Origin of the sequence: Corynebacterium poyangense (genome assembly GCF_014522205.1) — a bacterium.
Lineage (GTDB): Bacteria > Actinomycetota > Actinomycetes > Mycobacteriales > Mycobacteriaceae > Corynebacterium > Corynebacterium poyangense.
Genome location: NZ_CP046884.1, coordinates 402,668 through 633,353 on the forward strand (window position 1 = coordinate 402,668; position 230,686 = coordinate 633,353).

At 53.0% G+C, this 230,686-nt stretch carries 218 protein-coding genes, 4 tRNA genes and 1 pseudogene (2 of these 223 cut by a window edge); 151 read left to right on the plus strand and 72 right to left on the minus strand.

Going from position 1 to position 230,686, the window contains the following annotated elements:
• From GP475_RS01905 to GP475_RS01945, 9 genes are all read left to right on the plus strand, one after another.
• Window positions 1-756, plus strand: partial view of a glutamyl-tRNA reductase gene (locus GP475_RS01905; protein WP_187974978.1) — the 3' portion only. 687 nt of this gene lie to the left of the window's left edge; the window shows 756 of its 1,443 coding nt (coding positions 688-1,443); the start codon falls outside the window, past its left edge; its stop codon occupies window positions 754-756.
• A gap of 5 nt (window positions 757-761) precedes the next feature.
• A complete protein-coding gene (gene hemC, locus GP475_RS01910) occupies window positions 762-1,673 on the plus strand; it encodes a hydroxymethylbilane synthase (RefSeq protein ID WP_187974979.1) in 912 nt (303 codons plus the stop codon).
• On the plus strand, window positions 1,673-2,041 hold the full coding sequence (locus tag GP475_RS01915; protein ID WP_187974980.1) for a hypothetical protein: 369 nt from the start codon (window positions 1,673-1,675) through the stop codon (window positions 2,039-2,041). The genes hemC and GP475_RS01915 overlap by 1 nt, the downstream gene beginning before the upstream one ends.
• A 146-nt stretch (window positions 2,042-2,187) precedes the next feature.
• Window positions 2,188-3,891: a bifunctional uroporphyrinogen-III C-methyltransferase/uroporphyrinogen-III synthase gene (locus tag GP475_RS01920; RefSeq protein WP_187974981.1), complete on the plus strand. Its 1,704-nt coding sequence runs from the start codon at window positions 2,188-2,190 to the stop codon at window positions 3,889-3,891.
• A 54-nt stretch (window positions 3,892-3,945) separates the two neighbouring features.
• Window positions 3,946-4,947, plus strand: coding sequence for a porphobilinogen synthase (hemB, locus tag GP475_RS01925; RefSeq protein WP_187974982.1), 1,002 nt, complete (start codon window positions 3,946-3,948; stop codon window positions 4,945-4,947).
• 23 nt (window positions 4,948-4,970) lie between these two features.
• Complete coding sequence (locus GP475_RS01930) at window positions 4,971-5,519, plus strand: hypothetical protein (RefSeq protein WP_187974983.1); 549 nt, start codon at window positions 4,971-4,973, stop codon at window positions 5,517-5,519.
• Between the two features lie 8 nt (window positions 5,520-5,527).
• Window positions 5,528-8,107 (plus strand): heavy metal translocating P-type ATPase, encoded by a 2,580-nt coding sequence (locus tag GP475_RS01935; RefSeq protein WP_187974984.1) that lies wholly within the window; start codon window positions 5,528-5,530, stop codon window positions 8,105-8,107.
• Between the two features lie 20 nt (window positions 8,108-8,127).
• Window positions 8,128-9,201: a uroporphyrinogen decarboxylase gene (gene hemE / locus GP475_RS01940; RefSeq protein WP_187974985.1), complete on the plus strand. Its 1,074-nt coding sequence runs from the start codon at window positions 8,128-8,130 to the stop codon at window positions 9,199-9,201.
• Window positions 9,201-10,607 (plus strand): protoporphyrinogen oxidase, encoded by a 1,407-nt coding sequence (locus tag GP475_RS01945; RefSeq protein ID WP_187974986.1) that lies wholly within the window; start codon window positions 9,201-9,203, stop codon window positions 10,605-10,607. Before hemE ends, GP475_RS01945 begins: the two co-directional genes overlap by 1 nt.
• Window positions 10,608-10,658: 51 nt before the next feature.
• Here GP475_RS01945 and GP475_RS01950 read toward each other — a convergent pair whose 3' ends face one another.
• Window positions 10,659-11,525: an NAD(P)-dependent oxidoreductase gene (locus GP475_RS01950; protein ID WP_394367401.1), complete on the minus strand. Its 867-nt coding sequence runs from the start codon at window positions 11,523-11,525 to the stop codon at window positions 10,659-10,661.
• Between the two features lie 42 nt (window positions 11,526-11,567).
• Between GP475_RS01950 and hemL the strand changes: the two genes are divergently transcribed.
• The 8 genes from hemL to GP475_RS01990 all read left to right on the plus strand — a co-directional run bounded on the left by hemL (window position 11,568) and on the right by GP475_RS01990 (window position 19,261).
• The gene (gene hemL / locus GP475_RS01955) at window positions 11,568-12,896 is read left to right on the plus strand and encodes a glutamate-1-semialdehyde 2,1-aminomutase (protein ID WP_187974988.1); all 1,329 of its coding nucleotides are present in this window, start codon (window positions 11,568-11,570) and stop codon (window positions 12,894-12,896) included.
• A gap of 24 nt (window positions 12,897-12,920) precedes the next feature.
• Entirely contained in the window at window positions 12,921-13,529 is a 609-nt protein-coding gene (locus GP475_RS01960; RefSeq protein ID WP_187974989.1) for a histidine phosphatase family protein, read from the plus strand.
• 3 nt (window positions 13,530-13,532) lie between these two features.
• The gene (locus tag GP475_RS01965; RefSeq protein ID WP_187974990.1) at window positions 13,533-14,144 is read left to right on the plus strand and encodes a TlpA family protein disulfide reductase; all 612 of its coding nucleotides are present in this window, start codon (window positions 13,533-13,535) and stop codon (window positions 14,142-14,144) included.
• Window positions 14,145-14,930: a cytochrome c biogenesis CcdA family protein gene (locus GP475_RS01970; RefSeq protein WP_187974991.1), complete on the plus strand. Its 786-nt coding sequence runs from the start codon at window positions 14,145-14,147 to the stop codon at window positions 14,928-14,930.
• 69 nt (window positions 14,931-14,999) lie between these two features.
• Window positions 15,000-16,631, plus strand: coding sequence for a cytochrome c biogenesis protein ResB (resB, locus tag GP475_RS01975; RefSeq protein ID WP_187974992.1), 1,632 nt, complete (start codon window positions 15,000-15,002; stop codon window positions 16,629-16,631).
• 164 nt (window positions 16,632-16,795) lie between these two features.
• Window positions 16,796-17,827 (plus strand): c-type cytochrome biogenesis protein CcsB, encoded by a 1,032-nt coding sequence (gene ccsB / locus GP475_RS01980; protein WP_187974993.1) that lies wholly within the window; start codon window positions 16,796-16,798, stop codon window positions 17,825-17,827.
• Between the two features lie 91 nt (window positions 17,828-17,918).
• A complete protein-coding gene (locus GP475_RS01985; RefSeq protein ID WP_187974994.1) occupies window positions 17,919-19,001 on the plus strand; it encodes an alkene reductase in 1,083 nt (360 codons plus the stop codon).
• Window positions 19,002-19,015: 14 nt separating this feature from the next.
• Complete coding sequence (locus tag GP475_RS01990) at window positions 19,016-19,261, plus strand: helix-turn-helix domain-containing protein (RefSeq protein ID WP_187974995.1); 246 nt, start codon at window positions 19,016-19,018, stop codon at window positions 19,259-19,261.
• Here GP475_RS01990 and GP475_RS01995 read toward each other — a convergent pair.
• Entirely contained in the window at window positions 19,258-19,527 is a 270-nt protein-coding gene (locus GP475_RS01995) for a hypothetical protein (protein WP_187974996.1), read from the minus strand. The two genes, GP475_RS01990 and GP475_RS01995, sit on opposite strands and share 4 nt — an antisense overlap.
• A gap of 64 nt (window positions 19,528-19,591) precedes the next feature.
• On the opposite strand from GP475_RS01995, the gene GP475_RS02000 reads away from it, so the two are divergent.
• Window positions 19,592-19,906, plus strand: coding sequence for a DUF4229 domain-containing protein (locus GP475_RS02000; protein ID WP_187974997.1), 315 nt, complete (start codon window positions 19,592-19,594; stop codon window positions 19,904-19,906).
• Window positions 19,907-19,911: 5 nt separating this feature from the next.
• Here the strand turns inward: GP475_RS02000 and GP475_RS02005 are convergent, their stop codons facing one another.
• The 4 genes from GP475_RS02005 to GP475_RS02020 are packed head-to-tail and all read right to left on the minus strand — an operon-like array spanning window position 19,912 to window position 23,898.
• Window positions 19,912-20,844 carry an AEC family transporter gene (locus GP475_RS02005; protein WP_187974998.1) on the minus strand — a complete coding sequence of 311 codons (933 nt, stop codon included), beginning with the start codon at window positions 20,842-20,844 and terminating at the stop codon, window positions 19,912-19,914.
• Window positions 20,845-20,850: 6 nt separating this feature from the next.
• A complete protein-coding gene (locus tag GP475_RS02010) occupies window positions 20,851-21,729 on the minus strand; it encodes a 1,4-dihydroxy-2-naphthoate polyprenyltransferase (protein WP_187974999.1) in 879 nt (292 codons plus the stop codon).
• Window positions 21,730-21,757: 28 nt separating this feature from the next.
• Window positions 21,758-22,909 (minus strand): o-succinylbenzoate--CoA ligase, encoded by a 1,152-nt coding sequence (gene menE / locus GP475_RS02015; protein ID WP_187975000.1) that lies wholly within the window; start codon window positions 22,907-22,909, stop codon window positions 21,758-21,760.
• A 32-nt stretch (window positions 22,910-22,941) separates the two neighbouring features.
• On the minus strand, window positions 22,942-23,898 hold the full coding sequence (locus GP475_RS02020) for a 1,4-dihydroxy-2-naphthoyl-CoA synthase (protein ID WP_187975001.1): 957 nt from the start codon (window positions 23,896-23,898) through the stop codon (window positions 22,942-22,944).
• 24 nt (window positions 23,899-23,922) lie between these two features.
• On the opposite strand from GP475_RS02020, the gene GP475_RS02025 reads away from it, so the two are divergent.
• Complete coding sequence (locus tag GP475_RS02025; protein WP_187975002.1) at window positions 23,923-24,948, plus strand: o-succinylbenzoate synthase; 1,026 nt, start codon at window positions 23,923-23,925, stop codon at window positions 24,946-24,948.
• Here GP475_RS02025 and GP475_RS02030 read toward each other — a convergent pair.
• The gene (locus tag GP475_RS02030; RefSeq protein ID WP_187975003.1) at window positions 24,914-26,356 is read right to left on the minus strand and encodes an LssY C-terminal domain-containing protein; all 1,443 of its coding nucleotides are present in this window, start codon (window positions 26,354-26,356) and stop codon (window positions 24,914-24,916) included. The two genes, GP475_RS02025 and GP475_RS02030, sit on opposite strands and share 35 nt — an antisense overlap.
• 101 nt (window positions 26,357-26,457) lie before the next feature.
• Between GP475_RS02030 and GP475_RS02035 the strand changes: the two genes are divergently transcribed.
• The 5 genes from GP475_RS02035 (at window position 26,458) to GP475_RS02055 (ending at window position 31,080) form a co-directional block, all read left to right on the plus strand.
• Window positions 26,458-27,048 carry a hypothetical protein gene (locus GP475_RS02035; RefSeq protein ID WP_187975004.1) on the plus strand — a complete coding sequence of 197 codons (591 nt, stop codon included), beginning with the start codon at window positions 26,458-26,460 and terminating at the stop codon, window positions 27,046-27,048.
• A 21-nt stretch (window positions 27,049-27,069) separates the two neighbouring features.
• Window positions 27,070-28,713: a 2-succinyl-5-enolpyruvyl-6-hydroxy-3-cyclohexene-1-carboxylic-acid synthase gene (gene menD / locus GP475_RS02040; protein WP_187975749.1), complete on the plus strand. Its 1,644-nt coding sequence runs from the start codon at window positions 27,070-27,072 to the stop codon at window positions 28,711-28,713.
• A gap of 5 nt (window positions 28,714-28,718) precedes the next feature.
• Window positions 28,719-29,189: a DUF3592 domain-containing protein gene (locus GP475_RS02045; RefSeq protein WP_187975005.1), complete on the plus strand. Its 471-nt coding sequence runs from the start codon at window positions 28,719-28,721 to the stop codon at window positions 29,187-29,189.
• A gap of 69 nt (window positions 29,190-29,258) precedes the next feature.
• Window positions 29,259-30,410, plus strand: coding sequence for a glycosyltransferase family 4 protein (locus GP475_RS02050; protein WP_187975006.1), 1,152 nt, complete (start codon window positions 29,259-29,261; stop codon window positions 30,408-30,410).
• Window positions 30,388-31,080, plus strand: a complete 693-nt coding sequence (locus tag GP475_RS02055) for a demethylmenaquinone methyltransferase (protein WP_187975007.1) — start codon at window positions 30,388-30,390, stop codon at window positions 31,078-31,080. The genes GP475_RS02050 and GP475_RS02055 overlap by 23 nt, the downstream gene beginning before the upstream one ends.
• Here GP475_RS02055 and GP475_RS02060 read toward each other — a convergent pair.
• Window positions 31,077-32,357: a geranylgeranyl reductase family protein gene (locus tag GP475_RS02060; RefSeq protein WP_187975008.1), complete on the minus strand. Its 1,281-nt coding sequence runs from the start codon at window positions 32,355-32,357 to the stop codon at window positions 31,077-31,079. The two genes, GP475_RS02055 and GP475_RS02060, sit on opposite strands and share 4 nt — an antisense overlap.
• 175 nt (window positions 32,358-32,532) lie before the next feature.
• Between GP475_RS02060 and GP475_RS02065 the strand changes: the two genes are divergently transcribed.
• The 10 genes from GP475_RS02065 to GP475_RS02110 all read left to right on the plus strand — a co-directional run bounded on the left by GP475_RS02065 (window position 32,533) and on the right by GP475_RS02110 (window position 39,050).
• Window positions 32,533-33,522, plus strand: a complete 990-nt coding sequence (locus GP475_RS02065) for a polyprenyl synthetase family protein (RefSeq protein ID WP_187975750.1) — start codon at window positions 32,533-32,535, stop codon at window positions 33,520-33,522.
• Window positions 33,523-33,601: 79 nt separating this feature from the next.
• Window positions 33,602-33,683: transfer RNA gene (locus GP475_RS02070), tRNA-Tyr, on the plus strand.
• Window positions 33,684-33,927: 244 nt separating this feature from the next.
• Window positions 33,928-34,000: transfer RNA gene (locus tag GP475_RS02075), tRNA-Thr, on the plus strand.
• A gap of 41 nt (window positions 34,001-34,041) precedes the next feature.
• Window positions 34,042-34,115: transfer RNA gene (locus tag GP475_RS02080), tRNA-Met, on the plus strand.
• Window positions 34,116-34,300: 185 nt separating this feature from the next.
• Window positions 34,301-34,373, plus strand: a tRNA-Trp gene (locus GP475_RS02085).
• A gap of 33 nt (window positions 34,374-34,406) precedes the next feature.
• Window positions 34,407-34,736 (plus strand): preprotein translocase subunit SecE, encoded by a 330-nt coding sequence (gene secE / locus GP475_RS02090; RefSeq protein ID WP_187975009.1) that lies wholly within the window; start codon window positions 34,407-34,409, stop codon window positions 34,734-34,736.
• Window positions 34,737-34,856: 120 nt separating this feature from the next.
• Window positions 34,857-35,636: a transcription termination/antitermination protein NusG gene (gene nusG, locus GP475_RS02095; protein ID WP_187975010.1), complete on the plus strand. Its 780-nt coding sequence runs from the start codon at window positions 34,857-34,859 to the stop codon at window positions 35,634-35,636.
• Between the two features lie 210 nt (window positions 35,637-35,846).
• Entirely contained in the window at window positions 35,847-36,281 is a 435-nt protein-coding gene (gene rplK / locus GP475_RS02100; protein WP_187975011.1) for a 50S ribosomal protein L11, read from the plus strand.
• Window positions 36,282-36,362: 81 nt separating this feature from the next.
• Window positions 36,363-37,067 carry a 50S ribosomal protein L1 gene (gene rplA / locus GP475_RS02105; RefSeq protein ID WP_187975012.1) on the plus strand — a complete coding sequence of 235 codons (705 nt, stop codon included), beginning with the start codon at window positions 36,363-36,365 and terminating at the stop codon, window positions 37,065-37,067.
• 237 nt (window positions 37,068-37,304) lie between these two features.
• The gene (locus GP475_RS02110; protein ID WP_187975013.1) at window positions 37,305-39,050 is read left to right on the plus strand and encodes an LTA synthase family protein; all 1,746 of its coding nucleotides are present in this window, start codon (window positions 37,305-37,307) and stop codon (window positions 39,048-39,050) included.
• Window positions 39,051-39,097: 47 nt separating this feature from the next.
• Here the strand turns inward: GP475_RS02110 and solA are convergent, their stop codons facing one another.
• Window positions 39,098-40,270 carry an N-methyl-L-tryptophan oxidase gene (gene solA / locus GP475_RS02115; RefSeq protein ID WP_187975014.1) on the minus strand — a complete coding sequence of 391 codons (1,173 nt, stop codon included), beginning with the start codon at window positions 40,268-40,270 and terminating at the stop codon, window positions 39,098-39,100.
• A 146-nt stretch (window positions 40,271-40,416) separates the two neighbouring features.
• Window positions 40,417-42,432: a glucose PTS transporter subunit IIA gene (locus tag GP475_RS02120; protein WP_187975015.1), complete on the minus strand. Its 2,016-nt coding sequence runs from the start codon at window positions 42,430-42,432 to the stop codon at window positions 40,417-40,419.
• A 403-nt stretch (window positions 42,433-42,835) separates the two neighbouring features.
• Here GP475_RS02120 and rplJ point away from each other — a divergent pair, with 403 nt between their 5' ends.
• The 3 genes from rplJ (at window position 42,836) to GP475_RS02135 (ending at window position 44,237) form a co-directional block, all read left to right on the plus strand.
• Entirely contained in the window at window positions 42,836-43,354 is a 519-nt protein-coding gene (gene rplJ / locus GP475_RS02125) for a 50S ribosomal protein L10 (protein WP_187975016.1), read from the plus strand.
• A 90-nt stretch (window positions 43,355-43,444) separates the two neighbouring features.
• Window positions 43,445-43,828, plus strand: coding sequence for a 50S ribosomal protein L7/L12 (gene rplL / locus GP475_RS02130; protein WP_187975017.1), 384 nt, complete (start codon window positions 43,445-43,447; stop codon window positions 43,826-43,828).
• Window positions 43,829-44,054: 226 nt separating this feature from the next.
• Complete coding sequence (locus GP475_RS02135; RefSeq protein ID WP_262485219.1) at window positions 44,055-44,237, plus strand: aldehyde dehydrogenase family protein; 183 nt, start codon at window positions 44,055-44,057, stop codon at window positions 44,235-44,237.
• 159 nt (window positions 44,238-44,396) lie between these two features.
• On the opposite strand, the gene GP475_RS02140 is transcribed toward GP475_RS02135, so the two are convergent.
• The gene (locus GP475_RS02140; protein WP_187975018.1) at window positions 44,397-46,028 is read right to left on the minus strand and encodes an amidohydrolase; all 1,632 of its coding nucleotides are present in this window, start codon (window positions 46,026-46,028) and stop codon (window positions 44,397-44,399) included.
• Between the two features lie 349 nt (window positions 46,029-46,377).
• On the opposite strand from GP475_RS02140, the gene GP475_RS02145 reads away from it, so the two are divergent.
• A complete protein-coding gene (locus GP475_RS02145; protein ID WP_187975019.1) occupies window positions 46,378-47,703 on the plus strand; it encodes an MFS transporter in 1,326 nt (441 codons plus the stop codon).
• 3 nt (window positions 47,704-47,706) lie between these two features.
• Here the strand turns inward: GP475_RS02145 and GP475_RS02150 are convergent, their stop codons facing one another.
• On the minus strand, window positions 47,707-48,945 hold the full coding sequence (locus GP475_RS02150; RefSeq protein WP_187975020.1) for a M20 family metallo-hydrolase: 1,239 nt from the start codon (window positions 48,943-48,945) through the stop codon (window positions 47,707-47,709).
• 175 nt (window positions 48,946-49,120) lie between these two features.
• Here GP475_RS02150 and GP475_RS02155 point away from each other — a divergent pair, with 175 nt between their 5' ends.
• On the plus strand, window positions 49,121-50,305 hold the full coding sequence (locus GP475_RS02155) for a helix-turn-helix domain-containing protein (protein WP_224400335.1): 1,185 nt from the start codon (window positions 49,121-49,123) through the stop codon (window positions 50,303-50,305).
• Here GP475_RS02155 and GP475_RS02160 read toward each other — a convergent pair.
• Window positions 50,297-51,046 (minus strand): M15 family metallopeptidase, encoded by a 750-nt coding sequence (locus tag GP475_RS02160; RefSeq protein WP_187975022.1) that lies wholly within the window; start codon window positions 51,044-51,046, stop codon window positions 50,297-50,299. The genes GP475_RS02155 and GP475_RS02160 overlap by 9 nt on opposite strands.
• Window positions 51,047-51,064: 18 nt before the next feature.
• The gene (locus GP475_RS02165; protein WP_187975023.1) at window positions 51,065-52,525 is read right to left on the minus strand and encodes an APC family permease; all 1,461 of its coding nucleotides are present in this window, start codon (window positions 52,523-52,525) and stop codon (window positions 51,065-51,067) included.
• Window positions 52,526-52,667: 142 nt separating this feature from the next.
• Between GP475_RS02165 and GP475_RS02170 the strand changes: the two genes are divergently transcribed.
• The 3 genes from GP475_RS02170 (at window position 52,668) to GP475_RS02180 (ending at window position 61,444) form a co-directional block, all read left to right on the plus strand.
• Window positions 52,668-53,615, plus strand: coding sequence for a DUF3068 domain-containing protein (locus GP475_RS02170; RefSeq protein WP_187975024.1), 948 nt, complete (start codon window positions 52,668-52,670; stop codon window positions 53,613-53,615).
• 246 nt (window positions 53,616-53,861) lie between these two features.
• A complete protein-coding gene (gene rpoB / locus GP475_RS02175) occupies window positions 53,862-57,359 on the plus strand; it encodes a DNA-directed RNA polymerase subunit beta (RefSeq protein ID WP_187975751.1) in 3,498 nt (1,165 codons plus the stop codon).
• 65 nt (window positions 57,360-57,424) lie between these two features.
• Window positions 57,425-61,444, plus strand: a complete 4,020-nt coding sequence (locus GP475_RS02180; RefSeq protein ID WP_187975025.1) for a DNA-directed RNA polymerase subunit beta' — start codon at window positions 57,425-57,427, stop codon at window positions 61,442-61,444.
• 29 nt (window positions 61,445-61,473) lie between these two features.
• On the opposite strand, the gene GP475_RS02185 is transcribed toward GP475_RS02180, so the two are convergent.
• Window positions 61,474-61,650, minus strand: a complete 177-nt coding sequence (locus tag GP475_RS02185) for a hypothetical protein (protein ID WP_187975026.1) — start codon at window positions 61,648-61,650, stop codon at window positions 61,474-61,476.
• Window positions 61,651-61,668: 18 nt separating this feature from the next.
• Here GP475_RS02185 and GP475_RS02190 point away from each other — a divergent pair, with 18 nt between their 5' ends.
• The 10 genes from GP475_RS02190 (at window position 61,669) to tuf (ending at window position 73,212) form a co-directional block, all read left to right on the plus strand.
• Window positions 61,669-62,802 carry an acyltransferase family protein gene (locus GP475_RS02190; protein ID WP_187975027.1) on the plus strand — a complete coding sequence of 378 codons (1,134 nt, stop codon included), beginning with the start codon at window positions 61,669-61,671 and terminating at the stop codon, window positions 62,800-62,802.
• Window positions 62,803-63,104: 302 nt separating this feature from the next.
• Window positions 63,105-64,127 (plus strand): FecCD family ABC transporter permease, encoded by a 1,023-nt coding sequence (locus GP475_RS02195; RefSeq protein WP_187975028.1) that lies wholly within the window; start codon window positions 63,105-63,107, stop codon window positions 64,125-64,127.
• 2 nt (window positions 64,128-64,129) lie between these two features.
• Window positions 64,130-64,891, plus strand: coding sequence for an ABC transporter ATP-binding protein (locus GP475_RS02200; protein ID WP_187975029.1), 762 nt, complete (start codon window positions 64,130-64,132; stop codon window positions 64,889-64,891).
• Window positions 64,892-64,905: 14 nt separating this feature from the next.
• Window positions 64,906-65,937 (plus strand): ABC transporter substrate-binding protein, encoded by a 1,032-nt coding sequence (locus GP475_RS02205; protein WP_187975030.1) that lies wholly within the window; start codon window positions 64,906-64,908, stop codon window positions 65,935-65,937.
• A gap of 234 nt (window positions 65,938-66,171) precedes the next feature.
• Window positions 66,172-67,476: an MFS transporter gene (locus GP475_RS02210; RefSeq protein ID WP_262485220.1), complete on the plus strand. Its 1,305-nt coding sequence runs from the start codon at window positions 66,172-66,174 to the stop codon at window positions 67,474-67,476.
• Between the two features lie 9 nt (window positions 67,477-67,485).
• A complete protein-coding gene (locus GP475_RS02215) occupies window positions 67,486-68,361 on the plus strand; it encodes a helix-turn-helix domain-containing protein (protein ID WP_187975031.1) in 876 nt (291 codons plus the stop codon).
• 270 nt (window positions 68,362-68,631) lie between these two features.
• Window positions 68,632-69,003, plus strand: coding sequence for a 30S ribosomal protein S12 (rpsL, locus tag GP475_RS02220; RefSeq protein ID WP_187975032.1), 372 nt, complete (start codon window positions 68,632-68,634; stop codon window positions 69,001-69,003).
• 3 nt (window positions 69,004-69,006) lie between these two features.
• Window positions 69,007-69,474, plus strand: a complete 468-nt coding sequence (gene rpsG, locus GP475_RS02225; RefSeq protein WP_187975033.1) for a 30S ribosomal protein S7 — start codon at window positions 69,007-69,009, stop codon at window positions 69,472-69,474.
• 189 nt (window positions 69,475-69,663) lie between these two features.
• The gene (fusA, locus tag GP475_RS02230) at window positions 69,664-71,736 is read left to right on the plus strand and encodes an elongation factor G (protein ID WP_262485249.1); all 2,073 of its coding nucleotides are present in this window, start codon (window positions 69,664-69,666) and stop codon (window positions 71,734-71,736) included.
• A gap of 285 nt (window positions 71,737-72,021) precedes the next feature.
• Window positions 72,022-73,212, plus strand: coding sequence for an elongation factor Tu (gene tuf / locus GP475_RS02235; protein WP_187975034.1), 1,191 nt, complete (start codon window positions 72,022-72,024; stop codon window positions 73,210-73,212).
• Window positions 73,213-73,299: 87 nt separating this feature from the next.
• Here the strand turns inward: tuf and GP475_RS02240 are convergent, their stop codons facing one another.
• Window positions 73,300-74,070 (minus strand): MerR family transcriptional regulator, encoded by a 771-nt coding sequence (locus tag GP475_RS02240; RefSeq protein ID WP_187975035.1) that lies wholly within the window; start codon window positions 74,068-74,070, stop codon window positions 73,300-73,302.
• A gap of 34 nt (window positions 74,071-74,104) precedes the next feature.
• The gene (betT, locus tag GP475_RS02245) at window positions 74,105-76,189 is read right to left on the minus strand and encodes a choline BCCT transporter BetT (RefSeq protein WP_187975036.1); all 2,085 of its coding nucleotides are present in this window, start codon (window positions 76,187-76,189) and stop codon (window positions 74,105-74,107) included.
• A 95-nt stretch (window positions 76,190-76,284) separates the two neighbouring features.
• On the opposite strand from betT, the gene GP475_RS02250 reads away from it, so the two are divergent.
• Window positions 76,285-76,995, plus strand: a complete 711-nt coding sequence (locus GP475_RS02250; protein WP_187975037.1) for a hypothetical protein — start codon at window positions 76,285-76,287, stop codon at window positions 76,993-76,995.
• On the opposite strand, the gene GP475_RS02255 is transcribed toward GP475_RS02250, so the two are convergent.
• The 6 genes from GP475_RS02255 to GP475_RS02280 are packed head-to-tail and all read right to left on the minus strand — an operon-like array spanning window position 76,992 to window position 79,924.
• Window positions 76,992-77,552 carry an alkaline shock response membrane anchor protein AmaP gene (locus GP475_RS02255; protein ID WP_187975038.1) on the minus strand — a complete coding sequence of 187 codons (561 nt, stop codon included), beginning with the start codon at window positions 77,550-77,552 and terminating at the stop codon, window positions 76,992-76,994. The genes GP475_RS02250 and GP475_RS02255 overlap by 4 nt on opposite strands.
• On the minus strand, window positions 77,549-78,097 hold the full coding sequence (locus GP475_RS02260) for a DUF6286 domain-containing protein (RefSeq protein ID WP_187975039.1): 549 nt from the start codon (window positions 78,095-78,097) through the stop codon (window positions 77,549-77,551). Before GP475_RS02260 ends, GP475_RS02255 begins: the two co-directional genes overlap by 4 nt.
• Window positions 78,097-78,888 (minus strand): Asp23/Gls24 family envelope stress response protein, encoded by a 792-nt coding sequence (locus GP475_RS02265; RefSeq protein ID WP_187975040.1) that lies wholly within the window; start codon window positions 78,886-78,888, stop codon window positions 78,097-78,099. The genes GP475_RS02260 and GP475_RS02265 overlap by 1 nt, the downstream gene beginning before the upstream one ends.
• The gene (locus GP475_RS02270) at window positions 78,888-79,073 is read right to left on the minus strand and encodes a hypothetical protein (protein WP_187975041.1); all 186 of its coding nucleotides are present in this window, start codon (window positions 79,071-79,073) and stop codon (window positions 78,888-78,890) included. Before GP475_RS02270 ends, GP475_RS02265 begins: the two co-directional genes overlap by 1 nt.
• Window positions 79,074-79,126: 53 nt before the next feature.
• Window positions 79,127-79,429 (minus strand): hypothetical protein, encoded by a 303-nt coding sequence (locus tag GP475_RS02275; protein WP_187975042.1) that lies wholly within the window; start codon window positions 79,427-79,429, stop codon window positions 79,127-79,129.
• 3 nt (window positions 79,430-79,432) lie between these two features.
• Window positions 79,433-79,924 carry an Asp23/Gls24 family envelope stress response protein gene (locus GP475_RS02280; protein ID WP_187975043.1) on the minus strand — a complete coding sequence of 164 codons (492 nt, stop codon included), beginning with the start codon at window positions 79,922-79,924 and terminating at the stop codon, window positions 79,433-79,435.
• 523 nt (window positions 79,925-80,447) lie between these two features.
• Here GP475_RS02280 and rpsJ point away from each other — a divergent pair.
• From rpsJ to GP475_RS02340, 12 genes are all read left to right on the plus strand, one after another.
• Window positions 80,448-80,753, plus strand: coding sequence for a 30S ribosomal protein S10 (rpsJ, locus tag GP475_RS02285; RefSeq protein ID WP_187975044.1), 306 nt, complete (start codon window positions 80,448-80,450; stop codon window positions 80,751-80,753).
• 32 nt (window positions 80,754-80,785) lie between these two features.
• Window positions 80,786-81,442, plus strand: a complete 657-nt coding sequence (gene rplC / locus GP475_RS02290) for a 50S ribosomal protein L3 (protein ID WP_187975045.1) — start codon at window positions 80,786-80,788, stop codon at window positions 81,440-81,442.
• Window positions 81,439-82,095, plus strand: coding sequence for a 50S ribosomal protein L4 (gene rplD / locus GP475_RS02295; protein WP_187975046.1), 657 nt, complete (start codon window positions 81,439-81,441; stop codon window positions 82,093-82,095). The genes rplC and rplD overlap by 4 nt, the downstream gene beginning before the upstream one ends.
• Window positions 82,096-82,398 carry a 50S ribosomal protein L23 gene (gene rplW / locus GP475_RS02300; protein WP_187975047.1) on the plus strand — a complete coding sequence of 101 codons (303 nt, stop codon included), beginning with the start codon at window positions 82,096-82,098 and terminating at the stop codon, window positions 82,396-82,398.
• A 26-nt stretch (window positions 82,399-82,424) separates the two neighbouring features.
• Complete coding sequence (rplB, locus tag GP475_RS02305; RefSeq protein ID WP_187975048.1) at window positions 82,425-83,267, plus strand: 50S ribosomal protein L2; 843 nt, start codon at window positions 82,425-82,427, stop codon at window positions 83,265-83,267.
• Between the two features lie 16 nt (window positions 83,268-83,283).
• A complete protein-coding gene (gene rpsS, locus GP475_RS02310) occupies window positions 83,284-83,562 on the plus strand; it encodes a 30S ribosomal protein S19 (protein WP_187975049.1) in 279 nt (92 codons plus the stop codon).
• Window positions 83,563-83,565: 3 nt separating this feature from the next.
• A complete protein-coding gene (rplV, locus tag GP475_RS02315) occupies window positions 83,566-83,928 on the plus strand; it encodes a 50S ribosomal protein L22 (RefSeq protein ID WP_187975050.1) in 363 nt (120 codons plus the stop codon).
• Window positions 83,928-84,674, plus strand: a complete 747-nt coding sequence (rpsC, locus tag GP475_RS02320; protein ID WP_187975051.1) for a 30S ribosomal protein S3 — start codon at window positions 83,928-83,930, stop codon at window positions 84,672-84,674. The genes rplV and rpsC overlap by 1 nt, the downstream gene beginning before the upstream one ends.
• Window positions 84,675-84,679: 5 nt before the next feature.
• The gene (gene rplP, locus GP475_RS02325) at window positions 84,680-85,096 is read left to right on the plus strand and encodes a 50S ribosomal protein L16 (protein WP_187975052.1); all 417 of its coding nucleotides are present in this window, start codon (window positions 84,680-84,682) and stop codon (window positions 85,094-85,096) included.
• On the plus strand, window positions 85,096-85,326 hold the full coding sequence (gene rpmC / locus GP475_RS02330) for a 50S ribosomal protein L29 (RefSeq protein ID WP_187975053.1): 231 nt from the start codon (window positions 85,096-85,098) through the stop codon (window positions 85,324-85,326). Before rplP ends, rpmC begins: the two co-directional genes overlap by 1 nt.
• A gap of 3 nt (window positions 85,327-85,329) precedes the next feature.
• Entirely contained in the window at window positions 85,330-85,617 is a 288-nt protein-coding gene (gene rpsQ / locus GP475_RS02335; RefSeq protein ID WP_187975054.1) for a 30S ribosomal protein S17, read from the plus strand.
• A 320-nt stretch (window positions 85,618-85,937) separates the two neighbouring features.
• Window positions 85,938-87,185: an MFS transporter gene (locus tag GP475_RS02340; RefSeq protein WP_187975055.1), complete on the plus strand. Its 1,248-nt coding sequence runs from the start codon at window positions 85,938-85,940 to the stop codon at window positions 87,183-87,185.
• Window positions 87,186-87,393: 208 nt separating this feature from the next.
• On the opposite strand, the gene GP475_RS02345 is transcribed toward GP475_RS02340, so the two are convergent.
• Window positions 87,394-88,245, minus strand: coding sequence for a hypothetical protein (locus tag GP475_RS02345; RefSeq protein ID WP_187975056.1), 852 nt, complete (start codon window positions 88,243-88,245; stop codon window positions 87,394-87,396).
• A gap of 1,069 nt (window positions 88,246-89,314) precedes the next feature.
• Here GP475_RS02345 and GP475_RS02350 point away from each other — a divergent pair.
• Complete coding sequence (locus tag GP475_RS02350; RefSeq protein ID WP_187975057.1) at window positions 89,315-90,916, plus strand: ATP-binding cassette domain-containing protein; 1,602 nt, start codon at window positions 89,315-89,317, stop codon at window positions 90,914-90,916.
• Between the two features lie 366 nt (window positions 90,917-91,282).
• Here the strand turns inward: GP475_RS02350 and GP475_RS02355 are convergent, their stop codons facing one another.
• Window positions 91,283-92,896 (minus strand): dihydroxyacetone kinase family protein, encoded by a 1,614-nt coding sequence (locus GP475_RS02355; RefSeq protein WP_187975058.1) that lies wholly within the window; start codon window positions 92,894-92,896, stop codon window positions 91,283-91,285.
• Window positions 92,897-92,953: 57 nt separating this feature from the next.
• Between GP475_RS02355 and GP475_RS02360 the strand changes: the two genes are divergently transcribed.
• Window positions 92,954-93,736 carry a putative hydro-lyase gene (locus tag GP475_RS02360; protein ID WP_187975059.1) on the plus strand — a complete coding sequence of 261 codons (783 nt, stop codon included), beginning with the start codon at window positions 92,954-92,956 and terminating at the stop codon, window positions 93,734-93,736.
• A 48-nt stretch (window positions 93,737-93,784) separates the two neighbouring features.
• Here GP475_RS02360 and GP475_RS02365 read toward each other — a convergent pair whose 3' ends face one another.
• Entirely contained in the window at window positions 93,785-94,582 is a 798-nt protein-coding gene (locus tag GP475_RS02365) for a hypothetical protein (RefSeq protein WP_187975060.1), read from the minus strand.
• A 152-nt stretch (window positions 94,583-94,734) separates the two neighbouring features.
• The gene (locus GP475_RS02370; protein ID WP_187975061.1) at window positions 94,735-96,651 is read right to left on the minus strand and encodes an LGFP repeat-containing protein; all 1,917 of its coding nucleotides are present in this window, start codon (window positions 96,649-96,651) and stop codon (window positions 94,735-94,737) included.
• A gap of 712 nt (window positions 96,652-97,363) precedes the next feature.
• Between GP475_RS02370 and GP475_RS02375 the strand changes: the two genes are divergently transcribed.
• Window positions 97,364-98,053: an ATP-binding cassette domain-containing protein gene (locus tag GP475_RS02375; protein WP_187975062.1), complete on the plus strand. Its 690-nt coding sequence runs from the start codon at window positions 97,364-97,366 to the stop codon at window positions 98,051-98,053.
• On the plus strand, window positions 98,050-99,426 hold the full coding sequence (locus GP475_RS02380) for an ABC-2 family transporter permease (protein ID WP_187975063.1): 1,377 nt from the start codon (window positions 98,050-98,052) through the stop codon (window positions 99,424-99,426). The genes GP475_RS02375 and GP475_RS02380 overlap by 4 nt, the downstream gene beginning before the upstream one ends.
• Here the strand turns inward: GP475_RS02380 and GP475_RS02385 are convergent.
• From GP475_RS02385 to GP475_RS02395, 3 genes are all read right to left on the minus strand, one after another.
• The gene (locus tag GP475_RS02385; RefSeq protein WP_223144674.1) at window positions 99,419-100,021 is read right to left on the minus strand and encodes a response regulator; all 603 of its coding nucleotides are present in this window, start codon (window positions 100,019-100,021) and stop codon (window positions 99,419-99,421) included. The genes GP475_RS02380 and GP475_RS02385 overlap by 8 nt on opposite strands.
• On the minus strand, window positions 100,018-101,157 hold the full coding sequence (locus tag GP475_RS02390) for a sensor histidine kinase (protein ID WP_187975065.1): 1,140 nt from the start codon (window positions 101,155-101,157) through the stop codon (window positions 100,018-100,020). The genes GP475_RS02385 and GP475_RS02390 overlap by 4 nt, the downstream gene beginning before the upstream one ends.
• 697 nt (window positions 101,158-101,854) lie before the next feature.
• Complete coding sequence (locus GP475_RS02395) at window positions 101,855-103,159, minus strand: YncE family protein (RefSeq protein WP_187975066.1); 1,305 nt, start codon at window positions 103,157-103,159, stop codon at window positions 101,855-101,857.
• Between the two features lie 262 nt (window positions 103,160-103,421).
• Here GP475_RS02395 and rplN point away from each other — a divergent pair, with 262 nt between their 5' ends.
• The 4 genes from rplN to GP475_RS02415 all read left to right on the plus strand — a co-directional run bounded on the left by rplN (window position 103,422) and on the right by GP475_RS02415 (window position 105,628).
• Window positions 103,422-103,790: a 50S ribosomal protein L14 gene (gene rplN / locus GP475_RS02400; RefSeq protein WP_187975067.1), complete on the plus strand. Its 369-nt coding sequence runs from the start codon at window positions 103,422-103,424 to the stop codon at window positions 103,788-103,790.
• Window positions 103,791-104,105 carry a 50S ribosomal protein L24 gene (rplX, locus tag GP475_RS02405; protein ID WP_187975068.1) on the plus strand — a complete coding sequence of 105 codons (315 nt, stop codon included), beginning with the start codon at window positions 103,791-103,793 and terminating at the stop codon, window positions 104,103-104,105.
• A 2-nt stretch (window positions 104,106-104,107) separates the two neighbouring features.
• A complete protein-coding gene (gene rplE, locus GP475_RS02410) occupies window positions 104,108-104,662 on the plus strand; it encodes a 50S ribosomal protein L5 (RefSeq protein WP_187975069.1) in 555 nt (184 codons plus the stop codon).
• Window positions 104,663-104,842: 180 nt separating this feature from the next.
• A complete protein-coding gene (locus GP475_RS02415) occupies window positions 104,843-105,628 on the plus strand; it encodes a formate/nitrite transporter family protein (protein WP_187975070.1) in 786 nt (261 codons plus the stop codon).
• A gap of 393 nt (window positions 105,629-106,021) precedes the next feature.
• On the opposite strand, the gene fdhD is transcribed toward GP475_RS02415, so the two are convergent.
• Both fdhD and GP475_RS02425 read right to left on the minus strand, forming a co-directional pair.
• Window positions 106,022-106,861 (minus strand): formate dehydrogenase accessory sulfurtransferase FdhD, encoded by an 840-nt coding sequence (fdhD, locus tag GP475_RS02420; protein ID WP_187975071.1) that lies wholly within the window; start codon window positions 106,859-106,861, stop codon window positions 106,022-106,024.
• A complete protein-coding gene (locus tag GP475_RS02425) occupies window positions 106,848-107,150 on the minus strand; it encodes a DUF6457 domain-containing protein (RefSeq protein WP_187975072.1) in 303 nt (100 codons plus the stop codon). The genes fdhD and GP475_RS02425 overlap by 14 nt, the downstream gene beginning before the upstream one ends.
• Window positions 107,151-107,452: 302 nt before the next feature.
• Between GP475_RS02425 and rpsH the strand changes: the two genes are divergently transcribed.
• The 10 genes and pseudogenes from rpsH to GP475_RS02475 all read left to right on the plus strand — a co-directional run bounded on the left by rpsH (window position 107,453) and on the right by GP475_RS02475 (window position 114,300).
• Complete coding sequence (rpsH, locus tag GP475_RS02430; protein ID WP_187975073.1) at window positions 107,453-107,851, plus strand: 30S ribosomal protein S8; 399 nt, start codon at window positions 107,453-107,455, stop codon at window positions 107,849-107,851.
• A gap of 17 nt (window positions 107,852-107,868) precedes the next feature.
• Window positions 107,869-108,405, plus strand: a complete 537-nt coding sequence (gene rplF / locus GP475_RS02435; RefSeq protein WP_187975074.1) for a 50S ribosomal protein L6 — start codon at window positions 107,869-107,871, stop codon at window positions 108,403-108,405.
• Window positions 108,406-108,408: 3 nt separating this feature from the next.
• On the plus strand, window positions 108,409-108,813 hold the full coding sequence (rplR, locus tag GP475_RS02440) for a 50S ribosomal protein L18 (protein WP_187975075.1): 405 nt from the start codon (window positions 108,409-108,411) through the stop codon (window positions 108,811-108,813).
• A gap of 40 nt (window positions 108,814-108,853) precedes the next feature.
• Window positions 108,854-109,462 (plus strand): annotated as a pseudogene (rpsE, locus tag GP475_RS02445) (30S ribosomal protein S5); the annotation flags it as partial.
• Window positions 109,463-109,466: 4 nt separating this feature from the next.
• Window positions 109,467-109,652, plus strand: a complete 186-nt coding sequence (gene rpmD, locus GP475_RS02450; protein ID WP_187975077.1) for a 50S ribosomal protein L30 — start codon at window positions 109,467-109,469, stop codon at window positions 109,650-109,652.
• A 7-nt stretch (window positions 109,653-109,659) separates the two neighbouring features.
• Entirely contained in the window at window positions 109,660-110,112 is a 453-nt protein-coding gene (gene rplO, locus GP475_RS02455; protein ID WP_187975078.1) for a 50S ribosomal protein L15, read from the plus strand.
• 629 nt (window positions 110,113-110,741) lie between these two features.
• Window positions 110,742-112,061, plus strand: a complete 1,320-nt coding sequence (gene secY / locus GP475_RS02460) for a preprotein translocase subunit SecY (protein WP_187975079.1) — start codon at window positions 110,742-110,744, stop codon at window positions 112,059-112,061.
• Window positions 112,058-112,606 (plus strand): adenylate kinase, encoded by a 549-nt coding sequence (locus tag GP475_RS02465; protein ID WP_187975080.1) that lies wholly within the window; start codon window positions 112,058-112,060, stop codon window positions 112,604-112,606. The genes secY and GP475_RS02465 overlap by 4 nt, the downstream gene beginning before the upstream one ends.
• Before the next feature lie 111 nt (window positions 112,607-112,717).
• On the plus strand, window positions 112,718-113,524 hold the full coding sequence (gene map, locus GP475_RS02470) for a type I methionyl aminopeptidase (protein ID WP_187975081.1): 807 nt from the start codon (window positions 112,718-112,720) through the stop codon (window positions 113,522-113,524).
• Between the two features lie 32 nt (window positions 113,525-113,556).
• Complete coding sequence (locus tag GP475_RS02475) at window positions 113,557-114,300, plus strand: L,D-transpeptidase (RefSeq protein WP_187975082.1); 744 nt, start codon at window positions 113,557-113,559, stop codon at window positions 114,298-114,300.
• A 74-nt stretch (window positions 114,301-114,374) separates the two neighbouring features.
• Here the strand turns inward: GP475_RS02475 and GP475_RS02480 are convergent, their stop codons facing one another.
• The 11 genes from GP475_RS02480 to GP475_RS02530 form a co-directional block, all read right to left on the minus strand.
• Window positions 114,375-115,229 (minus strand): alpha/beta fold hydrolase, encoded by an 855-nt coding sequence (locus GP475_RS02480; RefSeq protein ID WP_187975083.1) that lies wholly within the window; start codon window positions 115,227-115,229, stop codon window positions 114,375-114,377.
• A gap of 26 nt (window positions 115,230-115,255) precedes the next feature.
• Window positions 115,256-116,311 (minus strand): 4-hydroxy-2-oxovalerate aldolase, encoded by a 1,056-nt coding sequence (gene dmpG / locus GP475_RS02485; protein ID WP_187975084.1) that lies wholly within the window; start codon window positions 116,309-116,311, stop codon window positions 115,256-115,258.
• The gene (locus GP475_RS02490) at window positions 116,268-117,203 is read right to left on the minus strand and encodes an acetaldehyde dehydrogenase (acetylating) (RefSeq protein WP_187975085.1); all 936 of its coding nucleotides are present in this window, start codon (window positions 117,201-117,203) and stop codon (window positions 116,268-116,270) included. The genes dmpG and GP475_RS02490 overlap by 44 nt, the downstream gene beginning before the upstream one ends.
• Before the next feature lie 33 nt (window positions 117,204-117,236).
• Window positions 117,237-118,025: a 2-keto-4-pentenoate hydratase gene (locus tag GP475_RS02495; RefSeq protein WP_187975086.1), complete on the minus strand. Its 789-nt coding sequence runs from the start codon at window positions 118,023-118,025 to the stop codon at window positions 117,237-117,239.
• An 18-nt stretch (window positions 118,026-118,043) separates the two neighbouring features.
• Window positions 118,044-118,982, minus strand: a complete 939-nt coding sequence (locus GP475_RS02500; RefSeq protein WP_187975087.1) for a 3-carboxyethylcatechol 2,3-dioxygenase — start codon at window positions 118,980-118,982, stop codon at window positions 118,044-118,046.
• 44 nt (window positions 118,983-119,026) lie between these two features.
• Window positions 119,027-120,733: a bifunctional 3-(3-hydroxy-phenyl)propionate/3-hydroxycinnamic acid hydroxylase MhpA gene (gene mhpA, locus GP475_RS02505; protein WP_187975088.1), complete on the minus strand. Its 1,707-nt coding sequence runs from the start codon at window positions 120,731-120,733 to the stop codon at window positions 119,027-119,029.
• Window positions 120,734-120,771: 38 nt separating this feature from the next.
• Window positions 120,772-122,136: an MFS transporter gene (locus GP475_RS02510; RefSeq protein WP_187975089.1), complete on the minus strand. Its 1,365-nt coding sequence runs from the start codon at window positions 122,134-122,136 to the stop codon at window positions 120,772-120,774.
• Window positions 122,137-122,284: 148 nt separating this feature from the next.
• The gene (locus GP475_RS02515; protein ID WP_187975090.1) at window positions 122,285-123,061 is read right to left on the minus strand and encodes an ABC transporter ATP-binding protein; all 777 of its coding nucleotides are present in this window, start codon (window positions 123,059-123,061) and stop codon (window positions 122,285-122,287) included.
• On the minus strand, window positions 123,058-124,158 hold the full coding sequence (locus GP475_RS02520) for a FecCD family ABC transporter permease (RefSeq protein ID WP_187975091.1): 1,101 nt from the start codon (window positions 124,156-124,158) through the stop codon (window positions 123,058-123,060). The genes GP475_RS02515 and GP475_RS02520 overlap by 4 nt, the downstream gene beginning before the upstream one ends.
• Window positions 124,158-125,231, minus strand: coding sequence for a FecCD family ABC transporter permease (locus GP475_RS02525; protein WP_187975092.1), 1,074 nt, complete (start codon window positions 125,229-125,231; stop codon window positions 124,158-124,160). Before GP475_RS02525 ends, GP475_RS02520 begins: the two co-directional genes overlap by 1 nt.
• A 27-nt stretch (window positions 125,232-125,258) precedes the next feature.
• Entirely contained in the window at window positions 125,259-125,516 is a 258-nt protein-coding gene (locus GP475_RS02530; RefSeq protein WP_187975093.1) for a hypothetical protein, read from the minus strand.
• Between the two features lie 227 nt (window positions 125,517-125,743).
• Between GP475_RS02530 and GP475_RS02535 the strand changes: the two genes are divergently transcribed.
• Entirely contained in the window at window positions 125,744-126,814 is a 1,071-nt protein-coding gene (locus GP475_RS02535; protein ID WP_187975094.1) for an iron-siderophore ABC transporter substrate-binding protein, read from the plus strand.
• Window positions 126,815-126,898: 84 nt separating this feature from the next.
• Here the strand turns inward: GP475_RS02535 and GP475_RS02540 are convergent, their stop codons facing one another.
• Window positions 126,899-127,783, minus strand: coding sequence for a siderophore-interacting protein (locus GP475_RS02540; RefSeq protein ID WP_187975095.1), 885 nt, complete (start codon window positions 127,781-127,783; stop codon window positions 126,899-126,901).
• Window positions 127,784-127,897: 114 nt separating this feature from the next.
• Window positions 127,898-128,680, minus strand: a complete 783-nt coding sequence (locus GP475_RS02545; RefSeq protein WP_187975096.1) for an IclR family transcriptional regulator — start codon at window positions 128,678-128,680, stop codon at window positions 127,898-127,900.
• Window positions 128,681-128,888: 208 nt separating this feature from the next.
• Between GP475_RS02545 and infA the strand changes: the two genes are divergently transcribed.
• The 13 genes from infA (at window position 128,889) to GP475_RS02610 (ending at window position 141,198) form a co-directional block, all read left to right on the plus strand.
• A complete protein-coding gene (gene infA / locus GP475_RS02550) occupies window positions 128,889-129,107 on the plus strand; it encodes a translation initiation factor IF-1 (RefSeq protein ID WP_003854422.1) in 219 nt (72 codons plus the stop codon).
• Between the two features lie 203 nt (window positions 129,108-129,310).
• Window positions 129,311-129,679, plus strand: coding sequence for a 30S ribosomal protein S13 (rpsM, locus tag GP475_RS02555; RefSeq protein ID WP_187975097.1), 369 nt, complete (start codon window positions 129,311-129,313; stop codon window positions 129,677-129,679).
• A gap of 3 nt (window positions 129,680-129,682) precedes the next feature.
• Window positions 129,683-130,087, plus strand: coding sequence for a 30S ribosomal protein S11 (rpsK, locus tag GP475_RS02560; RefSeq protein WP_187975098.1), 405 nt, complete (start codon window positions 129,683-129,685; stop codon window positions 130,085-130,087).
• Window positions 130,088-130,111: 24 nt separating this feature from the next.
• Complete coding sequence (gene rpsD, locus GP475_RS02565; RefSeq protein ID WP_187975099.1) at window positions 130,112-130,717, plus strand: 30S ribosomal protein S4; 606 nt, start codon at window positions 130,112-130,114, stop codon at window positions 130,715-130,717.
• A gap of 73 nt (window positions 130,718-130,790) precedes the next feature.
• On the plus strand, window positions 130,791-131,807 hold the full coding sequence (locus GP475_RS02570; protein WP_187975100.1) for a DNA-directed RNA polymerase subunit alpha: 1,017 nt from the start codon (window positions 130,791-130,793) through the stop codon (window positions 131,805-131,807).
• Between the two features lie 40 nt (window positions 131,808-131,847).
• Window positions 131,848-132,414: a 50S ribosomal protein L17 gene (gene rplQ, locus GP475_RS02575; protein ID WP_187975101.1), complete on the plus strand. Its 567-nt coding sequence runs from the start codon at window positions 131,848-131,850 to the stop codon at window positions 132,412-132,414.
• Window positions 132,415-132,529: 115 nt separating this feature from the next.
• Entirely contained in the window at window positions 132,530-133,228 is a 699-nt protein-coding gene (locus GP475_RS02580; protein ID WP_187975102.1) for a hypothetical protein, read from the plus strand.
• Window positions 133,225-134,082 (plus strand): tRNA pseudouridine synthase A, encoded by an 858-nt coding sequence (locus GP475_RS02585; protein ID WP_187975103.1) that lies wholly within the window; start codon window positions 133,225-133,227, stop codon window positions 134,080-134,082. Before GP475_RS02580 ends, GP475_RS02585 begins: the two co-directional genes overlap by 4 nt.
• A gap of 65 nt (window positions 134,083-134,147) precedes the next feature.
• Window positions 134,148-136,457 carry a DUF6541 family protein gene (locus GP475_RS02590; protein WP_187975104.1) on the plus strand — a complete coding sequence of 770 codons (2,310 nt, stop codon included), beginning with the start codon at window positions 134,148-134,150 and terminating at the stop codon, window positions 136,455-136,457.
• A 71-nt stretch (window positions 136,458-136,528) separates the two neighbouring features.
• Window positions 136,529-137,776, plus strand: a complete 1,248-nt coding sequence (gene eccB, locus GP475_RS02595; RefSeq protein ID WP_187975105.1) for a type VII secretion protein EccB — start codon at window positions 136,529-136,531, stop codon at window positions 137,774-137,776.
• Window positions 137,777-137,844: 68 nt separating this feature from the next.
• A complete protein-coding gene (locus GP475_RS02600) occupies window positions 137,845-139,347 on the plus strand; it encodes an FAD-binding oxidoreductase (RefSeq protein WP_262485250.1) in 1,503 nt (500 codons plus the stop codon).
• A gap of 96 nt (window positions 139,348-139,443) precedes the next feature.
• Window positions 139,444-140,745, plus strand: coding sequence for an SAM-dependent methyltransferase (locus tag GP475_RS02605; RefSeq protein ID WP_262485222.1), 1,302 nt, complete (start codon window positions 139,444-139,446; stop codon window positions 140,743-140,745).
• 24 nt (window positions 140,746-140,769) lie between these two features.
• Complete coding sequence (locus GP475_RS02610; RefSeq protein ID WP_187975106.1) at window positions 140,770-141,198, plus strand: TIGR02611 family protein; 429 nt, start codon at window positions 140,770-140,772, stop codon at window positions 141,196-141,198.
• On the opposite strand, the gene mycP is transcribed toward GP475_RS02610, so the two are convergent.
• Together mycP and eccD are read right to left on the minus strand one after the other, a co-directional pair.
• Window positions 141,113-142,312, minus strand: coding sequence for a type VII secretion-associated serine protease mycosin (mycP, locus tag GP475_RS02615; RefSeq protein WP_187975107.1), 1,200 nt, complete (start codon window positions 142,310-142,312; stop codon window positions 141,113-141,115). The two genes, GP475_RS02610 and mycP, sit on opposite strands and share 86 nt — an antisense overlap.
• A gap of 28 nt (window positions 142,313-142,340) precedes the next feature.
• A complete protein-coding gene (gene eccD, locus GP475_RS02620) occupies window positions 142,341-143,660 on the minus strand; it encodes a type VII secretion integral membrane protein EccD (protein WP_187975108.1) in 1,320 nt (439 codons plus the stop codon).
• A gap of 102 nt (window positions 143,661-143,762) precedes the next feature.
• On the opposite strand from eccD, the gene eccCa reads away from it, so the two are divergent.
• From eccCa to GP475_RS02670, 10 genes are all read left to right on the plus strand, one after another.
• Window positions 143,763-147,413: a type VII secretion protein EccCa gene (eccCa, locus tag GP475_RS02625; protein ID WP_316932481.1), complete on the plus strand. Its 3,651-nt coding sequence runs from the start codon at window positions 143,763-143,765 to the stop codon at window positions 147,411-147,413.
• A 2-nt stretch (window positions 147,414-147,415) separates the two neighbouring features.
• Window positions 147,416-148,420, plus strand: coding sequence for a type VII secretion-associated protein (locus GP475_RS02630; protein ID WP_187975109.1), 1,005 nt, complete (start codon window positions 147,416-147,418; stop codon window positions 148,418-148,420).
• Between the two features lie 158 nt (window positions 148,421-148,578).
• The gene (locus tag GP475_RS02635; protein WP_187975110.1) at window positions 148,579-148,893 is read left to right on the plus strand and encodes a WXG100 family type VII secretion target; all 315 of its coding nucleotides are present in this window, start codon (window positions 148,579-148,581) and stop codon (window positions 148,891-148,893) included.
• A 25-nt stretch (window positions 148,894-148,918) separates the two neighbouring features.
• A complete protein-coding gene (locus GP475_RS02640) occupies window positions 148,919-149,206 on the plus strand; it encodes a WXG100 family type VII secretion target (protein WP_187975111.1) in 288 nt (95 codons plus the stop codon).
• 448 nt (window positions 149,207-149,654) lie between these two features.
• The gene (gene rplM / locus GP475_RS02645) at window positions 149,655-150,098 is read left to right on the plus strand and encodes a 50S ribosomal protein L13 (protein WP_187975112.1); all 444 of its coding nucleotides are present in this window, start codon (window positions 149,655-149,657) and stop codon (window positions 150,096-150,098) included.
• Complete coding sequence (gene rpsI, locus GP475_RS02650; protein ID WP_187975113.1) at window positions 150,095-150,634, plus strand: 30S ribosomal protein S9; 540 nt, start codon at window positions 150,095-150,097, stop codon at window positions 150,632-150,634. The genes rplM and rpsI overlap by 4 nt, the downstream gene beginning before the upstream one ends.
• Before the next feature lie 195 nt (window positions 150,635-150,829).
• Window positions 150,830-152,173, plus strand: coding sequence for a phosphoglucosamine mutase (gene glmM / locus GP475_RS02655; RefSeq protein ID WP_187975114.1), 1,344 nt, complete (start codon window positions 150,830-150,832; stop codon window positions 152,171-152,173).
• An 89-nt stretch (window positions 152,174-152,262) separates the two neighbouring features.
• Window positions 152,263-152,571, plus strand: a complete 309-nt coding sequence (locus tag GP475_RS02660) for a hypothetical protein (protein ID WP_187975115.1) — start codon at window positions 152,263-152,265, stop codon at window positions 152,569-152,571.
• A 10-nt stretch (window positions 152,572-152,581) separates the two neighbouring features.
• Complete coding sequence (locus tag GP475_RS02665) at window positions 152,582-153,895, plus strand: hypothetical protein (protein WP_187975116.1); 1,314 nt, start codon at window positions 152,582-152,584, stop codon at window positions 153,893-153,895.
• Window positions 153,895-154,113 (plus strand): hypothetical protein, encoded by a 219-nt coding sequence (locus tag GP475_RS02670; protein WP_187975117.1) that lies wholly within the window; start codon window positions 153,895-153,897, stop codon window positions 154,111-154,113. The genes GP475_RS02665 and GP475_RS02670 overlap by 1 nt, the downstream gene beginning before the upstream one ends.
• A 34-nt stretch (window positions 154,114-154,147) precedes the next feature.
• Here GP475_RS02670 and GP475_RS02675 read toward each other — a convergent pair whose 3' ends face one another.
• Window positions 154,148-155,008 (minus strand): dienelactone hydrolase family protein, encoded by an 861-nt coding sequence (locus GP475_RS02675; RefSeq protein ID WP_187975118.1) that lies wholly within the window; start codon window positions 155,006-155,008, stop codon window positions 154,148-154,150.
• 26 nt (window positions 155,009-155,034) lie between these two features.
• Between GP475_RS02675 and glmS the strand changes: the two genes are divergently transcribed.
• From glmS to groL, 10 genes are all read left to right on the plus strand, one after another.
• Window positions 155,035-156,897 (plus strand): glutamine--fructose-6-phosphate transaminase (isomerizing), encoded by a 1,863-nt coding sequence (gene glmS, locus GP475_RS02680; RefSeq protein WP_187975119.1) that lies wholly within the window; start codon window positions 155,035-155,037, stop codon window positions 156,895-156,897.
• 40 nt (window positions 156,898-156,937) lie between these two features.
• A complete protein-coding gene (gene alr, locus GP475_RS02685; RefSeq protein ID WP_224399900.1) occupies window positions 156,938-158,077 on the plus strand; it encodes an alanine racemase in 1,140 nt (379 codons plus the stop codon).
• Window positions 158,067-158,564 (plus strand): tRNA (adenosine(37)-N6)-threonylcarbamoyltransferase complex ATPase subunit type 1 TsaE, encoded by a 498-nt coding sequence (gene tsaE, locus GP475_RS02690; RefSeq protein ID WP_187975121.1) that lies wholly within the window; start codon window positions 158,067-158,069, stop codon window positions 158,562-158,564. The genes alr and tsaE overlap by 11 nt, the downstream gene beginning before the upstream one ends.
• Window positions 158,565-158,657: 93 nt before the next feature.
• Window positions 158,658-160,250, plus strand: a complete 1,593-nt coding sequence (locus GP475_RS02695) for an aspartate:alanine exchanger family transporter (RefSeq protein WP_187975122.1) — start codon at window positions 158,658-158,660, stop codon at window positions 160,248-160,250.
• Window positions 160,251-160,305: 55 nt separating this feature from the next.
• Window positions 160,306-161,079, plus strand: coding sequence for a class I SAM-dependent methyltransferase (locus GP475_RS02700; protein WP_187975123.1), 774 nt, complete (start codon window positions 160,306-160,308; stop codon window positions 161,077-161,079).
• Window positions 161,080-161,144: 65 nt separating this feature from the next.
• Entirely contained in the window at window positions 161,145-161,840 is a 696-nt protein-coding gene (gene tsaB, locus GP475_RS02705) for a tRNA (adenosine(37)-N6)-threonylcarbamoyltransferase complex dimerization subunit type 1 TsaB (RefSeq protein ID WP_187975124.1), read from the plus strand.
• Window positions 161,837-162,334 carry a ribosomal protein S18-alanine N-acetyltransferase gene (gene rimI, locus GP475_RS02710; RefSeq protein ID WP_187975125.1) on the plus strand — a complete coding sequence of 166 codons (498 nt, stop codon included), beginning with the start codon at window positions 161,837-161,839 and terminating at the stop codon, window positions 162,332-162,334. The genes tsaB and rimI overlap by 4 nt, the downstream gene beginning before the upstream one ends.
• Window positions 162,335-162,337: 3 nt before the next feature.
• A complete protein-coding gene (gene tsaD, locus GP475_RS02715; protein ID WP_187975126.1) occupies window positions 162,338-163,408 on the plus strand; it encodes a tRNA (adenosine(37)-N6)-threonylcarbamoyltransferase complex transferase subunit TsaD in 1,071 nt (356 codons plus the stop codon).
• Between the two features lie 110 nt (window positions 163,409-163,518).
• Window positions 163,519-163,818 carry a co-chaperone GroES gene (gene groES / locus GP475_RS02720; protein WP_187975127.1) on the plus strand — a complete coding sequence of 100 codons (300 nt, stop codon included), beginning with the start codon at window positions 163,519-163,521 and terminating at the stop codon, window positions 163,816-163,818.
• Window positions 163,819-163,833: 15 nt separating this feature from the next.
• The gene (gene groL, locus GP475_RS02725; RefSeq protein ID WP_187975128.1) at window positions 163,834-165,453 is read left to right on the plus strand and encodes a chaperonin GroEL; all 1,620 of its coding nucleotides are present in this window, start codon (window positions 163,834-163,836) and stop codon (window positions 165,451-165,453) included.
• 94 nt (window positions 165,454-165,547) lie between these two features.
• Here groL and GP475_RS02730 read toward each other — a convergent pair whose 3' ends face one another.
• The 3 genes from GP475_RS02730 to GP475_RS02740 form a co-directional block, all read right to left on the minus strand.
• A complete protein-coding gene (locus tag GP475_RS02730) occupies window positions 165,548-167,593 on the minus strand; it encodes a CocE/NonD family hydrolase (protein WP_187975129.1) in 2,046 nt (681 codons plus the stop codon).
• 31 nt (window positions 167,594-167,624) lie between these two features.
• Window positions 167,625-169,118 carry a peptide MFS transporter gene (locus GP475_RS02735; protein WP_187975130.1) on the minus strand — a complete coding sequence of 498 codons (1,494 nt, stop codon included), beginning with the start codon at window positions 169,116-169,118 and terminating at the stop codon, window positions 167,625-167,627.
• Between the two features lie 197 nt (window positions 169,119-169,315).
• Complete coding sequence (locus GP475_RS02740) at window positions 169,316-169,591, minus strand: WhiB family transcriptional regulator (RefSeq protein ID WP_187975131.1); 276 nt, start codon at window positions 169,589-169,591, stop codon at window positions 169,316-169,318.
• A 378-nt stretch (window positions 169,592-169,969) separates the two neighbouring features.
• Here GP475_RS02740 and GP475_RS02745 point away from each other — a divergent pair, with 378 nt between their 5' ends.
• The gene (locus GP475_RS02745) at window positions 169,970-170,539 is read left to right on the plus strand and encodes a sigma-70 family RNA polymerase sigma factor (RefSeq protein WP_223144675.1); all 570 of its coding nucleotides are present in this window, start codon (window positions 169,970-169,972) and stop codon (window positions 170,537-170,539) included.
• Complete coding sequence (locus GP475_RS02750) at window positions 170,536-171,312, plus strand: KH domain-containing protein (protein WP_187975133.1); 777 nt, start codon at window positions 170,536-170,538, stop codon at window positions 171,310-171,312. Before GP475_RS02745 ends, GP475_RS02750 begins: the two co-directional genes overlap by 4 nt.
• 9 nt (window positions 171,313-171,321) lie before the next feature.
• On the opposite strand, the gene GP475_RS02755 is transcribed toward GP475_RS02750, so the two are convergent.
• Entirely contained in the window at window positions 171,322-171,639 is a 318-nt protein-coding gene (locus GP475_RS02755; protein WP_187975134.1) for a DUF5319 family protein, read from the minus strand.
• A gap of 216 nt (window positions 171,640-171,855) precedes the next feature.
• On the opposite strand from GP475_RS02755, the gene guaB reads away from it, so the two are divergent.
• From guaB to guaA, 3 genes are read left to right on the plus strand one after another with little or no spacing between them, the layout of a single operon-like run.
• Window positions 171,856-173,376: an IMP dehydrogenase gene (gene guaB, locus GP475_RS02760; protein ID WP_187975135.1), complete on the plus strand. Its 1,521-nt coding sequence runs from the start codon at window positions 171,856-171,858 to the stop codon at window positions 173,374-173,376.
• Window positions 173,377-173,429: 53 nt separating this feature from the next.
• Window positions 173,430-174,581 (plus strand): GuaB3 family IMP dehydrogenase-related protein, encoded by a 1,152-nt coding sequence (locus tag GP475_RS02765; RefSeq protein WP_187975136.1) that lies wholly within the window; start codon window positions 173,430-173,432, stop codon window positions 174,579-174,581.
• A 15-nt stretch (window positions 174,582-174,596) separates the two neighbouring features.
• Window positions 174,597-176,165: a glutamine-hydrolyzing GMP synthase gene (gene guaA, locus GP475_RS02770; protein WP_187975137.1), complete on the plus strand. Its 1,569-nt coding sequence runs from the start codon at window positions 174,597-174,599 to the stop codon at window positions 176,163-176,165.
• A gap of 1 nt (window position 176,166) precedes the next feature.
• Here the strand turns inward: guaA and GP475_RS02775 are convergent, their stop codons facing one another.
• Window positions 176,167-177,198, minus strand: coding sequence for a PspC domain-containing protein (locus GP475_RS02775; protein ID WP_187975138.1), 1,032 nt, complete (start codon window positions 177,196-177,198; stop codon window positions 176,167-176,169).
• Window positions 177,199-177,315: 117 nt separating this feature from the next.
• On the opposite strand from GP475_RS02775, the gene GP475_RS02780 reads away from it, so the two are divergent.
• The 3 genes from GP475_RS02780 to GP475_RS02790 are packed head-to-tail and all read left to right on the plus strand — an operon-like array spanning window position 177,316 to window position 179,535.
• Window positions 177,316-178,617 (plus strand): ATP-binding protein, encoded by a 1,302-nt coding sequence (locus GP475_RS02780; protein ID WP_187975139.1) that lies wholly within the window; start codon window positions 177,316-177,318, stop codon window positions 178,615-178,617.
• A gap of 5 nt (window positions 178,618-178,622) precedes the next feature.
• A complete protein-coding gene (locus GP475_RS02785) occupies window positions 178,623-179,267 on the plus strand; it encodes a response regulator (RefSeq protein WP_187975140.1) in 645 nt (214 codons plus the stop codon).
• A 46-nt stretch (window positions 179,268-179,313) separates the two neighbouring features.
• The gene (locus tag GP475_RS02790; RefSeq protein ID WP_187975141.1) at window positions 179,314-179,535 is read left to right on the plus strand and encodes a hypothetical protein; all 222 of its coding nucleotides are present in this window, start codon (window positions 179,314-179,316) and stop codon (window positions 179,533-179,535) included.
• A 44-nt stretch (window positions 179,536-179,579) separates the two neighbouring features.
• Here the strand turns inward: GP475_RS02790 and GP475_RS02795 are convergent, their stop codons facing one another.
• Window positions 179,580-179,957, minus strand: a complete 378-nt coding sequence (locus GP475_RS02795) for a hypothetical protein (protein WP_187975142.1) — start codon at window positions 179,955-179,957, stop codon at window positions 179,580-179,582.
• Between the two features lie 69 nt (window positions 179,958-180,026).
• Between GP475_RS02795 and GP475_RS02800 the strand changes: the two genes are divergently transcribed.
• Genes GP475_RS02800 through GP475_RS02810 form a run of 3 tightly spaced genes read left to right on the plus strand, consistent with a single transcriptional unit; the run spans window position 180,027 to window position 183,246 of the window.
• On the plus strand, window positions 180,027-180,767 hold the full coding sequence (locus tag GP475_RS02800) for a hypothetical protein (protein ID WP_187975143.1): 741 nt from the start codon (window positions 180,027-180,029) through the stop codon (window positions 180,765-180,767).
• Window positions 180,768-180,778: 11 nt separating this feature from the next.
• Window positions 180,779-182,314 carry a Y-family DNA polymerase gene (locus GP475_RS02805; protein ID WP_262485223.1) on the plus strand — a complete coding sequence of 512 codons (1,536 nt, stop codon included), beginning with the start codon at window positions 180,779-180,781 and terminating at the stop codon, window positions 182,312-182,314.
• Between the two features lie 23 nt (window positions 182,315-182,337).
• Window positions 182,338-183,246, plus strand: coding sequence for a sucrase ferredoxin (locus GP475_RS02810; protein WP_187975144.1), 909 nt, complete (start codon window positions 182,338-182,340; stop codon window positions 183,244-183,246).
• On the opposite strand, the gene GP475_RS02815 is transcribed toward GP475_RS02810, so the two are convergent.
• The 3 genes from GP475_RS02815 to GP475_RS02825 are packed head-to-tail and all read right to left on the minus strand — an operon-like array spanning window position 183,243 to window position 185,856.
• Complete coding sequence (locus tag GP475_RS02815; protein ID WP_187975145.1) at window positions 183,243-183,920, minus strand: methionine ABC transporter permease; 678 nt, start codon at window positions 183,918-183,920, stop codon at window positions 183,243-183,245. The two genes, GP475_RS02810 and GP475_RS02815, sit on opposite strands and share 4 nt — an antisense overlap.
• Window positions 183,917-184,966: a methionine ABC transporter ATP-binding protein gene (locus GP475_RS02820; protein ID WP_187975146.1), complete on the minus strand. Its 1,050-nt coding sequence runs from the start codon at window positions 184,964-184,966 to the stop codon at window positions 183,917-183,919. Before GP475_RS02820 ends, GP475_RS02815 begins: the two co-directional genes overlap by 4 nt.
• 20 nt (window positions 184,967-184,986) lie before the next feature.
• Window positions 184,987-185,856: a MetQ/NlpA family ABC transporter substrate-binding protein gene (locus tag GP475_RS02825; protein WP_187975147.1), complete on the minus strand. Its 870-nt coding sequence runs from the start codon at window positions 185,854-185,856 to the stop codon at window positions 184,987-184,989.
• A gap of 168 nt (window positions 185,857-186,024) precedes the next feature.
• Between GP475_RS02825 and GP475_RS02830 the strand changes: the two genes are divergently transcribed.
• From GP475_RS02830 to GP475_RS02860, 7 genes are all read left to right on the plus strand, one after another.
• On the plus strand, window positions 186,025-189,159 hold the full coding sequence (locus GP475_RS02830) for an error-prone DNA polymerase (protein WP_187975148.1): 3,135 nt from the start codon (window positions 186,025-186,027) through the stop codon (window positions 189,157-189,159).
• A gap of 103 nt (window positions 189,160-189,262) precedes the next feature.
• Window positions 189,263-190,660 (plus strand): GntP family permease, encoded by a 1,398-nt coding sequence (locus GP475_RS02835; protein ID WP_187975149.1) that lies wholly within the window; start codon window positions 189,263-189,265, stop codon window positions 190,658-190,660.
• A 145-nt stretch (window positions 190,661-190,805) separates the two neighbouring features.
• Window positions 190,806-191,996: a metal ABC transporter substrate-binding protein gene (locus GP475_RS02840; protein ID WP_187975150.1), complete on the plus strand. Its 1,191-nt coding sequence runs from the start codon at window positions 190,806-190,808 to the stop codon at window positions 191,994-191,996.
• Entirely contained in the window at window positions 191,989-192,714 is a 726-nt protein-coding gene (locus GP475_RS02845) for a metal ABC transporter ATP-binding protein (RefSeq protein ID WP_187975151.1), read from the plus strand. Before GP475_RS02840 ends, GP475_RS02845 begins: the two co-directional genes overlap by 8 nt.
• A gap of 91 nt (window positions 192,715-192,805) precedes the next feature.
• On the plus strand, window positions 192,806-193,603 hold the full coding sequence (locus GP475_RS02850; protein WP_394367423.1) for a metal ABC transporter permease: 798 nt from the start codon (window positions 192,806-192,808) through the stop codon (window positions 193,601-193,603).
• 15 nt (window positions 193,604-193,618) lie between these two features.
• Window positions 193,619-194,446 carry a metal ABC transporter permease gene (locus tag GP475_RS02855; protein WP_223144676.1) on the plus strand — a complete coding sequence of 276 codons (828 nt, stop codon included), beginning with the start codon at window positions 193,619-193,621 and terminating at the stop codon, window positions 194,444-194,446.
• Window positions 194,447-194,462: 16 nt separating this feature from the next.
• The gene (locus GP475_RS02860; protein WP_187975154.1) at window positions 194,463-195,125 is read left to right on the plus strand and encodes a metal-dependent transcriptional regulator; all 663 of its coding nucleotides are present in this window, start codon (window positions 194,463-194,465) and stop codon (window positions 195,123-195,125) included.
• A 10-nt stretch (window positions 195,126-195,135) separates the two neighbouring features.
• Here GP475_RS02860 and GP475_RS02865 read toward each other — a convergent pair whose 3' ends face one another.
• Window positions 195,136-195,612: a tRNA (cytidine(34)-2'-O)-methyltransferase gene (locus GP475_RS02865; RefSeq protein ID WP_187975155.1), complete on the minus strand. Its 477-nt coding sequence runs from the start codon at window positions 195,610-195,612 to the stop codon at window positions 195,136-195,138.
• Between the two features lie 43 nt (window positions 195,613-195,655).
• Between GP475_RS02865 and GP475_RS02870 the strand changes: the two genes are divergently transcribed.
• Both GP475_RS02870 and GP475_RS02875 read left to right on the plus strand, forming a co-directional pair.
• Complete coding sequence (locus GP475_RS02870) at window positions 195,656-196,513, plus strand: bifunctional methylenetetrahydrofolate dehydrogenase/methenyltetrahydrofolate cyclohydrolase (protein ID WP_187975156.1); 858 nt, start codon at window positions 195,656-195,658, stop codon at window positions 196,511-196,513.
• Window positions 196,503-196,844 (plus strand): DUF3017 domain-containing protein, encoded by a 342-nt coding sequence (locus tag GP475_RS02875; protein ID WP_187975157.1) that lies wholly within the window; start codon window positions 196,503-196,505, stop codon window positions 196,842-196,844. Before GP475_RS02870 ends, GP475_RS02875 begins: the two co-directional genes overlap by 11 nt.
• Here the strand turns inward: GP475_RS02875 and metX are convergent.
• The 3 genes from metX to GP475_RS02890 all read right to left on the minus strand — a co-directional run bounded on the left by metX (window position 196,841) and on the right by GP475_RS02890 (window position 201,669).
• Window positions 196,841-197,968 (minus strand): homoserine O-acetyltransferase MetX, encoded by a 1,128-nt coding sequence (gene metX / locus GP475_RS02880; RefSeq protein ID WP_187975158.1) that lies wholly within the window; start codon window positions 197,966-197,968, stop codon window positions 196,841-196,843. The two genes, GP475_RS02875 and metX, sit on opposite strands and share 4 nt — an antisense overlap.
• Window positions 197,965-199,278: an O-acetylhomoserine/O-acetylserine sulfhydrylase gene (locus GP475_RS02885; RefSeq protein ID WP_187975159.1), complete on the minus strand. Its 1,314-nt coding sequence runs from the start codon at window positions 199,276-199,278 to the stop codon at window positions 197,965-197,967. The genes metX and GP475_RS02885 overlap by 4 nt, the downstream gene beginning before the upstream one ends.
• Before the next feature lie 177 nt (window positions 199,279-199,455).
• Window positions 199,456-201,669, minus strand: coding sequence for an NADP-dependent isocitrate dehydrogenase (locus tag GP475_RS02890; protein WP_187975160.1), 2,214 nt, complete (start codon window positions 201,667-201,669; stop codon window positions 199,456-199,458).
• A gap of 329 nt (window positions 201,670-201,998) precedes the next feature.
• Here GP475_RS02890 and GP475_RS02895 point away from each other — a divergent pair, with 329 nt between their 5' ends.
• The 5 genes from GP475_RS02895 (at window position 201,999) to GP475_RS02915 (ending at window position 206,743) form a co-directional block, all read left to right on the plus strand.
• Entirely contained in the window at window positions 201,999-203,225 is a 1,227-nt protein-coding gene (locus tag GP475_RS02895) for an MFS transporter (protein ID WP_224399833.1), read from the plus strand.
• 19 nt (window positions 203,226-203,244) lie between these two features.
• The gene (locus GP475_RS02900; RefSeq protein WP_187975759.1) at window positions 203,245-204,138 is read left to right on the plus strand and encodes an exodeoxyribonuclease III; all 894 of its coding nucleotides are present in this window, start codon (window positions 203,245-203,247) and stop codon (window positions 204,136-204,138) included.
• Between the two features lie 119 nt (window positions 204,139-204,257).
• Window positions 204,258-204,452 carry a hypothetical protein gene (locus GP475_RS02905; protein WP_187975161.1) on the plus strand — a complete coding sequence of 65 codons (195 nt, stop codon included), beginning with the start codon at window positions 204,258-204,260 and terminating at the stop codon, window positions 204,450-204,452.
• A 58-nt stretch (window positions 204,453-204,510) separates the two neighbouring features.
• Window positions 204,511-205,551: a tryptophan--tRNA ligase gene (gene trpS / locus GP475_RS02910; protein WP_187975162.1), complete on the plus strand. Its 1,041-nt coding sequence runs from the start codon at window positions 204,511-204,513 to the stop codon at window positions 205,549-205,551.
• A gap of 118 nt (window positions 205,552-205,669) precedes the next feature.
• Window positions 205,670-206,743, plus strand: coding sequence for a YhjD/YihY/BrkB family envelope integrity protein (locus GP475_RS02915; RefSeq protein WP_187975163.1), 1,074 nt, complete (start codon window positions 205,670-205,672; stop codon window positions 206,741-206,743).
• Window positions 206,744-206,756: 13 nt separating this feature from the next.
• Here GP475_RS02915 and GP475_RS02920 read toward each other — a convergent pair whose 3' ends face one another.
• Window positions 206,757-207,983 carry a D-alanyl-D-alanine carboxypeptidase family protein gene (locus tag GP475_RS02920; protein ID WP_187975164.1) on the minus strand — a complete coding sequence of 409 codons (1,227 nt, stop codon included), beginning with the start codon at window positions 207,981-207,983 and terminating at the stop codon, window positions 206,757-206,759.
• Window positions 207,984-208,057: 74 nt separating this feature from the next.
• On the opposite strand from GP475_RS02920, the gene GP475_RS02925 reads away from it, so the two are divergent.
• Window positions 208,058-208,978 carry a hypothetical protein gene (locus GP475_RS02925; protein ID WP_187975165.1) on the plus strand — a complete coding sequence of 307 codons (921 nt, stop codon included), beginning with the start codon at window positions 208,058-208,060 and terminating at the stop codon, window positions 208,976-208,978.
• A 31-nt stretch (window positions 208,979-209,009) separates the two neighbouring features.
• Here the strand turns inward: GP475_RS02925 and GP475_RS02930 are convergent, their stop codons facing one another.
• Genes GP475_RS02930 through GP475_RS02940 form a run of 3 tightly spaced genes read right to left on the minus strand, consistent with a single transcriptional unit; the run spans window position 209,010 to window position 211,450 of the window.
• Entirely contained in the window at window positions 209,010-210,242 is a 1,233-nt protein-coding gene (locus GP475_RS02930) for a hypothetical protein (protein WP_187975166.1), read from the minus strand.
• Window positions 210,243-210,275: 33 nt separating this feature from the next.
• Window positions 210,276-211,157, minus strand: coding sequence for a C40 family peptidase (locus GP475_RS02935; protein ID WP_187975167.1), 882 nt, complete (start codon window positions 211,155-211,157; stop codon window positions 210,276-210,278).
• Window positions 211,154-211,450, minus strand: a complete 297-nt coding sequence (locus tag GP475_RS02940; protein WP_187975168.1) for a hypothetical protein — start codon at window positions 211,448-211,450, stop codon at window positions 211,154-211,156. The genes GP475_RS02935 and GP475_RS02940 overlap by 4 nt, the downstream gene beginning before the upstream one ends.
• Before the next feature lie 66 nt (window positions 211,451-211,516).
• Between GP475_RS02940 and upp the strand changes: the two genes are divergently transcribed.
• The 4 genes from upp to GP475_RS02960 all read left to right on the plus strand — a co-directional run bounded on the left by upp (window position 211,517) and on the right by GP475_RS02960 (window position 215,513).
• Entirely contained in the window at window positions 211,517-212,152 is a 636-nt protein-coding gene (gene upp / locus GP475_RS02945) for a uracil phosphoribosyltransferase (RefSeq protein WP_187975169.1), read from the plus strand.
• 140 nt (window positions 212,153-212,292) lie between these two features.
• A complete protein-coding gene (locus GP475_RS02950) occupies window positions 212,293-212,763 on the plus strand; it encodes a helix-turn-helix domain-containing protein (RefSeq protein ID WP_187975170.1) in 471 nt (156 codons plus the stop codon).
• Window positions 212,764-212,866: 103 nt separating this feature from the next.
• A complete protein-coding gene (locus tag GP475_RS02955; protein WP_187975171.1) occupies window positions 212,867-214,060 on the plus strand; it encodes a M20 family metallopeptidase in 1,194 nt (397 codons plus the stop codon).
• Window positions 214,061-214,106: 46 nt separating this feature from the next.
• Window positions 214,107-215,513, plus strand: coding sequence for an NAD(P)H-quinone dehydrogenase (locus GP475_RS02960; RefSeq protein ID WP_187975172.1), 1,407 nt, complete (start codon window positions 214,107-214,109; stop codon window positions 215,511-215,513).
• On the opposite strand, the gene GP475_RS02965 is transcribed toward GP475_RS02960, so the two are convergent.
• On the minus strand, window positions 215,510-216,862 hold the full coding sequence (locus tag GP475_RS02965) for a short-chain fatty acyl-CoA regulator family protein (RefSeq protein ID WP_187975173.1): 1,353 nt from the start codon (window positions 216,860-216,862) through the stop codon (window positions 215,510-215,512). The two genes, GP475_RS02960 and GP475_RS02965, sit on opposite strands and share 4 nt — an antisense overlap.
• Window positions 216,863-217,162: 300 nt before the next feature.
• Between GP475_RS02965 and prpD the strand changes: the two genes are divergently transcribed.
• From prpD to GP475_RS02985, 4 genes are all read left to right on the plus strand, one after another.
• The gene (prpD, locus tag GP475_RS02970; protein WP_187975174.1) at window positions 217,163-218,662 is read left to right on the plus strand and encodes a 2-methylcitrate dehydratase PrpD; all 1,500 of its coding nucleotides are present in this window, start codon (window positions 217,163-217,165) and stop codon (window positions 218,660-218,662) included.
• A gap of 3 nt (window positions 218,663-218,665) precedes the next feature.
• Window positions 218,666-219,589, plus strand: a complete 924-nt coding sequence (gene prpB, locus GP475_RS02975; protein ID WP_187975175.1) for a methylisocitrate lyase — start codon at window positions 218,666-218,668, stop codon at window positions 219,587-219,589.
• Between the two features lie 18 nt (window positions 219,590-219,607).
• Window positions 219,608-220,762, plus strand: a complete 1,155-nt coding sequence (locus GP475_RS02980; RefSeq protein WP_187975176.1) for a bifunctional 2-methylcitrate synthase/citrate synthase — start codon at window positions 219,608-219,610, stop codon at window positions 220,760-220,762.
• A 199-nt stretch (window positions 220,763-220,961) separates the two neighbouring features.
• Window positions 220,962-224,405, plus strand: a complete 3,444-nt coding sequence (locus GP475_RS02985; protein WP_262485224.1) for a pyruvate carboxylase — start codon at window positions 220,962-220,964, stop codon at window positions 224,403-224,405.
• Between the two features lie 96 nt (window positions 224,406-224,501).
• Here GP475_RS02985 and GP475_RS02990 read toward each other — a convergent pair whose 3' ends face one another.
• The 6 genes in view from GP475_RS02990 to GP475_RS03015 are tightly spaced (at most 45 nt apart) and all read right to left on the minus strand, a layout consistent with a single transcriptional unit that may run on beyond the window.
• Complete coding sequence (locus tag GP475_RS02990) at window positions 224,502-225,275, minus strand: HpcH/HpaI aldolase family protein (protein ID WP_187975178.1); 774 nt, start codon at window positions 225,273-225,275, stop codon at window positions 224,502-224,504.
• On the minus strand, window positions 225,260-226,045 hold the full coding sequence (gene hpaH, locus GP475_RS02995; RefSeq protein WP_187975179.1) for a 2-oxo-hept-4-ene-1,7-dioate hydratase: 786 nt from the start codon (window positions 226,043-226,045) through the stop codon (window positions 225,260-225,262). The genes GP475_RS02990 and hpaH overlap by 16 nt, the downstream gene beginning before the upstream one ends.
• A 9-nt stretch (window positions 226,046-226,054) precedes the next feature.
• Window positions 226,055-227,143, minus strand: a complete 1,089-nt coding sequence (gene hpaD / locus GP475_RS03000; protein WP_187975180.1) for a 3,4-dihydroxyphenylacetate 2,3-dioxygenase — start codon at window positions 227,141-227,143, stop codon at window positions 226,055-226,057.
• A 33-nt stretch (window positions 227,144-227,176) separates the two neighbouring features.
• The gene (gene hpaE / locus GP475_RS03005; protein ID WP_187975181.1) at window positions 227,177-228,700 is read right to left on the minus strand and encodes a 5-carboxymethyl-2-hydroxymuconate semialdehyde dehydrogenase; all 1,524 of its coding nucleotides are present in this window, start codon (window positions 228,698-228,700) and stop codon (window positions 227,177-227,179) included.
• A 45-nt stretch (window positions 228,701-228,745) separates the two neighbouring features.
• The gene (locus tag GP475_RS03010; protein WP_187975182.1) at window positions 228,746-229,417 is read right to left on the minus strand and encodes a GntR family transcriptional regulator; all 672 of its coding nucleotides are present in this window, start codon (window positions 229,415-229,417) and stop codon (window positions 228,746-228,748) included.
• Window positions 229,414-230,686, minus strand: partial view of a fumarylacetoacetate hydrolase family protein gene (locus GP475_RS03015; protein ID WP_187975183.1) — the 3' portion only. 191 nt of this gene lie beyond the right edge of the window; only the last 1,273 of its 1,464 coding nucleotides appear in the window; the start codon falls outside the window, past its right edge; the stop codon is at window positions 229,414-229,416. The genes GP475_RS03010 and GP475_RS03015 overlap by 4 nt, the downstream gene beginning before the upstream one ends.

Below are 230,686 nucleotides of genomic sequence, written 5' to 3' on the forward strand. Positions count from 1 at the left end.
CGCCTAGCTAAGCACGCGCGAGAAGCCGGAGTTAGCGCAGATGTCGTGGAGTTCGATGACCGTTTTTCCGTTCTCTCCCAAGTCGACATAGCTGTCTCTGCCACCGGAGCAGACCACTTCACCATCACCCAAAGCTCAATTCCTTCTAACCGCGCCCCCCACCTCATGTTGATTGATCTTTCTCTGCCACGAGATATCGATGATGATGCGGCTCTCTTGTCAGGGGTCCACTTGGTCAATATTGAACGGCTTCACCAAGCAATTGATAATCGAGATCATGCGCTGACCCCCAGCACTCAAGCAGCCTTCAAGATCGTCAGCGAAGAACTCGATAATTTCACCTCCGAACAGCGGGTACGTGATGTGGTCCCCGCTGTGGCGGCACTTCGAAAACACGCCAACGAGGTAGCAAATAATGAGTTGAAACGGCTGAAAAGCCGAGTCCCTGGGATGCCAGAAGCCGATTTTGAAGAAGCTAGCCGTGCCGTGCGTCGAGTGGTGGATAAACTCCTTCATGAGCCTACGGTGCGGGTGAAAAAGCTCGCCGCAGAATCCGGAATGGTTTCCTATGAATCCGCACTTCAAGAGCTTTTTGGTTTAGCTCATACCGCCACTGAATCACAGCGCTCTACCTCTGTGAAACTATCTCAATTGCCCGACGCTCGCGAAATCACCACTACCCCGGCAAGCGCCATCAGCACGGTGGGTGCTAGTTCCTCCGCCATCCATACCTCTACCATCAGGAAGGACAGCTAAGACCGATGGTTTCACGATCCTCTCTGCGCCTCGGAACCCGCGGAAGCAACCTAGCCCGTACCCAAACGGGGCATGTGGCCGCTGCGCTGGAAGCAGCTGGTTGTTCGGCCGAACTCACCATCATCACCACCGCTGGCGATGTCAATATGGCCCCGGTAGAAAGAATCGGTGTTGGCGTTTTCACTCAAGCCCTGCGTGAGGCGCTCCACGACGGGGAATGTGACATCGCGGTGCATTCCTTCAAAGATCTTCCATCAGCCCCCGATCCGCGTTTTCGGCTTGTCGTTCCGCACCGTGTGGACCCGAGGGAAGCCCTCATCGCTCGAGATGGTTTAACCCTGGAGCAATTGCCGCAGGGGGCGAAAGTAGGAACGAGCGCGCCTCGGCGGATTTCGCAACTGAAAGCCCTTCGCCCAGATCTTGATATTCGACCACTCCGGGGCAATATCGATACCCGGATGGGCAAAGTCCACAGCGGTGAACTCGACGCTGTGGTGCTTGCTTTTGCCGGGTTAAGTCGAGTTAACCTGGGCGATCAAGCAACTGAAGTCTTTAGCCCCCACGTGTTTCTTCCAGCTCCTGCTCAGGGCGCTCTGGCTCTGGAATGCCGGGCAGATGATGACGCCGCCCACTCGGCCTTGCTCCAACTTAGCGACCCGGAGGCAACGGCATGTACCACGGCGGAACGCGCATTCTTAGCGCATCTGGAGGCCGGCTGTACTGCGCCGGTGGCGGCCTATGCCACCGCGGATCAGGGGAATATCACCTTATGCGGAGGGGTTTTTGGGCTCGACGGAACCAAGCGCCTAGTTAGCAGCCGCACCGCACCCTCTCACAGCGCCGAGGACATGGGGCGGGAACTCGCTGCGGAACTCCTAGCCCAAGGAGCGGGGGAAATTCTAGGAAGTGACCGTTAATGGCTAACCTGCACATTACTGAACACGCTTGCACGGTGGAACTCAATTGGTGGGAGAAGCTCGCGGCACGTCGTTCCGACCTCACCATCCCGGTCCGGGTAGTGCGAAATGTGGAGCTTCTTCCCGATGTATCCGATGTGGTCGCAGAGTTGCGGAGAAGCCCCGGAATCAGAGTGTCAGGGCTCACAAGTATTGGAACTTTTTGGGCAGAAGATGGAAGTCGAAAAAAGACTTTTGCGGTCTGTCATGGGCGACGTGGCGGATTGCTATTAGCGCTGGAAGGCGCCACTTTTGATCAGATAGTTCTGTCCACAGATAGTGCTCGGCACTACTCGGCGCAACTGGCCCAATATATGGTGGACAATTAACTCTCGGTTTGGTCAGTTCGCTTCTGTGTTTTATGGTGTAATACCACATCCTTTATCCGCCTCGTGCAAGGGGGTCCGCAAACTCTGCGGGCTCCGGAGTGCTAGCGAGGCGGTTTCCCTTGGACGCGTATTTAGAAAAGATCTTCATGAGCAAGGACCCCCAGGTCGTTAGCGACCACGAGCCCGGATCTCAACCGGGCAAGGTCATCTTCGTCGGTGCCGGCCCCGGTAATCCCGACATGTTGACTGTGCGTGCCCGCGAAGTTCTGGCGAGCACTGCCCACGCCCTTTGTGACGCTGATGTACACCCCGCTATCCGGGAAATCGTCGGCTCGGCATTGCCTGTACCCCCGGAAAAGCTTGCGGCTGCTGAACAAGAATATGAACAGCTGTGTGCGGAGGCGAAGGCCAATGGTGCTCGCCGGAAGCCGCAGCGTCCAGCGCCGCCGACAGCTGCGGAAATCAGTGAAGTGGAGCCCGGCACCAAACCAGAACAGATCCTCCGGGATTTAGCGTCCTTGGTGGCTGCAGGCGAAGACGTCATTCGATTAGTAACTGGAAACCCTTTGAATCGGGAACCAGCGCTGGCAGAAATTGCCGCCGCTGGAGATGCAGGTCTCGAATTCCAGGTAGTGCCCGGAATGTCCTTGCCGGGGACCGTACCTTCTTTCGCTGGCATTGCTTTAGGTTCCACCTACACCGAAACCAATATCACCGAACCAGGCGTGGATTGGGAGCAGCTTGCTGCCGCCCCACAACCACTAGTGCTAGAAGCAAAAGCAGAGCACTTGACTGTTATTGCGGGCAAACTGTCGGGTGCAGGAATGCAGGCTGACACCCCAGTGACAGTGACCGTTAATGGCACTACCCGCTTGCAGCGCACACATGACTGCACCCTAGGAACTCTCGGGAAGCTCGATGCCGAATTGCCCGGCACTCTCGTGGTGACCTTAGGTAAAGGAGTCGATGATCGCACCAAATACTCTTGGTGGGAAAACCGGCCCCTGTATGGTTGGCGGGTGTTGGTACCCCGAGCCAAGGAACAAGCCGGCCCCATGAGTACCCGGCTGGCTAGCCATGGGGCAATTCCGCAGGAAGTTCCGACGATCTCCGTCGAGCCTCCGCGCAATCCCACCCCCATGGAACGTGCTGTGAAAGGCATTGTTGAGGGGCGTTATCAGTGGGTGGTATTTACCTCTGTCAACGCGGTTCATGCTGTCCGTGACAAAGTTGCGGAATTTGGATTAGACGCCCGTGCTTTTGCCGGAGTGCGCTTAGCCGCAGTTGGTACGAAAACAGCCGATGCCATCCGGAAACTAGGAATTACCCCAGAACTCCTGCCCTCACGCCACCAGCAAAATGCGCACGGCTTGGTTGAGGTATTCCCGGAATATGTAGAGGACCTAGACCCAGTCGGTCGGGTGCTGTTGCCCCGGGCAGACATTGCCAGTGAGGTTTTAGTCGAGGGAATCCGGGACCTAGGCTGGGAAGTTGATGATGTCGTGGCCTACCGCACGGTCAGGGCTGCTCCACCCAGTGCTGATATTCGAGACATGATTAAGTCAGGCGGATTTGATGCGGTATGTTTTACCTCCTCCTCCACGGTCCGCAACCTGGTAGGGATTGCTGGTAAACCCCACCAGCGCACCATCATCGCCTGTATCGGCCCCGCCACTGCCGCCACTGCCCAAGAAGTAGGTCTTCGGGTAGACGTGGTTCCCGAAGTCGCTGACATTCCTGCCTTAGTGGATGCTTTAGCAGACCATGTGGCAGCTCTCAGAGCCGCCGGGCAATTGCCGCCACCCCGGAAGAAGCGGCGAGTAAGGCGTCGAAACAATCCTGAGAAATAGGAGCCTATGATGGTGAGGCGTCGAGATACCTAAACCCCTGAAAGAAGGATTGTGGTGACTTATACCGATCATCTAAGAAGGCGCCCGCGACGGCTCCGCTCTACTCCCGCGATGCGAGAGATGGTGGCGGAATATAGTTTGCGTCCGGCAGATTTGATTTTGCCGGCGTTTATTGCCACGGGAATTGATGAGCCCCGGGAAATCAGCTCTATGCCGGGGGTGTATCAGCACACCACTGATTCCTTATTGGCTTTGGCGGAACAGGCATTAGAAGCCGGAGTCAAATGCATTGATCTTTTTGGTGTGCCCTTGGATGCGGACAAAGACGCCGAAGGGTCCCAATCCTGGGATCCCAATGGGGTGCTCAACCGGGGACTGGCAGCGTTGAGAAAAGAATTCGGGGATGAATTGATCCTGATGGCGGATACGTGCCTGGATGAATTTACCGATCATGGTCATTGCGGAGTGTTGGGGGAAAACCCCTTTGGGCGAAACATCGTCGATAATGACGCCACGTTGCCGCGCTATCAAAAAATGGCGGTAGCGCAGGCAGAAGCCGGGGCGCATATAGTTTCGCCGTCGGGGATGATGGATGGGCAAATAGCTGCTATTCGGGAAGCCTTGGATGAGGCAGGTTGGCACGAGGTAGCCATTATGGCGTACTCGGCAAAATACGCTTCCGCGTTTTTTGGTCCCTTTAGGGACGCAGTAGGTTCTTCCCTTCAAGGCGATCGTCGAACCTATCAACAAGATCCAGCGAACTTCCGAGAATCTCTCCTGGAAACCCAGTTAGATATTGACCAGGGGGCGGATTTCGTCATGGTCAAACCCGCCCTGCCGTATCTTGATGTCCTTCACGCTGTAGCGCAGATGTCTCCTGTTCCGGTGGCGGCCTATCAGGTTTCCGGGGAATATGCCATGATTGCAGCAGCGGGGCAACAAGGCTGGGTGGATCGTGATGCCATCATGATGGAATCACTCATGTCTATTAAGCGCGCCGGTGCTAACCAGATCCTCACCTACTTTGCTATCGAAGCAGCTCAACGTTTAGGTTAAACCGCAAGGAGAGATGACTCATCGTGAATCAGGGTAATGAGGCGACGCAGCGCCCAGAAGCAGTACAAGTTTTCACTCGCCTATGGGGCGCGGTGATATGTGCTGAGGTGCTGCATCAATTAATTAGCCTCATTATGGGTGTGCTGGATAGCAGCCAATTACGAGCCCAGCTTAAAAAGCAGGCCGCTGATTCCGCCTACACCATCCCTGAGCACATGTTTCCCCTCATCATCGCGCTGAGCCTGGGGATGATGCTGCTGCTGAGCTTACTCATTCTGGGCCTGTTGGGGTATTCGCTAACTCGAGTCCATTTAGCAACCAAATACGCCGCCATGGCCCACACTTTGCTGAGTTTTTTCGGGTTGTACTTCACCCTCCGAATGGTGCTGTTGTACTTCGCAAGTCCCCAAAGTTCGGTCCTGTCGGTGGGGTGGTATCTAGTTGATGGCAGCGTCCAAATCATCATTGGGGTCATGGCCGCTCTCACTCTCTATTTTGGTCGTAAAGAAGATACCTTGCGGTGGACCGGGGAGTGGCAGGCAATGGAAAATATGCGCAAGGGCGGAAAGTAGAAACCGCCATGGCTGATCCCACAGGTGAGTTACATGCCGCAATTGCTGAAGCTCGGCAGGCTGCCCGCGCTTTAGGTATTAGCGATTTTGATACTCCGACCAGTCTTGATTCTGGCGAGTTTAACCCCGATGCGGTGCGGAAACATTCTTTTAGCTTTGAGCTAGAAGGGCTGAACGATGCTCCTGGGATCAGTGACATCGAATCAGATCTAGAGCGTATTCCCGGCGTGAAAGCCAGAATTGTCTTTGCCGAACATCGGGCGTGGATTACTGCCCCGGAATCTGTAGGGCCGGACCAGTTAGCTGAGATCATGGCAAAACATGGGGTCATGGCGCGGCTTACGGAAGCCTCCTTGCGTCGACGCCTAGACCACCCCCACGGACTTCGTCCCCAACCTTCACGTCGGCCCCGGTTGCGGACCCTGAGGGCACGACGTCAAGCTGAGGAAACGCGTCGACTGATAGAACGCGAAAAGCGGGCTGGGCGGTTGCGCGCTGAAGCTATCCGACATTTGCTTCAGGATCCAGAAAGCCGAGATGTTTTATACACCGCTCGAGATTTGGTGACCATACCGCGGTTAGTTTTCTCCACGATCCTTGCTATCCCGGTAATCATTTTGCACTACGTCGTGGCTTGGCAATTTCCTGGCTGGCAATGGCTGTGTCTGGCCTTGGCCCTCCCAGTTGTGGTGTGGGGAGCATGGCCATTTCATCGCGCCATGCTTGGTGGTCTAAGGCGTGGTCTGAGTGCGCTCGACGCCTCAAGCTCGGTGGCAATCATCAGTGCGTGGCTGTGGTCGGCAGCTATGTTATTGTTCACTCCGGCCGGAGAGATCGGATGGCTCTCAAACCCTAAACTTTTTGCCTTTGACCAGCAGCTACTCATGGAAGGCGAAATCTATCTCGATGTCGCCTGCGGCATGACAGTGGTGCTACTAGCTGGGCGGCTTGCAACTCGACGCACCCGGCTGAGCCTGATGGATGACTTAGCCCAAGCCAAACCGGATCCGCAGGAGGAATACACTGTGGTGCACCGGAATCGGGCTACTGGGCGTCAGGAACCAGAAAAGATTCCGCTCCAAGAGGTCAATGTGGGTGATGACCTTATTGTTCCTGCTGGCCATATCATCCCCGTTGATGGCCGAGTGGTGGGCGGAAGCTCAACCGTACGTGCCGGCCTCATCGAAGGCCGGGGTGTGCCGCGTCGAGTGAAAGTCAATGATCACGTCTATGCGGGGTCTACGGCAGTAGATGGGGAATTGAAGGTAAGGGTTATCCGTACGGGGCATCTGACTCGTTCCGCCGTCATTCACCATTGGGTACGTGGCGCTACCCGACGCCAAAATAGGATGGCCTGGATTTCTACCACCTCAGCGAGTTGGCTTATTCCGGCTAGCTTAATAGTTGCTGTCGCAGATTTTGCCCTGTGGTACCTGATCAGTGGAAATATCAATGCGGCCTTCACTACCGCCTTGGCTATCTTGGCGTGTGTTGGTCCAGTGTCTTTAGCCCTGTCAACCTCGCTGGCGCTGAGACACGGTATTGAGGCGGCTGCGCGTCATGGGGTGCTACTTCGAGACGGTAACACCATGCGTCAATTAGCGGAAAGTGACATTGTCATTTTCAACCGGGTAGGCACGCTGGTAGAGCAGGAAATGTCAGTAGAAACGGTGACCGCTGACCACGGTGAGAACCCTGACTTAGTGCTGCGCATTGCCGGGGCATTGTGCATGGAATCTGATCACCCCTCCTCCAAAGCTATTGTTCATGCTGCACGGCACTCTCGTGACCACGGTGAGGGTGGGGATGATATTCCGCATTGGATTGAGGTCAACCATGTCTCCATCACTACCGATGGCACGTTCACAGGTATGCTCACTCTTCCCACCGCAGGGGGTGCTAATGATAAACACGTGGAAGCCTCCTTATGGCGTCCACGGACGATGGCTGATTTAACAGGCCGCTTAGCTGCAGCTGCGGTATCTGGGGGTACTCCCTTTATTGTCCGGTGGAAAGGTAAGGACCGGGGCGTAATCACCCTCAATGACATTGTGAAAGATGATGCATCCAATGCCATTGAAGATCTCAGTGATCTGGGGGTAGAAACCATGATGCTATCCCGCGACACTTACCCGGTGGCGCGCCGATTTGCGGATCGGATTGGGGTAGCAAGTGTTCTTGCCGGTATTGAGCCCAGTCGCAAAGCTATGGCTGTGCGCGCCGTACACGCTCGAGGTAACCGGGTAGCAATGGTAGGGGATTCCTCAGTACGGGAATGTCTTCACGTTGCCGATGTGGGGATCTGCGTGGTCGGAAAGCAGCCTCTTGCGGACTTAATTCGCTCAAACACCAGAGGTCTCGATGTGGTGGTGCTAAGAACCGATGTGTCAGCAATCCCGCAGACCATGGCATTAGCGCGACGCACCACTCGGCTTATCGAACAAAATATTTGGTTTGCGTGGTTTTATAACGTGGTTGCTATGGTCGCTGCCATCTCCGGGATTTTGCACCCCATGTTGGCCACCGTATTGATGATTAGTTCCTCGTTGTTCATCGAGTGGCGCTCCCGTCGTGCCCGGGTTTATTAGAGTTCTTTAAGATAGAGGACATGACTGCCCGCAGAAGGCTCCAAGATGCCCCTATTATCGATGCTGCTCGTGGCGAAACCCCCAGCCGAATGCCAGTATGGTTTATGCGCCAAGCTGGTCGTTCTCTTCCCGAATACCGCACAATTAGGGAGGGGATTAGCATGTTGGATTCTTGTTTCCGCCCGGACCTGCTTTCTGAGATCACGCTCCAACCGGTCCGACGTCACAACGTCGATGCAGCGATCCTCTTCTCAGATATCGTGGTACCACTCAAAGCTGCAGGAATCGGGGTCGATATTGTGCCCGGCCGTGGCCCGGTCATGGAATCTCCGGTACGTACCAAAGAAGATATTGTCTCCCTAGCGCAGCTTGACTCAGAAGTTATTGAAATTAGTGAAGGTATCACCCGCATCCTGCAGGAGCTACGCTCAGATCAGGCGCTTATCGGGTTCGCCGGGGCACCTTTTACTCTTGCCAGTTACCTCGTCGAAGGTGGTCCCAGCAAAAACCACGAACGCACCAAGGCATTAATGCATGCCGAGCCGGAGTTATGGCATCAGCTGATGGAAAGACTAGTCCCCAGCATCTGCGCTTTTTTGTGGACACAGATTGATGCTGGAGTAGACGCGGTACAGCTTTTTGATTCCTGGGCTGGATTCCTGAGTGAACGGGACTACCGAGAATTTGTGCTGCCTTATTCGCGCCAGATTTTTGATGAACTTCGCTCAAGTAACATCCCCCGTATCCATTTTGGCGTCGGCACAAGCGAAATTTTGGGTGCGATGTCCGAAGCTGGCGCTGAGGTCATGGGCGTTGACTGGCGAGTCCCCTTAGACCAAGCTGCGCGTCGGATCACTGAGGCTAGCGGGCCGAAAGTACTCCAAGGAAACCTCGACCCAGCCATACTCCAGGCAGGTACGCAAGTAATGCGCCAAGAAATAGCCCGAATTTGTGAGGAAGCTCGACGCGCCCAAGCTGAGCACACTGCGTGCGGACACATTTTCAATCTGGGGCATGGAGTTTTACCGAATACCGCGCCCGAAGCTATCACCGAAGCGGTAGAGATTATTCATTCCGAAGGAGTCTTTCACTAATGCGTTACGCCATCATTGGTGCTGGCCTGGCGGGATTGACTGCAGCCTATGAACTGCGCTGTCAAGACCCCTCAGCCACCATTGACGTTTTTGAAGCAACCGAACGCATTGGTGGCAAGCTCTTGACCGTGCCCTTTAACTCCGGGCCGGTAGATCTTGGGGCAGAAGCCTTTTTGGCACGCAACACCTCCGCCTACCAGTTTTTTAGCGAAGAGCTTGGGTTAACTACCGTCACACCTTCTGGATTACCATCCTCGGTCTACAGCCAAGGAACCCTTCAACCCCTACCTCATGCCGGAATGATGGGAATTCCGGCGACATCTGAGCCTATCCGGGATCTGATCAGCGCCGAAAGTGCACATCGGATTGACCACGAAACTGAGGGCAGCCCAATTATGTGGCGCCGGGGGCAAGACATGTCTGTGGGGCGGTTAGTCCGCCAGCGCTATGGCGATGACGTGGTTGATCGTTTAGTATCAGCTCTCCTCGGCGGAGTGTATTCCTGCTCAGCAGATGATTTAGGGATCCGTGCCACGATTCCGCAGCTAGCTGAGATCTTTGACGACATGTGCGACGCAGACGAGCCGATATTTTTATCCACGGCGATATCTCGGCTCTTGGAGCGTCGAGCTCAAGCGGCAGGAAGCGCCCAACAAGCCGGAACCGGCCAAGGAAGTGTTTTTGCTGCTTTCCCCGGTGGCTACGCCGACGTCTATGAAACCTTGGCGGAAAAAAGCCGAGCAGCGATCTATGTGGATGCGTTCCTCACCGGGCTACGCAGAAGCGAAGGAAAATATCAACTCATCGGGGCCGGCGAAGGAAGTTATGATCGAGTGGTCATCGCTACCCCGGCTCCTACTGCAGCGTTATTATTAGGCAGCATTGCTCCTGAGGCAGCCCACCTGATCAACACCATCAAATTAGCTGGGTCCGTCGTAGTGGGAATGAAATTTGATAGTGATAGAGGCTTACCCCACAATTCCGGAATACTCGTGGCGGCAGATCAACCAGGAATCCGCGCCAAAGCCTTTACCTTATCTTCTCGAAAATGGCCTCACTTAGCGAAACGCGGCGGTGCGGTGGTTCGAGCCAGCTTTGGCCGTTATCGGGATGAAGCCCTTGTTCGGGCAGAAGAAGATAACTTGGTGGACTATGCCTTAGATGATTTAGCGCAAATTACCGGCTTTGATGGGAGAAAAGCTGGACTTTCAGAAATCTATGTTCAGCGCTGGTTCGGTGGTATCCCGGTATTTGATGAACATATTCTGGCCACTGTTGCTGGGGTTAAAACAGCTCTTCAGGAAGTAGAAAACCTGGAAGTAACTGGGGCGTGGATGGCCGGAGTAGGAGTTCCAGCTGTGGTAGCTGACGCCCGGGCCGCAGCGGTGCGCTTGGCGCAAGGCTAAAACCCGGAGCGTATTAAGCGCCGGGTTGATGTGGAGATTCTAGTGCGGTGGTTAGCCTCGCCGGTGACAGATCATGGCAGAAAAATCATCTTCGCCGCGGCCTGCCTTTTGTTGCTCAGATAAAGAGCGGAGGGCGGCTTCTAAAGCGGGAAGTTCATGCTTGGAGCTTTGCACCATCAAGCGGGCGTCTTTGGCAATGGCATTGGTACTGAAATCCCCGCCTTCGGTGGAGCGCTCCCCGAGGACAAAGGGAGCTTTCATGATGCTGATAAAAGCTAAACCAGTTGAATCCAACATGGTTAAGATCTCAGAGTCTGTGAGATGAAAACTGCTGCCTAAGTCCAAAGCTTCGCGCAAACCCTCGGCACTAATGGCTAAGGCCAGATTCGCTAAGAGCTTAGCGGCCGCGGCCTTAGCTGCAGAATCTACTCCCTTGAGTCGTTGAGGATCAGCCCACGGGGATACGATCTCCAGCACTTGGTTGCGTCGAGCCGGATCGGAGGTGCCTACGTAGACCCCAAGCATTCCTTTGCGGGCTGGGCCTAAGGTTCCAACTACTGGGGCGTGAACATAGGAATCTACTGCAGCAGCAAATTCTTCAGCATCAGCGGGAGAAACGGTGGTCGTGTCGACCCAGGTGACTCCGGCGGGAATGAGCTGGGGAGAAATAATGACGTCACGGACTGTATCGGGGCCAAAAAGTGAAGAGATGATGATAGTAGCTTCGGCGACGGCGGCTTGGGGAGAGTCCGCTGCTTGAGCCCCTAGATCGGTGAGCGTGCGGGTGCGTGACGGGGTGCGGTTCCACACGGTGACTTCATGGTTGGGAAGAAGGTGCCGGGCGAGCTCAGTTCCCATCCGGCCGGTTCCAAGAAAAGCGATTTTCATGGACCCTACTGTGCCACAACTCCGAGACATCCGGGATGAGGTGAGCAGAAGTTGATCATTTACAATGGCTCCATGACTTCAGGCGACCTCACATCCGCGCATACTGGCCGTTCCACCGAATATTTTCATCACGCCCGCTCTGTGATTCCTGGGGGTGTTAATTCTCCGGTTCGAGCTTTTGGTTCGGTAGGGGGCCAAACCCGATTCATCCACTCTGCCTCTGGCTCTACCCTCACTGATGTTGATGGCAATGACTACGTGGATTTGGTGTGTTCGTGGGGGCCAATGATTCACGGCAACGCCCACCCGGACATTGTGGCAGCCGTCCGTGAGGCAGCTGGCAAAGGTTTGTCCTTTGGTGCCCCTACCTGGGGTGAAGTGGAACTTGCCCGCGCCATCATCGAACGCACTGCGGTAGAGCAGGTACGTCTAGTCAATTCCGGAACAGAAGCCACCATGTCGGCGGTGCGTCTAGCTCGCGGATACACCGGCAGATCCAAAATCCTGAAATTTGATGGCTGTTACCACGGACATGTGGATGCGCTTCTTGCTAGTGCTGGATCTGGGGTGGCAACTTTCGCATTACCGGATTCTCCAGGAGTCACCGGAGCTTCCGCCGCAGACACCATCGTTGTTCCTTACAATGACCTTGATGCAGTTCGTCAAGCATTCCAGGAACACCCTGGTGAGATTGCCGCGATTATCGCCGAAGCAGCGGCTGGAAACATGGGGACAGTAAAACCACAGGATGGTTTTAACCAGGAACTCAAAAATATTGCCCACGCTGATGGTGCACTGCTCATTCTGGATGAAGTCATGACCGGCTTCCGCACTTCCTACTCTGGTTGGTACGGGGTTGATGGGGTAGCAGCGGACCTAGTGACTTTCGGCAAAGTGGTCAGTGGAGGGCTACCTGCCGCAGCTTTTGGTGGTCGAGCTGAGATTATGGCTTACCTTGCGCCTGAAGGTCCGGTTTATCAAGCCGGGACCCTTTCCGGAAACCCAGTGGCCGTGGCGGCCGGTTTAACGTCGCTGACCTTGGCTGACCAGGATCTCTACCCACGCCTACACAAGAATGCGGACACTATTTCTACCCTCATCTCCGAGGCCCTGACTGAGGCCGGTGTGGCCCATCATATTCAGCGCGCCGCCACGATGTTCTCGGTGCGATTCGCTGAGGGAGAAGGCCACAATTTCGCAGCTATGAAAGCAGCCGATACCTTCCGCTACCCGGCTTTCTTCCACGCTCTCCTTGACCATGGAGTCTTCGCTCCGCCCAGCGTTTTTGAAACCTGGTTTGTCAGCAGCGCCTTGACTGATAGCGATTTTGACCGTATTGCCTCGGCTTTGGTTCCTGCGGCACAAGCAGCCGCAGCCGCCACTCCGGCTTTCTCGAAATAGCATTGAAGGAGCGCCTTTTTCACCATGAGTACCACCATCGTTCATCTGATTCGTCACGGTGAAGTGTTTAATCCGGACCGGATTCTCTACGGCCGGTTACCGGATTATTACCTGTCTTCTCGAGGAATCAGCCAAGCTCATCAGACGGCTGCTTCCCTCCGCGGACACGACATCACCTATGTGGTGTCGTCCCCGCTGGAGCGCGCCCGAGAAACAGCTGCTCCCATCTCAGAATTCAGTGGCGTAGAGGTGGTGGTTGATGAGGGAGTCATTGAGGCCGGTAATCGTTTTGAAGGATTGCGGGTAAAAAGCTGGCGGTCGCAACTTTTCCATCCCCGATATTGGCCCTTGCTCACTAACCCTACTCGGCCTAGCTGGGGGGAAGCCTATAGTGCTATTGAGTCTCGGATGATGGATGCGGTAGAACGGGCAAGAATAGCTGCTGAAGGTCATGAAGCAGTGATTGTGAGTCATCAGCTTCCTATTGTGTGTGTGCAACGTAGCGTGCAGGGTAAATCCTTAGCGCATAACCCGGCAGCTCGCCGGTGTGAATTGGCCTCGGTCACCTCACTGGTTTTCCGAGATGCCAAGATCATAGACATGATCTATACCGAGCCATCCCAGAGGATTTAGCCCATGTCACAGATTTTTCGAAAACTAGTGGGTGTGGCCGTAGTAGGCGCTCTGGCGTTATCCCTGGGCTCCTGCTCAGATAAGAACACCGCTGGGCATGATGCGGTAGCTATTGGTGGGCAATTCCAATTCCATAGCCCAGGCGGGAAAACAGAGATTTTCTATTCCGAAGATGAGCGGGAACCGGTGGGGAATGTCAGCGGCGATGATTTAGTGAACCCAGGGAAGACCATCAATTTGGATGACTATGCCGGCAAAGTGGTGGTGTTGAATGCGTGGGGGCAGTGGTGTGCTCCCTGCCGGGCGGAGGTTGATGATTTAGAGAACGTTCAAACAGAGCTCGAAAAATCTGGGCAAGGCACCGTGCTCGGTATCAATGTTCGGGATCATAACCGGCAAATCGCTCAGGACTTCATCAAAGACAATGACGTCAACTACCCCAGCATTTATGATCCTCCTTTCCTCGCCGCAGCTTCATTAGGCGGGATCCCTGCCTCAGTCATCCCCACGACCATTGTCTTAGATAAACAACACCGGCCTGCTGCCGTGTTTTTGCGAAGCATTACTGACAAAGAAATCCTTGATGTCGTGCGCCCCCTCCTGGAGGAATCCTAAATGGGGGAGATCCTCGCCAATACCGTCGCTTCCGGGCCTTTCCTCTTGGGGTTTTTAGCTGCAGCCCTGGCGGGCCTAGTGTCATTTGCTAGCCCCTGCGTTATTCCCTTAGTCCCAGGTTATATGTCTTATCTGGTGGGTATTGTTGGCGGCGAAATGGACTATTCGGGAAGCTATGGTCCTCAGGTAGCCCGACGCCGACTGTGGGCGGTGGTTGCGGCGGCACTGCTTTTTGTCCTCGGTTTCACCGTGATCTTCGTCCTTGCCACGGCCACCATTTTCGGCCTCATGAGTGTCCTCAGTCTGAATGCCGCCTGGTTGATGCGGGTAGGAGGCCTGATCACCATCGTGATGGGGTTGATTTTTATCGGCTGGTTCCCCGGGCTACAAAAAGATACCAGGTTTAGTCCTCGGCGCTGGACCACCTGGTTTGGTGCTCCTCTTTTAGGGGCAGTTTTTGCTCTCGGCTGGACTCCCTGTCTGGGTCCGACACTAGCTGCCATCATCTCCGTTGCTGTGGGAACGGAAGGGATGACCGCGGTGCGCGGAGTATTCCTGATTATCGGATACTGCCTAGGATTAGGTATTCCTTTCCTGCTTATCGCCGTCGGTGGTGGCACCGCTATGCGTGGATGGGATTGGTTACGTCGTCACTCTTATGTTTTCCGAATTATTGGCGGCGTGGCCATGATTATCGTGGGAGTATTACTCCTCAGTGGGGTATGGGAGTATTTTATTAGCTGGGTACGGCAATGGACCCTGAATTACGGCGCTACGCTGATTTAGACATCAAGAACACTAGTCGCCACGCTGCCGGCCTAGGGAAATTCCACAGACGTTGAGGAGATTCACGGTATGCAACTCATCACCATATGGCTAAAACGTGCCTGGAATTGGTTGACGAGTATGCGTACGGCGCTGGCATTACTCTTTGTCGCTGCTGTAGGGGCAATCCCCGGGGCATTATTGCCACAGCGAAACCTTAATGAGCAACGGGTCGAAGAATATATTGCCAATAACGGGACCATCGCTGAGATCTATGACAAGCTCCGGTTCTTTGATGTCTTTTCCTCTCCATGGTTTAACGCCATTGGAATTCTATTGGTGATTTCCCTCGTCGGCTGCATCATTCCCCGCAGTTGGGTGCACTATAAAGCGCTCAGAACTCCGCCTGTTCGCGCCCCGAAGCGCCTAGAACGGATGCCGCATTTTCAAGAGGGCGTGGTGGAAAAAAGCGAAGAAGACATCAGCGCTTTTATTAGACGTCGGCTCAAGCGGTGGCATCTCGCGGAGTATCAGCCCTCAGAAGATCGTGCCGGGAAACACTCCTTTAGTGCCGAAAACGGTTATATTCGGGAGTTTTTTAATCTGGTGTTTCACCTGGCTCTGGTAGCTATTTTGCTGACCGCCAGCGCTGGAAAACTCCTGACCTATGAGGGGCAAGTCATTGTCATTGCCGACGAAGACGGGGAAGGATCCACCTTTTGTAATACTTCTACCGCAAATTATGATTCTTTCCGCGGCGGGGCGTTATTCGACGGTACGGGGTTGGCACCATTTTGCGTCGCAGTCCATGACTTTACTGCGGACTATCTTCCTAATGGCCAGGCAGAAATGTTTAGCTCTAATATTTCTTATGCTTCGGGGGATCAGATTTACCAAGACCCCAGTACCTGGGCCACTCATTTGTTGCGGGTGAATCATCCCTTGCGGATTGCTGGGGATCGGGTTTATCTCCAAGGGCATGGTTTTGCTCCGACGTTTACTATTACCTGGCCAAATGGTGAAAAACGTACCCAAACTACTCAATTTAGGCCGGATGATCCGACGTTCTTCCTGTCTAGTGGAGCGGTGCGCTTTGATCCTCCGGCGGGGATGTATCCCAATTTAGCGGAGCGTCGGAAAAATCAAATTGCTATCCAGGGGTTATTTGCTCCGACAGCGCAGTGGGGTGGAGAAAAGGGGCAACTGCTTAGTTCGGCTTTTCCGCAGATGAAAGATCCCGCCGTAGCAATCGATATCTATCGCGGTGATAATGGCTTAGATACCGGGCGTGGCCAGGAGCTTTTTAGTCTCGATCAGAGTCTCATTCACACCGGACAGCTCCAGCGCATTGATCGCGTTAATCTCACCGCTGGGCAGGAAGTCACCCTCGATGACGGTACCGTGGTGCGCTTTGATGGGGCCAAAGAATATGCCAATATCCAGGTCAGCCATGATCCCACTCAGGTGTGGGTGTTGATCTCGACGGTGGTTGGTTTAGCGGCGCTAGTAGGATCCCTCCTGGTGAAGCGGCGACGGATCTGGGTGCGCTGTGAGCCCCTTGCGGAAGGCAAGGTCCAGGTGCAAGTCGCCGGGTTGGCGAGAACTGACAGCGCCGGCTGGGGCGAAGAATTCGATGATTTCGCCCGCGAGCTGCTGGAGTTGCCGGAGGAAACCTATGATGATGAGATTTCTTTGGCAGATGCTCATACTCGTGGGGGATAGCGCGGGGTGTAGCATCGAGCCCCAACAGAGGGGAGTCAATCAAAAGATGGAAAGTTTGCTTTGTTTCCTCCTTAAAGAGGGAGTAATCTTGCCACATGCGTGCCCCTCTTCTGCCGAGGAGCCCCATTTCCATCTGAGTCTCCTGATGAAGGTGAGTCCCCGCTATGCCCGTGAACCAATCCTTGTCAACGGCGTCTGATTTCTCTTTTGTTTCCACCTTTGTGGTGTACCTCGTAGCGCTGATAATCTCGTTGTTTTATTATGGCCGGATTCGCGGGATCATTGATGCCCGACGGGAAAATGGTCAACCCCAGCAAGTTCGTGAAGCTTTGCTGGTCACCGCGGGAGGCAGCGGCAGCGATACCACTTCTTCTCGCATTGATGAGGCAAAAGAGAGTTTCCATGATGCTCCAGATCTAGCAGCCCAAGAGGCGCGGGCGGAAAAACTCGGCGGAGCGCTTCAGAACCTAGTGTGGTTAGGAATTATCCTCCACATCGTTGCGGTGGTTCTTCGCGGCCTGTCTGTTTCCCGGTTCCCCTTCGGCAACCTCTATGAATACGTCTTAGTTATCACCGCATTTGCGATGCTAGGTGCGGCAGCTATTTTGGTGCAGCGGCAAGAATGGCGAGTGATCTGGTCGTGGCTTCTCACCCCGATCTTGGGCTTGCTTTTCTTCGGCGGAACTAAACTCTATGCGGACGCGGGTCCGGTCGTCCCCGCCTTAAAATCTTTTTGGTATCCCATCCACGTTTCCACAGTATCTATCGGCGCTTCCATCGGAATCTTCTCCGGTCTTGCGTCGCTCCTATATCTGCTGAGGATCTGGCAGCCCTACGGCAAAGAGCACGGCTTTATGGGTGGTATCGCCAAACCATTGCCCAGCGCTAAAACTCTCGACTTCCTGGCTTACCGCACCGCAATTTTCGCTCTCCCCCTTTTTGGGCTAGGCATTATCCTCGGCGCAATCTGGGCGGAACAGGCTTGGGGCCGCTATTGGGGTTGGGATCCTAAAGAAACCGTCGCTCTCATCACCTGGATCCTCTACGCCGCTTATCTCCACGCCCGCGCTTTAGTTGGCTGGCGTAAATACTGGGTGGCGTGGATCAACGTACTAGCCCTTGGTTTTATGATCTTTAACCTCTTTTTCATCAACATGGTGGTTTCCGGGCTTCATTCCTACGCCGGACTGAACTAACCCCACCAGCGATGCATTGAGGCTGGTGTGCTCGGGTCTCCTGCGGCAGTCCGTTACTTGAGGTAGCGTAGCCGCAAGGAGGCCTTAACCTATGTCCCAGGAATCAGCGCTATATCAGCCCTTCAAACTCGGAAATCTAGAATTAGCCAATCGGGTAGTCATGGCTCCGCTGACGCGGCTTCGGGCGGATCCCGATGGCACCCCCAATAGCCTCATGGCTCAATATTATCGGCAGCGCGCCGGGTGCGGGCTGATTATCAGCGAAGGAACCTGGCCGGTTCAAGAAGGTCGAACCTGGTCCACTCAACCCGGTATTGCAACAGAACAGCACATAGCGGGATGGCGGGCCGTTAGCGATGCCGTTCATGCTGAAGGCGGCAAAATCTTCATGCAGATTATGCACGGAGGTCGGATTTCTCACCCCCAGCTAAGCGGAAGTGGGCGCATTGTGGCCCCTAGCGCCTATGCCGCCCCAGGGATGATCCGATTACCCGATGGTTCCAAGGCTAGCTATCCCGTTCCACAAGCGCTGACTAGCTCAGAAATTCCAGAGATCATCAGCCAGTTTGCCCTGGGCGCGCGCAATGCTATGGAGGCTGGAATGGACGGCGTGCAGATTCACGGGGCCAATGGCTACCTAGTGCACCAGTTTTTTAGCCCCAGCACCAATGAGCGCAGTGATGTTTATGGCGGCAGTCCAGAGAATCGGGCTCGGTTTGGCGTCGAGCTCGTCAGGGCAGTGGCTCATGCCATTGGGGCGGAACACACCGCTATCCGGCTCTCTCCGGAACACAATATGCAGGGCGCCTTGGAAGAGGATCCTGAGTTAACCGCCCAGACATATACGTACTTCGCTGCGGAGATTTCCGACCTCCCGCTCAGTCATATTGAGGTGCTTCACCATGATCCGGACTCGGATTTAGTGCAAAATATCCGACGTGAATCCGGCGCCCCACTGATAGTGAATACTGGTTTCAATAACCCGAGTACCAGGGAAAGCGCGGAAAATTTGGTGTCTACCCAGGTCTGTGATGCGGTTTCGGTGGGGAGATATGTGATAGCCAATCCGGATTTGGTTCAGCGATGGCAAAATAAAAGGACTATAACTGAACCTGACACTTCCACTTTTTACATCGGTGGACCACGAGGATATATCGATTATCCCCGGATCTAAAAGGAGAGTGAATCATGTCTGGCCCTCGCCGGAAATTAGGCAAGCCCGCTGGCAATATCCCAGAGCTTTTGGCTCTGGGAGAGCAAATAGCGGAGTGTCGTCGAAGCCAGGGGCGGTTACAAAATGATGTCGCCGCAGATGCTGGAGTTTCTCGTTCCACCTTGCACACCATTGAGCACGGGGGATCGGGTGTACGTTGGGAAAAAATAGCAGCAGTTTGCAAAGCGTTGGGGCTCACTCTGAGACTAGAGGAGAATTAGTGCTCGTCCTCTGTCTTACCTGGTCTCTCTGAATCAGGCGGAGGAGGTGATTGTTCCGCCTCCTGTTGCTTCCGATGTTCCTCAGCTCGACGTCGCTTGAACTGCTCTTTTTCCAGTTTCCACAGAAACTCCGGATCATCATCCGGACCTTTGATGCGGTGTACCGGGGGAGTGGCAGCAGTGCGCTTCCAGGTCCCAGGGCCAAATGCTTTCCATAACAACACCGCAGCGACGATGATGAGTAATAGAATCAATAACCTTCCCACAAAAATCCTCCTTCTGGATACCTAGAGTACTCATCACTCCTAGTCGTGGGTTAGGCTCAGTCCCGTGACTACACAACAACCCCCGGCTGATCCAGATCCGCAGTTACGTCGCAAAGCCACCCGCGCCATTGTGCTTTATGGTTTGGCTCGACTTCTGCTCTTTATTGTGCTCACCGCCATTATTCAAGTGGTGGCCTACCTCATTAGCGCACCATTGCCTTTGGTGATGTCTGCCTTGCTAGCTTTGATTGTGGCTTTCCCCCTGTCTATGTTGCTCTTTCCGAGGATGCGGATGGATGCTACGGCCACTCTTGCTCAGTGGAAGCAACAAAGAAAAGACCAAAAAGAATGGGTGCGACGCGAACTTTCGCAGCGGTAGGGCGTCTAGGGGCCATAGAGCCAGGCGATGAGAAGCATGACTGGCAGCGCTAAGAAAGTAGTTAAAAAGACCGTGTCTCGCGCTACGATTATTCCTTTTTGATAGGTAGCGGCATAGTTATACACATTTTGAGCAGTAGGTAGTGCGGCTAATACCACGGCAGCATAGAACTCTATGCCGGTTAGTCCGACGGCCCAGGCGAGGATGCCGGCGATGGTTGGCATGATGAGAAGTTTCACGACGGTGGCGCAGAAGATTGCTGGGCGATATTCGGCGTGATCGAGGACCGTGGAATTGACGAGGGAAGCGCCAAAGCTGATGAGAATCAGCGGGATGGAGGCACCGCCGAGGATTTCGCAGGGGCGTAGGATGACTTCAGGCAGTTGCCAATGCATCAGGCAGAACAACACGCCGAGGAGAGAGGCCAGGACGATGGGGGTGAGGATGGCGGATTTTATGGAGCTGAGGACTGTTCGGAAAGAACCATGAGCGGAACCGGCGAGGGTGAGGGCCGCTAACATGAGTGGGGTGAAAAATATCAGTTGGATGACCAAGATGGGGGCGACATAGGCGCCGGTTCCGATAACGAAGATGCTGACTGGTAGGCCGATGTTATTGGAGTTGACGTAGCTGGCGGCTCCTGCGCCCATTGCGGTGGTGGCTAGATCGGTAGGGAAGAAGAGTCGAGAAAGCACCCAGAACAGTCCTCCGCTGAGGAAGGTGGCGAGGAAACTGACTCCGATAACCGGGGAGAACAACTCTTCTGGGTTGGATTGGGAGACAACAGAGAAGAGCAGTGCCGGGGTGGCGGCATAAAAGGCAACCCGATTAAGCATTAATCGAGCGTCGCCGGGGCCAATGATGTTTTTTCTAGCTAGTAGATAACCGGAGAAAATCACTGCCCCAATAATCGCAAAACCAGTGAGAACTCCTGACATAGAAGGTTAGTTTAACATGCCTAAATATAACCCAAGAGAATTAGCTAAAGACCATATCAGCATGGCTCTTCCGACGGTTCCAATAAGGGGAATGAGATCTTTCCCTGTTTTTCCGTGGCGCACCGGTGCTAAGGCTTGAATTGCGAAGGGTAAATAAACTACTCCCAATAAAGTCCACCACGTCGTAGAAACGCAAAGAAATACGGACATGAGGAGCGGCAGAAATACCAAGATAGCTAGGACTTTTCTGGTGCGTTGATCTCCTAGAATAACAGCAAGCGTAGTTTTCCCAGATTGAGAATCAGTGGGAATATCTCGCAAATTATTAGCTAAGTTAACGGCTGAAGAAATGCTTCCCACACCGATTGCTAAAAATAATCCAGCTAATGACACTTGGTGTGCCTGAGTAAATTGAGTTCCTAATACAGCAACTAATCCAAAGAAGAGGAAAACAGCTACTTCTCCTAATCCGTGATAACCATAGGGATGTTTACCTCCGGTATAAAACCATGCCCCGAAAATACAAGCTGCCCCAAGGAGGATAAGCCAGGGTGAGCTCACCAAGCTCAGTGTGATGCCGGCTGCAGCGGCTACGAGGAAGCACCCAAAGGCTGCTCGTTTCACTGTCGCGGGAGGAACTGCCCCACACGCAGTGAGTCTTAGTGGTCCGGAACGGTCGGTATCGGTGCCTCGGATCCCATCAGAGTAGTCATTGGCGAAGTTAACTCCTGCCACTAGAGCCCAGGCCACAATGAGCGCCAAGATGGCGCGCCACCAAGAAAATCCTCCTGTCCACCCAGCGGCTGCGCTTCCGGCAATAACAGGGGCGAAGGCATTGAGCCAGGTGCGAGGCCTAGCTCCGGCTAACCAGTGGGAAAAAGTCATGGACACTATTGTGCTCCTTGGTTGAGGTTTAGCAAAAGAAACCTGCTACTGCTTGTCGATCAATTTTCCCTGGTCCAGTCAATGGGAGCTGAGTGACTCTTCGTAGCTCCTTGGGAATTTGCCAGCGAGGAAGTTCACAGAGGTGTTCGTAGACTTCATCGGGGGTGGCTTCACCTTGGTAAGCGCCGACGATTCTTTGTCCTAAACGAGGATCCGGAACTCCTACTATGCATGCGGCAGACACCTTAGGGTGTTCCAGAATCTGTCTTTCTACTACCTCGGGGTGCAGTTTTAATCCCCCAGAATCAATGACGGCATCTAAGCGACCGTGAACGTGAAGAGTACCGGAAGAATCAATGACTCCTCCGTCGGACGTGGCAAACCAGCCAGGCTGGGCAAAAGCTTCGTGATGGGGGTGATTTCGGTAGCCGTGGGCAACCATCGGTCCACCCAAGAAAATTCTGCCTGCCTCTACTTTTAATCGTGCGCCAGGAAGGGGATGCCCGTCATAGACGCAGCCACCCGAGGTTTCCGAGGAACCATAGGTGCTGATGAGGTTAATCCCGAGATTGTGAGCGCTGCGACGCACGTCGGTCCTTAACTCTGCTCCTCCAATAAGGATGTGATCAAAAAGCCGGAGTGCTTCAATCCCGGAAAGACTATCGAGAGCTTTGAGTAACTGCATCGGGGTCAAGGCGGTGTAGCGCCGTTCCCCGGGGGTGGAGTCACACAGTTCTTGGGCGCTGCGCAGAAACTCTGGAATATCGAACCCTTGAGAAAGATCGAGGCAGAGCGGCTGAACGCCGGCAATGAGACTGCGAATCAGGACTTGAATCCCGGCGATGTGATGGGCAGGCATGGCTAAAAGCCAATTGCCTTCTCCACCGAGGACTCGGTGGGTAGCGTCGGCGGACGATACAAGATTGCTGGGGCTTAGCAAAGCGCCTTTGGGAGTGCCCGTAGAACCGGAGGTGGCTACGACTAGAGCAATATCGGAGTCAATCTGCTTACCTACGCGTTGGCTATTCCGGAGTAACATGGCCCGGCTGCGGTCATGATGCTCGTGGCCGCCGGGTAATGGCAAGAGTGTGCGTTGCCCGGCGATGGCCTGCTCTAAATCATCAAGGACAGCTTCTGGACAGTGGGGATTGATATATAAAGGTTCGAGCAGACGAGTCACGGGCTTTATCCTAAGACACCGCTGAATCTGATCTAGTAATAGAAGGGGAATTCCTCCCAGCGGGGTTCTCGCTTTTCTAAGAAAGAATCGCGGCCCTCTAAGGCTTCATCGGTCATATAAGCCAAGCGAGTAGCTTCCCCGGCAAAGACTTGTTGCCCCATCAACCCATCATCAACCAGGTTAAACGCGAATTTCAACATTCTTTGAGCGGTAGGGGATTTGCCGTTGATTTCGCGAGCTACTGCTATTGCCTCGTCTTCTAAGTCAGCATGGTCGGCCACAATATTGACGGCTCCCATCCGATGCATCGTCTCGGCATCATAGCTACGGCCAAGAAAGAAAATTTCGCGAGCAAATTTCTGCCCTACCATTTTGGCTAAATAAGCAGAACCATAACCGGCATCGAAAGATCCCACATCCGCATCGGTTTGTTTGAACCGGGCCTCTTGGCGCGACGCAATAGTCAAATCGCAAACCACGTGGAGGGAATGGCCTCCACCGGCAGCCCACCCATTAACCACGGCAATCACCACCTTGGGCATGGTTCTGATCAGGCGTTGGACTTCGAGGATATGAAGCCGTCCCCCTTCGGCTTTAGTCCGAGCTTCATCTACTCCCTCGGCCCCAGCAACTGCGTCATCATGCTGGTGACTCCGAGCGTACTGATACCCAGAGCGTCCTCGAATTCGTTGATCACCACCAGAACAAAACGCCCAGCCACCATCTTTTTCACTAGGGCCATTCCCGGTCAACAAGATGACCCCCACGTCAGGGGAACGTCGGGCATAATCAAGGGCCCGATACAACTCATCGACAGTGTGCGGGCGGAAAGCATTACGGACCTCCGGCCGGTCAAAGGCGATCCGCATAATCCCATGAGCGCGGCCGTCGCCGCGATGGCGATGGAACGTGATGTCTGTGAGATCCTCAAAACCAGGAACGGGAGTCCATAACTCCGGATTAAACGGTTGGCTAGTGCTATGCGTCATGAAGGCCAGTCTACGGTGGAAAGCATGACTGATCTGCCTCGGCTCGATGAGATAATTGACCGGCTCCATGTGGTGGCCTTACCGCTGCGGGTCCAATTCCGCGGAATCAAGGTACGGGAGGCCGCACTCATTGAGGGACCCTGCGGGTGGGGAGAATTTGCTCCCTTTGCGGAATACCAGCCCCCAGAAACCTCCGCCTGGTTAGCCAGCGCGCTAGAGTCTGCTTTTTGTGAATTGCCTGCCCCTCAACGGCAGTGGGTTGAGGTCAACGCCACTATTCCCGCGGTAGCCCCGGAGCTGGTTCCCGATCTAGTGGCACGATATCCGGGGTGCCGCACTTTTAAAGTGAAAGTAGCAGAGCACGGGCAAACTTTAGCTGATGATTGTGCCCGGGTAGCAGAGGTACGACGGGAAGTTCCCGGGGCAATCATCAGGGTCGATGCCAACCGAGGTTGGAGTGTCGCAGAAGCAGTGGCTGCCGCTGAAAACCTTGGAGAATTGGATTACCTGGAACAACCTTGTTATTCGGTTTCGGAGTTAGTCCAGTTACGAGAAGAGCTACGTTCCCGTGGGATTTCCACTCGAGTAGCCGCTGATGAATCTATTAGGCGTAGTGATGATCCTTATGGGATAGCCCAGTCGAAAGCTGCTGACGTGGCGGTGCTTAAAGTTCCACCTCTGGGTGGGGTGCGACGGATGCTCCACATTGCGCAACACCTCCACGCTCATCAGATGCACGTCACGGTGGCGAGTGCACTGGATACGGGGGTGGGACTCTATCCGGGACTACTAGCCGCAGCTAACCAGCCGGTTCTTCAGGAAGGGCGGTATCCAGCTGCTGGTTTAGCTACTCAGGAGCTTTTCTTGGAAGACATTGTCCCACCGTTGGAATTGTCCGACGGCTACGTGCCGGTGATTCGCCAAACCCCGGAGCCAGAACGTTTAGCCGAGTTTCGCGGAACACCAACTCAGCGAGAGCATTGGATTCAGCGAATAAGCGCTGCTTATGCTCGGCTTAATGAGATGTCATCAATTCCGCGAGATCTTTGAACGTAGGTCGGCCTCGACGTGACCAGGTCCGCACCGAATCCGAGGATAAAGTCAAAAGAGCAATGAGATTAACTCCAGTGATAAGTAAATGAATAGTGATTTCCCCCGGGTTTGGCATGGTCCCGTCGAGGAGCTTGATGAAAAGAAGCGCGCTTAGTGCGAACATCAGAAGTACCCGAGGTGCTTGATAACCCACATAAGTCAGCACCGTCAACAGTGCGAGCACCGCAATGCCAGCAGCTATCCCCCAAAGGACCGGGGTAATAAATTGTGGTGGGACAATAAAATCTGCTGTCCCGGTAACCGCAACAGGAGTGGGATGCCCAGCAACAATAGCTCGGATTAGGGCAAAGGTTTGGGCGGCAAGAGAACAGATCAACATTCCCAACGCTACTTTTATCGCCTGAGGCCGTTCTACTGTGGCTCCAGAAACAAGGGTATCGGCGGGATCAGCTGCATCGGGATCAGGCTGGGCATGAGGGCCATCGGTGATGTGGTATCCGCGAGACGCCCGAACCACCTGATAGGGAGTAACGGCGTCATTAGCCGGTGGGGCTTCGATTTCGTTCAAACACAGCACTGGTAAATCACCGTCGGTGTGAATAAGATCTCCGCCACCGTTGCGGTGGTGATAGCCGGTAGAAAAATCTTCAATCACATCTACCGGAAGGTCCGGGTGCGTTTCAGTGAGCGAGGCCACTATGTGGTCTCGCTCGACGTCGATATTTGCGTCAATGCGATGAGTTACTTGGAAGGTAAAGAAACTTAGTCCCACCGAGGTGTCAAAGGTGCCGGCGGCTAGCCACCCTACTCGGCGTCCGCCGGGCAGCAACCAGTCATCCGGGCACCGCCAAAACCGGACATGGTGGCGTTGAGCTGGGTTACCTTCAACCTCTTGTTGATAAGCTAAGTCTTGTTTCCGGCCGAAGAGAAAAAGCGGGCTGACCGGGGCCGTAGGGTAGGAGCGGCGGAACACACTGGCGATGACTATTTTCCATGAGGTGTGGAAGGTGACATCTTCAGCCAAGGTCCAACCGGCGGCGCTCATAGCGGCGTGAATCTGCGCTGCTGTTCCTTCTGCAGCCAGATTGACTGGATCACCAAGCATTCCTTCTGAGGTTCGGGAACGGCCGAAGAAATAATCAGGGACGTAAATTGTGGTGAATATACGGTGTAGCCGCGGCAAGGTGAGGTAAGCGGTGACAATCCAGAAAGGGACTAACAGGAGCAGCATCCAGCCCCAGGTAAAAGAAGATGTGAGCAATAAAACAGTAAACCAGAGAGAAGCTATCCCACCGAGAACAAAGAACAGTGTATCTGTTTTTGCGCCCGGCAAAGTAGGGCGAATCTGCTGGTCAAATACCCTCTCTGTGCCACGATCTCCGGGTTTATGTCCCACCTCGCTCATAACCCGTATGTTATCGTGCATCCCTGATCTGTGGTGGGAAACAGGGGCTCGTCTGGGGTGTTTTATCCTAGAGCCTTAATGGCAGAAAGGAATAGATGAGAATGAATCCGCGCGACGACGATGAAACCCAGTACATTCCGCGAGATCCGGGGTATAACTCTCGGGAACCGTATCGGGATGAGGATTTTGGTGATAATGCTACGCGTTATGACGGTGCTGTTCCTCAGGAAAAACCGCGTCCGCAGCAGCATTTTCCCAGTGCGCAGGAGCAATATCCAACCGAATATGATGGTGGATACGACCAAAACTATGGCAATTATGATCAGCAATATCAGCGCTATGCGCAAGAAACTCCACCGCAACCAGAAGCTAGAACTCAGCAATCCTCCGGCGGGATGAGCATGGGTGCTGTTGTCGCTATGGTTCTAGGCGGCATCGTTATTGCTGGCATTATCTTCTTCCTCTTAGGTCGAGGAACAGCCTCTGTGTCTACCCCAGAGCCGGTTACGCACACCCAGGTAAGTACGACAGTGCAGACCACGACTGTCACGGAAAAACCTACTGAACTTCCGAGTTTTGAGCTGCCGAGTATTGATATGCCTACTCCCCCTCAGAATCTGGATAGTGAGGGGTTCCGGAATTGGCTCAATAATCTGCTCAATGGAAAAACAACGGGTCAACCTGCTCAATAAGAATGAAATACGCTTATGTCTTTGTCCCAACCTCCGGCTTTTGAGCTGGCCCACCATGTCATTCGACGCTGTCTAGACGCCGAGGTTCGGGACGTGGTGCTATGCCCAGGATCTCGGAACTCTCCCTTATCTTTTGCCCTGACCCAGTACCCGGAGCTACGCCTCCACGTTCGAGTTGATGAACGTTCTGCCAGTTTCTTGGCATTAGGGCTCAGCCGAGTTACTCGCCGACCGGTTCCGGTAGTGATGACCTCTGGAACAGCTGTGGCCGAGTGCTTAGCCGCGGTCGTAGAAGCAGCTCATTCGCATCAGCGCCTCGTGGTGTTGAGCGCGGATCGCCCTTCTCGCCTGGTCGGGACAGGCGCTAGCCAAACCATCACCCAGTTGGGTCTCTTTAGCAGTGTCATTCCTTCCCACCAGATTGAAACGGCACAGGATACTCACCGCATTCCAGACATTATCCAGGCTGCCGGCGCCGGGCCCACTCATCTCAATATTGCTTTTGATACCCCGCTGTTACCCACTGAATTAGCTCCGAGGGAAGACACTCAGCCTCGTTTGGCACCTACTCCGTTGCCACCTCAGGTGTGGGATCACGGTGAGGTGTGCATTGATCTGAGACGTCGCCCCCTGGTGATTAGCGGTGATGAAGCCTGGGAAATTGAAGAATTAGCTGACTTGCCGACGTTAGCGGAGCCGACTGCCCCAGCACCTTTTCACCCCGTGCATCCGGCCGCCGCGGGGCTGCTTCGTAAAGGCAGTATTAGCCAGGGAGAATACCAGGTTGATACGCGTCCTGAACAGGTGATTGTGGTAGGCCATCCGACCCTGCACCGAGACGTTCTAGCCTTAATCTCCGACTCTGACATTGATGTGATTTGTCTGTCTCAAACAGCGCAGTTTACGGATCTGGGGCGACAGGCTAGTGCCTATGGGACCAGGGTTCGCACAGTGGGGGCGGTAGATAAGCAATGGCAGAAAATCTGTCATGCGGCCAGCGATCTAGCTGCTGACACCATCCGCCAATTGCTGGCTGAGCCAGAATACGGTTTTCATGGCGTCCATGTTGCTGCTGCGATCTCCGATGGACTGGGCGTAGGGGATACGCTGTTTGTTGGAGCTTCTAATCCCGTTCGAGACCTCTCCCTAGTGGGGCTTCCTTTTGGTGGGGTCCCAACCTATTCCCCCCGGGGCGCAGCAGGGATTGATGGATCTATTTCTCAAGCAGTCGGGATTGCGCTAGCAACCCAGGCTTTGGCACCCACAGACCTCCGGGCACCACGGACTATCGCCTATCTTGGGGACTTGACCTTCCTGCATGACATCAACGGTTTAGCAATAGGTCCGACGGAACCTCACCCGGAAAATCTCACTCTCGTGGTGGCTAATGATGGAGGCGGAGGTATTTTCGAAAGTTTGGAATCAGGCGCTCCTGGTTTAAGAGAGCATTTTGAACGGGTTGTTGCTACTCCAACTCAGGTTGATATCGCTGCGCTGTGTCAGGGGTATCAGGTTCACTACCGTCGGGTAGAAAATCTTGAGGAACTTCTCCAGGCTTTAGCCGATAGCGTGGATTATTCCCCAGGAATGGAGGTCATTGAGGTCATGACCAGTCGAGCTGGGCGTCGAGCATTTCATGAGGCGATCCGACAGAAGTTGGGTTAAAAATTATGCCGAAAGTGGTTCATATTCCCCGTGCGAGGGTGAGGCGTCGTCTCCATCAAGTGATTTTGGTGTTGTTCTGCGCCGGGATATTGGGATGCACTGCCTTGGTGGGGGCTGCCTGGCTGAATGACCGACGCATCAACCAGGATCGTGGCCGGGCCCTAGCGGAGGTCACTGCCGTATCGCTGACCAGAACCACCGTGGAATTTCAGGATGAGCAGGGCGTTTTCTATTCCCCGCCCACAGGTTTGCTCTACCCCACCGACCTTGGGGTAGGACAGCGAGTGTGGGTTAACTATCAGCGTTCTCATCCAGAGTTAGTCAAGGTAGAAGGCCGACAATGGACTCTGTCGATTATCCCGGCTACCAGCTCTGCACTGGTGATTACGGCTATCGCTGCACTGCTGTGGTGGGTTTCTGATCGCTTGACTCGCCCGCCAGAAGAGACAGCTGTGAACAGTTCGGATCAAACTTAATCAGAACGTAGTTTTCCGGCTACCCCATCGTTGGATCACCGTCATGAAAGAAGGGAAAAGTCAGAGATTGTGAGAGTAGCGATCATTGCTGAATCTTTTCTCCCTAACGTCAACGGGGTAAGTAACTCGGTACTCCGGGTCTTAGAACATCTTGCTGAGTGCGGGCATGAAGCCATGGTCATTGCTCCGGGAGCTCGCGGCCACGCAGAGGAAATCCCCAATTACGTGGGTTTCAATATTCGTCGAGTACCCACCATCCGGGTGCCTCTCATCGATTCTCTTCCAGTGGGGGTGCCCACGGTCGCGGTACGGCAGGGATTAAAAACATTTCAACCCGATATTGTCCACCTCGCTTCTCCCTTTGTTCTGGGTGCAGCTGGGGCCTTTGCCGCCAAGCAGCTAAAAATCCCGAGTGTCGCTGTCTACCAAACAGATATCGCCGGGTTTTCTCGACGCTATCGGCTCTCAGCGCTAGCCACGGCAAGTTGGGACTGGATCAGGGCCGTGCACAACCGCTGTCAACTGACCTTGGCGCCTAGCAGCGTCGCTATTGGCGAGTTAGAAGACCATGGAGTCGAAGGGGTTCGACGCTGGGGTCGTGGGGTGGATTCGCAACGGTTTCACCCACGCTTTCGGGATCCTGTTCTACGCCGCCATTGGAATCCCACCGGCAAAAAAATCATTCTGGGCTATGTGGGGCGGCTGGCAGCAGAAAAGGGGGTGCACCGACTAGCAAAAGCGGCTCAAGATCCAAGGATCCAAGTCATCATTGTGGGTGACGGTCCGGAGCGCGTCGCGTTAACTGAACTAATGCCGGGCGCACTATTCACCGGAGCGCTCACCGGGCAACAACTAGCTCGGGCATACGCCAGTTTTGATCTTTTTGCTCACCCAGGTGAGTTTGAAACCTTCTGCCAAACAATCCAGGAGGCTCAAGCGAGCGGAGTTCCTACCATTGGGCCACACGCTGGGGGCCCGATTGACCTTATCTCTGAGGGGATTAATGGTTCTTTGTTGCCGGTCGCTGATTTCCATAGCCAGCTTCCCGCCACGGTGCATAGACTCATGAGCCCAGGGCTCTATCCCCGGCTACAAGCCCAGGCTCGGGCAGGGGTAGCAGAGCGAACATGGCAAGCGTTGGGGGATCAACTTCTTTCCTACTATGAGGATGCCGTAGAGCTAGCTAAGATCGGTGACTATGGCCAAGGCAGATTTAAATAAAAATCCACTCGACGTTGCCAAGATGTTTGATGATGTGGGAGAAAAATATGACCGCACCAATACCATTCAGTCGTTTGGTCAGGATCGACGGTGGCGGCGTCGGACCCGCGAGGCGCTGAACCTGAAGCCTGGAGAAAAGATTCTGGACTTGGCAGCTGGAACTGCTGTATCGACCGTGGAAATGGCTTGTTCCGGGGCGTGGTGCGTCGCTTGTGACTTTTCTGCCGGCATGTTAGCTGCGGGAGCTCATCGCGATGTCCCCAAGGTGGTAGGCGATGGGATGTGCCTACCCTTTGCAGATAACACCTTTGATGCCGCCACAATTTCCTATGGCTTGCGAAATATTCATGATTTTCGGGCTGGTTTAGAAGAGATGGCGCGGGTCACAAAACCCGGCGGCAGGCTGTGCGTTGCGGAATTTTCCACTCCCGTCTTACCAGTTTTTCGTACCGTGTACAAAGAGTACTTAATGCGACTTTTGCCACGGATTGCCAATGTGATTTCCTCCAACCCGGATGCCTATGAATACCTGGCGGAATCCATCCGACATTGGCCAGGCCAGGAAGAACTTGCTGCAGAAATCAATGCCCACGGGTGGCAAAACTGCACCTACACCAACCTCACCTTTGGGATCGTGGCCTTGCACTGCGCCACCAAACCAGAGAACTAGATTTGCTCCCCCCACAGGGGGGTTATGCTCCGGCCTAGTTGGCGTCGAATATAACGCCAGCTCGTTGCGCTATGGCCAGTGGCCCGCCAGATGCGTGCCACCAGGTCTTGATCTTCCTCACTGATCAGGTTGCCCATAAGCCGTGCTGCCACAGGCATAAGACGTGGACCTATTGGCTCTTTGAGCGCTAAGGAGCCAGCGATGGGGAGGAATCGGGGGAGGGTAAGAGCTCGGGCAATAGTTCGGCCCAAAAGGAAAGCAGTACCAAACTCTGCTCTGAGAATCTCTGGCCACTGGCGTCGAAAATCGGGGTTCTTCTGGCTCGCCATCATCATGACAGCTAGCTGTGCACTCTCCATCCCATAGTCAATGCCCTCACCATTCAAAGGGTTAACCAAGGCGGCAGCATCTCCCACGAGCGCCCAGTTCTTGCCGGCGACCCCAGAGATGGACCCACCCATCGGTAGCAGTGCAGAAGTGACCTGTTCCGGGGCACCTAATTGCCACTCTTCACGCTGCTGAGCGGCATAGAATTCCAGTAGCTTTTTGGTATTAATCTTGGCTGGACGGGCGGAGGTACTCAAAGCCCCGCACCCCAGATTCACCTTTCCTTGCTCCCCTCCTAGAGGGAAAATCCAACCATACCCGGGTTGTATTTTCCCATCCTCGGAACGCAATTCCGCGTGAGAATGAATCCACGGTTCTTCAGCTCGTGGGGTGGTGCAATAGGATCGTGCCGCAATCCCATACACCTCTTGCTGTTGCCATTCTCGCCCCAATTCTTTTCCTACCGGTGAGCGCACCCCATCGCAGACCAGGGCAAACTTGGGTTTTATTAGTTTTTCTCCCACCTGAATATGCTCAAGGCGGCCGTGGTCGACGCGCGCCTGACGGGCTTTCGCACCTCCCCAAAAAGTCACCCCGCAACGGATGGCTTCCTGCACTAAGGCGTGGTCAAATTGCTGGCGCGGGACCGCTGAGCCTTCCTTGCCGAAAATACTATCCGGCCAGGGAGCATAGATGTCGGAACCAAAACCATGGAGGACAAGCCCGTCAGTACGGAAAGGGGGTAGTACTCGCTCAGCGATATTAAGATCGCGAAGCTGTTTTAGGGCTCGGGGGGTCAACCCATCTCCGCAGGTTTTATCGCGCGGAAAGGGTGCTGAATCGCATAACAGCACCTCATAGCCCTGTTGGGCGGCGTGAAGGGCTGCAGTGGCACCAGCGGGACCGGCACCGATCACAAGGACTTCTACCTGTTGAATATCGTCAGTCACTACGCCAAAAACTCCTTGTTGAGGGGCACGGTGTGTATGATGCAGCCCGGTGGACTACGGTTAAACACGATATTTACGGTACCGCACAAGCTCTGTAAGGATTCTCGAGACGATGAACACTGGCCCCGTCCCACATCGCCATCAGCAGGCTGACCCTGCCGATGAACTAGGCGCCATGTCGGTGAACAGCGTGGACCTGGGTGACCCGCAGTTGAATCAGGCGATTCAGGAGGGTATGCAACGGGTAGAGCACATCTTGCGGGAAGAACTATCCCGCGGTGAGGACTTCTTGGTGGAGAAGGTGCTGCACCTGGTGGAAGCCGGGGGGAAACGCTTCCGGCCCATGTTTGCGCTGTTAGCCGCCCAATATGGCCCCCATTCTGATACCGATGCGGTGGCTGAAGCTGCCGCTGTGGTGGAGGTAGTTCATTTAGCTACTCTCTACCACGATGATGTGATGGATGAGGCAGAGCGACGCCGTGGTGTGGCTTCGGCTAATAGTCGATGGAATAACTCCGTCGCTATTTTGGCCGGGGATATTCTTCTTGCTCATGCCTCCGGACTTATGGCACGGCTCGGGACCGAAACCGTGGCTCACTTTTCCGAAACTTTTGCCATGTTGGTGACTGGGCAGATGCGTGAGACTATCGGTGCTCAAGGCGGAGATCCGGTGGAGCACTACCTTAAGGTGATTCGGGAAAAAACTGGGGTGCTGATTGCCTCAGCGGGGTATTTAGGGGCGCTACATGCCGGGGCTGATTCCCATACCATCGCTGCCTTGCAGCGCTTTGGTTCAGCTATTGGGATGGTGTTCCAAATAGTTGATGACATCATTGACATCTTCTCTGATCCTAAGGAATCTGGGAAAACACCAGGTACGGATCTTAAAGAAGGGGTCTATACCTTGCCGGTTCTTTATGCTCTTCGAGAGGAGAGCGAGGAAGGGGACCGGTTGCGGGAATTGCTTGTGGGGCCGGTACACGATGATGAGACGTTGGAAGAAATCCTTGATCTTCTGCGCCGTAGTAGTGGTCGTGAACAGGCCTTAGCTGATGTTCATCGTTATCTTGAGGAAGCTGATGAGCAATTGAAGCACCTTCCTGAGAATGCGGCTACGCGGGCTCTTCGGATGCTGGCTAGTTTCAGTGTCCAGCGAGCTGGCTAAAAACACCACTTTGACCTGGTGATTTGCCTTATGGGAGGGGGTTCGTAGTAAAGTTTCTAGCGCACCAAATAAGGTGCACGCCAGCTTGCCCGAGCGGCCAAAGGGAGCTGACTGTAAATCAGCCGGCATTGCCTTCGGAGGTTCGAATCCTTCAGCTGGCACCCTCCTTTCGCAAGAGGCCCCGTCGCCACCATTGACGGGGTCTTTTTGTTTTTCGTTATGCCGCTTAAGGCCTTGACGCCGCGTGGCTATTAGCCCGGGAAAGAACGCGAAATCCTTTTCTTTAGTCCCTGTTTAGGCTTGTGACCAGTCAGTTTGTGTTTGGGCCGCAGTTCGGGTTAACCTTTGCAAGGCTTCAACGAAAGCGCCGCGGCAGTACAGTCTCGGAGTTCTCAGTTAAGCTGTGCCCCCTTAGCTCAGTCGGCAGAGCGTTTCCATGGTAAGGAAAAGGTCAACAGTTCGATTCTGTTAGGGGGCTCTGTTGTTTGTTTCAGCTGCATGGCGGCAAGCAGACATCGTGGCGGTGTAGCTCAGTTGGTGAGAGCGCACGACTCATAATCGTGAGGTCGAGAGTTCGAATCTCTCCATCGCTACTGATAGGGATATCCCCGACGTCTATGGCGCGTCGGGGATATTGTTTTGTGTGATACCTCGCCCATGGCGAAGATGTGCTAGGCGTCGAGGATGAATGCCCTGTCAAAACCGGGGGTTTGCACTGACTTTGTCGCAGTCGGGCGAAGCATGCTAGGGTAGTTCTCGCTGTTCCAAAGGGCAGTGAAGGGGCGTAGCTCAATTGGTAGAGCAACGGTCTCCAAAACCGTAGGTTGCAGGTTCAAGTCCTGTCGCCCCTGCAAGCACAAGCCAGCATTCTCTGGAGGAACGTCGTGAGTGAAAAGCAGCCGAAGAAAACGGGTGCCCCGCGTCCTACCGGAAAACGCCAACTCGCTGGTGTCAGTACCACCTCTGTTTCCGCGCAGAAGGCAGCTACACCTGCAGTAGCGCGGAAAAATCCTGATGAAAAACCAGGTGGTGGGGTTGCAGCTTTTATCCCTGAAGTTGTTGCTGAGATGCGTAAGGTGGTGTGGCCCACCGCTAAACAAATGGTGGTGTACACCGTCGTGGTTTTCGCTTTCCTCATCATCATGACGGCGTTGACAGCCGGGGTTGATGCGCTAGTTCGTGCGGGAGTTGAGTTCGTGCTCACCCCTCGCTAAAATCCCAATTTAAAGAAGTAATCATCCCGCCGAAGCCCACCGGGCCGGCGGGATTGCTTATTAGAACTTCTCGCTGGCGGGTAGGATAGCCGAGGAGTGACAAGGTACGGAGAATGAAGGATGAGTGAAGAAAACACCACACCGGCCGAAGTAGCCGAGGATCAACCCCAGGTAGTTGAAGAACAACCTGTGCAAGAGGCCGACGTGGCTATTGTTGAGGAATCTGCTCAACTCGATACTCCAGCGGAGGATTCCGATGCAGAGTACCGGGCGCGGCTGCGGAAATTTACCCGGGATCTGAAGAAAAAGCCGGGTAGTTGGTATATTGTGCAGACGTATTCCGGGTACGAGAACAAGGTAAAGACGAACCTGGATATGCGGGCTCAGACCCTGGAGGTGGAAGATTCCATCTATGAGGTCGTGGTGCCTATTGAGCAAGTCATCGAAATTAAAGATGGCAAGCGCAAGCCCGTTAAACGGAAACTCCTGCCCGGTTATGTGCTGGTGCGCATGGATATCAATGACCGGTCCTGGTCAGTTGTGCGAGACACCCCTGGGGTCACCTCCTTCGTAGGCAACGAAGGCAACGCCACCCCGGTAAAGCACCGTGATGTGGCGAAATTCTTGCTTCCTTCCTTGACTGATGATGTGGAAGCACCGGTGGTGAATGAAGACGGTGAACAAGTTGTTGCGATGCCGGAGGAAAAATCGAAGCCGCAGCAGCGCATCGACTACGAGGTGGGGGAAGCCGTTACTATCCTTACCGGTGCTTTGGCTTCGGTCTCTGCCACTATCTCTGAAATCGACCAAGAAACCGGTAAGATTCAGGCCTTGGTCAGTATCTTTGGTCGGGAAACCCCGGTAGAGCTTACTGCTGATCAGGTGGAGAAAATCACTTAAAGCAGTTTGCGGGTTAGAGCGTCTCCGCAAACTTGGGAAACATAGTATCGTTTGGTACTGTGTTTTTTCGTGTGTCATGAACTTTATGGGTTCGCTAGTGACACTACACAGGTAAAAAGACAATCCCCGGTGGCCGGGGAGCCCCGGCATCCGGACGGGCAGCGCAAGCATCGTGGTGTTGCCCGGTAACAAGGGAAATGAGGTAATTCGATGGCTCCGAAGAAGAAGAAAGTTACTGGCCTGATCAAGCTGCAGATCGAAGCTGGTGCCGCTAACCCGGCTCCTCCGGTTGGTCCGGCTTTGGGTGCTCACGGTGTGAACATCATGGACTTCTGTAAGCAGTACAACGCTGCTACTGAAGCTCAGCGGGGCAACGTTGTGCCCGTGGAAATCACCGTCTATGAAGACCGTAGCTTCTCCTTCGTGCTGAAGACCCCTCCAGCTGCGAAACTGCTGCTCAAGGCTGCTGGTTTGCAGAAGGGTTCTGGTGTTCCGCACACCCAAAAGGTTGGCACTGTCACCATTGACCAGGTGAAAGAAATTGCCACCACTAAGATGCCGGACCTGAACGCTCGCGATATTGACGCAGCGTGCAAGATTATTGCCGGTACGGCACGCTCCATGGGCATCACTGTCAAGGAGTAATTCCCCCCTTGTGGCAGGGCCCGCTCCGGCCCGCACCACACAAGAATCCTCTAACTATCTTCAGGACAGGACTCTTTAGAAATGAGCAAAAAATCTAAGGCTTACCGCGCTGCTGCGGAATTGATTGATGCTGGCCGTATTTATCGGCCGATTGAAGCCCTCAAATTGGCTTCTGAGACTTCTTCTAAGAACTATGACGCCACCATTGACGTCGCGATCCGCCTGGGTGTTGATCCCCGCAAGGCTGATCAGTTAGTTCGCGGTACTGTTTCTTTGCCGAATGGTACTGGTAAAGAGGTTCGGGTAGCCGTGTTTGCTGCTGGCGAAAAAGCTACTCAGGCTGAAGAAGCCGGTGCCGATATTGTGGGAACCGACGAACTGATTGAGCAGATCAACGCCGGTAACTTGGACTTTGACGTCACTATCGCTACGCCGGATCAAATGGCTAAGGTGGGCCGCGTGGCTCGCGTCCTAGGCCCCCGTGGTCTTATGCCTAACCCGAAGACCGGTACGGTGACCACCGATGTCGCCAAGGCAATCAAGGAAGTTAAGGGAGGAAAGATCTCCTTCCGTGTTGACCGGGCCGCTAACCTTCACACTGCTATCGGCAAGGCTTCCTTTGACCCCAAGGCGCTGGCTGAGAACTATGGTGCTTTGATCGAGGAACTTCTTCGCATCAAGCCGACCTCTTCTAAGGGTATTTACCTGAAGAAGATCACCGTGGCTTCCACCAATGGGCCTGGAATCCCGGTTGATACCAGCGTGGTGAAGAACTTCGCTGAATAGCTCTGAGCTTCTAAAGCCATTAATGACACCCCGGCGGTGACCTATCGTGGTTATCGCAGGGGTGTTTTTTTACACCCATGACCACCTCTTTTCCCGCTAAAATGAGGCAATCACCAACTCTGAACTAAAAGATTTAAGAGAAAACTCCACCTTGTGGGGCTAATCACTATTTCCTGATCTAAAATTAGTGTTAACATTTGGTGAATTTTGGACTTGAGAAGTAGAAAGTAGGCGCACGTGAGCGTCTTTTTTATTCAGCTTACCCAGTGGCTTGTGGCAAGCGTGATGTACTGGATTCTAGCCAGTACGCGGAAGACCCCGCTGCGGCTCTGGAAGAGCGTCAGCTTCGGCGTCAATACCGTGATTATTACTTTCCTCATTACGGTTTTTGCGATACGAGTATTGCCCTACGGGTTACCCCATCCCATCTGGTTTTATTTTCTCTACTTTGGCGGAGCTATCGGTGTTGCGCTATGCGGGGTAGGTATATTCCGCGCGGTGATGCGTCGTCGCTCCCCTCAAGCGATTCCTCATTCGCGATTACTACCCGCAATTATTTGGGCAATTCTCGGAGGTTTTATTGCTGCTTTCGCAGCCCTCGGATTCTTTATCTCTAACTGGTTTCATCAATTCTTCGGAGAGCTATCAGTTGATCAATTAGTTTTTGTGGTCACCAGCGGAAACGGGGAATCCACAGCCGTAACAGACGCCCAAATCAATAATTACATGATTGCGCCTGTTTTCATGCTCCTGGTCATTGGGCTTCAAGTTCCGATATGGTGCCCGACGTACACTCGGCGCCTGCTCAGCATTTTGGGGATCACTACCTTGGCGGTGGCCTCAACGGGTTATGCTTTTGCGGTTTTACCTCTATCTGATTTGGGTTCTATGAACAGTACCTCCGAGTTCTTGGCCGATAACTACGTCAACCCGAGAGACACGGTGACGTTCCCGGCAAAGAAACGGAATTTCATCCATATTTATATGGAGTCGGTCGAAAACTCCTACTATGACCGTGACCATGGCGGTTATGATGATCGCAACTACATGCCAGATTTGTTGAAGCTGAACGAAAAATCCGTGCATTTTTCCCACACTGACACGATGGGTGGTCCTCACCAGACTTTCGGCTCAGTTCACTCGGTGGCTGCCATGATCAATATGGAAGCTGGTGTTCCCATGAAAACGTCGATCGCTGGCGGCACTGCCGAAGCTATGTTTTACCCGAAGTTCCCGACTATGGGGGAGCTACTCCATGACAATGGCTACAACACTGAGTTGATGATGGGAGCAGACGCTAGCTGGGGTGGTCTTGGGGACTACTACCGAGAGCATGGGGACTTCCTCGTCTTCGACCATGCCTACGCCATTAACCACGGTTATCTTCCCGAAGGCTACAAGGAATGGTGGGGTTATGAAGACGATAAAATCTATGAATTTGCGAAGAGAGAAATCACGCGGCTCTCTCAGCAGCCCAAGCCTTTTTACTTTATTTTGGAAAACGCTGATACCCACTTCCCCGATGGCTATAAGTCTCCCAAGATCACCGAAGAACCCTTTGACACTCAATACGGCAATGTAATCTTTTATTCCCAAGCACAAGTGATGAAATTTGTGCAGTGGGTGCAGCAACAGCCTTTTGCTCAGGACACCTCCATCATGATTGTGGGGGATCATCGTTCTATGGATAAGGCATTTTTTGATGGCTGGGATAAAGACTATGAAAGAACCATCGTCAATATGATTCTTAATCCTGCTATCGCACCACCTCCACGAGAAAGAATGCATCGGCGGGATTTTGCCCCCTTTGATCTTTTCCCCACCGCTTTGGCCGCCATCGGAGCCAATATTAAAGATGACCGAGCTGGTATCGGAACCAACCTCTTTTCTGGGAGGAAAACCCTCATCGAAGAACACGGGCTTCAGAGCATAAATGATGCTTTAGCTAAGCGAAGCGAATTCTATTTCGACTTCCGCCAATAGACTCCAGGGAAGCTCCACAGCTTGTGCCAAGCATCCGGGGGCGGATGCTAGTGATCGGTAGCAGCTTGAACCTCACTGAATCGTCGAGGATCAAAAAGTGTGACGCCGCAGTCATCGGAGTTGGAAGAGATCATATCGGCTAAAACCTCACCCACGACGGGGACAAATTTGAAACCATGACCGGAAAATCCGCAGGCCAACAGTATTCGATGTTGAGTGGGGTGTCGGCCAATAATGAAGTTTTCATCCGCGGTTGTGGTGTACATGCAGGCTTTAGCCTGCCGTAGTTTTCCCTCACTCAACGTGGGGATAGTTTCAGCTAACCGCTGACGCATTGCCTGGATCTCCGTCGCACAAACGTCCCGAATGAGAGTATCAGGTTGCGTGAGGGTCCCTTTTCTAAAGAATGCCACTTTTGCCCCCTCGGAGTTGGCTGGGAAACCATAGATTTGTTCGCCGGCAGGGGATTCATGCACATAAACCGGGCTAGACTCAAAATGCTCTTGCAGATCAGTTGGGTCAAACCAGTACATCACCTGGCGTTCCACTTTCATCGGGAAGTTAAGATCAGCTAGAAAATGGGAGGCCCAGGCGCCCGGGCTGAGGATGATCTGGTCTGCCCGGTAGGTGGCTCCATCGGAGCAATGCACCTGAACTTCGTGCGGGTGACAGGTGATGTTCTGTACCTCTATCCCAGTTTTCAGTTCTGCACCGCGAAGTTGTGCTCTAGCCACTTGGGCGCGGATGGTTTCTTCTGGCACCACCCACCCGGCGATTTCTTCAAATAGCGCTGTGTCATCGTGACCAGGATGAAATTGAGGGAAACGCTGATGGACATCGCTGGAACTGAGAACCTTGTGGGGAAGATGATGGAGCTCAGCGGCAAGTAAAGAACCGGCAAAAGTGGGGCTGGCCGAAGGACCCATATACAGCCCTCCAGTGATATGCATAATTGGTTCTTCCCACCAGGAATCTAATTGTTCCCACAGTTCGTAGGCCCGTTTCAGCCAGGGAACATAATCGGGGTGCTCAAAGTAGGATTGTCGGATGATACGAGAACCACCGTGACTCGATCCTCGATCGTGGGCGATGGAGAATTGTTCTATGCCAAGGACTTTGGCTCCGCGGTTGGCTAAGGCATCAAGTGCCGCAGATCCCATAGCGCCGACACCGACGATAATGACGTCGAAATTCTCGCGTGAAGGGGGGTTAAGAGTCATGGCGGCGCTCCTTTCTATTTTCTTACCCAATAGTTAACTAGCTCACAATAAAAAAGGGAAGGGGTAATGAATGAGGGGTAGAGAAAATCCCCGCAGCTAGAGACGCTACGAGGATGTGGATGGAAGGGTAGGTCGAGGATCTTCCCCTACTTTTGTACGGGGTCTCTTCGCCCTAGCCGCACCTTCTTGACTTCTCTTCCGCTTTCTATATCTGCATCAGTGAAGCCAAAGAACCAGGTTAAGGTGAAAGCGACCACAAGTGCAGATAAGGAGGCTATCCAATAGCCCCAGAAGCTGAAATCTAAGCCGGTGGGGTTGACGAAGCTGGTAAAGCCGATGAAGGATCCGGTGAATCCCCACATGTTTACGTTGAAGAGGCCGGTGAGTAAGCCACCTACGGCGCCACCGATGGAGCCCATGATGAAGATACGACCGTATTTGAGGTTGACACCATACATGGCGGGCTCGGTAACTCCGCAGAACGCAGAAACAGCTGCTGGGCCGGCTAATGTCTTCATCTTTTGGTTCTTAGATTTGAGGAATACTGCCAGAACCGCACCACCTTGGGCCACCATGGTGGCGGAGATGATGGCGTTGAGTGGGGAGGAGCCAACGAGGGAAATATCTTGGGTGACGAGCGGTATGACAGCCCAGTGCAGACCGAAAATGACGAGAGACTGATAGAAACCGCCGATGAATAGGCCAGACAGGGTGGGCGAAAGATTATAAAGACCCTGGATGAGACTAGCGATTCCGGTAGAAATAAACATGACGACCGGACCGAGAATCAAAATAACGGCAAGGGAAACAACCACAACTTCCACGAGGGGAAGAAGAATCATCCGAAGCGTGTTGGGGATGACCTTTTTCAGCCACGGTTCAATGATAGAGGCCAGCCACGCTGCAGCGATGATCGGGAAGATGGAGTAGGTGTAGCTAGCCATGTGGTAGGGCAAGCCGAAAAAGTCAGAGTTTAGCGACATGCCCAACAGGGCGTGGTCACCCTCCTGGTGAGAGATGTCCACAAGCGAGGGGTAGCACAGCACCCCGCCCACGATGGCAACCACAATTTGATCCGCGCCAAGCCTTCGAGCAGCGGTAAAGCCCACGAAAATCGGAAGGAAGAAGAACACTGCGTCGCTCATGGCGTTGATGAGGGTGTAGGTGGCAGCATCTTCACTAGTGAGATTGAAATTCACCAGAAGTGCCAAAACACCTTTGATAATGCCCGACGCTGCCAGGAGTCCGATCACCGGGATCATGGAACCGGTAATCACGCCGATCAGGGAGCTAAATCCAAATTTCATCCAGCCAAGGGCGGTAGTGGGGCGAGGTACAGCTGATTCGGGAGCAGCACTGCTTTCTCCGGAACCACCTAGTTGGGCTACCACGGCATCGTGGACATCTTCCACATCCGGGCCAATGACGACCTGATATTGTCCGCCTGCTTTCACTACTTCAATCACATTGTCATCTGCCCGAACTGCCTCGTCATTAGCTAGGGTGTTGTCCTTGAGGTATAGCCGGACCCTGGTGATGCAGTGGGTGACACTACGGATATTTTCTGCGCCCCCGACGCCATGAATAATGCTCCAGGCGGTGGCGTCAAAACCAGAAAGCTCTGCCGGAGGTTGTGCGGTTGACGTGGCGACTTCGGTAGAAGATGATTCCTGGGATGGGGGAGAGGCAGCGGACTGCTTCGGAAAAACCTCAGCTACGAGCTGTCCTCGTTCCGCCGGACCTTCTTTGACGTCGATATGATCCACCGTTTTTTTAGTGTTACTCACCGCAAGAACTGTGGTCGTTGAGTTTCCTGCCTTGGTGATAGCCGACGCATCCATGGTGCCGATCTTTTGGCCTGCTTCAACATAGTCCCCTTTGGCTACGGTGAGGTTAAAGGGCTCTCCGTTGAGCTCCACGGTATCTATCCCTAGATGCAGGATAAATTGGTATTTCTGGTCAGTAGCAATGCCAATAGCATGTCCGGTTTTCGCTACCATCATGACTTTGCCGCTCACTGGGGAGACAATGTCTCCGCCAGGGGTATCGGCAATTCCTAATCCTTCCCCCATGGTTCCTGCAGAAAAGACTGGATCAGGGACATCTTTTAGGGGGATAATGCGGCCCGAAATGGGACTTTGTACCGACAATGAGGTGCTCATATAAAGTGCTCCTCCTCAGGTTTACATGTTGACCTACACCACATTAGCGGTTTTTTATGATGGTTGGATAGGGAGAAGTATCAAGATGCGACTCTCAGAGGTGTGCAATATTTGTCAAAAATAGGCACTAAGTTGCGCATCATTGGGTGTTCTACTAAAGTATCTTCCGAAGTTTGAACAGCAGCCCATAACAAAGGGAGGCTGAGCTCAAGTTTCACCGAAGACCGTCGGTTGACCCCACGCTGTTGGGGTCCGAAGGAACTGTGAAGGCAGTTCGCCCACGCAGGAGTCACTTTGAGCATCACACGGAAGTGTGTTGCGCCCTGTGCTCTTGCACGGGGCTTTTCTTATGAGATGCCCCGGCGGATCAAGAACACACTGAAGAGAGGAAGGAGGCGAAGTAATGGCAAACCCGAAGAATGAGGCGGCTCTTGCTGAACTCAAGAACCGTTTCTCCGAGGCGGACAGCATTTTGCTGACCGAGTACCGCGGGCTGAGCGTCGCTCAGACCACTGAGTTGCGTACGGCTTTAGGTGCTGACGTCCAGTACTCCGTCGCCAAGAACACCCTGATCAAGTTGGCAGCTAAAGATGCCAACATTGAGGGCATCGACGACCTCTTGACCGGTCCTACTGCGGTTGCTTTTGTTAAAGGCGAAGCAGTGGACGCCGCTAAAGCGATGAAGAAGTTCTCCGACGAGAACAAGGCTTTCATCGTTAAAGGCGGCTACATGGACGGCAGCGCTCTGAGTGCTGATGAGGTCAAGGCTCTCGCCGATCTCGATAACCGCGAGACCACGCTGGCAAAGCTGGCTGGTGCCATGAAGGGCAGTCTGGCAAAGGCCGCAGGCCTGTTCAATGCTCCCGCTTCTCAGGTCGCACGTCTGGCTGCGGCTCTGGAAGAAAAGAAGCAGGACGCTTAAGTCTGCTACCACGCAGTTTGTTAAGACACAATTACACACTTCCCGGGATGGCGGCGTAACCCGCTAGCCCGACTATGAAAGGACACTATTATGGCTAAGCTCACCAAGGACGAGCTCATCGAGGCCTTCAAGGAAATGACCCTGCTGGAGCTCTCCGAATTCGTTAAGGAATTTGAAGAGGTATTCGACGTCACCGCTGCTGCTCCGGTTGCTGCTGTTGCTGCTGCTCCCGGTGCTGATGCTGCTCCGGCTGAAGAGCAGACCGAGTTCGACGTTGTTCTCGAGGATGCTGGCGCCAAGAAGATCGGTGTTATTAAGGCTGTCCGCGAGATCGTTTCCGGCCTGGGACTGAAGGAAGCTAAGGAACTGGTTGAGTCCGCTCCTAAGGCTATCCTCGAAGGTGCTTCCAAGGAAGACGCCGACGCTGCTAAGGCTAAGCTGGAAGACGCTGGCGCTAAGGTTACCCTCAAGTAATCACGTCGCTCTTTTGAGCCTTACTCCCGCTGCTATCATGCAGTCGGGGGTTTTCTTATGTGCTCAGCATGTCCGGCTTCTGTGATCGTCGGACATGCCTTGTGCAGTCTGCCCGGTGTGGAACACAAGTTGTGATCTACTTAACTTTCTGAATAATTGATTTTATATCCTAATTAAGTCAATTCAGCACGCGCTCTGATGGAGTGCCCTCGATCCAAAGGAAGGTGTGCAACGAGCCAAAGATGTCGCCGCCAAGATTGACACCGGAATGATCCACGTCAACTTGGGACAGGCTTTCAGCCCGCCCCTGCCGTTCGGAGGAATTAAGAACTCCGGATTTGGTCGTGAGCTGTTCACTCTGGACATGGATGAGTTTGTCAACAAGCAAACCTTCTACGTCAACGACTAACACTGGCGACGCACACCGCCCCTCAGGAATACATCCTGTGGGCGGTTTCTTTTATCTGCGCGACGTCTATCTATCTTGTAGCGCAGTTTCACAATCCCGTTGTATCTCCAGGGGAGTATAAAGCTGTCGCGGTCTTCTGCCAAGAAGAATCAGAGGTGATCAAGCTTGGTAGCGGACCTCGCCGTTAATAATCGTGGTCATCACATTAATACCGCCGAATTCCGAAGAATCAACTGCCAGAGGGTTTTTGTCGAGGACCACAATATCAGCCAAATATCCGGACTTGATCTTTCCCTTTTTATGGGCGCTACCGGTAGCGGCGGCAGAGCCCTCACAATAAGCAGTCAAAGCTTGGAAAGCACTAATGCGATCATCAGGTGCATAGACATTAGAGCTTGCCGTGAGGCGTTCGACAAAAGACTGGATGACTAAAAGCGGATTCCCATCCGCAACTGGACGATCAGAACTACCAGGAAGAATTGCCCCCGCTTTGAGTAATCGTGCTGCGGGATATGAATGAAATACCCGCTCAGGTCCAATCAGCCGGGCCATATGATCACCAAATTCCTTAATAAACCGAGGCTGCGGAACTAAGGCAATACCTAACTCGGCGATTTGAGCGATATGCTTGTCAGAACAAACCCCACCATGCTCAATTCGGTGAGGTATACGAGGTCGGCCATATCGGTGACTAGCTTCGGAGATAGTATCTATCGCAAAATCTACAGCCGCATCACCTAAAGCATGGATCGCCAAACTCCAACCGTTTGCAGCTGCGGACAAGGCGGTTTTCCTCATGAGATCAGGGTCATCCTGGAAATAACCGCGATTATTTCCGCATTGACAATAGTTCTCCTCCATAGCTGCAGTGCCTCCCAAAATGGAGCCGTCGCTAAAGATCTTTGTCGGGCCAATTTCTAAGAAATCATCACCGAAACCTGAATGAATGCCAGTATCTAAGCCAAAACCGGACGGATCATCTGGATGGCTTTGAATGGAATGAAGCGCATCAATGGTTATCATTACTTGGCTTCTATGCTTGATATTGCCATTTCGATATCCTCGCTGGTAAGCAGCGAGTTCCATGGGGCTATGGCCAATCCACCCCCCAGCTATCCCAGCGTCAGTAACTGAAGTGATGCCTTGTTTTATATACACGTCAGAGGCAGCAACTAAAGACTTCTCGATATAGCCTAAAGGCTCGGGTTGCAATAGATTATTGACCGACCGCATGGCATTTTCTTCAAGGAGACCAGTTGGGCGGCCTTCTTGATCGCAAACGATTCGGCCACCTTCGATCTCCATGGAACAGTTTTCGCGTACTCCAGCGCGCTCTAAGGTCTCTGAGTTTACGGTTAATGCATGGCCCGAATTATGCTTGATGACGAGGGGGCGTCCGTTGCAGCATTTATCCAACTGAACAATGTCTACCTTTCCATCTGCTAGTGCTGATGGAGTAAAGCCAGAAGCAATAATCCACTCATCATTCTGCGTATTTGCGGCTTCTTGTAGTTGCTGATAGACATCAGCAGTCTCTTGTGCGTCTGAGAGATCGATTTCCAATAGTGTTTGTCCGAACCACACACTGTGGGCATGGGCATCGTGGAAACCGGGAAAGGCATATTTCCCATCAGCATCGAAGTATTTTTGTGATCCCATCGCTGATCCGGAGGGGGCGATATCGATGATTCTTCCTTCCCACACAGCGATGTCGAATAGCTCGTCACGATCTGGTTGAGATGGATTCGATAAAGGTAGATGCGCATTTTTAATGACTAAATCTGCCAGCATGGATCCTCCTAATGAATTTAGGGTCAAAATTAACATGGGCACGTGGATTGTCAATAGTTCATACAACTACTAATGCACAAAATATCACCCTGCATGATGGGGAAATAGATGGAAGAAAATAACGAGATAAATAGTTTTACATGCAGTTTTAGGTTGAAATTAGGGGGAAGAAGCGAAAAGGATAGCAAGGGTTAGGGGAGTTATTTGTGCAAAAGCCAAAAAATTACTTGAGAATCTGTTGCGATATCCACGAATTTCTATCGAGTGTTCCATATCACTTTTCTCCAGGCTAGGCTCAGAGAAAACTCAAACCTGAACAATCAAGGTTGAGAGTCTGAAGGAGCTGATCATGACAACGTCCTCACGTCCTCTATCCACGACACATGAAGTAGAAGCCAAAGAAGTACGCAAAATTGCATTCTCGGCTTTCATCGGAACCGCCTTAGAGTGGTATGATTTCTTCCTTTTCGGAACAGCATCAGCCTTGGTCTTTAATCACCTGTACTTTGCCGGAAATGCCCCAGCTACAGCAACCCTCGCGTCTTTCGCAGCCTTCGGTGTGGGCTTTTTAGCCAGACCTCTAGGTGCAGTGTTCTTCGGGAAACTAGGGGATAAGTGGGGGCGAAGACCCGCACTAATACTATCGATCGTGGTCATCGGTCTAGCTACCGGTTTAGTAGGATGCTTGCCGGATTATTTCAGCATAGGAATCGCAGCTCCGATCCTCTTGACGGCGCTTCGCCTCTTCCAAGGGGTAGCTGTAGGTGGCGAATGGGGTGGAGCCACTACCTTAGCCATTGAACACGCTCCAGCCCGAAAACGTGGCCGCTACGCTGCGCTGGTGCAAATGGGTTCACCCATCGGCACACTCATGTCTAGCGGTGCTTTCGCACTGGTCTTTATGCTTCCAGCGGAAACAGTAGATGTGTGGGGATGGCGTTTACCCTTCCTCGCCGCGTTTCCCTTTTTGGGAATAGCATTATGGATTCGACTCCAAGTAGAGGAGTCTCCGGTTTTTCAACAACTGGCAGAAGAAGCAGAAGAGAATCAGGGTTCTCTTGCAGAACTGTTTCGCGGCTATACCCCCCAGATATTCTGGGCAACCTGCGCTGCCTTGCTAGGAATCGGTGGGTTCTTCGTCATGACCACCTATATTTTGAGTTATGGTACTACGGTTCTTGGATTAGAAAGACAATCTTTGGTCAATGCGACAGTAATAGCAGCAGCAGTTGAAATATTCATTCTGCTTATTTTCGGTAGAGTCGCAGAACGACTTGGCGCCCACAAAGTCATTGTCGTCGGTGGTGCTCTAACAGCAATTTTTGCCTGGCCAATATGGAAGTTGATTGACACAGGTAATCTCATCTTTGTTTCTTTAGCGATTGTGGTAGGAATTTCTTTGGTGAGTATTCCGTATGCGGTGATTGGTGTACTCCTCGGGCACATGTTCGAGGCGAAATTGAGGTACACGGGAATGGCTATTAGCTATAACTTTTCTGGGGCAATAGCTGGTTTACTTCCGTTTATCGCCACATGGATGAATGGGTTTTATGAGAAGCAGTCATCTACCCCGGCGATTATTATTCTCATTGCTATCTCCTTGTTGACTATGGTGGGCGGGATCTATGGAGGGCGCCACTATATCACCGACGATGTGCAGGTTAAAGAAGCGTGATTGTTAAGCTAGACCGTCTGTGACAAGTGTGCTGAGCACCTCGACTAAGAAATCCCGTCCGGCTAGTAAGTCATCTGGTTTCGTAAATTCCCTTTCGTTATGAGAAATACCTTCCACACTCGGTACGAACAGCATAACTGTCGGGCATAAATCTTTTAGATTAGTGGAATCATGCCCAGCCACTGTTTGTACTTTGGCATAAGAGATACCCATCTCCTCCGCGATATGTTGAGTCAGGTTTATCCCTTCAGCACAATAGGGAGATAGCTCCCAGGAGTGAGTAAGATTTTTCTCCACTCTGACCGACGCCTCTTTTTCGACGTTGTCTAGGATTTTTTCCAGAGCTAAGACCGCCCAATCGAGAGCCTCTGAGGAAGGTGAGCGCAAATCAACGTTAATTGTGGTTTCGCGAGAAATAGTGACCGGAGAATTAGGTAAAACTTTAATATGGGAGACCGAGGCCTGTAATAGCTCCTTCTGGCACCGCTCTGCTAAACGTCGAACTTCGGTAATGACAAGGGCAGCACCAAATAGGGCATCTTTGCGGTCTGCAATCAACGTGGATCCGGTATGTGCTTGTTCTCCAATCACCCGAACCGTGAATTTTCGGGCTCCCCAGGTTTCGGTAACTAAGCCAATTTGTTTACCTAGATTTTCCAGATTTCTTCCCTGCTCCACATGAATTTCGGCGTAGCTTATCGGAGTGGGGAAAGTGAATTTCCCTTTGAATCCGTGTGCAGTTAATTCCGCGTCTACGCTTGTTCCGCGGTCATCGGTGCTTGCTTGGGCTTCATCGAGCGAAAGCTTAGAGCAATACACGCCACTGCCCATCATCGAAGGGCTAAAGCGTGAACCTTCTTCGTTAAACCAATTTACGACTGCAAGGTTGTATTTTGGGTGAAGTGCCTCCATAGAAGCTTGGTAACCTAATAGGCTGGCGGCTGAAGCGGCGGCCAATACCCCATAGGATCCATCAAATTTTCCCGCTAATGGCTGGGAATCTAAATGGGAACCGCACAGAACATACGGAGCTCCAGGATAAAATTCCAAAAGCCCGAATTGATTTCCGATTGGATCGTATTCCACCTGGAAATGGTGAGCTTCGAGCCATTGATGAAACCATCGCCTAGCCTCGGCATCTGCATCTGTTGCTGCTTGCCTATCAATCCCTCCGCCTGGGGTGGCGCCAAATTGCGACATAGCCGCAAAGTCACTGAAAAAGGTGTCTTGCCACGAGGTCATTGCTCATCCTCCACGGTTATATTGTCAGGCCTTGAAAGTTAAAATTAACAAAATTGTGCGATTACCTTTAGTAATCTAGCTATTTCTCCGCTAAAAGCTGGAAAATTCTGCAATAAGATAGGCATGTGCACATTTTTGCCACTTTTCATGCGAGAGCGGTTAAGGAGGGTTCGTGATGCTAAGCGACTGGGAAAACCTTGTGAAGTCTATCGAGAATCGCAATGAGGAATTCGCCGATGCTTTTCTTGCAAAGTTCCTTCAACGTCGCCCCTATGGAGAGAAAACTATCCCAGATAGTGAAGCGCACGCTACCGCGAGGATGATTTTTGATGCCCTCGTTGAGCTTCTGCGAGCCGATCCGAACCAAGGGAGAAGTCCCACTAATTCTCGCAACATTAAAGATCAGTTAGAAAAATTTGGCCGATTACGTGCTCGGAAGGGAATTTCTATCGAGGCCGTAGTAGAGACGATGCGGCTTGATTTTGCGGTCATCTGGCACATGCTTGAGGCGCAAGCGAAAGGCCCGCAGCGTGAGGTTTTGTTGTCTCAAGCGGTTCGCGTCAATCAGGCTGTGGATACTCTATCCTCTCAGGTTCGTGATGCGTATTTGCGGGAGCGAGCTGAGATGGATAATGATTCTCGAATAGCAACGATTAATTATCTTCAGCGTCTTATTAATCCTCAGGAGTTGAATGAGGAAGAATACTTAGAGATATCCAAAGGATTGGGGATCGGGAATGTTGAAGGCGTCGACGCATTAATTACAAGTCCCAGGTATTCAGGTCTGATAGAAAAGACTGTATTGAAATCCCTCATGGTCGGCGATGTTATGGGAGTACGTATTCAGGACTGCTACTGTTTACTTTCTCCTAGTAAAAATGACTATTTTAGTAAGATTGTGTCAAAAGTTCCTCGTGAAACGGTGTCAATTCTTTATCCATTGAGAAAGGGATTAGCGGAGGTGCACACTGCTCTTAGGGGAGCCCCAGACTTACTGCGACAATTGGAATTATTAAGCGGTATGCACTACGAGTTTCCGCTTCATATTGACTCTGCTGTGGACCTAGTGGTGGGTTCTTATATTTATCAGGTCATCCCGGGGTTGGTTGATGAAAAGGTAAAAGTGTTAATGGGGATCCGGGCTAGAGAAAGGCATAACATTGTAGAAGCAGTGGAAACCTATTTGTCAACTGGATCGGTCAAAGCCGTGGCTAGTCAGCTCTATTGCCATCGAAATACTGTTATGAATCGGTTAAAATCATTCGCTGATTATACGGATATTTCCCCTTTAAAACCTAAAAATTATGCTCTAATTATCGGTGTGCTAGCGAGGCTTCATGACGAAGAGCTCTCATTGTGAAGTCTCATGCGGGGTGGCTAAACCATATAGAGAAACCCCACGGGAGTAATATGCCGCCCAGCGTTGATCCCCATAGGAATAATGCCACCATTCTTTGTCAAAAGGAGCAAAGCCAACGCTTAAAAGGCAGTGCGATAATAGCCTGCGTAAATCTCGGGCTACTACTTTCTCAGGTTCGTCAGTGTCAGCAATGTGCTCTAAGGATCGCGCGTGAGATTCTGGCAGAAAAGCATCAAAATCTGTTCCCAGCGCTAGGGGTGTTCTTTGAAAAGAGAGCGTAACGTCCACGGCTCCGCCAGTGGTGTGGGGCGGCAGAATCGCTGGGTTGTTTGTAGCCGCAATATAGTTTTTGCTATTTGCCGGGAATGCTTGTTGATAAATCCGTATTAATTCTTGCTGCGCAGCCATACTGCGCCAGGTGTCAAGACAGCACAGGTGAAACCCTGGTGGAAGTAATTGCTGAGCGGCATCAAGCCGGTCAATCATCCCTTTTCTGGCATACATCTTCTGCGGCATCACAGGGGAATTCAATCGCAAATAGAGGTGTTCTTGGGGTAGGAAGGGCGGCAGCTCCACCAGTGGATCCTCAGAAGCTCCAATTCGTACCTGAGCAAGGCTCGCGCCATCGCATCGCTGGGGAATCTCCGGGATAGGCGGAAGGTCCGGAGGTAGGTGTGGTCGAATCTGCTCATAGTCCGCGTCCGCTAACCATCGCTCAGGTACTACGGGTGTGGTGTTCAACTTAAGCTTTCTCCTTAATTAACGCCGCTGTGATTGGGCTTCTCTGCCGGGAACTGTGGACGTCGGGTCCGAACTGAGGGTATCAACGTGTTCACCAAGCAGATCCGCGAGAGCTTGATCCTCGGGTAGTGGCGACGCGAAGGCATAGAGGAGTCCCCCTAAGAGGAACCACCCGCCAAGAATGATGTACTCCATCGGCCAGATCAAGGACAGATCAGTGCCGGGGTAGAGGGCAAGGATGATCACTAAAACCGCTCCTATGGCTCCGACCAGCGGTAGGAGAACTGAGCGTGGCGGAATGCGGTCTTTTAGATGAGGGTATCTGCGGGGTGCCCGAAGATGAGAGATCACCACGATGAGCCATACCAAGCCCAGGTAAATGCCGCCGGTGTCCAGGAACCACCCTACTGCGCCTTTACCGAGCCAGCCGAGGCCGATAGTAAGGATCAAGACAAAAAGCAGGGCGTCGCGGGGAGTGTGGTGTTGGGGGTGGAGTTTCGCCAGATTCGGCGGCAGTAGTCTTACCCTGGCTAGGGCAAAAACAATGCGGCTAGAGGCCATAAATAGTCCGAGGAATGATGTGAGTAACCCGACAATAGCAATGATGAATGCGCCCCAGCCGAGGAGCGGGAATCCGGCTTGACGGAAAGCCGTGATACTACCTTGGTCCATGGTGGCTACTTCTTTCCACGGCAGAATAAAAGCTGAGGCTGCTAGAACTACGCAGTAAAAGGTCCCGGCGAGGAGGACAGTAAGGACCACCAAACGGCCGATTGTTGCGGATGGCAGCTTAGCGTCTTCTGCGAGAGTGGCAACGAGGCCGAAACCGGCCATGTAGGTCATTCCGGGAACTACAAATCGGAGGGTGCTGAGGAGGGCACCGCGGTCTTCATAGTAGGCGGGCCAAAAGTTGTGGATGCTTCCTTGGCTAAAGCCCACGACGGCGAGGGATAGTCCAATGACAATGAGAATTCCAAAAAGGACGGTTTGAACTTGAGCACCTAAGGAGATTCCGAAGTAGTTGAGAAAGTAGAAAAGGAGGGCCAGAGCTAAGCCGCAGATGAGGACTGGGAGGGTGACGTTGGCTCCGGCTATGGAATAAAGGGGAAGGGTGCTGAGTTGAGGGAAGACTAGTTCAAGGAGGACACCGAAAGCGGTGAAATAAAAGGCTAGTGAGGAGATGTAAGCCCCGATGAGCAACCAGCCAACGATAAAACCCATTTGCCGGCCGAGGATGGTGTAGCTGTAGACAACTTCTCCTCCGGCTCGGGGAAATAGGGCCGTTAGTTTTGCGTAAGAGAGAGCGACGCAGGCGGCGAGAACGGTGCCAATGGCTAAACCAAAAATCATGCCGCCGGCGCCGTACTTTTCGAAGAATGTTCCGTTGGTGTAGATCCAACTGGAACCGATGACGCCAGATACGCCGAGGGCAACGAGCGGAATGAAACCCAAAGTCTTATTAAGTTCTTGCCTGGGCATGTCTACCTCTCTTCTCTGTAGTCGAAAAACCACAGGGGTGGTGGGGTGTCACTAAATAAAAAGGAAAACTTTAGCGCGACTAAGAATGTCGGGGTTGGCTCCACTGTATTCTCTTCGTCGGTGGATCGGTAGACTGTTCTTCATGCTTCCACGCTCCCGCATTTTTGGTATCTTGCTGATCGGTGTGGGGGTGGCCCTGGCGGCAGCCGGTCTCCTCGGCCCCCGGGTGATTCACCTCGATGCTCGAGTCCCCCTGGATGTTGAAGAAAATACCATGAGACTTCATGATTCGGAGGCAAAAAGCCGAATTGTCGGTGACCCTGACGCCGGGGTTGTTGTCGGGCCGATGGTTCGACAACTTCACACCACTGTCCAAGAACCTGTCGATGAAGATAACGCCACCATGCGCGTTGGCGTCTCGGTGCGTCGAGAGCAAGCCCCTTCAGAAGCTGAGGGGTTGACTACTGCCCAGGTGTGGGACTTCGGGATTGACCGTCGGACCGGAAAGATCAACACTCAGATGCGGGTGAGCGATCAAATCGCTAGCCCACCCGCCGATATTTCTGCCAATTGCTGGTGGCTAAATTTCCCGCCCAACCCGGAGCAGACAACCTATCAGATTTTTGACGACACCTTGCGACGTTGCGAACCGGCAGTGTTTCGCGGAGAAGAAGATGTCGCCGGGCGGCCCGCCTACCACTATTACCAGCGGATAGACCCCACCAACGTGGCTCAGGAATACAACGGGCCCTTTACTATCACCCATTTTTCCGACGGCCGCGAAGGCTACTTATATCATTCAGCAGATCGAGATGTGTGGGTGGATCAAGAAACCGGCATGTTGCTCAAACTATCTGAAAATATCGATGATTACTATGGTGATGCCCACGCTAATCGCGTCGAAGATAACTTCACCTTTCATGGACGTATGCCTGAACAGGACGTCAGCGCCAGGGCAGAAGCATCGGCGGAGGTTGCCAAGCGAGGTGTCGTAGGCATTATTTTCCAGGTGCTGAAGTTCCTCGGTGCAGTCTTGATCCTGGGCGGTCTGGGTGTTACTTTCTGGCCTCGAGGGAAGGCTCGACGCTAACCCCAATAGGCCTCTTCTCATTCCGCGCGGCTTCCCCTTTACAAAGTGGGAAGTATGGTATATGCTGTTTCGTTGCGCTGGAATTCTTTCCTGGGTATAGGCGAGCCTTGTTTGATCAGTCTGAAAAATGATTGACTTGACAAGGTCATTTCGTGCTATCTGGGGGAGTTATTTCCTGGCAGACCGAATGCTCAAACATACCAGTGGCGCGGTGGTCACGACCGGGTGGCTATCGCACCGCGTGAGGTGCTGGAAGGACCCATCTTGGCAGTCTCCCGCCAGACCAAGTCAGAGGCCGAATTCCCCGGGGCTCCGAAGCGATATTCTTTCGCTAAAATTACCGAGCCTATCGAGGTGCCGGGCCTCCTCGACCTGCAGCTTGAATCCTTTTCCTGGTTGATTGGTACCCCGGAGTGGCGTGCTCGTCAACAAGAAGAGCGTGGGCCTGATGCTCGCGTTGTTAGTGGACTGGAGGAAATTCTCGAGGAATTATCACCTATTGAGGATTACTCCGGCAATATGTCTTTATCCCTGTCTGAGCCTCGTTTCGAGGATGTGAAAAACTCGATCGATGAGTGTAAAGACAAGGACATCAATTATTCCGCTCCGCTTTATGTCACCGCGGAGTTCATCAATAACGAAACCCAAGAAATTAAATCCCAGACCGTTTTTATCGGCGATTTCCCGATGATGACGGATAAGGGGACTTTTATCGTCAATGGTACAGAACGCGTCGTTGTTTCTCAGCTAGTGCGTTCTCCTGGTGTGTACTTTGATCAAACTATTGATAAGTCCACCGAGCGCCCACTCCACTCGGTAAAAGTTATCCCATCCCGCGGTGCGTGGCTGGAATTTGATGTTGATAAGCGAGATACCGTGGGGGTTCGTATTGACCGGAAACGTCGCCAGCCAGTAACAGTTCTTCTCAAAGCTCTAGGGTGGACCGCGGAACAAATCACCGAACGCTTCGGTTTTTCCGAGATCATGATGTCCACATTGGAATCCGATGGTGTTTCTTCTACTGATGAAGCGCTCTTAGAGGTTTATCGACGTCAACGTCCCGGTGAGCAGCCCACGCGCGATTTAGCTCAATCTCTTTTAGATAACTCCTTCTTCCGAGCCAAGCGCTATGACTTAGCCAAGGTTGGGCGCTATAAGATCAACCGGAAACTCGGTTTAGGCGGGGATCATGACGGATTGATGACCCTAACCGAAGAAGATATTGCCACCACACTAGAATATTTGGTTCGCCTCCATGATGGTGAGCGCAGTATGACTGCCCCCAATGGCGAACCCATCCCCGTGGAAACGGATGATATTGACCACTTCGGGAACCGTCGTCTTCGCACCGTAGGCGAACTCATCCAAAACCAGGTGCGCGTTGGTCTGTCTCGCATGGAACGGGTGGTCCGTGAGCGGATGACCACCCAGGATGCAGAGTCCATCACTCCGACTTCGCTGATCAATGTGCGCCCGGTTTCCGCTGCGATCCGTGAGTTCTTCGGTACCTCCCAGTTGTCTCAGTTTATGGATCAAAACAACTCGCTTTCCGGGTTAACCCATAAGCGTCGTCTGTCCGCCCTGGGTCCGGGTGGTTTGACTCGTGACCGCGCAGGTATTGAGGTCCGAGACGTTCACCCCTCACATTACGGTCGCATGTGCCCCATTGAGACCCCCGAAGGTCCAAACATTGGTCTGATTGGCTCACTCTCGTCCTACGCTAGGGTCAACGCTTTCGGCTTTATTGAAACCCCTTATCGTCGCGTTGTAGACGGCCGGCTCACCGATCAAATTGATTACCTGACCGCGGATGTTGAAGACCGTTATGCCGTAGCCCAGGCTAATACTCAATATGATGAGGATGGTTATATCACCGAAGAACGCGTTACGGTACGCGTGAAGAATGGTGATATCCAGGTTATCCCTGGCAATGAGATTGACTATATGGATATCTCCCCGCGCCAGATGGTCTCTGTGGGCACCGCCATGATTCCCTTCTTGGAGCATGATGACGCTAACCGTGCTCTGATGGGTGCCAACATGCAGAAGCAGGCAGTTCCGCTGGTCCGAGGAGAGGCCCCCTACGTGGGCACCGGCATGGAACAGCGTGCTGCCTATGATGCCGGTGACTTAGTTATTTCCAAGAAGGCCGGGGTAGTAGAAAACCTCTCGGCAGACTTCATCACCATCATGGATGATGAAGGTATCCGGGACACCTACCTGCTGCGTAAATTCCAACGCACTAACCAAGGCACCTGCTATAACCAGGTCCCCATCGTGAATATTGGTGACCGAGTTGAAGCCGGGGAAGTCCTTGCTGATGGTCCGGGCACTCATCATGGTGAAATGTCGTTGGGCCGCAACCTCTTGGTCGCTTTTATGCCGTGGGAAGGCCATAATTACGAAGACGCCATTATCCTCAACCAGCGCATTGTTGAAGAAGATATTCTCACCTCAATCCACATTGAAGAGCATGAAATTGATGCTCGGGATACCAAGTTGGGAGCTGAGGAAATCACCCGTGAGATCCCGAATGTTTCCGAGGATGTCCTTCGTGACCTCGATGAACGCGGAATCGTGCGGATTGGTGCTGACGTTCGTGACGGGGACATCCTGGTCGGTAAGGTAACCCCCAAGGGTGAAACCGAGCTCACCCCAGAAGAGCGATTACTCCGAGCTATCTTCGGGGAAAAGGCTCGCGAGGTTCGCGACACTTCCATGCGCGTTCCTCACGGTGAGACCGGAAAAGTAATTGGGGTCCGCCGCTTCTCCCGCGATGATGATGACGATCTTTCGCCCGGCGTGAATGAAATGATCCGGGTGTACGTCGCCCAAAAACGCAAGGTTCAGGACGGCGATAAGCTCGCTGGACGGCACGGAAATAAGGGTGTTGTTGGTAAGATCCTCCCGCCGGAAGATATGCCATTTATGGCTGACGGGACCCCGGTGGATGTCATCCTCAATACCCACGGTGTGCCGCGTCGTATGAATATTGGCCAGGTGTTGGAAACCCACCTAGGGTGGCTAGCCTCCGCCGGTTGGAAGGTTGATCCAGAAGATCCCGCCAATGCGGAATTGATTAAGACATTGCCGGAAGAACTCTATGATGTTCCACCGGAGTCTTTGACCGCTACACCGGTATTCGACGGCGCAAGCAATGAAGAACTTGCCGGTCTGCTCCGTAATTCCCGTCCCAACCGAGATGGGGATGTGCTGGTTGACGAAAACGGTAAGACCATTCTGCTAGATGGGCGTTCCGGTGAACCTTTCCCGTACCCGGTTGCAGTGGGCTACATGTACATGTTGAAGCTGCACCACCTGGTCGATGAGAAGATTCACGCCCGCTCCACTGGCCCTTATTCCATGATTACTCAGCAGCCGCTGGGAGGTAAGGCCCAGTTCGGCGGCCAGCGCTTCGGCGAAATGGAGGTGTGGGCAATGCAGGCCTACGGTGCTGCTTACACCCTTCAGGAGCTACTGACCATCAAATCTGACGATGTTGTGGGTCGTGTCAAAGTCTACGAAGCCATTGTCAAGGGTGAAAATATTCCGGATCCAGGTATCCCGGAATCCTTCAAAGTGCTTCTCAAGGAGCTTCAGTCCCTGTGCCTGAATGTGGAAGTTCTTTCCTCCGATGGCACTCCGATGGAACTGTCTGGCTCCGATGATGATGACATGGACCAGAGTCCTTCCTTGGGCATCAACCTCTCCCGGGACGAACGTTCCGATGTTGAATCTGCCTAGAAGATAAAAACTGCCACCACTGATAGCCAACGATCTCCCGGGGAGCCGGGAGGAAAGGGAGTTACGTGCTCGACGTCAACTTCTTCGACGAACTCCGTATCGGTCTGGCCACGGCCGACGACATCCGTCGCTGGTCCAAGGGCGAGGTAAAGAAGCCGGAGACCATTAATTATCGAACCCTCAAACCGGAAAAAGACGGTTTGTTCTGCGAGCGTATCTTCGGTCCGACCAGGGACTGGGAATGTGCTTGCGGTAAGTACAAGCGCGTCCGGTACAAGGGCATCATCTGTGAACGCTGCGGCGTTGAGGTGACCAAGTCCAAGGTCCGTCGTGAACGGATGGGCCATATTGAGCTTGCTGCCCCGGTAACCCACATCTGGTACTTCAAGGGCGTTCCTTCCCGTCTGGGATATCTTTTGGACTTAGCTCCTAAGGATCTGGAACGTATCATCTACTTCGCGGCCAATATCATCACTGGTGTTGATGAGGAAGCGCGCCATAATGACCTGACCACTCTAGAAGCAGAAATGCTTTTAGAGAAGAAGGATGTTGAGGCAGATGCGGAAGCTGAAATTGCTGATCGCGCCGCGAAATTAGAAGAAGATCTTGCGGAGCTAGAAGCAGCCGGTGCTAAGGCTGATGCTCGACGTAAGGTTCAAAATGCTGCTGACAAAGAAATGCAGCACATCCGGGAGCGTGCAGAACGCGAAATTGAGCGTCTTGACGAAATCTGGAACACCTTCGTCAAACTCAGCCCCAAGCAAATGATTATTGATGAGTCCCTCTACGAGGAACTCATTGATCGTTATGAGGATTACTTCACCGGCGGCATGGGTGCTGAAGCTATCCAAACCCTGATCCGGAACTTTGATCTCGATGCTGAGGCTGAAGAGCTCCGCTCGATTATCAATGAAGGCAAAGGCCAAAAGAAGGTTCGCGCCCTCAAGCGCCTGAAAGTAGTTGCTGCCTTCCAACGGTCTGGCAATGATCCGGCCGGTATGGTTCTAGACTGCATTCCTGTCATTCCGCCAGAGCTCCGCCCGATGGTGCAACTCGATGGTGGCCGCTTCGCTACCTCTGACCTCAACGATCTCTATCGTCGCGTCATCAACCGGAATAACCGTTTGAAGCGGATGATTGATCTCGGTGCGCCGGAAATTATTGTCAACAATGAGAAGCGGATGCTCCAGGAATCTGTGGACGCTCTCTTCGACAACGGTCGTCGCGGACGCCCAGTAACTGGACCTGGCAACCGTCCGTTGAAGTCTCTCTCGGATTTGCTCAAAGGTAAGCAAGGCCGCTTCCGTCAGAACTTGCTGGGTAAGCGCGTAGACTACTCCGGCCGTTCGGTAATTATCGTCGGTCCGCAGCTGCGTCTGCATGAATGCGGTCTGCCTAAGCTCATGGCTCTGGAGCTTTTCAAGCCCTTTGTGATGAAGCGTCTGGTAGAACACGACTACGCGCAGAATATTAAATCTGCGAAGCGCATGGTAGAGCGTCAGCGCCCCGAGGTGTGGGACGTGCTGGAAGAAGCTATTGCAGAGCATCCCGTCATGCTCAACCGTGCACCTACCCTCCACCGTCTAGGTATTCAAGCCTTTGAGCCGGTCCTCGTTGAAGGTAAGGCAATCCAGCTCCACCCCTTAGCTTGTGAAGCTTTCAACGCTGACTTCGACGGCGACCAGATGGCAGTCCACCTGCCACTGTCTTCCGAGGCTCAGGCTGAGGCTCGAGTCCTGATGCTGGCTTCCAACAACATCCTGTCCCCGGCGTCCGGTAAGCCCTTGGCCATGCCGCGTCTGGACATGGTGACTGGCTTGTACTTCCTCACCATGGATAAGGGTGAGGATGAGATTGGTGGCGAAGGTCGCTACCGTCCGGCCACCACTGATCAGCCAGCTGTGGGTGACTACTCCACCGTTGCAGAAGCCATTATGGCCCGTGATCGTGGAATCTTAGGAATCCAGGCTCCCATCCGAGTTCGGATCTCTCACCTGCGCCCGCCGGCAGATATTGAAGCAGAACAGTTCCCCGATGGCTGGCAGCTAGGCCAAGCCTGGACTGCGCATACCACCCTTGGGCGGGTCATGTTCAACGAGCTTTTGCCGTGGAACTATCCCTACCTGGAAGGGGTCATGGTCCGTAAAGGCGGTGGAACCGGCAAGATTCTGCTGGGTGATGTCATTACTGACCTGTCTGCCAAGTATCCCATGATTACTGTGGCGCAAACCATGGACAAGATGAAAGACGCCGGATTCTACTGGGCAACCCGGTCCGGTGTGACCATCTCTATGTCTGATGTGTTGGTTCTTCCGAACAAGGAAGAAATCCTGGATCGTTATGAGGCTGAGGCTCGGGAAATCGAGCGGAAGTACTGGGTCCAGGGTGCGCTAACCGAACGGGAACGCTATGACCGTTTGGTGGAGTTGTGGAAAGACGCAACGGACACTGTGGGTGAAGCTGTTGAGAATCTTTACCCAGATGACAACCCCATCCCGATGATCGTGAAGTCCGGTGCCGCCGGTAATATGCGTCAGATCTGGACGCTCGCCGGTATGAAGGGCATGGTTGTGAACTCCAAGGGTGATTACATCACCCGACCGATCAAGACTTCATTCCGTGAAGGTCTATCGGTGTTGGAGTACTTCAATAACTCTCACGGTTCTCGTAAGGGTCTGGCCGATACCGCTCTTCGTACCGCAGACTCTGGGTATCTCACCCGACGTCTGGTTGACGTTGCTCAAGACGTTATTGTTCGCGAAGAGGATTGTGGCACCACCCAAGGTATTCGCGTTCCGGTAGCCGACGTCGTCCGCGATGCCGAAGGAAATATCACCGGCTATACCCGGCACCCGCTCACCGAAACCTCAGTTTCTGGTCGAGTACTAGCTGCTGACGCCACTAGTGAGGATGGAACCGTCATCCTTGAAGCTGGCACGGAGATCAATGAACTGCATATTGATGCCCTCGTGAAGGCTGGGGTCACCAAGGTTAAGGTTCGCTCCGTTTTGACCTGTGCTACCGCCACCGGCGTGTGTGCGAAGTGCTATGGCAAGTCCATGGCCTCCGGAAAGCTTGTGGACATTGGTGAGGCTGTGGGTATTGTGGCTGCACAGTCCATTGGTGAGCCTGGTACTCAGCTCACCATGCGTACCTTCCATCAGGGTGGTGTCGGTGGTGACATTACCGGTGGTCTGCCCCGTGTCCAGGAACTCTTTGAAGCTCGCGTTCCGAAGAATCGGGCCCCCATTGCGTCGGTCGCCGGTACCGTCCACTTGGAGGATGAAGGCAACTTCTACACCCTGACTATCACGCCTGATGATGGTTCAGATGATGTTGTCTATGAGAAATTGTCCAAGCGGCAGGGTCTAGCCATGGTGCGACGACCCATGGAGTCCAACCCCAATGCGATGATCGAACGCACCCTTCGTGAGGGCGATCATGTTGAGGTTGGTGACCGGTTGCTGCGCGGACCCGCTGATCCGCACGACGTCTTGGAGGTGCTGGGTCGTCGAGGCGTGGAACAACACCTCATTGACGAAGTTCAAGCTGTGTACCGGACCCAGGGTGTGGCTATCCACGATAAGCACATCGAAATCATCATCCGCCAGATGCTGCGTCGCGGTACGGTGATTGAATCCGGTTCCACTGAGTTCCTGCCCGGAACCCTGGTGGATCTCCAAGAGGCGAAATTGGCGAATAAGGAAGCTGTGGCTGCCGGTGGTGAAGCTGCCGAACTTCGAAGCGAAATCATGGGTATTACCAAGGCTTCCTTGGCTACCGAATCCTGGCTATCGGCTGCGTCCTTCCAGGAAACCACCCGGGTTCTTACCGATGCGGCGATCAATAAGCGCTCCGATAAGCTCATTGGTCTGAAAGAAAACGTCATCATCGGTAAGCTCATCCCGGCGGGAACCGGTATTAGCCGCTATCGCAATATCACGGTGAACCCCACGGAAAGCGCCCGCAGTGCTAGCTACCCCATTTCTACCTTTGGGGATAGCATTTACGGTGGAGATGATTCCTTCAGCGAATTCACCGGACCGTCTGTGCCCCTGGAAGAAGCTAACTTCTTTGACCAGTAACAGATCTCTGAGCGGATAGCGACGCCGCCTCACGGCTCCTCGCTTAGATCCCAGTACACCCCGTGTTTTTCTTCGGAAAAGCGCGGGGTGTAGTCCTGTTCAGGTAACTCAGGCTTGCCTAGCTTGAAAAAAGCACCGCTGAGGAAGAACATGGAAAAGATAAAAGCAGTGGGGGAGCTCGCTGGCAACAACCTGTACCAGTCCATCCAAGGAGTTGAGGATTCATGGCTAGAAGCCAACGGGTCCAATGGGTAGATATTGCCAAAGGGCTGTGTATTCTGCTCATCGTTGTTCACCACGTGAGTATGTATCCGTTCAGCTCCGAGATTCTCCTGGAACTACAAGCGTCAGTTAGTGCCATCCGAGTTCCCCTCTTTTTCTTCTGCTCGGGACTATTTGCCACCCGATTACTCAGCGGCTCTCTCACCTGGCTGTGGCAAAAGCGGATCTGGCCTTGGCTTTTCCCCTTCACCCTGTGGACTTTTATCTATCACATGGGCATTCACCAAATGAGCCCGGCAGACACCGTCCCGATGTTGGTGCATCCGGAGTCTTTTCTCTGGTTTCTCCAAGCCCTCATTCTCTACAGCATCCTGACCTGGCTTACCCGTTTCATCCCCCGAGTCCTGGTATTCCTCATTTCACTTCTTCCGCTTCTCTTCTTCCCACTATCCGACATTCTCGGGGACTACTACGGAATCATGAGATGGTGGCCGGTGTTCCTATGCGGACTGTACAGCCGCTATCTGATTTTTCCGGACCCGAAGACTCACGAATCAGGAATCGATAAGGTTCGACGCCGCCCCGGCTATCAGCTCGCCGCCGTTGGCATCTTCTCCGGTATCGTCTCACTAGCTCTGTGCATGGAGTTCCTGGAAGTCAAAGTCATCCAATATGATCTCTTCAGTTCAGAAGCATGGGCGGCATATGATCGACTCAAACTTATCCCCATCGCCTTAAATGGGGTGGCCTTAGCCATCTTTTTTGCCATGCTCTTAGAGCGCCAACAAAGCGTTCTCCTATCTCACGTTGCGGATCTTCTAGCCTTGGCCGGGCGGCACACCCTGCCTATTTATCTCAGTCACCTACCGGTCAATATTCTCTTTGAGTACCACGCTGTGGAGCTTTTGGGGTGGACTTCCTGGGCCGATGCGCACCCCATCATGATGACCGTGATCGGTACTGGGATTTGCTTGGCGATTGCAATGCTTCTAGAACTTCTAGCAACAAGGGTTCCTGGCTGTCGATGGTTGGTGTATGCACCTGGACGCGATCAACGAAAAAAGGAACATCAAGGTTCTCGGGACAGGCTCTCTCCATCGCGTGAAAACCACCGCCACTCCATCGTGCTCCACTAAGTCACCTAGATACACCTCCACTAGGAACCGCATCAACTGTTCTTGGTACCGTGCTGGACCAGCGGAGGAAACCCCAGCCGTCGAGACCTTAGCTTAAGTGAATCTGCAGTTGGTTAGGGCTAGCATTCTAGCCATACTGAGCTGGGCAAATATGGCCCGACGCGGGAGCGGTGCATGGTGATACGATGATGAAGTCATCGCAGTACCTCGGTGCTATGCCAAGAATGAGTAAATAGAAACTTCCTCTCGGGAAAGTGACTCTAGCTGATCTTGTCTAGGCGTGCCATACCTGAAAGATTTTCATGACGCGAACATCTGCCCACCCTGTGGCATGGTGCCTTATCTTCCTGGGGCTATTAATCATTGCTCCGGCACTTAGCCTAGGGTTCGGCCCGGCAGCTATCCCCTTTTCTGAGGCTTTCCATATTTTTTGGGGAAAACTGAGCGGTCTCGGCGATTTATCGCAGTACCACAGCAACGTCGTCAGTATTATTTGGCAACACCGGGTTCCGAGGATTCTCAGTGCCATCGGGGTGGGGGCCATTCTTGGCATCAGTGGCGTAGTTATGCAAGCCGTGATCAGAAACCCCCTCGCAGAACCCTATGTCCTCGGACTGAGCTCCGGAGCATCCACGGGTGCAGCCATCGCCATCGTGATATTTGGCAGTGTCGCTGCCGCCGTAATAAGCGGCATGGCTTTTGTCGGAGCTATAGCAGCTACCGCGGTGGTGCTGTGGCTAGGAATAGGGCGGGGAAGTAGCTCCCTCAAACTTGTCCTCGCCGGTGTGGCTATGGGGTTTATGTTTAGCGCCCTCACCAATCTCCTCATCATCAAAGCGAATAACGCCGAAACAGCCCAAAGTGTTATCTTTTGGACTCTCGGTTCTTTAAGCCGACCCTCGTTGAATCAAGCGCTCACACTCTGCGTGGTAGGGCTTGTGCTCGGCCTATCAATGTGGGTGTGCGGGCCCTATCTTGACGCCCTAGCGTCGGGAGATCACACGTGCATCGCTATTGGCATTAACCCCACCATCACCCGGGTGTTCGTGCTTATCCCGGTTTCAGCAGCAGTTGCCATTGCCGTTGCCCAGACCGGAGGGATTGGATTTATCGGTTTAGTGGTTCCACACCTTGTGCGTCCTTTATCCGGCTACGCTCATCGAGGAGTCATTGCACTAACTGCTGTGGTGTCCTCGCTATTACTCCTCGCCACAGACACAGTTGCGCGCACAGTCTTAGCGCCGGTCGATATTCCCATCGGGGTTATTACTGCGCTTCTTGGGGCGCCACTTCTGATTGTTTTGACCAGGAGGCTGAGCTCATAACGATGATTGACTTCCATGACATTGGCCTTAGTCGAGGCGAAAAAACCCTTCTCCATGGGGTAAGTGGGATAATTCATGACGGGGAAACGGTGGGTATTGTTGGGCCAAATGGGGCGGGGAAAACAACCCTATTGAAGGTGCTTTATAAAGCGTTGCGGGCAGATCGCGGGAATGTTGTTGTGGATGGGGACGATATTGCTGCCTTAGGGCGTAAACATATTGCTCGCAGAATGGCGGTGGTAGCTCAGCATGAGGATAACGCTCTGCCTTTGACCGTGAAAGATAGCGTCCAGTTAGGTCGCTTAGCCCAGCATAACGCCCTGAACTACGGCAGCCCCAAGGATCAGGATGCGGTACGCAGCGCCCTGGTGAGTGTCGGGCTGGATCATTGTGGAGAGCGATTAATTAGTGAGTTATCCGGAGGAGAATTGCAGCGAGTGCTGATAGCGCGAGCTATTGTGCAAGAAGCGAGCCATTTGCTGCTGGATGAACCTACGAATCATTTAGATATTCACCATCAGTTTGCCATTTTGAAGATGGTGAAGAATTTAGGGAAAACCAGTGTTGTGGTTTTGCATGATCTTAATTTAGCGGCGCACTATTGTGACCGAGTGGTGCTCTTAAACCGGGGGGAGATTGTAGCGCAGGGGTCACCGGAAAAAGTTTTTGATCCAGCATTGATTTCCGAGATTTACCACATCCACGCCCAAGTGATAGCTATTCAGGGTAAACGTCACCTGGTTTTTGAAGACCATCATCCTTAAGAGAAGGAACAACTATGAGACTAGGGGAAAAGACATCCGCATTACTCGGTGTTTTCAGTATTGCGGGAATAGTGCTGACAGGTTGCAGTGCACCGGAAAGCGCTAAAGATGATGCTCCCGCGCAGGCTGCTGGGGCTGACATTGAGGTAGAAAGCTGTGGCCGCACCGTTCATCTCGATCACATACCGGAGCGGGTGGTCTTTCAAAATAACGTGGGAGCCTCGCAGCTCATGGATCTGGGATTGATGGATAAGGTGGTTGCGCGCTCAGGGGATATTGACACCTCTGTGTATGCGCCTGACCAAGCATCACTGATTGATGCTTTGCCTCGCCTGGAGGGGACAGACCTGGGCAGCGGGCACACCAAGCTAGCTACCGAGACGCTGTTGGACAATGATGTAGACCTAGTTCTGAGCCACCACTCCGGGGTTGATATTGACAAGGCTGAAGAATCGGGGATTGCGGTTTATATTCCTGCGGCTTATTGCAGTGGGGCGAAAACTAAAGCAGCCAGTTTTGATGACGTGAAAAAGGAAGTGAGCACCTTCGGTACGCTTTTCGGGGTAGAAGATAAAGCCGAGGCGTTGAATCAAAAGATCACTACTCGGATTGAGGAGTTGGAAAAAGAAGAACCTCAATCACCGCTTAGGGGTAAAAAAGCTATCGCGCTTTTTATCACTCCGGGGGATACCGGAACGGTGTGGGCCTACGGCACTGGTGCCATGATTCAGCCGCAATTTGAGGCGCTAGGGATGAAGAACCTCTATGATGACCGCTCCGAACGTGTTTTTGAGGTCTCTATGGAAGATGTCCTCGCTAAGGATCCGGACCTGGTGGTGCTCCTCCACACTGCCGGAACCGAGGAGGATGTTATGACGACCTTCCAGCAGATCAGGGGGTATGAAGCGCTGCGGGCTTATCAGAATAAGGCAGTGGCGGTGATGCCTTATTCGCTGGTTGATCCGCCTTCATCGCTATCGCTCCAGGGGGTTGACACATTGAAGGAAAAAGTTCTCCCAAGCCACCCTTCAGTAAGCCGCGCCTGAGGTCCGACGCTTAAGGGGGGTAGCCCTACAAGCAATTCTCAAAATCATCTGAGAAAACCTTTCTGAGCTGCCCCTACTTGCAATCCTTAAGGAGGCTTTTTTCACGTCCCTCATCCCAGGCAGCAGCTGTGATCCAATTGTTTCACAGCAAAACCGGAGCGGAATGAGGAGTGTCATAAACATGAATGAGCCAGACGTCGGACCTAAAACACTAAGCCCCGGGTCACCACGATTTTGCTGCTGGCGACAGTCTTACCGCTTATTGATTCCAGCGTGGTGAATGTGCTTCTGCCTGCCATCGGACATGCCCTGGGGGTGGCCGAAGCCGATGCTCAACTAGGAGTTTCCGGCTACATGCTGGCCGCAACTGCGGGGATTGTGCTCTCGACATCCCTGGTAAGAAGATTTGGCTCCACGCAGGTCCTCATGGTCACGATGATTCTTTTCGGAGTGGCATCCCTAGTGGTGGGGCTCAGCCCAAACCTGGTGGTGTTTAATCTTTCTCGGGTAGTCCAAGGCGCTGCCAGTGGTTTTATCATGCCAGCTGTGCAAGCCGTCGCTGCGGACATTGTAGGCAAGGAGGGGATGCGGGCAGCACTGGCAACAATCGGGCTTCCTGCGGTAATTGCTCCAGCTTTTGGCCCTCTGCTAGGCGGAGCACTGGTGCATCTGGTGGGCTGGAGGACTCTCTTTCTCATTAACATTCCCCTGGTGGTTGGCGCCTTACTCCTAGCACCTAAAGCATTAGCGAAAAGCACCCCTCACATTCTTCCGCTGGGGGCAGGGCAGGCGGTTCCCGCGATCCTCGGCATGGTGGGACTGCTCTGGGGTATCAGCAGCATCGGAGGTTACCCCAGCTCAACGGTGCTCCTCATTTTTGCTCTGGCACTGATCTGCATCGCTATTTTTGCGGTCCTGGACTGGCGAGCCAAAACCCCTCTCTTGGACGTGAGCGTTTATCGCCAACTGTCTTTCAGCACAGTGATCCTGTTGTGCTTTATGGTGGGGGCGGTGTTTTATGGCACCCTTTTGTCCACCTCTATGCACACCCAGCTGGAACTCGGTCAACTCGCGTGGGTGGCAGGCCTGGTACTAGCCGCACAAGGGGCTGGGGCCTGGATTACCCGCAGCGTCATCAAAGGTCCCTGGAAATCTGCTGATCCTTTTCTCATCCTCGGTGGAGGATTAATTCTTGCAGCTATTTCTTCCTTGGCGATGCAACTCATCAACCATTGGTCCATGACAGCGGCCCTGCTCATGTTGGGGTGCGCGGTCTTTCGTGGCCTCGGTTTAGGAGGCTGCACATTAATGGCTCTCTCCGCCGGGTATGAGGTGTTAAGTGCTGAGAAGTCCGCAACGGTTGCCGCACACACGAGGCTGGCCCTCCAATGCGGTGGTGGTCTTGGTGCTGCTGTGGTAGGTATTTGGCCGGGTTCTTCCTGGTCCTTAGGCGCAGCAACGTGCGGCTTTTCCCTCCTAGGGGCGGTCTTCGCTTTCTCGCTGTTGCTCCGGCAGTCACGGACCCCGGTGGTGGCGTAGGGTGCAGGCATGGAAAGCCCGAGTACTGAGGGCACAGTTTTTGCCCGACGCCTCAAACATTCGCGCATGGATAACAAACTCACCCAAGCCAGGTTGGCTGCGGGAATCTGTTCCCCTAGTGCAATATCTCGGTGGAAATCAGGGCAGGGAATCCCGGATGCAGAGGTAATTGGAGCGCTCGCTGATCGGTTGGAAATAGATCCCTCGGTACTCACCGGACGGGGGTTTGATCCCCGATTTGCGGAATCTTCGGAGAGTTTCGCTGAGCTCATCCACACCGTGTTTGGCGAGGGGAATGGCGCTCCGGAGTCACATATGACGCAGTGGATTGGGATGTTTAAGGAGCTTCTGTCTGTGGTGGATCCGTGGAATGGGGGAGCTGATCCTCGCCGGATTATTGATGCTTTGGCGGTAGATCCACTCACTGAATTAACCCCGGTGACGTGGGAGAGTGCTGAACTTTTAGAAGCTTTAGTGGCGCTGGCTGAGGATCAGAGATTAGCTCAGGTCGAAAGACTTAGTGAGGTCCTGGGATGGACCACGGATGCGCCGCAGGTTCTTCGCCGCCTCGCTGTGGAAATAGCAGTAGGGATGTTAGTTCTCATGAAGATGCCGCTAGCCGCCTGGGAGGTAGTTTCCACAGCGTCATTACCTGACATCACTATGACAACTTTCTTCCTTCTGACCTTGAGCAGCAAAGAAGCTAGAGATCTTCCACCGGTGGCTGATCACCGAAGCAGTAGAGATACCGCTTTCAGTATTCTTGCTGAGCTTTTGAACTTGCCTCCGGAGAATCACGATCTGGCGCTAAGGGCGGTAGCCATCGCGTGTCCGCAAGACGCCCTAGTAAAAGGGATCATCAGGCAGATGAGGGAAGAGAACTAAAAGAAGAGAACTAAAACAAGTATGAGGTTTCTCCTTCATCCATCTTGCAATCTCACAGGTGGACGGGTATAGTCGCACGATGTTCCCCCGTCGATGGCGGTGGGAGTCTGACACCGCCTTCTCCTGAACACTGAGTGATCAGCGAGAATGACGAAAGTCTGGACATGTCGGAAGGGCCCCGGAAAGAGCCCCGTTTTTGTCATGTTTAGGGTTTTGTGTGACGGGAATTAACTGAAACTTTGATGACAACCTCTTGAAAAAGGACGGTTCATGCCAACTATCCAGCAGCTGGTCCGAAAGGGCCGCCATAATAAGTCCGCGAAGGTCTCCACCGCGGCGCTGAAGGGTTCTCCTCAGCGACGTGGCGTGTGCACCCGTGTTTACACCACCTCCCCGAAGAAGCCGAACTCCGCGTTGCGGAAGCTTGCTCGTGTTCGTTTGACCACCGGTATTGAGGTTTCTGCATACATTCCGGGTGAAGGCCACAACCTGCAGGAGCACTCCATGGTGCTGGTTCGTGGAGGCCGTGTAAAGGACCTTCCTGGTGTCCGCTACAAGATCGTCCGTGGCACCCTTGATACCCAGGGTGTGAAGGATCGCAAGCAGGCTCGTTCCCGCTACGGTGCGAAGAAGGAGAAGTAATCAATGCGTAAATCTGCAGCTCCGAAGCGTCCCGTTGTCAAGGATCCGGTCTACAGCTCTGAGTTAGTCACCCAGCTGGTGAACAAAGTTCTTAAAGACGGTAAGAAGTCCACCGCCGAGCGTATTGTTTATGGCGCGTTGGAAAAGTGCCGTGAGAAGACCGGAACTGACCCAGTAGGCACCCTGGAGAAGGCTCTGGGCAATATCCGTCCGGATCTTGAAGTTCGCTCCCGCCGTGTGGGTGGCGCTACCTACCAGGTCCCGGTTGAGGTTCGCCCCGGCCGCGCCAACACCCTGGCTCTGCGCTGGTTGGTAACTTTCACCCGGCAGCGTCGTGAGAACACCATGATGGAGCGTCTGGCTAATGAAATTCTGGATGCCTCCAACGGTCTTGGCGCATCCGTGAAGCGTCGCGAAGACACCCACAAGATGGCAGAGGCTAACCGCGCCTTCTCCCACTACCGCTGGTAAGACGCCGACATGCCATTCTTTGTTAAGAATGGGAAGATTTGAAGAGAAATTATCCGCCGGATCTATCCTGAACCGGGTGCGAACGTATAGCCTGGTTTGGAGAAATCCGACAACCAACGAGTTTGGGGAAAAACTGTGGCACCACAAGAAGTGCTTAAGGATCTGAACAAGGTCCGCAACATCGGCATCATGGCCCACATCGATGCTGGTAAGACCACGACCACCGAGCGCATCCTCTTCTACACCGGCATTAACCGCAAGGTCGGTGAGACCCACGATGGTGCGTCCACGACTGACTGGATGGAGCAGGAAAAAGAGCGCGGTATCACCATTACCTCCGCTGCTGTTACCTGTTTCTGGAATGGCAACCAGATCAACATCATCGATACTCCTGGACACGTCGACTTCACCGTTGAGGTGGAGCGTTCCCTGCGTGTGCTTGACGGTGCGGTTGCTGTGTTCGACGGTAAAGAGGGTGTGGAACCGCAATCTGAGCAGGTGTGGCGTCAGGCCGCTAAGTACGACGTTCCGCGTATCTGCTTCGTCAACAAGATGGACAAGATGGGTGCGGACTTCTACTACACCGTTCAAACCATCATTGACCGGTTGAACGCTAAGCCGCTCGTGATGCAGCTTCCGATCGGTGCTGAAGATGACTTCGACGGCATCGTCGATTTGCTGGAAATGAAGGCTCACGTTTGGCCTGGCCGGGTTGAGGTTGGCGCTGAACAGCAGATCACCGATATTCCGGAAGACCTGCAAGAAAAGGCTGAAGAATACCGCGAGAAACTCATCGAGACCGTTGCTGAGTCTGATGAAGCTCTCATGGAGAAGTATTTCGCTGGTGAAGAACTCACCATTGATGAGATCAAAGCTGCGATCCGCAAGATGGTAGTGAACTCTGAAATCTTCCCTGTGCTCTGTGGTACTGCTTATCGCAACAAGGGTGTTCAGCCGCTGCTTGACGCGGTCATCGACTACCTGCCGAATCCGATGGATATCGGTGAGGTTGAAGGCCACAAGGTGGGCGACGAGTCCACCATCTTGACTCGTAAGCCCTCCAAGGATGAGCCCTTCTCAGCTCTGGCTTTCAAGATTGCTGCTCACCCCTTCTTCGGAAAACTGACCTTCGTTCGGGTTTACTCCGGCCGAGTAGAACCTGGCCAGCAGGTGCTGAACTCCGTCAAGGACAAGAAAGAGCGCATTGGCAAGCTCTTCCAGATGCATGCCAATAAGGAAAACCCGGTAGATGAGGCCGTGGCTGGTAACATCTACGCCTTCATTGGTCTGAAGGACACCACTACCGGCGATACCTTGTGCGATGCTAATAACCCGATCATTCTAGAATCTATGGACTTCCCGGATCCGGTTATTCAGGTGGCAATTGAGCCTAAGTCCAAGGCTGACCAGGAGAAGCTGGCTACCGCTATTCAGAAGCTCGCGGAAGAAGATCCGACCTTCACGGTGAAACTGGATGACGAATCTGGACAGACTGTGATTGGCGGTATGGGTGAGCTTCACCTCGACGTTTTGGTTGACCGCATGAAGCGGGAATTCAAGGTTGAGGCGAATATTGGTAATCCTCAGGTGGCTTATCGCGAAACCATCCGCAAGGCTGTGGAGAAGATCGAATACACCCACAAGAAGCAGACGGGTGGTTCCGGTCAGTTCGCAAAGGTCATCATCAGCCTGGAGCCTTATGCTCCAGCCGCCGAGGAACTGGAGGAAGGCGAGTCCCCGATCTACAAGTTCGAGGATGCCGTTACCGGTGGACGCGTTCCGCGCGAATACATCCCCAGCGTCGATGCTGGTATTCAGGACGCCATGCAGTACGGTTATCTAGCTGGATACCCCTTGGTGAACATCAAGGCGACCCTGCTTGATGGTCAGTACCACGAGGTTGACTCCTCTGAAATGGCCTTCAAGATCGCTGGTTCTCAGGCGTTGAAGGAAGGTGTCGCAAAGGCGAAGCCGGTTCTTCTGGAGCCGATCATGTCCGTAGAAATCACCACTCCTGAGGAGTACATGGGTGAAGTTATCGGCGACGTCAATGCTCGCCGTGGACAGGTTGCTTCCATGGAAGACCGTGCTGGCGCTAAATTGGTGAAAGCCAAAGTGCCGCTGAGCTCCATGTTCGGTTATGTTGGTGACCTCCGTTCAAAGACTCAGGGTCGGGCGAACTACTCCATGTTCTTCGACTCCTACGCAGAGGTTCCGCAAAGCGTTTCCGAGGAAATCATCGCCGAGCGCACTGGTAAATAAGAGTGACTGGGAGCAGGAACAGCAGTGTCACTGATCCCGCTCCAACCGGGTCCGGCGCACTGGGAGTCTGGGCTAGATGAGGTCCAGGTTCCTACGTCGGCCGGTACCCGGGAGATCTAGGATGGTCCAGCTTGAAAAACAGGATGGATAAATCTAGGATTTGGTAACTGGCACAAATTAGTAAACGCCCCATCCATCGTGCCCCGAATTAGGGTGGATGGGTGAGGACTGTAAACCCCGTGGCTGCGAGAGTCGTAGCCACCATAAAGTCCAGGAGGACAAACAGTGGCAAAGGCTAAGTTCGAGCGTACGAAGCCGCACGTTAACATCGGTACCATCGGTCACGTTGACCACGGTAAGACCACCACCACCGCTGCTATCACCAAGGTGTTGGCTGAGAAGTTCCCGGATCTCAACGAGTCTTTCGCTTTCGATGCCATCGATAAGGCACCGGAAGAAAAAGAGCGTGGTATTACCATTAACATTTCCCACGTTGAGTATCAGACCGAGAAGCGCCACTACGCTCACGTGGACGCCCCGGGTCACGCCGACTACATCAAGAACATGATCACCGGTGCCGCTCAGATGGACGGCGCTATCCTGGTTGTTGCCGCTACCGACGGCCCGATGCCGCAGACCCGCGAGCACGTTCTGTTGGCTCGCCAGGTTGGTGTTCCTTACATCCTCGTTGCGCTGAACAAGTGCGACATGGTTGATGACGAAGACCTCATCGAGCTCGTTGAGATGGAAATCCGTGAGCTCCTCGCTGAGCAGGACTACGATGAGGATGCTCCGATCATCCACATCTCCGCTCTGAAGGCTCTCGAAGGTGATGAGAAGTGGGGCAAGTCCATCCTCGAACTGATGGATGCTTGCGACGAGTCCATCCCGGATCCGGAGCGCGCTACCGATCAGCCCTTCCTCATGCCGATCGAGGATATCTTCACCATCACCGGCCGTGGCACCGTTGTTACCGGTCGTGTTGAGCGCGGTACCCTCAACGTCAACGAAGACGTTGAAATCATCGGTATCCGCGAGAAGGCTACCACCACCACCGTTACCGGTATCGAGATGTTCCGCAAGCTGCTGGACTACACCGAGGCTGGCGACAACTGCGGTCTCTTGCTCCGTGGTGTGAAGCGTGAAGATGTTGAGCGTGGACAGGTTGTTATCAAGCCGGGCGCTTACACCCCGCACACCCAGTTCGAGGGTTCCGTGTACGTTCTCTCCAAGGATGAGGGCGGCCGTCACACCCCGTTCTTCGACAACTACCGTCCGCAGTTCTACTTCCGTACCACCGACGTTACCGGCGTCATCAAGCTGCCTGAGGGCACCGAGATGGTTATGCCTGGCGACAACGTTGAGATGACTGTTGAGCTCATCCAGCCGGTTGCTATGGACGAGGGTCTGCGCTTCGCTATCCGCGAAGGCTCCCGTACCGTTGGCGCTGGTCGCGTTACCAAGATCATCAAGTAATGATCTGCGTCGCCTAAAATAGGCGATACCAAAACCCCCGGTTCCTCAAGGAGCCGGGGGTTTTCTTGCGTCGGGTGTTTTAAAATATCAGGATTCCCAGGTGGCATTCTCCGGATCACATCCGCGAAGACGTGCCTCTTCTGCTACCAGACGCTGAAAATACTCGACAAGTTCGCGTCGACCATACGTGGAGTGAAATCTCTCATCGTGGACGTACAGCCGACTGAGCAAGACCTGCTTTTCTAGATCAACGTCATACCAGCGCTGGATGGTGGTCGCATGCAGATCAATAAGCTCACGTGCTTCCGGTGATCCAGCTAAAACTTCCTTTCCGAACGCGTTCTTCAAGGCAGCGCAAAACCGCTCATGCTCAGCTTGAGCGCTCTCTAGATCATCTTTACTCATGTGAGAAAGACTTTCTTGAGATTGGGCCCATTCCTTGGTTTCACCCCAACGGTTTTCTGCTTCGTGCTGCCAGCCTTCCCAGTCTGGGCCAAATACCTCCTGTAAAGAGTCCTTGGACAAGGTGTAATCTTCCTTCAGTAAGTCATCAACTGCTCGGACCATCCGATGCAGTGCGGTGATTTTCTTTTGAAGAGTCCGGCGTTGTGCACTAAGGCTTTGATAACGGCTTTCCGGTTTATTGAGAATGGCCTTGATTTCTTTCAAGGGCATTCCAACCTCCCGATAAATGAGTATCTGGAACCCTTTTTCAAGATCTCTATCGGTATAAATTCGGTAATCGCCGTGGGTTGATCGCCACAGTGGGGATAACAACTCAACCTGATCCCAGTGCCGCAGTGTTCGCGTTGTCACACCGAGGATCTCCGCTGCTTCTCCAATGGAATAATCACTCACGGTGACGAGTATGGAGGTTTACGCAACGGCAAGGTCAAGCACCGTGAGAAAAGGGCAGGGAATCTACATCGTCTGAGGATTGAACAGGGTGAGACATATCTGATTTCCCGGGAAGATGACGCTGCATATGCAAGAACTCAAGATGCCCTTCATACATATCCAATACATCGTCAATAAGCTGGTGCTCGGTATAGCCATAGACGTCGTACCCCTCAGAACCAGTCAAGGAAAAGACTTCAAGCCGGAAATAATATAAATCCTCGGGTTGTTTTTCCGGGTAGTACAGAGCAAAGGTTGGCCACAGCTGCTTCACCGGGCAGATCTGATAGCGGAAATTGCGGTCTTCACCAAAATCAACACGTAGATCTACTTGTCGAACACCACCGGTACTCAACTCCACGTCCTGGCAGGTTACTGTGGCATCGGCACCTCGGCCGCGAAGTTCCTGGGTGACTTCCCGTAGAGCTGGTTCTGCAACGGTGTCCATGTAGGTGTTGATTTGTTCTCTGGTCGGGAAGGTCATAGCAAGGTGGAGGCGTCGTCGCCAATTACTTTCCGGCTGACCTGGTGTTCGGGACCCAACCGCATTGTGGAGGGCGACGTTACGGGAATCTCTCTGGACCAGCTCTAGGCGCATGGACCTGAAGAGACTGTACATCACCAAATAAATGACGATGCTGAAGGGGAAGCCCATGACAATGGTGGCTGATTGCAGGGTAGGGATACCACCGACAAAGAGCATGGACACGGTAAGGATTCCCACGACGCTGGCCCAGAAAATCCGCGACCACGCCTTACCATCGGAGTGGGCATCAGTAATTTTTGAGGTGAAATTAGACATCACCAAGGCGGCTGAGTCAGCGGAAGTGATATAAAGCAATAGCCCGATGAGAGACGCTACGGCCATGACCGTGGTAGCTGCCGGATACTGGGCCAACAGTAAATAAAAAGCTCGCTCTGGTTTTTCAACGGCTACCGTGCCGAAGTCTGAGTCTCCGTGTAAGACGATGTCGAGAGCGGAGTTACCGAATACCGACACCCAGAGAAGAACAAAAATAAAGGGGATCGTGAGGGTGCCTACGACGAATTGGCGAAGCGTGCGCCCGCGAGAGATTCTGGCTAGGAATAACCCGACAAAAGGTGCCCAAGCAATCCACCAGGCCCAAAAGAACAGAGTCCAGGCGTTGAGCCAGTCTTGAGCATTATCGAAGGCGTAGGTGTCCATGGTCATCGAGGGGAAGGATGAGAGATATTCCCCGATATTCATGATGAGTGCATCAAAAAGAAAAGCAGTGCGGCCGGTAATAAGAATAAAAAGCATGAGGCCGATGGCAAGTAAGACATTGATTTCGGAAAGACGTCGGATGCCTCTTTCTACTCCGGACACTGCGGAAATAGTCGCCACGGTGACAGCTAAGATAACCAGCGCTATTTGTGCGCTTAAACTTTCGTTGACGTTGAATAGGACTTTAAGGCCATAATTTAGTTGAACCACGCCAATTCCGAGCGACGTGGCAACACCAAAGACGGTTCCCAGCATGGCTGCGATGTCTACCGCGTCCCCGGCGACTCCGTGGACTCGTTTACCAAAGATGGGATAAAGAGCGCTACGAATAGCTAACGGCATGTTAAATCGGTAGGCAAAATATCCGAAGGCCATGCCCATTAAAGCGTAGAGGGCCCAGCCAGTAATTCCATAGTGGAAAAGAGTAAAGACCACGGCTTTACGGGCTGCTTCGACAGTTTCAGGTTGACCGTTGGGAGGAGAATAGAACTGCGAGACTGGTTCTGCTACGGAGAAGAATAATAGATCAACGCCGATTCCCGCCGCGAAAAGCATTGATGCCCAAGAAAAGAGGCGAAATTGGGGAGTGGAGTGATCCGGGCCCAATTTAATAGAACCGGTTCTTCCGGAGGCAATCCAAATCATAAAGATGACGCTCACCGTAGCGGTGAGGATATAGAACCAACCAAGATTTTTGGAAATACCGTTGACCACTGCGCCAAGGGAATGTGCGGCAGAAGTTGGGGCGAAAATAGCCCATAAAGCAATGGCGATGATTCCCGCGCCCGAGACCAGGAAAACCGGCCAATTTGTTTCCGGAGCTTGTTTTTCCATAGTGCAACGGTATAGCTATATCAAAGAATAAGCTAGTTTTAAGGCGCGGATTGAAGAAAACAGAACAGATTTTTGTTCCCGCTAAACTTCCTATTATGTCAACTTTGCCTGATCCCACCCGCATTCCGCGTGTGTTGGCAGAACTCCAGGAGGTATGGGAGGCGCAGCCTGAACTGAGTTTTCCTATGCTGTGCAATGTCCTCACTAATCACGGAATGACGTGGGGAAGCAGCGATGAAGACCTCAGCCGCCTGCTCACTCATTTAGCTAGTGTACGACCGTCGCGGATCCCCAAGGATGATCGTGGCCGAGCCCAACACACCTATCTAGTAGAAACTGAATCACCGCAAGCAAGCGTCACGATCTCCCCAAGAAAAGTGATAGTCCGACGCCACGCTGGCTCAACTCACGCTCAACCAGTGAAGTGGGCTTATTCTGAAATTCGACGTAGCAGTACCCGGGGGCCTCTTCATATCGTTGATTTTTCTGGAGTGGATCATCGTCTTGGGATAGTTCGAAGCATTCGACGGCTAGAAGTTCCTGATCGAGTAAGGATAACTGGATTAAGCCGAGAGACTATTGGTGATCGGAAATTCTTGATTACTACCGAAGACGCTGAGAAAATCCTCGTCGGTCGGAAGATCGAGATTTTCCACAAAGAAGAACGCGAAGTGAAGTATCTGTCAATGTCGTGGTCGAGATTGGCGTGTGCGGAATTGGGGAAGGCTGTGAAGATTGTTCCGGGGCATGAAAAAACGGCAATCACCAGGGGAGTGATTGCCGCTATTGACGTGGTGGAGGTTTAGCGCTCCACCGGTTGGACATGAAGCCGGTAGGTAGTATCGACGTCGATATCACGAATAGCTTCACGGAAATCCTGCTCAGACTGTTCTAGCACCGCTGCTAGTTCATCGATGCGAATGCCAGGCTGGGCATTGATGGTCCACCGGACAGTCGGACGGTTGCGGTCAAATGCGACCTTTTCATTCACCGACTCCACGCGAGAAATCTTGTGCTCCACGGTTCGTGAAATCGCCTCGGCGATCTTAGAGATGTTTAAGCCGATGGTTCCTTCAGAGGTGGAAGCTGATGACTTCACCCGGCTAAAGCCGCGGGGACGAATATTCGCGATGATGAGCCATAATCCAATGATCGCACTGAGCACCACGATCCCGATGAGTAAGTACAGGTACCAATTATTCTCTGGCACCCGCCCAATGGCTGCGGAATCGATTTTTTGGTTCCACTCCTGGGCTGGTGGGCAGTTGTAGTGCAAGGCTAAAAACCACGCACCTCCAGCGAGGGCGAGTAGCCCCACGAGGAGAACGATGATGCGATCAACAGTTGCTAGGCCACGACTCATTTGTTGACCTCCTCTTGTTGTACGCGTACTTTAACCTGCTTGGGAGAATCGACCCGATTGACCAGGGGAGCTAGGGCAGCCTCGACGCGTTCCGCTAGGGAAGGATCGGTGGTGTCGCCGGCGACGTTGACGCTTAAGCTAGATCCTTTGACAGCGGAGTGGGCGTTACTGACTCCAGGTACTTTCCGAGCGGTTTGGGAAGCCATGCGGGAAATATCTACCGGGCGGGTCCACAATGAGATGGGCGATGTGATGGCCCGGTGTGTCCGCTTGCGCGGTTTCAGCGCAATGATCACCAGGATCAGACCGATAATCATCGCTGCAATGGAAGCTGGGACGATCCAACTAGGCAAGGACTCATTGAATAACCCGAAAACCGGTTTCAGCCACGGTTGTTGAGTGGTTTGAGAACTCAGCACCCAGATATCTCGGCCAGCAATAACCGCCAATGCGACTAAGAGGATACCGATAACGATGGTGGTCCACCGGGCAAAGGGATTTGCTCGGGGTTCCTGACCGTAGCCAGGGTTGACCGTGTCACTCATCAGTGGCCTCCTTTCTTAATCACAATTTTGCGGCGTGGGATGCGGGATTGAATCCGCACGGGTACTGGGCGGTGGTCACGCGGATAAGATATCCGCTTGAGTGGAATGTCCTGCTTTGGAGCCTTGACAGGCTTCAAGGGGGCAGGTTTAGGAACTGTGACGGGAACTTCAGGAAGTTTCGAACGAACCTTCACATCCTGAGTTTCCGGCAGTTCATTGACCTTGATTTCCTTGAGAGGTTGCTCGGGGGCAGTCTGGATCTTGGTGAGCTGAGCCGCTGGGGCGACGTGAGGAGAAATGACTTCCTTGGGTCGCGCCGGATTACGGCTCACGCTCACAGGTCGAAGCTCAGTCAAGGAACGTCGCACCTGCGGTGTTTGAATCCGCACTCGGTTCCGAGTGCGAATAGGTGTGACCACAGGCGAGACCGGTGCGGCGTCAATCGAAGCTTGAGTAACACGGCGATGATTACTGACTACAGGGCCGGTAACCACATTTACCGCCACGGGGCGCAGGCCACAAAGACCGATGATCCAGTCCTTAATGGCTGCGCGGACTGACTCTGCTACAGATGTAACTGGTGAAGGCCAGCTCACGGCAATAAAAGCTTCGACAGACGCTGTGCCTGCGGTGTCGTCTACCTCGACATCGAACCGAGGGTAGCTACGACCCGCTAGGCCTCCATCGACACGGACACTGCCGGGAACTGATAACGTTGCAGCCTCGACGATGCGGGAGACCGAGCGTTCTGAGATCCTAGTGATGCCTCCCGAATTATCCGGGGATTGCATCAGTCACGCTTCCTAAGTCCGTCGAAAATTTGGCGAAGATCGATGTGGCCATCGTAGTGAGCTCCTACAGCTCCGCCGATGAGGGCGAAGATAACGCCTAGTACTAGACCGCCGAAACCGAAGGCTAGTCCTAGAAAAGCGAGAGCGATACCGAGGGCAATACCGATCAGGGTGTAATACTTCATGGAATTCTCAATCCCTATTTAAGAAGTGTCGGGCACGAGCCCGAGGTTGAACCTTAGGCCGTAGCGTCGGCAATAGTGACATCTACTGGCAAGGATTGGGCGGCAGAGGCTACCTGACGTACCCGCTCAGCTACATCGTATAAATCTAATGGCCGAGAAAGATCGGCTACGATGTGAACCTCGAAACGGGGGTTATCTCCGGTAGTTTGACGAAGACCTCGGACCCGCGTGCGCGGGTAGTACAACGCAACTTCGCCGAAGTTGCCGGCGTGCATATCAGCCACGCCATCAATAGCGGTGATATCTGCAGCGAGCTTTTCGGCGACGTCGACGTCGAGCTGATCGTGCTGTGCCATTAGTTACTGAACCCGGGGTGCGGACTCGATGGAAGGCTGCTCGTCCTCATCATCATCGAGGTCCAGGTGGACGTCGTGGACGGTAACGTTGACCTCAGTCACCTCAAGACCAGTCATCCGCTCAATGGCATTGATGATGTTCTTGCGGATAGCGTCGGCCAGTTCGTGGATGGCGACACCATACTCAGCGACGATAGCGATATCGACGGCTGCTTGGGACTCTCCGACCTCAACGTCAACACCCTGCTGAATGTTCTGGGAACCGGAAATAGACTCGCGGATGCTGCCCACGAGCCGGGAAGCGCCGCCACCCAGAGCATGAACACCGGAAACTTCACGGGCAGCCAGACCAGCGATTTTTGCAACGACGGTGTCATCAATAGCGGTGTAGCCGCGATCGGTACGAAGAACGTTGTCCTGGTCTTTGAGCTCATCCTTGGAAGGATTAGCGGTAGCCGGGGTGTTCTTAGTAAGGGTGTGCTTGGCATCAGCCATGATTAACGCTCCTTTATGCGTCAGATAACTAGGTACGCTCTCATCTTAGAAAGAAGAAATAGCTGGAGGCTAATTAATTCAACAATCTTTATGGAACTGAGACCGAAAGTAGTGACTTGCGTTTATCTTCGGAAGATGGTTAACTACCTTGGTCACCTCAACATGACAAGCGTTTACCATGTTCAGAACATGATATAAGGCGAGTTGTGGTGTTGTGAACATGACACCTTCGACACAGTGAAGGAATCATCGCCTTATGTGCGGCGATGAAACCGGAGAAGGGGCATGGCAAATAAACAGCGGCAGTAGGTCTTGAGTCCTCAAAGAATTTTTATCGGAGGGGCTCTACCACCTTGACGAATGATCGCATGTTTCTGTCATGTCGGTCATGAAGTAGTCAAGAATAACTGGCGTTGCGCCCGAGGCCCCGGCCCGGACAACGTTATAGAGAAATCGAGAAGCGAATTTCCACCGCTTCCTTAGTTACCTAAGGAATGTGGGACGAGCGAGGAAGAGGAAAAGCGTGGCGGGACAAAAGATCCGCATTCGGCTCAAGGCCTATGACCATGAGGCGATCGACGCGTCGGCACGCAAGATCGTCGACACCGTGACCCGTACTGGCGCTCGCGTTGTTGGCCCGGTGCCGTTGCCCACAGAGAAGAACGTATTTGCCGTGATCCGTTCTCCCCATAAGTACAAGGACTCTCGCGAACACTTCGAGATGCGCACTCATAAGCGCCTGATCGACATTCTCGACCCGACGCCGAAGACGGTTGATGCCCTGATGCGCATCGATCTTCCGGCCAGTGTCGACGTGAACATTCAGTGATCGACGGAAAACTTGGCAGCGGAGAATAATTCATGAGCGAAAACGAGATCAAGGGCATTCTGGGCACCAAGCTCGGTATGACTCAGATCTTCGATGCGGATAACCGGGTAGTTCCGGTCACCGTCGTCGAAGCTGGACCGTGTGTGGTGACCCAGATCCGTACCGAAGAAACCGATGGCTATACCGCCATCCAGATCGCCTATGGCGAAATCGACCCCCGCAAGGTAAAGAAACCCCAGGCGGGTCACTACAAGAAAGCCGGTGTTACCCCCCGCCGTCACGTAACCGAGATTCGGATGGACGATGTCTCTGGTTATGAGGTCGGTCAGGACGTTACCGTGGAGATTTTCGACGGAATTGAGTACGTCGACGTCACCGGTACGTCTAAGGGTAAGGGCTATGCCGGTGGTATGAAACGCCACGGCTTTGCTGGCCAGGGCGCTGCTCACGGTAACCAAGCATCTCACCGTCGCGTCGGTGGCATTGGTGCTTGCGCTACCCCAGGGCGCGTTTTCAAAGGCAAGCGTATGGCCGGGCGTATGGGTAATGACCGCGTCACCACCCAGAACCTGAAGATTCAGAAGATCGACGCCGATGCTAACCTGCTGCTCATCAAAGGGGCTATCCCCGGTAACCGCGGCGGCATCGTTACCATCAAGACCGCAGTGAAGGGCGGTGCACACGCATGACGAATCTGAAGCTAGACGTTCACACCGCTGAAGGCACCACTGACGGACAGGTCGAACTGCCTGCCGAAATCTTTGACCGGGAAGCCAGCATTCCGCTGATGCACCAGGTCGTTGTGGCTCAGTTGGCGGCGAAGCGTCAGGGTACTCACTCCACCAAGACCCGCGGTGAAGTCCGCGGCGGTGGACGTAAGCCTTATCGCCAAAAGGGCACTGGACGGGCTCGTCAGGGCTCCATCCGTGCTCCGCACTACAAGGGTGGCGGAATTGTTCACGGGCCGAAGCCACGTGACTACAGCCAGCGCACCCCGAAGAAAATGAAGGCAGCTGCACTCTACGGTGCGCTTACTGACCGGGCACGTCATGACCGCATTCACGTGGTCTCTGATTTGGTTCCCGGCCAGGTTCCTTCCACTAAGAAGGCACGTGCCTTCATTGAGCGTCTTACCGACCGTAAATCCGTCCTATTGGTGATCGGTCGTGAAGATATCAATGCCCGTAAGAGCGCCAACAACCTGCCCGGCGTCCACATCCTGCACGCCGATCAGTTGAACACCTATGACGTTCTCAATTCTGATGACGTGGTGTTCTCTGTTGAGGCCCTCCACACCTTCGTTAATCGCGTCCTTGGCGCGAATGAGGAGGACGAGAAGTAAATGGCCAAGATTGCAGATCCGCGCGATATCATCATCGCCCCCGTGGTCTCTGAGAAGTCCTACGGCCTGATGGAGCAGAACGTTTATACGTTCTTTGTTCGGTCGGACTCCAACAAGACCCAGATTAAGCAAGCAGTGGAGCAGATCTTCGGTGTGAAAGTTGACTCTGTGAACACCCTCAACCGTGCAGGGAAGCGTAAGCGCACCCGCACCGGATATGGGCAACGCAAAGCAACCAAGCGCGCATATGTGAAGCTCCGTGAGGGCAGCGACTCCATCGACATCTTCGGCGGCGCAGCCTAAGAAGAGTCGAAAGAAAAGGACGAACTATGGCTATTCGTAAGTACAAGCCGACAACCCCGGGTCGCCGCCAGAGCTCTGTTTCCCAGTTCAGCGAAATCACTCGCTCAACTCCGGAAAAGTCTCTGCTGCGTCCCCTCCCGAAGAAGGGTGGCCGTAACTCTCACGGCCATATCACCACCCGGCATCGCGGTGGTGGACACAAGCGTCGTTACCGCGTGATTGACTTCCGCCGTAATGACAAAGACGGCATCCTAGCTAAGGTTGCTCATATTGAGTACGACCCCAACCGGACCGCTAATATTGCGCTCCTTCACTACTACGATGGTGAAAAGCGTTATATCATCGCCCCGAAGAACCTGAAGCAAGGTGCTATCCTGGAATCCGGTGTGGATGCCGACATTAAGGTGGGGAATAACTTGCCGTTGCGCAACATCCCCACTGGTACCACCGTTCACGCTGTGGAATTGAAGCCTGGCGCAGGTGCCAAGTTGGCTCGTTCCGCTGGTGCATCCATCCAGCTGCTCGGTAAAGAAGGAAAGTACGCCGTATTGCGTATGCCTTCCTCGGAAATCCGTCGTGTTGATATTCGGTGCCGCGCCACCATCGGTGAAGTGGGCAACGCTGATCAGATCAACATTCGCTGGGGTAAAGCTGGACGTATGCGCTGGAAAGGCTGGCGTCCAACGGTCCGCGGTGTTGTTATGAACCCGGTGGACCACCCGCACGGTGGTGGTGAAGGTAAGACGTCGGGTGGACGTCACCCGGTGTCTCCGTGGGGCCAGAAAGAAGGCCGTACTCGGAACCCGAACCGTTACAGCAACAACATGATTGTGCGCCGTCGTCGCGCCAACAAGAGCAAGAAGCGCTAAGAGGAGGTAACGAAGAATGCCACGTAGCCTTAAGAAGGGCCCGTTCGTCGATGAGCACCTCCTCAACAAAGTGGATGCTCAGAACGAAAAAGGCTCCAAGCAGGTCATTAAGACCTGGTCCCGTCGTTCAACCATTCTCCCTGATTTCATTGGCCACACCTTCGCTGTCCACGATGGACGCAAGCACGTGCCGGTGTTCATTGATGACTCCATGGTGGGTCATAAGTTGGGAGAATTTGCTCCGACCAAGACCTTCAAGGGTCACGTCAAAGATGACAAGAAGGGACGTCGATAAGCGATGAGTGAGACTATCACCTCCGCCCGCGCAACCGCGCGCTACGTCCGCGTCACGCCAATGAAGGCTAAGCGGGTCATCGACTTAGTTCGCGGCAAGTCCGTAGCAGAAGCCCTGGCTATTTTGAAGTACGCTCCGCAGCGTGCTGCTAAGTCAGTGGCTAAGGTTGTAGCCTCTGCGGCTGCAAATGCCGAAAACAACTTCGGCCTTGACCCCCGTACCTTGGTGATCTCCGAGGCATACGCCACCGAGGGCCCGACCATGCGTCGTTTTCAGCCCCGGGCACAAGGCCGTGCTTTCATGATCCGCAAGCGCACCAGCCACATCACCGTGGTGGTCGAGAGCCAGAAGGAAGGGGCCAAGTAGTGGGCCAGAAGATTCATCCTCACGGCCTCCGGCTGGGCATTACTTCCGACTGGAAGTCCCACTGGTACGCCGATAAGCAATACGCCGATTACGTCGCTGAGGACATCAAGATCCGTGAGTTCTTCTCCAAGGGTCTCGATCGTGCCGGTATCGCCGACGTTGTCATCGAGCGCACCCGCGACCGGGTCCGCGTTGACATTCATACCGCTCGTCCGGGCATTGTGATTGGTCGCCGTGGCTCCGAAGCTGACCGTATCCGTCGGTCTTTGGAGAAACTCACCGGCAAGCAGGTGGCTCTGAATATTCTTGAAGTTAAGGGTATTGACGCCAATGCTCAGTTGGTGGCGCAATCTATCGCTGAGCAGCTGGCTAACCGGGTAGCTTTCCGTCGCGCGATGCGTAAAGCCATCCAGTCTGCTATGCGTCAACCCCAGGTCAAGGGTATTAAGGTGCAGTGTGCTGGACGTCTCGGCGGTGCCGAAATGTCCCGTGTTGAGCGCTACCACGAAGGTCGCGTCCCGCTGCACACCCTCCGCGCCGAGATCGATTACGGCACCTACGAAGCCCACACCACCTTCGGACGCATCGGCGTCAAGGTGTGGATCTACAAGGGTGACGTCGTCGGTGGTCGTCGCGAGAGCGAGATCAATGCACCCGCAGAGCGTCGCGGCCGCGCTGATCGTCGTGAGCGTCCGCGCCGCGGTGGACAGCGTCGTCAGCGTGCTGAGAAGAAGCAGGAGGGCTAAACCATATGCTTATTCCTAAGCGCGTTAAGTACCGCCGTCAGCACCGTCCGACCCGTCGCGGTGTGTCCAAGGGCGGAAATCGCATCAACTTTGGTGACTATGCCATTCAGGCGCTTGAGCCGGCATATGTGACCAACCGTCAGATTGAGGCAGCTCGTATCGCCATCAACCGCCACGTCAAGCGCGGCGGTAAAGTATGGATCAATATCTTCCCGGATCGGCCGTTGACCCAAAAGCCACTTGGTGTTCGTATGGGGTCCGGTAAAGGACCTGTGGAAAAGTGGGTGGCTAACGTCAAGCCGGGCCGCATCCTGTTCGAGATGAGCTACCCGAACAAGGAAATCGCCGTCGAGGCGCTGCGCCGTGCCGGCCAGAAACTGCCGTGCAAGGTTCGTATCATCTCGAAGGAGGATCAGTACTGATGGCTACCGGTACCCCCGCACATGAGTTCCGTGAGCTCTCCTCCGATGAGCTCACCACTCGGTTGAAAGAAGCTAAAGAAGAACTATTCAACCTGCGTTTCCAGCATGCGACTGGTCAGTTGACTAACAATCGTCGTCTGCGCACCGTGAAGCGCGATATCGCTCGCATCTACACTGTGATCCGCGAGCGTGAACTCGGTCTGTCCAACGCTCCGGGAGCTGAGGCTTAAAACATGAGTGAGGCAAACGTGAACGAGAAGGCAACCAAAGAAAAGGGTGCTCGCAAGGTCCGCACCGGCTACGTTGTTTCTGATAAAATGCAGAAGACCATCGTGGTTGAGGTAGAAGACCGTAAGCAGCACGCCCTCTATGGCAAGATCATGCGCACCACCTCCAAGATTAAGGCACACGATGAGAACGAGGAAGCCGGCGTAGGCGACCGCGTTCGCATCGAGGAGACCCGGCCACTGTCCAAGGACAAGCACTTCCGTCTCCTAGAGATCGTGGAGAAAGCTAAGTAATTTAGCTAGAAACCGGCCCGAGCTTTATGCTTGGGCCGGATTTTTTATGTGCGACGTCTCTTGACTCGGTTGCGATTTTCAGGTGCATCATCCTTTCTTTGGTGTTGTTGGAGGTGCTTGATGCGGAAGGATTGTGTCTGTCGTTGAGTTTCACTGCGGATAATGCAAAGCCAGCGGCAGAAGAAGCGTGTCGAGATTGTTAGGTATTTTCGGCTTTGTTTGAAGAGAAATATGCTTAGCTATCTGGGGTTAGCAAGATTTATCATGTGGGCCCATGGAGGTTTTTTGAGTAAAAGCGCAGTTGGATAGCTAGGAGATGAATGAACCGCATCGAAAGATACTATGTTAGCTCCAATATGCTGGATGCTTTCGCCGGAAGTGCCGCAGGCCTCATAACGCAGTTAGTTGTTGTCAACCAACTTGGGTTCGTGGGCACTGAACTGGGGATACTTAATTCCCTGTCCGTCATATTGTACTTGGTTTCTGCTGTACCTATCGGAAAAATAGTTGACACATTACCGCCAGTTACTGTCTTAATCTCAGCATTAACCCTCAAACTAGTTCTCCTAACGACGCTGGCCTATCTCTATCTTTCGGCCGGATTGTCCTTTTGGACAATTCTGATTCTTCAGGTGCTGCAATCTCTAGTCGGGATCTTCATAGACAACTCCCAAATAATCACGGCTGTATCAATCCAAAACGCGGAAGGGAACGCAAAACTCGTTCCGCGACTAGAATCTGCAGACAAAGCAATCGGAATTGTGGCTCCCGGTGTGGTAGCCCTTATTGCTGCTGGTGAGTTATATGGGGAAGGGTATATCGGGGCTGCAGTACTGGCTTTATCTGCGCTTAGCTTGATCGTCTTCCCAGTAAGAAAGGCACTTCAACAATCTGCATATGTTGGCCGGGAAAAGAACCCTCATCAAGGTGACGAGGATGAACATGGCGGCTCACTTTTGACGGGTTTTCGGCTTATTGTTCACAACAAGGAATGCTTGGTTCCTGTTCTTCTCATTGCTGCAGGAAATCTTGGTCTTGCTTTTATTGATTCACCCAAAACCCTGTTTTTATTGCGGGAAGTGAATATGGATCCCTCTGGGTTTTCGAGTCTCAATATCGTTAGTGCTACTGCCGGTCTTTTAGCATCATTCGGTGCCGTACGGCTCATTGAGCACTTCAAGTTCGCAGCATTAATTACGCTAGCAACGCTAGGGCAAGTCCTCTCGACATTGGCATTTCTATCTATCGTCGTTTTACACGCCCCAGTGTTTATCTTTGCCGCAATCTCTACCGCTCTTTGGTCAGTCTCTATAGTGCTGATTAACGTTTCGGCTATGAACTTTTTTGTCAGTAAACTTCCTCAAGGAAAAATAGGAATCGGCCTATCGTCAATGCGTACATCTGTCATGTTTGTAGTTCCACTCGGAGCTTTGGTAGGAGGATATTGTGCCGACCACGCTGGATACGCTGTTTCCTCCCTCATATGGTGCTTAATTGCTTTCATAACATTTCTTATTGGAGCTAGCCTGCTTTCAAAGCGGCAAACTTCCATAGCTGTCGAATCCTAAAAACGGGTCAAGACAGCGGCATAGCAGCACTAATGAAGCTAGCTCAAGATTTCAGATAACTCTCTCTTGCGTTACGTGCGATTAATCTGGAGGTCGTGTTTTCGACTGACATGTGCATCTTTAAGACTAAGGGCAATAATTCACACCGTTGTGTATAGAGTTTTGGATCGCATTTATCTCTGAGCTCCGCGTGTATTAACACTGACGTTTATTTTTGTGTTGCATGGTTGATACGGAAGAGTTTTTTCCAGTTGGTTCTTCCGACTAGGAATGCTGATAAAACGGTGGCGATGAAAGTTAGATAGCTGTCCAGGTAGGGGAATTTCTGGAACGTGATTCCTTGGTCATGGTATTCGAAGCTTGCTGCCCACAGTATTCCACATCCGATTAATGATGCTCCTACAGCGTATAGCCCTGTTCTCCACCGTAAGCGGGCTGAATAAGCAACAAGCATTAACCATAAAATGACGCCGGTGGGGTAGAACGTGACGAAGGTAATGAGAGAATAGATTGAGGAATCGAGAAAGTAATATGAGATAACTATGAAAACGAATACTGCGAGTGGCAGGGCGAATACTGCACTACAGGACAGGTAGATGACTCGGTTTTGGCCTTCTGATTCTTGTGGGTTGGGGTGTTTAAGGTGTGTCAGGGGTGGTATTTTTGTCCACGGTATGCAGGCTGTTGCGCCGAGTATGATTGCGAAGATGAGGATAGCTGTCCGAAAAAAGCCACCCTGTGCGTAAAGGCCCCAGGCTATCCAGAGAAGAAAGAAAAGAACCCGGGCGGTGTATGGCGGTATGTGTGGGTATTTTGTTGTTAGCCGGCGTGTGATTCGGGTGAGTATTCCAGCAAGGATAAGGATTTGAGCAGCGAGGGGGGTAAAAGCCAGAGGCTCTCCGTAAAGCCAAGGTGCGTAATGGTAGTAGAGGCCGTTACGTGGAGGGTTGAAGTGCACGATGATAGCGGCTGCACTGGTTAGGGTGATCGGGGCAAAGAGTAAAAGTGATAGTGCTTGGTCGAGTGCGAAATCAGCTCTGGCTGGTGTGGGGTTATCCATGACTAGTGCCCATTTCTATGTCCCTGCATTGTAAAGACCCTGAAATTATTTATAGGGAAACAAATTACCAGATAAAGTGTTGTGGGTCATTAAAAACTGTGAGCATTTGGTTTGAGGCGTGTGATATTTGGGAAAGTGGATTTAATTTGTACGTACAAGCCATCCCGAAAATATTAGTCAATCAGCCCCAGCCCTTCATCTGTGAGCTTGATCGAGTCAGTAGCCCTGGTGTTACCACGGCCTTGAAACCGCAGAATGCCACCGCGGTCGGTGAGGCTATAGAGAGGTGGGCCCAGAAGAATATGGGGTAGTTCAAGGGTCTTTGTACAATCTCGCTTGCGAATTGCTGCCTTCCGAAAGACCGATTTCAACCTGCGGCCCTAAGTGATTTTCGCGATAGCTCGGGCTTGGCAATTCATAGGCGGTTTACATCGTCGTTTCGGCATTCGATACTAGAGTTTTGCGAACGGCAGTCATTGATCGCGCACTGGGTTTTTAGCCTCGAGGCGCAGGAACTTTTTGCTTTGAATCCTGTGGCGGTGTTGTCTCTGTCCGTGAAATCTCATTTTTTTGCACCATTAAGGTGTTGTTCGCGCTCTGGTTTTCGGATTGTTTCCAAGAGGGGACTCCTAATATCGCTGCTGATTGCTCGGCCGGATTTTCTCGCGGGGAGTCGAATGAAAAAGCTCTGTGTGAGATCTTCCAGTGTTTGCAGTTACTGAGAGAGAGTCTGTTCTTCGCTTCCGAGCTCAAGACTGATGGCGTTTGGTGCGCTTATCTTCGTGCTAACGAGAACCCAACTATCGTTTGAAGGTTTCGCACTCTTGCCGAAACCGGATCTTCCTTTATTCCGCTCTTTGGGGATCAACCGGTATGCAGCCAGCTTGACTTATTCGACCTTCTTCAGTATTTAAATCCTAGCCCGCTACTCACCTATGGCAGTTTCGAATTTGGTGGACTCGCTTTTATCTGACATGGTGCGTTTCGACCCACTGGTTTCGGCCGTTGGACGACACCGCGAGAACGCCTTTATTTTATCGCAGATATTTGGATAGGGAGGTCGTTCTTCATGTCAGACCCGTCCCGTTTGGGTAAAGTTTCTCAGTTCCAATTAGATATTTTGGCGCTAGCTTTTAAGGTTTCGCCATCTCGTGCTTTCTTCGTGCTAGTCAGTCACGTTTCAGCTAACGTCGCAAACATCCTAGCTCCCTGGTTCCTCGGTTTTCTTGTGGCCAGCTTCGGCGCCTCCGAGTCCCGAAGTGGGCATGGCGGTAGAGGTATTTTCTACGCTGTACTCATTTATGTTGCTCTATTCTGCGCCAATATGATCCTCCGGAATATTGCGATTCCCTCCACGGAACAACTCAAGATCGATCTGGAAACAAATCTGTCGCTCCGTGAGCTGAGGCGTTCCTACACTTGCTCATCGAAAATTCGATCAAGGGCGAATGATTCAGAAGTAACATGGGCGATGCAGAATGCAGGCCGCGCTGCTGCCACAGCATGGGAAAACTTTGTTTTTGGACCGTTGACAGCCTTCGTCGGAATCTTGGCTGGCCTCATCATGGTGACCAAGACTGGTGGCTGGATCACTGGAGGAGTGTTCCTACTCGCTTGTCTCGGATACATACTGGTCAGCTCTCCGTTGGTCCGACGTCACAGAAACCGGAGCGCAGAATTTGTTGCTCTAGATAATAATTCCCACAGTCACACCGTAGATGTCGTGGCTATGTGGCGTGAAGCAAAGATCTTCGGGGTGAACGGTTGGCTCGAAGAGCACTTCCTTAACTTACGACGATCTCTTGCAAGCGCGGGAATCGCCCGCGCTCGTGCAACACGCAACCTCTATCTCGCCCAGTCCGTGATCTTGTCGATCGCGATGCTGGCGCTAATTTACTCGGTTGCGCTATCCGGCAAGGTTGGTCCCGACCTCGTCGGAAATATTGTTGCTGTGTCTGGTATCTGCACGGCAAGTATTATGTCGCTCCAATCGCTAGGATTTGGCTTCTCCGCGATTGTGCAGGCAGAAGCCCAGTGGAAGGGTGCAATCGCCGTGCTAGAGAATACCCAGAGCGAATTACCCATATCTTCTGCAAACTTTTCTGGCCTCGTTCCGTGCGTTGCTGGACGCCCTACGTGGGTCATTGGCCCCAGTGGGGCTGGCAAGTCCAGTCTGCTTGAAGAGCTTCTTGGCCTTCGGGGTACCAGCTCCCAGCTAGAGCGGATTGTTAACGAAGAAGACGTACCTGTGGTAGCTAAAGGCCGAGTCGCTTATCTCCCTCAGGAGAATAGGCTGATCGGTGCCACTGTGGAAGATAACATCCGACTTGGTAGGGATGGCGGTGAAACTGAAACACTACTCGAAAGGCTAGGACTGGACGCGTTCACACAACGAGGGCAACGGAGCCGCGAAGCTCTCAAACCCACATCTTCAAGTACCTCGGGTGGCGAATCCCGGCGGATCGTGCTGCTTCGCACGCTGCTTGACGATGACGCTGAACTCATAGTGCTGGACGAACCCACAGCAGGTTTGGATCAAGGTTGGTCTGACATTGTGTGGGAGCTCATTATCGAGAAGGCCGCCTCGACTCCGGTGATCGTGGCGACCCATGATTCCCGCGCCCCCAGGTCTGACTCGGACCCCGTTGTGTGGGTGAGCCCTCGGAAGTGACCCACTGAACCGAGCAATATGAGTCACCCACGGTGCCACCAGACAAGCATCAATCAGCCGGTCGGTATAGGCCAGGGATACGTAAGGAAACAAATTGCCAGATAAAGTGTTGTGGGTCACTGAACAATGTGCCTGGTGGGTGGATGTTATATCAACCAAGAGCCCAGGTGAAAGAAGGGAAATGGGCAGCTACGGGCGTTTTGCCATTCGGTTCATTATTTTTTCGAGGCTAAATGGATAGGGAGTATTGTCCCACGAAAGCAGAATTCACGTAGGTCGTTGAGCTGCTATAGAAAAGCCGCTAACTTGCCCACGCGTTAGGTGAGACCGAATCTGCTCGTTTTAGCTAAAACTATTCGGCTGTATTTAGTGCTGGTATAGGGCTTCTACCAGCCAAGAAACCACAAGTGCGCCGGGATCTATAATCCCCTGAGACCGTTTCCCCAGATATGATGCCCGGCCTTTCTTCGCTTGAAGTAAAGCGGTGGACTCCGCACCTTTCTGGCTAGCAGCTATAATCTCGGCGGCGGATTTTCCCGCAGCTTCTGCTTCAGCAGCTGGTTGCAAGGCATCCACTACTGTGCGATCCCCTTTTTTCGCACCGCCAAGATCCTGCACTGCTTGGCAAGCGTCGGTTAAAGATCCTTGTGCTAAATGGTGGAAAAGAGTTCCAAAGACTGCGCCACTTGTTCCGCCTGCCCTGACTAGGAAGCGACGAGAAAGAAATTCCGCTACGTCGGAGTCGCTGCCGTGAAGGGGGAGGGAAAGGTCGCGCAAAGCCGCCGCCATATTGTGCCCGAAATCTCCATCGCCAGCTTGTCGATCTAAATCGGTGAGTTCCTCGATATGTTCCACAACCCGCTGGGTAAAGCGGGTATAGGGGATATTCTTTACACCTTGGGTGGGCTGCTCTAGACCAAATTCAGGTTTGGCAACCTCATAATGAGGATCATGGGCTATGGTCTGTGGCCAAGCTGGGGCGGTAGTGGGAGCATCAAATAATTCGAGGATCTCCTCGGTGACTCGAGTAAGAGTAATGGATAGTCCCGCCATATTTACCGAGGTCACAAAATTCCCGACAAGTCCGCGTCGGACCTTAATATTCTGCTTTTCTAAAAGCTGAAGGCATTGTCCAAAGACTAGGTGGAGTTCCAAAGAGGTGGTGCCACCTAACCCGTTGATCAGCAGAGCGACCTCCTCCTGGGGCTGGAGATGAAGGTCTTCAAGAATTGCATTGAGGAGATTTGCGCTAATGGTGTGGGCATCCGTAGCTGGCTGGGTATCGGTACCGCGTTCTCCATGGATTCCGACGCCTACCTCCATATGGCCGGAGGGCAAATCAAATGTGCTATTACCCGTGGTAGGGGCATGGCCAGGGGACATTGCGGCGGCCATGGAACGGGAGTTCTGGGCTACCCAGCGGGCAACCTCACTAACCTCCGAAATATTCTTACCCATCCAGGCAGCAGCCCCAGCAACCTTTTCTACAAAAATCGTGGCGGCGGTGCCTCGACGCCCAGGGCCGTCATCTTCATCCTGAGTGTTGGTGGCAACATCATCATCGACCAGGACAAATTCAGTATGGATGTCCTGGCAGTGTTCACGGGCAACATGAAAATTCATGACATCGCCGGTGTAGTTTTTCACGATGTGCACCACTCCGCGACCATTATCTGCCGCGCGGGTGGCTTCGGTGATTTGCACCGCGTTGGGAGACGTGAACATGAGCCCTGGAACAGCGGCGTACAGCATCCCCTCACCAATAAACCCAGCGTGGAGGGGTTCATGCCCAGAACCGCCACCAGAAATAACGGCCACAGCCGGTTGCGAGTTTTTATCAACGGCAGAATTCTTATGGTGAAGAAAACCCCGGGAATCCCAGCGCAAACTAGGGGTTGCCGCAACAAGACCGCCCAGGGACTCAGGCAGAAAGTGATCAGGTTCATTAAGAAAGGAACGGATTTCAGAATTCTTAGCCATGAGGCCACTGTACAAAAACAGCCAAGAAGGGCGATGCGGAAAATTAGGATGGTTGCTATGGAGAATTCTGACATGACGCCAGCCCAGGTACGGGAACGTGCCCGTACTGAGAACATGGTTACTACCGCAGGCTATGCCCGGGGATATATGCAAGCTAATCTCTTAGCTGTTCCCCAACGTTATGCCTTTGATTTTTTAGTATTTGCGCAAAGAAATCCCAAACCCTGTCCTGTGGTGGGGGTCTTAGAAGCAGGTCAACTTAATTCTGAGCTGTTTCCTGGTGGGGACATCCGTACGGATATTCCGGCCTACCGGATTTACCGCGACGGAGTGTTTACTGAGGAAAAGACCAACGTCCTTGAAGAATGGTCAGATGATATGGTTGCCTTTCTTATTGGCTGTTCCTTTAGTTTTGAAACTGCGCTCTACGACAATGGTATTCCCCTGGCACACATAGAACAGGGTAGGAATGTGCCGATGTTTAATTCCTGTTTACCCTGTGCCCCGGCAGGTATCTTCTCCGGAAATATGGTGGTGTCCATGCGACCTATTCCACAGGATCGGATAGTTGATGCGGTGCGGATAACCTCGCGCTATCCAGAAGTTCATGGGGCGCCAGTGCACATTGGGGATCCGGCTAGCATTGGCATTGATGATCTTGCTCAGCCCGATTACGGAGATGCGGTAGATATTCCCGACGGAACCGTGCCGGTGTTTTGGGCCTGTGGCGTAACCCCTCAAGCAATAGTGATGAATTCACGCCCGGACTTCGCTATCACCCACGCCCCAGGGAAAATGCTGGTGACAGATATAAGAGATATGAACTATCAGATTCCCTGAGGGATTAGCACTATATTCTCAGTTTTATGCCCACCAAACACTAAATTATTAATGCTGCTTTGTGCGTTTAGTGGGGACGAGTTTTTTCCAGTTGGTTTTTCCGACTAGGAATGCTGATAAAACGGTGGCGATGAACGTTAGATAGCTATCCAGGTAGGGGAATTTCTGGAACGTGATTCCTTGGTCATGGTATTCGAAGCTTGCTGCCCACAGTATTCCACACCCGATTAATGATGCTCCTACGGCGTATAGCCCTGTTCTCCACCGTAAGCGGGCTGAATAGAAAACAAGAATTACCCATAGTGGGATGATAAAGGGATAATGAAATACAAATCCGAGAAGAGCACTGTAGTAGAAGCCAAAGAGGTATTTATACACCGCTTCATAAATATGAGAGTTTGATGTAGGGACAAAAATGGGGGGAGTGTTGAAGTATAAAAAGATCGCTAAAATTGGGATAATTATTATAGCGAAGGAAAAAAGTGCACTTTTTATTTCGGGTTTCCACTCTTGTGGATTGGGGTGTTTAAGGTGTGAGAGGGGTGGTATTTTTGTCCACGGGATGCAGGCTGTTGCTCCGAGTATGATTGCGAAGATGAGGACAGCTACCCGGATGCCCCCATCAAGGCCGTAAAGGATCCAGGCTATCCATGTGAGAGCGAAAAGAACGCGGGCAGTGTATGGCGGTATGTGTGGGTATTTTGTTGTCAGCCGGCGTGTGATTCGGGTGAGAATTCCAGCAAAGATGAGGATTTGTGCGCCAAGGGGAGTAAAAGCCAGGGGTTCTCCAAGATCGAAGGGGTCGTAATTGTAGTAGGGACCGTTTTGGAGTGGGTTGAGGGGCACGATGATAGCGGCAGCACTGGTTAGGGTGATAGGGGCAAATAGTAAAAGTGATAGTGCTTGGTCGAGTGCGAAATCAGCTTTGGCTGGTTCGGTTCTATCCATAAATAGCGCTCATTCCTTTTTCAGGGGTAACCCCCAGCTATAGAAGAAAATCATGGCCACCGAGGTGATCCTGGTTTAGTTCCCTGCACATGAAAGACTGTTAAGTAATACAAAGTTGAAACCCTGTTTGCCGCTTCAAAACCCATAGGTTTACTGGTCTCAAAGATGTCCGCTCTTAGCCGTTTGTCACATTCGTGCCTCATTTCAAAGCTTCGGACGCCACCGGGCTTCAGCATTTTTTCATAGCACTGGTCATGCCGTGCGCATGGGCCTCTCAAATCCGCCACAGGTGAATTTCCTGATACGGGGTTCGCTTCTTCGGTTTGCGCAGCCCACCAGTCGGGGCTGATTGAACAGAAGTCATGAAGGCTCAGTTTTTCATCGTTAATGTAATAGTTCTTTAGGGCTGGCGAATTCTGTGGGGTGTAGCGCCTTGGCATGTGGCAGGCTATATACCTGTAGTCCGTTGGAACCTTCACGAAAGGATTTGAATCAAGGGAATGGTATGACCAGGAGCAGGTGGAAACATGACTTCCTTTGCCATTAGATAGCCGTATCTCATCCTCTCCATAAGAGTTTTTGCCTTCCTTCACAATCTTTAGTTTTTCACCAGTAGCCGGATCTGTGAACTCATCTCCTATAGCTCTACCCTGGCGAGAAGATGCTTGGTTGCCGCCCATAATCTGAAGTAGAAGCTTGGATACTGTCTTTCCGTCGGGAGTTTGTACCCACTCATCTTTATCTAGCTCAGTCCAAATATTGAGTGTGTCGTGTTGGAAAGGAGTTTCGTAAGGAATGTGATACTCATTCACTTTGGTCTCGCCAATAGGATATCCATACGGGCCAGTGACCCCGTCAGCTAAGTTCCATAAAGTATCTACCGATTGTGGAACCTCCCACGCTCCCGTCTCTGGATGCCACCACAATGATCCAAACTGAAAGACGTTAAACCTGCCCCTATTGTCTGGCGCGGCGGTCTCGTCACTCACCGGGAAGCCTAGCACGCTTGACGGTCCTCCTATTGCTTCCCAACGTTTTAAAATTTCACCTGTAATGGCAGCAACCCGCGAGCCCTGCGTAACTGGAGTACGGTACAATCTGCCGCCTTGGAATTGCTGCACCCATCCGTTCAATTCACCTTCTAGGGGAGAAGATCCCTTCACTGGTACTTCTCCACCCACCGGGTAACCCAACCACCCGGTTTCGAACCCGTTTTTGGCCCATACACGATAATTATTAATTGCTATAGCATGAGCCCCGGTCGAGGGATGCCAATAGATATAACCGTTTTTGAATTCCTGTCTATAACCCACCCCATCCGGATTCATAATCTCCCCCGACACTGGCCAGAGTAGCCAACTGGTTACTCCACCAAGCTGCTGGTAGCGCTCACCAATCGCGCCGCACACCTGATGCGGATTAAACGGAACGCTAACGCAGTTTTCGCTACGGTCTGTGCCGACCAACCGTCCTTCGCGGCGAGCCTGCTCAACTGCGTCACGTTCAGCTTTGTCCCGGGCAAACTCTATCTCAGCTTGATCCGCCGTAGTCTTATCAGCTCCGGGAGGAAGGCCAATACGATCCGACCACATCAGTCCCGGAGAGACAGTTTGCTTTGGATTTCCATCAGCAAGTGTTTCCCTAGCTATTTGCTGCGCAGCTTCCACTTCCTCTTGGGTTAGCCCGCCCACTTCTCCGAAACTGACCGGATCGTCGGTGTAGGTAGCCTCGTTTACAGCGTTGGTAATATAACTCGGCGTTATAGGTTGACTGAGCGACATGCTGTCACTTTCGCTGTCTACTGTTGGAGAATCTTCTGTGCCTAAAAATGCCTCTACTTGCGAGCTAGTGTTGTTTTGCCGATCAGTGTCTCTGGTTAGTGAAGGGGCTGCTACAGCGGACTGATCAGCGCACACCCCTAGTGTTATAGATATCGCCAGTGTAAAAATTGTGCGTCGCCAATGCATAGCTGCTCCTTAGCGGATCTCGGTCAATTCTTAAAAGTTTCTTTAAGAAAACAAGATATCATATAAAGTGTTGTAGATCACTAAATAAGAATAGTATTATCTATTATATATATGGCGTGCCTGCATTCTATATAGGTAGATCGCCTTAAAAAGAAGTATCAACGAAGGTTATGTAAGTCCTGAAGTACTTGTACAACCGCTATTTTCACCCGGGGTAAGGTTTGCGGGCAGTACTAGCGCAAGTCATTTTCACGCTTTGACCCTATCTAGAAACCTGAGGGTATTGTGCTGAACTCCGAGGATGAGTTCTTAGCTGGCAGATAACTAATGAGTGAGTGCTACATATGGTTGATCTGTGCTGATCGGATGAGCTGAATTCTGGTTTGTTCGAAGCATTTCGCCATCAGAACAGAGGCGGGCATCTTATTTTGGTAAGGAAAAGGTTAATGGTTTTCTGCGGGTGACCGGATGTCTGCACTCTGACAGGGATCCTTGGACTCTCACGGAGTTCTGGCATGGCCTGTGATGTAGACGCGAAGGCACATGTCTTCCGTGCAAAGAGTTCTTGAGGAGCTACCGCCTAAGACAATAACTGTGTTCTAGAACTGAATGAATGCGCATCCGGTGATCACTCCTCCTGAGGGAGGAAATGTTATCTCCCTCCTCCTCAGGGAGGAGTTGCTCATGAAACTTTGGCTTTAGTTTTCGAGTTATGGCAAAAATACTTGAGCTTCGCAACGTCTGTGTGGCCTATGGGAAAACGAAGGTATTGGACGGTGTGAATGCATGCATACTACCAGGTCGAGTATATGGATTGCTCGGGCTTAATGGTGCCGGCAAATCCACTCTTTTTAATGCGATTGTGGGGTTAATACCTTTCAGTGGGAGCATCACCTTCGGGGACCGGCAGGTGGATCGGACGGTGATCGGTGCCAGCATTAACGGACCTGCATTTTATCCGCAACTATCGGCGAGAGGAAACCTCAAAGTTCATGCTTTACTCACAGGCACCAACCCGGTGAGGATAGAGGAAGTTCTCGATGTCGTCGATCTTGATTCAGGGTCAAAACGAGCGCGAAGTTTTTCTACGGGGATGAAAGTTAGGTTGGCGTTGGCAATGGCTCTACTGACTGATCCGCCGCTGCTTATTCTAGATGAGCCGCAAAATGGACTAGACCCGCAAGGTATCAAGGATCTGCGTCTACTGATACGTCGGCTCGCAAAAGAAGGAAAAACTGTCATTATTTCTTCCCATCAACTGGGAGAAGTTGCGCACATGGTTGATGATGTTGGAATCCTCGGACAGGGCACGATGAAATACGAGGGACCCTTAAACGATGTTGCTGAAGAAGGCGAAAGTCTCGAAGATGCTTTTTTCCGCTATAGCAGGGACAAATCATGAAGTTTCTACGTGCAGAGATAATTCGCTCCTGGCTCAGCTTCCGAATGGCTACTCCACTAATTGTCTTTCTCAGCGCTGCTCAAGCCTGGAGCATAAACTCAGGAATCCAAGCACATGGGGGAGTGGGAGGTTTAACGACTCTACATCTCTATCAAGCCGGGATCATCCTGCCGCTAGGGCTCATTACCCCCGTAATCACTGAATACAGTGAATATCGTCAAAGATATGGTGGGCTCTTGTGGCGCCCGGAGCACCGATGGAGTGTTCAAATGTCTCGGCTTGCCGTGGTTTTAGGTTACATTTCGATAGGCCATCTCTTCGCGCCTCTTCCACTTGTTGGATTCAGCTGGAAGTTTTTCCTGCTAGAAACAGTCATCTTCCTTGGCGCCTACGGAGTGGGCCTGCTTCTCTGGAGTCTAAGCGGCAAAGTAAGCATGGTAATAGCTCCTGTGCTCGGCATTATCTGGGATATCTTGTCGGTGTACCGAGCGGAGTCACCGAATTGGTTCCTTAACCCGCTGTGCTGGGCTATGAGAGCTAGCCTAAAAGTCTTTGGGGTTCACGCTAATTCTGTACCTGCTGAACCCGAGGACTTGGTAGGTATCGACCCAGTTCTACCTGCAGTTCTTCATCTCATCGTAGGCGTCGTATGTTGGTGCGTCGGAGTTTCGTTGATCCGCCATCGGGTTAGAACTAAGGGCCATGACCGTCTCATCAGGGATGTTCGAGTGGGGAACCAAGTACGTACCTCCCAATGGAGAGCACTTGCAATAGCATTGCCCTGGAAAGGGTGGGCGGTCTTGAGCGTAATGATGATTACGTTGCTGCTTATCATGCGGATGCGTTATGGAGCTGAAACGGCAAGCGGATTTTATTCGCTTATCTGTTTACCACTAGGAACAACGATCGCTGGAATCACGGCCTGGCATGCCCATCAAGACGCATGGCGTGGTTTACTCTTTCGCCCAGGACACAGGACACTATTCAGAACCCTATTGCTGCTCGTTTATGTACCGCTGCTAGTAGTGTTTTCACTGGGTGGCATGTTTATTGGAATGAATTCTCCCTTGCCATATCAGGTAATGGTTATGCCGGGAATCGTGGCCATGATATTGGTTGTTGTTGCATTTTCGGCAGTGATATCAGAGGGTCTAGCAATCGCCGGTTCATTCCTCATCTTCATCTGGAGCCTTATGGCTGGTGCCAGTGTGCTTGCTGAATCAGGTTGGTGGTGGATATCTGCACCCTGGGCTTGGGATTGGGTGGTTCATGAGCACCCAGAATACTGGCTAATTATAGTTGCTATAACTTGGTTCGTAGCGCTGATTGTTGGTGCTATCAGCAACCGGAGAATGTCAGCAAAACCTAGATAAGATCGTGGCGAGCAGCCCAAATCACCAAATTCACTCGGTCAGAGGTGTCAGTTTTTCTCAATAGATTCTTGATATGTGTTTTTACCGTTGTTTCTGCGATCTTCAAGTGATCAGCGATTCTACGATTACTCAACCCTTGGCAGATAAGTGTCAAAATCTCTGACTCACGTTCAGTCATTCCTGGTGTAGATACTGAAGTTTGTGAAGAGTGAACATGCTTCAGAACGGTTGCTGTAATCGTCGGATCTAAATAACTTTCACCGCGGGCAATGCGTCGGATAGCGTCAAGCAGCATTTCTGGAGAGGAATCCTTAAGCAGAAAACCTTGTGCACCTGCTTCAAGAGCAGCCAGAATCAGTGATTCCTCGCGAAAGGTAGTAAGCATCAGGGCAGGGCATTGCAGCTTCCGGGCAGCTTCGATGCCATCCATAATCGGCATACGAATGTCAAGTACAGCGACATCAGCCGGATGTGAGATAGCTTCAAGGCCATTGCGCGCGGCATAAACCACCGTCATGTCGGGTTGGGCGGAAATCAAGGCACTAAAAGCGGCTCGTATTGCAGCTTGATCTTCGGCAATAAGCACTCTAATCATGGCACACATATCCTCAGCGTGAACCAGCCATCATGAACTTCATAATGCATCGTACCTATTCCCGATATACGGTCCCGAATATTACTGAGCCCAGAGCCAGTTCCAACGCCGGATTTGCCAACCGGATTATGTGCCTCAAGAACAAAGCCTTCTGAGTTGATATCCAATGCCAGAGTTCCTGGTGAAGCTCCATGTTTAAGAGCGTTAGTACATATTTCCTGGACCGCCCGAACCAGGGCAATGCGATACCGCAAAGGCCACGACTGTGCCACAGTGAGATTGTCCGGTAAATCAGCGTGAATCCCACTGTGTTGTATGAAGTATGGGATCATTGCTGGGTCAGCGTTGGGGATATCAGAGCCATTCAGAGTTTCAACTAACGCGCGAACATCAGCAAGGGAACGCTCGGTGAGCTCAAGGATCTGCGTTAAACTCTCACGAGGTTGGTCCAAATATAGAGCTGTTTGGGCAGTGACCTTAATAGCTGTTAGTCCGTGGCCCACAACATCATGCAGTTCACGAGACAAGGTAATCCGCTGGTGCAAAGTAGCATTAGTGACCTCGTTATATCTCTTGACGGCTTGGTTTCTTAGCCACTGAGCATGTGCGTAACACCCCACTACCAGGACCACCGCGGGGATGCCGAATATGATAATTCGTTGGGGAGCGAAACCTCCTAGGATAGGGGGTGCGAAGACCCCGGGATTTACGACAGCCCCAGCGGATGCGAGAAGAAGGAAAAATATACTGCCAGAACCCCATCTAGTAACTGTCCATAGACTTAGCGGTGCAGCGAAAAGTATTGGACTTATTCCTAAATTAACTGGGGTTAGTGCAGTAACGAGAAGAAAAAGAAGGAAGAGTACTGTAATGGCAGCAGCAGAATATTGTATATAGATTTTTCGAAAAATAGCTGCGACAGTGATTCCGATGTGGATGAGCAGGTCAAATATATACCACTTTAGCGGTCCGAAAAGAATAATCGGATGAATTGAGATGGCTGTGCTCAGGAGAAATAAACTAGTCCAGGCAATATCTGATATTGGAAAAATTCCGCACCAAATCCGTGTTCTGGACCGCCAGTCCAAAGGGTCTAATAAGGGTGGATTAACCCCATCATCTTTGGTGATGTTCATGAGATCTCATAATTATTTTCCAAAATAACTTTGATATAAATTCTGTACTGGTAGAAGATGTATCCATATCTTAGATGATAGGAAAGATGACATTCGAATTATATCAAAAAATTCAGCTGAGCGGGTACGGTTATTCTGAGGGGAATATAGGTGCTGAATCTGGGTTCAGCTAAGAGTTTTTGCGCAATTAGAATTTCTTTGGAAATAGTGGGTTGTTAATATCGACTGATATTTAGGTGCATATATCTTGACGAGTTCAGTCCTCAGGGTAGACGATATTCCCCGAGGAATCCCATAGCTATTGGGATGAGCTATGGGGCTGCGTCGGCATTATTGGAGGTGCCGGGCCGTAGAATCGGAGATCTTAGGGACAAGTGCCCCACGCATGGTTATTTGAGGGCAGATAGTAGACAGCGTCGTAGTGGCATACATGAATGGTTATCTGTGTTTCCCCTTATATATAGTGCTCTCATCCTCATGCCGTGCAGTGACTGCTCATCAAATTCTCAATATTGATTCTCAAGGTTCCAGGTGTTGCTTAACGCCCTCGGTATCGACCGCTTCATTCTGATACGTAGCTCACGGATTTTTATAATCCAGGGCGGGGCTGGATGTTAGTAGCCCTCATCAGAAAGCCCCCGCTCGGCATTGTCCGATCGGGGGGGGGCATTGAGACCGTAATTAGCAGGGGGTGTTTTTATCCTTCGCTCATAACAATCTCATCCGGGGTATGCGGCAGCTCAACTTTGTGCGCTTCTTTTTCACCCTTGAGGTCAATGACATGCAAGGTATTGGTGGCCGGATCAGTGACATACGCCGCGTTTCCCTGGACTGACAGCGCTGGGCGCGGATCCTGCCAGGTTTCGGATTCCTTCCAAGGGCTAATGACATTGATGGTCTTCACAACCTTGCCCTGTTCCGGATCAATGATATGCAAGCTGCCGTCGGTGCCCAGCACTACAGCCTGGCCTTCATCGGTCATAGCAAGGGAACGGAAAGTGTAGGAGGTACCCAGATCAACAAGCTTGATGTCCCCATTAGAGGTATCAATGATCGAAACCCGCTCCGGGCGTTCCAGTTTTTCTTCCTCGGCAGCTTTCTTATCTGTCTTGTAATCGCCCAAGATATATTTGCTGTCTTTAGATCCGGCCTGATTACCGATACGTCCGTAAGTATCCGGGGCTTTCACCTTGGTGACGTTGCCATCCTTATAAATCAGGCCACCGTCGGTGCATCCCACAAATAGCGCTCCGTCGGCTGCTTCCTTAGCGCCGTGGGCGTCGGGGCACTGTTCAAAGCGCTTGATTTCGGTTCCGTCGGGTTTTACCTGGGCTACACCAATTCGTTTTCCTTCTTTATCGGCAATGGTCACCATGTAGGTGCCATCCTCATTAAGGTGTCCAATTCCGTGGTGAGGTGAAACTTGGAAGGCGTCAGCCACGGTGAAGTTTTCCAGGTTGATGGTGGTGACATCCCCGGTTTCATCGTCAAAAAGTACTGCTTTTTTACCGTTGGTAGTGACATGACCAGGCTTAGCGCCCTCTGCCTTGAATCCGGTGAACGAGGGGTCACCGGCGTAGTAGTGGGAGTGATCGCCGTGCGGTACATGGTAGGAGCCGATATCGAGAACTTCGAAATCTTTGCCAGTGGAGACAAAGACGTGGCGGTCATCGCCAGCGGAATTGAGCCGCAGGTAGCCATCTTTATCAAGCTCCTTAACCATTTTGGGAGCCTCGCCCTTGTCCAGGTTCCCGGCATCAAGAACCATAACTCCTCCGTCATAAGAAAGGGCGACGCGCGGGGTCTGGTGGCGGACTTCGGCTAATTGTGCAGGTTTGCCGGGGGCTTCGACATTCGGTGTAGTAGGGGCGGAGGAGGATTCGGAGGCGGAAGAACCCACAGAGGATGATGAGGTTGCGGAGTCTCCGCCCTGGGCGGAGCAAGATACAAGCAAGGCGGCGGAAACCGCGATTGCGCCGGTGCGGAATAGAGTCTTTTTCATACCCCTAAGAAGACCATATTTGGGAATCATTTTCAAATATGTTTCTTTGCTTTTATACACAGATTTCTTACTGATTTTCCCTTCGAAGATGACCGCCATTGCTCCTATTTGCCAGCCCATGCTGGCTTATGTCATAATGCTCAGGTTGCTTACTGGGGGATTAATGATCAATCCACAGTGAGTTGCGTTATATGCCGACCGCGTGCGTGAGGGTCGGAAATTCCACGCACAACAGAAAACCAGGTCGAAAAGGAGACTCTCAGTGATTCAGCAAGAATCGCGTCTGAAAGTCGCTGATAACACCGGTGCCCGGGAAATCCTGTGCATCCGCGTTCTCGGTGGCTCCACTCGACGCTTTGCTGGCATTGGTGACACCATCGTTGCCACTGTCAAGCACGCTACCCCCGGTGGAAACGTCAAAGCTGGTGACATTGTCAAAGCAGTGATTGTCCGTGCTAAGAAGGAAACCCGTCGTCCCGACGGCTCCTACATCGCTTTCGATGAAAATGCTGCGGTATTGATCCGGAATGACAATGAACCTCGTGGTACCCGCATCTTCGGGCCGGTTGCCCGCGAGCTGCGTGAGAAGAAGTTCATGAAGATCGTCTCGCTGGCTCCGGAGGTAATCTAAATGAAGATTCATAAGGGCGATATGGTTCTCGTCATTTCTGGCCGGGACAAAGGCGTTAAGGGGAAAGTTATCAAGGCTTTCCCGAAGACCGAGAAAGTTCTGGTAGAAGGCGTTAATCGCGTTAAGAAGCACGTCGCAAACTCTGCCCCCGAGCGTGGTGCTGAGTCCGGTGGCATTGTCACCCAGGAGGCTCCGATTCATGTCTCCAAGGTGATGGTTCTCGATTCTGACGGTAACCCGACCCGTGTTGGCTACCGCTTCGACGAGAATGGCCGGAAGGTCCGTATCTCGCGTCGTAACGGGAAGGACATCTAAGAATGGCTGAGAAATACACCCCCCGTCTCAAAACAACCTATCGCGAGGAAATCCGCACCAAGCTTAACGATGAGTTCAAGTATGACAACGTCATGCAGATTCCCGGATTGACCAAGATCGTGGTCAACATGGGTGTGGGCGACGCCGCTCGTGACTCCAAGCTCATCAACGGTGCGATGAATGATCTGGCTCTCATTACCGGCCAGAAACCCCAGCTTCGTCGGGCACGGAAATCTATTGCTAACTTCAAGCTCCGCGAAGGAATGCCCATCGGCGCGAAAGTCACTCTGCGCGGTGACCGGATGTGGGAATTCTTGGACCGTCTCTTAACCGTGGCGCTTCCTCGTATTCGTGACTTCCGTGGTTTGTCTGATCGTCAATTCGATGGAAACGGCAACTACACCTTCGGTCTCACCGAGCAAACCATGTTCTACGAGATTGATGTGGACAAAGTTGATCGTCCGCGCGGTATGGACATCACCGTCGTTACCACTGCGACCAACGATGATGAGGGACGAGCATTGCTCCGTGAGCTTGGCTTCCCCTTCAAGAAGTAAATAATTCAGTACCTGCTACTGAAGACAATGGCGAAGGCCTCCTTGAACGCAAGGGGCCTTCGCCATACTTATATGCCTACTTTTCCTTCCTGAAAGTAGCAGATGGGGCGGCTGAAGAACTCGCCAGCTTTATATAGTTTCTGGTGAGAAAAAAGAGTTCCATACAGTAAGGTAAGTCACATGAGTTTAAACGACAGTGCTGCGGCTGCAGTGAAGAAAAAGGACTCCTTGTTTCGGGAAGATTTTGGGCGATTCGGGGTTCGAGCAGTGTTGGCTGGTGCTTACCTGACGCTGGGTACTGCCTTCGCCGGGGTTGCAGGAAACGCAGTAGAAAAGCACGCTGCAGGCATGGGCGGAGTAGTTTTTGCTCTGCTCTTCGGCCTCGGCCTGTTCAGCATCGTTATTCTGGGAGCTGAACTCGCCACCGGAAACATGATGTTCTTCAGCTATGGTGCTACCACCCGGCAAGTGGGCTGGGGCAGAGCTGTTACCGTCGTAGTGGTCACAACTTTGCTTAACCTGGTAGGAGCTATCATCATCGCCGCCGGCCTGGGACTATCAGCAAAGTTCAGCGGCATGGGGCCAGATCACCTGATAGCCACCTTATCTCAAGGAAAACTAGTCAAATCCCCGGTCCACATGTTTGTTGAAGCAATCATGGCGAACTTTGTGGTCAATATGGGGATTGTCGGGGCAATTTTCGCTAAGGACATTGTCTCCAAATTCTTTGTCATCGTTCCCCTCATCGCCATCTTCGTCGGCCTCGGCTTAGAACACGTCATCGCTAATTTCTCGCTAATGAGCATTACTTTCTTTAGTGCTAACCCGATGATCGAGGCAATGACTCCCGCTCATGTCCTCCTGAATTGGGTATTGGTTTTCCTCGGCAACTTCATTGGTGGTGGACTGCTCATCGGCAGCTTGTACGCCTGGTTAAACCGAGGTAGCGAGGCCTATCGAGACTAATCAACCCTCCTCTTACTTGGTGTACTTCCAACCAAAGTCAGGTAAAAGAGTCAGCCCAGCTTGTTGAGTAATAGCCCCGGAAACAGTGACGAGGTCCCCAGTGGTGTGGTTGCCGGGGCACGATTAGCTCCACCGCACTGAGCACTAAATCTTCGACAGCACGCACCACGGCAGGATAATCCAACAAGGAGTCCCACCCCACGGGCTCTTCAGGTCGGGCACGGCAACCCCTCGATCACGATTTGGGTGAGTGATGTCTAGCAGCTTAACGCTGACCCCTGTTAGGAGGTCAACAATGCCGGCAGTTTGTTCACCGCCCAAATACTTGGTGCTAAGCCCAGGAGACGGAAATTCACGTCACGCAGCCTTCGCAGAGATCTCTTGGGGCGCTACCTATATTCTTTCTACGTCTCCAGAGTAGATATTGCAGCGATCATCGCGAGTAAAGCCAACTAGCAGCAAGCCTGCGGATCGAGCTAATTCGACGGCGGCTGAGGTGGCGGCAGATACGGCTACGAGTCCAGAAAAACCAGCCAGGACAGCTTTTTGAACCAGCTCAAAGGAGGCCCGCGAACTCATGACGAGGATTTTCCCGGAGGCGGGGATCTCTTCTGAGCGCAGCATTGCCCCAATGATCTTATCGGCTGCGTTGTGCCGGCCCACATCTTCGCGGACTAGGTGCAGCTGACCGTCTGTGGTGGCGACACCTGCGGCGTGAACTCCGCCGGTGCGTCGAAATGCCTTTTGCTCAGTTCTTAATAACTGAGGTAAGTGCACTAAAAGATCAGGGGGAGGAGTAATCGGAGATACCGGCGAGTAACCTCGTCGCGCCATAATTTGTTCTGCTGAGCTGCTGCCGCACACCCCGCAGGCTGAGGTGGTCACCGAACTACGAATAAACTCCATAGGAATAGATCTGCGTCCGGATAATTCCACCTCCACGACGTTATAGGTATTGGTTCCGCCTGGGCCTATAGCGCCTGGGCAGTAACGTGCTTCGCGAATATCCTCAGCTCGTTCGATCAGGCCCTCGGAAAACAGATAACCATGAATGAAGTCAATATCATGACCAGGTGTGCGCATGGTGGTGGCAATGACCTGTCCGCGGGATCGAACCTCCAGGGGTTCCTCGACTATGACATCGTCTGCCCGGTGATCAAACAGCCAATGAGTGTTGGATTCCCTGTCCCGACGAAGCCTGAGAGTAGCGACTCTGCGGCTAAGCCTGACCATCGTCACTCTCCCAGTGCTGGACTAAGTTTCGGACTCGGGTGATTCGCTCTTTTAAAGTCTCAGGCGTGTCTTGCTGCTGGTTGCTGGCTAGGCCCACCAAAAAGGCGGTGAGTGGAGCAGCTGGGCGCGAGGGGCCGTGGGCGACGTCGCGAGTAAGATCCAAAAGATCTCGAATGACCGGATCAAAGAGATCGGGAGACACCCCTAAATCCTGGGCAACGGCATGGAGCCAAACGCGGGCTGTTTTTACTGCAGGTTCTTCCGAAAAGCGTGCGGACTGTTCGTTCATGGGCTCTACCTTAGACCGTGGGAAGGCCCCTCGACGCACTCTGCCAGATGAGATTTGGAGATCTAGTGGAAAAAAGGTAATGTTTTCCGACGGACTCCTGCGCCTTTTTAGGTGTTGTGAACATCCATGAACGTATTCATCCCTACTTTGTTATAGGCCCCCCGCCGGGATGCGGACCGTGTGATCAGAGGCAGCGAGAGCCCCATGTTATTGAATATGGGGAGCGTGAAGTGGCCCGGAATGCACGGAGAACGCCAGGTGGGTAGGGGAACCGTAACGAGAAAGGTACAAGGTCACTTCATATGACCATGACTGACCCTATCGCCGACATGCTGTCGCGCGTGCGCAACGCTAATCACGCGTACCACGACTCTGTGTCGATGCCTTCTTCTAAGCTCAAGGTGCATATTGCTGAGATCCTGAAGCAAGAAGGCTACATCAGCGACTACCGGGTTGAGGACGCTAAAGTTGGCAAGAGCTTGACCCTCGACCTTAAGTATGGCCCGCAACGTGAACGCTCTATCTCTGGATTGCGTCGTGTTTCTAAGCCGGGTCTGCGTGTGTACGCGAAGTCCACCAACCTGCCGCAGGTACTCGGTGGCCTGGGTGTGGCTATTATCTCCACCTCCCATGGCCTACTGACTGACCGCCAGGCGAAAGAGAAAGGTGTAGGCGGAGAAGTCCTCGCCTACGTCTGGTAAAGGAGGAGTGAGACAGAATGTCGCGTGTCGGTAAGAATCCGATTGCTATTCCGTCCGGCGTCGAAACGAAAATCGACGGCCAGCACGTAGAGGTCAAAGGCCCGAAGGGTACTTTAAGCCTGGATGTGCCGGCTCCGATCAGCGTCGCCGTTGAGGACAACCAAATTGTGGTTACCCGTCCGGATGACCACCGTAAAAACCGTTCCCTGCACGGTCTTTCTCGGTCCCTGGTGAATAACATGATCATCGGAGTAACCGAGGGCTACACCATTAAGATGGAAATCTTCGGTGTTGGTTACCGTGTTCAGAAGAAGGGCAACAACCTGGAGTTTGCTCTTGGTTACAGCCACCCGATCCTAATTGAGGCACCGGAAGGCGTGGAATTCGCCGTCGATGGCAATACCAAGTTCTCCATCTCCGGTATCAACAAGCAGCAGGTCGGGCAGATCGCTGCCAACATCCGCCGGCTGCGGAAGGATGATCCTTATAAGGGTAAGGGCATCCGTTACGAAGGTGAGCAGATCCGGCGCAAAGTCGGAAAGGCGGGTAAGTAAAGCATGAGCAATACTGCAAATAACGAGAAGCGTGTACCGGTGGGTAAAGATATTTCCACCCGCCGTCGTGAAGCTCGCGCTCGCCGCCACTTCCGGATCCGGAAGACTCTGCGAGGTACTCCGGAGCGTCCTCGTCTGGTGGTGCACCGCAGCTCTCGTCACATGACTGCCCAGGTTATTGATGACCTGGCCGGACACACCCTGTGCGCAGCCTCCACCATGGAAGCTGACATTCGCGCTTTGGAAGGTGACAAGAAAGCTAAGGGCGCAAAGGTTGGAGAGCTCATCGCAGAGCGGGCCAAAGCTGCTGGCATCGAAAAGGTCGTATTTGACCGTGCCGGTTATAAATATCATGGCCGCGTAGCTGCTCTGGCTGATGCAGCACGTGAAGGTGGTCTAGATTTCTAATGACCATCATGACCCAGAACCTCAACGGAAGGATCGCGTAATGCCGGGACGTGAACGGCGTGACGGCGGACGCTCCGCCGACAACAACAAGAATGAGCGCCGCGGCGGACGAAATGATCGCCGCCAGCAGGATGAGCGCAGCCAATACCTGGAGCGCGTGGTAACCATTAACCGCGTCTCCAAGGTTGTTAAAGGTGGTAAGAACTTCAGCTTCAGCGCCCTCGTGGTCGTGGGCGATGGCCAAGGTCTAGTTGGCGTTGGTTACGGTAAAGCCCGCGAAGTTCCTGCTGCAATTCAAAAGGGTGCCGAAGAGGCTCGTAAGAACTTCTTCCGGGTTCCCATGATTAACGGAACCATTCCTCACCCCGTTCAAGGTGAGGATTCCGCAGGCATCGTGATGATGCGTCCGGCAGCCCCCGGTACTGGGGTTATTGCCGGTGGTGCCGTGCGTGCTGTCCTAGAGTGCGCCGGTATTCAGGATATTTTGTCGAAGTCCCTGGGCTCCGACAATGCTATTAACGTCGTCCACGCTACTGTGGCCGGCCTCAAGCAGCTGGTGCGTCCCGAAGAGGTCGCTGCCCGCCGTGGCAAGACTCTTGAAGAGGTCGCTCCGGCCCGACTGCTGCGTGCACGCGCAGGTCAGGGGCATAAGCATGGCACTGAAGATCACCCAGCTCAAGGGAACTGTCGGTACTACCCCGAAGCAGCGTGATAACTTGCGGAGCCTCGGTCTCCGGCGGATTCGCCACAGCGTAGTTCGCCCGGATACCGCACAGGTGCGTGGCATGATCAACGTGGTCCGTCACCTGGTCTCCGTCGAAGAAGTGGCAGGAGAGTAGATAAACCATGAGTGAACCGATCAAGCTTCACGACCTGCGTCCTGCCAAGGGTGCCAACAAGCCGAAGACCCGAGTTGGTCGCGGTGAAGCATCCAAAGGTAAGACCGCCGGCCGTGGTACCAAAGGTACAAAAGCTCGTAAGCAGGTTTCGGCAGCATTCGAGGGTGGTCAAATGCCCATCCACATGCGTCTGCCGAAGCTCAAGGGCTTCAAGAACCCGAATCGGGTGGAATACCAGGTTGTCAACGTTAGTGATCTGGAAAAGAAATTCCCCGAGGGGGGCGACATCACCAAAGCTGACTTGGTGGCCAAGGGACTGGTGCGCAAGAAGCAACCCGTCAAGGTCCTCGGCGATGGTGACATCAACGTGAAGGTCAACGTGGTTGCCGATAAATTCTCCGGCTCTGCCCGTGAGAAGATTGAAGCAGCCGGTGGCTCTGTCACCGTTGAAGGCAAGTAAAAACTTTGCCTGATCCTCCCGGCACTGCGGTAACGCGGTAGCCGGGATTTTTCTATCGAAAAGCTGCATGGGTTCAAGCGCAGCGAACTTGAAAAACTCACAACCGATAATTTCTTCTCATCGGCGCTGCACCATCTGACGCGAAAGTGCGACGTTGCTCAGCGGCCGTCACGTGACTTCCTCTAGGCTCCAAGCGGTGTGGCATCAAGCGGGTGAGTTTCCGCATTTCAGAGATCATGACTACGAAGCTAGAGTGTCGGGGAAGAAGATTCGGCACACTCCTCCCAGTGGAACGGCAGTTCTTACTGATCAGCGCACAGTCATCGACAAGAAATGAGGTGTTTGAGATGATTTTTGGGGCGCTCAGCTGCTAAGGACACCGGGTAGTGATAGTGCGGCGAGACCTCTTCCCGAGCCCAAAATACATGCCTAGGGAAAACTTGGCGGAACCGGGTGGAATAGGAAAGAGGGAGTTCTAGCTAGGACGGTGAGCCTAGGGCTGGTAGGGTAGTGAAGTCCACTGTGTCGGGCGTAGCCGCCCGGCCCCGTTAAGCGAAAAACCAGCTCCTAACGTCGAGCCTTCGTGGAGATCCTTGCCACGTGGTAGGCCGAGGGGGCCAGGAGGATAAGTGTCCGCCATTATCTCCGCTTTTAAAGATGCGGATCTGCGCCGGAAGATCATTGTGACCATCTTCCTCATTGTGCTCTACCGCATTGGTGCGCAGATTCCCTCGCCCGGCGTCGATTACGCGTCCATCTCTAGCCGATTGCACGAGTTAGAGCAAGACTCTGGGCTTTATACCGCCATCAACCTTTTCTCCGGCGGTGCATTGCTCAAGCTATCTATTTTTGCAATCGGAATTATGCCATATATTACGGCCTCAATTATTGTGCAGCTGCTGACTGTCGTAATTCCGAAGTTCGAGGAATTAAAGAAGGAGGGGCAATCTGGGCAAACAAAAATGACCCAGTACACCCGATACCTCACTCTTGCACTAGCGGCTATGCAATCTTCTGGCATAGTGGCCTTGGCCTCTCGCGGTCAACTGCTCGGCCCAGGGGTCCAGGTACTAGCCCAAGAGCACGGAGTGTGGGATCTCGTGCTTCTGGTGATTGTGATGACATCGGGTGCCATTTTGGTGATGTGGCTCGGTGAGCTGATCACCGAAAAGGGAGTAGGTAATGGCATGTCCCTGCTGATTTTCGCCGGCATTGCCACCCGTCTGCCCACCGACGGCGCAAGAATTCTGGCTCACTCTGGCGGGGTAGTTTTTGCCGCTGTAACCGTGGCGGTAGTCATCCTGGTCATCGGCGTCGTCTTTGTGGAACAAGGGCAACGACGGATCCCCGTGCAATATGCCAAGCGTATGGTTGGGCGCCGTCAATACGGCGGTACCTCTACCTATCTGCCGCTCAAGGTGAATCAAGCCGGTGTTATCCCGGTGATCTTCGCTTCCTCACTGATCTATATGCCGGTGCTGATTACCCAAATTATTCAGTCTGGGCATTTGGCTCCCTCGGATAACTGGTGGCAGCGCAACGTCATTCAGTATCTGCAATCGCCGTCATCGTGGCAATACATTGTGCTGTATTTCGTGCTCATCGTCTTCTTCTCCTATTTCTACGTCTCAGTGCAATATGATCCGAATGATCAGGCCGACAATATGAAGAAGTACGGCGGATTTATTCCCGGGATCCGCCCAGGCCGGCCCACGGCGCAATACCTCGGTTTTGTTATGAATCGGTTGTTGTTCGTTGGTGCTGCTTATTTGGGAATCATCGCTGTTTTACCGAATATTGCCCTAGACCTAGGCGTGGGTGACGTATCATCAGGGATGACAGGTTTTGGTGGTACAGCGATCCTGATTATGGTTTCGGTGGCACTAACAACCGTCAAACAGATTGAAAGCCAACTACTGCAAAGTAACTACGAAGGATTGTTGAAATGAGACTCGTCCTCCTCGGTCCCCCCGGTGCCGGCAAAGGTACCCAAGCTGCACTCCTCTCCGAGAAGCTGGGAATTCCGCACATTTCCACGGGTGATCTTTTCCGCGCCAACATCGGAGAAGGAACGCCGTTGGGGATTGAAGCCAAGCAGTACATTGATGCCGGTAAGTTAGTTCCTACCGATGTTACTGCGCGGATGGTGGAATCTCGCTTAGCTGAATCCGATACTGAGCAGGGATTTTTGCTCGACGGCTTCCCCCGCACCGTAGAGCAAGCGGATATCCTTGAGGAGCTGCTGGCTAAGCAGGGTCATAAACTCGACGGCGTACTCAACTTCAATGTTTCTGAAGATGTTGTGGTTGAGCGGATGCTCGCTCGCGGCCGTGCTGATGATAATGAGAACACCATCCGTACCCGCCTTGGTGTCTACCGTGAAGAAACCGCACCGTTAATCGATCATTATGGGGATCGGATTATCAATATCGACGCTGAAGGTAGCGTAGAAGAGATCAATGACCGCGCGATGACAGCGCTTGGTCGTTCCTAGGACTTCTGGATCGGGGATAAAATACCGTCCCCTCAAGCGATACCCGCCAATGCTTTACCCCGGCACCGAACCGCCTCGGTAGCCGGGTTTTTCTACGAAGGAGAAAACCTGATGGGATTTCGCCGCAAATCGCGCGTCATCACCCCGCGTACTCCAGGTGAATTAGATGCTATGCAAGCTGCCGGAGAGATTGTTGGACACGCACTCACTACAGTTCGCGAGGCAGCGAAGCCGGGAGTAAGCACGAAGGACCTAGATCTCATTGCAGAAACCGTCATCCGTGATTCCGGGGCTATTCCTACCTTCCTGGGGTACGAGGGCTTCCCGGCGTCGATCTGCGCTTCAGTCAATGAAGTTATTGTTCACGGGATCCCCTCACCGGAGCGCTATCTAGATGATGGTGATTTAGTCTCCATAGATTGTGGGGCAACCCTCGACGGGTGGGTGGGGGATTCTGCCCTCACGTTTGGGGTAGGGGAGGTTGCGGATGAGGTTGATGCCTTAAATAAAGCAACCGAATGGGTGCTAGAACAAGCGATGAAGAAAATGATGCCGGGGAATAGACTGACCGATATTTCTCATGCGGTGCAAGAAGCAACTCATGCGGCTGAGCAACGCTTCGGTGTGATCTTGGGCATAGTTGAAGGCTATGGGGGACACGGCATTGGGCGGAACATGCATGAGGATCCCTTCGTACCAAATGAAGGTAGAGGAGGGCGCGGCCCCCGAATTTTAGAGGGGTCAGTCCTAGCAATAGAGCCTATGTTGTGTCTCGGGAGCGGGGAAAACGAGGAGTTATCCGACGGATGGACGGTGGTAACCGTAGATGGCGGGGTCGCGTCTCATTGGGAGCACACCGTAGCTGCTACGTCCTCTGGGCCGAGGATTCTCACCCCGCGTGTGGGAGGGCAAAACTAAAAAGCTCCGGTGCATGTGTTATAGTCCGTGACATGTCCTATAAGCCTCGTCATGCTAAGCCGTCCAAGACTAAGCAGCGTGTCACTATCGTTGCCTCTTCTGGTGCGGTAGCGGCAGGTATTGCACTTAATCCCGCCAACGCTGCCGCTGTGGAAGTACCGCAGCTTCCGCAACTTAATGTTCCGCAGCTTCCAACCCCGGATCAAGCTGCTGCCCAGTTAGACCATCAAGCTCGGGACTGGGTCTGGAACAACCGTAATTACTGGCAATCCCAGGCTCAACAACTGCCTGAGGGTTCCTCACAGCAAGCTAGCCAAGCTATTGATGGTGTGGTAGAGGCTATTTACCCCGGAATGATTGCCGAATTGACCCCGGCCCCAGTTCAACTGGAGCCGGCAGCTCCGGTGACTAACGCCCCCGGGGATCATTCCGTATGTCCGGCCGCTGCGAAGGCATGTATTGATCTGGAAGGGCACCGTTCCTGGTTGCAGGAAAATGGTCAGGTGACCTATGGAGATGTGCCGATTTCTTCTGGCGCCGCCGGCACTCCTACCCCTAAGGGCACTTACACGGTGACCCGCAAGGTTAAGGATGAAATCAGCCACGAGTTCAACAATGCCCCGATGCCGTACTCGGTGTACTTCACCAACACGGGGATTGCTTTCCACGAGGGTGACGTCAATGTACCTTCGGCAGGGTGTATTCACCTCAGCCAGCAGGATGCAATTCACTATTTCAACAATCTTGAGGTAGGCGACACCGTCTACGTGTACTAGATTACTGCTATCTACACCTAGCTAAACCCGGAACGTGATTGTCAGGTTCCGGGTTTAGCCATGAGAGGAGCGGTTTAACAGTGGTGCTTGAGGTAATTGATAATCACTTCATTAAACTCTGTAGATCGCTCCACCTGGGACCAATGCCCGCATTGGGAGAAAATATGAGCATCGGCATGGGGGATAGTGTTGAGTAAATCCCAGGTCCGTTGGACCGGAATAACTGCGTCTTGCACTCCGTGGATAAGCAACACGGGGATATCCAGCTGAGCTAAACGCTCAAAATCCAGGGGAAGTTCAGTGCGGTCCCGATCGCGGGCACTGACTACCTCTTTAAGACGGTCCGACGCCGTGTCATTTAACGCGGATTCATAGCGAAGCTGCACCAATTCATCGGTAACCAGGCTTTTATCGACGACGAAAAGCTCTAAGGTGTCACGGATACCTTCTGGGGTCAGAGTCGGGTTGGAATGCCCCTTCAATGCCTTGGTAAGTTTTGCCCCACCAGTTCCCATAGAAACGATACCGAGCAACCGCTCCGGGAAATCCAGCGCAAACTGAAAAGCTAACCAACCACCCAGTGAATTGCCGACGATCCATGTTTTTTCGATCCCCAGGGCGTCGAGCACTCTCACCGCATGACGCACCCACTCTTTGATCCCATACTCGGTTCCCGGTGCGGTAATAGATTGTCCATATCCAATGGAGTCGATAGCGATACAACGGCCAACCTCAGCGATCTGGGGGAGGTTGAGCCACCAGTTGGCAGCTGCCGTCACCCCAGTACCGGAACCATGGAGGAACAGGATGGGGGTGCCTTCACCAAGTTCATGGTAGTGAGTAAGCTCACCATCCTGGGTTTCAATCCACTTATCTTCCAAGTTGAAGAATGGATCAGTAGTATATTGCGGAATTTCGGTTGTCGACATAGCGAAAACTCCTTATATCAATGAGATTATTGTTGTTCTTTCAAGCTGACAGCAACGTCGATGATCATGTCTTCTTGACCGCCGACATAACCCCGACGTCCTACCTCGCGGAGAATATCTTGAGCCGGGATGCCGTATCTTTCAGCTGCTCGTTGAGCATGAAGGAGGAATGAGTTATAGACCCCCATCTGCCCTTGAACTATTGACCCGCGGTCCATGGACGGTAAGGAACTGACCATTCCTTTAAGCAGATCAGCTGCATCAAGAATTTTTTCGACATCAATTCCGGTCGGAACCCCGAGGCGTTCAAAGGCAACCGCTAGAACTTCAGTAGGAGAGTTTCCAGCTCCAGCACCTAAACCAGCCAAGGAACCATCAATTTGTTGGGCGCCTTGGCGAACCGCCAACACGGAATTAGCTACCCCGAAAGACATGTTTTGGTGGCCGTGGAATCCAACCTGGGCGTCATCTCCAATTTCATCGACGAGTGCTTTCACGCGGTCCGCGGCCTCATCCAAAATCAAAGAGCCGGCAGAATCCACCACGAAGACACATTGGCAACCGGCATTCACCATAATGCGGGCCTGTTGGGCCAATTCCTTCGGAGGGATTCGATGTGACAGCATGAGGAATCCACCGGTTTCCATGCCGAGTTCTCTGGCTGCCTGGAAATGCTGGATAGAAATATCGGCTTCCGTGCAGTGGGTAGCGATGCGGACCATCGAGGCCCCTCGATGATGAGCTTCTTTAAGATCATCAATCACGCCCAAACCAGGGAGAAGAAGAGCTGCAATTTTTGCTTGCTTAGCTTCTTCAGCTGCTACTTCGATGAGATCTAGGTCAGAAGTTCGGGAAAAACCATAGTTGAAGGAAGAACCGCCGAGTCCGTCGCCGTGGGTGACTTCAATCATTGTGACTCCGGCGTCGTCGAGCGCTCTCACGATGCTTCGGACTTGTTCCTTGGTGTACTGATGACGAACCGCATGGGACCCATCTCGAAGTGTGGTGTCATTAATTCGGATGTGTGGGGAAGTCACGTTATCGACCCGCCTTCTCAGAGCTAGTGCGAAGTAATTCAACATAGTGGTCAGCAGTAGCAACTGCAGCGCTGGTGATAATGTCCAGGTTTCCGGCGTATTCAGGGAGAAAATCACCGGCGCCTTTGACCTCGATGAGCACGGTGACTCGCCCCAAGTCTCGCCATTCTGGACGAGCCTCATCAAATTGCGGTTCCGCTGTCAGGCGATACCCCGGCACATAAGACCGCACCTTTTCCACCATGCGATTGATAGATTCTTTGATTCTTTCTTGGAGTTCCCCAGGTACTGCGGCCTCCGGGGGCAGAGAACAATACACCGTATTGCGCATCAACATGGGTGGTTCTACTGGATTAAGAATGATGATGGCCTTAGACCGCTGTGCTCCAGCTACGTCACGGAGCGCAGCGGCCGTCGTTTCCGTGAACTCATCAACATTGGCTCTCGTGCCAGGACCAGCAGATTTCGAGGAGATCGACGCAACGATCTCAGCATAAGCAACCTCAACCTCTTGTGTGACTGCAGCCACAATAGGAGTAGTGGCCTGTCCACCGCAGGTAATCATGTTGACATTGTCAACAGTTTCTAGTTGATCGAGGTTCACTGAAGGACACAGATAAGGTCCGACGGCTGCGGGGGTGAGATCAATAGCCCGGATGCCGGCTTCTTGGTAGCGGGGGGCATGAGCTAAGTGCGCGCCAGCAGACGTCGCCTCAAACACCAAATCAGGGAGGTCATCTTGAGCCAAAAGCCAATCTACCCCCTGGGCGCTGACCGTGATACCGAGGTCTTTAGCTCTTGCCAAACCAGCAGATTGGGGATCCACTCCGACCATATACACCGGTTCAACATTGTTAGAGCTGCGCTGGAGTTTGAAGAGTAAATCAGTACCGATATTTCCAGAGCCGACAATGGCGGCTGTCATCTTTTTTGTCATGAGTATTCCTAATTCTTAGGGTTCGTGCACCTCTTAGACGCAGTGAAGACGGAGGGTTCCGTACGGGCCGTAATCCACCTCAATGAGATCACCGGCTGCTAAGGGGGCGGCAGCACAGAAGCTCCCGGTCAAAATGATGTCTCCGGCTTGTAGTGGGGTTCCCAGAGACGAGAGGGTGTTATTGAGCCACTCCAAAGGTTTGATGGGGTTACCCATCACTGCGGTCCCCGTTCCACTTCCAACAGCGACGGAGTTGCGATACATAGTGAGTGAGACCGACGAGAGATCCTCAAGCGCAATATCTACTGGTTGATCGGACAGCACCACCGCTCCGCACGAGGCATTATCAGCCACGGTATCGACGAGCTGAATATCCCAATCTTTGACTCGGGAATCAATGATTTCAACAGCGAGGTAGCACCCTGAAATTGCTGCAGAAATCTCCTCCAGGTTGGCGCCGGGGTTAAGCGAAGTTCCCAGGTGGAAGGCCAATTCTGGTTCCACTTTGGGGGCAAGGAAACGATCTGCTGAGATGGTGTCTTGTCCTTGAAGACACATCTGATCAGTGAAGAAACCGAAATCTGGGCTATCAACCCCGAGTTGTTCCTGCATGGCTCGAGAAGTCAAACCGATCTTTCGTCCGGCAATCCGATCTCCACGGGCAAGAAACATGTCTTCTTGGAACTGTTGAATACGGTAGGCGGACTCCAAGGAAAGCCCAGGTATGGATGTACGCGGCGGGGTAACCGGCTCTTTGGTGTCATAGACAGCAAATAATTCTTCGGCAACCGTGCGGAGCGCTTCATCACGGGGGGAGGTCATGAAAACTCTCTTTCAGTATTAACGGGCAGTCATGATGCCGAATCCGGCGATAAACTCCGGGATCGGTTCGTAATATTCAAAGTCCACGGTATAGCTGGGATTCACCGCATGGAGCGCAGAGAACCCTGCCATCCAGGTGCGGACCTCATGAGAAGAATGACCAGCTTGAGCATCCATGTCTGCAAAGTAGTACTGGTCAAAACGTTCCGGGTTTCCAGATCGGCAATCAGCCATGAATTGGCGATCCCACTCGGGGTTGATGTCCATGATGTCGGCTTCACCAGCGGCAAATTTCTTACCCGTTTCAATAACTCTGGCTTCTCGGGCGGCGCGGGTTTCCGAGGTGCGAGCCTCACGAGAAAGAAGAAGAGCGCGTTGTTCGGGGGTAGCTTCATCCCAGCGAGGAAGTGGTGGGTCATGGGAAAGACCACCGGAGGAGATAAAAAGAACCTTCTTGTCTGTGGTTTTAAAGAATTCTCCGACGGCTTGACCCAGTTGACGAATTCGACGGGTGGGCGCAAAAGGACGAGCAACACCGTTGATATAGATCGGGATCACTGGTTTAGCGCCCACGGCTCCGTCGTAGAGCATCTCTAGCGCCTGGACTGCACCGTGATCAACTTCCATGCGACGGGAAATAGCAACATCTACATCGTGGTCTAAGACAAACTGGGCTAGTTCCTCTGAAAGTTGTTCCGGAATAGTTAAATCCTGGTCAAAGGAGTTATAGTCTCCGGTGCCAAAGGCCTGGTAGCCAATGCAAAACTGGGGCATGAGCTCATAGAAGAACCCGTTGAAATGATCAGGCCAGAAAACTACCACGAGGTCAGGGTCAAAATCATGGACGAACTGTTTTGCTTTGGCCATTGCTTCGTCCAACCCTTGTTGAACATCAGGGGCGGGAGGGTTGTGGTGAAGTAAGGGGCTATGTGACATAGCCAAAAGAGCAACTGACATGGTAAAAAGCATCCTTTCAGGAAAGATGTAGGGGGAGTGGGTGTTTAGACATTCAGTGAGGCGGCTGTGACTAAAGCGCGCCAGGCGCGGGGGACGTCGGTATTCAGACAGGCCGCGGCGGTAAAGCGATCTGGGCGGACGAAAGCAGTGCCTACGCTGTGGACGTCGAACCAGTTCTTCAAGTCGCCGGAAATATCAGCAACCACCTCGGCGCGGACTTCGGTGTCATTTTCTTCGCAGTGCTGCTGGGCCCACGCAACTTGGGTGGGTGATACCGCACAAATGAGGCGAACATTCTGCGCTTGAAGCTGTTGGATTTGTTCAGCGGAGAATAACCGGGCGGGATCAATACCCCAGGAAATGATCGCGAAACCTAGGCCGAAAACCTCATCAAGGAGTACGTTGGTGCCGTTGTGTTCCACTGTGGGTTGGATAAATTGGGAGCCGACAGGGGAACGCTTGACGAGGGCGTTGCGAGTTGGGATAAGGCGCGGTAGGCGCGAAGTGCTATTGGTACGAGCAGCGCTTCCTGAGGTCAACTTTTCTTGGTCTACTACGGCGCCACGACCATAGCGGGGCATGGGCTTAAACCGCATATCTTCGAAATACGCCTTGGCTTGAGGGAACAGATTGACTGCCTTGGCGACGTTGTCCCGCAGAAAAGCCACCTGCCTATTGGTGGGTTTAATGATTGATCCGAAGGCCATAGACAGGTCTACCATCGCTTTGGCGTGATCACGACGTTCCACCACGTAGGTGTCTAATAACGCATCAGCAGCGGTGCCTTTAATAACGGCATCCAATTTCCACGCGAGGTTGGTGACATCTCGAATTCCTGAATTGAAGCCTTGTCCCATCCAGACCGGCATGAGATGAGCAGCATCTCCTGCGATAAGTACACGGCCTTGTCGGAAATCTGTAGCGATGCGCCCATGGTGGGTAAAGACCCGGCGTCGGATGATATCGAGTTGGGTGCCTTCCGGGAGATGATTGTCCAGTAACTCTGCGACGAATGCATCATCCTCTACCTTTTCACTGGGCTCATCCTCAAACAGCATGAATTCAAATCGACGAACGCCGCGAGGTAAACCAATGGACACATAGGGGCGTTTAGGGTCGGCACCGAGATAGACATTGGGGAAACCAAGAGGATCGTTATTACAGTCCACCACTACCCAGCGGGTTGATGGAGATTTACCTTCAAAATCAACCCCCATCCACTTCCGGGTGAATGATCGTCCGCCTTCGCAGCCCACCAAATACCGGGCGGTGTAGGTGGTCATCTCATCGCTGCGATTTTCTCCCTCTTCGCCGCTGACGCTGCGTGCGGTGATCGTGACGCGATCACCGTCTTCGCTGATACCGGAGAGTTCTTTACCGAATTCCACGGTGACATTCTCAAACCGCTGAAGACCGTCGAATATGGCACGGTCCACCAAGGGCTGAAGGAAACCGAATTTCCTGGCCCAGCCAAAAGGGCGACCCTGGGGGTGATTAGTCATAATGACATTCCCGCGACCATCCACCAACCGCATGATGTGGTGCGGGATGGTGAAGGGGGTGACTTCATCAACCAAACCCATTTGCTGAATAGTGCGGAATGATTCGTCATCCAGGCCCACCCCACGGGGGTAATCAATGAGTTCAGCGCGCTTTTCGAGCAGCAGCACTTTGTTGCCTCGTTGACCCAAAAGGTTGGCAAGCGAAAGACCGGTCGGGCCGGCTCCTACGATAATGACATCTGCATCCATGATGAATCCTTTCTATTTCTTTACGTTGCGAAGAGTTTTTAAACCGGTTCAGAAGCATCGATAACGCGGGTTTTCTCCCTATTTGGGGTGTCATCAAGTACGACGCAGAGAGCGCTGATCACCATGAGAGCGATGAAATACAACGCGATATTTGTCGTGCCCCAGCCGTTGTTGAGATGGAGAAGCGTTGAGGAAATGATGGGGGCTAGCCCAGCGCCGAGGACTGAACCTAATTGGTAGGTGACCGAGACTCCGGTGTAGCGGTCTTCTGGAGCGAAGCGCTCGGCAAGGAAAGCACCAACAGGGCCGTACATGGAGGCCTGGATGATGGGGTTACCGAGGATGAAACCGAAGAATATGAGGAGGGAGTTTCCAGAGTTAAAGGCGGCGAACATCGGGAAGATCAAAGCGATGGAAATAGCCGCGCCGAGGAGCATTACTCGCTTGCGGCCCACTCTGTCGGACAGCCAGGCGAAGAAGGGGATCGCGAAAATGTGGAGGAAGGCTGAGAAAGTCAGCATCATGAGTGCAGGCTGCTGTTCTATGAGGCCGTGATCAACCAGATACGGAACCACGGCTACCGCCATGAGCGCCTGGATGAATAGGGAACCGGTGATAGCGAGAGCGGCGAGAATTGTTTGCTTGGGGTAGACCGTGAAAATTCTCTTTAAAGGCACGCCGGTTTCAACGTGACCAGCGGCTTTTGCTGCTTCGAATTCTGGGGATTCAGTGAGCTGGTACCGCATGTAGAGGCCGATAATGACGAGGAGTGCGGACAGAAGGAAGGGTATGCGCCACCCCCAGGAAAGGAATTGTTCCTGGGGAAGACCAGCGAAAATACCTAGAACCAGGGTGGAAAGTACGGCGCCAGCGGGGCCGCCGGATACAGCAATGGAAGCGGCAATACCGCGGGATTTAGCTTTGGCATGTTCGGCGGCCATCAAGGTGGCGCCGGCCCATTCGCCGCCCACGGCCAAGCCCTGAATCATGCGTAGCAGAACCAAGGTGATGGGGGCAGCTACACCGATGGTGGCGTAGGTGGGTAAGAGGCCGATGGCAATAGAAACCAGCCCCATCACCATAAGGGTGACGAAGAGAATGTTTTTCCGACCATGCCGGTCACCGAGGTGACCAAAAATCAAACCTCCCACGGGTCGAGCAAGGTAACCGGTGAACAAGGTCATGTAGGAGAACAATTGTCCGAGGAAGGGATCGATGTTCTTATCGAAGAAGAGGTGGGGGAAAACTAAACCTGCCGCGGCACCGTAGAGAAGAAAATCATAGTATTCCACGGTGGAGCCGAGAAAACTTGAGATCAGAGTCCTTCGCCGCTCTTTATCAGAGGTTTGTGGCGTCGGCTGAGGGGGCGATTGTTCAGGATGAGGCACAGAAACTGTGGTCATAGTGAGGTGTGACTCCTAATCTTCCTAAAAGGTGACTAGGGTCATTGTGAGCTACGGTGTGCGATATGCGTACCTCGTGTTCCGCTGAGTGAAACGCAACCTTATGTTTCCTCCCGAAAAATGGTGGTTTTTATAGTCCGACGCCTATCTAGCGTGGCACAATCAATGGTCCTCCGACAGCTGGATCTTCGACCACCAGGGCGTCGAGCCCAAATACCTGCTCTAGAAGCTGGGGGATCATGATGTCTTGGGGGGTTCCTTCGGCGAGGATTCTCCCTTGAGCCATGACTACGAGGTGATCTGAGTAGCGCACCGCGAGATTTAGATCATGGAGCACCATAACGATGGTTCTGCCCAGAGTCTTTTTGAGGTGCTGCACCAGGTTGAGAACCTCAATGGAGTGAGAAAGGTCGAGATAGGTGGTGGGTTCATCGAGGAAAAGCACATCGGTGTTTTGGGCTAAGACCATTGAAATCCACACTCGCTGGCGTTGTCCGCCGGAGAGCGCATCAATAGGTTGGTCGGCTAGATCCTCAGAACCGGTGAATTTCAAAGCTGTATAGACAACCTCTTCATCGGTAGCGGACCACTGCCGAATCCATGATTGATGCGGGTGACGGCCCCGAGCCACCAGGTCAGCCACAGGCAATCCGGGAGGAGCCATCGGAGTTTGCGGAAGAAGAGCAATCTTTTTAGCCAGCTGCCGCCTTTTCATTGCCAGGGCATCGTCACCCCCTACCTCGATGCTGCCGCTTTGGGCGGGGATGATGCGTGCTACTGACTTAAGCAGAGTGGACTTGCCGCAACCGTTGGGTCCAATAATTGTGCTCACGCGCCCGGCGGGAAAGGAAATATCCACCCCCGAGAGAATGGTCTTTTCGCCATAGGCGACAGTGAGATTTTTGGCAGAAATACTCATACTCATAGGGAGGTCTTTCGGCTGGTGTTGATCAGCAAATATACAAGGAAGACGCCACCGAGCGTGGAGGTGAGAAGGCCGACGGGAAGCTCACCGGGCAGCACCACTTGAGTGAGGACATCAGCAGCAAGAAGGAGCACCGCGCCCATCAGAGCTGAGGCGATCAATGGGGGAGTAGCTAAGCGGCATAGTCTCAGGGCCAACTGTGGCGCCACGAAGGCGACAAAACCAATGGGTCCAGCTGCTGCGACTGCTACTGCGGCAAGAATGACCGCGATGAGGAGGAAAACACCTTGTTGGATGGTGACATTTTGGCCCAGCGCATAAGCAATGTCTCGACCTAGACTGCTGGCCACCACGCCAAAAGCCATCCACAGGATCAATGGAATGCACAGGATGAGCACCAGGGTGATAGGAATGGTGCGATCCCAATTTGAGGCGCTGAGAGAACCCGCTAACCAGAACTGCGCCGTGGTGGCATCCTTCAAACTTGCTCTGATGAGGAGAAAACTGATGGCCGCGTTCAAAACCGCCGACAGAATAATTCCGACCAGCACGAGTCGGAAAGGGTCCAAACCGTTTTTCCAGGCCAGGGCCCACATGAGCGCGCCGGTAAGCACACCTCCGAAAAGCGCTGCGGTGGGCAACCCCACTGCGCCGAGCCACCCAGCGAGAGAACCGATCACCCCGGAACGTCCGCTGAGTGTAATCACACCCACCGCAGCGGCTGACGCACCCATGGTGATCCCGAGGATATCCGGACTGGCCAGAGGATTTCGGGTCACTGATTGGGTAAGCGCTCCAGATAATCCCAGTGCGGAACCAACCACAATAGCGGTGAGCGCCCGGGGAAGCCGCCACTCTAAGACCGCGATTCGTTCCAAACGGCTTCCATCTCCGAGGACGAGGATCCGAAGTACTTCCGGGATGCTCAGGGGGTAGTCACCAATTCCAAGGGAGATAGACAAAAGAATGATCGCCGCAGTTCCGAGAAGGAAGGTTACGCCTAGGGGCCAAGGTCGCCACACCGAAGAAATAGGTCCGACGCGAAAAGCAGGTCGGCTAGCGATCTTGGTTTTCTGAATCCAGGTGAGTGGTGGCATCAGAGCGTCACCACCTTATTGCGATAGATAAGGTACATGAAGAAGGGGGCCCCGACGAGAGCCAGGATGATTCCCACTTGAACCTCGCCAGGGCGAGCGACGAACCTTCCCACTATGTCTGCGCTGAGAAGAATGATGGGGCCGATTAATGCTGAATAGGGGACGATCCATCGATAATCTGACCCGCAGAGCGCTCGGGATATGTGAGGGATAACAAGACCGATAAAGCCGATGGAGCCGGCGGCTGCTGTGGCTGCGCCGGCGAGAAGTGCGATAAGAAACATCCCAAAAATACGCGCCTGATGGGTATTGACTCCCAGAGCCGTTGCGGCCTCTTGCCCAAGGTTAAGCACGTTCACTGTTGGGGCAGTGGCCAAAGCCAGGATGAGGCCGAGGGCAATGAATGGCAATACTCCCCAAAAGATGGTGAGATCTCTACCGGTGAGGGAGCCCACAGTCCAAAAGCGCATACGATCCAAATTTTGTTCATCGAGGAGGACTAAAGCGCTGGTGATAGAGGTAAGGACAGCGGTGATGGCTGCGCCACCGAGGATGAGGGTTATCGGGTTTAAGGTTCCGCGACCTAAGGTGGCCAGACCGAAGACTGCGGCGGTGGCTAGGATAGCTCCGGCGAAGGCGATGATTGCGGTAAGAGAAATAGAGCTTACCCCGAAGAAGGAAAAAGCGGTGACGACAGCCAGGGCAGCTCCTGCCGAAATCCCGATCATGCCGGGGTCGGCTAAGGGATTGCGAGTGTGACCCTGGATCAGGGTGCCTGCTACTCCTAGTGCTGAGCCAACCACTAGTCCGAGCACGGTGCGGGGTAGCCGCAGCTCGCTGATAACTTGTTCATCTGCGTGTGCGGTCTCTGGGTGTTCCACGAGGGTGGGAAGTTGTGGAAGAGTCTCCCATACTTCGCGTAAGGGAATCTCACGAGCGCCAAGACTCATGCTAGCTAAGCAAGTAACTAGCAAGATAAGCCCGATCACAAGCAAGCCTAGGAGCCGGTTTCTTCTTAATCGGGTAGGAGAATTGGAGCCTGGGTGGCCCGAATAGGAACAAGTAGCCGTCATAATAATGTTAAGCCTATCCTAAAATTTTTAGGACTCTATATGTGGACTGATATGTGCCAAAGGATTAGGTAACGTCCCGGCGTAGATCAATCCAGAAGCCTGGTCAGCAAGGTCAATCATCGCTTTAGGATTAAGCATCTGGAGACGATTCAGGGTGGAATGACGGAACTCAGCGGCTGTGAGTGCGCGCCACAGCCCAGCTGTATCGGCCTCTTTGCCAGTATCACCTGGTTCACCGAGAATCTCAGGATGGTCTTTCGCGTAGTCTCTTAGGCAAGCTCTCACTCGACTCCAGAAAGTTGTTGTCGGTGCAAATTCCCGCGAGTACAGCTAGTCATTGGATAATTCGATCCTCAATCAAAGTTGCGCCTTGTGTTTGATCCCAGCTTTCAGCATTAAATGGAAAAAGTTTTTAAAAGACAGGTTGTAAGCTTAGCCTAAACTAAACTAATATGCTTTGAGAAGTGCGCACATCGAATCTGCGATTTTCTCACTTTTATGGAGGACAGAGCATGTCACACACTGCCCTTGTAGATCGAGAAAAGGCTAAGCCTCATAGTCGACGACGATTCCATCACCGGGTCCTGGCCTTGGTGGCTTCAGTAGGCTTAGCCTTCGGGCTGGTTTCTTGTAGCCAAGAAGAGGGAAACACCGCTAAGGGGGGTGGTGATTTTGAACCCGTGAGCATTACTCATGCCCTAGGAACTGTCGAAATCACTTCTAAACCTGAGCGAGTTGTTACGATTGGCCAAGGTTCTGCAGAAATTGCTATAGCTTTGGGGGTCACCCCGGTAGCTATGGAGGAATACAGCTGGGGAGCTGATGAGTCGGGTTATCTCCCTTGGGTGAAAGAAGCTGTTGAGGAAAAGGGAGAAGAGCTCCCGGCGTTGATCAAGAGCCAAGATGAGCTTAGTGCTGAAGAAGTTCTTAAGTATGAACCTGACCTTATTCTTGGCCCGTGGTCGGGGATGACTGAGGAACAATATGACAAACTCAGTAAGATTGCTCCCACTGTGGCTTACCCCAAAGAGAAGTGGACTATTACCTGGGAAGAGCAAATTCAGACTGTGGCAAAGGCACTGGGGCAGCCAGAGGAAGCGGACAAGCTGATTAACCAGATCAATGAGGAATTCAGTAAGGCTGAAAAGCCGGAATATCAGAACACTACATTCAGTTATATCTATAACAATGCCGGGCCCGATTCCTATGGGGTCTTTATGCCCACTGAGCAGCGAGTAGCCTTTGTGAGCAAATTAGGTCTGCGCCTGGATCCGGTGGTTGAGAGTCTTCGGGGGCAGGTTGCCAGTGGTACTGACTCAGCGCCTCTTAGCCCGGAAAAGTTAGATCTGTTGAAGGATTCCGATCTCATTTTTACCTTCTATAGGGATGATGCGGTACGAAAGACCTTGCATGAGGACCCCATCTATTCGCAGATTCTTGCGATTGCTAGAGGTTCGGAAGTGGCTTTGACTGATCAATCTATGGTGACTGCAAGTTCTATGGTCAATCCGCTCTCGGTGCCGTGGGTGTTGAAGCGATACACAGAAAAGATTGATGAGGCTATCGCTAAAGCTCGAAGCTAAAAAGTGTGACTTTGAGTGTTCAGTTTCCGGGTGCTTAGCATGAGAATGTTCAAGCACCCGGTTTTTATGAACGGGGCTTGACGGTTATGGGCGGGGCTGCCCCTCCAACCAATATGGGCTCCAATAGACCTGAGTGGTGGGGATGCCCCAACTCTTTACGGCAATGGAATATGCAGCGCGGGCAAGTTTCCGCTCTCCGCAAGCCCAGACATAATCCACCGAGGCTAGGGATGAATGAGCCGCTGAGGCTTGGGTGAGAGTCTGTTTGATTAAGGCGGCTTGGCTAGTGAGAGGTGCGTAGACAACCGCGGCGCTAGAGAGGTGGCCTTCCCAGAAATCCAGTAGCCCTGGCTCTATATCCTGTTCACTCTCACAGGCGATCAATACATGGGTATGGTCAAGCGCTGAAGGGTGAAAAAGGTGTTGGAACTCAATGATCGACGCTATGGATGGGGCGGAGGAGGCGTCGCCAATAAGAAGTTGGTTAGTCCAGCAATTCACCCATAACCCGTGAGTAGGGTAAAACCCGACGCTATCACCGGGGGATACGGACAGTGCCCACCGTAACCCAGGCCCAGCGTTATCGGCATGATTCCGGCTAAGACCATGAGTAGCAATGTCGACGTCCACGGTTCCTTGAGCTTGATCAAAATGTCTGATCGTGTACCAGCGAAGATCAGGGCGTTCATCGAGGGGGAGAAACTCAGTGTGCTTTCTGATATTTCCGCCCTCAAAGGGTGGCAGCGGAATATAGCGCCTGCCTGGACGAGGCATAAAGAGGCCGAAGAATTCATCGGGGCCAGTGAGTATGAGGTCATGAAGATCGGTGGACTGCAACCTAATTCTCAAGAGGTTCTGATTAACCCAGGTTTTCTTCAGAACCTTAGCGCTAAAAATGGAAGCACCCCGTCGAGTGGGTTGGATGTGGATGTCGCGGGTAGCGAAAGCTTCGGGAGGGTAGCAGGTCATCTCAACTCCTTTTAGGGAATGATTGCCTACCCTAATTTACCTAAGGTGACGGTCTGCCGAAAGTGGGGATCCTCCTTGCACTTTGTGCGGCGAGGTGGGCATCGGGTGGAACATTCATGGGTGGCGGAGGCGGTTTTCGCTATCTCTCATGGCGCGGCTGGCGGACTGGCAAACTTTGAGCAATAGGGGAAGAACCTTATCGGGGCGGAACTCGGCAGTGTTGGTGGAGACCGAGAACGCGGCTACGGGCTCGGGGCCATGTCCGAAAACAGGGGCAGCGATACAGGAAAGACCGCTTTGGATTTCTTCATTGTCACAGGCATAACCCCGGAGTTTTGCTTCGATCAGTTCCTTTTCTAATTGATCAGTATTAGTAATGGTGTGCGGGGTCCACGCGGCAAGTTCCTGAGTTAACACCTGGGAGCGCCAATAATCGGAATATGCCAACAGGATTTTTCCTACGCCGGTGCAATAGGCGGGGGCTCGGCCACCAATCCGGGAGGGGAGAGAAAACCGGGAGAAGGAAAAAAGCTTGTTGATGTAGACAACTTCAGTGCCGGATAAATAAGCCAGATGTACGGTTTTACGTGATTGCTCAAAAAGAGCAGCGAGGAAAGGAGTCAAGGTTTCAGCAGCTAGGCGCGCCTGGGAGGAGAGGTTAGAACCGGAGACTAGTTCAAAGGGGAGAGGGCCGAGGCGGTACGTATTACCGGTGCGCTCCAACAGTTCCTCTTGAACCATGATGGCTAGAATTCGGTGGGCGGTTGATTTAGGGATGCCTGAGCGCCGGGCAACTTCACTGACCCCGAGGCCGTGAGGGGTATCGCGGAACACCTTGATGATGTCAATGGATTTTTCTAGTGAACCGCGAACTTTTGGGTGACTGCCTTCAGACATGGTAATGCGCCGTGCCTTTCTGCCCAATAAAACAGCTGATCTAGACATAAGACTACCGAGAAATGAGAGAGGATTAGGGGTGCGGGTGCACTGCTGCAGAAAAATCTCAGGAAGGTTTGCATTTATGCAGGTCGCTTAGTAAGCTACGTCGTTGGTGTGCAGTCACTGCGCACTTATCTCAAAAGTAGCAGTTAGGAATGCGGAGGATATGGCTAAGGAAGGCGCAATTGAGGTCGAGGGTCGCATTGTCGAACCCCTGCCGAACGCAATGTTCCGTGTCGAGCTTGATAACGGACACAAGGTACTTGCCCACATCAGTGGGAAGATGCGTCAGCACTATATTCGTATCCTTCCCGAGGACCGCGTGGTCGTGGAGCTTTCTCCCTATGACCTGACTCGTGGTCGCATTGTTTACCGCTACAAGTAAGATTTCCGCCTCCCTGCTCTGGGCGTGATGCGTTAGCTTCGCTAAGGATATGGCGATGTAACGACACACCTCACACACCTTCGGCCACGGTGGCTGGAGCCTCACGTGAACAGAGAATAAACCCGGCTTCCGACCGGGCAACATCTTTGTTGTGGGGGCGAACAGGGAGAAAACCACCGTACAAACCGGAAAGGTACTGCCGCATGGCACGTCTTGCTGGAGTTGATCTCCCGCGCAATAAGCGCATGGAGATCGCCCTAACTTATATCTATGGTATCGGGCCTTCCCGAGCCGCTGAACTTTTGGAGCGTACCGGCATCTCCCCGGATCTGCGCACCGACAACCTGAGCGATGAGCAGCTCAGCGCCCTGCGCGACGTCATCGAAAACACCTGGAAGGTTGAGGGTGACCTCCGCCGTCAGGTTCAGGCTGACATTCGCCGCAAGATCGAAATTGGTTCTTACCAGGGTCTGCGTCACCGTCGTGGGCTGCCCGTCCGTGGTCAGCGCACCAAGACCAACGCACGCACCCGTAAGGGCCCGAAGAAGACGATCGCCGGAAAGAAGAAGTAACTTATGCCTCCAAAGACTCGTTCTGGCGCGCGCCGTTCTGGCCGCCGCGTCGTAAAGAAGAATGTGGCCAGTGGCCACGCTTATATCAAATCCACCTTCAATAACACCATCGTGTCTATCACGGATCCTCACGGTGCCGTGATCTCCTGGGCTTCCTCCGGGCACGTGGGGTTCAAGGGCTCCCGTAAGTCCACCCCCTTCGCTGCTCAGATGGCGGCAGAAAACGCTGCCCGTAAAGCCATGGACCATGGCATGAAGAAGGTAGATGTGTTCGTAAAGGGTCCGGGTTCGGGCCGTGAGACCGCCATCCGTTCCCTCCAGGCCGCCGGCCTTGAGGTCAATTCGATCTCCGACGTGACCCCGCAGCCGCACAATGGTTGCCGTCCGCCGAAGCGCCGCCGCGTTTAATAGGGAAGGAAAGGTAACTAGAGAATGGCTCGTTACACTGGCCCCGCAACTCGTAAATCCCGTCGCCTCCGCGTCGATCTTGTCGGCGGAGATGAGGCGTTTGAGCGTCGTCCTTATCCTCCGGGACAAGCTGGCCGCGCTCGAATCAAAGAATCCGAGTATTTGCTCCAGCTGCAAGAAAAGCAAAAGGCTCGCTTCACCTATGGTGTGATGGAAAAGCAATTCCGTCGCTACTACCACGAAGCTAACCGTCTTCCCGGCAAGACCGGTGACAACCTTTTGGTGCTCTTGGAATCCCGGTTGGACAACGTTGTCTACCGTGCTGGTCTGGCTCGCACCCGTCGTCAGGCACGCCAGCTGGTTTCCCACGGACATTTCCTGGTTAATGGTAAGAAAATCGATGTTCCTTCTTACCGAGTTTCGCGTTATGACATCATCGATGTTCGCGAAAAGTCCCAGAAGATGATCTGGTTCGAGGAAGCCCAGGAAAATCTAGTCGACGCCATTGTTCCGGCGTGGATTCAGGTTGTTCCTGCTAACCTGCGCATCCTCGTGCACCAGCTGCCCGAGCGCGCTCAGATCGACATTCCGATTCAGGAACAGCTGATCGTCGAGTTCTACTCACGTTAATCTGTCCGAATCTTCCTAATATTTCCTTTCCGTCTACCGACGTCATATAGCGGGCGTCATCAAGGAGAGTTCCATGCTCATTTCCCAGCGACCCACCCTTACTGAGGAGTACATCGATTCTTCACGTTCACGGTTTGTTATCGAACCGCTAGAACCAGGATTCGGATACACCCTCGGAAATTCACTGCGTCGCACCCTGCTGTCCTCCATTCCTGGAGCAGCGGTAACCAGCATCAAAATTGATGGTGTGCTGCATGAGTTCACCACCATTAATGGTGTAAAAGAGGATGTTTCTGACATCGTCTTGAACATCAAAGGGCTAGTACTGTCCTCCGACTCCGATGAGCCGGTGGTTATGTACCTCAGCAAAGAGGGCGAAGGTGAGGTCACCGCAGGTGACATCCAGCCTCCAGCTGGAGTGGAAATCCACAACCCGGATATGCACATCGCCACCCTCAATGAGCAGGGCAAACTGGACATTGAGATGATTGTGGAGCGGGGTCGTGGCTACGTGCCCGCAGTAAGCTCCAATGCGTCCGGCGATATTGGACGCATCCCAGTGGACCAGATTTACTCTCCCGTCCTTAAAGTCAGCTACAAAGTTGAAGCTACTCGTGTGGAGCAGCGGACCGACTTCGACAAATTGATCATTGACGTGGAAACCAAGAATTCCATCACCGCGCGTGATGCTCTGGCTTCCGCCGGCAAGACTCTCGTCGAGCTTTTCGGACTTGCGCGTGAGCTCAATACTGCCGCCGAAGGCATCGAAATTGGGCCCTCCCCGCAGGAAAGCGAATACATCGCTGCTTTCGCTACTCCCATTGAGGATCTGAACTTCTCGGTACGTTCTTATAACTGCCTGAAGCGCCAGGAAATCCACACTGTTGGTGAGCTCGCAGAGTGCACCGAATCTGATTTGCTGGATATCCGAAACTTTGGTCAGAAGTCCATCAATGAAGTGAAGATCAAGCTAGCTAGCCTCGGGTTGACTTTGAAGGATGCACCAGAAGACTTTGATCCCACCACTTTGGAGGGATATGACGCGGAAACGGGCGACTACGTCGACGTAGATAGTGAAGATTCCGAGTAGCTCACTGCGCTCAACCTGATCCGTACACGAGGAGAAGACCATGCCTACCCCTAAGAAGGGCCCCCGTCTCGGCGGTTCCCCGAGCCACCAGCGGAAGATTCTATCTAACCTGGCCGCTCAACTGATCGAGCACGGTGCAATTAAAACCACCGACGCTAAGGCTAAGACCCTGCGTCCCTTTGTGGAGAAAATGATTACCAAAGCGAAGTCGGGCACCTTGCACGACCGTCGCCAGGTAATGCGTCACATCCCCAACAAGAAGGTTGTTAACTACTTGTTTGAGGATCTGGCGGAGAAATTTGAAAATCGGCCCGGTGGTTATACCCGGATCGTGAAATTAGAAAACCGCACCGGTGACAACGCTCCCATGTCTCAGATTTCTCTGGTGCTTGAGGAGACCGTGTCCGCCGAGGCTACCCGGGCTACCCGCGCTGCAGCATCCAAGAAAGCCGCAGAGCAGGCCGCTGCCGAGGAAGCAGCTCCGGAGGCTACCGAAGCGACCGAGAACGCCGAAGCTACTGAGGCTGAGGTCAATGAGGAAGCTGTCGAAGAATCCGAGGCTCAGAATAAAGCTGCTGAAGCTGAAGAAAAGGCTGCTGACAAGTAGTTCCTGAGCTTTAGCAAACAGACTGCTTCACCACCCCGGAATCATGGTAGAACCATGAGGAGCCGGGGTGTTTTTATGCCATAATCACGTCCCTTCGGTGCGTTAAGGTATGAATATGACTTCACGCCGTGAGCTTTATGCCGGTATCTGCCTCATCCTCGGTCTTATCTGTGGGTATGGAGGACAATTTATTGCAGCTATTCGCTGGCCCGTGCTGTACACTCCCCGCTATAACCTCATTGGTGATTTCAGCGTCCGAACCTGTGGTGCGTGGGTAGAAGATTACTCCCAGAGAAATCTCTGTAGCCCGGGGTCTGTATGGTTCAGCATAGGGCTATTCCTTGCTGGTGTTGCTGCAGCGGGTGCAGCTACTTTCTTGGTTCTGCACATGCGTCGAGCCGTCATTCTCTATGCTCTTGGCGCCAGCCTTATCCTCTGGGCGTTTCTCGGGGCCGACGCCCACCCGAGGGCACACCTCTGGGTGGGTGCACTAACCGCCCTGCTGTTATGGCTTAGCGTCCTTCTTCTTCGCCCCACAGTTGCCTGGACCTGGATGTGGTGCGTCTTCTCCCTGATCGGCATGATCCTGGCACTCCGGCATGCTACTGCAGGTCCGCTTGGAGAACCAGGGCTATATCAGCGGATGGCAATTGATTGTTTGAGTTTGGGCTTCCTCATGCACGCGACATGGTTAATTAAGCGTGGTCGCCAATCGGGGGTTGCTCAGCAGACTCGACGTCAACAGCAAGGGGAAGAAAGAAAAGAAAAAGACAGGGCCATTGTGGAAGCAGCTCGGAAGTTGGAGGACCAGTGAGTGGTGCAACGGCTCGACTGAAATTAGGGGTCAGCTATGAAGGAAGCGGGTTTCATGGTTGGGCTCGGCAAAAAGACGCTAGCCTTCGTACCGTTCAACAGGAACTGGAAGAAGCACTGTCACTGGTGCTTCGGTGCCCGGTCCAGTTGGTTGTGGCGGGGAGAACAGATGCTGGGGTACACGCCAGTGGGCAAGTAGCTCACGCAGATGTCCCAGTCGACTGTCTGGAGCAGCGAAGCCTAGCAGGACAACCGCAGCGGTTAGTGCGTCGACTCTCCCGGCTCCTCGACACAGATGTGCGTCTCACCAGTTGTGCATTTGCTCCGCCGGGTTTCGACGCCCGCTTTTCTGCGTTATCCCGCACCTATGAATACCGCGTCAGTACTGATCCTTCCGGCCCTCTCCCGACCCGGCGGCTAGAGACCGGATGGTGGCCCCGCCAACTAGACTTCTCCATCCTCAACGATGTGGCCCAGCGACTAACCGGTTTGCATGACTTTGCTGCTTTCTGCAAAGCTCGACCACACTCCACAACCATTCGAGACTTGCAGTTTTTCCACTGGGAAGACATATCGACCCCGAGTGAACCTGGCCTGTATCGAGCGCGGCTTCGAGCCGATGCTTTTTGCTGGAACATGGTGCGAGCACTTGTCGGAGCCTCCCTTAAATGTGCCGATGGTCGTCTTGATCTTGACGCAGTCCCCGGTTTACTCACCGAACATCAACGATCATCTCTCGTGCCCTTGGCTGAAGCTAGAGGGTTAACCTTGGTGGGGGTACATTATCCACCTGATGAAGAACTCGCTAGCCGGGCAGCAGTAACGCGGAAACGCCGAAATTCTTTAATCGATTGACATTAGCCTGGTGTTACAATCCATCCGATTGGAAACTTCCCAGCGAAAGGAACGACAAGACCGTCATGGGGCTGTTGGGCGTCACCGTGCTAGGCATCATAGTTTTTTGTGTCCCTGGTGCCTTATTCGCCTGGATCACTGGTCTCCGGGCACCGTGGTCGGCGGCGTTAGGCCTACCGATTAGTTTTGGTATTTATGGCTTTGCCGGTTGGCTAACCAGCGTTATCGGGGTTCGCTACAACTTGATCTCGGTGATCGCAGTATGGTGTGGTTTCTTAATCATCGCAGCGCTGTGGCGGTGGGGCGGACGCACCTTTGAGCGTTGGCCGCATCACCCTGAATCAGAGGTCGCGGTGGCTGCTCAAGGTGGTCGGTCATTAGTCATCGAAACGCCGCTAGATCTCAACTCACATCCCGTAGCAGAACCATCAGCTACCGCCACTACCACCAAACCGAAAGGGTGGAGGCTGGGAAGTCCCGGGGGTCTAGGGGATCCTATCTGGTTGCTTCCCGCGGCGGGGGTCCTTGTGGGAATGCTGGTGATAATGCTGCCTAGTTTGCAGTGGATCAACGCTCTTCCTCATGGGATGGACACTATTTTCCAAGGTTGGGATGTTCTATGGCATGCCAATGTCGTCCGGTGGATTGATGAAACCGGGATTGCAGACCCTACCCGTATGGGAGAGCTACACAATCCAGAAACGCACCAGGCCATGTATTATCCCGTTGCTTGGCATGCTGGCACCTGGGTATTAGCCCATCTAGCTGGATTAACTCCAAATACGGCAATTAATTATTCCTCTGTCATTATCCCCGGAATCATTCTGCCGGTTAGTGGGGCGACGGTTGCGTGGCGGCTCATCAACGATCGAGGAATTTTCTCCCAAATCGCTGCAGCTAGCGGCGCTGTCATTGTCACCGTCATTCCCGCCTATTACTGGGTTGGAAACTATGTTGGCGCCTGGCCATACACCGCCGCTTTATGCGCATCCGGGGTGGTGTTAGCTGCATTCATGGCTGCCCCTTATCGGCCAATAATGCTGCTAAGCTGTGGGCTTTCTTTTATGGGCCTAGTCCAGCTGCATCCTGCAGCAGCCACCGTAGTGATCACTGGCCTAGGACTATGGTGGTTGTGTTGGCTGGTGTGGAAGCCGGTTCGTACCCCGCAATCTTTCCTTGGTTCACTTGGCTGTCGGCTTCGCGATGTCCTCATCTTGGCGGCAGGCGGGATTATCGGCATTCTCCCGCTCTTGCCTCAGCTCCTAGGGCGCGAAGGTGAAGTAGACGCAGTTGCTAGTTTCAGCGCTACCGAAGACCTTTCCACCCGAGACTCCATCCTCGAAGTCATCACCATGACGACCCGCCACGTCAATGAAGGGGCTCCGTTTAATCCTGCCTGGATCCTTTTGCTCGCAGCGATTGGCGCCATAGCATTAGTTTTCTGGTGGAAAAATATCTGGGCCTTGCTCTTTTACCTGCTCAGCGCAGCATTGACGTATAACGCTCTTACTCCGTTGCCGGATCCCTACGGGAAGATTCTTAACCTCATAGGTCAATTGCATTACGCTACCCCGCACCGATTAATCATGCCGGTGGCGTTATTGACTGCGACGGCTGCGGGCGTCGGGCTGGCCGCAGTGCTGGGATTAATTTTTAGCCCCCTGCGACGGTGGGCGCCAAAGACCGGCGGGGCAGTGTTAGTGGTGCTTTCGCTTACTCTCACTGGGGCATGTGGGTGGTTTGGCTTCCAATCCATACAGGAAGAAGCACGGTGGTCTGTTCAGAATTTGCGGACGATTAGCATCACCGTCACTGATCGAGACCGTCACGCTTTTAACTGGTTAGCTCAGCAACCCAGGGCCTACCAGGGGTTAATCATGCATGATCCGTCCGACGGCGCGGGGTGGATGTATGCGCTGAATGGTTTACCTAGCGTGGCACGACATTATCATTGGCCGCTTCCTATGAAATCCTCCAAACTTTATGCGCTGTGGAGAGGAATTGACCAGCTTGGCACCGGGGCAAAGAACGATCCTGATGCCGCTAACCACGTCGACCAGTTAGCTAAAGATCTTGATATCCGATACTTGGTTTTATCTCCACCTAATTATTGGGACTTCCAAAAACCGTGGCTTCCACTCACGGAGGGAACTTATCAAACCCCCGGTTTAACATTGGTATATAAGGACGCTGAAGACGCCATTTTTGTGGTGAATGCTGAATTTAGCGATGAGGAAATCAATGCCATGCGCTCATCGGGGGAGTCGCCGGATCCCTTACCGCATCAACCCACCCTCGGGGAATTGGGGTTGGCAAAAACACCAGCTGAGATAAATAAGCCCTATTATCACCGACCCGGAGACGGCCGAACCTGATATACTCACCTGACACCGATTTACTAGGGGGTTGAATCGGTAGCGATGATCCACAACCACAGGGGGGAATAGTGGCAGAACCTCTCATTTCCACATCCTCGGCGCAAGTAAGCGGACATAGATTTCTCAAGAGGAGAGTAGAACACGCCTTGGTTTTAGGCGACGCCAGGATGATTCATGATCCTCTTGGGCGACGACAACGAGCCGCGCTTTTCGGGTTTATCGCCGCGCTCCTTCTAGGGTTGGGCGCAGGAGCATTGGCTGTGCTTCAACCTGCCATTGATCCAGGCGAAGCACCTATACTTCGGAGTGATTCGGGGGCCCTTTTTGTTCGAGTGGGGCCAACGGTTCACCCCGTATCAAACCTAGCCTCCGCGCGGTTAATTATTGGTTCCCCGGCTGATCCGGTGACCATCTCCGATGAGGTACTCCTTCAAGAACCCATGGGTTCACCGATAGGAATACTTGACGCGCCGGGAGTTTTTGCCAATCACCCCATTTCTGATCTGGCATGGAGCGTATGTCAGGAATCTGCCGGCGATATTGTGGTGAGCGCCAAGAAAAACCACGACGCTAGTGCCGACAACGAGGCTGTATTAGTACGCCAAGGAGAAGAAGAATGGTTAGTTGATGCCGTGGGGCGAAGAAAACTACCCGACCCAGCTAGTGTCGAAGGTCGTGCCGTGCGCAGGAATCTGGGGATTGATTCTGCGACACCGCGATGGCAACCGCCGGAGGCGCTACTTAATGCGGCTACTGAACTTCCGGCAATATCTCTTCCTCCGGGAGTGGTTCTTCATACCGGTGATGGAGGATATTGGCTAGAGCATGAAGGAAAAATTCGATTTCTTTCGGGGGTTCAGTCTGCGATTTTGATTGATGCAGGTCGAGAAGAACGACACGTGAGTAGAGGTTATCCTGCTCAGCAACCGGATTCTCTAGAGCCAGAAATAGATCTTCCTCGTTTTGCTCCTAGGTGGTTAGATCCGGCGGACAATGATCTCTGCTTTTTAGGGGAAGGGGGGTTGCAGAAAGGAAGAAAGACAGCGGAGAAACTAGGAGTCCGCCTAGCCGGTGATTCTTTGGCACAGCGGTATATCGGCGCTGGGGTGGGAGCAATAGGGATAAAAACTGGAGGAGGTTTATACCTTATTTCCGAGTGGGGTGGGGTTCATCAGGTGGTGGACCAGGAGGCCGCGGAAGCCTTGGGGTTGTCGGAAGAAAATGCCAGTTCAGCGCCGTGGATGATCATTCGATTACTGGCTCAAGGAAGCGCGTTGGGGCGCTCAGAGATACCGTTATTAGAGGAAAAAGATTGACCGAAATAGGGTGGAGTACTTAGAGCCATTAAGCATTTAAAGGCCTAGTCTAGATCCCTATGCGGTGGATGGAATCTTTATTGGATCAGATTGATCGGATGACTAATTCATTTCATCTGGGGCGAGGGCTCGACGCGAAAACTGTTCAGCCGGTGGGGTGGGAAGCTCATGAAGAAGCTATCCGTGCGATGCGTCGGAGTTATGCAGAGATCCCTGTTCAGCAGCGAATCAGATTAGGGAAAACCACATCTAATGTATTTCGGGCGAGGACTACCTCGACAGCGACGCTGGATGTCTCTGGGCTTCGAGGGGTCATTGCTGTTGATCCGGTGGAACGAACCGCCGATGTTCAGGGGATGTGTACCTATGAGGACTTAGTGGATGCCACTTTGCCTTTTGGGTTAAGCCCGACGGTAGTGCCGCAGTTAAAAACCATTACCTTGGGTGGGGCAGTGACCGGTATGGGGGTGGAATCAACGTCGTTTTGCCAGGGGCTTCCTCACGAGGCGGTGGAAGAACTCGATATCCTTACCGGGACGGGGGACATCCTCACGTGTTCGGCTCACCATAACGTCGATCTTTTTCGCAGCTTCCCTAATTCTTACGGGAGCCTTGGCTACGCGCTGAGACTGAAAATCCACTTAGTTCCCGTTTCTCCCGTAGTCGAGCTCAGACACGTCCGCTGCCATAGCAGTGATGAGGCAGCCAACCTGCTAGAAAGCATCGCCACGACCAAGAGCTACCAAGGTTTAGACGTCGAATTCTTAGACGGGGTAGCTTTTTCGCCAACCGAGATCTATCTCAGCCTAGGACGAGGAATCCCCGACGGACCACCATTAAGTGACTACACCCGGCAGCGCATTTACTACCGTTCTCTCCAACACTCCACCGGAATATTGCGAGACTACCTCAGCATTCGCGATTATTTTTGGCGATGGGATCCGGATTGGTTTTGGTGTTCGCGAGCTTTCGGCGTTCAACACCCACGCATCCGAAAACTGTGGCCGCGAGATCTATTGCGCTCCAATATTTACTGGAAGCTCATCGACTGGGACCGGAAATACAATATCGCTGATCGTTTGGAAGCTCGAGCCGGACGCCCTGCCCGAGAACGCGTAGTTCAAGATATCGAAGTCACCTGTGATCGACTCCCAGAATTTTTAAAATGGTTTTTTCAGGCCAGTGACATCCAACCAGTATGGCTATGCCCTATTCAATTGCGCGACGGGGTTGATGACCTAATAGCTCAAGGCACGCTCACTAAAGAGTCCCCGCACCCGTGGCCCCTGTACCCCCTAGATTCCCGGAGTCTCTGGGTCAACGTTGGTTTCTGGTCTAGTGTTCCAGTGAACTTGTTGGGAGATAACACAGCCCCGGGAGCATTTAATCGACTAATTGAGCACAAAGTGAAGGATCTTGGGGGGCATAAGTCGCTGTATTCGGAGTCTTTTTATAGCGAATCGGAGTTCAAGGAACTTTATGGTGGAGATATTCCAGAAAAACTCAAAAGCATTTATGACCCTCAAGGACGGTTCCCTCGGCTCTATGAAAAAACCGTCGGGGGTTCCTGAGGCGGATGAGGACAGTGCATGACCAAGAAAACAGGATAGATCGAAGCCAGAGAGTGACGATGAGATTGACCGGAGTAGAAAAGAGCGTGAAAGAGAATGCCGAGTAGTGATCGAGCACCGATGAATATTGCCGAGATGGTGGAGGCTTTGACCGTCGCGCCGTTGCCCCTAAGGATTAGTGCTTTTGATGGTTCAGCTACCGGGCCGGACGATAGCCCCTTCCGACTCGATGTGGCTAATGAACAAGGATTGGCCTACATTGCTACCGCACCTGGAGATTTGGGTTTGGCCCGAGCCTATATCACCGGCGGGCTAGAAATCTCTGGTGAACACCCAGCTCATCCCTATCGTATGTTCGATATCTTGCAGCAACTCTACAAAGCAGTTCGACGTCCCGATGCGGCGACTGTGGTGACCTTATTGCGTTCACTTCGGCGATACAATGCACTAAAGATTCAACCTATTCCAGAGGTGGAACAGACAAGTCGATGGCGAAAGGCCCTGGTGGAGGGGCTTTCGAGGCATTCCAAAGAGCGCGATAAAGAATCTGTGTCCTCACACTACGATGTAGGAAATAATTTCTATGAGTTAGTCTTGGGCGACTCTATGACTTACACCTGCGCTTATTATCCATCTGCGGATACTTCGTTAGAGGATGCTCAAGATAATAAACACCGCCTGGTGTTTGAGAAACTCCATCTCAAAGAAGGCGATCGTCTTTTGGACGTCGGTTGTGGCTGGGGGCAGATGGTGATGTACGCGGCCCGACGCGGCGTGAAGTCTCTGGGGGTCACCTTGTCTCAGCAACAATATGAGTGGGCTCGTGCTGCTATTGCCGAGGAAGGCTTAGAGGGCCTAGCTGAGGTGCGATGCCTTGATTATCGTGACGTTAAAGAAGAGGATTTTGATGCGGTTTCTGCAATCGGAATCCTGGAGCACATCGGCCGAGATAACTATGAAAATTTCTTCACCCAGATTTATTCCAAGCTAAAACCCGGTGGTCGGATGCTTAATCATTGCATCACCTATCCCGACAATCGATTCCGGAAAACAGGTAGTTTTATTGATCGCTATATTTTCCCCGACGGAGAATTGGCAGGTTCGGGAACAATTATCTCGACTATGCAAGATGCTGGTTTCGAAGTTCTCCACGAAGAAAACCTGCGTTACGATTATCAGCGGACGCTGCATGATTGGTGTGAAAATCTCAAAGCACACTGGGATCAGGCAACCACCCTCGTCGGGGAGCCTATCGCTAAGCTCTGGGGACTCTACATGGCAGGTTCTGAGTGGGGATTTGAACATAATATAGTTCAGCTCCATCAAGTCCTGGGGATAAAGCTATTAGATGATGGTTCCCGGGGAGATATTCCACGAAGATTCTGGTGGCAGCCCTAAAGCTCTACTAGGGTAGGGACCGTTATGGCAACGATGCGGCAGATGGTCCATGAACGGATCGAAAGAATACAAGAGACCCACCAAAAAACTAAGCAAAGTCGCTATGGTTTCCTGGTCCGACCTCTCACACTGATTTTAGGCTGGACGGTAGTCATCATCGGGATCATTACTATCCCTCTGCCCGGTCAAGGGTGGTTGACAACGTTTGTGGGAGTGGGAATTCTCTCTCTGGAGCAAAAATGGGCCAGAAACCTTTTGGGGTGGGGTGTTCACCAGTATGATCGCCTGGCGGCATGGTATAGCCGGCAAAGTCTGAGCGCCAGGGTTTTCATGATGGCTGTTTTAGTCGTGGTGATCTGGGTGGTGTTCATCGCCCTGGCTTATGGTTTCTGGCGTTGGGGCTCCGCGGAGTGGTTAGATCCTCTGGCCCGGTGGATCGGCTTGCATCGTTAACTAACCATCCGAGGATCACGAATCCACAGACAACCACGAGTAAGAAAGCGGTTCTTTGTTGTGGGCGTGGATCTTGCTGTTGTGGTGCGGGAAGGGAAATAGATCGAGTTTCGGTGTCTTCTACTGTGGTAGGCCCAGGCAGATGCCCAAGTGCACGAAGCGGATCAAGCTCACCATTTGCTGGCCATGCTGCGGAGTACATTCGCTGCCGAAGTTGGGCAGCGGTTTCTGTTGGGTAACGCTCCTTTAACAGCGCGGCGATCCCGGAAATGACCGGTGCCGCGAAACTGGTTCCCTCCCATGGTTGATCTCCCTGGTTAGTCTGGATTCCCTGGACCGGTCGGGGATCACCTAGCGGAGACAAACCTAGCGGAACATGGCCTGGTGCTGCTAGTAGGTGCGGGCCGCTTAGTGAATAATCGGTGTGTTTCCCATCTGGATCAAGCGCGGCCACACCCACCACTGTGTTGCTGTGAGCAGGGAAAACGATGTCGCCAGGTTCGCATCCTTGACCTCGATTTCCGGCTGCGGCCACAACGACGGCATTGTTAGCCTCTGCGTGAGCAAGAGCAGTATTAAGCACCCCCAGGTCCACGGTGGCTGCGCGGGCCGGTGATAAGCACGCCACCACGGAAAGATTAATTACTCCAGCATGATGTTCTAGGGCTTTTTCTATAGCTTTGGCCATGCCCGCTAAAGTCCCAGTAGCATCCTCACCGGATTTCGTAGTTTGTCTAATGCTGATAATTTCTGCAGCGGGAGCGACTCCCAGTAAGGAGTCCTCAGTAGGAGCCGGACGGGCAGCGATAATTCCCGCGACGATAGTCCCATGCCGATCACAATCTTCTAGGCCGTTGGTGTTACCGACTAGATCACCACCGGGGATTACTTCGCCCAATCTGGGATGAGGATAGACACCAGTATCGATGACAGCTATTTTGACTCCAGCACCTTGAGAGAATCGGTGAGCTGCTAGAAGATTCGGATCAGGGGGTTGGGGCGCTAAAGAACGGTGGTGAAGAGCCGGGCAGCGGGTTTGAGCTTGAGCTACGGGAATAGTGCCGAAGAAACATAATCCGCTCAGGAGACATCCAGCTACAAGGGCTCCCGACACAACTCTAGAGATTATTGACATGTGACAGTTACCCCAAGCCTCGGATGAAGCCGAATAGTCCCATGAGATGAAGCGTTAAAGGGATAGATAGCGCAAGGGCAATTGATTCTGCGCGTTCAAACCAGACCAGAGTGGTGGGTTGTAATCGAGCTAGGTGCGCTGCCCACAACGGGGCAGCGCAGAGGAAAAGACATAATCCCAGGCATAAAGCTAAGGCCCAGGTGACAAATCCAGCATGGATAACCGCGAGGATAAGTGCGATGATGCAGCCCAGTGCCATGAGACTAAGCGCGAGTGTGCCGCCGGGGCGTCGATAACGCAGGGCATGGATACTAATGGCGATAGAGCAACTTACACAGAGCGCAACCACCCATCCATCACCATTCCACCCTAAGGCGATGATTGCGGGAACCATACATAGCGTTGCGCCAGCAAGGAAACCATCGTGGAGTTTTTCTGCCCGTTCCACCTTCCCATCAATATCGGGAATCTGCTCATCAGCAATGGTGAATGCTTGTCCCGGTGAAGGAAGGCGAGGGACTTTTAACCCGGCTAAGTAAATGGCTGCATGTGGGGCTGTCAAGGGGATGAGCACGGCCACCAAGACCAGCATGGCGGCAAGGCCTCGATACGAGAGACCGCTTCCTAAAGCGATGGCGCTCATGAGTCCAGCTACAGCGCACACCATAGCTACTGCATTAAGGGCAATGTTCACCGTGCTGCTGAAATTCAACAACATGAGAACTACTCCACCGCAGGCTAGCGCGGCAACTAGTGCCCAAGCCAATTGTTGCCCGTGGGGAAGGTGAAGTTCCGGGATAGCGAAGAGGAATCCAGTGCTAAGAGCGCTAACTACGGTAGAAACGCTCAGGAGAAGATTGTGCTGACTGCGATAATGGATTGCGATTAAGCCTAAGGTCAGCAGGAATATCCGTGACCAATAAGGAACACTATCGAGTGCTAAAGCCAGGAGCACCCACATGCTGAGAATAGTTGCTGCAAATGGGAGATAATTCTCTAGGTGCAAGGAGGGGTTGGGAGAGCGATGAACCAAAGCCTCAGCAGCGTCGCGTAACACCGGCATCTCTGATTCCAAGCGGGGTGAGAGCACAAGGATGTCTCCATGATGAACTCCGAGAGCAGCTAACGGCCGAGTTTGATCAAAAAGTTGTCCAGTGACAGTGGCCACCTGCCATGGTCGATCAATCTTTGGAGCGTTGCATAGCGCGGTGATATCTCCCAGGACCTCCGCAAGAGTGGATGAGGTCGGTATCGCTAGATCAGCCTCTCGGTGATAATTTCCAACATGAATGCGGATAGTTAAGCGAACTACATGGTCAGTTATCATAGAAAATCCCCCGAATTCCCCAAAAGTATGGTGTTTGCGATCATTATGACTTAGGATGGGCAATAAGTCCATAGGGGAGGGAAATTGTTTAGGGGGGATGTTGTGCTATCCAATTCCTTGACCACTACCGTTCCGGTTATTGGTCTCGCTGAACGAGAGATTGTTCCGCCGCTCCCGGCTGGAAGTCTAGAAGTTGAGGCCGTCCCGGCGGCACAACGAGGACAAAAGTTACCTCTGATCCGGATTTTGATTCCGATCGTGATGGTGGCTGCCATGATCGGGATGGTCGCCATGCTGTTTCTCGGGGACGGCAAAATACACCCAATGATGTTGCTTTTCCCCATCATGATGGTGGCTTCTATGCTCATGATGCTGAGTAATGGAAGCGGTAATGATATCGACGAGACCCGTCGTACTTATCTTCGCCATCTTGGGAGCCTGCGGGAACAGGCGTTGAAAAACGCGGCTGCCCAACGACGTCATGATCTTCACCGGCACCCTGATCCTGGTGATCTATGGACTTTAGTGGGAAGTCGGCGAATGTGGGAACGAGCAACGGGAGACCCCGATGTCCTAGAAGTTCGGTGCGGTAGTGGAACGATGGAACTATGCACCCCGTTAAGCGTGCGTGACCCTGGGGCAACCGAGGACCTTGATCCGGTCTGTGCAGTGTCTTTGCGTCATACGATTGCTACGGTGGGGGAAGTGGCAGATATGCCTATTGTCATCCAGCTTCAGGCTTTCCCTTATCTAGGTTTACGGGGAACTCATGCAGCTGACGTAGCTCGGGCTCTTATCGCCCAGTTAGTTTTTCATCATGGTCCCGACACGGTAGGGGTCCATGCTATCGGCGGAGGATGGGGATGGTTGAAGTGGGTGCCACATCATCGCGATTATTTGCACGCCCAGCATCGAATACTTGTTGTTGATCACCTAGATACAACCGGGACAGAAGAGTTTCTGAGCCATCACGATTGGGATTGCATTATCGACGTTGGAACGCGTCCCGGAACTTTTCTTTATGACTGCTGTGAACAAGAGGGCCTTTTAATTCAGTGTGAGCATTATCTATCAGCGATTACTGAGACAGGCAGAGAAGAGCTGGGGGTTTCTGATGGGCTCGATAGGTTACAGACCCTTGATCTAGCTCGACGTCTGAGCCGCTATGACCGGCCGCTAGGTGGGCGTCGAACGTCAATACCCGGGGAAGAGCATCTAGGTTTGCTGGGGTTACTAGGGATTACCGATCTTAAGAAAGTTGATTGGAATGGTTTGTGGGCGCCGCGAGGTTCTGGGCATTTAGCAATTCCCTTTGGTGTTGATTCCGATGGAGAGCCAGTTTTCCTTGATATTAAAGAGTCTGCCAAAGGAGGAATGGGGCCACACGGATTGTGTATTGGCGCTACTGGTTCCGGGAAATCCGAAACATTGAGGACGCTGGTGGTTTCCCTGGTGAGCACTCATTCACCAGCTGATGTGAACTTAGTGTTGGTGGATTTCAAAGGGGGTGCAACATTTTTAGGGCTAGAAAAACTACCGCATACTTCGGCAGTCATCACCAATTTGGAGGAAGAGGCCATCTTGGTGGATCGAATGCAAGATGCCATTAGCGGGGAGCTGAATCGCCGTCAGGAGATTCTGCGGAAAGCTGGGAATTTCGCCAATATTAGTGATTACAATGCTGCGTGTCCGGAACTTCCCGGGTTCCAGCCTATTCCAGCTTTATTCATCATCGTCGATGAATTTTCCGAACTCCTCGGGCACCATCCTGATTTCGCCGATCTTTTTGTTGCTGTTGGACGCTTGGGGCGAAGCCTGAACATCCATCTACTCTTAGCCAGCCAAAGGCTTGAAGAAGGTAAACTTCGGGGTTTGGATTCCCACTTGTCCTACAGGATAGGGCTAAAAACTTTCTCTGCGGCTGAATCACGACAAGTAATTGGTATTCCCGACGCCCATCAGCTTCCCGGTCACCCCGGTGCTGGGTTTTTGAGAAGTGATGCAGACAGAATCACTCGTTTCCAAGCAAGTTATGTCTCTGGACCCTTACCTCAACAAATCCGCGAAGTTGAATCCCCGCGAGTGTCTGTACACCTATTCGATTCGTGGGAGGATGTTACTCAAACGCAAGGTGAAATGGCTGAGCTTGAGCGAGTGGTTCTTGACCACTCAACCACAGTCGTCGACGCCGTGGTGGAGTGCGTGACCGCAGCAGCTCACCAACGCGGTGAAACAGCACATCAAATGTGGCTTCCCCCATTACCCGACCGAATTGAGTTATCTGACATCGCCCAAGAAGCTGCAGGATGGAACGTGCCGTTAGGGGTGATTGATCGGCCATATTTTCAACGGCAAGATATTTTCCAGATAGACCTGGAATCTGGCGGTGGTCATCTAGCCGTATGCGGTGGACCACGTTCTGGGAAATCTACTCTTCTTTTTAGTTTCGCAGTGTCTTTGGCGGTTCACCACGGCCCTGAAGACTTGGCTTTTTATGTACTAGATCTGGCAGGGGCGCTGAGCAAATTATCGTATTTGCCGCATGTTGCCGGCATTGCTCAACAACAAGATGCAGAAAGAGTTCATCGCATGATTGATGAACTGTGTTCTCGAATAGAAGGAGACGACAGTGTGCAGCCAGGGCGGCGAATCGTGCTGCTTATTGATGGTTGGCATGTCATTAGCTCGGACTTTGAGAACTTAGTGGACAAAATAAGTCGCCTGGCTGCTGATGGTCCTGGCGCCGGAATTCATGTGTGCATTTCTACCTCTCGGTGGACGACGCTTCGGCCCGCTATCCGAGACCTCATTCAGCACCGAGTTGAACTGCGCTTAAGTGAAGCGATGGATTCACTTATTGACCGACACGCTCAAGGCAAAATACCCCTGAAACCAGGCCGGGGAATTACTCCTTCAGCAGAGCAAATGCTTATTGCTATGAGCAGCTCCCAGGATTTAGCGTATGTGGCAGAAACAGCGTATAAGCGTGGGTGCCAAAAAGTACCGCAGCTGAGGATGCTTCCGGATGAAGTGAAGAAAGCAGACCTTCCGTCTTCGCACCCCAAGGCAATTCCTCTAGGGGTTGGAGGTCCACGGCTAGACACATTGCTCTGGAACCCTCAAGAAGATGCACACATTGTCTGTACAGGTTCTCAAGGCTCAGGGAAATCGACTTTCCTGGCCGCTGTCTCCGCAGGAATAAGCCAACTAGCTGCACATCAGGCGAGGATCGTCATGATTGATCACCGGCGAAGTCATTTAGGGGCCATCCCGCAGAATATGCTTGCCGGGTACTCCGCTTCCTCTGTGGAGTCCCAGAAGCTACTCGCCGATACTGTAACAACACTGCGGACACGGTTGCCCGGTGCGGACATCACCCCTTCTCAGCTTCGGGCACGAGACTGGTGGGAGGGTCCGGATATTTACCTCCTCATTGATGATCTTGATTTAGTTTCAGAAGCAGATCTACATCAGCTGGGGGAGTTGCTCCCCCATTCACGAGACATCGGTTTACATCTTGTTGTCGCTCGAAAGTCAGGTGGAATAGCGCGAGCGTTTTTCAGCACCTTTCTTTCTGCCCTCAAGGATCAACAGCCCGCAGTGCTGCTACTAGATGCAGACCCCGAAGAAGGAAAAATCATGGGGATAAAACCACAATCACAGCCACCGGGGCGTGGTAAGTGGCAACGTCGCGGCGAGGTGTGGGGAGTATGTCGTATCGTGAATAACTGCGCTGAGGCGGAGGTGGTGTAGCCATGCCACACTCGGTAGATACCAAAGTCATCCTGACGGTCCTGGATACCGCCACAATTATCGAAGGCCCAGAAACGGTTTATCGATATGATTTAACAGGTGTGGGGATTAGAGAAGGGTGGGCGGCAGCTGGTGTTCTTGATCAAATTCAGTCAAGCGTAGGTCCCCAGTGGCCAGAAATCGACGTTACCCTTGATGCTGATAACGAAGTCACCACAATTTTGCAGGAATTGTTGGAGTCTAAAGGGGTAAAAGTACACCCCATTCGGAACGAATCACAGGTATCTCCGGAACTTGAGAGTGAGGATTCTCCGTGGGTGCACGTTGATGACAATGAGGAAAGAACGAACCTCATTGAGGATGAAGAAACACCGCTAGAGACTCGACGCCTTAATCTTCGCGCAGACGTGGGGCAGGGTGCTGAGAAATTGATTGTGGTGGGGTTAGGCGTTGCTGCTGTTGTTTTTGCCGGAATATCGTGGTGGGCGTTTAGACACGTGCTCAGCAGCGAACCTCACACTGCGCCGGACGCTAGTCAGGTGGACGTCGATCAACTCCCTTCTCAACTAGAAACCAGTGCGGTGCGTTCCGCGATTCCGGAAGTTAAAGAAGCAGAACCAGTGGTGCTTAGTCGCGGAGGTGTGCAGATTCGACTCCCTGAGGGGTTTAGCTTGCAGGAGGAATCAGGTGCGTTGAGGGCCGTAGGGAAAGACCCAGAGTTAAGAATCCATCTTGCTCACGATCCTGTGCATGGGGTGCCAGCACAGGAAGTAGAAAAAGAAATTAGAAACAAGATTGAGCGGGACCCTTCCTTGCAGCTGGTGGCCGAAGAATCCGGAAGGATTAAGTATCGAGAAGAGCCTGGAGATGGTTCCGAGGTGGCCTGGGAAACCTGGTTAAGCGACGGTTTTCAATACAGTGTGGGTTGTCACACCAGAAATAAACCCACAGTGATTCAGCAAGCGGCTTGTCGAATGGCTTTTGAGTCTTTTGGTCCGACGTCATAAAAGGTTTCGGCGAGATATGGCACGAGATTTAGCGACTGTGGGAACCAGTTACTCAGTTCTCGGGTCTTAAATAAATGAAGCTACCGAAAGGGGAAAGTTTCCCCGGAGTTTCACGACACATTAAAGATCAATGAGAATGTTCGAGGAGGGGCGAACACATGTCACTACTAAGAACTGAAGCTGATGTCATGCTAGCTACGGCAGGTCGAGTGGATGACACCAATGCTCAGGTACAGGGCGAACTCCAAAGATTGCGTGGGGTAGTTGACGGAGTACGGGGTAGTTGGGCAGGACAGGCCCAGGTGAGCTTCGATGGGCTCATGGAGAGATGGAATAGCTCTGCTAGGCAAATACAAGAGGCGTTGAGTTCGATTAGTGAAAATATTCGCTCAAACGCGGCCAATTACGCACATATCGAAGCAGACAACGCCCAGGCCTTCAGCGCTGTCGGCGGCCAAGGACTCAATCTATAAATCAGCAGCAGGAGGAATAACAACGATGACGCAGATTAAATATCAATTTGGCGCTATTGAGGGGGCAGCTGCAGATATTTCCGCCACCTCTGGGCGGATCAATCAACTTCTTGCGGATCTTAAATCACACATTCAACCAATGGTTTCTAGCTGGGAAGGAGAGGCCGCAACTGCCTACCAGGCAGCGCAAAACCAGTGGGATCGCGCAGCTGAAGAGCTTAACCATGTCCTAGCCACAATTTCTCGCACTGTGTCTCAAGGAAATGAGAGGATGAGTGACGTGAATCGGCGTGCAGCGGCAAGCTGGGGGTAGAAAAGCACATGGGTTAGCCTGCTCCGGGCCGATAACTCACGTATTTTCTCACTCCTTGAACTGAGGGCATGAATGGTAGTCATGCCAGGGCAGATGGGGCAGTTCCAGGAGTACCGAAAAGATCGGGGGAATGGTCTGTGAGCCGGAATCACAGCACTCGTGTTCCAGAAACGACGGGTGCTGTGATTTTTATAATGGGAACACTGCGCTCAAAACACAAAAGTGAGCGGTTTGGAAGTGGTCGTCAACATCGCTATGATGGTTCACTTGTGTGGAGTTTGCTTTAGCTATGTCTTGCGGAGATGAACCGGAAGTCAAAAGCTTAGAGGCAAACAGCGTAATCAACTCGGGTCTCCACCGGCCGCCGTGTTTGATTTCCACCCCTGGTTTCGCCTCAGACACCAGGATTTTGGCTGGCAGTTCTGGACAGACTTTTAAAGGAGTCATTTTGTCTACTTTCCACCCGAAGAGTGGTGACATTACCCGCAAGTGGTATGTCATCGATGCCACTGACGTGGTACTGGGTCGTCTTGCTACCCATGCAGCTAATCTGCTGCGCGGAAAAGGCAAGCCGATTTTTGCCCCCAACGTTGACTGTGGTGATCACGTCATCATCATCAATGCTGACAAGGTTCGTGTATCTTCCAACAAGCGTGAGCGTGAGTTCCGCTATCGCCACTCCGGTTACCCGGGTGGTTTGAAGACCATGACCTTGGGTCGTGCCTTAGATCTTCACCCAGAGCGTACTGTCTTTGAAGCTATCAAAGGCATGATGCCGCACAATAAGCTCTCCCGCGCTTCCGTAAAGAAGCTGCATGTCTTCGCTGGTGAGGATCATCCTTACGCCGGCCAGAAGCCCGAGAACTACGAGATCAAGCAGGTGGCACAGTGACCGAAAATAACACCGAGAACAATATTGCCGACGCCGCGGACATCGCTGCTGCAGCTGCTGCTACTGAGGAATTCACCAACACCATTGGTGATGCTGTAGCTCCAGCTGAAAGCGAAGGAGAAGTTGAGGTTCAGGCTCCCGCTCAGCACGAAGGTCCCATCCAGACTGTAGGACGTCGTAAGCGCGCTATCGTACGGGTTCGGATGGTTCCGGGTTCCGGAAAATTCTCCTGCAACGGTCGCACCTTGGAGGATTACTTCCCGAATAAGTTGCATCAGCAGCTGATTAAGGATCCGCTCACCCTTCTAGAGCGTGAAGGACAATTCGATATTCAAGCTAACTTGAAAGGCGGTGGCCCCACCGGACAGGCTGGTGCTTTCCGGTTAGCTATTGCCCGTGCTCTGAATATCTACAACCCAGGTGATCGTCCCGCCCTGAAGAAGGCAGGATTCCTCACCCGTGATTCTCGTGCTGTGGAGCGCAAGAAGGCTGGTCTGCACAAGGCTCGTCGTGCACCGCAGTACTCCAAGCGTTAATCCAATCGCTGCAGCTTCATCGCCTCTTATTGTTGTTGGCTTAGATTCCCAGTTTTCTCGCTGGGACATACTCTGGGCCTCAGCACTAGGGGGCGTTTTGCGTTGCCTCGACTAGGTGTGGACGTCGCACAAATAACACCAACACACCCCACCTTGGCTAAAATCTCACCCCGTGGGCACGGCATAATAGCTGTCATGACTCGACTTTTCGGAACAGATGGGGTTCGTGGCCTCGCTAACAAGACACTCACTGCCTCCCTGGCGTTAAAGCTAGGAGCGGCAGCAGCCGAGGTGCTTACTCGAGAGGTACATTCCTCTAAGCGCCGCCCAGTGGCTATTGTTGGTCGCGATCCTAGGGTTTCGGGAGAAATGCTGGCTGCCGCTCTGGCTGCGGGAATGGCATCCCGAGGGGTTGATGTGCTGCGGGTAGGAGTTTTGCCCACCCCGGCGGTGGCTTATCTCACGGATGATTATGGGGCAGATATTGGGGTGATGATCTCCGCCTCCCATAATCCCATGCCAGATAATGGCATCAAGTTCTTCTCGGCCGGGGGACATAAACTGCCGGATGACATTGAAGATGAAATCGAAAACGCCATGTCCGAATTGGATGAGGAAGGCCCCACCGGACACGGAATTGGGCGGATTATTGAAGAAGCCCCAGATGCCCGGGAACGCTATCTTCATCATCTTGCCCATGCGGTGCGGACCGATCTATCTGGGATTAAGGTCGTTGTGGATACAGCAAACGGTGCGGCTTTTGATGTTGCGCCTGCGGCCTACCGTGCGGCGGGGGCTGAGGTGATTGCTATTCACCATAAACCCAATGCCTACAACATCAACGATGAATGTGGCTCCACCCACATCGACCAAATTCAAGCAGCGGTTCTAGAGCATGGGGCTGATCTTGGTTTGGCGCATGATGGCGACGCTGATAGGTGTTTAGCGGTGGATCATGAAGGACATATCGTTGATGGGGATCAGATCATGGCGATCTTAGCGGTAGCCATGCAGGAAAAAAATAATCTTCGGGAAAATACTCTGGTTGCCACGGTGATGTCGAATTTAGGGTTAAAACTCGCGATGGATAACGCTGGCATTTCGATGGTGAACACCAAGGTGGGGGACCGTTATGTTCTAGCTGAGTTGAATGCTCGGAATTTATCTCTCGGGGGTGAACAATCGGGGCACATCATTCAGCCGGCCTATTCCACGACAGGTGATGGTTTACTCACTGGTTTATCGTTGATGGCGCGCATGGCTCAAACTCACTCCTCGCTCCAGGAGCTCGCCCAGGTTATGCAGGTTTTGCCGCAAGTACTCATCAATGTTCCGGTGTCTGATAAAAACGCCATTTTGGATGATCCTTCGGTTCGGGCAGCAATTTCTGCTGCCGAGGAAGAATTGGGGGAAACAGGTCGAGTCCTCCTGCGCGCGTCCGGCACTGAGGAGTTATTCCGGGTGATGGTAGAGGCCGCCTCAGAAGACAAAGCACGTGCTGTTGCGGGACGACTTGCTGCGGTGGTTGCCGCAGTGTAGGCGTATCGTTTCACAGCCCGACGGGAACCTCAACGCTTCTTTTCCAGTCCAAGGTGTAAAAACACTGGCACGGCGAAAAGGGGCGTTTTGTGATTTCCAGGTCAAGTATCCACGTGGAATTTCAACAATCAATGGCAGCACTCGAAGCTACCCGGATCTCTACGGAACAGTGCCGTCATGAGCATTGTGCAAGCCCTCCGGCTTTTCCGGCCGAAGCCCTAGGGAAGGGTTTTAGCGATTATGGTCACGCGCTAAGAACTGCGTTAGAACAGGTCTATCAAGCTAATCTTGATCGTTTGGATCTATCGGACACAACGGTGTATGCGGCGCAGCGTGATCTCCAGCAAATAGGTGGCACGGACCGTCAGATCGCTGAAGATATGTCGATTTCTGAATGAGGGGGCAACGATGAGTTCGACGCTATCTGCAGGTTCTTCTATTCAAGATATCTATGCATCGACGGTAGGGGATCTCCAAAGTGCATCTCGAGGTTTGTACCAAGGTCCACAATCTAGTACCGAAGAACTCCTGGCTTTAGCTCAACGCACTGATGGGCTTGATACCGGGGCTCTAGCCGAACATGTGAAGCGAGCGTCGGGGCCGTCTTTATCGGGTTATATATCAGGAGCTTTGGAGCACGCGCATGATCTTCTCCACGGCGTGCTAGAAGGTGGAATAGCTGGGTTTCTTCAAGAGTTACTTAATGATTTTGCTCATCAGGATGAACGCGCAGATCAGCTCTGTGTGCAGGCGGAAGATGCAGCTGACACTATTGATAGCATCTGCCAGGACACCAATACGGCCATTTATGAAGTCCTCAAATTAATGCAGCAGTCGGTGAAAATCCTCGTGGGTTTTCTCGGCACCTTGGATCCGGCAATACGCAGTGAGGAGTTTTATGCCGCAGTGCGTTGTGCTGCAGACCTCATCAATGAGGCGGGGGGATGTGTGAAAGATTCTTTTCACAGCCGGGATGAAGCCCTAGGAGCATGTTTTCACCAGTTCTTACGCTGTGCTGAACGGGTGTCTGATCATCCTGCGCCGCAGACTCCCTCGGCATTATCCGCCCAGGATTGTGCCGTAGCTAATGCAGCAACTCAAGTAGCGACGTCAACGGCGAGCACTATGGGTGGTTCTACGGGATTGACTACTCCAACCCCACCCCCAGGCCTGTCGATTCCACAGATACCGTCCCTACCACCCCTACAATGTCCGCCATTTACGCTTCCGAACGCTGAGTCTTTCGGCGGAGTATTAGGCGCAGCGGGAATAGGAGTAGCGGTGGCGGGAGCTGGAGCCCTTATTTCTCACCTGGAAAACTGTTTGCCGATGTCGGTAGTGCCAGAGATCCCTGAAGTTCCAGAGCTCTGCGAAACACCCGATGAGGGAGAGCCAAACGTAGGGGAGAGTGGTGATCTATGCCCTGAAAAACCAGAGACACCCAAAGCTCCGGATCCGGAACCTTGCGCTAAGACGGCCGGGGAGTCAAGCGTTGATCTTGATAACGTGCCGGAGCCACCACCTCCGGCGGGAAAGATAGCGAATATGGACAATGCCGCTGCCCCGGTCACGGATCTAGGGAGTGATTCATTAGCTTCTAGCCCCCACACGCCAACTGGTGAAGAAGGGTTGAGTGCAGCCTCAGCCGACAGAGAAGAGCAGAATACCACCTCAACCACGGTGGATATGCCGGGAGAAGCTCATAAGGCAGGAGAATGGTGATGAATGAATTTGAAGAGTTTGCGAAGCAGTTTCGAGCGAGAGCGCAAGCGCGATTATTGGAATTTGAGAAGGTTCTGCAAGAAGCTACTCGGCAGGTGCCCAATGATCGACTGCGCTCTCAACCGCGACAATTAAGCGAACAACCACCAGGGCAAGAGACGTCGCTGCGCCGGCGCGGTCCAGTAAAAAGTGTGCTGAGAGAATCGAGGTGGGAGTAGCTCCTCATCCTCAGTGCTTGGCTATGGCTACGACCTAGTTCTGAATTTCGCTCAGCGCGGTACTGGAACTTAGCTCTACTCCTGCTTTTTCGGCTAATTCTTCACCCACGTAGGAGCGCACCTTCTTAGCTTCAGCCAGGGCGGCGGAAAAACCGGAGTACTTATTTTGCTGATCTAGTTGATGCAGCAAGAAGCCGGTGATCAGTCCGCGAGCTGTTTCCTGCGCAGACCACTGAGGTTTGCCATTTCCGATAGCTAAATTCAGCAAAGAGTCCTCGCTAAAGCCCAACTGATTAGCCTTAGCGATTTCTCGGTAGGCGACGTCTCCTCGCCAGCTATACGCCAGTTTTGCGGGATTACCGGCATCGATCAAAGAGTCATGGCCAGAACCAATAACTAAACCTGGAATATCTAGTGATCGAGCAGCAGCAACGGCGGACGGGGCAGTAACCGCAGGATAGAGTGCTGCCACTGCTTTAACTTTGGGATTGTCAACAGCAGCCAGGACGGCACATCCCGCTCCCATCCCGTGTCCTACCAGACCTAATTTCCCGGGTCCCACGGTGACACTTCCGGTACCTAACTTGACGCCGGCGATGATTTGTAGACAGGATTCTAGGTCGGCAGCAAAGCCACGGTGATCAGGGGAGAAACCGGTTTCGGTATTGGGGGCAGCCACTGCGATTCCCCAGCTGGCAAAGTGACGCAGCGTGGCGTGGTATTTCCCGACGTTTTTCATCCAGTCATGCCCAAAGACAATTCCTGGAACTCCATTGCCCTCCGCAGGGACATAGACCTTCCCCGGAAGGCCGGCATAGTCCAGGTCTCCCACGAGGACATGATGGGGACCACGCTTGGATAACTTCGATAGATGTTTCTTCAAATTCTCAGACACGTGTCCCAGGATATAGTCTAGGGTCCATGTGCGGAATTATTGGATATGTAGGTAACCGTCAGGGAATGCCGCTGGCGCTGGATGCGTTGCGCCGAATGGAGTACCGGGGTTATGACTCAGCAGGTATTGCAGTAGCGGATAATCACCAAATTAATTCGGTAAAAAGGGCAGGAAAACTGCGTAATTTAGAGGATCGCATTGCCGAAATTGGTGAAGAAAACTTCCACGGTTCCACCGCCATTGGGCACACTCGGTGGGCGACACATGGTCGACCGACGAATGAAAATGCTCACCCCCATATGTCCTTCGATGGCAAGGTTGCCATTGTCCACAACGGCATCATTGAGAATTTTGCGCCGCTGCGGGAAGAACTACAGCGCAAAGGTATAGAGATGATGTCGGAAACTGATTCCGAGGTGGCCGCACACCTGCTGGCGCTGGCTTATCAAGAAGGGGAGACTGCCGGTAATTTCCAGGCCTCAGCATTAGCGGTTCTTAACCGTCTTGAGGGAGCTTTTACTCTGCTTTTCATGCATGCTGATCATCCCGATCAGATCATTGCTGGGCGGCGTTCAACTCCACTCATTGTGGGGGTAGGCGACAATGAGATGTTCTTAGGTTCAGATGTTGCTGCTTTTATCGAATACACGAAGAACGCGGTGGAATTAGGACAAGATAACGTCGTCGTCCTCCGTCAGCATGATTTTGAGATCCTCAATTTTGACGGATCGCCTGCGCAAGGTCGAGCCTTCACGATCGATTGGGATCTAGCTGCAGCGGAAAAGGGCGGATTTGATTCCTTTATGCTCAAGGAAATCCATGAGCAGCCAGCCGCGGTCCGTGACACGCTGGCAGGACATTATCACAATGGCCGGGTTACCTTAGATGAACAGAACCTCAGTGACGAGGACCTCAAATATATTGATCAGGTGTTTGTCGTGGCCTGTGGTTCGGCCTATCATTCCGGCCTTCTCGCAAAATACGCCATTGAGCATTGGGTTCGTATTCCGGTGCAAATTGAGGTGGCCAGCGAATTTCGATACCGTGATCCGGTGTTAGATGAGCGCACTCTGGTTTTAGCAATCTCCCAATCCGGTGAAACAGCTGATACCTTGGAAGCAGTCCGACATGCAAAGTCGCAGGGGGCTAAAGTTTTAGCGGTATGTAATACCAATGGTTCGCAGATTCCCCGCGAGTCAGATGCGGTGCTCTATACCCACGCTGGCCCTGAAATCGGGGTAGCGTCCACCAAAGCTTTCTTAGCGCAAGTCGCAGCCAATTACATCGTGGGATTAGCGCTAGCCCAGGCTAAAGGCACCAAGTACCCGGATGAAATTGCGGAGATCTACCGTTCCTTGGAGGAAATCCCAGCGAAAATTGAGTCGCTATTGGCGTGCGAAGATCAGGTCACTGACATTGCGCAACTTCTAGGGGCGGTGCGCACCATGTTGTTCTTAGGTCGCGGCGTTGGCTACCCGGTTGCCCTCGAGGGTGCTTTGAAATTGAAGGAGCTTGCCTATATTCACGCTGAAGGTTTCCCGGCCGGAGAGCTTAAGCATGGGCCCATTGCGCTCATTGAGGATGATCTTCCTGTTGTGGTGGTAGTTCCCAGCCCGCGGGGAGTAACGTTGCTGCACTCCAAGATTGTGTCGAATATCCAAGAGATTCGGGCTCGCGGGGCAAAAACTATTGTGATTGCGGAAGAGGGCGATACCGCTGTCGAACCTTATGCCAATTGGTTGATTCGGATACCGGAAACTCCCTCGATGATGCAGCCGTTGTTAGCGACTGTGCCTTTGCAGTTCTTGGCGGCAGAGATTGCACGTCAATGTGGCAATGAGGATATTGACAAGCCCCGTAATCTCGCGAAGTCTGTCACCGTTGAATAGCAGTAACGTGGAAAATTTATCGACGCCACTATGCCGTCCATTGATTCAAACGCGGATCGACCTGGGGGCGATTGCCCATAACACTCGGGTTGTGAAAGAGCGATTGCGGCCGGGCACTCAGCTCATGGCGGTTGTTAAAGCCGACGGGTACAACCACGGTGCGGTCTCTGTTGCCCGGGTGATGGTGGAAAATGGGGCCGACGCCCTCGGGGTTGCTACCTTGCCGGAAGCTCTGGAACTACGTCGTGCCGGAATTGAGGTTCCGGTGCTGGCTTGGATGTGGACACCTCACATCCCGTCGGAGGTTATGGCTCACGTGCTGTCGAACAATATTGCTGTGGGGGTGGCGTCTTTAGCCCACGCCCAAGCAATTGCCCAGGTGACTCAACGCGGCATACCGGCTGAGGTGTACGTGAAGGTAGAAACCGGGATGCACCGCTCAGGAGTGGACCCGGAACACTGGGAAACTGTTTTTTCCTACCTAAAAAACACCCCCGGAGTGCAGGTGCAAGGAGTTTTTAGCCACCTATCCTCCGCCGACGATCCTAAAAATCCAGCGACTGACCTACAAGCCACACAGTTTTTCCGCGCTATTGAATGCGGCCGCGCGGTGGGATTGGAGCTGCCAATTAATCATCTGTGTAATTCTCCAGCGACGATGACTCGCCCTGATCTTCATGGCGACATGGTTCGGGTAGGAGTGTGTCTGTATGGCGGCCAGCCAGTCTTCCAAGAGTCCTTCCCGGTTCAGCCGGCGATGAGCTGGCTATCCGAGGTGGTGATGGTAAAACCTATCGCTCAAGGGGAAGCCACTAGTTATGGTTTGACCTGGGCCGCCCAGCGCGCTGGATACCTAGCCGTCGTTCCGGTGGGCTATGCCGATGGTTTGCCTCGCTCCGCTCAAGGAGTGTTGGAGGTTGCCATTAAGGGAAGACGTTATCCGCAGGTAGGCCGAGTATGCATGGACCAATTTCTGGTTGATCTAGGAGAAAACCCAGATCAGATAACAACGGGCGATGAGGTCTGCCTTTTTGGTTCCCTACCAGGCGCGTTGTCTCCCAGTGAACTAGCCCAACGGCTAGGCACTATTGATTATGAGTTATTCTGTCGCCCAACTGGGCGTACTGAACGAGAGTACGTACCCTCGGGCATGGTGAAGTCGGTGAGTGATGAAAGATAGTTTCCCCTTATCGGGTCGAGTCAGTCTTCCAGAGGCGAAGGATACTCAAGACTTTGGGGAGAAACTTGGGGCTGCCCTAGAAGCAGGAGATCTCGTCATCCTCGATGGCCCTTTGGGGGCCGGGAAAACTACCCTTACTCAGGGGATAGCGCGGGGGATGGGAGTGCGAGGTAGGGTGACTTCCCCTACCTTTGTAGTCGCGCGGGAACATCGTCCGCAGCAGGGCGCTGGTTTAAGGTCCCCCACCCTTATCCACGTGGATGCTTATCGTCTACTTGATGGTGAAACAGATCCGTTGGGGGCCTTAGATGCTTTAGATCTAGACACTGAACTGGATGAGGCAGTGGTAGTAGCTGAGTGGGGTGGGGGGCTGATAGAAAACCTCTCTTCTGATTATCTTTTCGTGTCTTTAGATCGAGAGACAGCAGTCATGAGCGATCCGGAGTCAGAGGAACGGATTCTCACCTGGCGACACAGCAGCGAATAATGATACCTTAAAGGCAAACGCAGATAGTCAGAACCATTCCCACATAAAAACAGATGGGAGTGGGAATAGTCGGACAGGTGGTTGCCTTTAATTATGCTTAATGTGCTCGCAGCCCAGCCGCTCATCGCCTTGGCTTTCATTCTGTCGGTGGGATTAGCTCTCGGGAAAATCCGAATAGCCGGAATCTCTCTTGGCGCCGCGGCAGTTCTTTTTGTAGCACTCGCAGTTTCTGCACTAAATAGCGACATCGTTATCCCAGCTTTTGTTTATCAATTCGGGCTCGCCTTATTCGTCTACGCCATCGGCCTCAGCGCAGGTGGGCGGTTTTTCGCTGAGTTTCGAACCCGTGGCTGGAAAATGAATGCCTTCCTAGTGCTTCTCATGGTGGTTCTCGGAGTCATTGCCTGGATCCTCATCAGGAGCATTGGTCTGGAAACACAGCAAGGCGCTGGAATGTTCGCCGGCGCTTTAAGCTCCACCCCCGGCATGGCAGCAGTGGTGGAAACTTTCACCGGTTCAACCACCCCAGTGGTGGGTTATTCTTTGGCCTATCCCGGAGGTGTTGTGGGGGTGATCTTGGTAGCTGCCGTTGGGGCCTCCGTCGCCAACGTCAACCATAGGGAGGATGCCCGTTCTGAAGGGCTTATTCAGGAGCCTTTGGAGTGGAGAGCAGTCAGGCTAGCAGCTGGAATAGATTGTTTAGCGCGGGATCTGCCAGAGCGTTGCGGGGCAGACATTATTGCTACTCGCATGGTTCATGATCAACGCCACCATGAGCTTGTAGAACCTACCCAGCGAATAACCGGGGGGCAGCTCATTATTCTCAACGGAACCGCCGACGCATTAAATACTGCTGTACCGCACCTAGGAGTAGAAGAACAGACTGATATTGCTGAAGCGGACTTGGTGTATCAACGCCTAACCGTCTCTAACCCCACGGTTGCTGGGCACACGGTGGAACAACTTCGGACCCACGAGCATGGTTTCCTCATCGCCCGGATCAGGGAAGGCGATAATGATGTGGTGCCTCGGGATAACACGGTGGTTAATCTTTCCGACCGGGTACGAGTTGTAGCGCGCCGGGACAATATCCCTCGGGCCCGAGCGCTTTTAGGGGATTCGGAAAAGGCCCTGGCCAACGTGGACTTGTTACCGATGAGTTTGGGTTTGCTCCTTGGGTTATTGTTGGGAGCTATCCCGGTGCCGCTTCCCGGAGGGGCTACGGTTTCTCTTGGTTTTGGCGGTGGCCCAATTGTGGCTGGGCTGATCCTCGGGGCCCTAGTGCGCACCGGAAAAGTGAATTGGCAGCTGCCCTATCACGCAAACCGCACTCTTTCTGCACTCGGCTTATCACTATTCTTAGCTGGAGTAGGAACAACGGCTGGCCCTAGCTTCGCGAAAGCTCTCACTGACTTCTCCTCGCTGAAGTACATCGCCGTCGGACTTGGAATCACCGTCCTATACACCCTGCTGTGTGGGGTAGTCGGAACAAAGCTCCTAGGGTTGACGTGGGATGAATCCATGGGGATGGCGGCCGGGTTAAGCACTAATCCAGCCGTCATGAGCTATCTGAACGTACAAACAAAAACCGAGCTTGCTGAACGCGGATATGCCACGGTTTATCCCACCGCTATGATCGGAAAAATCATTCTTTGTCAGCTCCTGGCAGTCATCCTCATGGCGTAAGTTTCTCCATCCTCTTGATATCGATCTACCTCTCATATTCTTTAGGATGAAGAATATGAGTGATCTTTTCCACAATGGTCAAAGCTATGCCCAGTTTCGGCCGTCCTATCCTGCTGAGGTGGCCCGCCGCGTGGCTGAGTTGTCTCCAGGTTCTTCCTTAGCCGTCGATGTAGGTTGTGGAACGGGGCAATTCAGCACCCTTATCGCCCCCTATTTTGATCGGACTGTGGGGTGTGACCCTAGTAGTGCTCAGCTTCAGGGACGTGCCTTAGCCCCCGGTTTAGACTACTTATGTGCTGACGCCGGGGAGCTACCCTTTCGCGACCACTGCGTAGATCTGTTAAGCGTGGCACAAGCAATACACTGGGTGCCCTTAGCTAAGTTCAACCGCGAGGCCTGCCGGGTGCTCAAACCAGGCGGAATCTTGATTGTCCTGAGTTATGCCACGTGCTACCTCGTAGATAAGCACCTCAATGCCTTATTCCAAGATTTTTACTGGGGTCCTTTCCATCGGTTCTGGGAACCGGAAAGAAAGATTGCTGAATCGAATCTTTCCGGTATTGACCTGCCTGGCAAGGACATTCCTCAAGGCGAAACTACCTTGCGAAAGACCATGACCTATCGAGATTTTCGGGGTTATCTAGAAACCTGGTCAGCATTGAAAACTGCAGAACAATCTGGCCCGGAAGGTCGTCAAGAATTTGAAGATTTTATGACTCAGCTCCACCGAGTCTGGCAACCTGATCAGCGCGAAATTGAGGTGCGGTGGCCATTGACCATAAAGATCACCCGGATGGTAGATAGCGTTCACCAGCAGAACGGTCACTAATCGCCGATGGATTTTTAGGCCCGCAGTGTATCTTTCATTTTTCTTAGCCATTACCCTGGGATATTGTGTTGATTCTTGCGCTTGATTCAGCTACTCCCGACGTCGTTGTAGGAGTAGTGCGCCGAGACGGCGATGCATCCGTAGACCTCGTGGACGAAGAAGTCATCAAAGGGGCTCGGCACCATAATGAATTGTTGGTCCCCACCACTCACAACGTGTTGCGTCGCTCCCACTGTTCTTTCTCAGACCTCGACGCCATCGTAGTGGGAATTGGTCCCGGTCCGTTTACTGGTCTCCGGGTGGGAATGGCAACCGCTCAGGCCTTCGGTGACGCTTTATCCATCCCTGTTTATGGGGTCTGCTCCTTAGATGCCATCGCAGTGAACCTTCGAGATTCGATAACGTACACCCCCGACTCACGTTTTCTCGTCGCCACCGATGCCCGACGCAAGGAGGTGTACTGGGCTACCTATTCAGCAACCGAGCGACTGCGTGGCCCTCAGGTGACTAAACCGCATGAGGTGGAGATTCCTTCTGATCTTCGTGCGCTGAACATTCCTCAACACCTTGTTGACCAGGTAGTTTCTCCTGACATCTCGGCTACCCGCTTTGATCTGATCCCCACTCCCACCTCTCTGGTGCGCAGCGTGGATCTCAAGAAACCCCCGCAGCCTTTGACTCCCCTGTATCTTCGCCGACCCGATGCGCACGTTCCCGCCTTTAAGCCCTTGTCTCCAGCAATTCCTCGACCAACCTCATGAGCTGGCAACTTCGCGAATTAACCCAGCGGGATACCCCTCGTCTTGCTGAGTTGGAATTAGAGCTTTTCCCAGAAGAGGACCCATGGCCGGCTTCTGCGTTCGCCGCTGAAATAGGTCAACCACACACTTTTTATGTCGGGGTGTGTTCCGAAGAAGAACCACATTATCTGGTGGGCTACGCTGGTTTAGCTGTCCTTGGTCCCCCCTCCGAGCCCGAGTGTGAAGTCCACACCATCGGAGTTGATCCGGAGTTTCAAGGCCATGGATTAGGCAGACTGTTATTGAGCAACATACTCGCGGTGGCTGATTCTTTAGCAGCTCCGATTTTTCTCGAGGTTCGCACTGATAACTACCCGGCGATTAACCTGTATGAGTCAACCGGCTTTGAAAAACTGGGAATCCGGAAGAACTATTATCGCCCCAGCGGCGCGGATGCTTTTTGCATGAAGCGCCCTGCGCAGTCACCGTGTCCACCCCCACGCAGAAAGGATTAACCCGTGGCTCACGTCATATTGGGAATAGAAAGCTCCTGCGATGAAACCGGCGTGGGAATCGTTCGGCTTTATGATGATGGGCGGATGGATATCCTCGCCAATCAAGTAGCTAGCTCCATGTCAGAACACGCCCGTTTTGGAGGAGTAGTTCCTGAGATCGCGAGCCGGGCACACCTCGAAGCGATGAGTCAGGTGATGAAAGCCGCATTGTCGGAGGCTGGGATTGATCGTCCGGATATGGTCTCCGCCACCGTCGGACCTGGACTCGCCGGTGCGCTCCTCGTGGGTGCCTCAGCAGCGAAAGCCTATGCAGCTGCGTGGGATGTTCCTTTCTTCGGAGTCAATCACTTAGGCGGCCATGTGGCGGTCGCAAATCTAGGCGATGAACAGCTTCCTCACTCGGTGGCGCTGTTAGTCAGCGGTGGACACACACAGCTCCTTGAAGTCCACGCCGTAGGAAAACCCATGCGGGAATTAGGCTCCACCCTCGATGATGCTGCCGGTGAAGCCTATGACAAAGTTTCCCGCTTGCTAGGGTTAGGCTACCCAGGTGGGCCAGTCATCGACCGCTACGCTCGACAAGGAAACCCCAAAGCCATTCAGTTTCCTCGGGGCCTCATGAAACGTCACGATACTCGCTATGATTTTTCCTTCTCAGGGTTAAAAACAGCGGTCGCTCGTTACGTCGAAGCTGCTGAGCGAGAAGGCCGAGTCATCAGCCTGGAAGATGTCTGCGCCAGCTTCCAAGAAGCGGTGTGCGATGTGCTCACGAAGAAAGCAATCTGGGCTTGCCAAGATGTGGGGGCACAAGTGTTATTACTCGGCGGCGGGGTTGCGGCGAACTCACGGCTCCGGGAACTGGCGGCAGCGCGCTGCCAATCCGCTGGAATTGAGTTAAGGGTTCCGGATTTTGCTCTGTGTACCGATAACGGGGTGATGATTGCTGCTCTGGCGGCCCAGTTATTTCACGAAGGAGCACAACCCTCTGGTCTGGACGTCGGGACGGATCCTGCTATGGAGGTAGAAACTCCCCTGGCAGGGGGCACGGTTGAGTGCTGGCACTCGCAAGGGTAGAGTGCCAAACAGGTTGTTTTACAGACAGTTGTTCACCCGCGACGACGGCTGGGCTGGATTCCACAACCGGCATCATTCACAGTCCATACATATCCACATGGAGGAAAATCGTGGCGAACGTCAACATCAAGCCGCTTGAGGACCGTATCCTGGTTCAAATCAAGGAAGCTGAAACCACCACCGCATCTGGGTTGGTGATCCCTGATTCTGCTAAGGAGAAGCCGCAAGAGGCCTCTGTTATTGCTGTGGGCCCAGGCCGTTTTGATGAGAAGGGTGATCGTATTCCGCTCGACGTCAAAGAAGGTGACACTGTGATCTTCTCCAAGTATGGCGGAACCGAGATTAAGTACAACGGGCAGGATTACCTCATTCTTTCTGCTCGTGACATCTTGGCCATCGTCGAAAGCTAAAGGGGGTACGCCTCTATGCCAAAGCTGATCGCTTTTGATCAGGAAGCCCGTGAGCATCTGCTGCGTGGCGTTGACACCCTTGCGGATGCCGTCAAAGTTACCTTAGGGCCACGGGGTCGAAACGTGGTGTTGGATAAGTCCTTTGGTGGCCCGACGGTTACCAATGACGGCGTGACCATTGCCCGCGATATTGACCTAGATGAACCTTTTGAGAACCTGGGCGCTCAGCTGGTGAAGTCTGTTGCCGTCAAGACCAATGACATTGCCGGTGACGGAACCACTACCGCGACGTTATTAGCTCAGGCACTCATCCAAGAAGGGTTGCGGAATGTCGCTGCTGGAGCTAACCCCATCGAATTGAACCGGGGTATTGAGGCCGCTGCAGAAAAAGTTGTTAGTGAACTTCAAGCTCGGGCAACGGAGATTTCAGAGACCGCTGAAATTGCTAATGTTGCTACCGTTTCTTCTCGCGACGAGGTCGTGGGAGACATGGTGGCTCAGGCCATGGAAAAGGTAGGAAAAGATGGGGTACTGACTGTTGAGGAATCCCAGTCTATTGAGTCCTACCTGGACATTACTGAAGGAATTTCTTTCGATAAGGGTTTCTTGTCTCCTTATTTCATCACCGATACCGACAGCCAGCAGGCAGTCCTCGATGATGCGTTAGTTCTGTTGGTCCGTAATAAGATCTCCTCCCTTCCGGATTTCCTTCCGATCCTGGAAAAGGTCGTAGAATCCGGCAAGCAGGTGCTTATTATCGCAGAAGATATTGAGGGTGAGCCGCTCCAGACGCTCGTGGTGAACTCCATTCGCAAGACATTGAAAGCTGTCGCTGTGAAGTCCCCTTACTTTGGGGATCGCCGTAAGGCTTTTATGGATGACCTTGCTGTGGTAACCGGCGCTACGGTGATTGATCCCGAGGTAGGAATCAATCTGCATGAGGCAGATGCTTCCGTGTTTGGTAGTGCTCGACGCATCACCGTGACCAAGGATGAAACCGTCATTGTTGATGGGGCTGGCACTGCTGAGGACGTCGAAAAACGTCGGGAGCAGATTCGCCGCGAAATTGAGAGCACTGATTCCAGTTGGGATAAAGAGAAGCTGGAAGAGCGTCTCGCGAAACTGTCTGGTGGAGTCGCCGTGATTAAGGTCGGTGCGGCTACTGAGACTGAGGTTTCTGAGCGCAAATTGCGAGTAGAGGATGCTATTAATGCTGCTCGCGCCGCCGTGCAAGAAGGCGTTATCGCTGGTGGTGGATCTGTACTCGTACAGATCGCCGAGCAGCTTAAAGACTATGCTGCCGAGTTCGAGGGTGAGGCAAAAACCGGGGTGCTGGCTTTAGCTCGTGCCCTAGTAAAGCCCACCTATTGGATTGCCGATAACGCTGGTCTCGATGGTTCAGTGGTTGTTGCTCGTACCGCTGAGCTTCCTAATGGAATGGGCCTTAACGCCGCTACCTTGGAATATGGCAACTTGATTGAACAAGGCATCATTGATCCGGTGAAGGTTACTCACTCCGCTGTGGTTAATGCCACCTCCGTGGCTCGGATGGTGCTGACCACCGAGGCCTCGATTGTCGAAAAGCCACAAGATCCAGAAGAAGCTGCTCAGGGACACGGACATCATCACCACTAAGTCCTAAAAACCTGGTCTCTGCTTAAAAACGCTCCTCTTTCTAAAAAAGAAGCAAGAAAGAGGAGCGTTTTTCTGTCTTGTGATCGGGGGGAGCTTAGGACACCTGTCGAGGAATGGTTCTTTCCCAGGTTTTGTGGAAAACTTCCTCATCCCCAGCCCAGCAATGAACGCGGGAGAGGGTGTAGAAATTTTCGGCATCACAGCGAATCTCAGTATCTGCGGTTAAGCGAGCCAGCCAGCCGTGATCGGGGCGGGAGAGGCGGATTGACCATTGTGATTGGGTACGGGCACTAAGTGGATCATCCCACCGAATCCAATAACGTTCCACTGAGTCCTCTTCAAAGTGGAGCCCATCAGGGTAAATCCGAGTACCGCCATAGGCCGGATCAACTTGAATAAACGTTTCCTGGGCCGCTATATCGTGACTGATGAGCCGCTCAGGTCGCTGAGAACCAGCGCCGGTAGATTCTGGATAGGACACTGCTAAGGGTTCAGCCTGGACCGGAGAATCAAATTCCGGCGCGGGAAGCTCAGCTGCTGCTGGAACGTTACGAAGACTCATCTCCACAGCAGAGGTATATGGATCTATGAGCAGATCCCCGCATTCTGGTTGTGGCCAAATCCATGGCCAGTAGGCAGTGGAAAGAGCAACCCGGAGGACATGTCCGGCAGGGATTCGATAACCAATCCCCGTCAGCGGAACTTCTACGTTCACCCATTGATGGGGAGGCATGGGGATAGCTTTGTCCCGTCCCTCACGGGAACTGAAATTGAGGTTTCCGCGGGTAATGAGCGTGGAGCTGCCGTCGGGTGCAACATCGCATAGGCGCACATAAATTTGGCCGCGGGTAGTTTCGGAGCACACGTTGAGATGGAGCCGACAATTTCCTAGTATCTCCAGGTCAGTATCCAGGGGGAAGTCAAAGAGGGTAGAAAGACCATCATCATAGCGCTGATCAATGGGGAGGTCGGCATCATTTCCGAAAGGGAAGTAGCGTCCAGCGCAACTACCACAGTGCTGAGGTGTGCGGATCCTGATTCCCTCGGAGCTGCGGGAACTCAACGGACTCAGGTGTGCCGTAGACAGCTCCCATAGGGAGGTACTAATAGAGTCCGACGGCCACTGGGCGGTGGCTACCCATCGGCCAGGTAAACAATCATAGGCGGGAGCTGGCGGGAGAGAATCAGTGATCCACGTGTGCAATAGCGGCGTATCTAACGCGCCATTATCCTCATTTTTCAGCCAATAATCCCACCACCTGAGGGTTTCTTTGAGGAAATCAATATGAGGTCCGGGGCGCAGGTCTCGGTCTGGGTATTGATGTGCCCACGGCCCAATGATTCCGCGGACGGGTTTATCGAGCGCAGAAAGATGGTGACACAGCCTTAATACGGTGTCTCGGTAGGGGTCACACCAGCCGCCAACCGCGAGGACAGCCGCGTTGAGGGCGGAATAGTCCTCACATACTGATCCATGTTGCCAATAGGAATCACGCGTTTGATGGCTTAGCCAGGTATCAATAAAAGGCTCCATTCGGTTGAGTCGATAGATCCATTGATCTAACCAAGCATCCCCCCACACTGCGATGTCTGGTGGGCGGGATTCAAAGGCCAACATGGTGGCTGCCCAGGCGTGCATATCTACCCCTAAGAGGGAACCGCCGAAATAATGGACGTCATTGTCATAGCGGTCATCGGTGGAACAGGTAGTTACTATGGCTTTAAGAGGTGGTGGCTGTAGGGCAGCTAATTGCAGGGAATTGAATCCACCCCAACTTATGCCGAACATGCCGACTTTCCCGGTGCACCACGGTTGTTCCGCAATCCAGTGGATAACCTCGACGCCATCAGCAAGTTCTTGGGCATCATATTCATCCCCAGGAACACCTTCGGAATTACCATGTCCACGGATGTCAACGCGAATTGACGCATAGCCGTGACCAGCATAAAAGGGATGACGTTCATGGTCACGGGGAGCAGTCCAATCACCGGCACGATACGGGAGATACTCCAGGATGGCGGGGACTGGTTGAGAAGTGATCGGAAGCCAAGCTTTATACCAAAGTTTGGTTCCGTCTGAGAGGGGAATCCAATCGTGAATGATTTTAGTTTGAAACGGGAATGAAGAGATATAGCGCATCAGGCGTCCTCCAGATAGGTACGAATGAGGTTTAAGAAATAGCGGTCATTCGGCGACGCAACCAGGGACTCAACAGCATGAGGAGTACTCCATAGCTAACAACAACAGCTCCTTGACTGCCGAAGAAAAGTGGCGCCTGAGCGGCGTCGAACGTTTTCACTATCTGAGCTTGGATTCCCTGAGCCAAAGCCATAGCAGCAAACCACAAGGCCATGGTTTGAGAGGCGAAAGCTCGCGGGGCTAATTTAGTGGTGGCTGACATGCCCGATGTTTGGAGGACCAAGTCACCTACCCCAAGAAAGACATAACACGCCACCATCCACAAAGCGGGGATGAGGACATCTCCTCCGCTGAACCACGCTCCCGCCGCAATGATGAGAAAGCCGGCACCACCCAAAGCTGCTCCGAGGCCCACCTTTGCTGCGGCATGAGGTTGACGTGAACCTAATTTCACCCAAATACCGGCTAATACGGGGCCAAGGGCAATTTCAATGATGGCCGTCAACGAGATATACCAGGTCGAGGGATAGTTGAACCCAGCAAGTGAATTACGAGTGTGCTCCAGCGCAAGGAAATTTAGCGTGTTACCTGTTTGGAAATAAAGTAAGTTATAAAGCACCAACGCTATAAGGAGTAAGGAATAAGGTCCAAGATTCCTCCTCTCCTCAGAGGTAACTTTTTCGGAAAAGAAAATTACTCCGAGAAAGAAAATAGGAACAATAGCGGTAATAGCGCTAATAATATTAACAAGTATCGCCAACCCATCTTTTTCCTGCGTGCCAAAAATAAACCCAGCCAGAATGCTAAGAACTACAAGTGTGAGGACAAGATAAAAGTGCCGACCTGGGTGGAAGCGAGGTTTCATCGGGGTAGTGTGACTACTCTCGGCGAGGCGGCGGCGACCCAATACGTATTGGGTAAGTCCTAGGAACATGCCTACTGCGGCGACGCTAAAGCCATAATGCCAATTGTAGTTTTGGCCTAAAAATCCAGCTACTAATGGACCGAGGAAAGCGCCGATATTGATGCCGGAGTAGTAGATAGAAAATCCGGCGTCTCGTCGTCGGTCTGCTTTGTCATAAAGCTGGCCGACCATGGTAGAAACATTTGGCTTAAGAAGACCGGTGCCTAGGATAATAAGACCTAAGCCAATCCACGTTGCTGATTCTCTAGGGATTCCCATAAAGACGTGGCCGGCAGCGATAATGACTCCACCCCAGAGGACGGCGCGATAGGTGCCAGTGATTCGATCTGCTACCCAAGCCCCAGCAATAGCCAATAAATAAACTAATGCACCATAAGCGGCGACAACCGATGAGGCAGTGCTTTGGGAGTAGCCGAGGCCGCCATGAGCGATAGCGTCGGCGAAGTAGAGGGCCAAGATTGCCTGGAACCCAAGATAGGAAAATCTTTCCCAAAGTTCCAAGCCAAAAAGGGTTGCTAAGCCCGGTGGATGCCCCAGAAACGAGTGGGGAGCTTCGGATTTTTCGGAGGGAACGGGGGAAGATGGCGGTGATAGTGACATGATCCAACCTTTCCGCGATTAGCCACATGTGCCGATCAGAAGTGAATCGGCTAAGAAGATAAACAGAAGATAAGTGCCCTATCAATAAAATGAGCTGCATTTCTTCTCTTTATTCCCCATGCTAGAGGGTGGGGCGCAGAAAGGTTAGGGGTGAAAAAATTATTCCCCTGGTTTGTGGCGAGGGGTGAAGGTATTATCTAAATCCCCCGGATGAGGGCATGGCGTTCATTTTCGCCTAATCCGCCCCACACCCCATAGGGTTCCTGAGTTTCGAGGGCGTGGCGACGGCATTCCAGAAGTACTGGGCAGGTGTGGCAAATCGCTTTTGCACGGCGCTCTCGTTGGAGGCGGGCGCGTCCACGTTCTCCTTCGGGGTGATAAAACACCTCTGATTCAGCCCCTCGGCAGGCGCCGAAGAGTTGCCATTCCCACAGCTCAGCTGTAGGGCCGGGGAGGTGCTGATGGAGTGTCATGGTCGAATAATCTCCCTTCCATTCGAGGCTAATGTCTCTCAGTGTGGGCTGAGTGAATGAACTGGAGATGTCGGGAACATGAAGCCTAGATGCCAGTTAGGTGCCAATGCGGTTAAAGCTATCAGTGATTGCTCAGGTACTTGTGACGGGTAGTTTATTGTCCAGTAACGATAAGTCATTAAGGTAAAAATATATATGTAATATAAGGCTGATCTTGGTTTATACTTGGTGGGCCTAAGCGGGTGGGTACACGCGCGCTCTCGCTAAAGTGTAGGAGGACCAATAGGCGGCTAGGATTCTACGTCACGTATCTTGGTGTCATTAAGAGTGCGCACTTCTCCTAGGTGTGATGGAGGTCCCGAAGAAAAGGGAGAGAATGTGGTAGCTGATACAGAGGAGCAACTGGGACAATGGGTACCCCAGGCTGTTTCTGGTGACGCTGCAGCATTGAATAAGGTAATTCGACTAATTTATCCTCCGGTGTTGAGATACACGCGCGCCCGCATCAGTGGGGGTGTTACCCCGACGCCTGAAGATGTTGCGCAAGATATATGTTTTGCTGTTTCTACCTCTATTCACTCCTACGTAGATCGCGGACGCCCTTTTATGGCATTTGTCTACGGCATCGCTTTTAATAAGGTGGCAGATGCGCATCGATCTCTAGCTCGGGACCGTCTCAATCCCACCGAAGAGGTGCCAGAAACCGCTGTGGAACACGACACGCCAGAAGAATTAGCAATGATTTCTTCTGGAAGTAACAGAGTGCGCCTTCTTCTCGATTCATTGAGTGAGAAGTCAAGAAATATTCTCATCCTAAGAGTATTTGAAGGTTTAAGCGCAGAAGAGACAGCGGCCATCGTAGGGAGTACACCCGGTGCAGTACGGGTAGCCCAACACCGAGCCCTGGCTACTTTAAGGCGGCAGCTGGATCAAGAGGAGGAACAGTGACGAAGCATCGTAGAGAAGGTGCTAGCTGGCATCGGTCCCATCGGCCTGACCCGGTGGCTGCTGATGATGCGTTCCTCACCGCATTAAGCAAGGGGAAAGATCCCTCTCATGGCAAAGATGAACTTGCCGCTCTCTTATTAGAGCTACGAGCAGAGACTCACGCTCCTATGCCCGAGGTTCCAGGAGTTGGTGGGGATACTGCACCAGAAGGTAGTGCTGAGATTATTGACTTCACCGCCCGACGTCGCCGTGGATGGCTGAACCATGTTTCTAGCGCTTTAGTCGGGGCAGCAGCAGCAACACTCCTCATTGCTGGATCCGGCGCCCTGCTCTATAACGTCCAGCCGGGATCCCCCTTGTGGGGTCTATCCTCCAAGATTTTTGAGGATCGGGCTGCAGTCGTCGAACTTTCTGGAACTCTCGATGATATTGATGCCGCCGTAGATGCTGGCAGCAGCCCGACTGTGCTCAGGGAATTAGTGGCTAAAGCAAGGGGATCCCTAGAGCGGAAAGATCAAAACCGCCAAAGCGTCGATCCAGTTTCTGAGCCTAACCGGAATGCACCTGTGACAGTAACAGTCACTGCTCCTGCACCTCCGGCTGGAGATCCGATGACGGTCACAGAAACTGTAACCAGGACTACGACTCAGGTAGTGACTCCGACGAAAGAACCCACCCCGGCTTCGAGTAGTACGACCTCAACAAGTGAGAGCAATAGAGAGGCTCCTCTGCCCGAAGCCGCTCAAAGCAGTAGTACTGGTTCGCCTCATTAAGGCGCCTTGTTATCTTTGTGAACAGCCGTCAATGAAACCGCAGCAATAGTCCCAGGTCCGATAGTCAGAAGGGTCGACATCGACGGCAGGTTCGTGCGGGGAAGCCGGTTGGCCTGCCAAGTTATCCTTAAGATTGCGGATTACGATATCCCAATCATAGTAATGTTCAATTTCGCAGGACTCGCACCAGGCGGAAACTCCTCGGATCCCCATGGGGGCAAGAATCTTTAGACACTGGTAGGCATAGTCCAAACTCATTTCCACCTGCTTACGTGTTTCCTCAACATCCATGGGGAGGAACTCACCGGCGTCATCATCTTCTATCAAACTGGCCGGACATTAGGGTCATCGGCAAAAGGGTCAGGTGGGAGTTCGAAATGGGGAAACACAACGGTTACCCTATGTGCCGGCTGGACAATCAGCAACACAGCTCCGGAGAAGTGGGGGCGCCACAGCGCACAAACTAGCTCCGACTAAAGTAAAAGCACAAGAAGGCTTCAGCGGAAAACCCGTGGATAAAGTTGCGGAGAGGAAGGCTAATTTATGAGCGATCAGCGCGTGTCTACCGGTGGTGATGATCCGAACAAGGTGGCCCTCGTGGGTCTTACTTTTGATGATGTGCTGTTGTTACCGGCAGAGTCTGATGTGATTCCCAGTGAAGTTGATACTTCTACTCAATTATCGCGCAATATTTCGCTCGGGATCCCGGTGATCTCAGCGGCAATGGACACGGTGACTGAAGCTCGAATGGCAGTGGCTATGGCCCGCCAAGGCGGCCTCGGGGTTCTCCACCGCAATCTCTCTATTGAGGAACAGGCCGGCAATGTTGAGATTGTGAAACGCTCTGAATCAGGAATGGTCACTGACCCGGTTACCTGTAGCCCGGACATGACCATTGCCGATGTTGATGCTTTATGCGCTCGCTTTCGTATCTCTGGTCTGCCCGTAGTTGATAAAGATGGGATCTTGGTGGGTATCTGCACCAACCGAGATATGAGATTTGAACCAGATGTCCATCGTAAAGTTGCCGAAGTCATGACTCCCATGCCTCTTGTGGTAGCTCCCGAAGGGGTGAGCAAGGAGGAAGCACTCAACCTGCTGAGCAACAACAAGGTCGAAAAGCTACCGATCGTGGATAAATCCGGGAAATTAACCGGATTAATCACGGTGAAAGACTTCGTTAAATCTGAGCAATATCCCAATGCTTCGAAGGATTCCGCTGGACGGCTATTAGTTGCCGCCGGTATTGGCACCGGGCCGGATTCCTGGAAACGTGCCCATGCGCTAGTTGACGCCGGAGTTGACGCGCTCATCGTCGATACCGCTCACGCCCATAATCGCGGAGTCTTAGAGATGGTTTCTCAGGTAAAACAGGAATTTGGCGAAAAAGTAGATGTTATTGGTGGAAATCTTGCTACTCGCCAAGCGGCAGCTGCGATGATCGACGCCGGGGCAGATGCCGTGAAGGTGGGAATTGGTCCAGGATCCATCTGCACTACTCGGGTGGTTGCCGGCGTTGGCGCACCGCAGATTACCGCCATTATGGAAGCCAGTGTGCCAGCAAAGAAAGCCGGAGTGCCGATTATTGCCGATGGTGGAATGCAATTTTCCGGTGATATTGCTAAGGCATTAGCAGCTGGAGCAAGCACTGTCATGCTGGGGTCTATGCTGGCCGGAACCACCGAAGCCCCAGGTGACATTGTGGTGGTCAACGGCAAGCAATATAAGAGATACCGTGGCATGGGTTCCATGGGAGCTATGCAAGGACGTGGTCTTAGTGGAGAAAAGCGCTCCTATTCTAAGGATCGCTACTTCCAGTCCGATGTGAAAAGTGATGACAAACTCGTGCCGGAAGGAATTGAGGGACGAGTGCCATTCCGTGGCTCGATAGACTCCATTACGCACCAATTAGTAGGTGGCTTACGCGCAGCGATGGGCTACACCGGCTCGGCTACTATTGCAGAGCTGCAGCGGGCACAATTCGTTCAGATTACCTCCGCAGGGTTGAAAGAATCCCACCCGCACCACATCACCCAAACTGTTGAGGCGCCCAATTATCACTAAGCCCGGACTTTTAGGGTCTCAGGTTTAACTATCGGAAGAAGTGGAAAAGAACTATGCGTGATTATGTTGAAATTGGGATTGGACGCCAAGCTCGCCGCTCTTATCGGTTGTCACAAATTGGAATTGTGCCGTCCCGGCGCACTCGATCTTCAGCAGAAGTAGACACCACTTGGCATATCGACGCCTACACCTTTGATATTCCGGTGGCTTCCCACCCTACGGATGCGCTCGCTGACCCCGATTTCATTATTGCCATGGACCGCCAAGGCGGGTTGGGGGTTATTAACGCGGAAGGTTTGTGGGGCCGTCACCGCGATCTTCAAGCTGCCTACCAGGAGATTACTAAGGCTGCCCAGCGAGGAGAAGCCATCCAAACCTTGCAGGAGCTACACTCCGCTGCACTAGACGTTGACCTTTTAAGCGAACGCATTCGCTACGTTAGGGATTCCGGGGCAACGGTAGCCGTGCGCGTTTCTCCCCAGAATGCTCGGGAACTAGCGCCCCACGTTATTAAAGCCGGGGCAGAGATTCTTTTTATCCAAGGCACCGTCATCTCAGCAGAGCACGTCAGTCGTGATGGAGAACCGCTGAACCTGAAAGAATTCATCGGATCCCTTGATATCCCGGTGATCGCCGGCGGGGTCAGTGATTACACTACAGCCTTACACCTCATGCGAAGCGGTGCAGCGGGTGTGATTGTAGGCGGCGGTTCGCATACAAATGATTTGGCATTGGGATTAGAGTCACCCATGGCAACAGCTATTGCTGATGTTGCTGCAGCCCGGCGTGATTACCTCGATGAAACCGAAGGCCGCTACGTTCACGTCATCGCCGACGGTGAGATTTACACCTCAGGAGATGTGGCCAAAGCTATTGCTTGCGGTGCTGACGCCGTTATTTTGGGCGAAGTACTTGCTCCCGCTCAAGAAACCCCCGCTGAAGGGTGGTACTGGCAAGCAGCAGCAGCCCATCCGCGTTTCCCCCGTGGGTTTGTGCTCGCAAGCCGCGCACTAGAGATCAGCGATCAAGGTTGTGAAACTGTGGATCGCCCCAGCCTTGCCCATATTCTGCACGGCCCCTCCACCCAAGTCTGGGGTGGGGAAAATATTGTCGGTGGTTTGCGCAGAGCCATGGCAAAGTGCGGCTTCACAGATTTGAAACGTTTCCAGAAAGTGGATCTGAACATTATTTCCGACCTCTCGTAACGTAGAATCAGGGCCGTGACACAGCCTGACCAAAGTATTCAACATCGGCCCGTTCTGGTTATTGATTTCGGCGCCCAGTATGCGCAGCTCATTGCGCGTCGGGTGCGGGAAGCGCGAGTGTATTCGGAAGTTATTCCACATACCGCAACCGTGGCGGAGATAAAAGAAAAAAATCCGGTAGCTCTTATTCTTTCTGGTGGGCCAGCCTCTGTGTATGCAGAAGGTGCTCCCACCTTAGATCCGGAGATCTTGGAGCTAGGGTTACCGGTTTTCGGTATTTGTTATGGTTTCCAGGCCATGACCCATGCTCTGGGGGGAACTGTCTCCCACACCGGAAATCGGGAGTATGGACGTACTGACTTAGATGTTCTTGGCGGAAGCCTCCATCAAGGTTTCGAACACACCCATAAGGTGTGGATGAGCCATGGAGATGCGGTATCTCAAGCCCCGGAAGGATTTGAGGTTACTGCCCGGACTGAGGGTGCTCCGGTAGCGGCTTTTGAATGTCCCGCCCGACGCATGGCCGGAGTGCAATACCATCCTGAAGTGCTTCATTCCCCCCACGGGCAAGAAGTCCTGACCCGATTCTTAACCGAGATTGCCGGGGTAGAGCAAGATTGGACCGCAGCGAATATCGCTGAAGAACTTATCGCCGCGGTGAAGGAGCAAGTGGGAGAAACTGGCCGGGCAATTTGTGGACTGTCTGGAGGAGTAGACTCCGCCGTTGCCGCAGCCTTGGTGCAGCGCGCCATTGGTGATCGCTTGACTTGTGTCTTTGTGGATCATGGTTTGTTGCGCGCCGGAGAACGAGAGCAAGTTGAAAAAGACTTTGTGGCTGCTACGGGCGCAAAACTTGTCACTATGGATGAGCAGCAGGCATTTTTAGCTAAGCTGTCCGGGATCAGCGAACCGGAGGCTAAGCGCAAAGCCATCGGGGCGGAGTTTATTCGCGCCTTTGAACGCGCTGTGGCTGGGGTGCTTGAAGGCCAACAGGTAGATTTCCTTGTTCAAGGAACCTTGTACCCAGATGTTGTGGAATCTGGTGGAGGAGCTGGAACTGCCAATATCAAGAGCCACCACAATGTTGGCGGCTTGCCTGATGATGTGGAATTTACCCTGGTAGAGCCGCTCCGTCTGCTCTTCAAAGATGAGGTGCGAGCCGTCGGGCGTGAGCTAGGTTTGCCAGAGGTCATTGTGGCTCGTCAACCTTTCCCTGGCCCTGGACTTGGAATCCGCATTATCGGAGAAGTCACTGCTGAGCGGTTAGAGATCTTAAGGGCTGCTGATGCTATTGCTCGAGAAGAGCTCACCGCTGCGGGTCTTGATGATCAGATTTGGCAGTGCCCCGTGGTGCTATTAGCTGATGTTCGTTCCGTCGGCGTGCAAGGTGATGGCCGCACCTATGGACATCCTCTTGTCCTACGCCCGGTCGCCAGTGAAGACGCTATGACTGCCGACTGGGTGCGGGTTCCCCATGAGGTATTAGAGAAAATCTCCACCCGGATCACCAATGAGGTGCCGGAGATTAATCGGGTGGTGCTAGATATTACGTCTAAACCTCCGGCAACTATTGAGTGGGAATAGGCTAGGACTGTGGTGGGTGAACGGAGAAGTCACCCACTGCGGAATGAAGGTCGACGGTGAGTTTAGCGCTGTTACTCGCATCCTGGGCGGGGAATACTCCACATTCCCTATCGCCGATCCCGCCTGCGCAGTTCACCTCGACGGGGACTGTTTTGGGAAGGTATAAGTCCACGTCACCAACCCCAGACTTGATGGTGATGGTGGTGTCTTTATCCAAGGCTGGGAGGTTAGTGAGATCCAGGCTCAAATCACCAACAGACGATTCATAGTGAGATGCTAAACCATCTACCTGGTTTACGGTGATAGTTTGATCCCCGAGTGAGGGGCTGAAGTGATGAGCTACGTTCCAGCTAAAGATCAAGGAGCCTAAGCCTACTGTCACGATTCCCACCACAGCCGCGGCCCCGAGAATAATTTTCCAGAGTTTCCGGTGAGAAGAGGGAGACTGACCCTCCTCCGGCCGGGGTCCAGGTTCCGGAAGATCCCAAGCAAAAGGAGCAGTTCCTAAGGGATCCCACGCTGGGGGAGTGCGGTGGTGTGGATCTCCGCTTAGCGGGACGTCGGAGCTAATAGCTGCCTCTGATCCTGGGGACGTAGGAGGATAGGGCTGGCGTTCATAGAGAAACCAAAACAAAATAAGCATGGCCACCAGGCTTAAAACGGCGCTACTGCCCGCTGATCCTAGAGATACCAGCACCAGGAGAATAAGCGCTGCCCAGGCGCCGAATGAACCGTGACCATCGAGGATGTCTTCCCAGGGGGAACGTTTGGTGCTGGGAAGAGGGAATATCAAGTAACAGAGGAAGTAAATAAAGAAACCCGAGCCCAGGCCAAATATGGAGATAAGGGCAAGGAGAACGCGGATCAGGGTGGGATCAACCTGGTAACGCACGGCAATGCCTTCGCAGACGCCGGCGAATATCGCGTTACCGCCTTCTTCGTCGGGTAGTCGATAAGGGCGCGTAGCCCAGAGATCTTTCATCCTGGTATCCCAGGAACGATTGGGCTGAGCGGAAGGATGATTGGTGTTCATAGTTCTAGTGTGACTGGTGATCACAGGTTTTCCTATCGGGGAAGCCCCTGATCTTCTGCGTAAAATCAGGGTAATCACCGATGTCAATGCCCTTGAGAGGATGAAAGAATAACAGGTATGTATCCTCCACAGGACGAAGGCAGGAAAGAAACATATTCGACGTCTCAGCCGTCGGATATCTCTGCGCGGACAAGGGTGGATTCCTATCTGACAACGCGCGGGGAAGAAGAATCTGGGAGGACAATAAGCCCGTATCCGGTTTTTGTGCGACCGACGCAGAATCGAGTCCTCGGCGGAGTAGCCGCTGGTTTAGCCCAGCACATCGGTTGGGATACCCGGATGGTGCGGATAGGTCTGTTGTTATTAGTCATGGTGTCCGGGTTAGGGCTGGCGCTGTATCTCGCTTTATGGGCTTTCACCCCTGCTGAAGATGAATCTCTGTCTGCACAAACACAACACAGTCAACCCCGAACCAAGAGTGAAAACACACATCATGGCCGCAATTCCGTGTGGCTCGTGGTCCTTGTCGGAGTGTTTTTTGTCCTAAAGTTTGGGAACCTCCCTAACCTCATCCCGGTGGGTTTCCTGGCTCCCTTGGTGCTTACAGTGGGCGGGTTATTTATTGCCTGGATGGCGTATGACCGAGGCGTAGGGTCCTGGGGAGCAAAAATAGCTGTTATTGTGGGCGCGATTTTGATGTTGGGCGGAATCATCGTCGGGGTGGTTCTCTGGAATCTCGGGACCGGTGGTTTTGGCACCGCCCTTATCACGGTCATTTTGACTGTCCTGGGAATTTTGTTCTTAACCGCTCCGCTCCTGATGAAAATCTGGCGTCAAATAGTAGCAACAGAAACCGCTCGGGTGGCCGCAGATCAGCGGGCAGAAATGGCATCTCATCTTCATGATTCGGTGCTGCAAACGCTGGCGCTTATTCAAAAGCGGGCCGAAGACTCCGGAGAAGTAACTCGCCTGGCCCGAGGTCAAGAAAGAGAACTTCGACAATGGCTCTTTGACCCTCCCGTACCTGGGGGACGACAGTTTTTCCAAGTTCTCAATAATGCTGCCGCCGAGATCGAAGATAGGTACGGGGTGAGCATCGCTCCGGTGTGCGTCGGCCATGATCTTCCGCTTGATGAAAAAACTGAACTTGTGGCGGCGGCTGCGCGCGAAGCTATTCAAAATGCGGCGAGACATTCCGGGCAACAGACAGTTAACGTGTATGCCGAAAATACCGGGGATACGTTGGAGGTTTATGTTCGAGACCGGGGGGTAGGATTTGAGCTTTCGGAGGTTGCTCCGCACCGGCATGGGATCCGGGACTCCATTTACGGGCGGATGCAGCGCATCGGTGGTCAAGCAGAGATTCATAGCGCACCGGGGGAGGGCACAGAGATTTCCTTGGTGGTGCCGCTAGCATGACATCTATGGTGTCTGTGTTTTTGGTCGACGATCATTCAGTCTTTCGCGCCGGGGTGCGCACTGAACTTATGGGCAGTGGTGTGACTGTCCTCGGCGAAGCCGGCACGGTGACTGAGGCGATCTCCGGTATTGAACGCACGCACCCGGACGTCGTGCTCTTAGACGTCCACATGCCCGACGGCGGTGGCTTAGCGGTGATTCGTGGAACGACCATCGACACCAGATTTTTAGCATTGAGCGTATCTGATGCCGCAGAAGATGTTATTGCGTTAATTCGAGCTGGAGCGCGTGGTTATGTGAGGAAATCAATTTCTGGGGCTGATTTGGCCGCTGCTATCACTCAGGTAGCCAGTGGGGATGCGTACTTTTCACCACGATTAGCAGGTTTTGTTTTAGATGCTTTTGCCGGTGGTCAGCCAGCGAAAGAAGCCCAACACGCTGAAGATGACCCCATTGTGGATGCTTTGACTCGGAGAGAAAAGGAAGTTCTGCGGTTATTAGCTCGTGGCTATACGTATCGAGAAATTGCTCAAAGACTTTTTATCTCTATCAAAACCGTAGAAACTCACGCCTCTAATATTTTACGGAAAACTCAACAATCTAATAGATATGCGCTTACCCGGTGGGCTCAGTCTCGAGCGCTAGATTAAAAGTAGTTAGACAAAAAACAATAGGTTTGTCGCAGCAGGAAGGATCATGATGGCCCCCAGACCACGCAAGAATTTTGAGACTCAACCAGGAAGAACTCTGCTTTTTGCTGTGCTCTTTAGTTTTCTTGTGGTCGCGTTAGGGCATTTCCCCTGGCTATGGCTTGCCCCTACTCTTCTAGTTATGTGGGCGATATTTAGCCTCATGCAGTGGTTTTATGTATGGGCCAATAATAAAATCGAAGACACCGTAGAACAGTATCGAAAGTAGAACGTCGTTAAAGACACGACGACGGTGCATTTAGTGCTGTAGTCCTAGTGGGAAATGTGGGCTAGTGCGCGGGAGCCATCGATATGGGGGATACTGAGATACATCCAGGCGCTGATTCCGATCCAGATCAGGAAAGTTCCGTAGCTGGGGAGCGGAGCCAAGACCGGAACCAACATGAGCGCTAGCCACACGAGAAAGAGCGGGAAGAGGGAAGTGAGAGTGGGCCGGTAGACAACATTGTGGCTTTCGAGGTAGGTGCGGATTTTCCGCCGGTAGGGGTGGCATAGCACCATGATTGATACTTGAACTCCGCGGCTAAGGCTGGTGGAGAGAATGGCGACGGCTAACCCAGTTAGTAGTGAAGCGAAGATTCTGACTGAGGCTGGGGTGGGGATGGGGCTAGCGGGAAGCATAGGAGACATTGTGACATAGTTTGACAAGGGAGAAAAGCAGTGTTGACCCGGGTTGAAAAAAGCGGCATACTGTGAATTATGGTTCGAACAAGTGTTCTATCTTTGGAGGGGTTGAGCCGGGCGGATAAAATCGCCACTCTGCGTGCTCAGCTTGTCGGCATGGGGCGAGGGGAAGAGTTGCCGCTGCCGTCGAGTGCGGACACTGTTGCTCTCATGCCAGTCTTAGCTCAATATTTGCCGGGTGGGGGTTTAGCTCGTCATAGGGTGACTCAGATGAGTGAATCCACCATGTTAGCTGCCATAGTGATTGCTCATATTAGTTCTCATGGTGGACATGTTGCTGTGGTGGGATGGCCAGAATTAAGTTATGCGGCTATCGCCGAGGCTGGTGGAGACCTTTCCTATCTGTTAGCTGTCCCCAACCCAGGGGCAGAGGCGCTTACTATTGCCACGGTTCTTGCCGAGGGAGTGGATCTGGTGGTGTGCCGTATTCCATCGGACACTGCACAACCTCCCCTGACGCATAGCCAAGCGCGTTCTATCTTAGGGAAAATATGGTTAGCTCCGGCTGCTTTTTTGATGGTTGGGCGGCATCTTCCGGGTACTGCTGTGGAAATAGAAGCCCACATCTGGGATTTTCATGGTATTGGGCGCGGAATAAATCGCATTAACCAGATTGATCTTCTGCTATGTATTAAAAGGAAAGATAGTGTGTCTCGGGAGGTATTACTTGGGATTCAAGAAGGGGGAGTTATTCGTGAAACCTACCTCTCTGGGGGAGAAACTGGTCGTGAATATTCGGTGTTATCAGCCCTCTAGACAACCTATCCATGAGTTCTCGCATTATGGCCCTATGGTTTCCCGACTGGCCGATCCAAGCTGCTGGTCTTTGCGCCCCGGCTGCACTAGCTTCGGATCACCGGATATGGGTATGCGATACTAAGGCTCGTGATGCAGGGGTGCGTCGGGGGATGCGGTTGCGCGAAGCTCAAGCTCTGTGCCCGAAACTATCTCTGGCAACTCGGGACCAGGATCGAGATGCTCGTATTTTCAGCAGCATTGTGGCGGCTGTGGATGAGGTTGTGGCTGCGGCAGAAATACTAAGACCTGGTTTGGTGATCCTTGATGCCACCGCTGCTGCCCATTATTACGGTGGGGAAGATACAGCAGGTGAACTTCTCCTTGATGCTGTGGCCCGTCGCGGTAGTGACTGTTTCCTAGGCGTAGCTGATAGCATCTCTACCGCAGTGCTGGCCGCTCGCTACGGTCAGGTAGTTCCCCAAGGAAAATCCCGCACCTTTTTAGACTCCCTTCCCTTATCCATCTTGGACATAGAACCGGCTCTAGGCTGCGACCATGATGTGCTAGAACGCCTCAAAGACCTTGGTATTCACACCCTTGGGCAGGTAGCGAACCTACCCAAGTCTGCAATGGCGGCTCGTTTTTCTCACGCCGGTGTGCATTGCTGGAACATCGCTCAGGAACAAGCAGACCGCCACCATGGTGTGGTGCCAGCAACTCCTCCCCCGGACTTGAGCGTCTCCTATTTCCCTGAGGAAGCCATCACCAGGATAGATACGGCGGCGTTTTTAGCCCGAAAGCTTGCCCACCAATTACATCAACGCCTGTACCAGGCCGGGGTGATATGTCATCGGCTCCGCATTAAAGCTGAAATCCAACAAGAAGACCTTAGCCGGGTGTGGCGTACTCGTGACCCGTTAACTGAGTCCGCCACAGCAGAACGAGTCCGTTGGCAAGTGGATGCCTGGTTACACTCTGGTGGTCGTGGTGGACTGACCGCACTATCGCTAGAACCGGTAGAAGTCTCCACCCCCGATAGTTCCGATCCATTGTGGGGTGGGCGTTCAGAACGCACACAGGTACAGCGGGTAGCGCAACGGGTACAAACCATGTTGGATTGTCAGGCAGTGGTAGAACCCCATAGCGTTGGAGGGCGTGGGGTGGCGGAGAGAATTAGGATGCGTCCTTTTGGTGAGGAAGATGACATAGAGCAGCCACATAAGGCTCCGTGGGAAGGTGCTATTTTAGGTCCTTTACCAGCTCGTTTGGGCGGTGGTCCGGAGCATCCTGCGCACCGAATTTCTCTAGTTGACGCTCAAGGCCAAGCAGTATTTGTCAATCAGGAAGCGCTGTTGACGAGGGAACCAGTAGCTATGGGATGGGGACAGCAACGTTTTCGAGTCCTAGCGTGGGCGGGGCCTTGGCCAGTTGATGATCTTTTGGCCGGAGGTGGGCGCTGTGCTCGCCTCCAGCTTGTTGCTCAGGCAGAAGGGGAGGAACGTCCGCGTGCTTGGCTTATGGTGTGGCTACAAGGGCAATGGAGAATTGAAGCAAGCTACGTCTAGGGGTGCTTTGTACACTAAGTTTCATGCAATGTGGAGATCAGTGTTCAGTTCGATGCTCCGATCATCAGGTAGAGCCACTACCGGGGACAGGGAAAAAGGAACGATGCGTGGTGGCTATGGAATTTCCTGGTGGGTGGAGTCGCGATGTGCTGGATGGAGATACCTTTGGAGTAGAACTTAGCGCGCTGATCTCTGAGCACGTGACATCCGCTGGGGCTGGCTTGCAGCTGATCCGTAAGCCAGGCCGTAAGGGGCGACGGGTCAAAGAACTTCATGTCTATGTGGTGGACTATCAACGAGCTCAGTGCGTAGGAACCACGATCTCTCATGCCGCTGAGATTCTGGATCTAGATCTTGCCAGCGCCTGGGACTGCACGCAGTTCCATCCCGTGGATCATCCACTTTTCCTGATCTGCACACACGCTAAACGGGATGCGTGTTGCGCTATTAAAGGTCGCCCGATTGCACAAGCCTTAGAAGATTCATTCGGCGGAGACATTGTCTGGGAAACCTCTCATATGAAAGGGCACCGCTTTGCCGCGACCGCTCTACTATGGCCGTGGGGTTATAGCTTTGGCCGATTATCCATTGCTGATGCTGCACGCATCACCGAGCGCGCCCACCATGGTCTTTTCTCGCTTTTCGCTAACCGGGGGCGGGGGATATATAGCCCGACGGGTCAAGTTGCGGAGTTGGCGGTAGTGGAGGTTTTACTCCAGGCCGGAGAAGAAGTACATTATGGGGATTTAACTCTCATAACCCCGGCGGATACAGCTGCTGGAATAGAGCAAGTAACACACCGGGATGGCCGAGTGTGGCGGGTTTCTTTAGCCTCCCGCCACGTTGATGGAGTGGTAGCTTCGTGCGGCACCTTGCCCAAACAGGGGACTGTGTGGGAAGCAGTTGAGGTAGCTATGGTGAAAAAGAGCTAGCGTCGCATGATTTTCTTAGATAGCCAGTTACCAAAAAGCTGTGCTATCTGGACAATGGCGATGATAGTAAGAGTTGCTACGTAAGTGACTTCCCAATCAAAAGCCCGATAACCATAGGTGATGGCGAAGTCACCGAGACCTCCACCGCCGACGTAGCCGGCCATGGCGGACATATCGACTACAGCGATAAAGATGAAAGTGTAGCCCAGTACCAGTGGCCCTAGTGCCTCCGGAATGATCACTGTGGTGATGATTTTCCAAGGCCCAGCCCCCATGGCTCGCGCTGCCTCAATGACACCGGGATCAATAGACACCAAGTTTTGTTCCACAATTCGCGCTACCCCAAAGGTCGCTGCAATAGACATGATGAAGGTGGCGGCTTCTCGCCCAATCGTGGTTCCCACCACCATGAGGGTCAACGGTCCAAAAGCGGCAATCATAATGATGAAGGGGATGGGGCGAACAAAATTCACCAGCACGTTAAGGACGGTGTACACCACGCTATTGCGCAAAATTCCTTGAGAACGAGTGGTGTAGAGCAACACACCTAAGGCGAGGCCTAAGAGGCCGCCAACAATCATGGCTAAGGACACCATGATGAGAGTGTCCACGATGGCATTGGCGAATGTTCCACCTAGCCGGTTCCAATCAGCGGCGAGGGTAGTGATGGTCATCGTGCGATCTCCTGAATATCAGTACTGCGCTCTAAGCTGCGGTAGAACTCCTCCACTGCTGTTTCTGGCCCATGAAGCCGGACAGTCATCTTTCCGAAGCTTCGTTGCTGTAGGGTAGTGACCCCACCATGCACAATCGAAAGCTCGACGCCTGCTTCACGGGCGCGGGCAGCAGCGGCAAAAAATCCGGAGTTTTCGGTGAGGTTGATGGTAAATAACCGGCCGTCGTGAGCTAGCAGATCCTCGGTTTCTACGTGGTCTGGGGTATTGCGCAACGAAGTGGCGACGAAGCGAGCAGCCACATCGGTTTTGGGGTTAGAAAAGACCTCGTAGACGCTGCCATGCTCAATGACTTTGCCATTTTCCATGACGGCTACGGAATCCGCGATAGAACGAACCACTTCCATTTCATGGGTGATAACGACGATGGTGATGCCTAGCTCCCGGTTGACTTCTCGGAGAAGTTTCAACACATCCTGAGTGGTTTCCGGGTCAAGAGCAGAGGTGGCTTCATCCGCTAAGAGCAATTTTGGTTTCGTAGCTAAGGCGCGGGCGATGCCTACCCGTTGTTTTTGTCCACCGGATAATTGCTCAGGATAGTGGTCATGACGGTCAGCAAGTCCCACGAATTCCAATAGCTCTGTGACCCGTTGTTTTCGCTCAGCACTTTTCATTCCGGCGAGTTTTAATGGGTATTCAATGTTTCCTGCAGTGGTGCGGGATTGAAATAAGTTGAACTGTTGGAAAATCATTCCAATGTTGGAGCGGATCGCGCGTAGCTGCCGTTCCGACAGTCCCACAATATTGGTTCCATCGAGCAACAGCTCTCCGGACGTCGGGGTATCTAGCCCATTAATTAACCGAACAAGGGTAGATTTACCAGCCCCGGAGTAACCAATGACGCCCAGAATCTCACCGGGTTGCACGTTGAGCGTGACATCATCAACGGCGGTGGTTTTTTCTTTTCCGGAGGTCGTGAAAACTTTGGAGACATGGCGGAACTCAATAGCAGTTCCCTGTCGTGATTGTGAAGTGGAAAGAGTCACAGTTCCGTTCTGCTTACTTACTAGTTCTTATGAGAACGCTCATCGTCTTCCAGCCGCTTTAAGATGGCTTGGAGGTCACTGGCGTCTCGGTCAACAGCCACATTGGTCCCGCGAGAATCCTGGCTATTAGCTTCCAGCACCTCGGGATCATGGAAAATCTTTACCAGCTTGGTGAGCTGTGGATTATCGGCGTTATCTGGGCGAGTTACAAAAACATTGATGTAGGGTTCCGCTTCGGTGGAATTCGGATCATCCTTGAACACCGCTGCTTTGGCGTCGATCCCAGCTCGATCTAGGAAGTTGTTGTTGATAATAGCTGGGCGGCCTTCCCCATAGGCGGTGGTGGTTTGAGCCGCGTCAACCGGAATAACGGATACCTTGGAGGCCTTGCTATCAATATCGGCTGGAGTCGGGGTAATGATGTTCGAATCTTTGAGGGTGATCAATTTGGCCTGGACCAGCACATTGATGGCTCGTCCCTGGTTTGAGGAGTCACTAGGGATAGCAACTTCTTGGCCTTCGATACCGTCAAGGTTGTCATGGCCTTTCCAATAAAGCCCGAGCGGGACGATCTCAGACGCCCCAATAGGAACCAAGTTGGCATTGGAACCAACATTGTAGGTGGCGAGGAATTTAAGGTGCTGGAAAAGGTTGACATCTAATTGACCCTGAGCCAGCGCATCATTGGGGGTGTTGTAATCATTAAATGGCACCATCTCAATATTGATGCCTTGCTCCTCAGCTTTGTCTTCTAAGACTTTCCACACTTGCTTTTCGGAGTCGGTGGTCCCGATTTTAATTTCGGAGCCATCACTGTGAGAAGAGCAAGCGCTTAAACCTCCTAAGGTGAGCGCAGCAGCTAAACCGACCGCCATGGCGCGTTTGAACATGGGGGATTCACCTCTATTTTTCTTTCTGAGCACTCTCATAAGAGATGCCCTCTCGCTGAATTTGCTAACGAGCCGAACATTATCACTATCGGACAACTTAGTCTATTTGATTCCCATTAATAGTAGACCAAGCTGTAAATATCGAACATGTGTACTAGAATAATCGCTATGCATTTTCACGGTGGGGAAGCACTAAGTTGGTCTCGGCTAGAACGGATTTTATCGGGCCAGCCAGGGCCAGAACCAGTCCCTGCCATCACAGAAGATGATGGTTTTTCTCCTCAGTCATTAGAGTTGGCAAAGCCGGGTGGTTTTGCAGAGCTTCACGCCTACAGCAGCTTCAATTTTAAGGACGGAGCATCTCATCCTGAAACGATGGTTCTGCGTGCCGCAGAATTAGGTCTAGAAGCATTAGCTCTGCTTGACAGGGATGGATTCTATGGTTCTGTCCGTTTTGCAGAAGCTGCCAAAGCGCTAAAATTACCGACGGTTTTTGGGGCAGAGCTCAGTCTTCAGGAAGGAATTTTACCCATTTTGTGTCGCAGCCCTGAAGGGTATAGGCGTCTATCTCGGCTCATTAGCGAAGCTCGCATGAAAGCAAGGAATAAAGATGCAGTGTGCTATCCAGAGCTAGGAGAAATTTTAGAAAGAGGGGCCGACACCTGGGTCTTTTTGGCAGATCATCACTGGGCGCACCATATAGAACTGATGATCGATATAGTGGGGAATAATTCTGTAGTTCGGGAATATGAAGTCACCATGCTTCCAGACAATGCAGATCATCATTGCGTGGTAGATCAGTTTCCAACACGCCACGGTATCTTGACAGCTCGCCCAGCAGTAGCGACTGTTCACGATAAAGACCTAGCCCGAGCTAAACGTTCTTTGGCTCATCACCAATCAGTAGGGGCAGCGCGAGGGCGGATTCACCCTATGGGTGCTCCGTGGTTACGTTCCGCCGAGCAGATGCGTCGAATGTTCCCCGGACGTCCTGATCTACTGTCATATACTGTTGAGCTCGCGCAGGAGTGCGCCTTTGACCTGGACTTATTAGCTCCAAATTTACCCAATTGGGACGTTCCTCCAGGGCATACCGAGATGACCTGGTTAAGAGAACTCGTAGCCCAAGGGTGGGAGCAGCGCTACGGAAAATTTTCTGACGCCTTAGCACACAAAGCGAAACACCAAATTGATTATGAATTGGCCTTAATCGAACAACTGAATTTCCCCGGTTACTTCCTTATCATTCATGGCATCGTGCAGTTTTGTCGACATTCCGGGATCTTATGCCAGGGAAGAGGATCGGCTGCAAATTCGGCGGTGTGTTTTGCCTTAGGCATAACGAACGTAGAACCCATGGTCGCAGAATTACTTTTTGAAAGATTTTTATCCCCCGAGCGCGATGGTCCACCAGACATTGATCTTGATATTGAATCCGGCAGAAGAGAAGAAGTAATTCAGTATGTTTATCACCGATACGGTAGAGAAAACGCAGCTCAGGTAGCGAATGTGATAAGTTATCGCCGTAAAGGGGCGCGACGGGATGCGGGGCGAGCGCTGGGCTATCCTCAAGGAACTATTGATTCTTGGTCACGCCGTAGCGATAAAGCGCCGGAGCAGGTGGAAAAACTCGCGGAGAAATTCCTTGGCCATCCTCGACACCTGGGAATACATTCCGGAGGGATGGTTATTTGTGACCGCCCCATTGCCGATGTGGTGCCCATCGAGTGGGCTCGAATGGCGAACCGTTCCGTGGTGCAATGGGATAAAGAGGATTGCGCTGTTGCCGGGTTAGTGAAATTTGATCTTCTGGGCTTAGGGATGCTTAGCGCTCTTCATGCCATGATCGACTTAGTTGCTCGCCATCGTGGCCAGAAAATTAATCTTTGGGAAATAGATCTCACCGAAGAACCCGTATATGAGATGTTGTGCCGCGCTGATGCCATCGGCGTTTTCCAAGTGGAATCTCGCGCTCAATTAGCTACCTTGCCGCGACTCCAACCGCGTACCTTTTTTGATCTAGTTGTGGAGGTTGCGCTTATTCGCCCCGGCCCTATTCAAGGAGGTTCGGTGCATCCCTATCTTCGGAGACGTCGAGGGGAAGAAGAAATCACGTATGACCACCCGGTTTTAGAAAAATCTCTGAGAAAGACTTTGGGGGTGCCGCTGTTCCAAGAACAACTTATGCATATTGCGGTAGATGCAGCGGGGTTTAGCGCAGCAGAGGCCGATGCTTTACGACGCGCTATGGGGTCGCAGCGTTCTACTGCGCGGATGGCGGTGCTGAGGGAAAAATTTTTCCAGGGGCTAGCCGCTACAAGTGGAATCGTCGGCGACACCGCCGAAGCCTTATGGCACAAAATCTTGGCTTTCGCCGCCTATGGTTTCCCCGAATCCCACGCCCAGTCTTTCGCCTCATTGGTGTATTTTTCAGCGTGGTTTAAGTACCACTATCCGGCCGAGTTTTGCGTGGGATTATTGCGATCACAACCAATGGGTTTTTATTCCCCGCAGTCATTAGTTGCCGATGCTCGACGCCATGGAGTCCCCATCTTGCCGGTCTGTGTCCATCATTCTGGAGTAGCGGCAGATAGCCCCGAGGGGGCCATCCGGTTAGGGTTATCATCACTCAAAGGTCTGCCAGACTCCGTTGCCCAGCGCATAGTAGCTGCCCGAAACGATGGACTATTTCGCTCTATTGCTGATTTAGCTCGACGAGCTGATCTCACGGTGCAGCATACCGAGATCTTGGCCCGAGGTGGGGCCTTAGAATGCTTGGTCCCGGATAGACGTCGTGCTCTGTGGGAAGCAGGGGTGGCCGCTACCGAGCATGACGGAATGTTCCCCGGGCTTAGTGATGTCCCTGCTCCAGCACTACCGGGGATGAGTACTTTTGAACTTTTCGCCGCAGATATTGCCGCAACTGGTATCACCCCAGCAGAACAACCCATGTTTTTACTTAGGAAAACCCTAGCTGAACAGGGAGTTTTATGTACCGCGGCGCTTAGCCAGGTCCCAGACGGTTCAAGCGTGGAAGTAGCTGGAATTATTACCCATCGGCAACGCCCCAGAACAGCTTCTGGAGTGATTTTTCTAGGGATGGAAGATGAAACCGGGCTGGCTAATATCGTGGTGTCGCCGGGACTGTGGCGCCGATATGAAAAAGTCGCTCGAACCTCTCGGGGGCTAGTGGTGAGAGGGAAGGTTCAAAACCGCACGGGAGCGGTATTGGTGGTGGCAGATAAGTTGAGTGATCTTCAGTTTGCAGCAGCCTTGAGCAGGGGATCACGGGATTTTCGATGACTAGATCACACTCAATAGGGGGCAGGGAGAACAGCCACATCAACTGAGCGCAATGAGCTATGTGACAATCTAAGAAGCGACTAAGAAGAAAGGAAGTGACTGCGTGGATACTTCATGGGAACCTACCCTAGGGGCTGGGCCGCTTTTGGCAATAGCGGCTGGTTCGGTAGCCCTCATTTTGCTGCTCATCATTGTTTTTAAACTGCACGCCTTCCTCACCCTCATAGTGGTGTCGGCAGCAACTGCCCTGGCAACCGGAATACCGGTTGCGAAAATTGTGCCAACAATGACGGAAGGCTTCGGCAGCACCCTAGCTAATGTGGCGCTCCTGGTCGGCCTGGGGGCAATGCTGGGAAGGCTGGTGGAAACCTCCGGTGGGGCAAAATCACTCGCCGAGAAAATGATCGATATTTTTGGTGAAAATCGGGCTCCCTTTGCCTTAGGGCTTGCCTCTCTCATTGTGGGATTCCCCATTTTCTTTGACGCGGGTCTGGTAGTAATGCTGCCAGTGATTTTCGCAGTGGCCCGACGCATGAAAGGCTCAGTGCTGGCCTACGGGATCCCAGCCGCAGGCGCATTCTCCGTGATGCATGTGTTTGTTCCACCTCATCCAGGCCCCATTGCAGCCAGCGAATACTACCACGCCAATGTGGGAATGGTCCTGCTCGTCGGCCTCATTATTGCGCTGCCGACCTGGTACCTCACCGGCTACCTATTGGGTCTATTTCTGGGAAGAAAATTTCACCTTCCAGTACCAGATATTCTCTCCGGGGGGCCAGAAAACACCGAGGACATAAAAAATCCAGCCGGCGCGGGTGCGGTAATCTTCGTCATTCTTATTCCGATGCTGCTGATTTTTGGCAACACGGGAATGAACATGGCTGCCAGCGCGGGATTTGTAAACTCTGATTCTCTTCTTCCTCGTGTCTTAACTTTCCTTGGCTCGACGTCAATAGCTCTCCTCATTACCACGCTTGTGGCGCTATGGTTACTCGGCACTCGGCGAGGAGAAAAACGCAGCGCTGTGGAGCGCACCGTTGAAGGGGCGCTGGGTCCAATTTGCTCGGTGGTGTTGATTACGGGAGCCGGCGGAATGTTTGGCGGTGTGCTGAGAACTTCAGGTATCGGAGATGCTTTGTCGGATTCCATGTCCTCACTGCATCTGCCGGTCATTGTGGGATGTTTCATCGTAGCTGCGGTACTTAGGGTTGCTCAGGGGTCTGCCACCGTTGCTCTGACGACTGCTGCTGCATTAATGGCTCCAGCCGTGATTAACAGTGGGTTTAATGACCTTCAAATTGCCGTGATTGTGGTGGCTACTGCCGCTGGGTCGGTTATTGCTAGCCATGTCAATGACTCGGGATTCTGGCTGGTTGGTCGCCTCATGGGGATGGATACTGCCACCACTTTAAAAACCTGGACCGTCAACCAAACGCTGATCGCTGTGGTGGGATTCATTTTCTCAGTTCTCATCTTTGCTCTCGCTGGGGTGGTTGCCTAGCAGTTCAACACTGGTTTCATCCTTTGATCTCATAATTTCGGGTACTTGAAGAATAATTGTTCATCTAACCGAATTTCATGTTATTATTGCACCTGTTTTTCAATTCAATCTCTTGTAACACGGTGGAATATCAAAGGAGAAATCAGTGCTAAAAAAGAAAACTCTGGCCTTAGCTGGAGTCGCTTTGTGTGGGGTCAGTGCCCTCGGCGCATGTGCCACGGAAGGGGTAGATCAGGGGGATTCAAAGAACCTGAACATCGTGGCAAGCACAACCCAGATCTGTGACTACATAACGCAAATTCTGGGATCAGAACAAAGCGAAATACAGCTTCATCGAACGGATTCGCAGGGCACGTCCGTCGACCTTGGCGCTAGTGACGCCAACGGCGCGCATCCGGCAGAAGTAGATCTGACCTGTCTGCTTGCTCCCAATGCCACAGCTCACGAGCATGAGATGACGCCTCAGCAGATGAACGCTTTGTCTCGGGCGGACCTTTTCTTTATCAACGGGGTAGATCTGGAACACTTCCTTGATTCCGCGGTAGAATCCTCCGGATTCACCGGAAAAATGGTGGCTACCTCTGGGTTGCGGACGTCAGAGGAAAAGACAGATCCTCACGGTGCGCAGAATAAGAGCGCCGAGTTTCCTTTTATTGTTGAGGACGGGGCAGAAAAAGTTGCTCTAGAAAAGTGGCCCTTCCCGCCAGAAGGCGACGAAAAAGACGGATCGGCTTTCGTCTTTGACCCTCATGTGTGGACTTCGCCGCGTAACGCCATGATTCAGGTCCGCAACATCGGTGCAGCAATGACAGCTGCCGCCCCGGACTCGGCAGACACTATCCGCAACCAGGTAGATCAGTATCTCAGGAGACTTCAGGCCTTAGACAGCTGGGCTCGAGAGTCTCTTAACAGCGTTCCAGAGAAAAACCGCACCCTTTTCACCTCGCATGATGCCTTCGGATACTTCTCTCGAGAATATGGCATCAATTTCATCGGTGCTGCTCTTTCTGATTTTTCTGGCCAGCAAGATGCCACCGCTGAGCACATTGCCCAGGCTGCTCAGAGCGTTAAAGATTCCGGAGCCAAAACCCTGTTCGCGGAAAACTCTAATAATTCGAAGTCGGTGGAATCTGTAGCCAGAGCTGCCGGGGTTCGAGCCATCATCGGCGAGGACGCACTTTATGGGGACTCGCTCGGCCCAGCAGACTCCGACGGTCGCACCTATATTGGCTCCCAGCTCCACAATGTTGTTAACTTAGTAACCGCGTGGGGTGGTAAACCTGCGGACATTCCCGCACAACTTCGCGACGACTCCCCGGAGCACGTCCTTGTCTAGCCCTGCACTGCTTTTTGATGACGTGGACCTAAGCTACGGACGCTCCCCGGTGCTGACCGGAATCACCTTGAGCGTGGACCCCGGTCAGGCACTGGCGTTGATAGGGCCTAATGGTGCTGGAAAAACAACTCTTCTGCGGAGCATTTTAGGAACCGTGCGTTGTACCCACGGCCACATCCGAGTGCTGGGCAAGCCGGTTAACAAGGTGCCAGCGGGAAGAATCGGATCCGTACCGCAAAGCGCTGACCTTGACTTATCCTTCCCCGTGCGGGTGCACCAGGTTGTTGAGATGGGGCTCTATGCGGAACTCGGATGGCTAGGGCGGTTGAGGAAGGGTCACCGTCAGCGAGTCACTGAGGCATTGTCCAGGGTAGATCTTGCAGATCGAGCAACTCATCGTTTTGGGCACCTCTCCGGTGGGCAAAGACAGCGGGCGCTGTTGGCTCGATCTATCGTTGCCCACGCTGACTTGATTTTGTTAGATGAACCCTTCAATGGGCTCGACGGCCCCAATAGAAGAGCCCTAGTAGATACACTTCGCTCCCTGAAACAGGAGGGGGTTGCTGTCGTCGTTTCTACCCATGACATGGTGTTGGCAGAGGAAGTATGCGAATCCACGGTTTTACTTGCCGGACGCCAACTTGCTTGGGGCCCCACCAAAGCCGTCCTGGCTGATGAAGTGTTTCGACAGGCCTACGGGAGGACATATGTGGGATGAAATGGTCCGAGTCTTCGGCCAAAGCCTCGAACAGCTTCGCCACAGTCTCCACTTCTTTCCCGGCACAGCAGTGTTAAGCGGCGCTCCCTATATGTTTCGCGCAGCAACAATGCTGGCAGTCTTAGGCGTAGTCGGTGGGATAGTTGGGGTACTTGTCAATCTTCGATCAGCGGAATTTCACGCAGAAGCCACAGTTCACGGCATATTCCCCGGAATTGTAGTGGGTTCGCTCTGGGGTGGGGTTGATGCCATTATCCCCGGTGCAGCAATAGCAGCTATCGCGGTTGTGGTGGCTCTCAGCATAATCAGCCGACACCACAATACGGAGTCTGGAACAGCCATCATACTCACCTCCTTTTACGCCCTTGGCATGGTGATTTCTCTACGACATAAAGACATGTCCGGGCAATTGGAAGCCCTGATGTTTGGTCGCCTTCTTGACATCAATGATGAGCGTCTTTTCCAAGCCGTCCTGGTTTGTCTCCTGGCCGTGGTTATTGTTGTGGTGTCGTGGAGACAACAAATATTCTTTGCTTTTGATCGATGGGGAGCTCAATCAGCTGGCCTTCATGCAGCCGTTATTGACAGCCTGAGGAATACCGCTATCGCAGCGGTGGTGGTGGCAGCGTCCTCAGCTATCGGTGTGCTCTTAGTGATTGGCTATATCATTATCCCAGGGGCAGCAGCGAGGTTGATGTGTTCCACGGTAGCGACCATGGTCCTAGGATCCGTCACCCTGGGGGTTCTCGGGGGCTGGCTGGGCTTAGGCCTCATGTCCCTTCATCTTTCCCACCCCATCTCGCCGCAGGCTTCGGTGGCACTGTCCCTCTGTCTTCTCTACGCCGTGGTGTATTTCTTCCACCGGCTAAAGCAGGAGGTGATCACTTAACTGATGGAACCTCTCATGGTGAACATTCTTGTTCTTCCCGTCTTGGAAATTACTGTGGTGGGTGTGCTCTCTGGCCTCGTCGGGGTTTTCGCTGTGCTGAATAGACGAGTCTTTTTTAGTGAATCCATTACACACGGCACATTTCCCGGCGCAGTTCTCGGCGTCGTTGTGGGTAATACTTTCTTTGAGCTAGGGCACCACGGGCTGTCTCTGACCTTGATGATCGGGGCCTTAGCAATGTGTGTTCCCTTGAGCTGGTTAATGCACCGGCTCGCTATAGTTCCAGGGATATCTGCACAATCAGCAGCTGGGACCGTTTTGACCTTGGGATTTGCCTTAGGCTATTTCCTTAGCACCTGGTTTAAGCCCTTACCTTTAAAAATTGAGAACTTCTTAGCTGGATCACTGCTCAACGCCAATCTTATGGACCTTGGCGTAGCAAGTGCCGTGCTTAGTGGGGCGGTGCTCGTGGTGGCTGTGCACGGGAAATTCCTGATTTTCCATTGTTTTGATCCAGGTGGTTTCCGTGCGGCAGGGCACCGTTCGGCGCGCGCAGAAAGCATGATTTTATCTCTGATATGTTTGACCTCGGTTGCCGTCATCCCTGCGGTGGGAACTATTCTGTCCATCGCTTTATTAGTGGCTCCCGCTGCCGGTTTGCTTCCCTTGTGTGCATCTGCTCGTATGTTGTTGATCACCGCTCCATTGGCGGGGGCGGGAATTGGGGTCAGCGGTTTAGCTCTTGCAGTTGTTATGGATTTGTCCGCCGGCGGCACCATCGCCGTCATAGCTGGGATTTTCTATCTCTTTTGTCTCCTCCTCGCGAAGAGACAGAGAAACTAAGGCTATGCTAGCAACTATGCACGTTACCGACCTTCCGGATAAAACACAGGACTATCTCAAAACTATTTGGAGTATGTGTGAGGAAACTGGAAAGCCGGCTACGTTGGGCGCGGTAGCAAGCCGTTTAGAGCAAAAGAATTCCACGGCTTCTGAAGCGATTAAACGCCTATCAGAAAGTGGGATGGTCAACCATGAACGGTACGCGGGGATCACCTTAACGGAACGCGGCCAAGAACTTGCCCTCGCCATGGTTCGTCGGCATCGTCTTTTGGAGACATTCCTGGTCACTGTGTTGGGTTACACCTGGGATGAAGTGCATGACGAAGCCGATATTTTGGAGCATGGGATTACTGATCGACTGCTATCCCGGATTGATAGTTACTTGGGACACCCCACAAAAGACCCTCACGGGGATCCCATCCCGCAGGAAGATGGCAGTTTAGGGGAGATAGTGACGGAAAACCTCAACACGGTGGCAGCGGGGGAGACAGTGACTGTGGAGCGTATTGCCGATCATGATCCTGAACTTCTTCGTTATCTCGCAGACCACGCCATTGTTCCCGGCGCCGAGATTCAGGTGGTATCTGGCCCGACGGCAGGTTTGATGATGCTTCAGGTTGGCGCAGAGACTGTGCCGGTAGCCGAATCTGGCTTGAACGATATTTTTATCAGCCGCTGATTCTAGGGACTTACTGGCCGCCGCTAAACCCTAGTTGACGCCACGCCTCATACGTCGCTACTGCTGCTGAGTTGGAGAGGTTCATGGAGCGTCGTCCAGGCAGCATAGGGATTCTGAGCTCTTGAGTAATTCTGGGGTGTGCTAGATGTGAGGCTGGTAGGCCGGTGGGCTCAGTACCAAAAAGTAACGCATCTCCAGGTTGGTAGCTAATGGTGGTGTGCCAAGTAGGAGCTTGGGTGGTGAAGGCAAATACGCGGGAGTGGGGGATCGCGGAAAAGCACGTGTCTAAGTCTGGGTGGACAGTGACATGGGCTAGGTCGTGATAATCAAGCCCGGCGCGGCGAAGGTGCTTGTCACTAAGCACAAACCCCAAGGGTTCTACTAGGTGCAGGTGTGCTCCGGTCCCCGCGCACATCCTAATGGCATTGCCGGTGTTCGGCGGGATGACTGGGTTATCGAAAATTACGTGAAGAATCTCAGCAGTCACGGTCTTAGTCTAGGCGTTGGGAGCGTCGTGGAATAATAGCAGCATGACTGCGATCAAGCTCGACGGAAAACTCTATCGCCAAGAAATCTTCGAGGATTTACGTCAACGGGTAGCTGCCTTAAAAGAACAAGGCGTGACCCCTGGGCTAGCTACCGTCTTGGTAGGTGATGATCCAGGAAGCCACTCCTATGTGAAAATGAAGCACCGGGACTGCGAGGAAATCGGGATCACCTCTATTCGACGGGATTTACCAGGCAATATCAGCCAAGAAGAACTTCATCAAGTTATTGATGAATTAAATGAGGATCCTGCGTGTACTGGTTATATCGTGCAACTTCCTCTCCCCAAGCACCTGGACGAAAACGCGGTTTTAGAAAGAATTGACCCAGATAAGGATGCGGATGGACTCCATCCGGTTAATTTGGGAAAGCTGGTCCTGAATGAGCCCGCACCCTTACCGTGTACGCCTAATGGCTGTATTCATTTGCTGCGACGCTTCGGAGTGGAACTCGATGGCGCAAAAGTGGTGGTTATTGGGCGCGGAGTAACCGTCGGGCGTCCGATCGGTTTGCTTCTGACTCGGCGTTCAGAAAACTCTACGGTGACGTTGTGCCACACCGGAACGAAGGATCTTGCTGCTGAGACGCGGACAGCTGATGTCATTATCGCGGCTGCGGGTCGGGCCCATATGATCACTGCGGATATGGTCAAACCAGGTGCCGCGGTGCTGGATGTGGGGGTATCTCGGGTTGATGGGAAACTGTGCGGTGATGTCCACCCTGACGTCTGGGATGTCGCTGGAGCAGTATCCCCCAACCCCGGTGGGGTAGGTCCCATGACGCGCACATTCTTGGTGCGAAATATTGTCGAACGGGCAGAGCGGCTAGCGAATGAGGCTTAAACCCATTCCGCCGGGATTAAGCCTGGATAATCCCCATGATCGGAAACTACCTCCCTCGAGGGTTCCTCGCGCCATCCAATACCTCGGAATTGCGCTTTTCTTGCTCGGAATAGCTCTAGCTAGTGTTTTTGCCCTCAGCGATCACTGGCGACGAGCCACTTTTACTCTCGGCGCATCTATGCTGTGGCTCGCTGTGCTAAGACTAGGCTGTGACTCTCGAAACCTAGGGGTACTTTCCGTTCGCTCCCGGAAATTTGACACCGCCTTTTGCTGCTGCTTCGGCGGCGCCATGGTTTTTCTTTCGGCTTCGGTCGACGCCCTGGGTAGCTAGGAAAAATGGGAGCCTGGCTCCGGGAGTGTGGCAGCTGAGGCGAGGGTGATGAACCGACGGATAATTCGGTTCATTTGGCGAAACTCGGCAAGAAAAGCATCGTGCCCTACCGGAGAACTAATCCGAGCCATGCCTAATACATTGCCGAGATTTCGGGAAAGATGTTCTTGTTGGTGGTAGGGGTACAAAATATCCGTGTCTACTCCGACAACAAAACAAGGAACTTGGATAGTAGCTAAAGCTCGATTCAACCCTCCGCGACCTCGGCCAATATTGTGCCGATTAAGGGCATCGGTGAGGGTGACATAGGAACCGGCATCAAAGCGCGAGGTCAGTTTCCGGGCTTGATAGTCAAGGTAGCTTTCAATGGCAAAGCGCTGTTGTGGATCCCGCACTGGGCCCAGGGGGTTTTCTCCTTCCTGGGCTTCTACGCCAAAGCGTTCATCGAGTTCCAGCTCTCCGCGGTAGGTCAGATGCGCTATACGTCGGGCGGTAGCTAACCCCTCGCGGGGCTGCTGACCTGTGCCATAGTAGTTACCACCATGCCAGTGCGGGTCTCCTTCGATGGCATCAATCTGGGCTGCTTGAATCCCGATCTGCCAGGCACTAGCGCGAGCTGAAACAGCAATGATGGCCGCGGCAGAGAGGCGTTCCGGGTACATTGCTGCCCATTCCAGGGCGCGGGCTCCGCCCATGGAACCACCAATGACGGCATGAACCCCCTCAATGCCTAAGGCGTCGAGGAATGCAATCTCAGCGGTGACTTGATCGCGGATAGAGATACCGGGAAACCGAGATCCCCAGTACCCGCCCTCGGGGTGGGGACTTGATGGCCCGGTTGAGCCATGGCATCCACCGATGGAATTAGTGCACACCACGCAATACTTATTGGTATCTAGGGCTAGACCTGGGCCGATGAGTCCTGGCCACCATTCATCGACGTCCGGTCCACTGGTTAGGGAATGTTCTACCAGAATGATATTGGTGCGCCCGGAATCAAGTCCATGCAGTTTCCCCCATCGGCGATACGCGATGCGTGCATCGGGGATTATTGCGCCTGCTTCAGTACGCAAAGTCCCAATGTTGACTACCCCGAGTTCTCCGGGAGCGACCAGGCGGCTCATAGTGCGTCGAACCCCGTTTGAAGATCCGCAATAATATCATCAATATGTTCTAGTCCGACGGACAGCCGAATGGTGGCCTGGCTAACGCCTGCTCGCGCTAACCCCTCTTCAGTGGATTGGGAGTGCGTTGTCGATGCCGGATGGACCACTAAGGACCGGGTATCGCCAATATTGGCCAGATTGGAATGCAACTTGAGTGCGTCAATGAAAGTCCACGCTTCCTCACGCCCGCCCTTAAGATCAAAGGACAGCACTGAACCGGTATAACGCAACCCGAGTTTTTCCTTCACCGAATACCAGGGTGAGGAGGGTAGGCCCGCAAACTGAACCTTGGTCACCAGCGGATGATTGTCGAGAAACTCTGCCACCTTCAAAGCGTTTTCATTATGGCGTTCAATCCGCAGCGGCAAAGTGTCCAAACCCTGCACTATCAGCCAGGCGTTAAAAGGAGAAATGGCGGCACCGGTATCGCGCAGAAGTCCGGCGCGAGCCTTCACAGCAAACGCTGGCGCCCCTAGATCTGCGTAGCGAAGGCCATGATAAGCCGGGTCGGGTTGGGTGAAACCGGGGAAGACATCTTTACCTTCGCGCTGCACGGTCCAATCAAATTTCCCACCGTCAATAATGGCCCCACCAAGAGCCGAGCCACTTCCCCCATAGAACTTCGTTAGTGAATTCACCACGATATCGGCACCTAGTTCCAAGGGGCGCAAGACTGCTGCGGTCGCAATGGTGTTATCCACAATCAAGGGAACCTGATTACGGTGAGCGACCTCCGCAACAACCGGAACGTCTAAAATATCCGCCTGCGGGTTAGCAAAAGATTCTGCATAAAAAGCTTTAGTGTTGTCCTGTACTGCAGCTTGCCATGATTCGGGGTCGTCGGGATTGTCGACAAAACTAACGTCAATGCCTAGCCGAGGTAGGGTGACCTCAAAGAGAGTAGTGGTTCCTCCATACAGTCGGGGAGACGCGATGATGTGGTCGCCCTGCGCGGCGAGGTTCAAAATAGCTGCGGTCTCTGCAGCTTGCCCAGAAGCAAACGCTAGCGCAGCTACCCCTCCTTCTAAGGAAGCCAGGCGGTTTTCTAAAACATCTTGGGTCGGGTTGGTTAGTCGGGTGTAGATGGGGCCCGGATCAGAAAGATTAAAACGTTGGGCCGCGTGTTCAGCGGAATCAAAGACGTAGGAGGTCGTCATATAAATCGGGAGATTACGGGCACTTGTCTCGGAATCTACCGGTTGGCCAGCATGGATAGCGCGGGTTGCGAAATTCCACTCTGTCGCTTGAGAATTGTCATACTTGGGCATCGAATAAAGACCTTTCCTACTTCCCTGTCTATACCAAGTTGTCTACTTAGTGTAGAGTACTGGACCGCTCGGTCTATATCAACCTCAAAAAATCTTTACCCCTAGGGTGGGGTGAAACACAAGAAAAACCCGGACCCCTAAGTGGGGAGTCCGGGTGTGAGTTAGCGAGGAATGATCCTAGGCTTTGAGCTCTTCAATTACCGCATTGAAAGCGCTTGAAGGACGCATGACCGCAGTGGTCTTTTGATCATCGGGCAAGTAGTAGCCACCTAGGTCAGTTGCCTGTCCCTGATTATCGAGAAGGTCTTGATCAATCTTCGCTGCATTTTCTGCCAGCGCCTTAGCCACCGGTGCGAAAGTCGCAGCTAAATCGCTATCTTCGGATTGTTGTGCCAACTCCTCTGCCCAGAAATAGGTCAAGTAGAAGTGGCTTCCACGATTGTCAATCTCTCCAACCTTGCGGGATGGGGACTTCCCTTCGTTGAGCAGCCGCTCGGTTGCTTTATCCAGGGCGCTAGCTAACACGGCCGCCTTGGGGGCGTCGCCAGTGTGCGCACAGTGCCGCAGAGATTCAGCCAGAGCAAGGAACTCGCCCAAGGAGTCCCAGCGCAAGTGATTTTCCTCGAGAACCTGTTGAACGTGCTTAGGGGCAGAACCGCCTGCGCCGGTTTCAAAGAGGCCGCCACCTGCCATCAATGGCACGACGGAGAGCATCTTTGCGGAGGTGCCCAATTCCAGAATGGGGAACAGGTCGGTGTTGTAGTCACGCAGCACGTTACCGGTTACCGAGATGGTGTCTTCACCCCGGCGGATACGCTCGACGGAGAGCTTGGTGGCCTCCACCGGAGACAGAATCTGAATGTCAAGTCCCTCAGTGTCGTGATCTTTGAGGTACTTGTTGACCAATTCAATCAGGTTGCGGTCATGAGCGCGTTCGGGATCAAGCCAGAACACCGCAGGCGTTCCAGAGAGACGGGAGCGAGTAACCGCCAGTTTGACCCAATCTTGGATGGGAGCATCTTTGGTTTGGCAGGCGCGCCAGATATCGCCAGCTTCAACCTGGTGTTCCATAAGTATGTCGCCGGCAGAGTTGGTGATTTTTACGGTGCCATCAGCAGGAATACGGAAAGTCTTGTTATGAGAGCCGTATTCTTCAGCTTTCTGCGCCATGAGCCCCACGTTGGGGACAGTGCCCATGGTGGCGGGGTCATAAGCTCCGTGGGCTTTACAGTCTTCAATAACTGCCTGGTAGACCCCGGCGTAGGAGGAATCCGGAATAACGGCAAGGGTATCTTGCTCTTCATCATTCTTGTTCCACATGTGTCCGGAGGTCCGGATCATGGCCGGCATGGAGGCGTCGACGATCACATCGGATGGAACATGGAGGTTGGTAATTCCCTTATGAGAATTCACCATCGCCAAGTCCGGTCCCTGTGCGAGCGCCTCATCAAAAGCTGCACGAATTTCGGCACCGTTAGCGAGTTCTTCTAAGCCAGAGTAAATGGCACCTAAACCGTTTTCTCCGTTCAAGCCTGCTGCGTTGAGCTCATCGCCGTATTTATCAAATACATCAGCAAAAAAGGCGCGCACAACATGCCCGAAGAGGATGGGGTCAGAAACCTTCATCATGGTGGCTTTGAGATGAACTGAGAACAGCACACCTTCTTCTTTGGCCCGCGCAACCTGTGCAGCGAGGAAGTCGTCGAGCGCTTTAGCGGACATGAAAGTACCATCGACGACCTCTCCGGCTTGCACCTTCAGATCATTCTTCAGTACCTGTTCGCCCTCGGAGGTGTGCAATGAGATGGTTAAGGTGTCCTCAGCGGGAAGAATCACCGACTTCTCATTATGGCGGAAATCATTGTTGTCCATGGTGGCAACGTTGGTTTTAGAATCTGCGCTCCAAGCACCCATCGAATGCGGGTGCGCCTTAGCGAAATTCTTCACGGCGACGGGGGCGCGACGATCCGAGTTGCCCTCACGTAAAACAGGATTAACCGCGGAACCCTTGACTGCGTCATAGCGCTCACGAATGTCTCGCTCTTCATCAGTTTCTGGGTTCGCCGGATAATCAGGAATGTCAAAACCCTTTGACTGCAATTCCTTAATAGCAGCCGTAAGCTGCGGAACCGAAGCAGAAATATTAGGTAACTTGATGATATTAGCTTCCGGAGTTTTTGCCAGTTCACCGAGCTCAGCAAGATGATCCCCGATGCGTTGCTCCTCACTTAGGCGCTCCGGGAACTGGGCCAGAATACGGCCAGCCAAAGAAATATCCCGAGTCTCTACCTCGATACCAGCAGTGGCAGCGAAAGCCTCCACAACCGGCTTTAAGGAATAAGTAGCCAACAAAGGTGCTTCGTCAGTACGGGTGTAAATAATTTTAGCCAATGTCACTCCCTGAAATAGTTATGAGGTACGGACCCTAGAATACTGAGTACCGCGCGGTCGGGGGTGGTAGGGAGGGGAAGAAAATGAGAAAGTTGCTGTCTGGTAGTAGAAATCACAGCAAAAAGCAGAATCTGTGGGGTTCACATCGGTAGGTAGGAGATTCTCCACGCAGAGACGTCGTCGGGGCAGAATTCCGCGAGGAGGAACAGCCCGAGAGCTAGGAAGAGACGGGCTCCCCTCGCTGATCTAGCTCAGCAATTGTGAGGAATGAAACTCATTAGGAAAACCAAATTCCTTGTTGATAACAAGAACTGCTAGGGTTCCCCTCCGTGACTCAAGTCGGAATTCGTCGTCGTCCCTTACCTCGTCAAACCCAGATTTCTCAGCAGCGTCGTCTCCTCGTCATGCTGGTGTTTTCCCTTGGCGGTTTTGGAATAGGAACCACCGAATTCGTTTCCATGGGGTTGCTCAATATGATCGCGAAAGACTTCGCTGTCACTGAAGATACGGCCGGACACATCATCTCCGGCTACGCTCTCGGGGTGGTGATCGGCGCTCCAGTGCTGGCGGCGTTAACCGGGAAAATCCCTCGCCGTCGCCTCCTACTTTTCCTCATGGCAGCCTTTAGTCTCGGAAACGGCCTAACCATGCTGGCCCACAACTACCCCACACTGCTTCTAGCCCGTTTTATCGCAGGTTTCCCCCATGGTGCCTATTTCTCCGTCGCAGGGTTGTCCGCTGCATCCATGGCTCCGAAAGGGGAGCGCGGACGAGCCTTAGCTTTCGTCGGAATGGGGCTTTCAGTTTCTCTAGTTTTCGGTGTGCCCCTAGCTCAAGGTCTAGGTCAGGCACTGGGGTGGAAAGCCGCCTACGGAGTGGTCACTCTCATTGGCATCATCACCGTGGTATCGCTATGGTTCCTCATGCCGCACATGACCGAAATGAAGCCCACCAACCCGCACACTGAGCTTGGGGCGCTAGGGAAACCGCAGGTGTGGTTAACCGTCCTCATGGGCACCGTGGGATTCGGCGGAATGTTCGCTGTTTATACCTACATCTCGTGGACTATGACTGAGCGCGCCGGGCTTCCCGCAGAACTCATGCCCCTGGTGCTAACGATGTACGGAATTGGCTCAGTAGTGGGAAATTGGCTCGGGGGACGTCTCGCAGACCGCGACCTGGAAAAGGGAATTCTTCTTGCCTTCTCCCTCATTGCGGTGGCTTTAGTGGGGTTCTATATCACCAGCACTCACCCAATTCTCGGAAGTATCAACTTCGGGTTCATTGGCTTATGCGGTTCAGCGCTTATTCCGAGTTTGCAAATCCGACTCATGGAAGTTGCGGGAAAAGCACAGACGCTAGCGGCAGCGCTTAATCAATCCGCCCTCAATCTGGCCAATGCCGGTGGTGCGGCCTTAGGCGGGGCAGTTATTGCCGCAGGATATAGCTACTCAGCCCCAGCACTTGCCGGAGCAGGCTTAGCAATTCTCGCTATGATCATGTGGGTTCCGGCGTATCTCTTACGTCGCCAAGACATACTCAAGAACAGCCGATAACAAGGTAGGACAGATGAGCTTGCAGATCTCCACGGTGAACGTCAACGGTATTCGGGCAGCGGTGAAAGAGCGCTCCGCGGAGAATAAGGGATTCCTAGCCTGGTTAGAGCAATCTGATTCCGATGTCGTACTCCTCCAGGAAGTTCGCGCCACCCTGGCTCAAACAGAGGCGGCGCTAGCTCCAGCGCTCGCCGCAGGATGGCACTATGTGGGCGCCCCAGCAGCAGCAAAGGGACGCGCCGGGGTAGGAGTTTTGAGCCGGAAAAACCTCGACGACGTGCAGGTGGGTTTTGGTTCTTTCCAGGATTCTGGTCGGTGGATTGAAGGCAATTATGACGGAGTCCAGATAGCTAGCCTGTATTTGCCCTCTGGTTCTGCAGATACCCTGAAACAAGATGAAAAGTATCGTTTCCTTGATGAATTTACCGAGATATTAGAGGAACGTGCGCGCGATCACCAATACATGGTTATTGGTGGGGATTGGAATATTTGCCATCGTCAAGAAGATTTAAAAAACTGGCGGGCGAACCAGAAGAAATCAGGGTTTCTTCCCGATGAGCGGCTATTTATGGATTCTGTTTTTGGTGCCTTCCCGGACGAAGAATCTCAGGTTCAACAAGGCGGTGGAGAATACGCCGGGGCGGTCGAGTATCGCAGCGATGTGCGTCGGACCGCAGCAATAAATCCGCAATGGTTTGACATTCAGCGCCATCTTCAGCCGGAAGGAAGCGGACCTTATACCTGGTGGACATATCGGGGACAGGCTTTTAATAATGATGCTGGTTGGCGTATCGACTACCAAGCGGGCACGAGGGACATGCTCAACCGTGCTGAATCTTTTCATATCGGAAAAGCCTCGACCGTGGAAAATCGGTGGTCGGATCACGCCCCGCTGACTGTGCGCTATCGGTGAGGGGATCCGCGCTAGAGTGCGGGGAAACCCTCGTCACCCGGTGCCGAAGAAGCACGGGACACTTGGTATATTAAAGGTTCAGCTTAAGAAAATTTCTTCGCCAAAGGGGTTGTTCTCTCATGCGGATTGCACTTGAGGTTGTTATCGGAGCCATTATTTTGGCTTTGGGTGTTTGGTGGATGACGTTTGCTCAGCATTCGATCAATGGCATTCTTTCGGCATTAGTTGCTGCCTTAGGTGGTGGATTAATTGTGATAGCACTAAGCCGGGTTCTGAATATCTATTCCCCCACGTCTGAAGATTTAGGGAAATAACCCACAGATAGTTCTCTCGACGTAGCCGTTGGGCAGGGACTGTTAAACTCTGGAGATTATGAGTGACAACGTCTCTGCTTCCAACGATAAAAAGCCTCGAATTCTCTCGGGGATTCAACCAACTGCTGATTCTTATCATCTTGGTAATTACCTCGGTGCTCTCAAGCAGTGGATTGATCTCCAAGATAATTACGAGGCTTTTTATTTTATCCCCGATTTGCACGCCATTACCGTCGATCAAGATCCTGCGGAATTACGCGCCCGGACTATCACGGGGGTAGCGCAGCTTTGCGCTTTGGGAATTGACCCAGAAAAGGCCACTCTTTTTGTTCAATCTCATGTGCCAGAACACGTGGAATTGGGATGGGTGCTGAACTGTATCACGGGCTATGGCGAAGCGGCGCGAATGACGCAGTTTAAAGACAAAGCCCTGAAACAAGGTGCGGATCGAACCTCGGTGGGGCTTTTTACCTATCCGATCTTGATGGCAGCCGATATTTTGCTCTACCGGCCCCAATTTGTTCCGGTGGGGGAGGATCAACGTCAGCATTTGGAGTTGACGCGTAACCTCGCTGAGCGATTTAATCATCGCTTCGGGAAGACCTTCCAGGTTCCTGAGGGGATTATCCCTGAGGGTGCGGCGAAGATCTATGATCTTCAAAATCCGACGGCAAAAATGTCGAAGTCCACGGCTAACCCTAAAGGCTTAATTAATCTTTTGGATGATCCTCGGGTTTCAGGGAAGAAGATTCGTTCCGCTGTGACTGACAACGATGGTGAAGTGAGGTTTGATCGGGAGAATAAGCCCGGGGTCTCTAACTTATTAATTATTCAGGCTGCGTTGAGCAACAAAGATGTCCATGAGCTAGCCGCGAGCTATGAAGGTCAAGGCTATGGTGCGCTGAAGAAAGATACTGCCGACGCTCTGGAAGCCTTTGTCACTCCCTTAAAGTCCCGATATGAGGAGTATCTCTCAGACCGCGCTGAGCTAGAGAATATTCTGGCGAAGGGAGCCGAACGGGCTAGCGAGATTGCTTCCAAGGTCATGGCAGAGGTGTATGACCGGGTCGGATTTTTAGCTGCTGCGCGACGCCACTAACCCCCAGTGGCGCCTTAGCCTCAATTCGAGGGAAGATCAGCGGAAATAAAGATGCAAAATTCCTCTCTTTTCCGTATCGTAAGAGAAGTTTAACGCATTCTTATGGGAAGGTTAGAACGTGGCAGCGAGCACGCAGTCAGATCGCCGGCACACCGATGTGTACGGCATCGAACGGGTGAACCAAGACAATCTCGGCTTTGTTGACAAACTCCGGGAGCGCTGGGACTGGTTTGACCACATCATGCTCATGCAGGAACGCTATTCTGCGCACGGTGGTAATCAATACTCTGCGGGTATTACGTATTTTTCTGTACTCGCTATCTTCCCGATCCTGATGTTGGTTTTCGCTAGCCTAGGATTTGTCCTGGCAGCAAACCCGGATCGTCTTAACGACATCCAAAATTACATCACCGGAGCCGTCGATGGTGATATGTCAGAAATCCTCAACCAGATTATTGAAACAGCTATCAAGCAACGTGGAACAGTTGCTGGTTTAGGTGCTCTTACTACGCTGTGGTCCGGCTTAGGATGGATGAATAACCTCCGCTATGGGGTGTCGAAAATGTGGCGGCTCGATCCCACCGACGGAAACTTCGCGGTGAAGAAACTCCTCGACCTCCTCGGTTTGCTTGGGCTATTAATCTCCTTCGTCGTGGCGTTCGGTATCACCGCCGTCGGTTCCTCCGGTCTTACTACTCGACTCATCGAAATGGTGGGACTGGAGAATATCCCCGGCATCAATATCATCACCACCTTGGTGGCCATTCTGCTTGGCCTTGTGGCTAACTTCCTCGTCATGCTCTGGATGATTATGTATCTGCCACGCACCAAAGTTCCACCACGTTCCGGGGTAAAAGCAGCCATCCTCGGCGCCTTCGGCTTCGAAGTCATCAAACAGCTAGGGTCGCTCTTCTTCTCCAATGCACTATCTAATCCTGCCGGTGCGGCTTTCGGCCCCATCATCGGCCTGATGGTGGTTCTGTATCTGGTATGGCGAATTGTTCTTTACTGCTCCGCGTGGGCAGCTACCACCGAGGAGTCTCTGCAACTCACTAAATTGCCGGCCCCAGAACCAGCAGTCATCCGGGTGCGTCAAGACATCAACCATGGGCCAGGTACCGGAACCATGCTGGGTATTGGCGCAGGTCTCGGGGCGATTGCTGCCGGACTTGCTGCCCTCTTGCGTCGCTAGAACAGGCGCTCAGTTAGGTTCGACGCCCACCTAGGCGCCATACCACGCGTGCCGCAGCAGCCAAAGCAATAATTCCGGCAACGATCCCGATCGCCAGATAGAGCGGTCGGGTTTGTTGCTTCTCAGCTGTCCCATCGCGTTCATATGCATCATCGATGGGCTGAGCGCCAGGCGTCGGACTCGGTGAATCCGAGGATGCTTCCTCAAATGTCGCGGGTGTTCCTAAAGTCCCGACGCCCGATCCTCGCGGCACCTGATCAGCTTCCGCCAAGAGTTTTTGCGCCTGCTCCCACGGGCGTCCCTTATCCACGGTGGTATCGAGCAAAACTGCAACGAGGCGTCGACCATGAGAATCAACAGCGCCGACGAACGTATGATTGGCGTCATCGGTATATCCCGTTTTCCCGCCGATTCCGTGGTCATCGTTTAACAGCAATCCATTATCATTCCACACCTCAAATCCTGGATTCTTACCCCAACCAGGGAAATCGATGTGGTCGGTTGCCACCGCCTGCGCAAAAACCGGGTTTTGCCAGGCTGCTTGATAAAACCTCGCTAGATCGATGGCCGAAGAACTTTGCCCTAAGTGATCCAGTCCTGTGTAATCCATCACCCGAGTATCTTGGGCTCCTAAGTGTTGCGCCAGGTCATTGACCAAAGACAAGGTGGTCTCATCTCCACCTAGTTCCTCAGCAAGAGCTTTGGCAGCATCATTCCCGCTGGCTAATAGCAACCCATAAAGTAATTCTCGGTTACTATAGGTTCCCCCAGGGCCAATCCCAACCCGTGACCCCTCCATGTCCGCGGCCTCTGAAGACGCTACCACCTTGTGCTCCAGATCCAGGTGGTCAATAGCTACTAAGGCTAACAAGACTTTGATGACACTTGCCGGGCGATAGCGTCCATGGGGATCTTTAGCCGCAATAACTTCTCCGGAATCTAAATCAGCTACGAGCCACGCTGAGGCTAAAACTTCCTCGGGAACATGGAATCCGGCCGGCGCGATTACTCCACAGGACTCAAACCCATCAGAGTTTTCCTGAACCGGTAACGGGGCCGGTGTGCTCATTCCCGGCAACGGGGTCTCAGAAGTACTGCGGGCTGAGGGAGGAGTTAAACGTTGAGGGCACTTATCAGTATTGGGTGCCTGGTTTCGGCTGGCGGGAGGAAAATCCTCGGCGTAGGCAACCGGTGCAAGTGGGCCTAGATACAAAGAAGTACTTAAGACTGCGCACACCATCGCAGTAAGGCTGCGGCAGCAAAGCTGATGGAGCAACATGATGAGTTGATGATAGCGAGGTCTAAGGTAGTGGCATGGTTGACATTCCGGTTATTGATACAGATCCCCAACACAAGCACCCCAGTGAGGGGGTTTTAGCAAATTTGCCCAAGCTCTCCCTCGGCTTGCCCTACTCTGAAGAAACGGTCCAGGACCTGCACGCAGCAGGGGTAGTTTATGCTGAATTGCTGCTTCCAGCCGGTTCTTCAGATTTTCCGCAACACGAGGGCATAGATATCCGCTATCTTATCACCGGCCATACTCTGTCCGACGCCCGCTATGCTCTTTCTCACCACGGGTCTCAGGTCGTAGGTTTCGCGATTGATGCTGAACCAGAAGAAGGAGTCCTTGATCTCCTTGCTGAGCACTGGATGCCAGTCAGCGGACGGTTGGAGGACCTACCTCATGGAGCCGTGCAGCGGGTATCCTGCGCCAGCGAAATCTGTGATGATTTTGGGGCGAATGAGGAGGGAATCACCCTCGGTGGGCGTTCTTCCTGGATTCGCGATAGGCGAATAGCGGTATTGCTCGATAGCTCAGGAGAAGACCTCGGCGATCATCCTCTGCCTCTTCTGCGTGACTTAGGGATGGCCTGCATTCCGGTAACTCAGGCTGCTGAAATTCTGCCAGAGATGCACGGCCTGGTTGAAGGATTTAGTTATGATCCAGCGGAATTCTTAGAAATTCTCTCCGATGGGTTAGACGCCTCCTTCTTAAGCCTCCCGGAACGTTCCGCCCTCTTCCATCAAGTATTTTTGCCCGCCTACCAGGAATTAGCCGATCCGGAATCCGAACCTGACAGTGATCCAGATGCGGCCTCAGAAGTGCACGCTAACGACACGGAGGTCACGGAGGCGCCCCGATTCTCACATGATGTCTGGCATCATGCTCAGCATCATCACGATGATTCTCCTGGGGATAAGGATGGCGGGATCTCGCTGCGCATGGATTTTTAGCTCAGCGTCAGAGAGATGACTTATCCGGCAGTTAGGACTTAGAGAAGCGCTTCGTCAGCATGTTTTCTAAGTCCTGCCATCCTTCGGCATGGTCAGTGTAAGGAGCGGAAGGAACATAACCAGAGGTTCCCGTTGAGCCCACCATGTAGGAGATATAATCCTGCATCCGGGGATTACTCAGGAAATAGGAGTTCAAAGAATCATCCTCGGCCCAATCCGCAGCGTCCGCCATGAGCTCATAGGCGCGTTCAAGCTGCGTCGTATCAACATTGTCGGGGCCAGATTCAATATCTTTTACCAACCCGGTGAAGGAATAGGAGTTATCCGGGTGGACAGTGACGTCTAATTCCCCGGCCTTCGCTAGGGTTAAAAGGTCTTCCCAGGTAGAAAGCTTCGCCAAGCTGTGTTCCTGGTGATCGGCGATCCATCGGGCCAAGCTCTTGGAGTTAGGGAAAGTAAAGATTTCACCGTATCGACCCAAAAATACCGGTGCCTTATCCACGTAGGTGCGTAAGGTGTAGAGGGTCCGGCCGTTGATGCTAATACGCACTGGATCAATTCCCGCAGCAGCCCACGGCGAAGAATCGTAGGGGTCTGCCTTTCCTTCTTCAGCTTGTTTTTGTTGTTCGGTTAATTCTCGGGCTTGCTTGGCCGCTTCGGTGTCTGACTCAATCTTAGTCTTTGCAGCGTCGACAGCATCTGGCTCTACGTCGACCACGGTGATAGCGTCATCGAGATCTGTGACGACGGCACGCCAATTGTCAAGGACCGCTCGACCAATTGCGGACCATTCGGACAGGCCAGCTGAGCCAGAGAAATGTTCAGGGCCGCGGTCGACATTGCCGAGTACTGAGTGAGAAGCAAAAAAGACGTTGATGTGGTCGGCGCTGCAGACTGAACCTAGGGCTCGAGTGACGCGGAAAATACGGGAAATCTCTTTGACCGTGGTGTAGCCTGGCCGGTCGGCGAGAAGCGCTGGGGCTCCGATGATGTCTAATTCGTGATCTTGGTCAGGGACGACGCGAGTAGCATCGCCGCTGGCAAATGCCTGCCAGCGAGGATGGTTTTTGAGATCATGGTTGCGGTCAGATTCGAGGAAAGCGAGGAGTTCTTCGAGGCTTCGGAAAACAAAAAGCTGATCTTTGTCGCCTAGGAAGGCAGTCCACTCTGAGCCGTTTTCCCGCCAGGAGGGGGCCCATAGGGTGAAGAAATCCCCCTCGGTAAGAGAAAGGGATACCGGAACGATCGTGGACTTTTCACTCATGCCCGATCATTTTAGACCAACGTGGGACAAGAGTTATCCGGTAGGCCGATAAAAACCCTTAAAGGTCATGCCCATATTGGTGGTTCTGAGCGGGTTGGATTGAACTGGATCTCCGGCTTCGATTATTTCGCCATTCCCGGCGTACATTGCCACATGTCCATCCCACACCACGAGATCTCCGGGTGCTAGTTCCTCAGCGCTTACTGCTCTGCCGACTGTTTGTTCTTCTGCTAGTCGAGGAAGCTCCACCCCAGCTTGGCGCCAAGACCATTGAGTTAATCCGCTACAGTCAAATCCTCCATCTCCGGTTCCACCCCACAGATACGGAGTGCCTAGCTGGCTGCGTGCTGCGGCTACTGCAGCCTGCCCTGCGTTGTTGAGTGGAGCGGGTGGAGTCTCTGCTACACCGGGCATCTGAGAATCAAGATCATTACTAGTTGTTCCTGGGTGCGGCAATTCTGCTGGATGGTCAGCACTAAGAGCGATGGTGTTCAGTTCCATGACGGTGGGAGAAAGCGTTTGTTCCAGTTCATTAGCACGTAGTTGCGCCCGCGCTAGATAGGTGTTGGCCAGGTGCTGAAGTTGGGCCAGCCGTAAGGCTGATTCTCCTGGTATCGGGGAGATGAGGCGGCACGCCAGGGGAATTGCTGTGCTCAAAAATTCCTGTCCCAACTGTCCAAACTCAAGTCGAGTCTCGTCGATAGTGTGCGCTGCCTGATCTAGTAGTTCACCTACTCGAGTCTGATCCTTGCTCAGATTATGGGCTGCTTGCACAATCCCTTGTCCTTCTGCACCGAGGTACTGCGCTAGGGGTAGTGCTACGTGTAAATCCGGGATTGTGGGAAATAGTGGGGGAATAAGCGGAGTGGGGGTGAGGGTGTCAAGAGCTGAAAGGACGCTGATCACTGGGATCATGGCTGTCCTCCCAGGTTGACGGAATTGACCTGTTCTTGCTGCTCAATATGTCCGACGGAGGTGAGAGAGTTTTCCGCTAGTTGTTGGCCGACAGCAAAAAGAATGTGGGTTCGTCGGGTCGTGGAATCAATCGCAGCTTGCGCGGCCTGGCGAAGTGCTATGACTGGTGGGTTACTCGGGAGCTCGGGTGGGCGCAGGAGTTCTGATGACTGTCGAGTCTGGTGGTGCAATTCCTGGGCGAGGCGTCGGGCGTGCTCTGCGTCAAGGTGAAGAATGTGACCTAAAATGCTCATATTTCTATGGACTGCATGGTCGGGGGATTCGGTTCCCAAACGTGCTGAAGAAGTAGTATGAACAGCATGGAAATCAAGATTGTCGATCATCCCTTAGCTTTGGCTCGCTTAACGATTTTGCGGGATGAACGCAGTGATAATTCTGTTTTTCGAGCGGCTGCTGCGGATCTAGGGACAATGCTGGTCTATGAGGCTGCTCGGGATTTGCCGGTCACCAATTTTGAGACCACCACACCGGTGGGTGTTGCGGAAGGAACCCGATTAGAAAACCCTCCGATCATTGTTCCTATTATTCGTGCCGGGTTAAGCATGATTGAACCAGCTTTATCAATGATCCCTGATGCTCAGGTGGGTTTTATTGGCCTAGCTCGGGATGAAAAGACGCATCAGCCAGTGCCCTATCTAGAAGCCCTACCGTCAGATCTCACCAATCAGCCGGTGTTCATTGTGGACCCTATGCTTGCTACGGGTGGATCATTATTAAATGCTCTTCAGCTTCTTGCTGATCGTGGAGCCACTGATATTACCGCGGTGTGCATGATTAGCGCTCAGCCCGGTGTGGACGCTCTGGAACACTCTGGATTGCCGGTGCGTTTAGTCACCACGTGTATTGACCCTCAACTCAACGAGGATGCCTACATTGTTCCTGGTCTAGGCGACGCCGGGGACCGACTCTACGGACCGCGCAATATTGACCTTTAAGGAAGTAAACAAGGGGAGGGCATTGCCCGGGTTTTGACTGATCCGCCGTGAGCTCTTAGCTGTTGTGGTAACGAAACCGCCCACCCCATGCCCAATATATTTGGCAGACATTCAGATGTATTGTGTTCACCCTTAGGAATGTGGCAGAACGACAAAGCCAATTGCGATGGGAAAGCTACGGGCATCAGCTCGCTGAGAACATCCGAGAGCTAAGGAAGCGGCGGGGTCTTAGTCAAGAAGAATTAGCGGAGCTAGCTAATCTTTCGCGCAATCAGATTTCCAACCTTGAGCGAAACGATCATAACGGAATAGGGACAGCCAACCCCACCTTATCTACGATCTATCAAATTGCTCGGGGTTTAGGCGTGATGCCTATTGTGGTGCTGCCCGGTGCTGTTCACGAAGTCGCCGATGTCTGCACTGATGCTGGTTTAGATCGACCAATGCAATTTCGCTGGTACGGCATCGACGTTGAGTTCCCCTCGGATGATTCAGAAGATACCCAAGCTGCTCTTTCTGCCGCCCAAGAAGAATTAGATAACTTGGCTGCTGAGCCCATATCCTTATTGGGAACTCGGCAGTTGCCGCCAAAGTATCCCCACTCGCCTTAGTTTTGGTGGGGTCAAGCACACCAAGCCTTCCCTGCTGGAAGTACACTGCCTAAGCAGATAGCACAGTTTTTTATATGGACTATTTAAGGGATGGCACCGAAGGATGGGAATCGCAGCCAAAGTTGACCAGTGGATCCACCACAACCACAACACCATTCTGGGCTGGCGTCGTCACCTCCACTCACATCCGGAGCTTTCCAACATGGAATACCGGACCACTGATTATCTAGCTGAGGTTTTACGCGATCACGGACTTAAACCTCAGCGCTTTCCTGGAACCGGGCTGATGGTCGATATAGGTCCTTCCCAGGGCTCACGCCTAGCCTTCCGGGGCGATATTGATGCGCTCCCTATTACCGAAACCACCGACGTGGAATTTAAATCCCAAGAAGTCGGGGTTATGCACGCCTGCGGACATGATGTCCACGCCACGTTGTGTTTGGGTCTTGCCTGCGCTTTAGCGGAATGCGCTGAAGATTTGGACGGGGGAATCCGGATCATTTTCCAACCAGCTGAAGAAGTGATGGACGGAGGGGCTCCTCAAGTGATCACCTGGGGGGCGTTAGAGGATGTGAGTGCCATCTATGCGGTTCACGTCGAACCCAAACTCAAAGTCGGACAAATAGGGCTTCGAGTCGGTGCCATCACCTCTGCCTCTGACATCGTAACAATCAAGGTTTCTGGACCCGGAGGGCATAGTTCGCGGCCGCATTTAAGTGCTGACGTTGTTTATGCGTTGGGTAAGTTAGCTACTGATCTACCTGGCTTATTTTCTCGACGAGTAGACCCTCGCACCGGAACGGTGCTGGTGTTCGGCAGTATTAATGCTGGTTACGCCCCTAACGCGATACCAGAAACAGGGGAAATCTCTGGAACCCTCCGCACCGCAGATATCGGGGTGTGGCGCAGCATTCAACCAGAATTTGAAGAACTCGTCCACCAGGTTTTAGCCCCCACTGGATGTCATGGAGAAGTGATCTATACCCGTGGGGTGCCGCCAGTCCAAAATGATGATGTCGCTACTGCCTTAATGGCCGACGCAGTCCGCAGTATTGATCCCAGCGCTATCGTCCAAGCCCCGCAATCTTCCGGGGGAGAAGACTTCTCGTGGTACTTAGAACACGTCCCCGGATCTATGGCGAGGCTAGGGTGCTGGGATGGGCGCGGCTCACCCCAAGACCTTCACCAGGCAGATTTGCGGGTCGATGAACGATGCCTCGATATAGGTATCCGGCTTTTTGGTGCTGTGGTAGACCAATACCAGGCCAGCGCTTGCCGCGGAGAATTCCTCAATTAAGCTGAAAATTAGTACTTAAACACAAAACACCTCTCAAGGAGAACAGTTGAGTAATCGAATCGTCATCATTGGCGGTGGCCCCGGTGGTTATGAGGCAGCCTTAGCCGGCGCGAAATACGGTGCGGAGATCACCCTGATTGAGGAACATGGCCTTGGTGGCTCCGCAGTCATTCTTGACTGTGTTCCTTCCAAATCTTTTATTGCAGGTACGGGAATCAAAACAGACCTTCGTCGGGCAGATGACATGGGCTTAGACAAAGGTATCGGAGAAGCACATCTTCATCTTGATATCCTCAACCAGCGGGTGATGGATCTAGCGCAGCAACAATCCAAGGATATTCGCGCGCAGATGGAGCGCATTGGGGTGCGGGTCATTGATGGCCGCGGGCGATTTGATGATTACAAAGCTAAGCAAACGACCCACTACATCAAGGTGGAGCATAGCGATGGCACAGAAGAGACCATTGAATGTGATTTGGTGCTTATTGCTACGGGGGCGCGTCCAAGGATTTTGCCGGGAGCGGAACCAGATGGTGAGCGGATTTTAACCTGGCAGCAAATCTATAATCTCAAAGAGTTACCAGAGCACCTCATCGTGGTGGGATCAGGTGTCACTGGTGCGGAGTTCGTGTCTGCCTTCGCGGAAATGGGCGTCAAGGTCACGATGGTGGCTTCTCGTGACCGAATTCTGCCTCATGATGATGCCGATGCCGCAGACGTCTTGGAAACCGTGCTAGCGGAGCGGGGAGTGCAGCTAGAAAAACATGCGCGAGTAGAAAGCGTGGTGCGTGAAGGTAACGGCGTCATTGTTAAAACCGCAGATGAACGAGAGATTCGGGGTTCTCATGCGTTGATGACCGTGGGCTCGGTGCCAAACACAGAGGATCTTGGGTTAGCTGAGGTCGGGGTAGAACAAGATCCCTCGGGGCGCATTAAGGTGGATCGTGTTTCGCGAACCTCCGTTGCCGGAGTCTATGCCGCCGGTGACTGCACCGATCTTTTCCCCTTAGCCTCGGTTGCCGCCATGCAAGGCCGCATTGCTATTTATCACGCTCTCGGTGAAGGTGTTTCCCCTTTGCGGCTTAAGACTGTAGCTCAGGCGGTGTTTACCCGCCCAGAGATCGCTTCAGTAGGAGTGACCCACAAACAAGTTATGGATGGGGAGGTTTCTGCTCGAGAAGTGGTTCTCCCCTTAGAAACTAACCCCCGGGCAAAGATGCGGGCACTGCGCCATGGTTTTGTCAAGCTCTTTTGCCGAAAGAATTCTGGTCTCGTAATCGGTGGTGTCGTGGTCGCCCCCACCGCATCTGAACTTATTTTGCCCATTGCTGTGGCTGTGTCGAATCAGCTGACGGTATCTGATTTAGCGGAAACTTTTGCGGTTTATCCTTCCTTATCAGGATCAATCACTGAGGCTGCCCGACGCCTGGTTGCTCATGATGATTTAGGCTAAGTCCGATTCCCGCTTCCAGGGAATGCGGGCAATGTTCGGTATGGCTCATCGACGGTGATATCCAAGTTCAACGCGATGGGCCGATTTTGTTGAGGGAAAGCTCGTTGTGGACATTGAGATCTAACGCATCGAGCGCAACCAGGTCCGATGGGAGTTGCCGACTCTGGGGAAAGGTCTAATCCCCGGCTGTAGATTAATCGTTCTGCCTGGTTAAGGTCACATCCCAAGCCCACGGCAAATTCTTTACGCGGTGCGCCAAACTCCCGAACATTGCCGGCAATTGTTCGGGCAACCCACAAATATCGACGCCCGTCGGGCATTTCTGCCACCTGCCGAGTCACTCTTCCCGGGGTTTCAAAGGCCCGGTGGATCACCCACAGGGGGCAGCTCCCGCCGCTTCGGGCAAAGTGGAAACTCATAGCGGATTGGCGTTTGGATATATTTCCGGCCCGGTCGGTACGGACAAAGAAGAAGGGAACTCCCACTGACCCCGGGCGCTGCAACGTGGACAATCGGTGGCAGATTGATTCGATCCCGGCTCCCCAGTGACGCGATAGCCGATCAATGTCATAGCGATAGTCTTCAGCCGTGGCGAAGAAGTCGGAGTAAGGCAGTGTCACTGCGGCGGCATAGTATTGAGCTAATCCCAGCAGAGCTACTCGTCGAGCCTCTTCATCGCGGAAACTTGCGGCTGAGAGTTCTTCGAGCAGATCACGGTGGGCCAGCAAACCGTATTGAAGAGCAAGTTGGAAACAAATCTGAGCTTCGCTGAGGTCAGCGCGCACATTGAGCTCGCGGCGCTCTGAATCAAACACTCGTCGGGGGCCAGTGACGTTGCGGCGATAGCGTACGGTTACCCCAAGATCATGGTCGAGTGCAGAAGCTAGCCGAGTAAGCCTGATCTGCGCTTGACCGAGTTCCCGAGCATTTTCTTCGCCCAGCCGGTCGAGCTCATCGATATAGTTCCGTGTGTCATAGAAAAAATCTCGGACCTGTTCGAAGGGACCAGGATTAGGGTTCGACGGATGCTGGGTGCTGTCAATCACGGCATCGGCTAATTCTGGGTATCGGGCGATGAAGTCGCGTAGTTGCTCTACGGGAACAGAAGGGAAAGCAGCGCTGAGATCGGCGATTTGTCGAGCATCACGGTCGGGGGAGAAGAATGAGGCATCCACTTTGAACGTGGAGATGAGATTCATTAAGACCGTCACGGTTACCGGACGCTGGTCATTTTCTAACTGGTTGAGGTAGCTAGTGGAAAGGCTCAACTGACGCGCCATTTCTACCTGGGTTAGGTCGAGGCTGGAACGAAGGGCTCGAATCCGGGCACCGGCATAGACTTTCGCCATCAGGGGGATCCTTCAGGAAGGTGACGTGGGCATAGATGCGGGCAACAATACACAAACTTGGGGGTGTATAGGGGTGCTGTGAAGCGTGCGGAATCCTGCCCCCGTTAGGGTGTGAGATGCGTCCATTAATTTTCTAAAATACCTCTCAACCAGCTAATTACGCAAGTTTTACTAACAGCGAATAGGCATGCCACAAAAATTCGCAAATGCTTACAGTGACACTAGGCACACTTTCTGACTTAGCATGATCTGTACGACAGACGTTTTGATCACTCCAAACATTTTCAGGAGGCCCATCCCATGATCGACCATACGGTCAGGACCTACCGTTCAGCTGAGGATTTCCCCTATGAGGAGCACCTCGCCTATAAGATCGCGAAGGTCGCGGCCGATCCCGTTGAGGTTCCTGCAGACACCGAAGACATGATTATCAACCGGATCATTGATAATGCTTCGGTCTCTGCGGCGTCAGTACTACGTCGCCCAGTTACTGTTGCTCGCCGTCAGGCCGAGGCACACCCGGTAAGCAAAGGAGGCGCCGCCGTTTTTGGTATCCCCGGCAGCTTCTCCGCCGAGTGGGCCGCTCTGGCCAACGGCACCGCAGTTCGGGAACTTGATTTCCACGACACCTTCCTCGCCGCGGAGTATTCTCACCCCGGCGATAACATTCCACCGATCTTAGCTGCGGCCCAGCATCGTGGCTCCAGCGGTCGAGACCTCATCCGCGGTATCGCCACTGGTTATGAGATTCAGGTAGATCTGGTTCGTGGTATTTGTCTTCACGCCCATAAAATTGACCATGTCGCCCACCTTGGCCCGTCGGTAGCTGCCGGCCTCGGAACTTTGCTGAAACTTGATGTCGACACCATCTATCAAGCTATTGGTCAAGCTCTCCACACCACCACCGCTACTCGCCAATCCCGTAAAGGCCTCATTTCTTCCTGGAAGGCTTTCGCTCCGGCATTCGCTGGAAAGATGGGCATTGAAGCAGTAGATCGCGCGATGCGAGGTGAAGGTGCACCGGCTCCTATCTGGGAAGGTGAGGACGGCGTTATTGCGTGGCTTTTGGCTGGCCCGGACCACGAGTACACCGTGCCGCTGCCTGCTGAAGGTGAGGAAAAGCGCGCGATTCTAGCAACATTCACCAAGGAGCACTCGGCCGAATACCAGTCCCAGGCTCCCATCGATTTGGCTCGCCGGATGAGGGAACGAATCAGTGATTTCTCTCAAATTGAGTCCATTGTTCTCCACACCAGCCACCACACCCATTATGTGATTGGTACCGGATCTAATGATCCGCAGAAATTTGATCCGGATGCGTCTCGGGAAACTCTGGATCACTCCATCATGTATATCTTTGCGGTGGCGCTGGAAGATGGAGAGTGGCATCATGAGCGTTCTTATGCGCCAGAGCGGGCACACCGTCCCGAAACCATTGAGCTGTGGAAGAAGATTTCCACGGTGGAGGACCCGGAGTGGACTCGCCGCTACCATTCTGATGATCCCAATGAGAAAGCGTTTGGCGCACGTGCTGTCATCACGATGAAAGATGGCACGGTGATTGAAGACGAGCTGGCTGTGGCTGATGCTCACCCCTTGGGTGCTCGTCCTTTTGCTCGGGAACAGTATATTCAGAAGTTCCGCACTTTGGCTGAGGGAATTGTCTCTGAATCGGAGCAGAACCGCTTCTTGGATGCTGTTCAGTCACTACCAGACTTGGATGATTTGCGCCAGCTCAATATTGAGCTGGATGACGATGTTCTTGCAAAAGCCCCTGAAACCCCGGAAGGACTGCTTTAAGCAATGTCGGGTCTATATTCTAGTACCGTTAGCCCAACTGATCGTCGTAAGAGACTGCGTGAAGGATTAAATTCCGGTTCTATTCAGCGACTACCGGGTGCCTTTTCTCCCTTGGTGGCGCGAGCCATTCAAGAGGCAGGTTTTGAGGGCGTCTACGTATCGGGCGCCGTGGTTGCCGCCGATCTGGCTCTGCCGGATATCGGTCTTACCACGCTGACCGAGGTGGCACACCGGGCACGACAAATTGCTCGCCCCACAGATTTGCCGGTGATGGTTGATGCAGATACCGGTTTTGGTGAGCCGATGTCCGCAGCCCGTACGGTCAGCGAATTCGAAGATGCAGGTATTGCCGGTTGCCATTTTGAAGATCAAGTTAACCCTAAGCGTTGCGGACATCTAGATGGCAAGGAAGTTGTTCCTACGGAGTTAATGGTCCGACGCCTCACTGCTGCGGTTAATGAGCGCCGAGATGAGAACTTCGTGATTTGTGCCCGGACTGATGCAGCTGGAGTTGAGGGAATTGATTCTGCTATCGAACGCGCGAAGGCTTATGCCGATGCCGGAGCAGATTTGATCTTCACCGAAGCTTTGCATAAGCCGGAGGAGTTCGAAAAATTCCGCGCAGCCGTTGATGTTCCGTTGCTTGCCAACATGACTGAGTTTGGTAAGACCGAATTATTAAGTGCTCAAACTCTGCAAGACATTGGTTATAACGCAGTGATCTACCCGGTGACCACATTGCGCATTGCCATGGGGCAGGTTGAAGAAGCTCTCAAGGAGATTGACGAGACCGGTACTCAAACTGGGTGGATCGACCGGATGCAGCACCGTTCCCGTTTGTATGAATTGCTGCGTTATGAAGAATACAACGCTTTTGACCAGCAAGTTTTCACTTATTCGGTGGATACTTACGACCCTAATAACTAATTCTGAAAGGACTCTATAATGTCTAATGAAGCCCCAGAAATCCGTCGTGGTTTAGCCGGTGTTGTTGCTGATTACACCGCAATTTCCAAGGTCAATCCGGAAACTAACTCTCTGCTCTACCAGGGCTACCCCGTTCAGGAGCTAGCTCGCTACTGCACTTTTGAAGAGGTTGCTTACCTCTTGTGGAATGGTGAACTGCCTAGTACTGAAGAACTTCGCCGGTTCTCGATTCGGGAAAAGGCTTTGCGTCACATTGATCGCGGCCTCATTGACTTGGTGATGTCCATGCCGCTGAGCTGCCATCCCATGGACGTACTCCGTTCCGCTGTCTCCTATATCGGTGCTCAGGATCCAGAGTCTTATACCAAGGATTCCGACCATATCCGTCGGACCTCATTGGAGCTGATGGCAAAACTGCCTACTGTGGTTGCTTTGGATATTCGTCGCCGTCGCGGTGAGGGATATCTTGAACCCGACACCAAGATGGGATTCGCAGAGAACTTCCTCTACATGGTCTTTGGCAAAGAAGAAGGTTCTCCGGCTAATAATCGTGCAGACATTGAGGCCTTTGATAAGTCTCTGATTCTCTACGCAGAGCACTCCTTCAATGCCTCCACGTTCACCGCTCGAGTCATCACCTCCACGATGTCGGATACCTACTCCGCAGTAACCGGTGCTATCGGCGCTCTCAAAGGCCCGCTCCACGGTGGTGCTAATGAAGCTGTGATGCACAATATGCTGGAGATCGGAGATCCGGCGAAGGCTGAAGAGTGGGTGAAGAATAAGCTCGCTAACAAAGAGCTGGTCATGGGGTTCGGTCACCGCGTTTATAAGAAGGGTGACTCCCGTGTTCCCACCATGGAGGCTGCTTTCCGTGAGGTAGCTGAGCGCCACGGTGGCGAAAAGTGGGTGGAGATGTACGACATCATGGCAAAGACCATGTATGACAACACATCCATTCACATCATGCCGAATCTGGATTTCCCCTCCGGCCCCGCTTATCATCTGCTTGGTTTCGAAGTGGAATTCTTCACTCCCATCTTCGTGATGGCCCGGATTACCGGATGGACCGCTCACATCATCGAGCAAAATGAAAACAACTCTCTGATTCGCCCGCTTTCTGCCTACAACGGCCCGGATCAGCGCTCTGTACCTGCGAAGTCCATCGACTAAGCAAACGAGGTCTAGGCGCACCCGGTGTGCCTCTTTCCCTCAAGATAGCCGCCGGGTGGGCTTTGAAGGTCCCACCCGGCGGTTTTTTCGCTAAAAATACTAAAGTCAATAAGGAGAAAGTAGAATACCCGCTTTTGCCCTTATAAATAGATAGCTCTTTAAAGCTTATTCATTCCCCTGAACCCCGCGCATCCAGTGGGTGCGCAATGCGGAAAGGACCACTTCTGTGGAAAAGCCAGTCCTCCCATCCTTCAAAAAGGTGCTTGTCGCCAATCGCGGCGAGATCGCCGTACGGGCATTCCGGGCCGCTGTGGAAACCGGAGCGCAAACTGTGGCGGTATATCCCAAAGAAGACCGCAGTTCCTTTCACCGTTCCTTCGCGTCAGAGGCGGTAAGAATTGGTGAAGAAGGTTCGCCCGTCAAGGCCTATTTAGATATTGATGAAATCATCCGTGCGGCAAAGAAAACTGGGGCGAATGCTATCTACCCCGGCTATGGATTCTTATCAGAAAATTCCCGGTTAGCACGCGAATGTGAAGAAAACGGAATTGTTTTTGTTGGACCTCGAGCGGAAACACTGGAATTGACCGGTGACAAAGCCCGAGCCGTGGAAGCCGCTAAGGAAGCAGGTCTACCGACACTTGGTGACTCTGCCCCCTCAACAGATGTTGATGAGCTCGTCGAGATAGCGAAAGATTTCACTTTCCCTATCTTCGTGAAAGCAGTTGCCGGTGGTGGTGGCCGCGGTATGCGGTTTATCGAGAAGCCGGAAGATGTAGCTGCCTTGGCAGCAGAGGCTTCCCGAGAGGCCGAAGCAGCCTTTGGTGATGGGCACGTTTATATTGAACGAGCTGTCATCAACCCACAACATATCGAGGTGCAAATCCTCGGAGATGACTATGGCAATGTCATCCACCTATATGAGCGGGATTGTTCTTTGCAGCGCCGCCATCAAAAGGTGGTTGAAATTGCTCCGGCACAGCATCTAGATCCAGAGCTTCGAGATCGAATTTGTGCCGATGCCGTCGCTTTTTGTCAGTCCATCAATTACCGGGGCGCCGGGACGGTTGAGTTTCTCGTGGATGAGGACGGCAACCATGTGTTCATTGAGATGAACCCGCGTATCCAGGTAGAGCACACCGTTACTGAAGAAGTCACCTCGGTAGATTTGGTGAAATCTCAACTTCGGATTGCTGCCGGTGCAAGTCTCGAAGACCTGGGCTTGTCTCAAGAGAAAATTGAGCTGCATGGGGCTGCCCTGCAATGCCGCATCACGACGGAAGATCCAGCCAATGGTTTCCGGCCTGACACAGGCACCATCACGGCTTATCGCTCACCGGGCGGTGCCGGTGTTCGACTTGATGGTGCCGCCAGCTTAGGTGGTGAAATCTCCCCGAACTTTGACTCCATGCTGGTGAAGATGACGTGCCGTGGCTCTGATTTCGCTACCGCAGTTATTCGTGCTCAGCGTGCTTTAGCGGAGTTCACTATTTCTGGTGTGGCTACCAATATTGGTTTCCTTCGGGCGCTCTTGCGCGAAGAAGATTTCAAGACCAAGCGGATTTCCACGAACTTTATTGCTGACCATCCGTGGCTATTATCCTCCCCGGGGGCTGATGATGAGCCGGGCCGGCTCTTAGATTATTTGGCTGATGTTACGGTGAATAAACCACACGGGGAGCGGCCTACTGATCTGCGGCCAAAAACGAAACTGCCGCCGTTGGTGGAGGATGAGCCTTTACCGCGAGGGTCGCGTGATGATCTCCTTGAGCTTGGGCCCAAGAAGTTTGCTGAGAAATTGCGGCAGCAAAGTGCTTTGGGCATCACTGATACGACTTTCCGGGATGCGCATCAATCCTTGCTGGCGACGCGGATTCGCACCTCAGCGTTGGTGGCAGCTGCTAAGCACGTCGGACGTTTAACTCCGCAGCTTTTCTCCGTAGAAGCCTGGGGAGGGGCAACCTATGACGTAGCTATGCGTTTCCTGTTCGAGGATCCGTGGGAACGTCTCGATGAATTGCGCACCGCGATGCCCAACGTCAATATTCAGATGTTGTTGCGTGGTCGAAATACTGTGGGATACACCCCGTATCCAGAGAGCGTGACGAAAGCTTTTGTCCAGGAGGCAGCAGATTCCGGGATTGATATTTTCCGGATTTTCGATGCACTCAATGATGTGGAGCAAATGCGGCCAGCTATTGATGCGGTGTTAGAAACAAATACCACGGTGGCTGAGGTGGCAATGGCCTATTCGGGTAACCTCATGGACCCCAATGAAGACCTCTATACCTTGGATTATTATCTGCGTCTGGCGGAAAAGATCGTTAATGCTGGTGCCCATATTCTGGCCATTAAAGATATGGCTGGGCTGATGCGACCGGCAGCAGCCTCAACCTTGGTTTCTGCGTTGCGTCAGGAATTTGATCTCCCCATTCATGTGCATACCCATGACACCGCCGGCGGACAGCTTGCCACCTATTTGGCAGCAGCTAACGCCGGAGCAGATGCGGTCGATGGCGCGAGCGCCCCACTCGCTGGGACGACTTCTCAGCCTTCGTTGTCTGCAATTGTCGCGGCATTTGCTAATACTGAGCGTGATACAGGTTTGTCCCTGAAAGCAGTCGGTGATTTGGAACCCTATTGGGAAGCTGTTCGCCAGCTCTATGCTCCTTTTGAGTCAGGAGTTCCCGGGCCTACGGGACGGGTGTATCAGCATGAGATTCCAGGTGGTCAGCTTTCTAACCTGCGGACCCAAGCTAATGCTCTGGGGCTGGGGGATCGCTTCGAGTTGATCGAGGATAATTATGCTGCGGTCAACAAGATGCTGGGTCGCCCCACCAAGGTGACACCGTCGTCCAAGGTGGTAGGAGACCTAGCTCTGCATCTGGTGGGGGCTGGAGTTGATCCAGATGACTTCGCTATGGATCCCCAAAAGTACGACATTCCAGATTCAGTGATCTCTTTCCTGCGCGGAGAATTGGGCACTCCTCCCGGTGGTTGGCCGCTGCTGCGCGATAAAGCCTTGGCTGGTCGCGCGGAGCAAAGCACCACGTTGGTAGAAGTTCCCGAAGAAGAAGCCAAGAACCTGCAGGATGAAGATCACAAGGTGCGCCGCAAGGCACTGGATCGACTGTTGTTCCCCAAGCAAGCGGCAGAGTTCGATGAGCATCGTCGGATTTTCGGGGATACCTCTGCTTTGGATGATCGTGTTTTCTTCTACGGCCTTAAAGAAGGTGAGGAAAACGTCATCCGATTTGCCCACAGTGACAATCCACCCATGGTCGTTCGCCTCGATGCGGTGGGTGAACCTGACGACAAAGGTGTTCGACGTGTGGTCTTGAACGTCAACGGCCAGATCCGCCCCCTCACGGTTCGGGACCGGTCAGTTGAGTCTGTGACTGCGGATGTTGAAAAAGCGGACCCAGCTAATCCCGGACATGTTGCCGCACCATTTGCTGGTGTGGTGAAGGTGACCATTGATCAAGGAGCTGAGGTGAAAGCAGGCGATCCGGTTGCGGTCATTGAAGCAATGAAGATGGAAGCCACAATCACCACTCCGGTCGACGGAACCATTGAAAGGGTGGTGCTCAATCAACCCACCAAGGTTGAAGGTGGAGACCTTATTGTGGTGGTGAAGTCCTAAAGAACAGCTGAACCACACCACAAGAAGAGCCCGGAGAGTGGAAAATCTTCTCCGGGCTCTTCCTCACCCCTGTGGGGTTCGATCTGAGGCTGATGTCTAGGAGTTAAACTTCGCTAACATAGCTTGAGAACCGCTCGCTAAGATTTGCACATCGGCGCCGATAGCGATGAAGTCCACGCCTTGTTCGGCATAGCTGCGGGCTTGTTCAAGATTAAAACAGTTGACCCCCACTACGACCCTGGCTTCTTTAGCTGCCGCAATGGTTCGGCGAACGTTGTCCAGAACCTCCGGGTGGGTTTGCTGGCCAAGATATCCCATGGACGCAGCCAGATCTGACGGCCCGATGAACAGTGCGTCAACACCTTCTGTTCCAGCAATCTCAGCGGCCTGGGAGACGGCCTCTGCGGATTCTATTTGGACAATTAAACTGATGCTCTCGGCGGCGTGAGCTAAGTAGTTATCCACTAAGTTCCAGCGAGAAGAACGGGCCAAAGCACTACCTACGCCGCGTACTCCTCGCGGCGGATAATGCATGGCGGCTACTGCGCGTCGGGCATCTTCTGCTGTGTGAACCATAGGAACCATGATGTTTTGCGCACCAAGATCCAGGAATTGTTTAATGAGCACAGTGTCGTTGACCGGGACTCTCACCACCGGCACCACCGGATAGGCGGCCACTGCCTGTAAGAGGCTAAGAGTTTTTTCCACGGTGATAGGGGAGTGCTCACCATCAATGAGAACCCAATCGCACCCGGATCCGCCGATAATCTCGGCAGCAGTAGGAGACCCGGAGCAAATCCATAGGCCTGTTTTAGGGCGGTCGGAGGCGTCGAATAGGTGAGGAAAAGGGGGAGCTAAATGAAGCGACATGACACCGTCCCCAATGGACCGTAGTCGGCAAGAACGGTGTCTCCCTGGTGTACCCACATGGGTCGGGTGAAAGATCCAGCTAGGATAAAGTCCCCGGCATTGAGACTATCGCCGTGGTCAGCAAGTTTATTGGCAAGCCACGCTACACCAGTTGCCGGATGGTTTAACACCGCTGCGGCCACCCCTGAGTCTTGGATGCTTTCGTTGCGGTAGAGCAGCGCGGAAACCCAGCGAAGGTCCACAGCATCTACGCTCACTGGCCGCCCACCCCAGACCATTGCTCCCATAGCTGCGTTGTCGCTAATGGTGTCGACGATGGTGCGATCCTTCATTTCAATGCGGGAGGACAAAATCTCCAACGCCGGGGTGACGTACTCGGTTGCCCGGAGCACATCAAAAAGGGTGATGTTGGGGCCGGATAGGGGTTCTTTGAGAAGAAACCCTAGTTCTACTTCCACACGGACATTAGAGAATTGCGCGTGCTCAATTTCTGATCCATTTTCATAGACCATGTCGGCGAAAATCGTGCCATAATCTGGTTCGGTAATTCCCGTGGCTTCCTGCATGGGTCGAGAAGTCAGCCCGATTTTCCGGCCGATGAGTCGACGCCCAGCTGCCTCGCCGCGCCGACGCCATTCATTTTGCACACGGTAGGAGTCCTCGACCGTCATGTCTGGGAAGCGAGCTGTCAGCAGGGGGATCATCCTCCGCTCACGTTCGGCCTCGGCGAGATCATCGGCGATCTGGGTGATAAGACTGTCGTCAAGCACAGAAACCTCCTACATTTGGTGGCCGAGCTTGTACTCGCCTTGTTTCCAGGTGGGCATGGATGCTTCGCCCTCTTCGCGTCGGGTATAGGAAAAACCATCTGCGCCGATAGTTTCTTCCATCTCTGAAGCGTCCGTGCGTTGGGTGAGCGGTACTAGATTGCCATCGAGGTCAAGGACCCGGGAAGCGTCGGTGTACCACGAGGGCACCACCGGGGTTCCCCACCAATCTCGACGCTGGTTGTCATGGACATCCCAGTGAACGGCGGGGTTATCCGGGTCACCGGTGTAATAATCTTGGGTATAGATTTCTATCCGGTGGCCATCTGGATCCCGAAGATATAGGTAGAAAGCATTGGACACTCCGTGCCGGCCAGGGCCACGTTCAATGTGATCCGACAGCCGCAACGCACCGAGCTTGTCGCAGATAGCGAGGATATTGTGCTTTTCATGGGTGGCAAAGGCAATGTGATGCATACGCGGCCCGTCTCCACCGGTCATAGCCGTATCGTGAACGGTGGGTTTGCGTCGCATCCACGCCGCGTAGATGGTTCCTTCATCATCTTGAATATCTTCGGTGATCCGGAATCCTAATTCCTCCATGTATGTGCACGCTGAAGGCACATCCGGAGTTACCTGGTTGAAGTGGTCGAGGCGTACGAGGGCTCCAGGGGTGTAGAGGTCATAGCGCCATGCCAGGCGCTCCACATGTTCTACTTCATAGAAGAATTCATAGGGGAAACCGAGGGGATCTTCTACGCGCACCGAGTCACCGATTCCCTTGACAAAGCCGTCTTTGCGCCGTTCCGTACGGCAACCGCGAGCCTGGTAGAAAGCCTCAGCACGGTCGACGTCTTCGGGGGTTCGTACTCGATAACTAAAAACTGCGACGGCAGCTTCCGGACCCTGACGCAGCACAATATTGTGGTGGATAAATTCTTCTAGGCTGCGAAGATAAATCTCTGTTTCGGTTTCCTCAGTGACCACTAAACCTAGGACATCCACGTAGAATTCACGGGAACGTTGCAGGTCAGTGACCACAATTTCCATATATGCACAACGTAGAATATCCGGAGCGATGGCGGCGGAGGTGTCAGTCATGGCGATGTCTCCTTCAAGGCAGTCAGGTGCGGGCTAGCTTTGGGCTTTGCCAAACACCGGGTTATGGACTTTTCCGAGGTTGATGTGGACGGCTTGTTGGTCGGTATAGAAATCAATGGAGCGATATCCACCTTCGTGACCCAGCCCGGAGGCTTTCACACCGCCGAAGGGGGTCCGCAGGTCACGAACATTATTGGAGTTCAACCACACCATTCCTGCTTCGATGGCTTGAGCAAAATTGTGGGCTCGCTTCAAATCAGCGGTCCATAGGTAGGCGGCTAACCCGTACTTGGTGTTATTAGCTAGTTCGAGGGCTTCTTCTTCGGTGTCAAAAGGTGTAATGGCAACGACGGGGCCGAAGATTTCTTCTTGGAAAATTCGTGCGTCAGGGGAGACGTCGGCAAAAACAGTAGGCTCGACGAAATTACCTGTGTCAAAACCTTCGGGACGTCCACCTCCAGCTACTAACCGAGCTTCTTTCTTTCCGATCTCAATATAGGAGGTCACTTTGTCATAGTGCTCCGGATGGACGAGCGCCCCTACTTCAGTAGCTGGGTCACTGGGCAGACCCACGCGGACGCGTCGAGCTTGAGCGGCGTAGCGGTCAACGAATTCCTCATAGATAGAGCGTTGAACCAGAATCCGTGACCCGGCGGTGCAGCGTTCTCCATTCAGGGAAAACACGCCGAAAATGGTTGCGTTGATGGCTTCTTCCAGGTCAGCGTCATCAAAGATGATGGCTGGGGATTTTCCGCCGAGCTCCATGGACAAACCTTTGAGGTGGGGTGCCGCATTGGCGAAAATAATCTGTCCAGTCCGGGACTCTCCAGTGAAGGAGATCAGCGGCACATCTGGGTGCTTGACAAGGGGATCGCCAGCGAATCCTTCTTCGCCGAAGCCATTAACAAGGTTGAACACGCCTTTGGGGAGGCCTGCCTCCTCAAAAATTCCGGCCCATAATTGGGCTGAGAGGGGAGTAAATTCTGCTGGTTTGAGGACCACGCAGTTGCCGGTGGCAATGGCTGGGGCGAGTTTCCAGGACTCCAGCATGAACGGGGTGTTCCACGGAGTAATCAACCCCGCTACCCCGATAGGCTTGCGGTTGACGTAGTTAACTTGGCGTCCCGGAACTTTGAAAACATCATCTGATTGAGCCACGATGAGGTCCGCGAAGAATCGGAAGTTTTCCGCGGCGCGTCGAGCTTGGCCTTTGGCTTGTGTAATAGGTAAACCAGAGTCGTAGGACTCCCAGGCCGCAAGAACATCTTCGCGGGATTCCACAATGTCAGCAATCCGGTGCAACACCCTGGAACGCTCACGAGGTAACATCCGCGGCCAAGGCCCCTCCTGAAATGCCTTTTTTGCGGCCTCTACCGCGGCATTGATATCAGCCTCTTTGCCCGATGCCGCCGTAATATAGGGCTGGTTAGTAACCGGATCTAAGACCTCAAAAGTGTCCCCATCAATGGAGTCAACAAAGGCACCGCCAATATAGTGTTGAATCTTCTCCGGCAGATCGTGGGGTTGAGCCTGGGCGTGGTCACTGTTGGTGGTCATGGATTCTCCTTAAACAAACTAAAAGCAGTGAAAACGGTTGCGGGTTTATTGATTCCTCGCTTGGAGATACTTCTCCAAGGTGTGAAGCCGATGCTGCCTCGCTAATTTTTCGATATATTCCGGATCCGCCCCGGCACTAATCATGGCCAGCAGCTTTTCGTGTTCTGCCACGGAGGTTTCGGCACGGTCCGGAACAAACGCGAATGTTGATTCTCTCAGGTAGTTCAATCTCTCCCACTGCACTTCGATCAGTTCCACTAAATCCTGATTAGGGCACCGCTTAAAGAGGGTCTGATGAAATTTGCGATTGAGAGTGGTGAATTCCCGTGGATCAAAGGCTCCGAGACTCATCTGCATTTTTTCATTAAGCTCGCGGGCCTTCGCCAATTCCGGCTCTTGCATATATGGCGCAGCAAGGGCGGTAGCAGCGCCCTCTAAAATAGCGGTGAGCTGCATACAATCGACATACATATGGTCGTTAACCATAGCTACTCGTGGTCCGACGTTCGGTACGTAATCCACCAGCCCTTCCGCCTCTAGGCGGCGAATTGCTTCCCTCACCGGGACTACGCTTGAGCCTAAGGTGTCTGCCAGGGTCGACAGCACGAGGCGATGTCCTGGGGCATATTCATTGCGGGTGATTCGTTCTTTGAGCAAATGATAGGCCCGTTCAGACTTATTCATCCCACTGAAACGCGGATCTTCGGGCGAGATCATGAGTTGTTCTCCAGCCAGCGCTGGTATTCCTCCTTCCATTTTCCGGTCGGAGGAAAGAGACCGTCGATGGAATGTCCTTCAGCTACGCGTGCTGCCACCCATTCATCTTCGCGCTCCTTAGCCAAGGCTCCCTCTACTACCTCGGCTACGAGATCGCGCGGAATGACAATGACCCCGTCATCATCGCCAACAATGATATCCCCGGGGAGGATAGTGGCATTTCCGCAGGAAATAGCGATATTAGAATCCCAAGGCACGTGTTTGCGGCCCAATACCGCTGGGTGGGGATTGCCGCAGAATACGGGAAGGCCAATATCTTGTACCGCTGCGTAGTCTCGAACCCCGCCGTCAGTGACTACGCCGGCTGCTCCTCGTTGTTGAGCTCGCAGTGCTAGAACATCGCCGAGCGTGGCAGATCCCGGTTCACCGCGTCCCTCGATAACAAGGACCTCACCGGGCTGCACAGCATCGAAGGCGCGTTTTTGGGCATTAAAGCCCCCGCCGTGACTACGGAATAAATCTTCCCGATTCGGAAGAAACCTCAGCGTGGCTGCCACTCCGACTAGTTTCGTCCCTGGAGTTTGGGGATACACACCCTCAATAACCACGTTATTCAAGCCGCGTGCGCGCAACTGAGCCGATAACCCGGCCGTAGGAGCAGCGAGGAGTTTTTCTTTGAGCTCTTGCGATAAAGCGTGTGGGTTCGACGCCAACCCAGCAGCTTCCCGTGAACCCCAGGCTTCCTCACGTTGCTTATCATCTATCTGAGGCAGCATCCCGAGTGCAGGATCAAAATCTCCGGCTTCTTCAGTGATGACAGTTTTTAGTTTTCCAGTGGAAACACCCGTGCTCACCACATCGACTTCGATCTCCACCACATCACCAGGCTGGACAACGGTAGAACCAGCTGGAGTGCCGCATAGGATAACGTCTCCGGGTTCCAAGGTCATGTGCTGAGACAAGTCCGCAACAAATTGGGGAAGCGGAAAGATGAGATCATCCTCCGTAGTTCCACCTTCTTGTGCGAGCTCTCCATTAACCCAGGTACGGATCCTCAGATCGGTGGGGTCAATATCCTCCGCCGGTAGCGCAGAGGGGCCTAGGGGAGTGTAGCCATCACGGGATTTGGAGCGGATATTGGAGCCTTTATCTTGTGCCCGGTAGTCATAGATCCCCAGGTCATTAGAGGCGGTAACCCAACCAACATGATGCCATGCTTCAGCCATATTCACTCGATGAGCTGAGGTCCCGATAATAAGGGCGATTTCT

Coding starts and splice junctions, on each gene's coding strand:
- GP475_RS02855 (WP_223144676.1), top strand. CDS start 193,619: ATGGTGAACATTCTTGTTCTTCCCGTCTTGGAAATTACTGTGGTGGGT.
- hpaD (WP_187975180.1), bottom strand. CDS start 227,143: ATGACTGACACCTCCGCCGCCATCGCTCCGGATATTCTACGTTGTGCA.
- solA (WP_187975014.1), bottom strand. CDS start 40,270: ATGACTCTTAACCCCCCTTCACGCGAGAATTTCGACGTCATTATCGTC.
- GP475_RS02805 (WP_262485223.1), top strand. CDS start 180,779: ATGAGTTCTCGCATTATGGCCCTATGGTTTCCCGACTGGCCGATCCAA.
- GP475_RS02580 (WP_187975102.1), top strand. CDS start 132,530: ATGACTTCACGCCGTGAGCTTTATGCCGGTATCTGCCTCATCCTCGGT.
- GP475_RS02885 (WP_187975159.1), bottom strand. CDS start 199,278: ATGCCCAAGTATGACAATTCTCAAGCGACAGAGTGGAATTTCGCAACC.
- GP475_RS02610 (WP_187975106.1), top strand. CDS start 140,770: ATGGCAACGATGCGGCAGATGGTCCATGAACGGATCGAAAGAATACAA.
- GP475_RS03010 (WP_187975182.1), bottom strand. CDS start 229,417: ATGATCTCGCCCGAAGATCCGCGTTTCAGTGGGATGAATAAGTCTGAA.
- GP475_RS02605 (WP_262485222.1), top strand. CDS start 139,444: ATGCCGAGTAGTGATCGAGCACCGATGAATATTGCCGAGATGGTGGAG.
- GP475_RS02740 (WP_187975131.1), bottom strand. CDS start 169,591: ATGACACTCCATCAGCACCTCCCCGGCCCTACAGCTGAGCTGTGGGAA.
- GP475_RS02215 (WP_187975031.1), top strand. CDS start 67,486: ATGGAAAGCCCGAGTACTGAGGGCACAGTTTTTGCCCGACGCCTCAAA.
- GP475_RS02255 (WP_187975038.1), bottom strand. CDS start 77,552: ATGAGTCGTGGCCTAGCAACTGTTGATCGCATCATCGTTCTCCTCGTG.
- GP475_RS02020 (WP_187975001.1), bottom strand. CDS start 23,898: ATGACGCATAGCACTAGCCAACCGTTTAATCCGGAGTTATGGACTCCC.
- GP475_RS02260 (WP_187975039.1), bottom strand. CDS start 78,097: ATGAGTGACACGGTCAACCCTGGCTACGGTCAGGAACCCCGAGCAAAT.
- prpB (WP_187975175.1), top strand. CDS start 218,666: ATGTCGGGTCTATATTCTAGTACCGTTAGCCCAACTGATCGTCGTAAG.
- GP475_RS02005 (WP_187974998.1), bottom strand. CDS start 20,844: ATGTCAGGAGTTCTCACTGGTTTTGCGATTATTGGGGCAGTGATTTTC.
- rplV (WP_187975050.1), top strand. CDS start 83,566: ATGAGTGAGACTATCACCTCCGCCCGCGCAACCGCGCGCTACGTCCGC.
- GP475_RS02635 (WP_187975110.1), top strand. CDS start 148,579: ATGTCACTACTAAGAACTGAAGCTGATGTCATGCTAGCTACGGCAGGT.
- rpsK (WP_187975098.1), top strand. CDS start 129,683: ATGCCTCCAAAGACTCGTTCTGGCGCGCGCCGTTCTGGCCGCCGCGTC.
- rplF (WP_187975074.1), top strand. CDS start 107,869: ATGTCGCGTGTCGGTAAGAATCCGATTGCTATTCCGTCCGGCGTCGAA.
- GP475_RS01960 (WP_187974989.1), top strand. CDS start 12,921: ATGAGTACCACCATCGTTCATCTGATTCGTCACGGTGAAGTGTTTAAT.
- rpsM (WP_187975097.1), top strand. CDS start 129,311: ATGGCACGTCTTGCTGGAGTTGATCTCCCGCGCAATAAGCGCATGGAG.
- rpsH (WP_187975073.1), top strand. CDS start 107,453: ATGACCATGACTGACCCTATCGCCGACATGCTGTCGCGCGTGCGCAAC.
- GP475_RS01945 (WP_187974986.1), top strand. CDS start 9,201: ATGCGTTACGCCATCATTGGTGCTGGCCTGGCGGGATTGACTGCAGCC.
- GP475_RS02465 (WP_187975080.1), top strand. CDS start 112,058: ATGAGACTCGTCCTCCTCGGTCCCCCCGGTGCCGGCAAAGGTACCCAA.
- GP475_RS02955 (WP_187975171.1), top strand. CDS start 212,867: ATGGGAATCGCAGCCAAAGTTGACCAGTGGATCCACCACAACCACAAC.
- rplD (WP_187975046.1), top strand. CDS start 81,439: ATGACGAATCTGAAGCTAGACGTTCACACCGCTGAAGGCACCACTGAC.
- metX (WP_187975158.1), bottom strand. CDS start 197,968: ATGAGCCGCCTGGTCGCTCCCGGAGAACTCGGGGTAGTCAACATTGGG.
- GP475_RS02495 (WP_187975086.1), bottom strand. CDS start 118,025: ATGACCTCCCCCCGTGATGAAGCGCTCCGCACGGTTGCCGAAGAATTA.
- GP475_RS02170 (WP_187975024.1), top strand. CDS start 52,668: ATGCTTCCACGCTCCCGCATTTTTGGTATCTTGCTGATCGGTGTGGGG.
- GP475_RS02800 (WP_187975143.1), top strand. CDS start 180,027: ATGGTTCGAACAAGTGTTCTATCTTTGGAGGGGTTGAGCCGGGCGGAT.
- GP475_RS02600 (WP_262485250.1), top strand. CDS start 137,845: ATGGAATCTTTATTGGATCAGATTGATCGGATGACTAATTCATTTCAT.
- GP475_RS02520 (WP_187975091.1), bottom strand. CDS start 124,158: ATGCCACCACTCACCTGGATTCAGAAAACCAAGATCGCTAGCCGACCT.
- GP475_RS02780 (WP_187975139.1), top strand. CDS start 177,316: ATGTATCCTCCACAGGACGAAGGCAGGAAAGAAACATATTCGACGTCT.
- GP475_RS02270 (WP_187975041.1), bottom strand. CDS start 79,073: ATGAAGTATTACACCCTGATCGGTATTGCCCTCGGTATCGCTCTCGCT.
- eccD (WP_187975108.1), bottom strand. CDS start 143,660: ATGATAACTGACCATGTAGTTCGCTTAACTATCCGCATTCATGTTGGA.
- GP475_RS02035 (WP_187975004.1), top strand. CDS start 26,458: ATGAATCCGCGCGACGACGATGAAACCCAGTACATTCCGCGAGATCCG.
- hemE (WP_187974985.1), top strand. CDS start 8,128: ATGACTGCCCGCAGAAGGCTCCAAGATGCCCCTATTATCGATGCTGCT.
- GP475_RS02165 (WP_187975023.1), bottom strand. CDS start 52,525: ATGCCCAGGCAAGAACTTAATAAGACTTTGGGTTTCATTCCGCTCGTT.
- rplL (WP_187975017.1), top strand. CDS start 43,445: ATGGCTAAGCTCACCAAGGACGAGCTCATCGAGGCCTTCAAGGAAATG.
- GP475_RS01985 (WP_187974994.1), top strand. CDS start 17,919: ATGTCCCAGGAATCAGCGCTATATCAGCCCTTCAAACTCGGAAATCTA.
- rplJ (WP_187975016.1), top strand. CDS start 42,836: ATGGCAAACCCGAAGAATGAGGCGGCTCTTGCTGAACTCAAGAACCGT.
- GP475_RS02640 (WP_187975111.1), top strand. CDS start 148,919: ATGACGCAGATTAAATATCAATTTGGCGCTATTGAGGGGGCAGCTGCA.
- rplP (WP_187975052.1), top strand. CDS start 84,680: ATGCTTATTCCTAAGCGCGTTAAGTACCGCCGTCAGCACCGTCCGACC.
- GP475_RS02765 (WP_187975136.1), top strand. CDS start 173,430: ATGCGTGATTATGTTGAAATTGGGATTGGACGCCAAGCTCGCCGCTCT.
- GP475_RS02695 (WP_187975122.1), top strand. CDS start 158,658: ATGCTTAATGTGCTCGCAGCCCAGCCGCTCATCGCCTTGGCTTTCATT.
- GP475_RS02665 (WP_187975116.1), top strand. CDS start 152,582: ATGAGTTCGACGCTATCTGCAGGTTCTTCTATTCAAGATATCTATGCA.
- GP475_RS02980 (WP_187975176.1), top strand. CDS start 219,608: ATGTCTAATGAAGCCCCAGAAATCCGTCGTGGTTTAGCCGGTGTTGTT.
- GP475_RS02395 (WP_187975066.1), bottom strand. CDS start 103,159: ATGAAAAAGACTCTATTCCGCACCGGCGCAATCGCGGTTTCCGCCGCC.
- GP475_RS02630 (WP_187975109.1), top strand. CDS start 147,416: ATGCCACACTCGGTAGATACCAAAGTCATCCTGACGGTCCTGGATACC.
- GP475_RS01935 (WP_187974984.1), top strand. CDS start 5,528: ATGGCTGATCCCACAGGTGAGTTACATGCCGCAATTGCTGAAGCTCGG.
- hemL (WP_187974988.1), top strand. CDS start 11,568: ATGACTTCAGGCGACCTCACATCCGCGCATACTGGCCGTTCCACCGAA.
- GP475_RS01920 (WP_187974981.1), top strand. CDS start 2,188: ATGAGCAAGGACCCCCAGGTCGTTAGCGACCACGAGCCCGGATCTCAA.
- map (WP_187975081.1), top strand. CDS start 112,718: ATGGGATTTCGCCGCAAATCGCGCGTCATCACCCCGCGTACTCCAGGT.
- rplB (WP_187975048.1), top strand. CDS start 82,425: ATGGCTATTCGTAAGTACAAGCCGACAACCCCGGGTCGCCGCCAGAGC.
- GP475_RS02545 (WP_187975096.1), bottom strand. CDS start 128,680: ATGTCTGAAGGCAGTCACCCAAAAGTTCGCGGTTCACTAGAAAAATCC.
- GP475_RS02925 (WP_187975165.1), top strand. CDS start 208,058: ATGGTTGACATTCCGGTTATTGATACAGATCCCCAACACAAGCACCCC.
- upp (WP_187975169.1), top strand. CDS start 211,517: ATGGAAATCAAGATTGTCGATCATCCCTTAGCTTTGGCTCGCTTAACG.
- GP475_RS02540 (WP_187975095.1), bottom strand. CDS start 127,783: ATGACCTGCTACCCTCCCGAAGCTTTCGCTACCCGCGACATCCACATC.
- resB (WP_187974992.1), top strand. CDS start 15,000: ATGCAACTCATCACCATATGGCTAAAACGTGCCTGGAATTGGTTGACG.
- rplO (WP_187975078.1), top strand. CDS start 109,660: ATGAGTGAACCGATCAAGCTTCACGACCTGCGTCCTGCCAAGGGTGCC.
- GP475_RS02185 (WP_187975026.1), bottom strand. CDS start 61,650: ATGGACTGGTACAGGTTGTTGCCAGCGAGCTCCCCCACTGCTTTTATC.
- GP475_RS02055 (WP_187975007.1), top strand. CDS start 30,388: ATGGCCAAGGCAGATTTAAATAAAAATCCACTCGACGTTGCCAAGATG.
- fdhD (WP_187975071.1), bottom strand. CDS start 106,861: ATGGTCAGGCTTAGCCGCAGAGTCGCTACTCTCAGGCTTCGTCGGGAC.
- rpsG (WP_187975033.1), top strand. CDS start 69,007: ATGCGTAAATCTGCAGCTCCGAAGCGTCCCGTTGTCAAGGATCCGGTC.
- GP475_RS02415 (WP_187975070.1), top strand. CDS start 104,843: ATGAGTTTAAACGACAGTGCTGCGGCTGCAGTGAAGAAAAAGGACTCC.
- GP475_RS02935 (WP_187975167.1), bottom strand. CDS start 211,157: ATGATCCCAGTGATCAGCGTCCTTTCAGCTCTTGACACCCTCACCCCC.
- GP475_RS01950 (WP_394367401.1), bottom strand. CDS start 11,525: ATGTCTCGGAGTTGTGGCACAGTAGGGTCCATGAAAATCGCTTTTCTT.
- GP475_RS01965 (WP_187974990.1), top strand. CDS start 13,533: ATGTCACAGATTTTTCGAAAACTAGTGGGTGTGGCCGTAGTAGGCGCT.
- rplQ (WP_187975101.1), top strand. CDS start 131,848: ATGCCTACCCCTAAGAAGGGCCCCCGTCTCGGCGGTTCCCCGAGCCAC.
- GP475_RS02825 (WP_187975147.1), bottom strand. CDS start 185,856: ATGTTCAAACGCGCCATGGCGGTCGGTTTAGCTGCTGCGCTCACCTTA.
- hpaE (WP_187975181.1), bottom strand. CDS start 228,700: ATGACCACCAACAGTGACCACGCCCAGGCTCAACCCCACGATCTGCCG.
- mhpA (WP_187975088.1), bottom strand. CDS start 120,733: ATGGATGCAGATGTCATTATCGTAGGAGCCGGCCCGACCGGTCTTTCG.
- GP475_RS02030 (WP_187975003.1), bottom strand. CDS start 26,356: ATGAGCGAGGTGGGACATAAACCCGGAGATCGTGGCACAGAGAGGGTA.
- GP475_RS02380 (WP_187975063.1), top strand. CDS start 98,050: ATGAAGTTTCTACGTGCAGAGATAATTCGCTCCTGGCTCAGCTTCCGA.
- GP475_RS02150 (WP_187975020.1), bottom strand. CDS start 48,945: ATGACCTCGTGGCAAGACACCTTTTTCAGTGACTTTGCGGCTATGTCG.
- GP475_RS02025 (WP_187975002.1), top strand. CDS start 23,923: ATGACTGATCTGCCTCGGCTCGATGAGATAATTGACCGGCTCCATGTG.
- GP475_RS02350 (WP_187975057.1), top strand. CDS start 89,315: ATGTCAGACCCGTCCCGTTTGGGTAAAGTTTCTCAGTTCCAATTAGAT.
- glmS (WP_187975119.1), top strand. CDS start 155,035: ATGTGCGGAATTATTGGATATGTAGGTAACCGTCAGGGAATGCCGCTG.
- rpsS (WP_187975049.1), top strand. CDS start 83,284: ATGCCACGTAGCCTTAAGAAGGGCCCGTTCGTCGATGAGCACCTCCTC.
- GP475_RS02275 (WP_187975042.1), bottom strand. CDS start 79,429: ATGGCACAGCACGATCAGCTCGACGTCGACGTCGCCGAAAAGCTCGCT.
- GP475_RS02200 (WP_187975029.1), top strand. CDS start 64,130: ATGATTGACTTCCATGACATTGGCCTTAGTCGAGGCGAAAAAACCCTT.
- hemC (WP_187974979.1), top strand. CDS start 762: ATGGTTTCACGATCCTCTCTGCGCCTCGGAACCCGCGGAAGCAACCTA.
- GP475_RS02145 (WP_187975019.1), top strand. CDS start 46,378: ATGACAACGTCCTCACGTCCTCTATCCACGACACATGAAGTAGAAGCC.
- GP475_RS02510 (WP_187975089.1), bottom strand. CDS start 122,136: ATGACCACAGTTTCTGTGCCTCATCCTGAACAATCGCCCCCTCAGCCG.
- prpD (WP_187975174.1), top strand. CDS start 217,163: ATGATCGACCATACGGTCAGGACCTACCGTTCAGCTGAGGATTTCCCC.
- GP475_RS02930 (WP_187975166.1), bottom strand. CDS start 210,242: ATGAGTGAAAAGTCCACGATCGTTCCGGTATCCCTTTCTCTTACCGAG.
- GP475_RS02795 (WP_187975142.1), bottom strand. CDS start 179,957: ATGTCTCCTATGCTTCCCGCTAGCCCCATCCCCACCCCAGCCTCAGTC.
- GP475_RS02370 (WP_187975061.1), bottom strand. CDS start 96,651: ATGCATTGGCGACGCACAATTTTTACACTGGCGATATCTATAACACTA.
- rpsL (WP_187975032.1), top strand. CDS start 68,632: ATGCCAACTATCCAGCAGCTGGTCCGAAAGGGCCGCCATAATAAGTCC.
- GP475_RS02010 (WP_187974999.1), bottom strand. CDS start 21,729: ATGACTTTTTCCCACTGGTTAGCCGGAGCTAGGCCTCGCACCTGGCTC.
- GP475_RS02500 (WP_187975087.1), bottom strand. CDS start 118,982: ATGTCAGTTGCTCTTTTGGCTATGTCACATAGCCCCTTACTTCACCAC.
- betT (WP_187975036.1), bottom strand. CDS start 76,189: ATGGAAAAACAAGCTCCGGAAACAAATTGGCCGGTTTTCCTGGTCTCG.
- GP475_RS02475 (WP_187975082.1), top strand. CDS start 113,557: ATGTCCTATAAGCCTCGTCATGCTAAGCCGTCCAAGACTAAGCAGCGT.
- GP475_RS02120 (WP_187975015.1), bottom strand. CDS start 42,432: ATGAGCACCTCATTGTCGGTACAAAGTCCCATTTCGGGCCGCATTATC.
- GP475_RS02190 (WP_187975027.1), top strand. CDS start 61,669: ATGGCTAGAAGCCAACGGGTCCAATGGGTAGATATTGCCAAAGGGCTG.
- GP475_RS02265 (WP_187975040.1), bottom strand. CDS start 78,888: ATGCAATCCCCGGATAATTCGGGAGGCATCACTAGGATCTCAGAACGC.
- GP475_RS02875 (WP_187975157.1), top strand. CDS start 196,503: ATGAGGCTTAAACCCATTCCGCCGGGATTAAGCCTGGATAATCCCCAT.
- GP475_RS02340 (WP_187975055.1), top strand. CDS start 85,938: ATGAACCGCATCGAAAGATACTATGTTAGCTCCAATATGCTGGATGCT.
- GP475_RS02965 (WP_187975173.1), bottom strand. CDS start 216,862: ATGGCGAAAGTCTATGCCGGTGCCCGGATTCGAGCCCTTCGTTCCAGC.
- GP475_RS02375 (WP_187975062.1), top strand. CDS start 97,364: ATGGCAAAAATACTTGAGCTTCGCAACGTCTGTGTGGCCTATGGGAAA.
- tsaE (WP_187975121.1), top strand. CDS start 158,067: ATGAAAGATAGTTTCCCCTTATCGGGTCGAGTCAGTCTTCCAGAGGCG.
- GP475_RS02425 (WP_187975072.1), bottom strand. CDS start 107,150: ATGAACGAACAGTCCGCACGCTTTTCGGAAGAACCTGCAGTAAAAACA.
- GP475_RS02590 (WP_187975104.1), top strand. CDS start 134,148: ATGGGGCTGTTGGGCGTCACCGTGCTAGGCATCATAGTTTTTTGTGTC.
- rplW (WP_187975047.1), top strand. CDS start 82,096: ATGGCCAAGATTGCAGATCCGCGCGATATCATCATCGCCCCCGTGGTC.
- infA (WP_003854422.1), top strand. CDS start 128,889: ATGGCTAAGGAAGGCGCAATTGAGGTCGAGGGTCGCATTGTCGAACCC.
- ccsB (WP_187974993.1), top strand. CDS start 16,796: ATGCCCGTGAACCAATCCTTGTCAACGGCGTCTGATTTCTCTTTTGTT.
- GP475_RS02480 (WP_187975083.1), bottom strand. CDS start 115,229: ATGTCGACAACCGAAATTCCGCAATATACTACTGATCCATTCTTCAAC.
- GP475_RS02205 (WP_187975030.1), top strand. CDS start 64,906: ATGAGACTAGGGGAAAAGACATCCGCATTACTCGGTGTTTTCAGTATT.
- dmpG (WP_187975084.1), bottom strand. CDS start 116,311: ATGTTGAATTACTTCGCACTAGCTCTGAGAAGGCGGGTCGATAACGTG.
- GP475_RS02140 (WP_187975018.1), bottom strand. CDS start 46,028: ATGCTGGCAGATTTAGTCATTAAAAATGCGCATCTACCTTTATCGAAT.
- rplK (WP_187975011.1), top strand. CDS start 35,847: ATGGCTCCGAAGAAGAAGAAAGTTACTGGCCTGATCAAGCTGCAGATC.
- GP475_RS02815 (WP_187975145.1), bottom strand. CDS start 183,920: ATGACCATCACTACCCTCGCCGCTGATTGGAACCGGCTAGGTGGAACA.
- GP475_RS02525 (WP_187975092.1), bottom strand. CDS start 125,231: ATGACGGCTACTTGTTCCTATTCGGGCCACCCAGGCTCCAATTCTCCT.
- GP475_RS02730 (WP_187975129.1), bottom strand. CDS start 167,593: ATGCGCTATATCTCTTCATTCCCGTTTCAAACTAAAATCATTCACGAT.
- fusA (WP_262485249.1), top strand. CDS start 69,664: ATGGCCCACATCGATGCTGGTAAGACCACGACCACCGAGCGCATCCTC.
- rplC (WP_187975045.1), top strand. CDS start 80,786: ATGAGCGAAAACGAGATCAAGGGCATTCTGGGCACCAAGCTCGGTATG.
- GP475_RS02195 (WP_187975028.1), top strand. CDS start 63,105: ATGACGCGAACATCTGCCCACCCTGTGGCATGGTGCCTTATCTTCCTG.
- GP475_RS02790 (WP_187975141.1), top strand. CDS start 179,314: ATGATGGCCCCCAGACCACGCAAGAATTTTGAGACTCAACCAGGAAGA.
- rimI (WP_187975125.1), top strand. CDS start 161,837: ATGAGCTGGCAACTTCGCGAATTAACCCAGCGGGATACCCCTCGTCTT.
- trpS (WP_187975162.1), top strand. CDS start 204,511: ATGAGTGACAACGTCTCTGCTTCCAACGATAAAAAGCCTCGAATTCTC.
- rplR (WP_187975075.1), top strand. CDS start 108,409: ATGAGCAATACTGCAAATAACGAGAAGCGTGTACCGGTGGGTAAAGAT.
- rplX (WP_187975068.1), top strand. CDS start 103,791: ATGAAGATTCATAAGGGCGATATGGTTCTCGTCATTTCTGGCCGGGAC.
- GP475_RS02920 (WP_187975164.1), bottom strand. CDS start 207,983: ATGGTGTGCGCAGTCTTAAGTACTTCTTTGTATCTAGGCCCACTTGCA.
- GP475_RS01915 (WP_187974980.1), top strand. CDS start 1,673: ATGGCTAACCTGCACATTACTGAACACGCTTGCACGGTGGAACTCAAT.
- GP475_RS02830 (WP_187975148.1), top strand. CDS start 186,025: ATGCATTTTCACGGTGGGGAAGCACTAAGTTGGTCTCGGCTAGAACGG.
- rplA (WP_187975012.1), top strand. CDS start 36,363: ATGAGCAAAAAATCTAAGGCTTACCGCGCTGCTGCGGAATTGATTGAT.
- GP475_RS02515 (WP_187975090.1), bottom strand. CDS start 123,061: ATGAGTATGAGTATTTCTGCCAAAAATCTCACTGTCGCCTATGGCGAA.
- GP475_RS02355 (WP_187975058.1), bottom strand. CDS start 92,896: ATGGCTAAGAATTCTGAAATCCGTTCCTTTCTTAATGAACCTGATCAC.
- GP475_RS02045 (WP_187975005.1), top strand. CDS start 28,719: ATGCCGAAAGTGGTTCATATTCCCCGTGCGAGGGTGAGGCGTCGTCTC.
- rpmD (WP_187975077.1), top strand. CDS start 109,467: ATGGCACTGAAGATCACCCAGCTCAAGGGAACTGTCGGTACTACCCCG.
- GP475_RS02870 (WP_187975156.1), top strand. CDS start 195,656: ATGACTGCGATCAAGCTCGACGGAAAACTCTATCGCCAAGAAATCTTC.
- GP475_RS02860 (WP_187975154.1), top strand. CDS start 194,463: ATGCACGTTACCGACCTTCCGGATAAAACACAGGACTATCTCAAAACT.
- GP475_RS01970 (WP_187974991.1), top strand. CDS start 14,145: ATGGGGGAGATCCTCGCCAATACCGTCGCTTCCGGGCCTTTCCTCTTG.
- GP475_RS02250 (WP_187975037.1), top strand. CDS start 76,285: ATGTCAACTTTGCCTGATCCCACCCGCATTCCGCGTGTGTTGGCAGAA.
- GP475_RS01990 (WP_187974995.1), top strand. CDS start 19,016: ATGTCTGGCCCTCGCCGGAAATTAGGCAAGCCCGCTGGCAATATCCCA.
- GP475_RS02700 (WP_187975123.1), top strand. CDS start 160,306: ATGAGTGATCTTTTCCACAATGGTCAAAGCTATGCCCAGTTTCGGCCG.
- GP475_RS02735 (WP_187975130.1), bottom strand. CDS start 169,118: ATGTCACTATCACCGCCATCTTCCCCCGTTCCCTCCGAAAAATCCGAA.
- GP475_RS02345 (WP_187975056.1), bottom strand. CDS start 88,245: ATGGATAACCCCACACCAGCCAGAGCTGATTTCGCACTCGACCAAGCA.
- rpsQ (WP_187975054.1), top strand. CDS start 85,330: ATGAGTGAGGCAAACGTGAACGAGAAGGCAACCAAAGAAAAGGGTGCT.
- GP475_RS02940 (WP_187975168.1), bottom strand. CDS start 211,450: ATGAGCATTTTAGGTCACATTCTTCACCTTGACGCAGAGCACGCCCGA.
- GP475_RS02385 (WP_223144674.1), bottom strand. CDS start 100,021: ATGATTAGAGTGCTTATTGCCGAAGATCAAGCTGCAATACGAGCCGCT.
- GP475_RS02390 (WP_187975065.1), bottom strand. CDS start 101,157: ATGAACATCACCAAAGATGATGGGGTTAATCCACCCTTATTAGACCCT.
- GP475_RS02065 (WP_187975750.1), top strand. CDS start 32,533: ATGTCGGTGAACAGCGTGGACCTGGGTGACCCGCAGTTGAATCAGGCG.
- GP475_RS02570 (WP_187975100.1), top strand. CDS start 130,791: ATGCTCATTTCCCAGCGACCCACCCTTACTGAGGAGTACATCGATTCT.
- GP475_RS02990 (WP_187975178.1), bottom strand. CDS start 225,275: ATGTCGCTTCATTTAGCTCCCCCTTTTCCTCACCTATTCGACGCCTCC.
- GP475_RS02670 (WP_187975117.1), top strand. CDS start 153,895: ATGAATGAATTTGAAGAGTTTGCGAAGCAGTTTCGAGCGAGAGCGCAA.
- GP475_RS02535 (WP_187975094.1), top strand. CDS start 125,744: ATGTCACACACTGCCCTTGTAGATCGAGAAAAGGCTAAGCCTCATAGT.
- GP475_RS02360 (WP_187975059.1), top strand. CDS start 92,954: ATGGAGAATTCTGACATGACGCCAGCCCAGGTACGGGAACGTGCCCGT.
- nusG (WP_187975010.1), top strand. CDS start 34,857: ATGAGTGAAGAAAACACCACACCGGCCGAAGTAGCCGAGGATCAACCC.
- GP475_RS02155 (WP_224400335.1), top strand. CDS start 49,121: ATGCTAAGCGACTGGGAAAACCTTGTGAAGTCTATCGAGAATCGCAAT.
- rpmC (WP_187975053.1), top strand. CDS start 85,096: ATGGCTACCGGTACCCCCGCACATGAGTTCCGTGAGCTCTCCTCCGAT.
- rplE (WP_187975069.1), top strand. CDS start 104,108: ATGGCTGAGAAATACACCCCCCGTCTCAAAACAACCTATCGCGAGGAA.
- GP475_RS02810 (WP_187975144.1), top strand. CDS start 182,338: ATGCAATGTGGAGATCAGTGTTCAGTTCGATGCTCCGATCATCAGGTA.
- GP475_RS02490 (WP_187975085.1), bottom strand. CDS start 117,203: ATGACAAAAAAGATGACAGCCGCCATTGTCGGCTCTGGAAATATCGGT.
- GP475_RS02905 (WP_187975161.1), top strand. CDS start 204,258: ATGCGGATTGCACTTGAGGTTGTTATCGGAGCCATTATTTTGGCTTTG.
- groL (WP_187975128.1), top strand. CDS start 163,834: ATGCCAAAGCTGATCGCTTTTGATCAGGAAGCCCGTGAGCATCTGCTG.
- GP475_RS02280 (WP_187975043.1), bottom strand. CDS start 79,924: ATGGCTGATGCCAAGCACACCCTTACTAAGAACACCCCGGCTACCGCT.
- GP475_RS02850 (WP_394367423.1), top strand. CDS start 192,806: ATGTTTCGCGCAGCAACAATGCTGGCAGTCTTAGGCGTAGTCGGTGGG.
- guaB (WP_187975135.1), top strand. CDS start 171,856: ATGAGCGATCAGCGCGTGTCTACCGGTGGTGATGATCCGAACAAGGTG.
- glmM (WP_187975114.1), top strand. CDS start 150,830: ATGACTCGACTTTTCGGAACAGATGGGGTTCGTGGCCTCGCTAACAAG.
- rpsD (WP_187975099.1), top strand. CDS start 130,112: ATGGCTCGTTACACTGGCCCCGCAACTCGTAAATCCCGTCGCCTCCGC.
- GP475_RS02775 (WP_187975138.1), bottom strand. CDS start 177,198: ATGAACACCAATCATCCTTCCGCTCAGCCCAATCGTTCCTGGGATACC.
- GP475_RS02785 (WP_187975140.1), top strand. CDS start 178,623: ATGGTGTCTGTGTTTTTGGTCGACGATCATTCAGTCTTTCGCGCCGGG.